The organism is Bradyrhizobium sp. WCU1 (assembly GCF_053474805.1).
On sequence record NZ_CM130280.1, the window covers coordinates 1,657,538 to 1,884,183 of the forward strand.

General features: G+C 65.2%; 214 protein-coding genes, 1 tRNA gene and 2 pseudogenes (2 of these 217 running past the window's edge). 94 read left to right on the top strand and 123 right to left on the bottom strand.

Going from position 1 to position 226,646, the window contains the following annotated elements; all coding sequences use genetic code 11:
• From ACTUWL_RS07465 to ACTUWL_RS07515, 11 genes are all read right to left on the bottom strand, one after another.
• Positions 1-621, bottom strand: the start of a protein-coding gene (locus tag ACTUWL_RS07465) for a M20/M25/M40 family metallo-hydrolase (protein WP_021076819.1). It extends 798 nt beyond the left edge of the window; 621 of the gene's 1,419 nt are visible here — the first part of the coding sequence; the start codon lies at positions 619-621; the stop codon falls past the left edge of the window.
• Positions 622-751: 130 nt separating this feature from the next.
• Positions 752-1,252 (bottom strand): Rid family hydrolase, encoded by a 501-nt coding sequence (locus tag ACTUWL_RS07470; RefSeq protein ID WP_021076820.1) that lies wholly within the window; start codon positions 1,250-1,252, stop codon positions 752-754.
• Between the two features lie 25 nt (positions 1,253-1,277).
• Positions 1,278-1,685 (bottom strand): c-type cytochrome, encoded by a 408-nt coding sequence (locus ACTUWL_RS07475; RefSeq protein ID WP_021076821.1) that lies wholly within the window; start codon positions 1,683-1,685, stop codon positions 1,278-1,280.
• Positions 1,685-3,277, bottom strand: coding sequence for an NAD(P)/FAD-dependent oxidoreductase (locus tag ACTUWL_RS07480; protein ID WP_035649966.1), 1,593 nt, complete (start codon positions 3,275-3,277; stop codon positions 1,685-1,687). The genes ACTUWL_RS07475 and ACTUWL_RS07480 overlap by 1 nt, the downstream gene beginning before the upstream one ends.
• A gap of 124 nt (positions 3,278-3,401) precedes the next feature.
• Positions 3,402-4,154: a 2-amino-5-chloromuconate deaminase CnbZ gene (gene cnbZ, locus ACTUWL_RS07485; RefSeq protein WP_021076823.1), complete on the bottom strand. Its 753-nt coding sequence runs from the start codon at positions 4,152-4,154 to the stop codon at positions 3,402-3,404.
• A gap of 1,060 nt (positions 4,155-5,214) precedes the next feature.
• On the bottom strand, positions 5,215-6,435 hold the full coding sequence (locus ACTUWL_RS07490) for an ABC transporter substrate-binding protein (protein ID WP_021076168.1): 1,221 nt from the start codon (positions 6,433-6,435) through the stop codon (positions 5,215-5,217).
• Positions 6,436-6,839: 404 nt separating this feature from the next.
• The gene (locus ACTUWL_RS07495) at positions 6,840-8,309 is read right to left on the bottom strand and encodes an amidase family protein (protein ID WP_373011539.1); all 1,470 of its coding nucleotides are present in this window, start codon (positions 8,307-8,309) and stop codon (positions 6,840-6,842) included.
• Positions 8,310-9,728, bottom strand: a complete 1,419-nt coding sequence (locus ACTUWL_RS07500) for an amidase family protein (protein ID WP_021076166.1) — start codon at positions 9,726-9,728, stop codon at positions 8,310-8,312.
• A 24-nt stretch (positions 9,729-9,752) separates the two neighbouring features.
• The gene (locus ACTUWL_RS07505) at positions 9,753-10,547 is read right to left on the bottom strand and encodes a FadR/GntR family transcriptional regulator (RefSeq protein WP_021076165.1); all 795 of its coding nucleotides are present in this window, start codon (positions 10,545-10,547) and stop codon (positions 9,753-9,755) included.
• A 124-nt stretch (positions 10,548-10,671) separates the two neighbouring features.
• Entirely contained in the window at positions 10,672-11,793 is a 1,122-nt protein-coding gene (locus tag ACTUWL_RS07510) for an amino acid ABC transporter permease (protein ID WP_021076164.1), read from the bottom strand.
• A gap of 1 nt (position 11,794) precedes the next feature.
• Entirely contained in the window at positions 11,795-12,982 is a 1,188-nt protein-coding gene (locus ACTUWL_RS07515) for an amino acid ABC transporter permease (protein ID WP_021076163.1), read from the bottom strand.
• Positions 12,983-13,077: 95 nt separating this feature from the next.
• On the opposite strand from ACTUWL_RS07515, the gene ACTUWL_RS07520 reads away from it, so the two are divergent.
• From ACTUWL_RS07520 to ACTUWL_RS07540, 5 genes are all read left to right on the top strand, one after another.
• A complete protein-coding gene (locus tag ACTUWL_RS07520) occupies positions 13,078-13,953 on the top strand; it encodes a MurR/RpiR family transcriptional regulator (RefSeq protein WP_021076162.1) in 876 nt (291 codons plus the stop codon).
• Between the two features lie 5 nt (positions 13,954-13,958).
• Complete coding sequence (locus ACTUWL_RS07525; protein WP_021076161.1) at positions 13,959-15,308, top strand: aspartate aminotransferase family protein; 1,350 nt, start codon at positions 13,959-13,961, stop codon at positions 15,306-15,308.
• A gap of 12 nt (positions 15,309-15,320) precedes the next feature.
• Entirely contained in the window at positions 15,321-16,331 is a 1,011-nt protein-coding gene (locus ACTUWL_RS07530; RefSeq protein ID WP_021076160.1) for an amino acid ABC transporter substrate-binding protein, read from the top strand.
• A gap of 166 nt (positions 16,332-16,497) precedes the next feature.
• Positions 16,498-17,145, top strand: coding sequence for an aspartate/glutamate racemase family protein (locus ACTUWL_RS07535; RefSeq protein WP_021076159.1), 648 nt, complete (start codon positions 16,498-16,500; stop codon positions 17,143-17,145).
• Between the two features lie 167 nt (positions 17,146-17,312).
• On the top strand, positions 17,313-18,254 hold the full coding sequence (locus ACTUWL_RS07540; RefSeq protein WP_021076158.1) for a YiiG family protein: 942 nt from the start codon (positions 17,313-17,315) through the stop codon (positions 18,252-18,254).
• Positions 18,255-18,403: 149 nt separating this feature from the next.
• Here the strand turns inward: ACTUWL_RS07540 and ACTUWL_RS07545 are convergent, their stop codons facing one another.
• A complete protein-coding gene (locus ACTUWL_RS07545) occupies positions 18,404-19,738 on the bottom strand; it encodes an MFS transporter (RefSeq protein WP_021076157.1) in 1,335 nt (444 codons plus the stop codon).
• On the opposite strand from ACTUWL_RS07545, the gene ACTUWL_RS07550 reads away from it, so the two are divergent.
• Together ACTUWL_RS07550 and ACTUWL_RS07555 are read left to right on the top strand one after the other, a co-directional pair.
• Positions 19,731-19,916: a hypothetical protein gene (locus tag ACTUWL_RS07550; protein WP_146160302.1), complete on the top strand. Its 186-nt coding sequence runs from the start codon at positions 19,731-19,733 to the stop codon at positions 19,914-19,916. The genes ACTUWL_RS07545 and ACTUWL_RS07550 overlap by 8 nt on opposite strands.
• A gap of 148 nt (positions 19,917-20,064) precedes the next feature.
• Positions 20,065-21,264, top strand: a complete 1,200-nt coding sequence (locus ACTUWL_RS07555) for a multidrug effflux MFS transporter (RefSeq protein WP_106939880.1) — start codon at positions 20,065-20,067, stop codon at positions 21,262-21,264.
• Between the two features lie 49 nt (positions 21,265-21,313).
• Here the strand turns inward: ACTUWL_RS07555 and ACTUWL_RS07560 are convergent, their stop codons facing one another.
• Complete coding sequence (locus ACTUWL_RS07560) at positions 21,314-21,733, bottom strand: DUF983 domain-containing protein (RefSeq protein WP_021076155.1); 420 nt, start codon at positions 21,731-21,733, stop codon at positions 21,314-21,316.
• Between the two features lie 133 nt (positions 21,734-21,866).
• Here ACTUWL_RS07560 and ACTUWL_RS07565 point away from each other — a divergent pair, with 133 nt between their 5' ends.
• Both ACTUWL_RS07565 and ACTUWL_RS07570 read left to right on the top strand, forming a co-directional pair.
• The gene (locus tag ACTUWL_RS07565; protein WP_291732886.1) at positions 21,867-23,204 is read left to right on the top strand and encodes an aminotransferase-like domain-containing protein; all 1,338 of its coding nucleotides are present in this window, start codon (positions 21,867-21,869) and stop codon (positions 23,202-23,204) included.
• A gap of 153 nt (positions 23,205-23,357) precedes the next feature.
• Positions 23,358-24,614 (top strand): serine hydrolase domain-containing protein, encoded by a 1,257-nt coding sequence (locus ACTUWL_RS07570; protein WP_106939905.1) that lies wholly within the window; start codon positions 23,358-23,360, stop codon positions 24,612-24,614.
• 147 nt (positions 24,615-24,761) lie between these two features.
• Here the strand turns inward: ACTUWL_RS07570 and ACTUWL_RS07575 are convergent, their stop codons facing one another.
• Complete coding sequence (locus tag ACTUWL_RS07575) at positions 24,762-25,994, bottom strand: rhodanese-like domain-containing protein (RefSeq protein WP_021076152.1); 1,233 nt, start codon at positions 25,992-25,994, stop codon at positions 24,762-24,764.
• Between the two features lie 246 nt (positions 25,995-26,240).
• Between ACTUWL_RS07575 and glgC the strand changes: the two genes are divergently transcribed.
• Positions 26,241-27,503: a glucose-1-phosphate adenylyltransferase gene (glgC, locus tag ACTUWL_RS07580; protein WP_021076151.1), complete on the top strand. Its 1,263-nt coding sequence runs from the start codon at positions 26,241-26,243 to the stop codon at positions 27,501-27,503.
• Positions 27,500-28,954, top strand: coding sequence for a glycogen synthase GlgA (glgA, locus tag ACTUWL_RS07585; protein WP_021076150.1), 1,455 nt, complete (start codon positions 27,500-27,502; stop codon positions 28,952-28,954). The genes glgC and glgA overlap by 4 nt, the downstream gene beginning before the upstream one ends.
• A 7-nt stretch (positions 28,955-28,961) precedes the next feature.
• Here the strand turns inward: glgA and ACTUWL_RS07590 are convergent, their stop codons facing one another.
• The 9 genes from ACTUWL_RS07590 to ACTUWL_RS07630 all read right to left on the bottom strand — a co-directional run bounded on the left by ACTUWL_RS07590 (position 28,962) and on the right by ACTUWL_RS07630 (position 37,161).
• The gene (locus ACTUWL_RS07590) at positions 28,962-29,294 is read right to left on the bottom strand and encodes a hypothetical protein (RefSeq protein ID WP_021076149.1); all 333 of its coding nucleotides are present in this window, start codon (positions 29,292-29,294) and stop codon (positions 28,962-28,964) included.
• A 115-nt stretch (positions 29,295-29,409) separates the two neighbouring features.
• Positions 29,410-30,132, bottom strand: a complete 723-nt coding sequence (locus ACTUWL_RS07595; protein WP_291732893.1) for a serine hydrolase — start codon at positions 30,130-30,132, stop codon at positions 29,410-29,412.
• Between the two features lie 614 nt (positions 30,133-30,746).
• Complete coding sequence (locus ACTUWL_RS07600; RefSeq protein WP_021076147.1) at positions 30,747-30,962, bottom strand: DUF417 family protein; 216 nt, start codon at positions 30,960-30,962, stop codon at positions 30,747-30,749.
• Positions 30,963-31,174: 212 nt separating this feature from the next.
• Positions 31,175-32,392 (bottom strand): ABC transporter substrate-binding protein, encoded by a 1,218-nt coding sequence (locus ACTUWL_RS07605; protein WP_021076146.1) that lies wholly within the window; start codon positions 32,390-32,392, stop codon positions 31,175-31,177.
• 25 nt (positions 32,393-32,417) lie between these two features.
• Positions 32,418-33,392: an NAD(P)H-dependent flavin oxidoreductase gene (locus tag ACTUWL_RS07610; RefSeq protein WP_021076145.1), complete on the bottom strand. Its 975-nt coding sequence runs from the start codon at positions 33,390-33,392 to the stop codon at positions 32,418-32,420.
• Positions 33,393-33,394: 2 nt separating this feature from the next.
• Entirely contained in the window at positions 33,395-34,168 is a 774-nt protein-coding gene (locus ACTUWL_RS07615; RefSeq protein WP_021076144.1) for a crotonase/enoyl-CoA hydratase family protein, read from the bottom strand.
• A 7-nt stretch (positions 34,169-34,175) separates the two neighbouring features.
• Positions 34,176-34,967, bottom strand: a complete 792-nt coding sequence (locus ACTUWL_RS07620; RefSeq protein WP_021076143.1) for an SDR family NAD(P)-dependent oxidoreductase — start codon at positions 34,965-34,967, stop codon at positions 34,176-34,178.
• Complete coding sequence (locus tag ACTUWL_RS07625) at positions 34,964-36,514, bottom strand: class I adenylate-forming enzyme family protein (protein WP_021076142.1); 1,551 nt, start codon at positions 36,512-36,514, stop codon at positions 34,964-34,966. Before ACTUWL_RS07625 ends, ACTUWL_RS07620 begins: the two co-directional genes overlap by 4 nt.
• A complete protein-coding gene (locus ACTUWL_RS07630; protein ID WP_021076141.1) occupies positions 36,511-37,161 on the bottom strand; it encodes a TetR/AcrR family transcriptional regulator in 651 nt (216 codons plus the stop codon). The genes ACTUWL_RS07625 and ACTUWL_RS07630 overlap by 4 nt, the downstream gene beginning before the upstream one ends.
• A gap of 97 nt (positions 37,162-37,258) precedes the next feature.
• Here ACTUWL_RS07630 and ACTUWL_RS07635 point away from each other — a divergent pair, with 97 nt between their 5' ends.
• Positions 37,259-37,678 (top strand): Zn-ribbon domain-containing OB-fold protein, encoded by a 420-nt coding sequence (locus tag ACTUWL_RS07635; RefSeq protein ID WP_021076140.1) that lies wholly within the window; start codon positions 37,259-37,261, stop codon positions 37,676-37,678.
• An 18-nt stretch (positions 37,679-37,696) separates the two neighbouring features.
• The gene (locus ACTUWL_RS07640) at positions 37,697-38,836 is read left to right on the top strand and encodes a thiolase family protein (protein WP_021076139.1); all 1,140 of its coding nucleotides are present in this window, start codon (positions 37,697-37,699) and stop codon (positions 38,834-38,836) included.
• An 18-nt stretch (positions 38,837-38,854) separates the two neighbouring features.
• Here ACTUWL_RS07640 and ACTUWL_RS07645 read toward each other — a convergent pair whose 3' ends face one another.
• Positions 38,855-39,490: a TetR/AcrR family transcriptional regulator gene (locus tag ACTUWL_RS07645; protein ID WP_021076138.1), complete on the bottom strand. Its 636-nt coding sequence runs from the start codon at positions 39,488-39,490 to the stop codon at positions 38,855-38,857.
• Between the two features lie 251 nt (positions 39,491-39,741).
• Between ACTUWL_RS07645 and ACTUWL_RS07650 the strand changes: the two genes are divergently transcribed.
• From ACTUWL_RS07650 to ACTUWL_RS07685, 8 genes are read left to right on the top strand one after another with little or no spacing between them, the layout of a single operon-like run.
• Positions 39,742-41,052 (top strand): phytoene desaturase family protein, encoded by a 1,311-nt coding sequence (locus tag ACTUWL_RS07650; protein ID WP_021076137.1) that lies wholly within the window; start codon positions 39,742-39,744, stop codon positions 41,050-41,052.
• A 5-nt stretch (positions 41,053-41,057) separates the two neighbouring features.
• Positions 41,058-41,912, top strand: coding sequence for an ABC transporter ATP-binding protein (locus ACTUWL_RS07655; protein ID WP_035649400.1), 855 nt, complete (start codon positions 41,058-41,060; stop codon positions 41,910-41,912).
• Complete coding sequence (locus tag ACTUWL_RS07660; RefSeq protein ID WP_021076135.1) at positions 41,909-42,700, top strand: ABC transporter ATP-binding protein; 792 nt, start codon at positions 41,909-41,911, stop codon at positions 42,698-42,700. Before ACTUWL_RS07655 ends, ACTUWL_RS07660 begins: the two co-directional genes overlap by 4 nt.
• Positions 42,700-44,634, top strand: a complete 1,935-nt coding sequence (locus ACTUWL_RS07665; RefSeq protein ID WP_021076134.1) for an AMP-dependent synthetase/ligase — start codon at positions 42,700-42,702, stop codon at positions 44,632-44,634. The genes ACTUWL_RS07660 and ACTUWL_RS07665 overlap by 1 nt, the downstream gene beginning before the upstream one ends.
• Complete coding sequence (locus ACTUWL_RS07670) at positions 44,635-45,507, top strand: branched-chain amino acid ABC transporter permease (RefSeq protein WP_021076133.1); 873 nt, start codon at positions 44,635-44,637, stop codon at positions 45,505-45,507.
• Positions 45,507-46,553 carry a branched-chain amino acid ABC transporter permease gene (locus tag ACTUWL_RS07675; protein ID WP_021076132.1) on the top strand — a complete coding sequence of 349 codons (1,047 nt, stop codon included), beginning with the start codon at positions 45,507-45,509 and terminating at the stop codon, positions 46,551-46,553. The genes ACTUWL_RS07670 and ACTUWL_RS07675 overlap by 1 nt, the downstream gene beginning before the upstream one ends.
• Positions 46,554-46,586: 33 nt before the next feature.
• Entirely contained in the window at positions 46,587-47,747 is a 1,161-nt protein-coding gene (locus ACTUWL_RS07680; protein ID WP_021076131.1) for an ABC transporter substrate-binding protein, read from the top strand.
• Between the two features lie 5 nt (positions 47,748-47,752).
• Positions 47,753-48,505 carry an NAD(P)H-dependent oxidoreductase gene (locus ACTUWL_RS07685; protein ID WP_021076130.1) on the top strand — a complete coding sequence of 251 codons (753 nt, stop codon included), beginning with the start codon at positions 47,753-47,755 and terminating at the stop codon, positions 48,503-48,505.
• 4 nt (positions 48,506-48,509) lie between these two features.
• Here the strand turns inward: ACTUWL_RS07685 and ACTUWL_RS07690 are convergent, their stop codons facing one another.
• The 7 genes from ACTUWL_RS07690 to ACTUWL_RS07720 all read right to left on the bottom strand — a co-directional run bounded on the left by ACTUWL_RS07690 (position 48,510) and on the right by ACTUWL_RS07720 (position 54,354).
• Positions 48,510-49,703, bottom strand: coding sequence for an acyl-CoA dehydrogenase family protein (locus tag ACTUWL_RS07690; RefSeq protein WP_021076129.1), 1,194 nt, complete (start codon positions 49,701-49,703; stop codon positions 48,510-48,512).
• Positions 49,700-50,635 carry an alpha/beta hydrolase gene (locus ACTUWL_RS07695; RefSeq protein WP_021076128.1) on the bottom strand — a complete coding sequence of 312 codons (936 nt, stop codon included), beginning with the start codon at positions 50,633-50,635 and terminating at the stop codon, positions 49,700-49,702. Before ACTUWL_RS07695 ends, ACTUWL_RS07690 begins: the two co-directional genes overlap by 4 nt.
• 1 nt (position 50,636) lies before the next feature.
• The gene (locus tag ACTUWL_RS07700) at positions 50,637-51,386 is read right to left on the bottom strand and encodes an SDR family NAD(P)-dependent oxidoreductase (protein WP_035649398.1); all 750 of its coding nucleotides are present in this window, start codon (positions 51,384-51,386) and stop codon (positions 50,637-50,639) included.
• 1 nt (position 51,387) lies between these two features.
• Positions 51,388-52,182 carry an enoyl-CoA hydratase/isomerase family protein gene (locus ACTUWL_RS07705; protein WP_021076126.1) on the bottom strand — a complete coding sequence of 265 codons (795 nt, stop codon included), beginning with the start codon at positions 52,180-52,182 and terminating at the stop codon, positions 51,388-51,390.
• 13 nt (positions 52,183-52,195) lie between these two features.
• Entirely contained in the window at positions 52,196-52,693 is a 498-nt protein-coding gene (locus tag ACTUWL_RS07710; protein ID WP_021076125.1) for an aromatic-ring-hydroxylating dioxygenase subunit beta, read from the bottom strand.
• Positions 52,693-53,952, bottom strand: a complete 1,260-nt coding sequence (locus ACTUWL_RS07715) for an aromatic ring-hydroxylating oxygenase subunit alpha (RefSeq protein WP_021076124.1) — start codon at positions 53,950-53,952, stop codon at positions 52,693-52,695. Before ACTUWL_RS07715 ends, ACTUWL_RS07710 begins: the two co-directional genes overlap by 1 nt.
• 141 nt (positions 53,953-54,093) lie before the next feature.
• Complete coding sequence (locus tag ACTUWL_RS07720) at positions 54,094-54,354, bottom strand: hypothetical protein (RefSeq protein WP_146160301.1); 261 nt, start codon at positions 54,352-54,354, stop codon at positions 54,094-54,096.
• Positions 54,355-54,423: 69 nt separating this feature from the next.
• Here ACTUWL_RS07720 and ACTUWL_RS07725 point away from each other — a divergent pair, with 69 nt between their 5' ends.
• The 4 genes from ACTUWL_RS07725 (at position 54,424) to ACTUWL_RS07740 (ending at position 59,453) form a co-directional block, all read left to right on the top strand.
• Positions 54,424-54,657: a hypothetical protein gene (locus ACTUWL_RS07725; protein ID WP_021076123.1), complete on the top strand. Its 234-nt coding sequence runs from the start codon at positions 54,424-54,426 to the stop codon at positions 54,655-54,657.
• A gap of 210 nt (positions 54,658-54,867) precedes the next feature.
• A complete protein-coding gene (locus ACTUWL_RS07730) occupies positions 54,868-57,201 on the top strand; it encodes a TonB-dependent siderophore receptor (RefSeq protein WP_035649394.1) in 2,334 nt (777 codons plus the stop codon).
• Between the two features lies 1 nt (position 57,202).
• Positions 57,203-58,228, top strand: a complete 1,026-nt coding sequence (locus ACTUWL_RS07735; RefSeq protein WP_021076121.1) for an extracellular solute-binding protein — start codon at positions 57,203-57,205, stop codon at positions 58,226-58,228.
• Positions 58,221-59,453, top strand: coding sequence for a PepSY-associated TM helix domain-containing protein (locus ACTUWL_RS07740; protein ID WP_021076120.1), 1,233 nt, complete (start codon positions 58,221-58,223; stop codon positions 59,451-59,453). Before ACTUWL_RS07735 ends, ACTUWL_RS07740 begins: the two co-directional genes overlap by 8 nt.
• A gap of 8 nt (positions 59,454-59,461) precedes the next feature.
• Here the strand turns inward: ACTUWL_RS07740 and ACTUWL_RS07745 are convergent, their stop codons facing one another.
• Positions 59,462-59,755, bottom strand: a complete 294-nt coding sequence (locus ACTUWL_RS07745) for a DUF4269 domain-containing protein (RefSeq protein WP_021076119.1) — start codon at positions 59,753-59,755, stop codon at positions 59,462-59,464.
• A gap of 238 nt (positions 59,756-59,993) precedes the next feature.
• Entirely contained in the window at positions 59,994-61,631 is a 1,638-nt protein-coding gene (locus tag ACTUWL_RS07750) for an isocitrate lyase (RefSeq protein WP_021076118.1), read from the bottom strand.
• Positions 61,632-61,778: 147 nt separating this feature from the next.
• Here ACTUWL_RS07750 and ACTUWL_RS07755 point away from each other — a divergent pair, with 147 nt between their 5' ends.
• Positions 61,779-63,218: a helix-turn-helix domain-containing protein gene (locus tag ACTUWL_RS07755; RefSeq protein ID WP_021076117.1), complete on the top strand. Its 1,440-nt coding sequence runs from the start codon at positions 61,779-61,781 to the stop codon at positions 63,216-63,218.
• 9 nt (positions 63,219-63,227) lie between these two features.
• Here the strand turns inward: ACTUWL_RS07755 and serA are convergent, their stop codons facing one another.
• The 9 genes from serA to deoC all read right to left on the bottom strand — a co-directional run bounded on the left by serA (position 63,228) and on the right by deoC (position 74,077).
• Complete coding sequence (serA, locus tag ACTUWL_RS07760) at positions 63,228-64,481, bottom strand: phosphoglycerate dehydrogenase (protein WP_035649390.1); 1,254 nt, start codon at positions 64,479-64,481, stop codon at positions 63,228-63,230.
• 145 nt (positions 64,482-64,626) lie between these two features.
• The gene (locus ACTUWL_RS07765) at positions 64,627-65,718 is read right to left on the bottom strand and encodes an ABC transporter ATP-binding protein (RefSeq protein WP_021076115.1); all 1,092 of its coding nucleotides are present in this window, start codon (positions 65,716-65,718) and stop codon (positions 64,627-64,629) included.
• Positions 65,719-65,802: 84 nt separating this feature from the next.
• Complete coding sequence (locus tag ACTUWL_RS07770) at positions 65,803-67,263, bottom strand: extracellular solute-binding protein (protein WP_021076114.1); 1,461 nt, start codon at positions 67,261-67,263, stop codon at positions 65,803-65,805.
• A 28-nt stretch (positions 67,264-67,291) separates the two neighbouring features.
• Positions 67,292-68,329 (bottom strand): carbohydrate ABC transporter permease, encoded by a 1,038-nt coding sequence (locus ACTUWL_RS07775; protein ID WP_021076113.1) that lies wholly within the window; start codon positions 68,327-68,329, stop codon positions 67,292-67,294.
• Positions 68,326-69,201, bottom strand: a complete 876-nt coding sequence (locus ACTUWL_RS07780; RefSeq protein ID WP_021076112.1) for a carbohydrate ABC transporter permease — start codon at positions 69,199-69,201, stop codon at positions 68,326-68,328. The genes ACTUWL_RS07775 and ACTUWL_RS07780 overlap by 4 nt, the downstream gene beginning before the upstream one ends.
• A gap of 7 nt (positions 69,202-69,208) precedes the next feature.
• Entirely contained in the window at positions 69,209-70,132 is a 924-nt protein-coding gene (locus tag ACTUWL_RS07785; protein ID WP_021076111.1) for a ribokinase, read from the bottom strand.
• Positions 70,133-70,136: 4 nt separating this feature from the next.
• The gene (locus ACTUWL_RS07790) at positions 70,137-70,592 is read right to left on the bottom strand and encodes an RbsD/FucU family protein (RefSeq protein ID WP_021076110.1); all 456 of its coding nucleotides are present in this window, start codon (positions 70,590-70,592) and stop codon (positions 70,137-70,139) included.
• A 79-nt stretch (positions 70,593-70,671) separates the two neighbouring features.
• Positions 70,672-73,056, bottom strand: coding sequence for an aldehyde dehydrogenase family protein (locus ACTUWL_RS07795; RefSeq protein WP_021076109.1), 2,385 nt, complete (start codon positions 73,054-73,056; stop codon positions 70,672-70,674).
• A gap of 10 nt (positions 73,057-73,066) precedes the next feature.
• The gene (gene deoC, locus ACTUWL_RS07800) at positions 73,067-74,077 is read right to left on the bottom strand and encodes a deoxyribose-phosphate aldolase (protein ID WP_106939902.1); all 1,011 of its coding nucleotides are present in this window, start codon (positions 74,075-74,077) and stop codon (positions 73,067-73,069) included.
• A 255-nt stretch (positions 74,078-74,332) separates the two neighbouring features.
• Between deoC and ACTUWL_RS07805 the strand changes: the two genes are divergently transcribed.
• Positions 74,333-75,127, top strand: a complete 795-nt coding sequence (locus ACTUWL_RS07805) for a DeoR/GlpR family DNA-binding transcription regulator (RefSeq protein ID WP_021076107.1) — start codon at positions 74,333-74,335, stop codon at positions 75,125-75,127.
• A gap of 80 nt (positions 75,128-75,207) precedes the next feature.
• Here ACTUWL_RS07805 and ACTUWL_RS07810 read toward each other — a convergent pair whose 3' ends face one another.
• The 3 genes from ACTUWL_RS07810 to ACTUWL_RS07820 form a co-directional block, all read right to left on the bottom strand.
• Positions 75,208-76,359 carry a substrate-binding domain-containing protein gene (locus ACTUWL_RS07810; protein ID WP_021076106.1) on the bottom strand — a complete coding sequence of 384 codons (1,152 nt, stop codon included), beginning with the start codon at positions 76,357-76,359 and terminating at the stop codon, positions 75,208-75,210.
• 98 nt (positions 76,360-76,457) lie between these two features.
• The gene (locus ACTUWL_RS07815) at positions 76,458-77,450 is read right to left on the bottom strand and encodes an ABC transporter permease (protein ID WP_021076105.1); all 993 of its coding nucleotides are present in this window, start codon (positions 77,448-77,450) and stop codon (positions 76,458-76,460) included.
• Positions 77,447-79,021 (bottom strand): sugar ABC transporter ATP-binding protein, encoded by a 1,575-nt coding sequence (locus ACTUWL_RS07820; RefSeq protein ID WP_021076104.1) that lies wholly within the window; start codon positions 79,019-79,021, stop codon positions 77,447-77,449. Before ACTUWL_RS07820 ends, ACTUWL_RS07815 begins: the two co-directional genes overlap by 4 nt.
• Before the next feature lie 300 nt (positions 79,022-79,321).
• On the opposite strand from ACTUWL_RS07820, the gene ACTUWL_RS07825 reads away from it, so the two are divergent.
• Positions 79,322-81,154, top strand: coding sequence for an outer membrane protein assembly factor BamB family protein (locus tag ACTUWL_RS07825; RefSeq protein ID WP_021076103.1), 1,833 nt, complete (start codon positions 79,322-79,324; stop codon positions 81,152-81,154).
• 290 nt (positions 81,155-81,444) lie between these two features.
• Here the strand turns inward: ACTUWL_RS07825 and ACTUWL_RS07830 are convergent.
• Positions 81,445-81,521, bottom strand: a tRNA-Pro gene (locus ACTUWL_RS07830).
• A 70-nt stretch (positions 81,522-81,591) separates the two neighbouring features.
• On the opposite strand from ACTUWL_RS07830, the gene ACTUWL_RS07835 reads away from it, so the two are divergent.
• The 5 genes from ACTUWL_RS07835 (at position 81,592) to ACTUWL_RS07855 (ending at position 85,947) form a co-directional block, all read left to right on the top strand.
• Positions 81,592-82,578 carry an L-threonylcarbamoyladenylate synthase gene (locus ACTUWL_RS07835; protein ID WP_021076102.1) on the top strand — a complete coding sequence of 329 codons (987 nt, stop codon included), beginning with the start codon at positions 81,592-81,594 and terminating at the stop codon, positions 82,576-82,578.
• Positions 82,579-82,664: 86 nt separating this feature from the next.
• Entirely contained in the window at positions 82,665-84,092 is a 1,428-nt protein-coding gene (locus ACTUWL_RS07840; protein ID WP_021076101.1) for an FAD-binding oxidoreductase, read from the top strand.
• Between the two features lie 14 nt (positions 84,093-84,106).
• Positions 84,107-84,550 (top strand): GNAT family acetyltransferase, encoded by a 444-nt coding sequence (locus tag ACTUWL_RS07845; RefSeq protein ID WP_035649544.1) that lies wholly within the window; start codon positions 84,107-84,109, stop codon positions 84,548-84,550.
• 19 nt (positions 84,551-84,569) lie between these two features.
• Positions 84,570-85,151, top strand: coding sequence for a nucleoside diphosphatase (locus ACTUWL_RS07850; RefSeq protein ID WP_021076099.1), 582 nt, complete (start codon positions 84,570-84,572; stop codon positions 85,149-85,151).
• Positions 85,152-85,608: 457 nt separating this feature from the next.
• The gene (locus tag ACTUWL_RS07855; RefSeq protein WP_021076098.1) at positions 85,609-85,947 is read left to right on the top strand and encodes a hypothetical protein; all 339 of its coding nucleotides are present in this window, start codon (positions 85,609-85,611) and stop codon (positions 85,945-85,947) included.
• A gap of 6 nt (positions 85,948-85,953) precedes the next feature.
• Here the strand turns inward: ACTUWL_RS07855 and ACTUWL_RS07860 are convergent, their stop codons facing one another.
• Positions 85,954-86,370 carry a TspO/MBR family protein gene (locus ACTUWL_RS07860; protein WP_307756447.1) on the bottom strand — a complete coding sequence of 139 codons (417 nt, stop codon included), beginning with the start codon at positions 86,368-86,370 and terminating at the stop codon, positions 85,954-85,956.
• A 305-nt stretch (positions 86,371-86,675) separates the two neighbouring features.
• Here ACTUWL_RS07860 and ACTUWL_RS07865 point away from each other — a divergent pair, with 305 nt between their 5' ends.
• The gene (locus ACTUWL_RS07865; protein WP_021076096.1) at positions 86,676-87,224 is read left to right on the top strand and encodes a fasciclin domain-containing protein; all 549 of its coding nucleotides are present in this window, start codon (positions 86,676-86,678) and stop codon (positions 87,222-87,224) included.
• A gap of 1,018 nt (positions 87,225-88,242) precedes the next feature.
• Here the strand turns inward: ACTUWL_RS07865 and ACTUWL_RS07870 are convergent.
• On the bottom strand, positions 88,243-88,683 hold the full coding sequence (locus ACTUWL_RS07870; RefSeq protein WP_021076094.1) for a hemolysin: 441 nt from the start codon (positions 88,681-88,683) through the stop codon (positions 88,243-88,245).
• A 227-nt stretch (positions 88,684-88,910) separates the two neighbouring features.
• Between ACTUWL_RS07870 and ACTUWL_RS07875 the strand changes: the two genes are divergently transcribed.
• Positions 88,911-89,165 (top strand): hypothetical protein, encoded by a 255-nt coding sequence (locus ACTUWL_RS07875; protein ID WP_021076093.1) that lies wholly within the window; start codon positions 88,911-88,913, stop codon positions 89,163-89,165.
• Positions 89,166-89,285: 120 nt separating this feature from the next.
• Here the strand turns inward: ACTUWL_RS07875 and ACTUWL_RS07880 are convergent, their stop codons facing one another.
• Positions 89,286-89,759 carry a hypothetical protein gene (locus tag ACTUWL_RS07880; protein WP_021076092.1) on the bottom strand — a complete coding sequence of 158 codons (474 nt, stop codon included), beginning with the start codon at positions 89,757-89,759 and terminating at the stop codon, positions 89,286-89,288.
• Positions 89,760-89,883: 124 nt separating this feature from the next.
• Here ACTUWL_RS07880 and ACTUWL_RS07885 point away from each other — a divergent pair, with 124 nt between their 5' ends.
• Positions 89,884-90,651 (top strand): SDR family NAD(P)-dependent oxidoreductase, encoded by a 768-nt coding sequence (locus tag ACTUWL_RS07885; protein WP_021076091.1) that lies wholly within the window; start codon positions 89,884-89,886, stop codon positions 90,649-90,651.
• Between the two features lie 169 nt (positions 90,652-90,820).
• On the top strand, positions 90,821-91,081 hold the full coding sequence (locus tag ACTUWL_RS07890; RefSeq protein ID WP_021076090.1) for a helix-turn-helix domain-containing protein: 261 nt from the start codon (positions 90,821-90,823) through the stop codon (positions 91,079-91,081).
• A gap of 240 nt (positions 91,082-91,321) precedes the next feature.
• Here the strand turns inward: ACTUWL_RS07890 and ACTUWL_RS07895 are convergent, their stop codons facing one another.
• Positions 91,322-92,296, bottom strand: a complete 975-nt coding sequence (locus ACTUWL_RS07895) for a hypothetical protein (RefSeq protein WP_035649538.1) — start codon at positions 92,294-92,296, stop codon at positions 91,322-91,324.
• Between the two features lie 130 nt (positions 92,297-92,426).
• On the opposite strand from ACTUWL_RS07895, the gene ACTUWL_RS07900 reads away from it, so the two are divergent.
• Positions 92,427-92,954 (top strand): collagen-like protein, encoded by a 528-nt coding sequence (locus ACTUWL_RS07900; RefSeq protein WP_021076088.1) that lies wholly within the window; start codon positions 92,427-92,429, stop codon positions 92,952-92,954.
• Between the two features lie 56 nt (positions 92,955-93,010).
• Here the strand turns inward: ACTUWL_RS07900 and ACTUWL_RS07905 are convergent, their stop codons facing one another.
• Both ACTUWL_RS07905 and ACTUWL_RS07910 read right to left on the bottom strand, forming a co-directional pair.
• On the bottom strand, positions 93,011-93,229 hold the full coding sequence (locus ACTUWL_RS07905; RefSeq protein WP_021076087.1) for a hypothetical protein: 219 nt from the start codon (positions 93,227-93,229) through the stop codon (positions 93,011-93,013).
• An 88-nt stretch (positions 93,230-93,317) separates the two neighbouring features.
• Positions 93,318-93,584, bottom strand: coding sequence for a DUF2277 domain-containing protein (locus ACTUWL_RS07910; RefSeq protein ID WP_021076086.1), 267 nt, complete (start codon positions 93,582-93,584; stop codon positions 93,318-93,320).
• A 119-nt stretch (positions 93,585-93,703) separates the two neighbouring features.
• On the opposite strand from ACTUWL_RS07910, the gene ACTUWL_RS07915 reads away from it, so the two are divergent.
• The 6 genes from ACTUWL_RS07915 to ACTUWL_RS07940 all read left to right on the top strand — a co-directional run bounded on the left by ACTUWL_RS07915 (position 93,704) and on the right by ACTUWL_RS07940 (position 97,760).
• Positions 93,704-93,949 carry a DUF2188 domain-containing protein gene (locus ACTUWL_RS07915; protein WP_021076085.1) on the top strand — a complete coding sequence of 82 codons (246 nt, stop codon included), beginning with the start codon at positions 93,704-93,706 and terminating at the stop codon, positions 93,947-93,949.
• Positions 93,950-94,273: 324 nt separating this feature from the next.
• A complete protein-coding gene (locus ACTUWL_RS07920) occupies positions 94,274-95,335 on the top strand; it encodes an alpha/beta fold hydrolase (protein WP_021076084.1) in 1,062 nt (353 codons plus the stop codon).
• A 189-nt stretch (positions 95,336-95,524) separates the two neighbouring features.
• Positions 95,525-96,037: a hypothetical protein gene (locus ACTUWL_RS07925; protein WP_146160299.1), complete on the top strand. Its 513-nt coding sequence runs from the start codon at positions 95,525-95,527 to the stop codon at positions 96,035-96,037.
• Between the two features lie 24 nt (positions 96,038-96,061).
• Positions 96,062-96,595 carry a hypothetical protein gene (locus ACTUWL_RS07930; RefSeq protein WP_035649383.1) on the top strand — a complete coding sequence of 178 codons (534 nt, stop codon included), beginning with the start codon at positions 96,062-96,064 and terminating at the stop codon, positions 96,593-96,595.
• A 221-nt stretch (positions 96,596-96,816) separates the two neighbouring features.
• Positions 96,817-97,170: a hypothetical protein gene (locus ACTUWL_RS07935; RefSeq protein ID WP_021076081.1), complete on the top strand. Its 354-nt coding sequence runs from the start codon at positions 96,817-96,819 to the stop codon at positions 97,168-97,170.
• Positions 97,171-97,340: 170 nt separating this feature from the next.
• The gene (locus ACTUWL_RS07940; RefSeq protein ID WP_021076080.1) at positions 97,341-97,760 is read left to right on the top strand and encodes a hypothetical protein; all 420 of its coding nucleotides are present in this window, start codon (positions 97,341-97,343) and stop codon (positions 97,758-97,760) included.
• 81 nt (positions 97,761-97,841) lie between these two features.
• Here ACTUWL_RS07940 and bfr read toward each other — a convergent pair whose 3' ends face one another.
• The gene (gene bfr / locus ACTUWL_RS07945; RefSeq protein WP_021076079.1) at positions 97,842-98,330 is read right to left on the bottom strand and encodes a bacterioferritin; all 489 of its coding nucleotides are present in this window, start codon (positions 98,328-98,330) and stop codon (positions 97,842-97,844) included.
• A 213-nt stretch (positions 98,331-98,543) separates the two neighbouring features.
• Positions 98,544-98,816 carry a (2Fe-2S)-binding protein gene (locus ACTUWL_RS07950; RefSeq protein ID WP_016843730.1) on the bottom strand — a complete coding sequence of 91 codons (273 nt, stop codon included), beginning with the start codon at positions 98,814-98,816 and terminating at the stop codon, positions 98,544-98,546.
• 387 nt (positions 98,817-99,203) lie between these two features.
• Between ACTUWL_RS07950 and ACTUWL_RS07955 the strand changes: the two genes are divergently transcribed.
• Together ACTUWL_RS07955 and ACTUWL_RS07960 are read left to right on the top strand one after the other, a co-directional pair.
• The gene (locus tag ACTUWL_RS07955) at positions 99,204-99,509 is read left to right on the top strand and encodes a hypothetical protein (protein ID WP_021076077.1); all 306 of its coding nucleotides are present in this window, start codon (positions 99,204-99,206) and stop codon (positions 99,507-99,509) included.
• A 237-nt stretch (positions 99,510-99,746) separates the two neighbouring features.
• Positions 99,747-100,031: a hypothetical protein gene (locus tag ACTUWL_RS07960; RefSeq protein ID WP_021076076.1), complete on the top strand. Its 285-nt coding sequence runs from the start codon at positions 99,747-99,749 to the stop codon at positions 100,029-100,031.
• Between the two features lie 399 nt (positions 100,032-100,430).
• Here the strand turns inward: ACTUWL_RS07960 and ACTUWL_RS07965 are convergent, their stop codons facing one another.
• A complete protein-coding gene (locus ACTUWL_RS07965) occupies positions 100,431-101,663 on the bottom strand; it encodes a lytic murein transglycosylase (RefSeq protein WP_021076075.1) in 1,233 nt (410 codons plus the stop codon).
• 83 nt (positions 101,664-101,746) lie between these two features.
• Here ACTUWL_RS07965 and ACTUWL_RS07970 point away from each other — a divergent pair, with 83 nt between their 5' ends.
• Positions 101,747-102,838 carry a toll/interleukin-1 receptor domain-containing protein gene (locus ACTUWL_RS07970; RefSeq protein ID WP_021076074.1) on the top strand — a complete coding sequence of 364 codons (1,092 nt, stop codon included), beginning with the start codon at positions 101,747-101,749 and terminating at the stop codon, positions 102,836-102,838.
• Between the two features lie 234 nt (positions 102,839-103,072).
• Here the strand turns inward: ACTUWL_RS07970 and ACTUWL_RS07975 are convergent, their stop codons facing one another.
• Both ACTUWL_RS07975 and ettA read right to left on the bottom strand, forming a co-directional pair.
• Positions 103,073-103,657 carry a TIGR00645 family protein gene (locus ACTUWL_RS07975; protein ID WP_021076073.1) on the bottom strand — a complete coding sequence of 195 codons (585 nt, stop codon included), beginning with the start codon at positions 103,655-103,657 and terminating at the stop codon, positions 103,073-103,075.
• Between the two features lie 169 nt (positions 103,658-103,826).
• Positions 103,827-105,476, bottom strand: a complete 1,650-nt coding sequence (ettA, locus tag ACTUWL_RS07980; RefSeq protein WP_021076072.1) for an energy-dependent translational throttle protein EttA — start codon at positions 105,474-105,476, stop codon at positions 103,827-103,829.
• Positions 105,477-105,748: 272 nt separating this feature from the next.
• On the opposite strand from ettA, the gene ACTUWL_RS07985 reads away from it, so the two are divergent.
• Positions 105,749-105,988 carry a hypothetical protein gene (locus ACTUWL_RS07985; protein WP_021076071.1) on the top strand — a complete coding sequence of 80 codons (240 nt, stop codon included), beginning with the start codon at positions 105,749-105,751 and terminating at the stop codon, positions 105,986-105,988.
• A 123-nt stretch (positions 105,989-106,111) separates the two neighbouring features.
• On the top strand, positions 106,112-107,074 hold the full coding sequence (locus tag ACTUWL_RS07990; RefSeq protein WP_021076070.1) for a D-2-hydroxyacid dehydrogenase family protein: 963 nt from the start codon (positions 106,112-106,114) through the stop codon (positions 107,072-107,074).
• Between the two features lie 72 nt (positions 107,075-107,146).
• Here ACTUWL_RS07990 and ACTUWL_RS07995 read toward each other — a convergent pair whose 3' ends face one another.
• Positions 107,147-108,391, bottom strand: a complete 1,245-nt coding sequence (locus tag ACTUWL_RS07995; protein WP_021076069.1) for a L,D-transpeptidase — start codon at positions 108,389-108,391, stop codon at positions 107,147-107,149.
• A 169-nt stretch (positions 108,392-108,560) separates the two neighbouring features.
• On the opposite strand from ACTUWL_RS07995, the gene ACTUWL_RS08000 reads away from it, so the two are divergent.
• A complete protein-coding gene (locus ACTUWL_RS08000; protein WP_146160298.1) occupies positions 108,561-109,544 on the top strand; it encodes a hypothetical protein in 984 nt (327 codons plus the stop codon).
• Between the two features lie 111 nt (positions 109,545-109,655).
• Here ACTUWL_RS08000 and sseA read toward each other — a convergent pair whose 3' ends face one another.
• From sseA to ACTUWL_RS08015, 3 genes are read right to left on the bottom strand one after another with little or no spacing between them, the layout of a single operon-like run.
• The gene (gene sseA / locus ACTUWL_RS08005; RefSeq protein ID WP_021076067.1) at positions 109,656-110,513 is read right to left on the bottom strand and encodes a 3-mercaptopyruvate sulfurtransferase; all 858 of its coding nucleotides are present in this window, start codon (positions 110,511-110,513) and stop codon (positions 109,656-109,658) included.
• A 29-nt stretch (positions 110,514-110,542) separates the two neighbouring features.
• Positions 110,543-110,956, bottom strand: a complete 414-nt coding sequence (locus ACTUWL_RS08010; RefSeq protein WP_021076066.1) for a rhodanese-like domain-containing protein — start codon at positions 110,954-110,956, stop codon at positions 110,543-110,545.
• Between the two features lie 55 nt (positions 110,957-111,011).
• The gene (locus tag ACTUWL_RS08015) at positions 111,012-112,187 is read right to left on the bottom strand and encodes a vWA domain-containing protein (protein ID WP_016847779.1); all 1,176 of its coding nucleotides are present in this window, start codon (positions 112,185-112,187) and stop codon (positions 111,012-111,014) included.
• Between the two features lie 309 nt (positions 112,188-112,496).
• Between ACTUWL_RS08015 and ACTUWL_RS08020 the strand changes: the two genes are divergently transcribed.
• The 3 genes from ACTUWL_RS08020 to ACTUWL_RS08030 all read left to right on the top strand — a co-directional run bounded on the left by ACTUWL_RS08020 (position 112,497) and on the right by ACTUWL_RS08030 (position 115,270).
• A complete protein-coding gene (locus ACTUWL_RS08020; RefSeq protein WP_021076065.1) occupies positions 112,497-112,742 on the top strand; it encodes a GlsB/YeaQ/YmgE family stress response membrane protein in 246 nt (81 codons plus the stop codon).
• 92 nt (positions 112,743-112,834) lie between these two features.
• Positions 112,835-113,677: an AAA family ATPase gene (locus tag ACTUWL_RS08025; protein WP_021076064.1), complete on the top strand. Its 843-nt coding sequence runs from the start codon at positions 112,835-112,837 to the stop codon at positions 113,675-113,677.
• 90 nt (positions 113,678-113,767) lie between these two features.
• Positions 113,768-115,270 carry a flavin-containing monooxygenase gene (locus ACTUWL_RS08030; RefSeq protein ID WP_021076063.1) on the top strand — a complete coding sequence of 501 codons (1,503 nt, stop codon included), beginning with the start codon at positions 113,768-113,770 and terminating at the stop codon, positions 115,268-115,270.
• Positions 115,271-115,463: 193 nt separating this feature from the next.
• On the opposite strand, the gene ACTUWL_RS08035 is transcribed toward ACTUWL_RS08030, so the two are convergent.
• The 6 genes from ACTUWL_RS08035 to ACTUWL_RS08060 all read right to left on the bottom strand — a co-directional run bounded on the left by ACTUWL_RS08035 (position 115,464) and on the right by ACTUWL_RS08060 (position 124,373).
• Positions 115,464-117,107 (bottom strand): GMC family oxidoreductase, encoded by a 1,644-nt coding sequence (locus ACTUWL_RS08035; RefSeq protein ID WP_021076062.1) that lies wholly within the window; start codon positions 117,105-117,107, stop codon positions 115,464-115,466.
• 29 nt (positions 117,108-117,136) lie between these two features.
• Positions 117,137-117,730, bottom strand: coding sequence for a GNAT family N-acetyltransferase (locus tag ACTUWL_RS08040; RefSeq protein ID WP_021076061.1), 594 nt, complete (start codon positions 117,728-117,730; stop codon positions 117,137-117,139).
• A 200-nt stretch (positions 117,731-117,930) separates the two neighbouring features.
• Positions 117,931-118,857 carry an SMP-30/gluconolactonase/LRE family protein gene (locus ACTUWL_RS08045; protein ID WP_021076060.1) on the bottom strand — a complete coding sequence of 309 codons (927 nt, stop codon included), beginning with the start codon at positions 118,855-118,857 and terminating at the stop codon, positions 117,931-117,933.
• Between the two features lie 519 nt (positions 118,858-119,376).
• Positions 119,377-120,264, bottom strand: coding sequence for a 4-(cytidine 5'-diphospho)-2-C-methyl-D-erythritol kinase (locus tag ACTUWL_RS08050; protein ID WP_021076059.1), 888 nt, complete (start codon positions 120,262-120,264; stop codon positions 119,377-119,379).
• 238 nt (positions 120,265-120,502) lie between these two features.
• Positions 120,503-122,290, bottom strand: a complete 1,788-nt coding sequence (locus tag ACTUWL_RS08055) for a tetratricopeptide repeat protein (protein WP_021076058.1) — start codon at positions 122,288-122,290, stop codon at positions 120,503-120,505.
• Between the two features lie 424 nt (positions 122,291-122,714).
• Entirely contained in the window at positions 122,715-124,373 is a 1,659-nt protein-coding gene (locus ACTUWL_RS08060; protein ID WP_021076057.1) for an electron transfer flavoprotein-ubiquinone oxidoreductase, read from the bottom strand.
• Between the two features lie 192 nt (positions 124,374-124,565).
• Between ACTUWL_RS08060 and ACTUWL_RS08065 the strand changes: the two genes are divergently transcribed.
• Positions 124,566-125,375 (top strand): uracil-DNA glycosylase, encoded by an 810-nt coding sequence (locus ACTUWL_RS08065; RefSeq protein ID WP_035649536.1) that lies wholly within the window; start codon positions 124,566-124,568, stop codon positions 125,373-125,375.
• A gap of 93 nt (positions 125,376-125,468) precedes the next feature.
• Here ACTUWL_RS08065 and ACTUWL_RS08070 read toward each other — a convergent pair whose 3' ends face one another.
• The 4 genes from ACTUWL_RS08070 to ACTUWL_RS08085 all read right to left on the bottom strand — a co-directional run bounded on the left by ACTUWL_RS08070 (position 125,469) and on the right by ACTUWL_RS08085 (position 129,803).
• Positions 125,469-126,974 (bottom strand): glycosyltransferase family 39 protein, encoded by a 1,506-nt coding sequence (locus ACTUWL_RS08070; RefSeq protein ID WP_021076055.1) that lies wholly within the window; start codon positions 126,972-126,974, stop codon positions 125,469-125,471.
• Positions 126,975-127,248: 274 nt separating this feature from the next.
• Positions 127,249-128,019 carry a ribonuclease HII gene (locus tag ACTUWL_RS08075; RefSeq protein WP_021076054.1) on the bottom strand — a complete coding sequence of 257 codons (771 nt, stop codon included), beginning with the start codon at positions 128,017-128,019 and terminating at the stop codon, positions 127,249-127,251.
• 82 nt (positions 128,020-128,101) lie between these two features.
• On the bottom strand, positions 128,102-128,548 hold the full coding sequence (locus ACTUWL_RS08080) for a VOC family protein (protein WP_021076053.1): 447 nt from the start codon (positions 128,546-128,548) through the stop codon (positions 128,102-128,104).
• An 88-nt stretch (positions 128,549-128,636) separates the two neighbouring features.
• A complete protein-coding gene (locus tag ACTUWL_RS08085; protein ID WP_021076052.1) occupies positions 128,637-129,803 on the bottom strand; it encodes a PA0069 family radical SAM protein in 1,167 nt (388 codons plus the stop codon).
• 164 nt (positions 129,804-129,967) lie between these two features.
• Between ACTUWL_RS08085 and ACTUWL_RS08090 the strand changes: the two genes are divergently transcribed.
• Together ACTUWL_RS08090 and ACTUWL_RS08095 are read left to right on the top strand one after the other, a co-directional pair.
• Entirely contained in the window at positions 129,968-130,537 is a 570-nt protein-coding gene (locus tag ACTUWL_RS08090; RefSeq protein WP_021076051.1) for a flagellar biosynthetic protein FlhB, read from the top strand.
• 117 nt (positions 130,538-130,654) lie between these two features.
• Positions 130,655-131,587, top strand: coding sequence for a bifunctional helix-turn-helix transcriptional regulator/GNAT family N-acetyltransferase (locus ACTUWL_RS08095; RefSeq protein WP_021076050.1), 933 nt, complete (start codon positions 130,655-130,657; stop codon positions 131,585-131,587).
• 251 nt (positions 131,588-131,838) lie between these two features.
• Here ACTUWL_RS08095 and moaB read toward each other — a convergent pair whose 3' ends face one another.
• The gene (gene moaB / locus ACTUWL_RS08100; protein WP_021076049.1) at positions 131,839-132,402 is read right to left on the bottom strand and encodes a molybdenum cofactor biosynthesis protein B; all 564 of its coding nucleotides are present in this window, start codon (positions 132,400-132,402) and stop codon (positions 131,839-131,841) included.
• Between the two features lie 202 nt (positions 132,403-132,604).
• The gene (gene ypfJ, locus ACTUWL_RS08105) at positions 132,605-133,537 is read right to left on the bottom strand and encodes a KPN_02809 family neutral zinc metallopeptidase (protein ID WP_021076048.1); all 933 of its coding nucleotides are present in this window, start codon (positions 133,535-133,537) and stop codon (positions 132,605-132,607) included.
• Between the two features lie 381 nt (positions 133,538-133,918).
• Here ypfJ and ACTUWL_RS08110 point away from each other — a divergent pair, with 381 nt between their 5' ends.
• Positions 133,919-135,052, top strand: a complete 1,134-nt coding sequence (locus tag ACTUWL_RS08110) for a site-specific DNA-methyltransferase (protein ID WP_021076047.1) — start codon at positions 133,919-133,921, stop codon at positions 135,050-135,052.
• Positions 135,053-135,411: 359 nt separating this feature from the next.
• Positions 135,412-136,098, top strand: coding sequence for a glutathione S-transferase family protein (locus ACTUWL_RS08115; RefSeq protein WP_021076046.1), 687 nt, complete (start codon positions 135,412-135,414; stop codon positions 136,096-136,098).
• 64 nt (positions 136,099-136,162) lie between these two features.
• Here ACTUWL_RS08115 and ACTUWL_RS08120 read toward each other — a convergent pair whose 3' ends face one another.
• A complete protein-coding gene (locus ACTUWL_RS08120; protein ID WP_106939875.1) occupies positions 136,163-136,315 on the bottom strand; it encodes a DUF1127 domain-containing protein in 153 nt (50 codons plus the stop codon).
• A 25-nt stretch (positions 136,316-136,340) separates the two neighbouring features.
• Complete coding sequence (locus ACTUWL_RS08125; protein ID WP_021076045.1) at positions 136,341-136,784, bottom strand: nuclear transport factor 2 family protein; 444 nt, start codon at positions 136,782-136,784, stop codon at positions 136,341-136,343.
• A 149-nt stretch (positions 136,785-136,933) separates the two neighbouring features.
• Between ACTUWL_RS08125 and ACTUWL_RS08130 the strand changes: the two genes are divergently transcribed.
• Positions 136,934-137,848, top strand: coding sequence for a LysR family transcriptional regulator (locus tag ACTUWL_RS08130; RefSeq protein WP_021076044.1), 915 nt, complete (start codon positions 136,934-136,936; stop codon positions 137,846-137,848).
• Between the two features lie 166 nt (positions 137,849-138,014).
• Here the strand turns inward: ACTUWL_RS08130 and ACTUWL_RS08135 are convergent, their stop codons facing one another.
• Complete coding sequence (locus ACTUWL_RS08135; RefSeq protein ID WP_021076043.1) at positions 138,015-138,635, bottom strand: glutathione S-transferase family protein; 621 nt, start codon at positions 138,633-138,635, stop codon at positions 138,015-138,017.
• Between the two features lie 174 nt (positions 138,636-138,809).
• Between ACTUWL_RS08135 and ACTUWL_RS08140 the strand changes: the two genes are divergently transcribed.
• Entirely contained in the window at positions 138,810-140,075 is a 1,266-nt protein-coding gene (locus ACTUWL_RS08140) for a flavin-dependent oxidoreductase (protein ID WP_021076042.1), read from the top strand.
• A gap of 157 nt (positions 140,076-140,232) precedes the next feature.
• Here ACTUWL_RS08140 and ACTUWL_RS08145 read toward each other — a convergent pair whose 3' ends face one another.
• Both ACTUWL_RS08145 and mutY read right to left on the bottom strand, forming a co-directional pair.
• Complete coding sequence (locus ACTUWL_RS08145) at positions 140,233-140,652, bottom strand: PaaI family thioesterase (protein ID WP_021076041.1); 420 nt, start codon at positions 140,650-140,652, stop codon at positions 140,233-140,235.
• Between the two features lie 71 nt (positions 140,653-140,723).
• The gene (gene mutY, locus ACTUWL_RS08150; RefSeq protein ID WP_021076040.1) at positions 140,724-141,815 is read right to left on the bottom strand and encodes an A/G-specific adenine glycosylase; all 1,092 of its coding nucleotides are present in this window, start codon (positions 141,813-141,815) and stop codon (positions 140,724-140,726) included.
• A 74-nt stretch (positions 141,816-141,889) separates the two neighbouring features.
• On the opposite strand from mutY, the pseudogene ACTUWL_RS08155 reads away from it, so the two are divergent.
• The 10 genes and pseudogenes from ACTUWL_RS08155 to ACTUWL_RS08200 all read left to right on the top strand — a co-directional run bounded on the left by ACTUWL_RS08155 (position 141,890) and on the right by ACTUWL_RS08200 (position 152,481).
• Positions 141,890-142,175 (top strand): annotated as a pseudogene (locus tag ACTUWL_RS08155) (type II toxin-antitoxin system RelE/ParE family toxin).
• Positions 142,147-142,470, top strand: a complete 324-nt coding sequence (locus ACTUWL_RS08160; protein WP_021076039.1) for a HigA family addiction module antitoxin — start codon at positions 142,147-142,149, stop codon at positions 142,468-142,470. Before ACTUWL_RS08155 ends, ACTUWL_RS08160 begins: the two are co-directional and overlap by 29 nt.
• A 32-nt stretch (positions 142,471-142,502) precedes the next feature.
• Complete coding sequence (locus tag ACTUWL_RS08165) at positions 142,503-142,982, top strand: DUF721 domain-containing protein (RefSeq protein WP_035649377.1); 480 nt, start codon at positions 142,503-142,505, stop codon at positions 142,980-142,982.
• A gap of 123 nt (positions 142,983-143,105) precedes the next feature.
• Complete coding sequence (locus ACTUWL_RS08170) at positions 143,106-143,762, top strand: DsbA family protein (RefSeq protein ID WP_021076037.1); 657 nt, start codon at positions 143,106-143,108, stop codon at positions 143,760-143,762.
• 344 nt (positions 143,763-144,106) lie between these two features.
• The gene (gene smc, locus ACTUWL_RS08175) at positions 144,107-147,571 is read left to right on the top strand and encodes a chromosome segregation protein SMC (protein ID WP_021076036.1); all 3,465 of its coding nucleotides are present in this window, start codon (positions 144,107-144,109) and stop codon (positions 147,569-147,571) included.
• Positions 147,572-147,674: 103 nt separating this feature from the next.
• The gene (locus ACTUWL_RS08180; RefSeq protein ID WP_021076035.1) at positions 147,675-148,682 is read left to right on the top strand and encodes a small ribosomal subunit Rsm22 family protein; all 1,008 of its coding nucleotides are present in this window, start codon (positions 147,675-147,677) and stop codon (positions 148,680-148,682) included.
• Positions 148,683-148,895: 213 nt separating this feature from the next.
• A complete protein-coding gene (locus tag ACTUWL_RS08185; protein WP_021076034.1) occupies positions 148,896-149,456 on the top strand; it encodes a LemA family protein in 561 nt (186 codons plus the stop codon).
• A gap of 34 nt (positions 149,457-149,490) precedes the next feature.
• Positions 149,491-150,735, top strand: coding sequence for a M48 family metallopeptidase (locus ACTUWL_RS08190; protein WP_021076033.1), 1,245 nt, complete (start codon positions 149,491-149,493; stop codon positions 150,733-150,735).
• Between the two features lie 226 nt (positions 150,736-150,961).
• Complete coding sequence (locus ACTUWL_RS08195; protein ID WP_021076032.1) at positions 150,962-151,705, top strand: D-alanine aminotransferase; 744 nt, start codon at positions 150,962-150,964, stop codon at positions 151,703-151,705.
• Between the two features lie 107 nt (positions 151,706-151,812).
• Entirely contained in the window at positions 151,813-152,481 is a 669-nt protein-coding gene (locus ACTUWL_RS08200; RefSeq protein ID WP_021076031.1) for a hypothetical protein, read from the top strand.
• 36 nt (positions 152,482-152,517) lie between these two features.
• Here ACTUWL_RS08200 and ACTUWL_RS08205 read toward each other — a convergent pair whose 3' ends face one another.
• Both ACTUWL_RS08205 and ACTUWL_RS08210 read right to left on the bottom strand, forming a co-directional pair.
• The gene (locus ACTUWL_RS08205; RefSeq protein WP_018273383.1) at positions 152,518-153,057 is read right to left on the bottom strand and encodes an adenine phosphoribosyltransferase; all 540 of its coding nucleotides are present in this window, start codon (positions 153,055-153,057) and stop codon (positions 152,518-152,520) included.
• A gap of 14 nt (positions 153,058-153,071) precedes the next feature.
• Positions 153,072-155,237, bottom strand: a complete 2,166-nt coding sequence (locus ACTUWL_RS08210; RefSeq protein WP_021076030.1) for an anthranilate synthase component I — start codon at positions 155,235-155,237, stop codon at positions 153,072-153,074.
• A gap of 342 nt (positions 155,238-155,579) precedes the next feature.
• Here ACTUWL_RS08210 and ACTUWL_RS08215 point away from each other — a divergent pair, with 342 nt between their 5' ends.
• A complete protein-coding gene (locus tag ACTUWL_RS08215) occupies positions 155,580-156,575 on the top strand; it encodes a VOC family protein (RefSeq protein WP_021076029.1) in 996 nt (331 codons plus the stop codon).
• A 160-nt stretch (positions 156,576-156,735) separates the two neighbouring features.
• On the opposite strand, the gene ACTUWL_RS08220 is transcribed toward ACTUWL_RS08215, so the two are convergent.
• From ACTUWL_RS08220 to petA, 3 genes are all read right to left on the bottom strand, one after another.
• Positions 156,736-157,410, bottom strand: coding sequence for a dienelactone hydrolase family protein (locus ACTUWL_RS08220; RefSeq protein WP_021076028.1), 675 nt, complete (start codon positions 157,408-157,410; stop codon positions 156,736-156,738).
• A gap of 143 nt (positions 157,411-157,553) precedes the next feature.
• Positions 157,554-159,626, bottom strand: a complete 2,073-nt coding sequence (locus ACTUWL_RS08225; protein WP_021076027.1) for a cytochrome c1 — start codon at positions 159,624-159,626, stop codon at positions 157,554-157,556.
• 72 nt (positions 159,627-159,698) lie between these two features.
• A complete protein-coding gene (gene petA, locus ACTUWL_RS08230) occupies positions 159,699-160,229 on the bottom strand; it encodes a ubiquinol-cytochrome c reductase iron-sulfur subunit (RefSeq protein WP_021076026.1) in 531 nt (176 codons plus the stop codon).
• 278 nt (positions 160,230-160,507) lie between these two features.
• Here petA and ACTUWL_RS08235 point away from each other — a divergent pair.
• The 6 genes and pseudogenes from ACTUWL_RS08235 (at position 160,508) to ACTUWL_RS08260 (ending at position 164,090) form a co-directional block, all read left to right on the top strand.
• A pseudogene (locus ACTUWL_RS08235) lies at positions 160,508-160,977 on the top strand (tRNA (cytidine(34)-2'-O)-methyltransferase).
• Positions 160,978-160,987: 10 nt separating this feature from the next.
• Positions 160,988-161,620, top strand: coding sequence for a 7-carboxy-7-deazaguanine synthase (gene queE / locus ACTUWL_RS08240; RefSeq protein ID WP_021076024.1), 633 nt, complete (start codon positions 160,988-160,990; stop codon positions 161,618-161,620).
• Positions 161,621-161,711: 91 nt separating this feature from the next.
• A complete protein-coding gene (locus ACTUWL_RS08245; RefSeq protein WP_021076023.1) occupies positions 161,712-162,077 on the top strand; it encodes a 6-pyruvoyl trahydropterin synthase family protein in 366 nt (121 codons plus the stop codon).
• A 2-nt stretch (positions 162,078-162,079) separates the two neighbouring features.
• Positions 162,080-162,976 (top strand): oxygen-dependent coproporphyrinogen oxidase, encoded by an 897-nt coding sequence (hemF, locus tag ACTUWL_RS08250; RefSeq protein WP_021076022.1) that lies wholly within the window; start codon positions 162,080-162,082, stop codon positions 162,974-162,976.
• A complete protein-coding gene (locus tag ACTUWL_RS08255) occupies positions 162,967-163,707 on the top strand; it encodes an HAD family hydrolase (RefSeq protein WP_021076021.1) in 741 nt (246 codons plus the stop codon). Before hemF ends, ACTUWL_RS08255 begins: the two co-directional genes overlap by 10 nt.
• A gap of 131 nt (positions 163,708-163,838) precedes the next feature.
• Positions 163,839-164,090, top strand: coding sequence for a DUF2158 domain-containing protein (locus ACTUWL_RS08260; RefSeq protein ID WP_291731572.1), 252 nt, complete (start codon positions 163,839-163,841; stop codon positions 164,088-164,090).
• A 92-nt stretch (positions 164,091-164,182) separates the two neighbouring features.
• Here ACTUWL_RS08260 and ACTUWL_RS08265 read toward each other — a convergent pair whose 3' ends face one another.
• Genes ACTUWL_RS08265 through ACTUWL_RS08280 form a run of 4 tightly spaced genes read right to left on the bottom strand, consistent with a single transcriptional unit; the run spans position 164,183 to position 167,005 of the window.
• On the bottom strand, positions 164,183-165,439 hold the full coding sequence (locus tag ACTUWL_RS08265) for a CCA tRNA nucleotidyltransferase (protein ID WP_021076019.1): 1,257 nt from the start codon (positions 165,437-165,439) through the stop codon (positions 164,183-164,185).
• Entirely contained in the window at positions 165,436-165,699 is a 264-nt protein-coding gene (locus ACTUWL_RS08270; protein ID WP_021076018.1) for a DUF6111 family protein, read from the bottom strand. Before ACTUWL_RS08270 ends, ACTUWL_RS08265 begins: the two co-directional genes overlap by 4 nt.
• Positions 165,696-166,331, bottom strand: a complete 636-nt coding sequence (locus ACTUWL_RS08275) for a CoA pyrophosphatase (RefSeq protein ID WP_373010981.1) — start codon at positions 166,329-166,331, stop codon at positions 165,696-165,698. Before ACTUWL_RS08275 ends, ACTUWL_RS08270 begins: the two co-directional genes overlap by 4 nt.
• A gap of 32 nt (positions 166,332-166,363) precedes the next feature.
• Entirely contained in the window at positions 166,364-167,005 is a 642-nt protein-coding gene (locus tag ACTUWL_RS08280) for a DUF1285 domain-containing protein (protein WP_021076016.1), read from the bottom strand.
• Positions 167,006-167,257: 252 nt separating this feature from the next.
• Between ACTUWL_RS08280 and ACTUWL_RS08285 the strand changes: the two genes are divergently transcribed.
• The 6 genes from ACTUWL_RS08285 (at position 167,258) to ACTUWL_RS08310 (ending at position 177,142) form a co-directional block, all read left to right on the top strand.
• The gene (locus ACTUWL_RS08285; protein WP_021076015.1) at positions 167,258-168,262 is read left to right on the top strand and encodes an AAA family ATPase; all 1,005 of its coding nucleotides are present in this window, start codon (positions 167,258-167,260) and stop codon (positions 168,260-168,262) included.
• Positions 168,262-169,203 (top strand): DUF58 domain-containing protein, encoded by a 942-nt coding sequence (locus ACTUWL_RS08290; protein WP_021076014.1) that lies wholly within the window; start codon positions 168,262-168,264, stop codon positions 169,201-169,203. The genes ACTUWL_RS08285 and ACTUWL_RS08290 overlap by 1 nt, the downstream gene beginning before the upstream one ends.
• Positions 169,203-172,013, top strand: a complete 2,811-nt coding sequence (locus ACTUWL_RS08295) for a DUF4159 domain-containing protein (RefSeq protein ID WP_448214136.1) — start codon at positions 169,203-169,205, stop codon at positions 172,011-172,013. Before ACTUWL_RS08290 ends, ACTUWL_RS08295 begins: the two co-directional genes overlap by 1 nt.
• Position 172,014: 1 nt before the next feature.
• Complete coding sequence (locus tag ACTUWL_RS08300) at positions 172,015-174,078, top strand: peptide chain release factor 3 (RefSeq protein ID WP_021076012.1); 2,064 nt, start codon at positions 172,015-172,017, stop codon at positions 174,076-174,078.
• A 171-nt stretch (positions 174,079-174,249) separates the two neighbouring features.
• Entirely contained in the window at positions 174,250-174,672 is a 423-nt protein-coding gene (locus ACTUWL_RS08305; protein ID WP_021076011.1) for a DUF2946 family protein, read from the top strand.
• A gap of 109 nt (positions 174,673-174,781) precedes the next feature.
• A complete protein-coding gene (locus ACTUWL_RS08310) occupies positions 174,782-177,142 on the top strand; it encodes a TonB-dependent receptor domain-containing protein (protein WP_021076010.1) in 2,361 nt (786 codons plus the stop codon).
• A gap of 58 nt (positions 177,143-177,200) precedes the next feature.
• Here ACTUWL_RS08310 and ACTUWL_RS08315 read toward each other — a convergent pair whose 3' ends face one another.
• The 3 genes from ACTUWL_RS08315 to ACTUWL_RS08325 form a co-directional block, all read right to left on the bottom strand.
• The gene (locus tag ACTUWL_RS08315) at positions 177,201-177,518 is read right to left on the bottom strand and encodes an EthD family reductase (RefSeq protein ID WP_448213537.1); all 318 of its coding nucleotides are present in this window, start codon (positions 177,516-177,518) and stop codon (positions 177,201-177,203) included.
• A gap of 114 nt (positions 177,519-177,632) precedes the next feature.
• Entirely contained in the window at positions 177,633-178,145 is a 513-nt protein-coding gene (locus ACTUWL_RS08320) for a GNAT family N-acetyltransferase (protein WP_021076008.1), read from the bottom strand.
• Between the two features lie 39 nt (positions 178,146-178,184).
• Positions 178,185-178,673, bottom strand: a complete 489-nt coding sequence (locus tag ACTUWL_RS08325; protein WP_021076007.1) for an NUDIX domain-containing protein — start codon at positions 178,671-178,673, stop codon at positions 178,185-178,187.
• 147 nt (positions 178,674-178,820) lie between these two features.
• On the opposite strand from ACTUWL_RS08325, the gene ACTUWL_RS08330 reads away from it, so the two are divergent.
• Positions 178,821-179,708: a metallophosphoesterase family protein gene (locus tag ACTUWL_RS08330; RefSeq protein ID WP_021076006.1), complete on the top strand. Its 888-nt coding sequence runs from the start codon at positions 178,821-178,823 to the stop codon at positions 179,706-179,708.
• 97 nt (positions 179,709-179,805) lie between these two features.
• Here ACTUWL_RS08330 and ACTUWL_RS08335 read toward each other — a convergent pair whose 3' ends face one another.
• The 3 genes from ACTUWL_RS08335 to ACTUWL_RS08345 all read right to left on the bottom strand — a co-directional run bounded on the left by ACTUWL_RS08335 (position 179,806) and on the right by ACTUWL_RS08345 (position 181,675).
• Entirely contained in the window at positions 179,806-180,576 is a 771-nt protein-coding gene (locus tag ACTUWL_RS08335) for a glycine-rich domain-containing protein (RefSeq protein WP_021076005.1), read from the bottom strand.
• A gap of 100 nt (positions 180,577-180,676) precedes the next feature.
• Positions 180,677-181,252, bottom strand: a complete 576-nt coding sequence (locus tag ACTUWL_RS08340; protein ID WP_021076004.1) for a hypothetical protein — start codon at positions 181,250-181,252, stop codon at positions 180,677-180,679.
• A gap of 213 nt (positions 181,253-181,465) precedes the next feature.
• Positions 181,466-181,675 (bottom strand): DUF4170 domain-containing protein, encoded by a 210-nt coding sequence (locus tag ACTUWL_RS08345; protein WP_016839740.1) that lies wholly within the window; start codon positions 181,673-181,675, stop codon positions 181,466-181,468.
• A gap of 242 nt (positions 181,676-181,917) precedes the next feature.
• Here ACTUWL_RS08345 and ACTUWL_RS08350 point away from each other — a divergent pair, with 242 nt between their 5' ends.
• Positions 181,918-183,360: a helix-turn-helix domain-containing protein gene (locus tag ACTUWL_RS08350; RefSeq protein WP_021076003.1), complete on the top strand. Its 1,443-nt coding sequence runs from the start codon at positions 181,918-181,920 to the stop codon at positions 183,358-183,360.
• Positions 183,361-183,398: 38 nt separating this feature from the next.
• Here ACTUWL_RS08350 and ACTUWL_RS08355 read toward each other — a convergent pair whose 3' ends face one another.
• The 4 genes from ACTUWL_RS08355 to ACTUWL_RS08370 all read right to left on the bottom strand — a co-directional run bounded on the left by ACTUWL_RS08355 (position 183,399) and on the right by ACTUWL_RS08370 (position 186,029).
• Complete coding sequence (locus ACTUWL_RS08355; RefSeq protein ID WP_021076002.1) at positions 183,399-183,656, bottom strand: hypothetical protein; 258 nt, start codon at positions 183,654-183,656, stop codon at positions 183,399-183,401.
• 376 nt (positions 183,657-184,032) lie between these two features.
• Positions 184,033-184,464 (bottom strand): hypothetical protein, encoded by a 432-nt coding sequence (locus ACTUWL_RS08360; RefSeq protein WP_021076001.1) that lies wholly within the window; start codon positions 184,462-184,464, stop codon positions 184,033-184,035.
• A 78-nt stretch (positions 184,465-184,542) separates the two neighbouring features.
• The gene (locus ACTUWL_RS08365) at positions 184,543-185,265 is read right to left on the bottom strand and encodes a S1 family peptidase (protein ID WP_291731585.1); all 723 of its coding nucleotides are present in this window, start codon (positions 185,263-185,265) and stop codon (positions 184,543-184,545) included.
• 428 nt (positions 185,266-185,693) lie between these two features.
• The gene (locus ACTUWL_RS08370) at positions 185,694-186,029 is read right to left on the bottom strand and encodes a GYD domain-containing protein (RefSeq protein ID WP_021075999.1); all 336 of its coding nucleotides are present in this window, start codon (positions 186,027-186,029) and stop codon (positions 185,694-185,696) included.
• Between the two features lie 393 nt (positions 186,030-186,422).
• Here ACTUWL_RS08370 and ACTUWL_RS08375 point away from each other — a divergent pair, with 393 nt between their 5' ends.
• Entirely contained in the window at positions 186,423-187,373 is a 951-nt protein-coding gene (locus tag ACTUWL_RS08375; protein ID WP_021075998.1) for an aldo/keto reductase, read from the top strand.
• 116 nt (positions 187,374-187,489) lie between these two features.
• On the opposite strand, the gene htpX is transcribed toward ACTUWL_RS08375, so the two are convergent.
• The gene (gene htpX, locus ACTUWL_RS08380; protein ID WP_021075997.1) at positions 187,490-188,422 is read right to left on the bottom strand and encodes a zinc metalloprotease HtpX; all 933 of its coding nucleotides are present in this window, start codon (positions 188,420-188,422) and stop codon (positions 187,490-187,492) included.
• A 245-nt stretch (positions 188,423-188,667) separates the two neighbouring features.
• Complete coding sequence (locus tag ACTUWL_RS08385) at positions 188,668-190,323, bottom strand: ATP-binding protein (protein ID WP_021075996.1); 1,656 nt, start codon at positions 190,321-190,323, stop codon at positions 188,668-188,670.
• A gap of 185 nt (positions 190,324-190,508) precedes the next feature.
• Between ACTUWL_RS08385 and ACTUWL_RS08390 the strand changes: the two genes are divergently transcribed.
• From ACTUWL_RS08390 to ACTUWL_RS08405, 4 genes are all read left to right on the top strand, one after another.
• Positions 190,509-191,867 (top strand): lytic murein transglycosylase, encoded by a 1,359-nt coding sequence (locus tag ACTUWL_RS08390; protein ID WP_021075995.1) that lies wholly within the window; start codon positions 190,509-190,511, stop codon positions 191,865-191,867.
• A 354-nt stretch (positions 191,868-192,221) separates the two neighbouring features.
• Positions 192,222-192,725: a DUF1993 domain-containing protein gene (locus tag ACTUWL_RS08395; RefSeq protein WP_021075994.1), complete on the top strand. Its 504-nt coding sequence runs from the start codon at positions 192,222-192,224 to the stop codon at positions 192,723-192,725.
• An 88-nt stretch (positions 192,726-192,813) separates the two neighbouring features.
• Positions 192,814-193,674: an SDR family NAD(P)-dependent oxidoreductase gene (locus tag ACTUWL_RS08400; RefSeq protein ID WP_021075993.1), complete on the top strand. Its 861-nt coding sequence runs from the start codon at positions 192,814-192,816 to the stop codon at positions 193,672-193,674.
• A gap of 75 nt (positions 193,675-193,749) precedes the next feature.
• The gene (locus ACTUWL_RS08405) at positions 193,750-194,853 is read left to right on the top strand and encodes an alkene reductase (RefSeq protein ID WP_021075992.1); all 1,104 of its coding nucleotides are present in this window, start codon (positions 193,750-193,752) and stop codon (positions 194,851-194,853) included.
• A gap of 228 nt (positions 194,854-195,081) precedes the next feature.
• On the opposite strand, the gene ACTUWL_RS08410 is transcribed toward ACTUWL_RS08405, so the two are convergent.
• Positions 195,082-195,555, bottom strand: a complete 474-nt coding sequence (locus tag ACTUWL_RS08410) for a MarR family winged helix-turn-helix transcriptional regulator (RefSeq protein WP_021075991.1) — start codon at positions 195,553-195,555, stop codon at positions 195,082-195,084.
• A 73-nt stretch (positions 195,556-195,628) separates the two neighbouring features.
• On the opposite strand from ACTUWL_RS08410, the gene ACTUWL_RS08415 reads away from it, so the two are divergent.
• On the top strand, positions 195,629-196,798 hold the full coding sequence (locus ACTUWL_RS08415) for an FAD-dependent oxidoreductase (protein ID WP_035649523.1): 1,170 nt from the start codon (positions 195,629-195,631) through the stop codon (positions 196,796-196,798).
• Between the two features lie 63 nt (positions 196,799-196,861).
• Positions 196,862-197,674: a tetratricopeptide repeat protein gene (locus ACTUWL_RS08420; RefSeq protein ID WP_021075989.1), complete on the top strand. Its 813-nt coding sequence runs from the start codon at positions 196,862-196,864 to the stop codon at positions 197,672-197,674.
• On the opposite strand, the gene ACTUWL_RS08425 is transcribed toward ACTUWL_RS08420, so the two are convergent.
• The 20 genes from ACTUWL_RS08425 to ACTUWL_RS08520 form a co-directional block, all read right to left on the bottom strand.
• Positions 197,663-198,373 (bottom strand): hypothetical protein, encoded by a 711-nt coding sequence (locus ACTUWL_RS08425; RefSeq protein WP_021075988.1) that lies wholly within the window; start codon positions 198,371-198,373, stop codon positions 197,663-197,665. The genes ACTUWL_RS08420 and ACTUWL_RS08425 overlap by 12 nt on opposite strands.
• Before the next feature lie 184 nt (positions 198,374-198,557).
• Positions 198,558-200,300 carry an ABC transporter substrate-binding protein gene (locus ACTUWL_RS08430; protein ID WP_168471102.1) on the bottom strand — a complete coding sequence of 581 codons (1,743 nt, stop codon included), beginning with the start codon at positions 200,298-200,300 and terminating at the stop codon, positions 198,558-198,560.
• Between the two features lie 109 nt (positions 200,301-200,409).
• A complete protein-coding gene (locus ACTUWL_RS08435) occupies positions 200,410-200,736 on the bottom strand; it encodes a DUF2160 domain-containing protein (RefSeq protein WP_021075986.1) in 327 nt (108 codons plus the stop codon).
• A gap of 184 nt (positions 200,737-200,920) precedes the next feature.
• Complete coding sequence (locus tag ACTUWL_RS08440) at positions 200,921-201,727, bottom strand: carbohydrate ABC transporter permease (RefSeq protein WP_021075985.1); 807 nt, start codon at positions 201,725-201,727, stop codon at positions 200,921-200,923.
• Complete coding sequence (locus ACTUWL_RS08445) at positions 201,727-202,629, bottom strand: carbohydrate ABC transporter permease (RefSeq protein WP_021075984.1); 903 nt, start codon at positions 202,627-202,629, stop codon at positions 201,727-201,729. The genes ACTUWL_RS08440 and ACTUWL_RS08445 overlap by 1 nt, the downstream gene beginning before the upstream one ends.
• Positions 202,629-203,714 (bottom strand): ABC transporter ATP-binding protein, encoded by a 1,086-nt coding sequence (locus ACTUWL_RS08450; RefSeq protein WP_021075983.1) that lies wholly within the window; start codon positions 203,712-203,714, stop codon positions 202,629-202,631. Before ACTUWL_RS08450 ends, ACTUWL_RS08445 begins: the two co-directional genes overlap by 1 nt.
• A gap of 12 nt (positions 203,715-203,726) precedes the next feature.
• Positions 203,727-204,815, bottom strand: coding sequence for an ABC transporter ATP-binding protein (locus tag ACTUWL_RS08455; protein WP_021075982.1), 1,089 nt, complete (start codon positions 204,813-204,815; stop codon positions 203,727-203,729).
• Positions 204,812-206,356 (bottom strand): glycerol-3-phosphate dehydrogenase, encoded by a 1,545-nt coding sequence (gene glpD, locus ACTUWL_RS08460; protein WP_021075981.1) that lies wholly within the window; start codon positions 206,354-206,356, stop codon positions 204,812-204,814. The genes ACTUWL_RS08455 and glpD overlap by 4 nt, the downstream gene beginning before the upstream one ends.
• A 304-nt stretch (positions 206,357-206,660) precedes the next feature.
• Positions 206,661-207,494, bottom strand: a complete 834-nt coding sequence (locus ACTUWL_RS08465; protein ID WP_021075980.1) for a DeoR/GlpR family DNA-binding transcription regulator — start codon at positions 207,492-207,494, stop codon at positions 206,661-206,663.
• 158 nt (positions 207,495-207,652) lie between these two features.
• Positions 207,653-208,327, bottom strand: a complete 675-nt coding sequence (locus tag ACTUWL_RS08470) for an HAD family hydrolase (RefSeq protein ID WP_021075979.1) — start codon at positions 208,325-208,327, stop codon at positions 207,653-207,655.
• Between the two features lie 80 nt (positions 208,328-208,407).
• A complete protein-coding gene (locus ACTUWL_RS08475) occupies positions 208,408-208,602 on the bottom strand; it encodes a hypothetical protein (protein ID WP_021075978.1) in 195 nt (64 codons plus the stop codon).
• 164 nt (positions 208,603-208,766) lie between these two features.
• A complete protein-coding gene (locus ACTUWL_RS08480) occupies positions 208,767-209,120 on the bottom strand; it encodes an acyl-CoA thioesterase (protein WP_097673013.1) in 354 nt (117 codons plus the stop codon).
• Positions 209,121-209,224: 104 nt separating this feature from the next.
• Positions 209,225-211,321 carry a 3-hydroxyacyl-CoA dehydrogenase NAD-binding domain-containing protein gene (locus tag ACTUWL_RS08485; RefSeq protein WP_035649367.1) on the bottom strand — a complete coding sequence of 699 codons (2,097 nt, stop codon included), beginning with the start codon at positions 211,319-211,321 and terminating at the stop codon, positions 209,225-209,227.
• A 2-nt stretch (positions 211,322-211,323) separates the two neighbouring features.
• Positions 211,324-212,607: an acetyl-CoA C-acetyltransferase gene (locus tag ACTUWL_RS08490; RefSeq protein ID WP_021075975.1), complete on the bottom strand. Its 1,284-nt coding sequence runs from the start codon at positions 212,605-212,607 to the stop codon at positions 211,324-211,326.
• Positions 212,607-214,874 carry an acyl-CoA dehydrogenase gene (locus ACTUWL_RS08495; RefSeq protein WP_021075974.1) on the bottom strand — a complete coding sequence of 756 codons (2,268 nt, stop codon included), beginning with the start codon at positions 214,872-214,874 and terminating at the stop codon, positions 212,607-212,609. Before ACTUWL_RS08495 ends, ACTUWL_RS08490 begins: the two co-directional genes overlap by 1 nt.
• 317 nt (positions 214,875-215,191) lie before the next feature.
• Positions 215,192-216,415 carry an SMP-30/gluconolactonase/LRE family protein gene (locus ACTUWL_RS08500; protein ID WP_021075973.1) on the bottom strand — a complete coding sequence of 408 codons (1,224 nt, stop codon included), beginning with the start codon at positions 216,413-216,415 and terminating at the stop codon, positions 215,192-215,194.
• 327 nt (positions 216,416-216,742) lie between these two features.
• A complete protein-coding gene (locus tag ACTUWL_RS08505) occupies positions 216,743-217,366 on the bottom strand; it encodes a flavin reductase family protein (protein WP_021075972.1) in 624 nt (207 codons plus the stop codon).
• Positions 217,367-217,496: 130 nt separating this feature from the next.
• Positions 217,497-218,105 carry a TetR/AcrR family transcriptional regulator gene (locus ACTUWL_RS08510; RefSeq protein WP_021075971.1) on the bottom strand — a complete coding sequence of 203 codons (609 nt, stop codon included), beginning with the start codon at positions 218,103-218,105 and terminating at the stop codon, positions 217,497-217,499.
• Positions 218,106-218,129: 24 nt separating this feature from the next.
• Positions 218,130-221,267, bottom strand: a complete 3,138-nt coding sequence (locus tag ACTUWL_RS08515; RefSeq protein ID WP_021075970.1) for an efflux RND transporter permease subunit — start codon at positions 221,265-221,267, stop codon at positions 218,130-218,132.
• 57 nt (positions 221,268-221,324) lie between these two features.
• The gene (locus ACTUWL_RS08520; RefSeq protein WP_021075969.1) at positions 221,325-222,431 is read right to left on the bottom strand and encodes an efflux RND transporter periplasmic adaptor subunit; all 1,107 of its coding nucleotides are present in this window, start codon (positions 222,429-222,431) and stop codon (positions 221,325-221,327) included.
• 328 nt (positions 222,432-222,759) lie between these two features.
• Between ACTUWL_RS08520 and ACTUWL_RS08525 the strand changes: the two genes are divergently transcribed.
• Positions 222,760-222,897 carry a hypothetical protein gene (locus tag ACTUWL_RS08525; RefSeq protein WP_291731599.1) on the top strand — a complete coding sequence of 46 codons (138 nt, stop codon included), beginning with the start codon at positions 222,760-222,762 and terminating at the stop codon, positions 222,895-222,897.
• A gap of 120 nt (positions 222,898-223,017) precedes the next feature.
• Here the strand turns inward: ACTUWL_RS08525 and ACTUWL_RS08530 are convergent, their stop codons facing one another.
• The 3 genes from ACTUWL_RS08530 to ACTUWL_RS08540 form a co-directional block, all read right to left on the bottom strand.
• Positions 223,018-224,343, bottom strand: coding sequence for an MFS transporter (locus tag ACTUWL_RS08530; RefSeq protein WP_021075967.1), 1,326 nt, complete (start codon positions 224,341-224,343; stop codon positions 223,018-223,020).
• Positions 224,344-224,587: 244 nt separating this feature from the next.
• Positions 224,588-225,751 carry a winged helix-turn-helix domain-containing protein gene (locus ACTUWL_RS08535; RefSeq protein WP_021075966.1) on the bottom strand — a complete coding sequence of 388 codons (1,164 nt, stop codon included), beginning with the start codon at positions 225,749-225,751 and terminating at the stop codon, positions 224,588-224,590.
• A gap of 96 nt (positions 225,752-225,847) precedes the next feature.
• Positions 225,848-226,090, bottom strand: a complete 243-nt coding sequence (locus ACTUWL_RS08540; RefSeq protein WP_021075965.1) for a hypothetical protein — start codon at positions 226,088-226,090, stop codon at positions 225,848-225,850.
• A gap of 157 nt (positions 226,091-226,247) precedes the next feature.
• Between ACTUWL_RS08540 and ACTUWL_RS08545 the strand changes: the two genes are divergently transcribed.
• Positions 226,248-226,646: the 5' portion of an OmpA family protein gene (locus tag ACTUWL_RS08545; RefSeq protein WP_021075964.1), read on the top strand. 234 nt of this gene lie beyond the right edge of the window; the window shows 399 of its 633 coding nt (coding positions 1-399); its start codon is at positions 226,248-226,250; its stop codon lies off the right edge, out of view.

Below are 226,646 nucleotides of genomic sequence, written 5' to 3' on the forward strand. Positions count from 1 at the left end.
GCCGCCGCCTTCGTTGAGCGCGAACTCGGCATCGATCAGGTCGCGGTGGTTCTTGATCAGCCACTGGATGCCGAGGGCATTGGTGTCGCCGATCTCTTCATCGGTCTCCAGCGCGACGATGATGTCGCGGTCGGGTTTGTAGCCTTCCTTCTTGTAGCGGATCAAATTGGTGACGAAGGAAGCAGCCATGTATTTGTCGTCGCTCGAGCCGCGGCCGTAGAAATAGCCGTCCTGCTCGGTGAGCTTGAACGGATCGACCGTCCAGTCCTCGCGGTTGGCGGGCACGACGTCGATATGGGCGACCAGCAGGATCGGCTTGCGCGCGCCGGAGCCGTGCAGGCGTGCCACCAGATTGCCTTTGTGCGGCGCGGGCGAGAACACCTGCACGTCGCCCTCGGGGAAGCCCGCCGCGCGGAGCCGCGCGCCCATCGCTTCCGCCGCCTTCTGGGTATCGCCGGTCGCGGTGGTGGTGTTGATCTCGACCAGCTCCTGGTAGATGCCGCGGGCAAATTGCTGCTGCTCGGTCAGCCCCTCGGCACTGGCGCCGGACGCGAGCAGGATCAGTGCAAGCGCGGCCGCGAGCCGCAGCGATCGAACCATGTCTCTAGCCTTGTACGACATCGTGCTCTCCCAGAATTCGACCGCCTGATTGGCGACGAATTCAGACAGGCGGCACGCGCTTTGGCAAGACGCTGAGCCCTTCAATTTCCGCGCGCATGCTCCGCAGTTTCGCGCATCCTATTTGGAGTCCTTATTTGGCTTCCTTGTTAGTATCCTTGGCCGCGATCACCTCGATCTCGACCAGGAAGCCGGGATTGGCGAGGGCCGCGACGCCGACCACCGAGCGTGCCGGCAGGTTCGGCTGGCTGCCGCCGAAGAACTGGGTGTAGCCCTCCATGAAGGCCTTGAAGTCCATCGGGGCCGACGCGTTGTGGACCAGGAACACCTGCATCTTGACGACGTCGCCCATGCCAAGGCCCTGGCCTTCGAGAATGCCCTTGATGCGGTTGAGCACGCCGACGGTCTGGGTCTTGGTGTCGCCATAGGCCTGCGGGCTCGACGGGTCGGCGTCCTTGCTGACGACCGGCGGCACCTGGCCGCTGACATAGACCGTGGTCGTGTTGCCGGTGACGGTCACAGCCTGCGCGATCGGGAATGTCGAGTTGGGAATCGGATGCCTGACCACATCGGCCGAGGCAGCCGTCGCCATCGCCGACAGTGCGGCGCCCAACACAATACCGATGAATTTCATCAAACTCTCCCCATGAGTGGCCTGGTCAGCGGCGGGCGTCCTGGACATCCTTGGCCGTCACCGCATCCTGATAGTTGTTGCCGAAGTGCGTCCGCAGATAATTCACAACAGCGGCGACCTGACCATCGGTCATCATGTCGCCGAACGCCGGCATGCCGCGGCGGCCGTTGACGACGAGGTAGATCGGATAGCTGCCGGATTCGAGAGTCTTGTTGCCGGCAAGCGAGGGATAGGTGCCGGCGCCGCTCGCGCCCATCGCATCCGGCATGTGGCAACCCTGGCAGACATTGCCGAACAGCTCCTCGCCGGTCATTTCGACGAAACGATAGCCCGACGAGAAGGTGCGCTTGCCGGCGCCACTATCCTGTCCAAGGGCCGCGGTTGCCGACAGCAGCGCCAGCGCGGCGATAGCAGAGATTCCTGTCCGCCTCATCACGTCTTCACCACGCGTTCGTGCAGTCGGGTAATGGCGTCGAGCGCCGACAGGATCGCGCCCTCCTGCCAGGCCGGCAGTTGGGAGGCGTGCTCGCCCGCGAGCGCGATGCGGCCGTCGATCTGGCAGAGATTGCGATAATGCTGCGCCCGCCCGGCTTCGGTCCACTCCCCGGCGCAGCCGAGGGTAAACGGCACCCGATGCCACGCCACCGCGACGCCGTTCTCGAACTCGCTCTTGTATTGCGGATGGATCTTGGCGCCGAATTCGACCGCACTGGCGACCCGCTCGGCCGGCGTCATCGCCGTGAACTCGAAGGAATTGGCACCCTCATAAAGATAGGCGCCGAGCAGGACGCCGCGGCCGCCGCGGTTGAACCCATAGTTCGGATAGCCGATATTCCGGATCGGCAGGTCGGTGTAGCTGATGCCGCCATAGATCGCCTCATCCTCTTCCCAGAACCGCCGCTTGAACTGCAGCCCGACCTTCACCGAGGCGGCGTAGGGCAAGGAATCGATCGCGTTCTTCATCGGCCCGCTGACATCGAGAGGCAGCTGGCTCAGGATCGGCAGCGGGATGGTGCAGATGCACCAGTCGGCGGTCGCCTGCTGCACCGCGGATGGACTGGCGGTGTCGACATAGCTCACGGTGACGCCCGAGCCGTTCTGCTGGATCTGCGTCACCTTGGAATTGTAGCGGATGAGATCGCCGACCTCGCGCGCGAACGCCTTGCCGATCATGTCCATGCCGCCGACCGGCTGGAACAGCGTCATCTGGAAATCGTAGCGTGCAAAACTCTGCAGATAGCGCCACATCCGCGACCGCAACAGCTCCTGGAGCGGGATCGGGTCGCTGGGCAGCGGATCGCCCATCAAGCCGCCGCCGGGATCGCGCGCATAACCGCGGAACTCGGCGGAGCCGAGGTTGGCATTGTACTTGTAGTCGCGATCCAGCGCGCCCCAGTCGCGTAGCGCCTGCAGCAGGATCTCCTGATCTTCCTTGGTGACGAACTCGTCGAGCCTGCCCTGCTGGCTGACCTTCGCCAGCAGCTCCGCCACCCCGCCCTGGAAATCGGCCTTGATGCTGCGAAAGCGTTGCGGCTTGCCGCCGAATGCACGCGTCGCGTGCATATAGGCGTTGTGGTTGAGCTGGATGAAGGGTTCCAGCGTCACGTTGAGCCGGCGGCAATAGTCGAGGAGCGCGCGGTGATGATAGGGAATCCGCCATGGGCCGGGATTGAGATACAGCCCCTGCTCGAACTGGCAGGTCTGCTTGAGGCCGCCGAGCTCGGTAAAGCTGTCGCCGCCGCGGATCGACCAGTTGCGGCCGCCGGCGCGATTGTTGAATTCGAGGATCTGGACCTTGTAGCCGGCCTTGCGCAGCTCCAGCGCCGCCGTCATGCCGGCAAGCCCGGCGCCGAGGATCAGCACCGAAGCGCCCTTGACGTCGCCCGCGAGCTTGAGCGGCCCCTTGTAGGCAGACTCGGATGCGAAGCCGAGGCTCGTCATCGCGTGATACATCGCCGAACTGCCGGCGATGGTCCCGATCAGCGCCAGCAAATCCCGCCGCCTGATCACAGATTCGTTCTGCACCCGTGTTCACCCAGCCACTGACGCCGATGCCGAAGGGAAACGGTTGACGCGACCCATGTCAAGAAAGGGCGCACGCTTCCACACGCACCCACACGCGCTTTTGATGCATCACGCGACCGCTCCATCACACCACACGCTCGAGATGCACACGCCGGCAGTCCATTTCGAAATCGAGCCCGACCACCGGCGGACAGTCGAAATGCCAGGTCAAGCCGTTGCGCAGCACGCCACGGCGGCCGAGCTCGATTTCGAGCACGGGATAGACGTCATGCACGGTGTAGAGCTGCACCGCGGTGGTGTCCCGCCAGGAGCCACCGAACGCGCTCATCCGCCGTTCCATCTCACCGAGCACGAACTTCGCCTTGGCCGAGATGCCGGCGGGGCTGGTGTCGCCGGGCGCCACGGTATGATCGCGGTAATTGGCCTTGCCCTCGACAGACTCGCCGCTGCCGGCCACGACAAAACTCGTCTGCGCGTCCTTTGCGGCCGGCACCGTGTAGCAGAAGGCATGGAAAGACGGCTCGCCGGGCGGATCGAGTTTCGGACAGACATTGCTCCGCGCCACCGGATTGACACCGTCCCGCATCACGCCCCAGGCGATCAACGTCTCGATGTAGATCTCGTTGAAGGCCTTGAACCCGTCCTCGGTGAACGGCGCCGGCGAGCGCAGTTCACAGGCCCCGAACGCCGTCAGCGGACGGCCTGCGGCCTTGATGATGTCGGCAATCCGCTCGAACCCGGCGCTCAGCGGCACCGGCCCGGAAAACCTGACCCGCTCGATGGTAAAGCCGGGCAGCGCGCCGATGCCGCAGGAATACTGACTGACGCCGGGCATGAAGCGGTAGTCGCCGTCCGGGGTGTCGATGGTGCTGGTCATGGTGCCTCGCGATGTGGAGTGATGCGGCCGTTACGATGACGTCGCGGGATGCAAGATACATACGAACGGCCCGATTTCATCACAGCCGTCGTCCTGGCGAAAGCCAGGACCCATAACCACAGCATTCGGTGATGAACGGGACAGTGGCCACTGCGCGCGCAACAATGTGCAATTGGGGTAATGGGTCATGGCTTTCGCCAGGACGACGATGAGATCGTTCTCGATTCAAGATGTCGAAGATCGGTGTTATCGCCGCGAAGGCGAAGATGGGTGACGCAGCCGCGGCTCTCTCCGGCCGGCGTCCCTGCGAAGGCCGGGATCCATACTCCGCGGCAGGTGTTGTCGAAGGGACTCGTCGTTCCAGCATTGCGTAGCAATTTGCATTTGTGGTTATGGGTCCCGGCCTTCGCCGGGACGACACTGAATGTGTTGCAGCGCCTGGGAGTTACACATCCGCATTCTCGCGACATGTTTGTCCGAGCTTTGCTCTTCGTTCCGCCCTCTCTCGCAGAGGGCGCAGGGAAAGCCGGGTGCCGATCGCACCCATGGGCCCCGAGCATAGGATAGAAAGCTCGGGGGTAGGACCACAGGTGTAACCGGAAACAACCCGGCTTTCCCTGCGCGATGGGTTACGGCTTACTTCGTGCTCTCCCCGGCGAGACTGGGCTTGCTTGTCACCGCCTTCGCAAGACGCTCAAGCATCCTGCGACGAGACACCTGCCGTTAGGGCGTCAGGACCACACGACTTCACCGTCCGCCTCGGTCACGCGTCGTCACCCGTGACCTCGACGTCCACCGCATCTCACCGCAACACTCCTGACGATGCGCAAGCGCCCCTCGATCGGGTGAGACGGGCGAACCATACACTGAGTTGCCGTTACGATAAACCGAAATATTTTTGCGCGAGAGGCTTGACGCATTTTCACTGAGTTGCCCGTCGGGCAACTCAGTGGCACGCGCGTGAGGGAGCCGCCGGCGGCAGGGTTCCCTCTCCCCTTGCGGGAGAGGGAGCCTGAGAGGCGTGCTCACCTTACGGTGCGCTCTGACCCGACCGCCTCGCCTACTGCGCCTTCGCGATGTACGGGCAACCGCCTTCAGCGAGCGGACGGAAGGCCTGGTCGCCCGGCACCGTCGCGAGGTACTCGTAGAGGTCCCACTTGCCCTTGGACTCTTCCGGCTTCTTGATGCGCATCAGATACATGTCGTGCACCATGCGGCCGTCCTCGCGCACGACGCCGTTCTGGGCGAAGAAATCATTCACCGGGGTCTTGCGCATCTGTGCGATCACGGTCTCGGAATCGGCCGAGTTGGTGGCGGCTACCGCCTTGAAATAGTGCCGCAGCGCCGAGTTGACGCCGGCCTGATAGGCGGTCGGCATCGACCCGTGGCGCTTGAAGAACTCCTGGGCGAAGACGCGGGTCTCGGGCGTGCGGTCCCAATAGAAGGAATCGGTGAACAGCAGATCATGCGCATGCGCGAGGCCGAGCGCCGGCACGTCGGTGAGCGTCACCTGCAGCGCGACGAGTTGCATGCTGGCGCGGATGTTGAACTCGTCGGCCTGCGACACCGCATTGCGGAAGTCGGAGCCGGCATTGGCGAGCGCAAGGATCTTGGCGCCGGAGGACTGGGCCTGCAGCAGGAAGGACGAGAAGTCGGCGGTGTCGAAGGGATGGCGGACCGCGCCCAGCACCTTGCCGCCGGCGGACGTCACGGCCTTGCTGGCATCGCGCTCCAGCGCCTGACCGAACGCATAATCGGCCGTGAGGAAGAACCAGGGCGTGCCGCCGCGCGCGACCACGGCCTTCGCCGTCGCGTTAGAGGAAGCATAGGTGTCGTAGGTCCACTGCACGCTGGTCCGCGAGCATTGCTTGCCGGTGAGATCGGATGAACCGGAGCCCGAGATCAAAAACAGCTTCTTGCGTTCGCGCGTGACGGTCTGGATCGCGAGCGCCACCGCGGAATTGACGCCTTCGGCGATCACGTCGACACCCTTGTTGTCGATCCAGTTGCGCACGATGCCGGTCGCGACGTCGGGCTTGTTCTGGTGATCGGCCGAGATGATCTCGATCTTGCGTCCGGCGACCGTGCCGCCGATCTCCTCCGCGGCCATCTGCGCCGCGATCACCGACCCCGGGCCATTGCCGTCGGAATATTGCCCGCTCATGTCGGTGATGATGCCGACCCGCAGCACACCATCCTCCGCCCGGGCAGCGCCGGCTGCAAATGAGAGACACACGGCGGCGATTGCGGCCAGGAGATGCGAGCGTTTGGTGATGGACATTTCGTTCCCAGGGATTCGGATGGTTCGGCCGATCTCCTGCAGCAATCAGGGATCACCGACAACCCCGCCGCCGGGCATGGCGCTCTGCGATTTCGCGCCAGAATTCCGGGAGAAGGAACACGGTCCCTACGCCAAACAAGCGAACACCGCAACGAGGTGCCGCCGCGGCGTTCCCTAAAGCATGACGAGAGTGTTGTCTGGCGCGGCAGCCGTTCACCTCTCCCTTGGGAGAGGTCGGCGCGCAGCGCCCGGGCAAGGGGTTACGCTCTCTCGTTGGAGCTGCGGCCCCTCACCCGATTTGCTGCGCAAATCGACCTCTCCCCAATGGGGAGAGGTCGCATCCGATTCAATCCAAACTCATCTTGCTCTAGATCAGACGATTGAAAAATGAGGTCGCGATCGCCTCAGCGCCGTTCCCACAATTGCCTGGTCAGAATGCCGGCCTTGCGCTCGATCGCCTCGGCGGCGTCGAGGCACATGTCCTCGCGATAGCGCGAGCCGACGATCTGGACACCGACCGGCAATCCCTCATGCAGCCCCACCGGCACCACCGCCGCCGGCAGCCCCAGCACGTTCATCGACGAAATGAAGCGCAGGTCGTTCCAGAACAAATCCTTGACACGCTGATCGCCGCCGAGATCGGCGTTGACCTCCGGCGTCTTGCGCACCGTGGTCGGCATCAGCACCAGCGGGTACTGCTCGAGGAAGGTCATCCAGTTCCTGATATGGCCCGACCGCGCGGCGATCGCCTTCATGTAGCCGGCCTGGTCCAACTGATTTGCCAGTGCGATGAAGCCATGGAACGTCTTCTGGAAGTCGGCGCTGCTCACCGCCAGCATCTGGTCCTGCTGCAACACGCGGGTCTCGGTCATGATCAGATCGCACCAGAGCTGCCACACCTTGTTCAGATCGGGGACGTCGACCTCGCTGACGGCATAGCCGGCATCGGCGAGATGATCGGCCGCCTTGCGCTGAAGCGCGATCACGCCACGGTCGGTCACCATGTCCCCGGGGATCTTCGCGAGCGCGACCTTGACCGGCGCGGCCGGCTTCGGACCCTGCAACGGCGCCGGCACGTACCAGGGATCGCGCGGGTCGCGCTGCGCCATCACCTCGAGGCCGAGGCGGACGTCGGCGACATGGCGCGCCAGCGGGCCCTGCGACGACATGAACTGCGCCATCAGCGGACGTTCTGCGGTGGCTGAGGGATTGAACGCGGGAATGCGACCCTGGGTCGGCTTGATGGTGGCGATGCCGTTGCAATGCGCCGGCCAGCGCAGCGAGCCGCCGATGTCGTTGCCATGCGCGATGGTGCCGATGCCGGCCGCGATCGACGCGCCGGCGCCGCCGGATGATCCGCCGCAGGTCACCTCCGCGTTCCAGGGATTGCGCGTCAGGCCGTGCAGCGGGTTGTCGGTGAAGCCGCGCAGCGAGAATTCCGGCGTGTTGGTCAGGCCGATGATGACGGCACCGGCCTTCTTGAGATTGGCCGTCACGGGCGAGTCGCCCGGCGCGATATTGTCCTTGAAGGCGACCACGCCGTTCGAATTGGCCTGGCCCTCGACGTCGATGTTGATCTTGATCGTGACCGGCACGCCATGCAGCGGGCCGACCTCACTGCCGCCGCGCTTGCTTGCCGCCAGCGTCTCGTCCGCGGCCTTGGCGGCCTGCATCGCCGACGCGCCGAGGTCGACGACCACGGCGTTGAGCGCCGGGTTGGCGGCATGCATGCGGTCGAGGTGGGCGCGAACCACCTCTTTCGACGTCACCTTGTCGTTCCTGATCGCCGCGGCGGTCTCGACGGCTGACCATTGCCAGATCGGTGCATTCGTCACTTGGTGTTCTCCCGTTGTGTTCAGAGCTTTGTTGTTGATTCAGTCGCGCGGATCGATCGGCGTCAGCGTCGAGGCGCGCGCCTCGATCACCGCGGCCGCCGCGAGACAGATGTCCTCGCGGAAACGGCCGGCGATCACCTGCACGCCGACCGGCACGCCGCCGGCGGTTCCGGTCGGCACCACGACCGATGGAAAGCCGAGCGCGGGCACCGCGAGCAGCGGCCGCTGCGCGTCGAGCAGCGCGCGCACGACGTCAGCGCCTTCCTGATCCTGATCGAAGCGGAACGGCAGCTGCGCCGAGACCGGAAGGATGATGACGGGGCAGCGCTCCTGGAACAGCTGCCAGGCCCGCACGATCGCAAGCCGCTGCTCGAAGCAGGCCAGCACCTGGTCGCCGTCGAGCTCCGGCGCGTAGGCGATATGGCAATCCAGATTGTAGCGGGACCTCGCATCGCCGAACTTGCGGATCAGCGGCGCCAGCACGCGCCGCTCCTCATTGATGACGAGGCGATGCCAGAGATCGGCGGCCTCCGCGAGCCGCGGCGGCGTGGTCTCCTCCACCGCAAAGCCTGCCTCGGCGAGCCAGCGTCCGGCAGCGCGCACGGCTGCACTGACCTCCGGCGCCTCGTCGCCGAACGGCGCCGGCGCGATCGCGACCCCGATCGGCCGCTCGAGCTGTGCGCCTTGCAGCGGCACCGGCAGCCAGGTGCCGTCGCGCGGATCCGGCTGCGCCATCGCGGCGAGCGCGACGCCGAGATCGGCAACCGAGCGGGCGAGCGGCCCCTGCACCGACATCATCTGCGCGGTGATCGGCCGATCGCTGGTCGCGGACGGATTGAACGACGGTATGCGACCCGGGGTCGGGCGCAGGCCGGCGACGCCGCAGGCGTAAGCCGGATAGCGGATCGAGCCGCCGAAATCATTGCCATGCGCGATCGCGCCCATGCCGGAAGCAACCGCCGACGCGGCGCCGCCGCTGGAGCCGCCCGGTGTCAGCCGGCGGCTCCACGGATTGTAGGTCGCGCCGTGCAGATCGTTGTTGGTGAACCAGCGGTGCGAGAACGCCGGTGTGTTGGTGCGGCCGACGATGACGGCGCCGGCCTTGCGGAAATTCGCGACCACCGGGCTGTCCTCGGCGGCGATGACGTCGCGGAACGCTGCGACGCCATTGGTGGTGGCGTGACCGCGCTGATCGACATTGACCTTGATCGTGACCGGCACGCCATGCAGCACGCCGAGCTCCGCGCCGGATCTCACCGCGGCATCCGCCGCATCCGCCTCGGCCAGCGCTTCATCCGTCAGCACCTCGACCACGGCATTTAGTGCCGGATTGACCTTGGCGATGCGATCAAGGCTCGACTGCACCGCTTCGCGGCTCGAAATCGCACGCGTCGCGATCGCACGCGCCAGATCGACGGCCGACCAGCTCCACAACTCATTCTCGCGCCGCATGACCATCGTCGTCGCCTCCTACGCAAATCTTCAGTCGAGCCGCAACGGCTGGTGAAAGACAGGCAGATCGACGCGCCGATCTCCCTTCGGGACGACCACGGCCTCGGCGCTCAGCACGTGATCGAGCATCACGCGGCGGGCGCGCGCGGCATTGCCGGAGCGGAACGCAGCCATCAGGCGCTTGTGAAACTCGATGTTCTCGCAGGTGAAGCTCGATGCGAATTCCTGCACGCCGAGCTTGCCGATCAAATGGCGGATCGCCTCGTTGACGAAGCGCGCGACCAGGCCGAGCAGCGGATTGGGACAGGCCTCGATCATGATGTCGTGGAAATCGATCTCGGCGTGGCGGTGATGCTCCCAGTCGGTGGGCCCGCCCGGATGATGCTCCTGAACCTCGATCGCCTTGTCGAGCGCGGCGAAATGCGCCGCCGTGAGGTGGCCGACCACGCTGAAGGCGAGCTCCGGCTCGATCAGGCGGCGGATCTGGTAGATCTGCGCCGTACTGATCGACTGGAAATAGAAGTAGTTGCTGAGCAGGCCGACGATCCGGTTGATCGACACCGGCGCCACCCGCGCGCCGCCGCCCGGCCCCGTGGTGTTCTGCACCAGCCCCTGCACTTCCAACGATTTGAGCGCCTCGCGGATGGTCGAGCGGCTGCAGCCGAACATCTCGATCAGCTCGCTCTCCTGCGGCAGCCGGTCGTTGGGCTGCAATCCGGCCTGGAAGATGTGGCCGCGGATCAGGTCGGCAACAGCGTCGGAGCGCTTGCGCTTGATCGAGGCGCGCCGGGACGGGTCCAGGGATGGCAGGGCCGATTTATCCATTTTATGATCATAAATAGGATCGGGATGGCTTGGCAAGGGGTGACCGCCCAAGGGGACGTGCCCGGAGCTCATCCCGGGCATGGCGGCAGAGCGAACATTCTAGGAATTGGCGAGAGGCGATCGCTCAGTTCGTTCCGCGCTGCGCCTCGAGGCTGCGGCTGTAGCGCGACATCGCGAAGCAGAACACGAAGTAGATCACGCCGACGAAGACGTAGACCTCGACGCTGAAGGACTGCCAGGCCGGATCGACGATCGCGGTCTTCGCCGTCGTCAGCAGGTCGAAGATGCCGATGATCAGGACCAGGCTGGTGTCCTTGAAGAAGGCGATGAAGGTGTTGACCAGCGGCGGGATGACGTGGCGGATCGCCTGCGGCAGCACGATCAGCGCGTGCTTCTCCCAATAGGACAGGCCGAGTGCATCGCCCGCTTCATACTGTCCGCGCGGCACCGCCTGCAGGCCGCCGCGCACCACTTCGGCAAGATAGGCGCCGGCATAGAGGATGAAGGCGATCTGCGCGCGCAACAGTTTGTCGATGTTGACGCCGTCGGGCATGAACAGCGGGAACATCACGCTTGCCATGAACAACAGGCTGATCAACGGCACGCCGCGGATCAGCTCGACATAGAGCACGCAGAGCGAGCGGATCGCCGGCAGTTTCGAGCGGCGGCCGAGCGCGACCAGGATGCCGAGCGGGAAGCCGAACGCGAGGCCGAAGGTCGCGAGGATCAGCGTCACCGGCAGCCCGCCCCAACGATCCTGGGTAACGAAGGAGAGGCCGAGGAAGCCGCCCCACATCAGGCAGCCGATCACGATCAGGGCCGCGGCCCACAGCAGGAACAGCTCCTTGCGCCAGAAGCTGCGGCGGCTCGAGACCACGAACAGCGCGATGAAGATCAGCACCGCAAGCGCCGGCCGCCACTGCTCGTCGAACGGATAGGTGCCGAACAGGATGAAGCGATACTTCTCGGGGACGACGGCCCAGCAGGCGCCGACGCCGCGCAGCGCGCGGCATGCGCTGGTGTCGCTGCCGGAGACGATCCAGACCGCATTGGCGATGCCCCATTGCCAGAGGCCGATGCAGGCCTTGCCGAGCAGGAACAGCAGCAGCAAGGTCATGATGCTGGAGGGGATCGAGGCGAACAGATTGGCGCGCAGCCAGGCGGTGAGATGTCCGCCGAGCGCGCGCGGGGCGGGACGCGGGCCGATCGGCAGCGGATCCTGCGGGACATGGGCGACCGAGCTCATCTCAGCGCTCCACCAGCGCGATCCGCGCGTTGTACCAGTTCATGAACAGGCTGATGCCGAGGCTGATGGTGAGGAACACCATCATGATCAGCGCGATCGACTCGATCGCCTGCCCGGTCTGGTTCAGCGTGGTGTTGGCGACCGAGACGATGTCCTGGTAGCCGACCGCGACCGCGAGCGAGGAGTTCTTGGTCAGGTTCAGATACTGGCTGGTCATCGGCGGGATGATGACGCGCAGCGCCTGCGGCAGCACGATGTGTTGCAAGACGAAGCCGCGCTTCAGCCCGAGCGCCTTGGCGGCCTCCGACTGGCCGCGCGGCACAGCCTGGATGCCGCTGCGCACGATCTCGGCGATGAAGGCGGAGGTATAGGTGACGAGCGCGATCAGCAGCGCAAAGTATTCCGGCGCCAGGGTCAGCCCGCCGACGAAGTTGAAGCCGCGCAGCTCCGGCAGCACGATGCGCCAGCTCGCGCCCGCGAGGAACGACACCAGCGCGGGCAGCGCGACGATCAGGCCGAGCGCGTAAGGCCACGCCGGGCGCGCGTTGCCGTCAAGCATCTGCTGCGCGATCAGGCGGCGCCTGACGATGGTGAAGACGGTCAGACCTGCGACCAGCGCGAGGATGGTCCACCAGTTGGACGCGCTTAGCGGGACCGACGGCAGGATCAATCCACGATTGGACAGGAACACGCCTTCGACCGGCTTGAACGCCTGGCGCGCCGCCGGCAGGCCCTGCATCAGGACGTACCAGAACAACAGCTGCAGCAGCAGCGGCAGGTCGCGCAGCACCTCGACATAGACGGCGGCGAGCCGTGCCAAGAGCCAGTTCGACGACAGCCGCGCGATGCCGACCAGCGTGCCGATCACGGTCGCCAACACGATGCCGATCACGGCGACGCGCAGCGTGTTGACGACGCCGACGATGAAGGCGCGCAGATAGGTGTCCTTCGGCGTGTAGTCGATCCAGCTGTCGGCGATCGGCATGCCGGCTTCGCGGCCGAGGAAGGCGAAGCCGGTCGAGATACGCCGCACCGAGAGGTTATGGACCGCGTTCGACCACAGGAAGGCGATGACGGCAACTGCAACGGCAACCACCAGGACCTGCCAGAACAGGCCGGCGACGCGGGGATCGCTGAGCGAAAACCGCCAGGGTCGGGCGGGAGGGCGTTTCGGCGTCGATGTCGTCACAGCGCAAGGATCCCAATGAGAAGCGATCTGCTGCCATGCGCTATGCGCGCGCGTCATATGTTGCACCAAATTGATAAACGTGCAACATATGTTTCATGGCCCAGGCTCAGCCGAAACCATCGCCCCTGAACGAATTGTGCAGCGCATTGCCGTCGCTGCCAATGCGCTTGCAGGAGGTTGGTCGGTTTGTCGCAGCCAATGATTACGACGCCACCACCCGCTCGATGCGCGAGCTTGCCGCCGTCGCCGGCGCCGACCCGGCCTCCTTCACCCGGCTGGCAAAAGCGCTTGGCTATTCCGGCTGGGACGAATTGCGCGCCGCACTCACCGAGGCGCGACGGCCGGCGCAGGGCTCGCCGTTCTCCGGCCGCGCCAGGAGCCGCCGCGGCGGGCCGAATGCCGACGTCAAACTGATTCACGACAAGCTCGAAGCCGAAGCGGCAGGGCTTGCGCGAATTTCCGCGAATGCGATTGCGGACGCCGCGCGTGCGCTGCACGCGGCAAACCGGATCTGGATCACGGGATTTCGCAGCTGCCGCAGCGTGGCGGAACTGCTGACCTATCAGCTCCGCCTGTTCCGGCCCGACGCCGTGCAGCTGGTCGGCGGTTCCGGTCCGTTCGATCTCGACCACGGTGCCTTCCGCACTGAGGACGCCGTGGTCGTGATCGGCTTTGCGCCCTACACCCTGGTCAGCGTCGAGACGGCGCGCGCGGCGCATCAAGCGCGCGCCACGCTGATCGCGATCGCCGACACGATCAGCGCGCCGATGGCCGAGGGCGCCGATCACCTGCTGCTGTTCGAGGCCGCCTCCTCCCCCGGCTTCTTCCCGAGCCTCACCGGCGCGATCGCGGTGGCGCAGTCGCTGGCCGCCGTCGCCTTCACGCTCGGGGGCGCAAGCGCAAAGCGCAAGCTGGAGGAGACCGAGGGCCGGCTTGCCGAGACGTCGCAATATTTTGTCGAGAAAGGATGACCGTCATGGCCGCCAACAAGAGCCGCGTGATGCATCGCAGCCTGCGCGAGACCCCGCCGAAAGCGATCGGTGGTGAAGGCGTCTGGTTGATCGCGGAGGATGGCCACCGCATTCTGGATTCCTCGGGCGGCGCCGCCGTCTCGTGTCTCGGCCACCAGCACCCGCGGATTCTGGCCGCGATCGCAAGACAAGCGTCGAAGATCGCCTATGCCCATACCGGGTTCTTCTCGTCGGAGCCGGCGGAAGAGCTCGCCGAACGGCTGGTCGGCCACGAGCCGGGCGGCCTCGGCTATGTCTATTTCGTCAGCGGCGGATCGGAGGCGATCGAGGCCTCGATCAAGCTGGCGCGGCAATATTTCATCGAGCGCGGCGAGCCGAAGCGTGCCCGCTTCATCGCCCGCCGGCAGAGCTATCACGGCAACACGCTGGGCGCGCTGTCGGCCGGCGGCAATGCCTGGCGCCGCGAGCCCTACGCGCCGCTGCTGTCGCCGTCGTTCAGTCACGTCACGCCCGCTTTTGCCTATCACGAGAAGCGCGACGATGAATCGGAGGCCGCGTTCGTCGGCCGCCTCGCCGCCGAGCTCGAGGCCGAATTCCAGCGGCTCGGCCCGGAGAATGTCGCGGCCTTCATCGCCGAGCCCGTGGTCGGCGCCACTGCCGGCTGCGTGCCGGCACCGGAGGGATACTTCAAGGCGGTGCGCGAGATCTGCAACCGCCACGGCGCGCTCCTGATCCTTGACGAGGTGATGTGCGGCATGGGCCGCACCGGCACGCTGCATGCGTGGGAGCAGGAAGGCATCGCACCCGACATCCAGGCGGTCGCCAAGGGGCTCGGCGGCGGCTATCAGCCGATCGGCGCGATGCTTGCGAGCGGCAGCATCGTCGACACCGTGCGCAACGGCTCCGGCGCGTTCCAGCACGGTCACACCTATCTGGCGCATCCGCTCGCCTGCGCCGCCGCGCTCGAAGTGCAGAAGGTCATCAGCGAGGAGAGGCTGCTCGACCAGGTCAAGGAGCGCGGCCGCCAGCTCGAGCAGCGGCTGGTCGAGCGTTTCGGCAATCACCGCCATGTCGGCGACATCAGGGGCCGCGGCCTGTTCTGGGGGATCGAGCTGGTCGCTGACCGCGGCACACGGCAGTCGTTCGATCCCAAGCTGAAGCTGCATCAGCGGATCAAGTCCGCGGCGTTCGCTGGCGGGCTCGGCTGCTATCCGTCCGGCGGCACTGCCGACGGCCAGCGCGGCGACCATGTGCTGCTCGCCCCGCCCTATATCGCGACGTCCGGCGACATCGACATGATCGTGGAAAGGCTCGGTGTCGCAGTCGACAGCGCATTGAAAGACGTTGGTCATTAGGAGGAGGACAGAATGAGGAACGTATTGATCGCGGCGAGCCTGCTCGTCGCGGGGCTTTCAACCGCAAGCGCGGCGACGCTCGACACCGTCAAGCAGCGCGGCACGCTGGTGTGCGGCGTCTCGACCGGCTTTGCCGGCTTTTCGGCGCCGGACTCGCAAGGCAATTTCAAGGGCCTCGACGTCGATTATTGCCGCGCGCTCGCCGCCGGTGTGCTCGGCGATCCTGCCAAGGTGCGCTACGTCGCGCTGACCGCGCAGAACCGCTTCACCGCGCTGCAGTCCGGCGAAATCGACGTGCTCTACCGCAACTCGACGCAGACCTATCTGCGCGGCACCACGCTCGGCCTGCGCCAGGGCCCGGTCAATTTCTACGACGGCCAGGGGTTTGTGGTGAAGAAGGACCTCGGCGTGAAGGAGCCGAAGGATCTCAAGGGCGCCACCGTCTGCGTCGCCCAGGGCACCACGCATGAGGTGACGCTCGGCGATTACGGCCGTGCCAACGGCATCGACTGGAAGCCGCTGGTGTTCGATCGGCCCGACACCATGTACCAGGCCTTCTTCGGCGGCCGCTGCGACGCCATGACCCAGGACGCCTCCGCGCTCGCCGGCGCGGTCGCGACCGCAGCACCGAAGCCCGACGATTACGTCGTGCTGCCGCTGACCATCAGCAAGGAACCGCTCGGCCCGTTCACCCGCAACGGCGACGAGGTCTGGAGCGACATCGTCACCTGGCTGCATTACGGCCTGGTCGAAGCCGAGGAGCTCGGCGTCACCCAGTCGAACGCCGACGAGATGACGAAGTCGCAGGTCCCGGCGATCCAGCGCCTGCTCGGTGTATCCGGCGATCTCGGCAGCCGGCTCGGCCTCGACAACAAATGGCTGGTCCCGGCGATCAAGGCCGGCGGCAATTACGGCGAGATCTTCGAACGCAATGTCGGCAAGGCGAGCCCCCTGAAGCTCGAGCGCGGCCTCAACGCCACCTGGAGCAAGGGCGGCTTGATGTACGCGATCCCGTTCAAGTGATCTCCACCTCGCCCCGCTTGCGGGGAGAGTTCGTCATTCAAGCAAAGCTTGAATGACGGGTGAGGGGGAGTCTCCGCATATCCCCCTCTGACCTGTTACGACGATAGAGCCCCTCACCCCAACCCTCTCCCCGCGAAGAGCGGGGAGAGGGAGAAGAGCAGCGACCATGCGTATCACGCTCATTCACGCCCTGAAGCACTCGATCGTGCCGATCGAGGCGTCATTCGCACGACATTGGCCGGAAGCGCGGCTGATGAATCTGCTCGACGACAGCCTGTCGGCTGATCTCGCGCGCGAGGGCAAGCTCACCGAGCGCATGACCGAACGCTTCCTCGTGATGGGCCGCTATGCGACCAGCACCGGCGCTGACGGCATCCTGTTCACCTGCTCGGCATTCGGGCCCTGCATCGAGGCGGTGGCGCGCGCGCAGGCGCCGATGCCGGTCCTGAAGCCGAACGAAGCCATGATCGAACAGGCGGTCGCACGGGGAAAGCGGATCGGCCTGCTCTCGACCTTCCCGCCGACGCTGGTGTCGATGCCGCCGGAATTTCCGTCTGAGGTCACGCTGGTGCCGAAGCTCGCCGAGGGCGCGCTGGCCGCGCTCGATCGCGGCGACCGTGCGGAGCATGACCGCATCGTGGTCGAGGCCAGCAAGGACTTGCGCGACTGCGACCTGATCGCGCTCGCGCAGTACAGCATGGCGCCGGCCGCCGAGCGTGTCGCCGAAGCCACCGGCCGCGAGGTGCTGACGACGCCGGACAGCGCGGTCAAGAAGCTGAAGGCATTGCTCGGAATCAACCAGGCGCACCGATAAGCGCCTTGTTCCGGCGGTAGTGGCTTTTGGCCCGTAGCCGACAAACAAGTCTGTCGATAGTGTGCCGCGCGGCCTCGGCGGAGGCGCGTGACGGACACCTCCTGCCGTCACATAACCTTCCTAGACTGAGGCGGCCAACTTCCGGCCGAGATGAGGGCAAATTCCCGATGCGAAATACCCCTTTCCTTGTGATTGCAGCCGTCTTTTCCTTTCTCGAACCGGCCGCCGCCCAGCAGGCCCCGCCTGCGTCATCGGCGAATGCGCAACTGACGCAAAAGATGAATGCCTATGTCGGGTGCATCAACCGCCTCTCGGCGCGATCGTACGAATCCCGCGACCGCTATTTTTCCTGGGCCGCCAAGAGCGGTCCCACCGGCAAGGAGCGGATCATCTACGGCACCTATACGATCTACGACACGTCCGACTGCAAGACGAGCGTCGCAGCCGCCAATGCGGCGGACCCGCACGATGCCGGGCTTGAAGCCGCCGCGAATGCCTATGTTGCCGCCGTCACCACGCTCGAGCCGCTGTTGAAGGAGGCGGACGACTACTACACCCAGGAGAACTACAAGGACGACAAGATGGCCAAGGGCAAGGCGCTGCATCCGCGCCTGGTCGCGGCCTGGGATGCGTTCGCCGGCGCCGACAAGGCGTTGCGCGCCGGCGTCGAGGCCATCAACGACAAGCACGCCGCCGAGCAGCTGGCCGCGATCGAGGCGAGTGAAGGCCGCAAGACGCACTATTATGTCGAGGCCCTGATGATCCAGGCCAAACGCGTGCTTCGCGCGCAGCAGGCCGACAAGCCCGACATCGACGCGATCACCCAGGCGCTCAACGAGTATGAGGCCACGGTGAAGGCAACCGAGGAGGCCTCCGGCAAGGACGGCGACGCCAAGCTCGGCTCGATGTTCATCGGAAGCGCCAAATCGTTCCTCACCACGGCGAAGCAACTGATGCGCCGGGTTCGCGACAAGGTGCCTTACAGCTCGGGTGAGAAGATGATGCTGAGCAACCCCGGCGCCGGCTGGATGGTGGAGGGGTCGCCGGCCCGGCTGATGCGTGACTACAATCAGCTCGTCGACGGCTACAACCGCGGCGCCCGCATCTGAATGGCGCGCCGAAGTTCCAGCGCTGCGTAGGGTGGATTGGCCCACCGGGGTCCGCGCAAAGCGCGGCCCGACGACAAGCTCCGGCGCAATCCACCGCAACGCAGAGGCAGTGGCGGATCGCGCCTTGCGGCTAATCCGCCCTGCACACCTCACGTGCCCGCGTCATTCACATTCAGATCGACGCCCTGCGGGTCCTTGATGGTCGAGACCGTGATCAGCGAGATCAGCGCCAGCACCGCGATGTAGACGCCGACGCGCCAGGACTCGCCGTAGCTGCCGATGATCCATTGCGCGATCATCGGCGCGAAGGCGCCGCCGAAGATGGCGCCGAGCGCGTAGCCGATCGAGACGCCGGAATAGCGCACCTTGGCTGGAAACAGCTCGGCATAGAGCGCCGCCTGCGGGCCATAGGACAAACCAAGCGCAATGGTGAGACCGACGGCGCTGACGAAGAACAGCAAGAGGTTCTTGCTGTCGATCAGGAACCACATCGGCACCGCCCACAGCACCATCAGGCCGTATCCGATCTGGAAGCAGCGCACGCGGCCGATCTTATCACCGAGGATGCCGCCCAGCAGCGTGAAGATGAACCAGCTCACCGCCGCCAGCGTGCCGATCAGCAGCAGCTGCTCGGACGGCATCTTCAGCGTGTTGGCACCGTAGCTGATCAGGAACGCGATCAGGATATAGCCGGCCGCATTATTGGCCATGAAGATCAGCGCGGTGCGGAAAATCTCCTTGGCATGATTGCGCATCAACTCCTTCAGCGGCGCGGAGGATTCCTTGTGCCGGCGCTGCATCGCCTTGAACACCGGGGATTCCTCCACGGTGCGGCGGATCACGATGCCGACGACGATCAAAAGAATCGATAGCAGGAACGGAATGCGCCATCCCCATTCGATCATCGCCTGCTTGCCGAGCGTCGCGGTGAGCACCCACAGCACGCCGGTCGCCAGAATCATACCGAGCGGCGTGCCGATCTGCGGAAACGAGCCGAAGAAGCTGCGCTTGTCGCGAGGCGCCGATTCCACCGCCATCAGGGCCGCGCCGCCCCACTCGCCGCCCGCCGAGAAGCCCTGCAGGATCCGAAGCAGAATGAGGAGTGCCGGTGCCCAGGCGCCGATCTGCGCATAGGTCGGCAACAGGCCCACCAGCGCGGTCGCAGCGCCCATCAGCAGCAGCGTGACCACCAGCATGTTCTTGCGCCCGAAGCGGTCGCCGAGATGGCCGCAGACGATGGCGCCGAGCGGACGGAACAGGAAGGACAGGCCGAGCGTCGCGAACGAGACGATCTGTGCCAGCAGCGGATTGTTCGCGTTCATCGGCGCGAAGAACAGCGCGCCGAACACCAGGCCCGCCGCCTGGGCGTAGACGAAGAAGTCGTACCATTCGATGGTGGTGCCGACGAGCGTTGCGGTGAGGACCTTGCGCTCCTCATCCGACAGTTCAGCGCCGCGCGAGCGCGCGGAGATCTCGATGGACATTGGCCTCCCCAAACCCGTTCTTGAATCAGTTCTTGGCCGCGCGGGCGTGACCGACGCGATGCGCCTGCCCCGTGCGGATGCTGGTACGGGGATAGCAGAGGTTTTCGCGCGGCACGAGCTAAATAGTTGCAGCAGCAACGATATCGCCCAGGCCGAGGCCGCCGGTCCGGTTCCATGACCGGATTACCTCAGCCCTCGCCGACGGTCTCCCATCTGGAAATGCCGATTGTGCAACGCAGCAAGAACACTATGATCCGGGGCTCTCCAAGAGGTCGTAAGTGTCTGACATCAATGCCGATGCCTGGGTTTCCTCAGGCCACCGCCCGATGGGCTTTCCGGAATTCGTCGTCGTCATCGCCTCCATCATGGCGCTGAACCCGCTGGCGATGGACATGATGCTGCCGGCGCTGCCGAACATCCGCTCAGCGTTCCAAATCGCCGACGCCAACCGCCCGCAGATGGTGCTGTCGATCTTCCTGGTCGGCTTCGGTGTCGGCCAGTTCGTGATGGGCCCGCTGTCGGACCGCTTCGGCCGCCGCCCGGTGCTGCTCGGCGGCATGACCGTCTACACCATCGCCGGCCTGCTCGCGATCATTGCGCCGTCATTCGAGACGCTGCTCTTGGCGCGCGCGCTGCAAGGGCTCGGCACCGCGGCAACCCGCGTGATCGCGACCTCGATCGTGCGCGACTGCTACGCCGGACGACGGATGGCGAGCGTGATGTCGCTGGCGATGATGGTGTTCATCGCGGTTCCGGTGATCGCGCCGTCATTCGGCCAGGCCGTGATGCTGCTGACGCACTGGCGCGGCATCTTCGTGCTGCTGATGATCTACGGCGTGATCGCGCTGGCCTGGAGCGCGATGCGGATGCCGGAGACGCTGCCCAAGGAGCTGCGCAAGTCGCTGGCGATCCCGGAGGTGCTGTCCGCGTTCCGCCAGACCGTCACCAACCGCCAGACGCTCGGCTATGCGCTCGCCGCCGGCGGCGTGCAGGGCTCGCTGTTCGCCTTCGTGTTCTCGTCACAGCAGATCTTCACCGAGGTCTTCAAGCTCGGGCATTACTTCCCGGTCGCCTTCGCCGCCTGTGCGGTCGGCGTCGCGATCGCCGGCTTCCTCAATTCGCGGATCGTCGGCCGCATCGGCATGCGCGTGATCTCGCACGCGGCGCTGACCGGCTTTGCCGTCGTCGCCGCGGCATTGTTCGTCGCGGTGAAGACGGACATGCTGTCGCTGTCGCTGTTCATGGCGCTGTCAGTCCTGATGATGTTCGCGTTCGGGCTGATAATGGCGAACTTCACAGCATTGGCGATGGAGCCGCAGGGCAAGATCGCCGGCACCGCTTCGTCGCTTTACGGCACAATCACCACCCTGCTCGGGATCGGCATCGGCACCACGATCGGCCAGGATTACAACGGCACGCTGCTGCCGTTCGCGACCGGCTTCTTGCTCTGCACGCTGGCAGCGCTCGCCGTGGTGCTGGTGACGGAGAAGGGCCGCATGTTCCGACCCCATCATCATCCGATTTGAAGATTCCGGCCCGGATTTCGCTTCGCTGTATTCGGGCTACGACATCACGTTAGGCTTGGCGTGTTCGCCCAACGGCACTCGGCGCCCGCGCTACCGCACGCCGCGTCGCCGCAAACCCCTCCATGCCGAGCTGCCACTGCAAGCCGACGATCGCGCCCTTGGTCGGCTGCAATAACGCAAGCGCGCTGAACAACGTCACGGGCAGCCAGATTGCCAGTTGCAGCCAGGCCGGCGGCGCGTAGGTCATCTCCATCCAGAGCAGCGCCGGCACCACGACGTGGCCGACCACAACGATCACGAGATAGGCCGGGAAATCGTCCGCGCGCTGCGGGGTGAAGTCCTCGCTGCAGACCTCGCAATGATCAGCCACTTTAAGGAAGCGGCCGAACAGGTGGCCGCGCCCGCAGTTCGGGCACTTCATGGTGAAGCCGCGCAACATCGCCTTTGGCAGGGAAACCATCTCGGTCATCGCAGTCGTCCTTGGTCGTTGTCCTTGACCTGATCTGATGATCCATACAATATGCCTCTAAGAGCATACAATCAAAGACAAAGCGTCGAATTGCATGGATTGGATCCCTACAGTTTCGGAATGGCACGGCCCGATGTTTCTGCGCATCGTCGATGCACTTGCCGCCGACATCGCGAGCGGTCGGCTGGTGCGCGGCCAACGCCTGCCGACCCATCGCGCGCTGGCGACCGCGCTCGGCATCGATCTGACCACCGTGACGCGCGCCTATGGCGAGGCGCGACGGCGAGGGCTGCTCGACGCCCGCGTCGGCCAGGGCACCTTTGTCTCGGAGACCACGGCGCGCGCGGCCTCCGACCTGCCCGCTCCGGTCAACATCGACCTGTCGATGAATTTGCCGCCGCAGCCGGTGGAAGCGAATCTCGACCTGCGTATCGCACAGGGACTTGCGACCATCCGCTCCGAGGCCGGATTTTCAGCCTATCTCGGCTATACCCGGCCCGGCGGCACCGCGGACGAGCGCGAGGTCGGCGCGGCGTGGCTCGCGCCGCGCGTGCCGAATGCATCGGCCGACCGCATCGTGATCTATCCGGGTTCGCAGGCGATCATCTTCAACGCGCTGCTGGCGCTGACATCGCCCGGCGACGTGGTGCTGACGGAAGCGCTGACATTCCCCGGCATCAAGGCCGCGGCGGCGCGGCTCGACGTCCGCCTGGTCGGCGTTGCGATGGACACCGAGGGCGCCCGGCCGGACGCGCTCGACGAGGCCTGCCGCAAGCACAAGCCGAAGGTAGTCTATCTGGTGCCGACGCAGCAGAACCCGACCACGGCGACAATGAGCGCGGCGCGGCGCAAGGCGGTCGCCGATATCATCAGGAAGCGCGGCTGCGTCCTGATCGAGGACGACGTCTATGGCCCGCTCGAACCGCAGGTGGCACCGATTGCCAGCCTGATTCCGGAACACACCTACCTTGCCGCGAGCATCGCGAAATGCATCGCGCCGGCGCTGCGGGTCGCCTATCTGCTGGCGCCCGATGCGAGCGCCGAGCAGCGCATGCGCGCGGGCATGCAGGCCACCATGCAGATGCCGCCCTCGCTGATGGTGGCGCTGGTCACGCAATGGCTGCGCTCCGGGATCGCCGCCGACATCATCCGCGCCATCCGCAACGAGGCGGCCGCGCGCCAGCAGCTCGCGGCCCGCTTCCTCAAGGGCGTCAGCTACGCAGCGCGGCCGGCCAGCCACCATCTCTGGATGCCGTTGCCGAAACATTTCGATGGCACCGACCTGCTGTCGCATCTGATGCGCAATGGCCTCGCCGTGGTCGGCGAAGACGCCTTTGCGACGGGTGAAGCGGCACCGCGCGGCCTGCGGGTGTCGCTCGGCGCCGCGCGCAACCGCGCCGAACTGAGCCAGGCCCTGCAAGTGCTGTCGAATGCCGTGCGGACGCCGGTCGGCGCCACGCAAATTGTATGAATTTCGCCCATCGTCCGGGAATAATGTCGCCTGAAAATGATTATGGTGCGGGGGCGCCTGCGCTAAGACTGCGGCGTTCAAGGCATCAGGCAGGGGCGGCTTTTTTCAATGTCATGCGGATATGATCGGCCGACGATCCACCTCGCCATGCGGATGGTTCGCGGAGCATTGACCGCGGTCGCCTGTCTTGCGCTTGTCACATCGGGCGCGGCGCGCGGCTCCGACGCCCCCGCCCCGTCGCCGGAGAAACTCGAACGCATCACCGCGTTCTTCAACGATGAGGTCACGAGCGGCCGCATTCCCGGCGCCGCCATCCTGATCCAGCAGCACGGCAAGCCGGTCTATCTGAAGACTTTCGGCTATCGCGACGTCACCACCAAATCGCCGATGCGGCCGGACACGATGTTCGCGCTGCATTCGATGACCAAGCCGATCACCAACACCGCTGCGATGATGCTGGTCGACGCGGGCAAATTGTCGCCGCAGGATCCGCTGTCGAAATACATCCCGGCCTTCGCCGACGTGAAGGTCGCCATCGAACCCGATGGCGGCAACGATCCGGCCAAGGTGGAGCTGGTGCCGCCGATCCGCCCCGTCACGATCGAAGACCTGATGCGGCACACCTCGGGCATCACCTACGAATATATCGGCGCCGACTGGATCCAGAAGATCTACCGCGACGGCCACCTGTTCGACGGGAAATTCGACAACAAGGAATTCACCGCGCGGCTCGCCAAGCTGCCGCTGTCGCGGCAGCCCGGCACGCTGTGGCGCTATGGTCATTCCACCGACGTGCTCGGCCGGGTGATCGAGATCGTCTCGGGCAAGTCGCTCTATCAGTTCGAGAAGGAGCGCATCTTCGATCCCCTGAAGATGAACGACACCCGATTTGTGCTCGATGCGGAGACCGAACGGACGCGGCTAGCCGAGCCGCTGCCCTCGGACACCATCCTGATCGACGGGGAGAACGACCGGCGCGCGCATCCGGAGTGGGAATCCGGCGGCGGCGGTTTGGTGTCGACCATTCTCGATTATGCGCGCTTCGCGCAGATGCTGCTCAATGGCGGCGAGCTCGACGGCAAGCGATATCTGAGCCCGGCCGCGTTCAAGGACATGACGAGGGACCATATCGGGCCTGGTTCCGGCGTCGGCCGCGACTACTGGTACTTTCCCGGCGACGGGTTCGGCTACGGCTACGGCATCGCGGTGCGTACCGATCCCGGCATTGCCAGGCCGCCGCCGCCCGGCTCGATCGGCGAGCTGAAATGGGACAGCGGCAGCGGAACCTATTTCGGCGTCGATCCGAAGCTCGACATGATCTACATCATGCTGGAGCAGACCCAGAACGAACGCCAGCGCATCACGCCGATGTTCCGCAAGCTGGTGTACGACGCGTTCAGCCCGGACTGAGTTCGCGCAGTCCTTTCGTCCTTGCGAGGAGCGAAGCGACGAAGCAATCCATCTATCCATGCACTCGCGGACAGATGGATTGCTTCGCTCGCGCTCGCAATGACGGGCTCTCTTTGCGGTCAAAGCTCGACCGCATCTCATCGCTCCTTAGATCACATAAAACCCGTGCGTGCCGTCGCGACGGAGCTGGTCGACCAGGCCGTACTCCCAATCGAGATAGGCCTGCATCGCCTGCTCCGCGACATCGGTGCCCTCATACGGACGCCGGTAGCGATGCGCGGGATCTGGCCGCGGCACGACGCGCGGTGGACCGACGTCGAGCGGTCCGTCATAGCCGCCTTCGAGCACATACACCTCCCAGCCCATCTGGGCGAGCCAGGACGCCGTCATATCGGCGCGGATGCTCCTGTCGTCGCTCAGCACGATGCGGGCGCCGCGCACCGGCGCGGCCATGTCGATCTCCTGCACCAGCTGGCCGCCGGCATAATGCCGGAAGCCGGCCAGATGACCGGCCGCATATTCTTCCGTCTCGCGCACGTCGAAGCGATACAGCGTGCGCAGCACGTCGGCTTCCAGCGCGGCGAGCTCGGCCGCGCCGATGTGACGGACGCCCGCCCGATAGGCGACGTCGCGCGCATTGTCAGCCGCGCCCGCGAACGGCCCGACATCGCCGCGCTTGCCGGCGCCGTGCTCGAGATCGTGCTTCGCGAGCGTCCAGCCGATCGTGCCGTTGCGCAGCGCCCGCACCTTGTTGGGCAGTCCGGCATTGATCAGCGATTGCGTGCCGATGATCGAACGGGTCCGGCCGGCGCAGTTGACGATGATGGTGGTGTCGGGATCGGGCGCCGCGCCGCCTGCGCGCAGCACCAGCTCCGCACCGGGCACGCTGACCGAGCCCGGGATGTTCATGGTGGCATATTCGTCGAACCGACGCACATCGAGGATCGCGATGTTGGCCTTGTTCGAGATCAGCGCGGCGACCTCGTCGGCGCTGAACGACGGGGTATGGCGTCGTGCCTCGACCAATTCGCCGAACGCCTTGGCGTAGGAATTGACGTCCTCGAACACCTCATAGCCGGCCTCTTTCCAGGCCTCGAGGCCGCCAGTGAGCGCAGCGACATTGCTGTAGCCCAATGCCCGCAACTGGTCGGCAGCGGCGGCGACCAGTCCCTCGCCATTGTCATAGAGCACGATCGGTACGTCCTTGCGCGGCAGGCGCAGCTCGGCTTCGAGCGCGATCCGCCCGGCCGCCATGTTGGCGGCGAACAGCGGATGGCCGGTGGCGAATTCCGCCTCGTGCCTGACGTCGAGCAGCGCGATCTCCCGGCGCAGCAAAAGCGTTGCACGGATATCCTGGGGGGAAACGGAAGAAACTGTCATGAGCGGGCTGGCCTGGGCGGGAAAATGCGCAGGCTTGCTCTAGGCCGAAATCGCGCGCCGTCAATAGCTTTAACCAAGTCGCAACCCCGCTGCCCGGGAGGCGAAACCCTGGGAACGAAAACCGCCATCCCGCTTTGCTCAACCGGGGCGCGCTTGCTACGTTCCGATCGGCCCCGTTGGCGCCCGATCAGGCCTTCCGGACAAGAGAAGGCAGCGGGGCCAGCCTGAAGTACTGGGAGGATGACCATGAGATCCGTCGGAAATGAACCATTGTCGCGTCACGCCCTCGCCTATGTGCTGGCCGGCGGACGCGGCAGCAGACTTCAGGAGCTGACCGACAAGCGCGCCAAGCCTGCCGTCTATTTCGGCGGCAAGTCGCGCATCATCGATTTCGCGCTCTCCAATGCGGTGAACTCGGGCATCCGCCGCATCGCGGTGGCGACCCAGTACAAGGCACACAGCCTGATCCGGCATCTGCAAGGCGGTTGGAACTTCTTCCGCCCGGAACGAAACGAGAGCTTCGACATCCTGCCCGCAAGCCAGCGCGTCTCGGAGACCAACTGGTACCTCGGCACTGCGGATGCCGTGTACCAGAACATCGACATCCTCGAGGCGCACGGCACCAAGTACATCCTGGTGCTCGCCGGCGACCATATCTACAAGATGGACTACGAGATCATGCTGAAGCAGCATGTCGAGAGCGGCGCGAACGTCACGGTCGGATGCCTCGAAATGCCGCGCGCGGAATCCTCAGGCTTCGGCATCATGCATGTCGACGACAACGGCGTGATCCAGTCGTTCCTGGAGAAGCCGGCGGATCCGCCGGCGATGCCCGGCAAGCCGGACAAGTCGCTCGCCAGCATGGGGATCTATGTCTTCGACTCCCAATTCCTCTACGACGAATTGCGCCGCGATGCCGCCGACCCGAATTCCAACCACGATTTCGGCAAGGACATCATCCCCTACATCGTCAAGCACGGCCGCGCCGTCGCGCATCAATTCAGCGATTCCTGCGTCCGCTCCGGCGACGATCCCCGCTCCTACTGGCGCGACGTCGGCACCGTCGACGCCTATTGGGGCGCCAATATCGATCTCACCGATGTCGTGCCGGAACTCGATCTCTACGACCGCGCATGGCCGATCTGGACCTATGCCGAGATCACCCCACCGGCCAAATTCGTGCATGACGAGGACGGACGGCGCGGCCAGGCGGTGACCTCGCTGGTCTCGGGCGCCTGCATCATCTCGGGCGCGGCGCTGCGGCGCTCGCTGCTGTTCACCGGCGTCCACGTCAATTCCTACGCCAATGTCGAGAACGCGGTGATCATGCCCTATGTCAATGTCGGCCGCGGCGCGCGGCTCAGAAACGTCGTGATCGATCGCGGCGTGCGGATTCCGGAAGGGCTCGTGGTCGGCGAGGATCCCGAATTCGACGGCAAGCGCTTCCGCACCACCGAGAACGGAATCACGCTGATCACCCAATCGATGATCGACAGGCTCGCGACATGACGCCCATCCGCGTCCTCGCGGTCGCCTCCGAAGTCTACCCGATCGTCAAGACCGGCGGCCTCGCCGACGTGGTCGGCGCGCTGCCGGCAGCACTGAAAGAGCACGGCGTCGCGACGCGGACACTGGTGCCCGGCTATCCTGCGGTACTCAAGGCGCTGGCCTCCGCGGAGACGCTGCTGCACCGCGAAGAATTCTACGGCGGGCCGATCCGTGTACTCGCCGGCTCGCATGACGGCCTCGATCTGTTCGCGCTCGACGCGCCGCATCTATATGCACGTCCCGGCAATCCCTATGTTGACCCCGACGGACGGGACTGGCCCGACAACGGCATCCGCTTTGCGGCGCTCTCGCGGATGGCGGCGGAAATCGGCCGCGGTGCAATCGCCGCCTTCGTTCCCGACATCGTGCATGCGCATGACTGGCAGGCCGGCCTCGCACCGGCCTACCTGCACTATGGCGGGCAGCCGCGGCCGGGCACGGTGATGACCGTGCACAACCTCGCCTATCAGGGCCAGTTCTCGCCGGACATGCTCCCGACCTTCGGCTTGCCCGGCGAGGCCTACTCGCTTCACGGCGTCGAATATTACGGCACCATCAGCCTGCTCAAAGCCGGCCTGCAATTCGCTGACCGTATCACCACGGTGTCGCCGACCTATGCGCAGGAGATCCAGAGCGACGAGGGCGGCATGGGGCTCGGCGGCCTGCTGCGCGAACGCGCCGACGTGCTGAGCGGCATCCTCAACGGCATCGACATCGAGGTGTGGAATCCAGCCACCGACCCCGACATCGCCGCGCGCTTCAGCGCCGAGCAGATCGCGGAGCGCGCCGCCAACAAGGCGGCGTTGCAGCGGCGCTTCGGGCTCGATCCGGTGCCGGACGCGATGCTGCTCGGCGTCATCAGCCGGCTGTCATGGCAGAAGGGCCTCGACCTGCTGCTCGACAACATTCCGACGCTGCTCAGCGAGGGCATTCAGCTCGCGCTGCTCGGCAGTGGCGATCGTGACCTGCAGGATCGCTACACCGCGCTTGCGCGCGACAATCCCGGACGGATCGCAGTCGTGATCGGCTATGACGAGGCGCTGGCGCACCTGATCCAGGCCGGCTCCGATGCGCTCGCGGTGCCGTCGCGGTTCGAGCCGTGCGGCCTCACCCAACTCTGCGCGCTGCGCTACGGCGCGGTCCCCGTTGTCGCTGATGTCGGCGGCCTCGCCGACACCGTGCTGGGTTTCGACGAAGCCGCGGTCACGGGCGGTGCGGCAACCGGCGTCAAGTTCGCTCCCGTGACCTCGGAGGCGCTCGCCCACGGTTTGCGCACAGCGAACCTGCTGTTCAACGACAAGGTGACCTGGCGCCGCCTGCAGCAGGCCGGCATGGCCACCGACGTCTCCTGGCACAACCGCGCCAGCCGCTATGCTGCGCTGTATCGCGAGATCGCAGCGGCTCGCAGATAAGGCGCAATCAGTTCAGGAGATCGCAGGACGCGATACGGTTGATGTCAGCGAGGCGGCGGTCGGGATTGCCCTTGAGATCAAGGCTGGCGACGAGATCGAGCAGGCGGCCATAGGCTCGGTCGGCGACCGCAACAGGCAACGGCTCCTCGTCAAAGGTTTCGACATAATTACCGACGAGACCGCTCAACAACCGGCAAACGCCGCGTTGCTCGGGGTCGTCCTTGCTCAATATCTCGAGTTTTTGCTGGAAGGTCCTGAAGGTCCGCAAGCCGTGCGGCTGCTGCGAAAGCCAAGTATGTAGATCAGGAGCGTGCAAATCAGGATTTTGCAGGTCAGTCATATCAGCCTCTTCAACATGGAGAAGAAGCTACCGGCTTATACAGCCGATCATGGTTCCGTGCCATCGCATTTTTTGCATGCATCCCCTGCTTGGCCGTGAAGGCCGTGTCATCGGATTAGCACGCAGAATTGCTAAGGTATTTTGGTTTGGTTAGAGCCGCGCGAGTGCCGGCGAAATCCTGTAGCGCGCGATCTCGTGCGGGTAGTCGCCACGATTGGCAAGCAGCACGATCCCGAACCTGCGCGCAGGCACCAGACCGATATAGGCCGACGCATTGTTGAGACCGCCCGGCTTGTCGATGACGGTGGCGCCGTCGAGCCGCAGGCTCCCATGCCATCGCCTGCCCGAACTTCGCATCGACGCGAAAACTCTCGCGCATGGTCATCTGCAATGCTCCGCGCAATTCGGGATCGATCACCCCGCGGTCGAGACAGGCCCGCAGCAGGATGCGGAGATCGCGCACTGATGAGAACATCTGGCCGGCGCCCGGAAAATCGTAATAGCTCTGCTGATTGCCGATTGGGCCGATCGGCGTGCCGTCGTGGGAATAGCCCTGAACCATGCGCTGCATGATCTCCGGCATCATCGCCGCGCGATTGTCCTCGCCGCGCTCCCTGCCGAGCGCGACCAGCGTCGCCTCAAACAGCTTGCGCAGCGAGGCGAGGTTGAACAGCGTGTCCGAAGTGATCGTGCGCTCTGCGGCGGCGTCGGCGAAACCGAAGTCGAACACGGTGACCCGGCCGCCGGCATAGACCGCGGCGGCGAGGCCGCCCGGATCGGCCGCGGTCGCGGTCGGCGCGAGCTCCGTCTCGACGATGTCCCTGATCTGCGCATCCATGTCGGAATCCGCGCGCGCCCCCGCAAGTGCGCCAACAGCGACGGCAACCAGGACGGCCGCGATCCGGACAGGGAACCAGTATTTCATCAAAAGCAAAATCGGAACGATGTTGCGATGTGACCGCAGGCCGATCTGTTTCAGCCATCGCGAGATGTCGACATCGCGATCTCAAGCGACGGAACCTGCCCGTCCGAAGTCACGATTCCGCGTCTTGGATCTGTCGCGGCTGGGGAAAGGGGCGGCCCGATCGCTGTTCCGGCGGGTCACTGCCGGACAACACGATCGCGACCGCCCTCCCACTCCAGCCACGGTGCGGGAATTGCAACGGAACTAAGCAATGCGGGACGATTGAAAATGCCGGGAGCGTGCTCTGATACGAAGACAACACCAACGCTCGCCGGGCCGGCCATCGATATGTCTGACTTCGTCACATTCCGCTCCCAACCGGGGGACCGTTTCATCCTAGCAACAAATCGTCAATCGAGGGTTGCGTAGGTCGACCGGATTCGAGTGACAAGACACGGCGCCGTGCGACGAATTGTCCTGTTCCGGATCGCGGACACACGCGGTGCGCGTTTAAGCGCGGGTTAACCAACGATCGCCAAGCGCAAGACCTATTGGCCGCGCAACCGGACGATCGACCACGGCAACGACGCCAGCAGCAGCACGAGGCAGACGCACAGCAGCACGATGTCGACATGGGCCTCGCCGCGCAGGCCGAACACCGACAACCACGAGATGAACGTGCTGTTGCTGATGAACTGCGCGATGCCCTGCGCCGATTGCAGCGTGAACTTCTGCATGCCGAACGACACGAAGATCACCACCATGACCCAGCGCAGGATCGCGAGCAGACGAAGGACCCCTCGCCGCGTTCGACGATGTTGAACGACGGATTCATGCGGATGTATCTTCCCTCGCTGCGATGCCACGATCGGCCGCTGTTGCGGCGTTCGTGGCGGACTACGCAGCGTGCCGCGCATGTTTTACGCGTGCGCACTCCGTCAGATCCATCACAAGGATGTGCGGGCGACGTGATCGGTCAGGCCGCGGTGAGCAGCTCGCCGACCTTCTCATAGGCCTCGCCCTTGAACCGCATCAGCTGAAACTGCTTGATCGGAACATAATCGCTCGGCGTGGTGTTGAGGGTGATGCCGGGAATCAGCAGCGGCGCGGCGAAATTCTTCAGGCTGGTCGCCTGGTGCAGGATGTTGGCGCGCGTCAGCTGATCGCCGCATTGCCTGACGACGTGCGCGGCGGTTGCCGCGGCCGTGTAGCCGATGGCGTAGAGGTCGTCCGCGCGGTCGGCGTTCGGGACGTAGCGGTCGAGGAACGCCATGTACTGCTTCATGTCCACGGTGTCGGCCCAGAGCGGATTGCCGGGGTCGATCCGCGTTGCAAAGGCGAGAATGCCCTGGGCGGTCTCGAAACCCGCCGGTTTCAGCGTCGCACGCACCGAAGCATTGCCGGCGCCGAGAAACACCTGCGGCCGCCATTCGAGCGCGGCCATCTTGCGCAGCGCCTGGCTCGCCATCTTCGGGATGGTGATGAGGAACACCACGTCGGCCCCCGACAATTTCAACTGGACGATCTGGGAATCGATGGTGGGGTCGCCGACCGAATAGTTCAGCTCGCAAACGATCTGCGCGGACTTCGCGCCCAGTCCCGTCTTCAGGCCTGAGAGCGTTGCCTTGCCAGCGTCGTCGTTCTGATACAGCAGGCCGATCTTCGCATCGGGCGTGGAGCCGGCGATGTAGCGGCCGACGACGCCGCCTTCGATCTCGTAGGTCGATCCGCCGACCATGGTCCACGGATTGGTGGCCGGATCCGACAGCTTGCTCGCGGCTGCCGCGAGGAACAACTGCGGGACCTTTCGCGCGTTCAAATATTTCTGCACGGCGATGTTGCCCGGCGTCCCCATCGCGCCGGCGATGAACAGCACCTCGTCGCCTTCGACCAGACGCCGCGCCGCTTCAACCGATTTCGGCGGGCTGTAGGCGTCGTCATAGTTGATGAACTTGACCTTGCGGCCGTTGATGCCGCCGGCATCGTTCAGCATGCGGAAATAGGCATCCATCGCATTGGCCAGCACGCCGAACGACGACACCGGGCCGCTGAGCGGTCCGAATTGCCCGATGCGGATTTCTGCGTCGCTGGCACCGGGATCGTATGAGGCGCCGGCAAATGCCTTGCCGCCGATCGACGCCGCGAGACCGGCCGCCGTCGTCCGGAGCAGCGTTCTACGGCTGATCGTCATCATGGTTTCCTCCGCTGGATTGGGCGTCTTATGCAGCGCCTATTTCGAATGCCAATCGATATTGCGCGGCGATCTCGTCGACGATGTCGGCCGCGCCCGTCACCGCATGGACGCCGGAGACCGAATGCCCGGCGCTCCAGACCTCGATCCAGCGCCGTGGTCCTCCGGCATCGTTCTTGCCGCCGAACTTTTCGCGCGCGCGCGCCTCCGACACGGACTCGTCGAGATTGGCCGGATCGAGGCCCGCGGCCACGATCGATGGCCGCAGCATGCTGGCGTCGAGCCCCGTGAACGCCTTGGTCAACATGATGTCGTCGAGCGTGCTGTCGACCAGCATTCTCCGATAAGCATCGCTCGCCATGCTCTCGCGGGCCGCGATGAAGCGTGTTCCCATATAGGCGAGGTCGCAGCCGAGCAGCCGCGCCGCGGCGAGCGCGGTGCCGTCGGTCACGCCGCCCGCAAGTACGACCGGACCGTCGAACATGGCGCGCACCGCCCGCACGAAGGCGAATGGATTGGCCCAGCCGGTCTGCCCGCCGGCCCCCGCGGTCAGCAAGATCAAACCATCGGCGCCCGCCTCGATCGCCTTCTCGGCATGGCGCAGCGAGGCGATATCCGCGAACACGAGGCAGCCGACATCATGCAGCGGCTGAACGGCGGCCGCCGGTGAGCCGACGCTGGTGATGACCATCTCGACCCTGTGCCTGACGAGACAGGCGAGATCGTCCTTGAAGCGCGGCTGACGGATGATGAGGTTGGGACAATGCGGCGCCGCGGGACGGCCGAGCTCGGCGACATTGCGCTCGATCCGGGTGAGCCAGGCATCGAGCTCCTCGACCGAACCGGCGTTCGCGGTCGGAAATGCCCCGATCGCGCCGGCGCGGCAGACCGCGGTCACGAGATCGACGCCGGAGATGCGCAGCATCGGCGCTGCGATCAGCGGCAAGCGAAGCCGTTGCGCGATCGCGGCCGGAAGCGCGCTGCGGCGGTCGGGGGCGTGCATGATCAACGCCCCTTCCACACCGGCTTCCGCTTCTCGGCGAACGCCTTCAGCCCCTCGGCGCGGTCCTCGGAGTTGAAGGCGCGTTCCGCGATCGGCGCCTGTGCGGTCCATCCTGCTTCGTCGGTCCAGTTCGCAGCCTGGAAGATGATCTCCTTCGAGGCGGCGAGCGCCGTCGGACCGTTGACCAGTATCTCGTTGCCGAAGGCGACCGCTGCCTCAAGCGCCTGGCCGGGTTCGACGAGCCGGTTCACGAGGCCAAGGCGCTCGAAATACTCCGCGCCCTTGAACTGTCCGGTCAGCGCCAGCTCCATGGCGACGTGATAGGGAATCCGCTTCGGCAGCCGGAACAAGCCGCCGCCGACGGCAACGACATTGTGCCGGACTTCCGGCAATCCCATCCTGGCGTCACGCGCGGCGACGATCAGATCGCAGGACAGGCAGAGCTCGAGCCCGCCGCCGACTGCATAGCCCTCGACCGCAGCGATCAATGGCTTGCGTGGTGGCCGGCGAAACAATCCGAAGCCACCGCGCTCGGTGACACCACGCTCGCCGCGCGCGACCGCCTTGAGATCGGCGCCGGCCGAGAAATTACCGCCCGCGCCGGTGATGACGCCGACGAACAGCCCATCCTCCGCATCGAGCAGATCCATCGCATCGGAAATGCCGCGCGCGAGCGCGAGGTTGCACGCATTGTGCACTTCGGGGCGATTCAGGGTGACGACGAGGATATGGCCGCGCCGCTCGGTCAGAACGACCTGTTCGTTCTCGGTGCTCATCGATGCCTCACAATGCGAAGGTAAAGCCGCCATTGACCGGATAGGTCTGGCCGGTGATCCACGCGCTCGCTTCGGAGGCGAGGAACAGCACCATGTTGGCGACGTCGGACGGCAGGCCGGGGCGGCGGATGACGTATTTCTCCATCATCTTCTTCTGCATTTCGGGGTTGGCCTTGAGCCGCGCCTCGATCGCAGGCGTCAGGGTAGCGGCGATTGCGACACAATTCGCCGTGATGTTGTGGCGGCCGAGTGATCGCGCGACCGCGCGGGTGAAGCCCGCGGCGCCCGCCTTTGCACCTGAATAGACCTCAAGGCCCGCTTCGCCGGCGCGGCCGGCATCCGAAATGATGGTGACGATGCGGCCGCCCTTGCGCTCGATCATCTGCGGAATGCAGGCCGAGGCGCAGTTGATGACGCCGTACAGGTTGACGCCGATGAAGCTGTTCCAGACTTCGGGGCCGGTCTCCCAGAACGGCTTGCGCGCGTCGGGATCGGGCGTGGCGCCCGCATTGCCGGCATTGTTGACCAGAACGTCGATCGGGCCGAAGGCCTGCTCGGCTTTGCCGATCATCGCCCTCACCGAGGCGAGATCGGTGACGTCGGCCTGCAGCGCGATCGCCTTGCCGCCGGCGGCGTTGATTTCGCGCGCGACCTGCTCTGCGCGTTCAAGGAAGTAATCATTGACGACAATGCCCGCCGCGTTGTGCGCGGCGAAATGCAGCGCGATCTGGCGCCCGACGCCCTGGCCCGCACCGGTGATCAGCGTCACCTTGCCGTCCAGATCAAGGATATCACTCATACGTTTCTCTCCCGTCCCTTCCAGTAGGGCTCGCGCAATTCGCGCTTGAGCAGCTTGCCCATGGTGTTGCGTGGCAGTTCATCGACGATCGACAGCGTCTTGGGCCGCTTGTACGAAGCAAGGTGGTCGCGGCAGAAAGCGAGGATCGCGGCCTCGTCGGTCGCGTGACCCGGCTTCAGTTCGCAGAACGCCTTGACCTGCTCGCCGAACTCGTCGTCGGGGATTCCGATGACCGCGACGTCCTGGACATCGGGATGCCGGAGGATCGCGGCCTCGATCTCGGCCGGGTAGATGTTGACGCCGCCGGCGATGATCATGTCCTTGGCGCGATCGGTGATGAACAGATAACCGTCGTCGTCGAGCATCCCGACGTCGCCGACGCGGAAGTATCCGTCGGCGTCGCGCGTGTCGGCTCCGAGCGGCTTGCCGTTCAAATAGGAATGGATCGTCACCGGCGTCCTGATCCAGATCTCGCCGGACTGGTTGCGCGGCAGCTCGCGCCCCTCGGCATCGCGAATCGAGATGTCGACGTGCTTGTGCGGCCGGCCGCTCGAGCCGGGCTTGCGCTCCTGCATCTCAGGCGGCAGGAAGCTGATCATGCCGACCTCGGTGGCGCCGTAACCTTCGCCGAGGACGCCGTCGCCGAAATAGCGGATGATCCAGCGCTTGAGTTCAAAGGGCACCGGCGCCGCGCCGACCGAGAGCGCGCGGATCGACGACACGTCGTAGCTGTCGAGCACGCCCTTCGGCAGCGCCGCGAGACGCTTGTACATGGTGGGAACGCCGGTCCAGTTGGTGACGCGATGTTGCGCGATCAGGCGAAGCGCGGCTTCGGGATCGAAACGGCGCATCATGACGGTCGGATTGCCGAGCTGGATCGCGCCCCACACCTGCGACGGCCCGGCGCCGTGGTGCAGGGGCAACGTCAGCAGCGACACGCCGCCCGGCTGGCCGCGCCGGGTCGAGGCAACGTCGGAGAGATATTCGCTGATGCGCGCATCCATCTGGGCGCCCGGCTGCACCACCGAGACCACGCCCTTGGGCAGGCCGGTGGTGCCCGAGGTGTAGAGGATCAGCGGCGGCCGCCCGGTTGAATGCAGCGGCGGCTCGGCGGAGGTGTCGAGAAGATCGGAGAAGGCGACGAAGCCGGGCGCCGACGCGCCGATCGAGACCGCGAGCTTGATCGGCAAGCCCTCGAAAGCGGGCTTCAGCGCGGCCGGATCCTCGTCGTCGCAGACCACGACCTGGGCGCCGCTGTTGGACAGCACGTACTGCGTCTCCGCCGGCGTCAGCCGCCAGTTCAAGCCGAGCAACGAGCAGCGCAGCTTGCCGATGGCGTCGCTCAGAACAGGCCATTCGATCCGGATCTGGGTCCGCAGCACCACGATGTCGCCGGCGACGACGCCGCGAGCAGCCAGGCCATGCGCAACGCGGTTTGCGGCATCGTTGAGCTCCGACCACGTCATCCGGCGATCGCCTTCGAGGAAGGCGACATCGTCGGGGCGATTGGCCGCCCAATACTCAACGCTGTTCGGCAGAATGCTCATTTTGCCAGCCTTCCTTCCACCGTGGCAACGAAGCGCGCGCCGATGGCCTCGAGATCGACGCCCTCCGGATCGACCAGCCACTGCGCCACCGATCCGCGCAGACCGGCGAGGATCAGCGCGCTCTCGGTCTCCAGATCGATGTCGGGTCTCAACCGGCCTGCGGCGATCCCTGCCTTGAGACCCGCGGCGATCTCACCTCGCGTTTCGCGATTGAGCTTGGCGACGGTGGCGGTGATCGGCGGCACGGTGAGCGCACCGGCCAGCACGGCGTGGAACGCGCGCGCCATGACAGGCGTCCGGGCCGGCATCACGAAGTAGTATTTGAACGACGCGATCAGGCCGTCATAGCCGGTCAGCTCCGGCGAAGCGGCGCGGCGGTCGTTGATGAATGAATCGATGATGTAGGCGCCCAGCGCCGACAACAGATCCGCCTTGGTCTTGAAATAGTGCGACGGCAATCCGCGGCTGTAACCGGCACGCGCGCCGGCCTCCGCCAGCGTGATCGCCTCGAGCCCGTTCTCAGCGACGATCAACGCGGCCGCCTCGAGGATCCGCCGCTCCGCCTCGTCGCGGCGCTCGACCTGCGTTCGCCGTGACGTCGGTGCGTCATCTCGCGGCTCCTGCGCGCGTCGAACTGCTCGTGCCATTCAGCTTCGCTCCCTTTGCCGTGCGGCGACTTCTTGCTTGCATTCAAGCTAGAATAATGTTTGTTGGTCAGTCAACAAGTTTCTTTGGAGGGAACGCATGCCCCGAGACAAGCTATTGAAACCCGGACTTTATTCTGCGGGCTCGACTGACCTGGCCGGAACGAGCGCCCGCCTCAAGGGCGGCCGGTGCCGCTGCGGATATGTCTTCTTCCCGATGCAGACCTATGGCTGCGAGCGCTGCGGCAGCTATGGGGACGCGCTGACGCCCTGCGAATTATCGGCCGAAGGCACGCTGCTTGCGGAAGCGACCGTTCATCTGCACGCCGACAAGAACCGCCCGGCCCCCTTCACTATCGTCAAAGTCGCACTCGACGACGGGCCTGTGATCCGCACCCTGCTCGCTGATGACAGCCCACCGGTTGCGCCGGGACAGCGCATGACGGGCAGACTCGTTCCGACGACGCAGAGCGAGACCGGCGAGACCGCGCTCGACCTCCGCTTCAGCATCGCATCCTGATCGATCCGGAGCTTCGCCATGACACGATCACTCAACGAGCTGCGGCCGGTCTACGTCGTCGGCATCGGCTGGCATCGCTATCAGAACCCGAGCGAGACCCCTTATGTGGCGCTCGGCCTCACCGCGATCCGCTCCGCGCTTGCAGATGCGCGGATCGAATGGCCGGCGGTGGAATCGAGCTATGTCGCGACCGCGCTGCTTGGTATGGCGTCGGGGCGACCGATGCTGCGCCATCTCGGCGCGACCGGCGCGCCGCTGATGCATGTCGAGAATGCGTCGGCCTCCGGATCGACCGCGTTCCGCCATGCCTGCATCGAGGTCGCAAGCGGCATCTCCGATGTTGCGCTGGCGGTCGGCGTCGACAAGCGCAATCCGGTGCGGCGCGCCGAGACCGGCATTGGAAACCTCGCCGAGGACGCCATCGTTCCCTTCACGCATTTCGCGCTGCTGACCAATGAATATTCGGTCCGTCACAACGCCTCGGCCGAGGACATCGCTCGGGTCGCGGTGAAGAACCATCGCAACGGGGCGAAGAATCCCAATGCGCAGCGGCAGCAGGAGCGCACGCTCGACGAGGTGCTCGGCGGCAAGCGGGTGTCGGGATCGCTGACGGCACTGCAATGCACGCCGATCGGCGAAGGCGCTGCCGCGGTCATCGTCGCATCCGAGGACGGCATTCGCAGGCTGGGCATCGATGCCGGCCGCGCCATCCGGACCACGGCGTCGGTCGGCCGCAGCGAGCGGGTCTATCCGCCCGGCGCCGGCTTCGACGCGGCGCTCACCAAGGAGACCGCCGACCTTGCCTTGGCGCAGGCCAAGCTCGCGCCGGGGGATCTCGACATCGTCGAGTTGCACGACGCCTTCACCGTCGAGGAACTGCACTACATCGAGAGCATCGGCCTCTGCCCCGAGGGACACGGCGTTCGCATGTTGAAAGAGGGGGCGCTCGATATCGGCGGGCAGTGCGCGATCAATCCCTCCGGCGGCCTGATCGCGATGGGACACCCGATCGGCCCGACCGGCATCGGCCAGATCGGCGAGATCGTGATGCAGCTCCGTGGCGAAGCGGGTGCACGTCAGCACGCAGGCGCGCGGACCGGGCTCGCGCATATGGTCGGCGTAGGCGCGGTCTGTTACGTGCACATCCTGCAGAAGTGACGCTTCGCCGCGATCGCCCTAGGCCCGCTGGCGCAGCGGCCGCGCGGCATCCTTCGCCGGCACCGGCATGGTGAAACCGTACAGGAACAGGTCCACCACCATGTCGGCGAATTCGCTGGGGTCGACCCCGCCCTTGGGGTCGTACCAGGTGTGGCTGAAGTTCAGGATGCCGAACAGCATCATGCTGTAGATCTTCTTGGTCCGCCGGACGATCTTGCCTTCCTTGTCGAGCTTGAGCAGGAGGTCGGAGACCGTATCGACCAGCTGACGCTCGAGCGCCTTGATCGCATCCTGCTCGGTCTCGCCGAGGAACGAGAGATCGTTGAGGATCACGCGCTGCTCGTCGCTCGAGCGCGCGTTGAGCGCAACGATGGCCTGGATCGCGGCGCGAAACTGCTCCAGCGTCGTCGCCTTGCCGGCCATCGCGGCCTCGACGTCGGCGATCATCTCGCGGATATGCGCATCGAGGATCGCGAACAGGATCGCTTCCTTCGAGTCGAAATAATGATACAGCGCGCCGCGCGACAGCTTGCAGGCATCCGCGAGGTCGGCGATCGAGGCACGCATGTAGCCTTGCCGTGCGAACAGGCCGCAGGCGGTGGTGAGAATGCCCTGCTGGATCTCGTCGTAATTCTCTGAGCGCGTCCGCGCCATACCCGTCTCTTTCGTGCACCGGCGCCGCCGCCGGAATCGGGCGGCTTCCGTCTCTCTATACCATTGCCACCGCGCCCTCCTCCCCTTTGCGGGCACCGTCCACCAGAACTCATCTACCCGGCGCGGCGAGGTCATTGACCTGCGTCAAAAAATAATTTGAACGACCGGTCGGATTATATTATCGTGACCGTCATCAAGCAAGTGGATTGCGCATGCCGGGACCAACCCGGCGGCATCGAGGGAGGTTGCGCGTGGATGCTCACAAGGTCGATGCTGTCGTGATCGGAGCCGGCGCCGGCGGGCTGTGCGCCGCGGCGCGTCTCGCCCATGGCGGGCTGCATACGCTCGTGGTCGACGACAAGGACCGGCTCGGCGGCCGCGCCTCGACCGAGGAGATCGACGGCTTCAAGGTCAATATCGGCGCGATCGCCATCGAGTTCGGCGGCGTTTTCGAGGAGACCTTCCACACCGTCGGTGCGCCGCTCGACATCCGCGCGCCGGAGCCGGCGAGCTCGTTCTTCATCGACGGCAAGGTGATCGATGTCGGCCGCGGCGGCTGGTCGCTGCTGCTCGGGCAACTGACCAAGCAGGCCTCGCGCATCCTGGAGAAATTCGCCGACGCTCGCTCCGGCAACCTGCCCGACGGGCGACAATCGACCGAGGACTGGCTGAAGGGCTACACCAGCAATGCCACGGTGCACGCGCTGTTCCGCAACCTCTGCGCGGCGATCTTCGCCTGCAACGCCGCCGAGCTGCCGGCGCGCGCCTTCCTCACCTATTTCACCAGCAAGGGCGCCTTCAAGAAATTCGGCTTCTGCCCGCAGGGCACGATCGGGGTCTGGAACAGCTTGGGCACCGCGATCAAGCGCAATGGCGATATCTGGCTCGGCACGCCGGCGACGACGATCCACACCGCGAATGGCAAGGTCGAAGGTGTCACCGTGCTGCGCAACGGCGAGAAGGTGCGAATAGACACCGATCTCGTCGTCAGCAATGCGGGACCGAAAGCTACCGTCGCGCTGGCGGGAAGCGAGGCGTTTCCCGCAGATTACATCGCCAGGGTAAATAACGACCTGCGCCCGGCCGCCAATATCGTCATCAATGTCGCGAGCCGCGAGCCGCTGATCAATCATCCCGGCATCGTCACCTTCGGCAAGACGCGCCGGCTCTGCAACATGGCCAATCTCTCCGCGACCTGTCCGGAGCTGGCTCCGCCCGACTGGCACCTCTATGTCGCCTATGCCGTGCCGGTGCCTGCGCTCGGCGATTTCGACTCTGATGCCGAGGTCGCGCTCGCGCTGGAAGACCTGCGCGAGCAGTTCGCCAATTTCGACCAGACCAAAATCCTGTCGATCCGGGTGATGCGGGACGACTGGCCGGCGCAACGCAGCTGCGCCGGTTACGACCTGCCGCGCGAAACCGGCATCGAGGGCTTGTGGTGCGTCGGCGACGCGGTCAAGCAATATGGCAATGGCGGCACCCAGGCCTGCGCCGAGACCGCCAAGATCGTCAGCGATGCGATCCTCGCCGCGCGCCCGCGTCGTTCGGCCGGCCGGGTCTGAGCGCGATGCCCATGACCATCCCGGATCCGACGCCATCAGCAGCGCCGCTCGCGGCAACCGTGCCGGATGCGCTGCTCGAATTCCGCAACATCCGCATCGTCTACGACAACGCGATCGAGGCGATCCGCGACGTTTCGATCGCGGTGCCCAACGGGAACATCGTCGCTCTGCTCGGCTCCAACGGCGCCGGCAAGTCGACTTTGCTGAAGGCGATGTCCGGCATCCTCTACACCGAGGAAGGCGTGGTCGAGAACGGCAGCATCCGTTTCCGCAATGACGAGGTGCATCGCCTCGCGCCGGACGAGCTGGTCCGCCGCGGCATCGTGCAGGTGCCAGAGGGCCGCCGCGTATTTGCCGCCTTGACCATCGACGAGAATCTGCTGATGGGCGGCTACACCAGGACCGGCGCGGAGGCGCGCGAGCGCCGCGACAAGGTGTTCGCGCTGTTTCCACGCCTGTATGAGCGACGCGACCAGATCGCCGGCTACATGTCCGGCGGCGAGCAGCAGATGCTCGCGATCGGCCGCGCGCTGATGACCGATCCGGTGCTACTGGCGCTCGACGAGCCGTCGCTCGGCCTCGCGCCGCTGATCATCGACCGCATCTATGAGGTGATCGCCCGGCTGCGCGACGAGCTGAAGATGACCGTGCTGCTGGTCGAGCAGAATGCGCAGCGCGCGCTCGATATCGCCGACTACGGCTACATCCTGGAAACCGGTCGCGTCGTGCTCGACGGCACCGCAAGCAAGCTGACGGCCAACGAGGACGTGCAGGAGTTCTATCTCGGCGTCTCCTCGACGGGGCGCAAGAGCCTGCGCGACGTCAAGCACTACAAGCGCCGCAAGCGGTGGCTGTCATGACTGCGCTGCTCGCGATCGAGAATCTTTCAAAACGCTTCGGCGGCCTGCAGGCCGTCGCCGATGTCAGTCTGAAGGTGAGCAGCGGCGAGATCTGCAGCGTGATCGGCCCGAACGGCGCCGGCAAGACCACGCTGTTCAACATGATCTCCGGCGTGCTGCGGCCGAGCGGCGGCCGCATCAGCTTCGACGGCATCGACCTTGCGACCATTTCACCCTGGAAATTCGCCGCCGTCGGCATCGGCCGCACCTTCCAGAACCTGGCGCTGTTCAAGCACGGCACCGTGGTCGAGAACATCCTGACCGGCCGGCACACCCATCTGCGTTCGACCGTGCTCGATGCCGTGGTGTTCTTCGGCCGCACCCGCAAGGAAGAGATCGCGGCCCGGCAGCGGGTCGAGCACATTATCGAATTCCTCGAAATCGAGCACATCAGGGATGCCGTGGTCGGCACGCTGTCCTACGGACAACAGAAGCGCGTCGAGCTCGCCCGTGCGCTCGCCTGCGAACCGAAATTGCTGCTGCTCGACGAGATGGTTTCCGGCATGAACCAGGAGGAGACCGAGGACATCGCGCGCTTCGTGCTCGACATCCGCGACGAGCTCGGCATCACCGTCGTGATGATCGAACATGAGATGCGCATCGTGATGGACATCTCCGACCGCATCCATGTGCTCAATTTCGGACGCAAGATCGCCGAGGGCACGCCCGACGAGATCAGGCGCGATCCCGCGGTCGCGGAGGCCTATCTCGGCGGCCAGCGCGCCGAGGCGATGAAGGTGGGCGCGTGATGTCGACGCTGGACAGTTTTCGCACCGTTCATCCGCCGTTGCAGGCCGGCGCCGCGCGCAGCGCACCGGTGGCGAGCGCCGATACGTTTCAGGCGGCGCTCGAGGGCGCCGCCATCACCATCCCGCAATTGCTGCGCCAGCGCGCCGCCATGCATGGCGATGCGCTGGCGCTGCGCGAGAAGGATTACGGCATCTGGAATCCGTATTCTTGGCGGCACTATTACGAAACGGCGCGCGCGGTCGCGCTAGGCCTGCTCTCGCTCGGCGTCAAACCCGGCGATCGCATCGCCATCGCCGGCGAGAACACGCCGGAGTGGTTTTATGCCGATCTCGGCACCCAGATGATCGGCGCGGTCGCGGTCGGCATCTATCCGACCAATCCCTGGGTCGAGCTGCAATACATCGTCAAGCATTCGGGTGCCCGCATGGTCGTCACCGGCGACCAGGAGCAGACCGACAAGGTGCTCGACGCGATGGCCAACAATGGCGGCCTGCCGGATCTCGAGGCCATCGTCTGCATCGACATGAAGGGGCTGCGGCACTACCGCCAATCGGAGCTGATGTCGTTCGAGGCCCTATGTGAGCGCGGCAAGGCCTATGGGCAGCAGAACCCGGACGCCGATGCCACGCTCGACCGGCTGATCAGCCAGGGCACGCCCGACGATGTCTGCATCCTCGTCTACACGTCGGGCACGACGGGTCCGCCCAAGGGCGCGATGCTGACCCATCGGAACCTCGTCTACGCCGCCTTTGCATACGCCAAAACCGTCGGGATCGCCGACAAGCCGTTCGAGGCGGTGAGCTATCTGCCGCTGTGCCACGTCGCCGAGCGCTGCTACGGCACGGTGACGCATCTGGTGCTCGGCGGCACCGTGTCCTTTGCCGAATCGATCGACACGGTCGCGATCAACATCCGCGAGATCGCGCCGACCTTCTTCGTCGGCGTACCGAGAATCTACGAGAAGCTTCAGCAGGGCTTTCTGTTCCGCCTCGGCGAAAGCGGCAGGCTGCGGCAGGGCTTTACAAGAGCGTGTCTCGCCTGGGGCCGCACGCTGTCCGACCGACGGCAGGCCGGCAAGGCCAACTTGCTCGATCGCGCGGCGTTCGGCCTGCTCTATATGCTGATGTTCCGCAATTTGCAGCGTCATCTCGGCTTCGCCTACAGCCGGCATCGGCTCTGTGCCGGCGCCTCGATCTCGCCGGAGACGTTGCGCTTCTTCGACATCATCGGCCGTCCGGTTTCGCAGGGTTACGGCCTGACCGAGAGCGGTGGCGTCGCCTTCATCCAGACCGAAAGCCATCACCGGATCGGTGGCTGCGGCGTGCCGTTACCCCAGACGGAATGGAAGTGCGACGCCGACGGCGAGATCCTGCTGCGCAACCCCGGCGTCTTCAAAGGCTATTTCCTCGACGAGAAAGCCTCAACAGCTTCGCTGGAGAGCGATGGCTGGCTGCGCACCGGCGACATCATCGACATCCTCGACAACGGCGAGATCGCCGTGGTCGACCGCAAGAAGGCGATCATCATCACCGCCGGCGGCAAGAACATCGCGCCATCGGAGATCGAGAACGCGCTGAAGGATTCCGAGTTCATCAAGGAAGCGATCGTGGTGGGCGAGGCCAAGAAGTATCTCGGCGCCATCATCCAGGTCGACTACGACAATGTCGGACGCTGGGCCCGCGACCGCGCGCTGGCCTACACCAACTACAAGTCGCTGTCGCAGCTGCCTGACGTGCACGAGCTGGTCGAACGGATCGTGGGCGAGACCAACAAGCGGTTTGCCCGAGTCGAGAACATCAGGCGCTTTGCCATCATCGAGAAGGAGCTCGACCACGACGACGGCGAGCTGACCGCGACGCAGAAGGTACGCCGCGCCATGATCGAGAAGAAATTCGCCCGCGAGCTCGCGATCATCTATCAGTCGGAGGGCTGAATGCAGTATCTCATCCAACTCTTGATCTCGGGACTTGCGATCGGCGCGATCTACGGCCTGATCGCGATGGGCTTTGCGGTGATCTACAAGTCGACCGGCCTGGTCAATTTCGCGCAGGGCGAGATGACCATGATCACCGCCTATATCGCCTGGACGATTTCGACCACGGTCAGCGGCAACGTGTTCGTCGTCGCAATCGGCGCGATCCTGGCGGCCGTCGTGCTCGGCCTCGTCATCGAGCGGCTGGTGATGCGGCCGATGCTGGGCGAGCCGGTGTTCGCGACGGTAATGGTCACGATCGGGCTCGCAGTGATCCTGCGCTCGGCGATCAACTTCATCTGGGATGCCTACCCGCACGGCCTCGAACTCGGCATGGGCCGCGGCATCGTCCATCTCGGCGGCATCGGCGTGCGCACCGGCCAGATTGCCGTGATCGCCGCGCTGCTGCTGCTGCTCGCCACGATCTGGGCGTTCTTCCGATACAGCAAGGTCGGCGTCGCGATGCGCGCGGTCGCGGCCGACGACCGCACCGCGCTGTTGATGGGCATCAGCGCGACGAAGGTCCATGCGCTGGCCTGGGCCGCGTCTTCCATGATCGCCGGCATCGGCGGCGTGTTCTTCGCACTGTCCTACGATCTGTCGCCGGCCATGTTCCAGCTCGGGCTGAAGGCGTTTCCGGCGACGATCCTGGGCGGCCTCGATGCGGTGCTCGGCTCCGGCATCGGCGGTCTCCTGATCGGCATCACCGAAAACCTGGCCGGCGGCTATCTCGGCTCCGGGATGAAGGAAGTCGCGGGCTTTGCCATGATCATCGTGGTGCTGATGATCCGCCCGTTCGGCATCTTCGGCGAACGCGATATCGAGAGGGTGTGATGCGGACCGGCGATTACAAACAGACCCATAGCGAGCTGGTCGCGCTGATCGATTCCCCGCCGGTTTGGCTGTGGTCGGCCGTGCTGCTGCTGGCGCTGATCGCGGCGCCCTTCCTGTTGAACTCCTATGCGCTGTCGTTCCTGATGATCATCCTGATCACGGTGACCGGCGCGCTCGGGCTCAACATTCTGACCGGCTACACCGGCCTGATCTCGCTCGGCCATGTCGGCTTCCTCGTCACTGGTGCTTATGCCTACGCGGTGCTGGTGTCGAAATATCAGATGCCGCCGCCGGTCGGCTTCCTCGGCGCCGGCGTGGTGCCGGCGCTGGCGAGCCTGATCGTCGGCGCGCCGTCGCTGCGGCTGAAGGGGCTCTATCTCGCCATCACCACGCTCGCCTTTTCCTTCATCATCAACACCGTGATCCTGGAGATGCGCTGGCTCACCAACGGCGCCCGCGGCATCCAGTTGCAGCGGCCCGAGATCTTCGGCATCAGCTTCGACAGCGATGCCGCCTTCACCTATCTCTGCCTTGCCATCGCGGCGCTGACTCTCTTTGCCACCCTCAACATCCGCCGCAGCCGGGTCGGCCGCGCCTTCGTCGCGATCAGGGACAACGACACCGCGGCCCGCGTCATGGGCATCAATCTGCACGCCTACAAGCTGTTCGCCTTCGTCACCTCTGCCTTCATCACCGGCATCGCCGGCGCGCTCTACGGCATCTATCTGTCCTTCGTCAGCGTCGAGGGCTTTCCGTTCCTGCTCTCGATCGAGGCGCTGGCGATCCTGATCGTCGGCGGGCTCGGCTCGGCGCTCGGCGCGGTGCTCGGCACTGTCCTGATCGTGCTGCTGCCGGAGGCGACCAGGCTCGTCTTCAGCCTGTTCAGCGCACAGATGGACGCGACGTTCACGACCGGGGCGCAAGAACTGAAGAGCATGCTCTACGGCCTTGTCATCATCCTGTTCCTGCGCTTCCAACCGAGGGGGCTGGTCGGCGCCTGGCACGACATCAAGCGAGCCTGGGTGCACTGGCCGCTGCGCTACTGACAAGAAAAGACACAACACCATGAGGAGGAGACGATGATCAAACATCTGGCAGCAGCGTCGCTGCTGCTTTCAGCTTCCTGTCTTGCTATCGGCCCTGCTCGTGCCGCCGATCCCGGCATCATCGACACCGAGATCCTGATCGGCGACGTCGAACCGTTGACCGGCCCGCCGGCGCTGCTCGGCGTCGCGGCCTCGCTCGGCCACAGAATCGCGATCGCGGAGGCCAATGCCGCCGGCGGCATCAACGGCCGCAAGATCAAATATGTGCTGGAGGACGACGGCTACGTGACAGCGCGCACCATCCAGGGCGTCAAGAAGGTGATCGACGTCGACAAGGTCTTCGCCATGATCGGCATCTCCGGCTCGGGCCAGTCGATCGCCGTGATGCCGGTGCTGGAAAAGTCGGGCATCCCGACCGTGATCGACGTCGCGCCGGTCAAGCACCTGTGGGAGCCGCCGCGCAAGAACGTGTTCGTGATCGGACAATCCTACGAGGAGGGCATCGTCCACCTCGTCAACTTCCTGGCCGACAAGAACCCGGGCAAGAAATGGGGCCTGATCACCCAGGACGACGATTACGGCATCACGGTTCGTGACGGCTTCGATAGCGTGGTCAAGGCCAAGAAGCTGAACGTCGTCTACAGCGGCAACTACAAGAAGGGCCAGCAGGACTTCTCGTCCGACATGCTGCAGCTCAAGGATTCCGGCGCCGAGGTGTTCCTGGCCGGCGGCATCATCGCCGAGAACATCGCGATGATGAAGGAGATCGAGAAGCTCGGCATCAAGCCGGTGACCGGCATCTTCTGGCCCGGCCGGATCGAGCCGGTGCTGAAGCTGATGGGCCCGGCCGGCGACGGCATCTATGCGGTCGACTATGTCGAGCCGTTCGCAGGGCCAGCCGGCAAGGCGTTCCTGGAAAAGGCCAAGCCCCTGGTGTCGGAAGCCGAATTCAAGGGCATCAACCGCTACACCATGACCGGCTACGCCGCGGCCAAAGTGTTGATCGCGGCGATCGAGCGCTGCGGCAAGCAGCCGACCTGGGCCTGCACCATCTCCGAGCTGGAGAAGACCAGGAATGTCGAGACCGGAGTGATGGCGCCGATCAGCTTCGGCCCAGGCGTCCGATTCTCCAACCAGAAGCTGCAGATCATGCAGGCCGACACGGCCACGCTCAGCTTCAAGCCGGTGGACTGAGAGCGATGAAGGTCCTGATCGTCTTTGCCCATCAGGAGACGCGATCGTTCAACACCGCGCTGCTGGCGCGGTCGGTGGCGGAGCTCACCGCGCTCGGACATGCGGTCAGGATCTCGGATCTCTACGCCATGGGCTTCAATCCGGTGGCGACATCAGATGACTTCGGCGAGCGGCGGTTTCCCGACCGGCTGCAATATGACCGCGAGCAGAAGTACAATTTGCAACAGGGCACGCTCAGCAGCGACATCACGGTCGAGATCGAGAAGCTGTTGTGGTGCGACCTGCTGATCCTGCAGTTTCCGCTGTGGTGGTTCTCCGTCCCCGCCATCATGAAGGGCTGGATCGACCGCGTGTTCGTCAACGGCGCGGTCTATGGCAGCGGCCGCCGCTATGACACCGGCGGCCTCGCGGGGCGCCGGGCGATGGTCGTGACCTCGACCGCCGCCTATCCCGGCATGTGCGCGCCCGACGGGCTGGTCGGCGCGCTCGACGTGGTGCTGTGGCCGATCCAGAACGGCATGCTGGCCTATGCCGGCTGCAAGGTGCTGCCGCCCTTCGTGTCGTATTCCGTGAACTTCGTCGACGAAGCCACGCGGCAGCGCTATCTCGACGACTATGCCGAGCGCCTGCGCCAGCTCGAGACCACCGAGCCGCTGTTCTTCCATCCGCTGGCGGATTTCGGCGAGGACTGGCGGCTGAAACCGGGGATCGCCGCGCAGGCGGTCGGCCAGGGCAAGCCGTCAGCGCCGCAGCGATAAGCCCTCACATCCGCTTGGCGACTTCCTCCAGCATCACCTCGGTGGCGCCGCCGCCGATCGTCAGCACGCGGGCGTCGCGCACCATGCGCTCGATCGCGGTGCCGCGCATGAAGCCTGAGCCGCCATGCAGTTGCAGGCAACCGTGCACGACCTCGTGCAGCACCTCGGGCGACAGCGCCTTCACCATCGACACTTCGCGCAGACATTCCTTCCCGGCCGCCGCGAGTTCGGCGGCCTGATAGGCCAGCGCCCGCGCAGCGGCCGCCTTCGCGGCGAGCTGGGCGAGCTTCATCCGCACACCCTGCTGGTTCCACAGCGGGCCGCCGAATGCCTGCCGCGTCTTCACATAATTGGTCGTCAGCTCGATCGCCTTGGCCGACTCGCCGGCGCAGATGCCGCCGATGCAGATGCGCTCGTTCTGGAACGTCTCCATGATGCCGTAGAAACCCTTGTTCTCCTCGCCGAGCAGATTCCCCGCCGGCACGCGGACGTCCTGGAAGCCGAGCTCGGCGGTGTCCGAGCAAAGCCAGCCATGCTTGTCGAGCTTGGTCGCCGTGATGCCCGGCGTGTCGCGCTCCACGATGAACAGCGAAATGCCGCGACTGCCCTTGGCGTGCGGGTCGGTGCGCGCGGCGACGATCAGGATGTCGCCATAGACCGCGTTGGTGATGAACATCTTGGCGCCGTTGATCACCCAATGATCGCCGTCGCGCCGCGCGCGCGTCTTGAGGCCGGCGACATCCGAGCCCGCGTCGGGCTCGGTCACCGCGATCGAACAGACCGTCTCGCCGCGGATGATCGCGGGCAGGTAGTTCTGCTTCTGCTCCGGCGTGCCGCGCAGGGAGATATGCACCGCCGACATGTCGGTGTGCACGAGGATCGACGAGGTGAAGCCGCCGAAGCTCGAGCGTCCGAGCTCCTCGGCGAACACCATCGAGGCCAGCGGCCCCATGTCGGTGCCGCCATACTCGGCCGCATGGCGCATGCCGAGGAAGCCGAGCGCGCCCATGCGGCGATAGATCTCGCGCGGAATCTTGCCGTCGCGCTCCCACGCCTCGGCATGCGGTACCACTTCCTTCTCGACGAAGCGGCGGACCTGCTCGCGCAGCATGCGCAGCTCCTCGGGCAGATTGGGCGGCTCCGGGAAATGGAATTCGGTCTCAGCGAGCTGGCGCGGGTCCGAGGTCATGACGTTCATTGTGGCGCCCTCTCTTGGCCGATGTGAAGATGGCTGCGCAGGAATTTTGCCAGCGATGCAATCGCCTCTCGCGCCTGCGGAATCTCCGGAAAGAGCTGGAACACATGGATCATGCCGTCCCAGACCTGCAGCTCGACGTCGACGCCGGCTGCCTTGGCGCGCACGGCGAGCTCCGTCGCATCGTCGCGCACGGTCTCTCGGTCGCCCACCTGAACCAGCAGCGGCGGCAGACCCGTCAGATCGGCGTAGAGCGGTGAGGCGAGCGGATCGCGGGCGTCGCCATCCTTGCCGAGATAATTCTTCGCCAGCGCCAGGATCATCGCGCGTTGGTGGATCGGATCGGCCTCGGCCCTGGTCTCATAGCTCGCGCCCGTCGCGGCGAGATCGGTCCAGGGCGACATCAAAGCGCTGGCGGCGGGAAGAGGCCAGCCGCGCTCGCGCGCCGCCAGCATCGCCGCGAGCACGAGATTGCCGCCGGCCGAGTCGCCCGCGAAGGCGACATCCGCGGGACGCAATCCCTGATCACGCAGATATCGATAGGCGATCAGCGCGTCATCCAGCGCGGCAGGGAAGCGATGCTCCGGCGCGAGGCGATAGTTGATCGCGAGCACACGGCAGCCGGATGCATCGGCAATCCGCGCGATCAGGTCGCGATGCGAGGCGACCGAGCCGATGCGGAAGCCGCCGCCGTGACAATAAAGGATCGCCTTGTCGCGCGGCGCGTTGGCCGGCACAATCCATTCGCCACGGACACCACCAGCCGAGACCGGCTGGCACGTCACCGGAACCGAGCAGCCGGCAAAGGCGGCATCCCAATCGCTGCGCATCTGCGCCACAGTCGTTTCGCGGGTCCAGCTCCGATAGATCACGCGCAGGCGCTCGATCGCACGTTCGACCGGATCGATTGCGATATCGTCGCTCGCGCTCGCCATCTCAGCCGCCGATACCCATGCCACCGGACACGCCGAGCGTTTCGCCGGTGATGTAGGCCGCCTGGTCGGAAGCCAGGAACAGCGCGGCGGCCGCAACCTCCTCCGGCTCGCCGAGGCGGCCGAGCAGCGTCGCGCCGGTCATCGCCTGCAGGATCTTGTCGCCGCCTTTTGCCACGGCCTGCTCCAGCATCGGCGTGCGGATCGGCCCCGGCGCGATCGCATTCGCAGTGATGCGAAACCGCGCATTCTCCCGCGCGATGCTCCGGGTGAAGGAGATCACGCCACCTTTGGCTGCGGAATAGACCGCGCCGCCCTTGGAGCCGAGCCGCGCCGCCTCCGAGGTGACGTTGATGATGCGGCCGAAGCGCGCCGCCTGCATCGCCGGCAGCGCGGCATGGGTGCAGGCCAGGACCGAGGTGAGGTTGACCGCGATCAGACGGGCCCAATCGTCCGCGGACGTGTCGGTGAAGAAGGCATGCTGATCGATGCCGGCATTGTTGACGACGATGTGGAACGGGCCGTCCTGCGTCATCATGGCATGCACCGCCGTGGTATCGCTGACATCGAGCCCCGCGACGCCGGCACCGGTTTCGCGCGCGAGTTCGGACGCCGCAGCCACGTCGAGATCGGCGATTACGACTCTGGCGCCCGCGGCGGCAAAGCTGCGAACGATCGCAGCTCCAATGCCGCGCGCCCCGCCGGAAACGAAGGCACGGCGGCCGTCGAGGCGTCCGAATGGCAAGGTCGCCACCTCAGCGCCCCGTGAACACTGGTTTGCGCCGCTCGATAACGGCGGCGAGCCCTTCGCGAGCATCGGCCATGCCCGAGAGCTCGGCAACGGTGCGCGCCTCTTCCGACAGGCACTGCTCGATGCTGGTGCCGGTGCCGGCCCAGACCAGCCGCTTGGTCGCCGCCAGCGCCTTCGGCGCACCGGCAGCAAGCTCGCGCACCAGCGCCAGCGATGCATCGGCGAGTTCGGCATCGGGCACGACCTTGGTGACGATGCCCATCTGCAACGCTTCGGCTGCCGGGATCACCGGATTGGTCAGCAGGATCGACATCGCCCGCCGCAAACCGACCAGCCGCGACAGCGTGACGGAGACGCCGGCATCCGGCGCCATCGCCACCCGCGTCGCACCCGCAAGGAATTTGGCGGACTCTGCCGCAATCACGATGTCGGAGGCGCAGACCAGGCCGAAGCCGCCGCCGCCCGCCGCAAAGCCCTGCACCGATGCGATCACCGGCGCCTCGAGACGCAGCAATCCGGTCACCGCGTTCTGCAGATAGGCGGTTGCCTGGCGGATATAGTCCGGCAGCTTCTCGCCCTTGGAGGCAAAGGCGCGGACATCGCCGCCGGCGCAGAAATTGGTGCCCTCACCGCTCAGCAGCACCACGCGCAGGTCCGAATGGCCGTGGCACACCATGATGGCGTCGCACAGTGCGCTCAAAAGCTCGGCGCTCATGCCGTTGGCGGCATCAGGCCGGTTGAGCCGCAGCCGCGCGATGCCGTCGGTGATGTCGAGCAGGACGGGGCCCTTGTCGATCATGGCGAGACCTTCCCTAAACCAGGAATGACAGCGTGTAGATCGCCTTGTCGTTGTTGACGAGAACGACCTTCTTGTGGGCCATTCGCAATTCACCATCGACATGGCGCAGCCGGTATTCGTTGCGCGCCGCCCACAGCGTGTCGTCGCGCAGGCTGGATTCAAAAATCAGGCTGTTGCTGGCGACCGCGAAGTCGCCGTTGTCAGGCTGCTCGTCCATCAATTCGATATTGGAGATCAACCGGCGCAAATTCGACTGCGGCGTCTGGGTGAAATGCTTGCCGGTCATCAGCTGCCGGACCCGCAGCGCGATCCGCGAGCGATTGTCGTAGATGATCGACATCTGCCGCTCCGGGTCGATGTCGGCGCCGTTGGCCGGAACCCAGTAGACGCCATCGTCGGTCCAGAGCTTCTCCCAGGCCTCGTATTGATGCTCGTCCTGCAGCCGCGCCTCGCGATAGAGGAAGGCGGTGATGGCGCTCATCAAGGTGGCGCTGCTTTCGCGCGACAGCATCAGGCCGGCTCCATCAGCTTGCGATAATGGGTCCAGATGCCGCGCGACGGCACCTCGTCGGTGACGTGGCCGACGATGAAGCCGAGTTCGTCCTGCCGCTGACGCTTCTCGCCGCGACCAAGGAATATCCACTCCGGATTGCGCGCCAGCACGCCGCGGTGGCAGCGTTCGTACATTTCGGAATCGTCCGCAAGCAGGAAGCCGGCCGGACCGACCGAGCCCATGGTCTGCTGGCGCAGCCGCCGGTTCAGGTCGGGCGCGCCCTTGAATTGCAGCGCGGTGACGTGCTGCACGCTGTCGTCGACGCCGAGCGGCTGGATCACGAACATCTGGATCTCGGCGATGAACAGGTTCGGGAAGATCATCACATGCGGCGTGCCGTCGATCATGATCTCGCGCGCCGCGGTGTCGCCATAGGCCGTCTTCATCCGCGCCGAATAGTCGGGCAACCGCTCCTCGCTGGTGCCGAACCAGCTCATCGGCGCATCGCGCTTGCGGAACTCCGGGCGCAGATCGATCTCGGTATGGCCGTTGCCGTAATCGCGGGTCAGCGCGGTCGAGGCGCCGCCATAGAGCTTGCCGATCATGCTGTCGGCGACGCCGAAGATCGAGGTGTGCACGAAAGCCGGGTGGTAGCCGTCGCACTCATTCTCCAGGATGAACTTCCAGTTCGCCTTGACGCGGTGCTTGAGGAAGCCCGCCGTGATCTCGACCTCGCCTTCCGGCGAGGTGCGCACCAGGCGATCGATGGTCTCGGCGGCGCCGCCGAGATGTTCCTTGAGGGTCGGCCCATCGGCCGCGAACGAGCCGAACACGAACCCACGATAGGATTCGACCCGCGTCACCCGCCCGAGCGCGAGCTGCGACTTGTCCTGCCCCTCGTAGCCGTCGGGGAAGGCATAGCCGACCAGCCGGCCGTCATTGGCGAAGGTCCAGGAATGGAACGGACAGGTGAACGAGCGCGCATTGCCGCGCTCGAAGGAACAGACCTGGTTGCCGCGATGCGAGCAGCGATTGAGCAGCAGATTGACCTTGCCCTGCTCGTCGCGCGTCATGATGACGGATTGCGGGCCGATCGACTTGACCACGTAGTCGTTGGCGTTCGGCACCTCGCTCTCATGGCCGACATAGACCCAGGTCCGGTACCAGATCTGCTTGAGCTCGGCCTCGAAGATCTCGGGGTCGGTGTAGAGCGATCCGTGCACCCGGTCGGGCCGGATCAGCCGCTCCCATGGCGAGACGCCGGTCATCATGTTCATCGCTCCGTCTCCCTCGCCGGCCGCCAATAATAATCCGAACGACCGTTCGGTAAATGAATAGCACGGGCCCCACGGGCGGGCAAGCGGCTTTACGAACGCCACGCATCCCAGACGCTGCCAAATACCCGGCGGTCGGCGGCGTCATGGCCCGCTGTCACGCTCGCGCGGACACTCGATCACCGGCGCCGACGACCACGACGGAACGGCGCTCACGACTTCGATCCGGGGAATCCTAGCGGTGCGCGGCGACGACGACGCGAAGCCACGCCACGACAGTTGAGGCCGCGCCGCGATCGCCGCTGAGTTGCAGTTGCCGCGCACCGCCGGTTCCATCGCCTGTTGAATCCCGGCAACACCGCCAAACAAAACGCGCAAGCCTTCAGATTGCGCGTTCTGAATCACGACCGTGCCGCATCCCTGTCAAATCCTGCCTGCGGGTGGCGCAACAAAACACTGATGGGGAAAACCTACATGCAGCAGGCACCGTTGGACGCACGGAGCGCGGAATCGTCCGGATATGTTCTTTACTTCCAGCTTGCCAGCAACGGCGCGAGACGCGCGTGCAGTCTGACGATCCATGCGGAAAATGCCAACGAGGCGGCGCGTATCTTTCGCGAGAACTGGGGCGAGATCGAATCGATGGCGCGCGATGGCGTGAGCACGGGCATGGTCGGCAAAGCTCCGGTAAGCCTGACGATGTCGTGAGGCGCATCGCGCGACGATTTGACGCGCGACGCAGCAACCACGTCATGAGGTGCGAGGCTTGCCTATGTGCGCGGCCTCGTTGCGTCTTAGAACGCTTCAAATCCAATCCAGTTAGAGAGATTCAAGTCTGCTCCGGTTCTTTTCGCGCGCGCCGACTGCTAGAGGCGCGTCGTGAATGAGTTCGCGTGAATCGGAAGTCCAAGCGTGTCTGTGAATGCTGATGGCCGGGTTGTCGGCGACCGTCGAAATGCCGCCGACAGGAGCCGCACCCATCTGCTGATCGGCGCAGCATTCCTGCTCGCCGACGCCGCCTCCTCGGTGACGCCGGCAAACGCCCAATCGAGCGTCGCATTGCCGCCGGTCACGGTCGAGCAGCCGACACAGAAGCGCAAGCCTGCAGCCAATTCGGCGCGATCGGCACAGCCGGCCCAGACGACCGCCGCGGCACGGCAGCGCAGCCGGAACGCCCAGCCGACGCCACCGACAGCGTCCGAGCGCGCAGCCGCAGCAGCCGCCGCGCTGAACGAAGCCAAGCTCGGCTACCGCGCGATGCCGAGCTCGACCACGCTGCGCAGCGGTGCCTCACCGCTCGACACCGCGCAGACGGTCAACGTCGTGCCCGAGCAGGTGCTCAGGGATCAGCTGCCGCGCAATCTCGATGACGCGCTGGCCAATGTCAGCGGCGTCACCCAGGGCAACACGCTGGCCGGCACGCTGGATGCCGTGATGCGCCGCGGCTTCGGCGACAATCGCGACGGCTCGATCATGCGCAACGGCATGCCGCTGGTGCAGGGCCGCAGCCTCAATGCCGCGGTCGAGAGCGTCGAAGTGCTGAAGGGGCCGGCCTCGCTGCTCTACGGCATCATGGATCCCGGCGGCATCGTCAACACGATCAGCAAGCGCCCCGAACTCTATCAGCATGGCTCGATGACCCTGCTCGGCTCGACCTACGCCGGCAACAAGAGCGGCGCCGACGGCACGGTCGATATCACCGGCCCGATCGGCAATGGCGGCCTCGCCTATCGCTTCATCGGTTATGGCGTCAGCGAAGACTATTGGCGCAATTTCGGGCGCCATCGCGAAATGCTGGTCGCACCGTCATTGGCCTGGTACGGCGAGAACACCACCGTCCAGCTCAACTATGAGCATCGCGAATTCATCACGCCGTTCGACCGCGGCACCGCGTTCGATTCCGTGACGAAGACGCCGCTGGCGCTCCCGGCGACGCGCCGGCTCGACGAGCCCTTCAACAACATGTGGGGCACCTCCGACCTGATGCAGGCCTCGGTCGAGCACCGCCTGAACCAGGACTGGAAGCTGTTCGCGGCCTACAGCTACAACACCGAGACTTTCAGCGCCAACCAGCTCCGCATCACCGGTGTCAACGCCAGGACCGGCGTCGAGACCCGCAGCAATGACGGCACCCAGGGTTCGCTCAGCAATGCCAGCTACGGCACGTCCTATCTGCAGGGCAATGTCTGGCTCGGCGGATTCCGCAACGAGGTGCTGTTCGGCGGTGACGGCGAATACCGCACGATCTATCGCGACAATCTGATCCGGCAGGCGACACCGAATTTCAACTTCTACAATCCGGTGTATGGGCTGGTCGTTCCCGGCAGCACAATATCGGCCAGCGACAGCGCCCAGACCGACAAGCTCGGCCAGTGGTCGCTGTTCTTCCAGGACACGCTGCACCTGACCGAGCGCTTCGCGTTGGTCGGCGGCGTGCGCTACATGGATTACGACCAGATTGCCGGCAGGGGCCGGCCGTTCATCACCAACACCAACGTCTCGGCCGACAAGGTGCTGCCGCTCGGCGGCGCCATCCTCAAGCTCACCGACCAGGTTTCGCTCTATGCGAGCTATACGCAGTCGCTGAAGCCGACCTCGACGATCGCGCCGCTCACCGGCGGCGTCGTGATCGGCTCCAACATCGCGCCCGAGGAGGGCACCCAGTGGGAGACCGGCGTCAGGTTCGACTTCAACAAGCGGATCTCCGGCACGCTTGCGCTCTACGACATCGACAAGAAGAACGTGCTGGTTTCGCAGCTCAATCCCACGACCGGCATCGTTGAATACCGCACCGCCGGCAGGGTTCGCTCGCGCGGCGTCGAACTCGACGTCACCGGCAGGCTGACCGACAATTGGAGCGTGATCGGCAGCTATGGCTATACCGACGCACGCGTCACCGAGGATCCGACGCTCGTCGGTAATGCCCTGCAGAACGTCGCGCTCAACACCGCATCGCTCTATCTGGTCTATGATTTCGGCACCACCCTGCCCGGCCGGCTGCGTCTCGGCGGCGGCGCGCGCTATGTCGGTGACCGCCCCGGCGACGCGACGAACAGCTTCGTGCTGCCGTCCTACACGGTCGCGGACGTGTTTGCGACCTACGAGACCAAGGTCCAGACGTTCCCGGTGATCTACCAGTTGAACGTCAAGAACCTGTTCGACACTGTCTACTATCCCTCCGCCAACAACATTCTGTCGGTCGCGATGGGCGATGCGCGCCGCGTCTCGCTGTCGGCAACGGTGAAATTCTAGCATGGCCACCGCGCGGACAGCGATCAGACTGCTGGCCCCCTTGGCCGCGATCGCTTTCGCCTGCGCCACGGCGCACGCCGAGGAACTCACACTTTACTCGACCCGCGAAGCCAATCTGGTTGAGCCCGCGGTCGCGGCCTTCACAGCCGCGACCGGCACCACCGTCAAGACCGTCTTCATCGAAGACAGTCTGGTCAAGCGGCTGATGTCCGAAGGCGAGCGCTCACCCGCCGATGTCCTCCTCACCATCGGTCTCGACAAGACGACGCAGCTTGCCGCGCGCGGACTGACGCAACCGCTTGCATCGCCGGCGCTGGATCAGGCGGTGCCCGCGAACCTGCGCGGCGGCGACGACCAGTGGATCGCGCTCGCCGTCCGTCCGCGAGTGGTGTTCGCACGCAAGGACAATCCCCTCGCCGCGATCAGCTATGAAGAGCTCGCCGATCCCAAATGGCGCAGCAGATTGTGCATGCGGCCGGCGCTCCACCAGAACAACGTCGCGCTGATCGCGGCTTATCTCGCGCATCACGGGACTGACGCGACGGAGGGCTGGCTCGCCGGCCTGAAGGGTAATCTCGCGAGCAAGCCTGCCGGCAAGGACAACGACGTGGTGCGCGAGATCGCGGAAGGGCGTTGCGACATCGGAATCGGCAACACGGTCGCGCTCGCGCAACTCCGCGACGGCCGCGAAGGCAATGACTGGCGCGCCTGGGCGGACGCCGTGAAGGCGGTACCGGCGGTGTTCAGAGGCGGCGGCAGTCACGTCAATCTGACTGGAGCTGCGATGGCGCGGCACGCACCGCACCCGGCCGCCGCGCGCGCGTTCCTCGAATTCCTCGTCACGCCGGAAGCCCAGACGATCTTTGCAGCCGCCGAACTGGAATATCCGGTGCTGGCGACCGCAAAGCGGCCTCCGGTCGTCGATGAGATCGGATCGTTCCCCATCGATGCGTTGCCTGTCGAGAGGATCGCCGCGCATCAGGCAGCCGCAATCGCCCTGATCCGAAAGGCCGGCTTCGATGAGTGATGCTCGACGCCCGATCAAGGCCGTGCTGTTGCAGATCCATTCCATCGCGGGTCTTGCGCTGGCACTGCTCTGGGCTGTGGTCGGCCTCACGGGCGCGACGATGAGCTTCGAGGACGAGATCGAGGCCAGCCTGAACAGCCATCTGATGCGCGTCGAGGCCAGCGCGGCCCGGCGGCTCACGCCGGACGAGCTGGTCGCGCAGCTTCAGAAGGTGGGTGATTTCGGCGGGGTCTCCGCAGTAGCGATGGCCAGCGATCCGGCGGCGGCGGCGCATATCCGCTTTGCCCGCAGCGAAGGCGGCACGCGGCCGTCCTCGGTCTATGTCGATCCCTATGACGGACACGTGCTCGGCTCGCCGCGCGGCGAGGACTTCTTCGCGACCGTCCGCAAGCTGCATCGCTGGCTGCTGCTGCCGGGCGACGGCAACGGCATCGGCCGCAAGATCACCGGCACAGCCGCGATCTGCCTGATCGTGATGCTGATATCAGGCCTCGTGCTGCGCTGGCCGCATCGCGCGCGCAGCGTCAAGATGTGGCTGAAGCCAAATCTGGCACTGCGCGGGCGCGGCCTGCATCGTTCGCTGCACGCCGTGATCGGCACCTGGGTGCTGCCGGTCTATCTGGTGATGACGCTGACCGGCCTGTGGTATTCATTCGAGTGGTACAAGGCCGGCGCCAACTGGCTGCTGGCGCGGCCGCAGGCCATGGCCGCGGCGATGCAACCCAAGCCGCCGCGCGGCGCGGCGGCGTCCGAGGGCAAAGCAGACGCCAAGGCTGAGACAAACAAGACCGATACAAAGACCGCCGAGACGAAGCCGCTCGGCTTCGATCGTGTCTGGACCACGTTCCTGCAGCAAGAGAACAACGATTACGGAAGGGCGCTCCTGACCCTGCCGGCGGGTGCGGGCGCCGCCGTGCGCGTGCGGTCATGGTCGCGAAGTTCATCGCTCGAGAGCGTGCGCGACGAGTTCCGCATCGATGCCGTCACCGGTCACGTCATCTCGTCGGATCGCTACGCGGACAAGACCTTGGGCGAGCGCGTCCTCGCCGGCGTGCTCGACATCCACCGCGGCGCCATCCTCGGATGGCCCGGCAAGCTCGCCTTCATGCTCGCCGCCGCCATGATGCCGCTATTCGCCGTGACCGGCCTGCTGCTCTATCTGTCCCGCCGCAGGCACCGGCGCCTCGTACGCCAGCCGGTCGGCCATCTCGTTCCGGGCGAATGACCTCGCGATCAGCCGAGGCCGCGCACCGCAAGCCGGGCGCGCAACTCGGCGTCCGTTTCCGCCGCGAGTTGGAGCAAGCCTCGATAGGGATCGCCCGATATGCCGAGCACGGCGGCGAATGCAGGCTCGGTCTTGAGGCCATCTGCCCTTAGCTTGCCAACGGCTCGGCGCAACGTCCCGCCATCAAGCGCGAGCAGTCGCCGCTCGACCTCGAAATGGATCCAGCCGCGCTGCTGATCCACAGGGCGGTGATCGCCGAACAGTTCGAACGGCCAACCGTCCCATACAAAGCGGGCAATCACCGGCCGCGTTCCCGAGGTCCATCGGTAGCGCGACATGCCCCCGGGATCGCAACGTACCACGCTCGTGCGGAATGCGGGAATCTCGAAAGGGCTGAGGCCTGAGGGAGTCGGCTTTGCAAGCAATGCGGGGCGATCTCGCATCACCGTGATCGAGACCGCCCCGCCAACTTGGAGAACAGGCGGGACTGCATCGCAATCCCGCCTGCCCGGCCGATATTCGAATGATCCGTTCGAGCCGTTAGCCGAACTGGTTCATCGTGTTGTGGGCGCCGCCCGCCTTCAGGGCAGCCTCACCGGCGAAGTACTCCTTGTGATCGTCGCCGATATCGGAGCCCGCCATGTTCTGGTGCTTGACGCAGGCGATGCCCTGACGGATCTCCGCGCGCTGCACGTTCTTGACGTAACCCAGCATGCCCTGCTCGCCGAAATACTCGCGTGCGAGATTGTCGGTCGACAGCGCAGCCGTGTGATAGGTCGGCAGCGTGATCAGGTGGTGGAAGATGCCGGCGCGCTTGGCCGAATCCGCCTGGAAGGTGCGGATACGCTCGTCGGCTTCCTTCGCCAGCGGGGTGTCGTCGTACTCGGCCTTCATCAGCTCGGCGCGGTTATACTTGCTGACGTCCTGACCCGCTTCCTTCATCGCGTCGTAGACCTGCCAACGGAAGTTGAGGGTCCAGTTGAACGACGGCGAGTTGTTGTAGGCGAGCTTCGCGTTCGGGATGACCTTGCGGATGCGATCGACCATCGAGGCGATCTGCTCGATATGCGGCTTCTCGGTCTCGATCCACAAGAGGTCAGCGCCGTTCTGCAGCGAGGTGATGCAGTCGAGCACGCAGCGATCCGCACCGGTGCCGGGACGGAACTGGTAGAGGTTGCTGGGCAGCCGCTTCGGACGCATCATCTTGCCGTTCTGGTTGATGATGACGTCGCCGTTGCGCGCATTGGCAGCCGTCACTTCCTCGCAATCGAGGAAGCTGTTGTACTGGTCGCCGATGTCGCCCGGCTTGTGGCTGACCGCGATCTGCTGGGTCAGGCCGGCGCCGAGCGAGTCGGTGCGGGTCACGATGATGCCGTCTTCGACGCCGAGCTCGAGGAACGCATGGCGGCAGGCGCGAATCTTGGCGATGAACACCTCATGCGGCACGGTGACCTTGCCGTCCTGGTGGCCGCACTGCTTCTCGTCCGAAACCTGGTTCTCGATCTGCAGGGCGCAGGCGCCCGCCTCGATCATCTTCTTGGCGAGCAGATAGGTCGCCTCGGCATTGCCGAAGCCGGCGTCGATGTCGGCGATGACAGGCACGACGTGGGTCTGGAAGTTGTCGATCTTCTCGATCAACGCCTTTTCCTTGGCCTTGTCGCCTTCCTTGCGCGCCGCATCGAGCGCGCGGAAGATGTCGTTGAGCTCGCGGGAATCCGCCTGACGCAGGAAGGTGTAGAGCTCTTCGATCAGGGCCGGCACCGAGGTCTTCTCGTGCATCGACTGGTCGGGCAGCGGGCCGAACTCGGAGCGCAGCGCGGCGATCATCCAGCCCGAGAGATAGAGATAGCGGCGATCGGTGTTGCCGAAGTGCTTCTTGACCGAGATCAGCTTCTGCTGCGCGATGAAGCCGTGCCAGCAGCCGAGCGACTGGGTGTACTTGGTGCTGTCGGCATCATAGGCCGCCATGTCGGCGCGCATCAGCGCAGCCGTGTAACGGGCGACGTCCAGACCGGTCTTGAAGCGGTTCTGCAGGCGCATGCGCGCCACGGCTTCGGCGGTGACGCCGTTCCAGGTGTCCTTGGTCTTGAGCAGCGCTTCAGCAGCCTCGAGCTCGCTCTGATAGGAAGCCGGTCCCTGGATGGCCCGGTCGCTGATCCCGCGCGGTTGGAAGTTCATGTCCGTGATCCCTTCGGTGACGAAATAACTGGGCTCTTTTGTAAGCCCAGTCTCGCCGGGAGCTAGACTTGGCGCGGAAAACTTGTCATAACTTACAAGAAACCGTTGTATTATTGTAAGAATCTTACACTTCACCTGGATTAGGCGATGGCAACCTCAAGCGCCCGTTCCGTTTTCATGGGCCCCCGGCTGCGCCGGCTGCGGCGCGATCTCGGGTTGACCCAGGCCGACATGGCGGCCGACCTGGAAATCTCCGCCCCCTATGTCGCGCTGCTGGAACGCAATCAGCGGCCGGTGACGGCCGACATGCTGCTTCGCCTCGCCCGCACCTACAAGATCGATCTGGCCGATCTCGCCGGCGACGGCGGCGCCGATCACACCGCGCGGATGCAGTCGATCCTGAAGGAACCGATGTTCGCCGACATCGACATCCCCGCGCTCGAGGTCAGCGACCTCGCGGTCAGCTATCCCGGCATGACCGAAGCGTTCCTTCGCCTCTACACCGCCTATCGCGAGGAACAGCTGGCGCTGGCGGAGCGCAGCGCTCCGGACCTGGCTGGCGGCGGATCCTTTCCTGGGCAGCAAAATTTCGACGCCAACGATCCCGTCGCGGAGGTCAGGCGGTTCCTCGCCGCGCGCCGCAACAATTTCGCCAACCTCGACGACGCAGCCGAGCGCCTCGTCCACGAGCCTGCCGGGCCGGCCGGATTTATCGAGCGGCTGCGCGAGCGTCACAAGCTTCAAGTCCGCTATCTGCCGCCCAACGTCATGCTCGGTTCGGTCAGGCGACTGGACATGCATCGCAGACAATTGCTGCTCGAGGACTCGCTCGATACCGCGGGTCTCAACTTTCAATTGGCCAAGCAGCTCGCCTATCTCGAGCTGGAAGACGAGATCGGCGCGGCGGTCGAGGACGGCAAGTTCACCAGCAAGAGCGCCGAATTGCTGGCCCGCCGCGCGCTCGGCGCCTACGCGGCAGCCGCGCTCATCATGCCCTACTCCGTGTTCGCGAAAGCGGTCGAAGCCCGTCGCTACGACCTCGAGGCACTGGCGCGTCAATTCGGCACCAGCTTCGAGCAGACGGCGCATCGCGTCACGACCTTGCAGCGGCCGGGCCTGGAAAAGGTCCCGTTCTTCCTGATCCGCGTCGATCCGGCGGGCAACATCTCCAAGCTGCTCGACGGCGCGGGATTTCCGTTTGCGAAGCACGGCGGCGCGTGTCCGCTGTGGTCGGTCCACGGCATCTTCAAGACGCCACGCCAGATCGTGACGCAATGGCTGGAACTGCCGGACGGACAGCGGTTCTTCTCGATCGCCCGCACCGTGACCGCCGGCGGCGGCGCATTCGGCGCCATCCGCGTCGAGCGGGCGATCGCGATCGGTTGCGCCGCCGAGCACGCGGGCCAGCTGATCTACACGCGCGACGGACAGGGGCCGAACGCGGACGAGCCGACGCCGATCGGCGTCGCATGCCGCGTCTGCCATCGTCCGCGATGCGCGGCGCGATCCGCGCCGCCGATCGGACGCGAGATTCTTCCCGATGATTTCAGGACCTCGAGCGTCCCGTTCGGCTTCTCTGCCGACTGACGCAGTCGATCACCCCTGCGGCCGGTTCTGGTCGTACAGCACCCGCGCGCGGATGGTGCCGTCGATGGCTCTCAAATCGGCCAGCAGTGCCTCGCCCTCGCCGCCGACCACGTCGGTCTCGAGCACGACATAGCCGACTTCCGGATCGGTCTGCAGATACTGCGCCAGGATGTTGATGCCGTGCCGGGAGAGCGCATCGTTGACTTGGCGCATGACGCCGGGAACGTTGCGATGAACATGGATGAAGCGGGTGCCGGTCGGCCGCGCCGGCAATTGCACCTGCGGAAAATTGACCGCGCCGAAGGTCGACCCGACATCGGAATAATCGATCAGCTTGCGGGCGACTTCGCCGCCGATGCGATCCTGAGCTTCTTCCGTCGAACCGCCGACATGCGGCGTCAGGATGACGTTGGAGAGGCCCTGCAGCGGCGAGACGAAGCGCGCCTCGTTCGACACCGGCTCGACCGGAAACACGTCGACTGCGGCACCCGCCAGGCGGTTCTCGCGCAGGGCGCTCGCCAGCGCATCGAGATCGACCACGGTGCCGCGCGAATTGTTGATCAGATAGGCCTCGGGCTTCATCAACCGGAGCTGGGCCGCGCCGATCATATTGGCGGTCGCCGGCGTTTCCGGCACGTGCAGCGAGACCACGTCACTGGCCGCGAGCAGTTCGTCGAGCGTGTCGACCGGCTCGGTATTGCCGTGACGCAGCTTGTCGGTGTGATCAAAATAGATCACGCGCATGCCCATCGCTTCGGCGAGGTTCGACAGCTGCGAGCCGATATTGCCGTAGCCGACGATGCCGAGCGTCTTGCCGCGCACCTCGCGGCTGCCTTCGGCGGACTTGTCCCAGCCGCCGGCATGTGCCGAGACTGACCGCGGAAAGATCCGGCGGAACAGCATCACGATCTCGGCAATGGTCAGCTCGGCGACGCTGCGGGTGTTGGAATATGGCGCGTTGAAGACGGGGATTCCGAGTTTTCGCGCGGCGTCGAGGTCGACCTGGTTGGTGCCAACCGAGAAGCAGCCGACGACCAGCAGCCGGTCGGCGGCCTCCAGGATTTCCGCGGTCAATTGCGTCCGCGACCGAATCCCCAGCATATGGATGCCTGACAGCGCTTGCCGGAGCTCTTTGGGTCCCAGCGCCTTGGGCAGCCGTTGCAGTTCGGTATAGCCGTTCGCCTCGAACATCCGGGCCGCGGAGTCATTCACGCCCTCCAGCAGCAGCACGCGTATCTTGGTCTTGGGAAGCGACAGCATCATCGGGATCCGGGTTCGTAAGGCTCGGGCAGGTCCTGCACGAGCGCAGCTTCGACGGATCACTTGATAACATAGAAAACAATCGCGTCAGAGGCCCCCTTGCGGCTCCCAGGGGCGTTCGAACGCCTGGTCCGGCCCAGCAGCAAAATCAGGAGATGGCCATCCCCGATGCCTTGTCGAACAGATGCGTTCGCTCGAGATCGAGCGCGACGTCAATGACATGATCCGGCTCGGCGGCGACGCCGACCGGCATTTGCGCCGTGAACGCGAATGCGCCCACGGTTCCGATCACCAGCGTGTGCGGCCCGAGCGGCTCGACGTCTTTGACCAGCAAACGGACGGAAGAGCCCGCCGGCGCACCCTGCCGCAACACATGATCGGGCCGCACGCCAAGTACCACGGGCTTGCCGACGCTGCCCGCATAGGCCGCCTCACGTGACCTCGGCACCTTCAACGCGGTGCCGGACGGCTCGGTGAACATGAGCGCGCCGTCACGAGCCGCGAGCTCGCCCTGGATGAAATTCATGCTGGGCGCGCCCATGAAGCCCGCGACGAAGAGGTTGCTCGGCTTCTCGTAGATCGTGATCGGATCGGCCGCCTGTTCGATCCGGCCCTTGTTCATCACCACGACGCGGTCGGCCATCGTCATGGCTTCGACCTGGTCGTGCGTGACATAGACGATCGTCTTGGCGAGGCGGCGATGCAGCGCCTTGATCTCGGTCCGCATCTCGATGCGCAGCTTGGCGTCGAGATTGGACAGCGGCTCATCGAACAGGAAGACGTCCGGGCTGCGCACGATGGCCCGTCCGATCGCCACGCGCTGGCGCTGGCCGCCGGAAAGCTGCTTCGGCCTCCGCTGCAGATATTGCTCGAGGCCGAGGACCCGCGCCACGTCACCCACGGCCTTCTCGATGCTGGCGCGCTGCTCGCCCCGCACCTTCATGCCGTAGCCGATGTTCTCGGCGACCGTCATGTGCGGATAGAGCGCGTAATTCTGGAACACCATCGCGCAATTGCGCAAGCCGGGGCGCAACTGGGTCACGTCGCGGTTGCCGATGCGGATGGTTCCGCCGGTGACGGCCTCCAGCCCCGCGATCATGCGCAGCGTGGTGGTCTTGCCGCAGCCGGACGGGCCGACCAGCACGACAAACTCCTCGTCGGCCACGGTGAGGTCGAGCCCTTCGATGATCTTGTAGGGCCCGTATGCCTTGCTGACGTTTTCGATCTCGACGTGCGCCATGGAATCCTTTTCCGTCCCTTCGTCGACGGCTCGTCAAAATCCCGGATGACGCGCGCGCATCATCCGGGATGTCTCGGTTGAAAGCTAGTTTTTCGGCGGCAGGCCCATCGCCGCGCGATAGGCGGCGAGCTGCTTGGCCCGGCCGAACTCGTCGGTCAGCCTGTTCCACTCCTTCGCCATCGCGTCGAGCGCTGCCTGCGGCGTGGTCTGGCCGGCCAGCGCCTTGCCGAGCTCGATCTCCACCACCTCGGTGTAGGAGAAATAGCCGGGCAGACGCATGTCGAGCGCGACGTTCTTGGCATTGATGGAGTCCGATTGTGCGCCGAGATATTCCTTGGCCTCTTCCGGCGAGAAGATCTTGCTCCACAGTTGCAGATTGGCGGTGTGCGATTTGCGATAGGGATTGACGCCGCTGCCGCCGGTGATCGCCGCCTGGCCCGACACGTCGGGGCTGGTCAGGGTCTTGACGAAGTCCCACGCCGCCTGCTGGTTCTTGCCGGCCTTCGGCACCGCGATCTGCCAGCCGCCGAACGCCATGAACGGGGCTGGAAGCACGCCCGGGAACTTGTCCCACTTCTTGGTCTTGGCGTTCCAGATCTCGTCCGAACCGGGCAGCATCGCCGAGCCGACCTTGCCCGAGATCTTCGACTGCTTCGGGTCGGCGGCGATGACGCCGGTGTCACCCCAGCCGATCGATTCCGCGACCTGGCCGCCGGCGACCGCCGCGTTGACTTCGCCGAACGAGAAGTTCAGCGCATTGGGCGGCCCGAGCTTCGATGCCTTGATGTATTCCTCGAGGCCCTTCACCCAGCCCGGATTGTTGATCTGCGCGTCCATCGTCTCGGGGTCGAAGAACATCGCGCCCGGATAGTTCGGATTGTTCGTGTAAGCCGCCGCGTGGCTGAAGAAGAACCAGAACTGCTGACCGCCGCGACGGAAGGCTTCCGCGGTTCCCCACAGCCCCTTGTCCGGCCGCTGGAAGAACTCCGCGATGTCGAGATACTGCTTCCAGGTCTTCGGCGGCGCGAGGTCGTAGCCGTACTTGGCCTTGAAAGCATCCTTCTCCTTGGGATCGCTGAACAGATCGATGCGGTAGGTATAGGTGTGGACGTCGCCGTCCATCGATTGCGAATAGATCTTGCCTTCCCACACCATCAGGCGTTCGCGATAGGCCGGTTCGATGTCGTCCCAGTCCTTGCCGGACTGCATCTCCTTCGGCATCTCGCTCAGATAAGGCACGAAGTCCGGCAGCCAGGCCGGCGCGAAGCTGACGAGATCGAACGTCGCGTCCGACGCCGTCAGCGACGTCGCGATCTTCGGATAGAGCTCGGACCAGGGAAACTCGACGACATTGACCTTGCCGCAGGTCTTCTTGGCCCATTCGTCGGCGCCGAGCTTGAGCGCGGAGGCGATATAGGGTCCGGTCTGCGACGCCACCGTCAGGGTGACGCCGGTGTAATCCGGACTGCAGGCAGCATTCGCATGGCCTGCGGCGCAGGCCATCGCGAGCGAAGTGGTCAACATCAGGAACGTCCGTCGCAACATCGTTTAGTCCTCCCTACAAAGTTTTCTGTTATTTGATGGCCCCGAGCAGCAGGCCCGACCGCATCATCCGGCTGAGCAGGCCCGCCATGATCATCATGGGAACGATCGCGACCAGCGCCGCAGCCGAGATCGCCCACCATTCGTCGCCGCGCTGGCTGTTCTGTCCCGCCACCAGGATGGGCAGCGTCTGCCATCTGGAATTGGTCAGGAACAGCGCGAACAGAAACTCGTTCCAGACGAAGGCCAGCGTGATCATGAACGTCGCCAGCAGCCCGTTCATCGACATCGGCACCACGATGCCGATGAAGATGCGCCAGCTCGGCACGTTGTCGACCATCGCGGCTTCCTCGACCTCGATCGGGATCGCCTCGAAGAAGTCGCGCATCAGCCAGACCACGATCGGCAGCGAGAAGGCGACGTAGCAAAGCGTCAGGCCGACATAGCTGTCGATCAGCTGGAAGCCGAGCCGGCCGATCTCGCTGTAGAGCAGATACAGCGCGAACGCCGTGACGATCGGCGGGAACATGCGCTGGCTCACGAACCAGAACAGGATGTCTTCATTGCCGAGGATCGGTCCGGGCAGCGGCAGGCGATTGGCGACGACGGCTGCGATCAACGCGATCGGAAAGGCGAGCAGGAGTGCCTGCGGGCGGGTCAATCCGAGCGTTGCGTTGAACAGCAGGTAGAGGCCGAGCGCGAGCAGGAAAAACACGAGGCCCGCGCCGAACCGGACTCTGAACTCGAACCGCACCAGCGCATAGGCCGCCATCGCACCGATCGCCGTGGCGATCGCCGCCGCCGACAGGCCCACGATGGTCGAGTTCAAGAAGGTGCGGAAGAACTCGCCGCGAATTCCCTGATAGAGATCGATGAAGGGCTGCAAGGTCGGCGTGAAGTCGACGAACGGAATGTAAGTCGGCCCGCCGACGACGCCCGGCGGCGTCTTGAACGCGGTCACCACCACCCAATAGAGCGGAAACACCGTGATCAGGCACCAGGCGAGAACGCCGACCGCGACCAGCCGGCGGCTCCATTGCGACAGTCCGGTCAAGCCCTGTCCGCTCATCGGCGCTTCTCCAGATGCGGCCGCAGCAGCGCCAGATAGGTGACGCCGATGATCGTGATCGCGATCAGGAACAGGAAGCTCAGTGCCGACGTGTAGCCGAGATTGAACTTCTTGAAGCCTTCCTGGTAGGCGAACAAGGTCAGCGTCTCGGTGTCGACGCCCGGCCCGCCGCCGGTCATCACGAACACCGTGTCCATGATCTTGTAGCTCTCGATCAGGCGGATGAAGACGACCGCGGCCGAGATCGGCAGCATCATCGGAAACGTGATCCCCCAGAACTGCTGCCAGGCGCTGGCGTTCTCGAGCTCGGCGGCCTCATAGACGTCTTCGGGAAGCGTTTGCAGGCCGGCCAGCATCATCAGGATGACGAACGGGGTCCACTGCCAGACTTCGACAGCGATGATGCAGGCGAGTGCCCAATGTCCATTGGTGAGGAAGGGCAGATTGACCAGACCGAACTTCGACAGGAACTGGTTGAGCGGTCCCATGGTCGGGTTGAACATCATGCGCGCCACCAGCGCGACCGCGACCGGCGCCAGCAGCATCGGCAGCAGCAGGGCGACGCGAAACAGCCGCTCGCCCGGCACCCGCGCGTTCAGCGCCAGCGCGACGCCGAATCCGATCGCATATTGCAGGCCGACCGCAATGAAGGCGATCAGCGTCGTGGTGAACAGCGCGCTCCAGAACCGCGGCTCCTGCAACAGCGTGGCATAATTACCGAGCCAGACCACGCGCGGCGGGATCGGCGGAATCAGGCGATAGCTGAGAAAGCTCGTGGTGAGCGAATAGATCAGCGGAAAGATCGAGATCGCCAGCACGACGAGCACCGCCGGCCAGATGAAGACATGCTTGATCGGATCGTTCCGCATCATCGCGCGATCATCCCTTCAGCAGCGCGTCGATCTCGGCACGCCGCGGCATGGCGGGCGCTGTCCCTGGGCGCGTGACGGAAATTCCGGCGGTGGCCGAACCGAACCGCGCAGCCTCGAGCGGATCGACGCCATCCGCGAGCGCCGCAGCGAAGCCGCCGACGAAGGCATCGCCCGCGCCGGTGGTCTCGACCACCTTGCCGGCCGCAAACGGCGGCACGTGCAGCGAGCGATCCCGCGCATGGAACAGCGCGCCACGCTCGCCGAGCGTGATCAACGCGGTGCCTGCGCCCTTCGCCAGCAAGGCATCGCCGGCGCGGCGGGCACCGGCGAGATCGCTGACCGCGATGCCGGTCAACCCTTCCGCTTCGGTCTCGTTGGGCACGACGTAATCGCAGAGCGCAAACAGGCTATCGTCGAACTTGATCGCGGGCGCCGGATTGAACACCGTGATGCTGCCGGCGGCGCGCGCGATCTCGAGCCCCCTGAATGCCGCATCGACCGGTTGCTCGAGTTGTGTCACGAACACGCTGGCGTCACGAATGGCGTCCGCCACGGCATCGACATCGGCCGGGCTGATGCCGCCCGCCGCACCCGGCACCACGATGATGGCGTTGTCGCCGCGCGTCTCGTGGACGTAGATGAACGCAGCACCGGTCGGCGCGTCCGCTGTCCTCGCCACCCGCGGCCGGATTCCCTCGGCCTCCCAGGTCTTGACCGCAAGCTCGCCGAAGGCGTCGCTGCCGATCCGGGAGATGAAGCTCACGCTAGCACCGGCCCGCGCGGCCGCGACAGCCTGGTTGGATCCCTTGCCGCCGGGCCCCATGGCGAATCCCGAGCCGGCGATCGTCTCGCCGATCGCCGGCATATTGCCGGCGCGGAATGCGAGGTCGACGACAAAGACGCCGAGGACGGCGACGCCACGCTTGCTCATGTGATCACTCCCCGTCCGGCGCGATCACGCCCTTGCTGAACAGGAAGCAGCCGTAGAATCGCCGCTCGCCGGTCGCGATCACGCAATAAGCCGTCTTGGCCTTCTCGTAGAACGCATGGCGCTCGACGCCGACCAACGGCCAGGACCGTCCCTCGGCGCGATCGATCGCGGCCTGCACCTCGTGCTGCACGGGAGGCACCTCCTGCGGCTGGCCGACAATCTCCATGCGGATCGCGGCATCGTCGACGAAGGTATCGAGCGGCATCACCGAGAGCACGGCTTCGACCGCCTTGGCGGCGCCCACATTGTCGATGCGGAGCAGTTCGCCAAGCGCGCTCTGCCGGGCAATCGAGTCGGCCGGAAAATTGGTGTCGCACACCACCAGGCGATCGCCGTGCCCCATCGCCCGCAGGGCATAGAGCACGTCGGCATTGAGCAGTGGATTGATGCCCTTGAGCATGTTGCGTCCCTCCCTCGTCTTCGGCATCGCCGGGCTCTGGCGGCCCGGACCCCAGCCATATCACCGCAAGGTGACTTCCTTAGTCGCCGTACGGAATCCAGATGTTCTTCACTTGCACGGCATGGCGGAGCAGGATCGGGCCCTCGCTCGCGGCCTTGTCGTACCAGTCGAGCGCGAGGCCATGATCGACCAGCGTCCGCTTGAGGTTGCCGATCGACAGCCGTTCCGCTGCCGCCGAAGCGCCCGCCGACCCGAACGCCCAGAGCGCGTCGACATCGTCATGCTCGGCAAGCACCTTGACCAGTTCGTTGCGATCACCCGTGACGATGTTGACCACGCCGCCCGGCACATCCGACGTCTCGAGCACCTGGTAGAAGTCGGTCGCGGCGAGCGGATGCCGCTCGCTCGGCACGGCGACGACCCGGTTGCCCATCGCAATCAACGGTGCGACCAGGCTGATGAAGGCGAGCAGCGGCGCTTCGTCCGGACAGGCAACGCCGACCACGCCGATCGGCTCGTGCATCGCGAGCGCCACGCCGCGCAGCGGCGGCGCGTGGATCGATCCCTCGAACTTGTCGGCCCATGCGCCATAGCTGAACAGCCGCTCGATGCTCGCATCGACTTCGGCGCGCGCCTTCGCCGACGGCACGCCGGTCATGTCGGCGATGCGCCGGACGAACTCGTCGCTGCGCGCGGAGAGATTTTCAGCGAGGTAATAGAGGATCTGGGCGCGATTATGCGCCGTCGCCCGCGCCCACCCCTCGGCGGCGCGCGCCGCGGCGACCGCATTGCGGATGTCCTTGCGATTGCCCTCTCCTACCTCGCCGAGGCGCCGGCCTTTCGGCGAGAGCACCGCGCGCGAATAATTGCCATCCGGGCGAACCTGCTTGCCGCCGACGAACAGTTTTGCCGTCCGATCGATCGGCGGCGCGTCGAAACCGGCACTGGCGCCGGACGCGATCGGCAGCGGCGATGGCTTGGGCCGCGCCTTGCGCCCGCTCCAGGCCTTCGGCTTGAGATATTCGACCATGCCTTCGCGGCCGCCCTCGCGGCCGAAGCCGGACTCCCGGTAGCCGCCGAAACCGACGCTGGCGTCGAACAGGTTGGTGGCGTTGACCCAGACCACGCCGGCCAGCAGCTTCGGCGCGACGTCGAGCGCGAGACCGATCGTCTCGCTCCACACGCTCGCGGCAAGGCCGTAGCGCGTGTTGTTGGCGAGCATGACCGCCTCGTCGGGCGTGCGGAACGTCATCGCGACCAGGACAGGACCGAATATCTCTTCAGTCGCAACCGTCGAGGATGGATGCACGTTCCAAAGCAACGTCGGCGGATAGAAGCATCCCTCCGCGGGCATCGCGCCGGGCGTCTGATATTTCTCGGCGCCTTCCTTCACCCCGGTCTCGACCATCGACTTGATCCGCTCGAGCTGCACCGGGGCGACCACCGCGCCCATGTCGATCGTCTTGTCGAGCGGCATGCCGACGCGCAGCGTCGACATGCGGCGGATCAGCCGCCTGCGGAAGATCTCTGCAATGCCCTCCTGCAGCAACAGCCGCGAGCCGGCGCAGCAGACCTGGCCCTGGTTGAACCAGATCGCATCGACCACGCCTTCCACCGCGCCATCGATATCGGCATCGTCGAACACGATGAACGGCGACTTGCCGCCGAGCTCCAGCGTCAGCGATTTGCCGGTGCCTGCTGTCGTCTGACGGATCAGCCGCCCGACCTCGGTCGAGCCGGTGAAGGCAATCTTGTCGACGGGACTTTCGACCAGCAGCGCGCCAGTCGCACCATCGCCGGTCACGATGTTCAACACACCCGGCGGCAGGCCGGCCTCGGCCGAGAGTTCGGCGAACAGCAGCGCGGTGAGTGAGGTGAACTCCGCCGGCTTCAGTACCACCGTATTGCCGGCAGCCAGTGCCGGCGCGATCTTCCAGGCCAGCATCAGCAGCGGGAAATTCCACGGGATGATCTGCCCGATCACGCCGATCGGCACCTGATCGGCGAATTCCCGTTCCTGCAACTGCGCCCAGCCGGCGTGATAGTAGAAATGGCGGGCGGCAAGCGGCACGTCGAGGTCGCGGGTCTCGCGGATCGGTTTGCCATTGTCGATCGCCTCCAGCACGGCGAACAGCCGGCCGTGACGCTGCAACATGCGCGCCAGCGCATAGAGATGACGGGCGCGGCCGTGACCGCCAAGCTTTGCCCATGCTGTCTGTGCGGTGCGCGCGGCACGGACCGCCGCCTCGACGTCGGCAGCCGCGCCCTGCGCGATGCGCGCCAGCGCCTTGCCGGTGGCGGGCTCGAATGTGGTGAGGTGCTTGCCGGCATGCGGCGTTGTGAACTTGCCGGCGATGAAATGCCCGAACGTGGCGTCATGTCGCGCCAGCCAGGCGCGCGCTTCGCCGTCCGCCTCGGGCGCCGGGCCGTACTCCATGGTCTCGAAATAGTTTGCGACGCTCATCGCTGGAGTCTCATCCCACGGGGTGGCGGTTGAAAGCCGAATAGTGGCCGGTCACGTGATGCTCGAGCTGCCGCTCGATATCGGCAAGCAGGCTGGAGGCGCCGATGCGGAACAGATCCGGCTCGAGCCAGTCGCGCCCCAATTCCTCTTTCATCAGGAGCTGATAGTTGAGCACGTCCTTTGCGGTCGAGATTCCGCCGGCCGGCTTGAAGCCGATCTTGAAGCCGGTGCGCTCCTGGTAGACGCGGATCATCCGCAGCATCGCCAGCGTCACCGGCAGCGTGGCGTTGACGCCTTCCTTGCCGGTCGAGGTCTTGATGAAATCGGCACCGGCCATCATGCAGACCATCGATGCCTTCGCGACATTGCGCAGCGTCTTGAGGTCGCCTGTGGCCAGGATCGTCTTCAGATGCGCGTTGTCGCAGACGGCGCGGAAGTCCTGGACCTCGGCATAGAGCGCCCGCCAGTCGCCGGTCAGCACGTGCTCGCGCGTGATGACGACGTCGATCTCGCGCGCGCCGTCGCGGACCGACGCCTCGATCTCCTTCAGCTTCAGTTCGTGGGGGACCAGACCCGCCGGAAATCCGGTCGAGACCGCGGCGACCGGGATGCCGGATCCAGCGAGCGCTTCGACAGCCGCGCCGACGAACCGGTGGTAGACACAGACCGCGCCGGTGTGCAGCTGGCGCTCGGCAAAGCCAAGCCGCTCGAGAAGGTCGCCGCGCACGGGCGCCTTGGCCTTGGCGCAGAGGCGCTTCACCCGTTCGGTGGTATCGTCGCCGTTGAGCGTCGTCAGGTCGATGCAGGTAACCGCCTTGAGCAGCCACGCCGCCTGCGCATCCTTCTTGACCGTCCGACGGCCCGGCAGGCTCGCGACCCGCCGTTCTGCGGCCGACAGATTGATCCTGATTTCGTCGACCCAATCCATGTCGAGCGCGCGGCCGCTGTTGCGCGGGGCCGAATGCGACTGCCCGCCGTCGGGCGAAGGCGGCACCGCGGTCAGTGCGGTCGGATTCTGCATGAAGACGCTCTGCGTCATGGAAGCGCCTGCGGTCCTAGCGAATCGACGAGATCGCCAGATAAATTGAATGTGTCGATCGCAACATGTGATCCTCCCCTGACCTTGCCGCTGGGCTTGCCACCTGGAGAGGAACGACATCGTCCCGACGTCAGATGCGCCGCCAAACTGGATGTTATTATTGTAACAAATCGACGTTGCTAAACTCACAACATTGTAAGATCATTGTCAATCAGATAAGCAAGCTCGGCGACAAAAATGGCTGAAACCCCTAACGCACGACCAAGCGAGACACGCGTCCAGCGCCTGCAGAGGCTGCGCCGCGCCGTCGAATCGAGTGGTGCGCTGCACTTGAAGGACGCCGCCGAACTGCTCAAGGTCTCCGAAATGACGGTGCGACGTGACCTTGCCGGCGCGGAGGCTGCCCTCGCTTTGCTCGGCGGCTACGTCGTCAACGCGGCATCGCCGACCGGGATCAAGTACACGTTCGAGCAGGAGATCGACCAGCACACCCAGGACAAGCGTCTCGCCTGCCGGGCCGCGGCCGCCTCGATCAAGGAAGGCGATACGATCTTCATCGATTGCGGCACCACGATGCAGTCGCTGGCGGACTGCCTGCCCGAGGATCTGCCGCTCTCGGTGATCTGCTATTCGATGAACGTGGCGTCGATCGTGACGCACAGGCCCGGCACGCAGGTGATGCTGATGGGCGGGCTCTATCATCCCTCTTCGCAGTCCTTTGCGTCGGACGACGGGCTGTCCTATCTGCGGCGGCTCGGCATCAACAAGGCGTTCATTTCCGCCGGCGGCGTGCACTGGACCCGCGGTGCGAGCTGCTCGAATTTTCACGAGGTCGCCGTCAAGCAGGCCGTCATCGAAACCGCGATGGAGAGCATCCTGGTGATCGACGCCAGCAAGCTCGGCAGTCTCAAGTCGGCATTCTTTTCCGATATCGGCGCGTTCTCGCGGATCATCGTCGGCGGCGCGGCGTCATCGGACATGCGCAAACACTTCCGCAGCCTTCCGGTCGAATATGTGACCAGCGCAATCTGACCCGGGCGGGGGCTGGCTCGCCCGGGTCAGCTTTGTCCACGATGCGCGCCGTTGCGACACCGCGCATCGCTGGCCAAAGATCAGTTGCAGGCAGGCTTCGCCTTGTTGCACGCGTCGGTCAGTTCCGACGGCGGCTCCTTCTTGAACACCGTCTTGTAGGATTCCAGCACGTTCGACTGCGTCACCGGCAGCGACTGCACACCGACCCAGGCCGGCGTCTCCTTGCCAAGCAGCGCGTTCATCATCGCCAGCGCCTCCGCGACGCCCTGGTCATAGGGACGCTGCGATCCGGTCGCCTTCAGTGGTCCGCCTTTCGCGATCTCGATCGCCGATTGCAGGCCGAGATCGACGGTCGTGACCGGAATGTCGATGCCCTGCGCCCGCATCGAGCTCAGCGTATCGAGCGCCGGCTGGTCCCAGACCGCAAACACGCCCTTGACGTCGGGATTGCCGGTGAGGAAGTCGCCCGCGATCTGCGACACCTTCGGCGGATCGGTGAAGTCGACCTGCTTCATCTTGATGTCGGGCCGGTTCTTCTGCATCCACTCGCGAACGCCCTTGGTGCGCTCGTTGGTGCTGAAATAGTCGACGCCGAAATTGACGAGGCCGATGGTGGCGCCCTGCGCCATGCAGGAGGCCAGGATCTGCGCCGCGATCTGCCCGTTACCCAGATTGTCCGCCGAAATCATCGAGGCATATTCCTCGGGATGCTTGAGGCCGGTCGGAATGCTGTCCATCAACACCAGTTTGATGCCGGCCTTGGCGACCTTCTTGTAAGTCGGCGCGGTCGCGGTGAAATCGACCGGGATCGAGATGATGCCGTCAGGATGCTGCTGGATGGTGTTCTCGATGTCGGCGATCTGCTTGTCGACCTGATACTCGGCGGACGCGACACCCGTCACCGTCACGCCGTACTTCTTCAGCGTATCGGTGATGCCCTGGATCTGCAGTTGCGCCCAGTCGAGGTTGACCGTCTGCATCGAGATGCCGACCTTGAAATGCTTCTCCTTGACCTTGGCGGCGTCGGCATCCGACAGCGCGAGCACCTCGGGCGACGCGGCCTTCTCGCCGTGGGGCCCCTGCCCGACGATCGATTTCGGTCCAAGCGTCGCAAGGTCGACGCCCTTGACGCAGCTTGCCGGCACTTCGGCGCGAGCCGAGGGCGCGATCGAGATGGCCGTCGCCGCGATCAGCGCGGTCAGCGGCAGGGTTTGTCGCAAGATTGGCTTCATTGTTTCCTCCCTTTTTGGTCGCCGATTGACCGGAGGCCGGCGACCTTGCCCCTACTGCCGCAACGCGGGGGCCTTACGGCCCCGACGCCGCATCCTGACTAGCGTTTCGTAAAAGCGACCGCCGCCACGATGATCGCCCCCTTGATGACGAGCTGCATCGGCGAGCTGACGCCGAGCAGCACGAGGCCGTTGTTGAGCGTGCCGATGATGAGACTGCCGAACAGCGTTCCCAGGATGTAGCCGCGGCCGCCGAACAGGCTGCAACCGCCGAGGATCACGGCGGCGATGACATCGAGCTCCATGCCCTGCACGACGTCGGGCCGCGCGGCATGCGAGCGCGCCGACAGCACCAGCGCGGCAAGCCCGGCCAGCGCGCCGGTCAGCACGAAGGCCGCGGTCGTCACCCATTTGGTGTTGATGCCGGAATAGAGCGCCGCAGTCGGATTGCCACCGACCGCATAGATGCGGCGGCCGAACACATTGTAGTGCAGCAGCAGGATGCCGACGATCATCGCCGCCAGCGTCCAGGCGATCGGAACGGGGATGCCTAAGAACGTCCCTTCGCCGAAGATCGCGAAATAGGCCTCGTTGGTGATGATGACAGGCTTGGTGTTGGTGACCATCATCGCGAGGCCCCGCGCCATGCTCAACGAGCCGAGCGTGACGAGGAAGGACGGGATTGAGAGCTGCGTGGTCAGGATGCCGTTGAGCAATCCGACCAGCGCGCCGGTGCCGAGACCTGCGGCGGCGCCGACGATCCAGCTGTTGCTGATCTGGCTCATGGCGAGCGCCGCGGCCATGCCTGACAGCGCCAAAGTCGATGCCACGGAGAGATCGATCTGACGCGCGATGATCACGAAGGTCATGCCGACCGCGATGATCGAGACCAGCGTTGTCTGGCGTCCGATGTTCAGGAAATTGTCGACCGAGAGGAACCAGGGCGATGAAAGGCTGAACACCACCAGCAGCACCACGAAGGCGATGTACAGCATGTAAGGACGCTCGCCGCGCAGCAGGCTCTGCAGCAGCTTGCGGCGTCGATCGGATCGGCTCGGCTCGGCGACGACATTGGGCGCGGTCAGTTCGGTCATGCGGGCAGCTCTTGCAATTCGCCTTGTCCGGTAGCCTGGTAGATCTGCAGGAGATGATGGAGCTCTTCGGCATCGACGATCTCTCCGCGCTTCAGCGTTCGCGCCACGCGTCCATCGACGATCACCGAGATGCGGTCGCAGAGCTCGATCAGTTCGACGAGGTCCGATGAGACGACCAGGACGCCGCTCCCGTCGCGGGCAGCGTTGCGGATCACGCCATAGATTTCCTCGCGGGCGCCGACGTCGACGCCTACGGTCGGTTCGTCGAGCAGCAGCACACGCGGCCGCGGATCATTCCATTTCCCGAACACGACCTTCTGCTGATTGCCGCCGGACAATGTCCTGACCAGGCTGGAGGCGCCCTGCGCCTTCACCGAAAGCCGCGCGACCGCAGCCTCAGCGCGCCTGATGGCGGCGCGCTGCTGCAAGAAACCCCAGCGCGAGAAATGCGGAATCCGCGGCAACGTGATGTTGCGCTCGATCGAATGATCCAGCACAAGGCCCTGCACGTGCCGATCCTCCGGCACCAGCGCGACGCCGCGCTCGATCGCATCGGCCGGGCCGTTCGGCAGCCATGGCCGGCCCTCGATCTCGAATGCGCCGCGCTCGACCGGACGAAGTCCGAAGATCGTCTCCAGAATCTCCGTGCGCCCGCTGCCGATCAATCCGGCAAGGCCGTGGATCTCCCCCTGCATCACCGACAGGTCGACGGCCGACAGCCGGTCGTTGGAGACATCAGACAGCGACAGCACCGGCGACGGATCGAGCGCGCGCGCTGCCGCGGGCGCGGCGCGCGACGCCGCGGGCGCCAATCGATCGGTGCCGATGATGGCATTCACCAGCCGCTTCATGTCGGTATCGGCGGTGACGAAGGTCCCGGCGTTGGCGCCATCGCGGAGCACGGTGACACGCTGCGAGATCTCGAAGACCTCGTTGAGCCGATGCGTCACATAAATCACGCCGACGCCGCGTCGCGTCGCCTTCCCGATCGCATCGAACAAGATGCGGACCTCATCCGAGGTCAGCGAGGATGTCGGCTCATCGAGGATCAAGAGCCGCACCTCGCCCATCAACGCCTTGGCGATCTCCGTCATCTGGCGGTACGCGAACGGCAGCGAACCGACCGTCGCGCGCGTGTCCAGGGGAATGCCGAGCTCGCCCAGGAACGCTTCGGCCCTGGCCATCAGTTCGCGCTTGCGGACAAAGCCGAACCGCGCGCGCGGCTCGCGGCCGAGCAGCAGGTTGTCGGCGACGCTCAGCGATTCGACGAGGCTGAGGTCCTGATAGACGACGGCGATCCCCGCCTCGCGCGATCTTGCCGGGCTGTCGAACGTCACAGGATTGCCGGCGATCTCGATGGCGCCGCTGTCGGCCGCATGGACACCGCTGAGGATCTTGATCAGCGTGGACTTTCCGGCACCGTTCTCGCCCAGCAGCGCATGCACCTCGCCGGCCCGGACCTCGAAGTTGACGTCGCGCAGCGCCCGCACGCCGCCAAAGCGCTTGTTGATGCCACCGACCATCAAAAGCGACGTCGACGGCCGAGGCTCTGCCGCGATCGAACCGGACAATTCCATTTCCTCCCGTCGCCCGCGCAAAACGCTGATGCGATGATGACATCTTGTTATTTTTGCAACTTATTGTGTTATAATTCTATCACATCGCACGACCTGTCAATGGGAGATCGCGCCGGCGGGCCTTGAATTGCGGGCGGCCCGGTCGCGATTCCTGGCTTCGCCCGCGGACTGCGACCAGGCCCTGCGCCACAAGTTTCGACGCCGCCGCCTCCGCCGGGCGCGACGACAACCGCCAGGCCTGTGCTACGCTTCGATCGCTCTCACCTCATCAAGCACTGGCGCCGGTGAAACACGATGAAACTGAGTGCTGCGATCGCCGTCGTCCTGATCTGGTCATGCCTCCCTGCGACCGCGCAGCAAGGCGGTGCTGCCCTCTACGCACAGCGCTGCGCGCAGTGTCACGACGGCACCGACACCAATATTCGGGCGCCGAGCCGCGCCGCGCTGCAATCAAGGTCGTTCGACGAGGTCCTCAGTGCGATCACCACGGGCGCGATGGCATCCTTCGCGCAGGGACTGACCAGTGACGAGCGGACGGCCATCGCCTCGCTCGTCACCGGAAAGGCCGCTTCGCAGGCCGCGGCCGGGAACGCAGGCCAATGCGCGCAGAGCGAGGCCGGCTTTCCCCGGGCGGTCGACGGGCCACGATGGAACGGCTGGGGCGCCGATCTCAACAACAGCCGGTTTCAGCCGGCAGCCATGGCCGGCTTGACGCAAGACCAGATCCCCCGACTGCGTCTGAAATGGGCCTTTGGATTTTCTGAGACGTCCAACGCCAACGCGCAGCCGACCGTGGTCGGCGGCTTGCTGTTCGTCGGCGGCGGCGACCGCAAGGTCCACGCGCTCGACGCCAGAAGCAGATGCACCCGCTGGGTGTTCCCGACCGAGGCGCCGGTCCGTACAGCCATCAGCCTCGCGCCGCTGGACAACGGTCAGTCCGCGATCGTCTTTGGCGATGTGCGCGCCAACGTCTACGCCGTCAACGCAACGACCGGCGCGCTGATCTGGAAGAGCAAGGTCGACGATCATCTGGCCGCCCGGATCACCGGTGCGCCGACTGTCTATTCCGGCGTCGTTTATGTCGGCGTGTCATCGATCGAGGAAGCGACGGGGTCTCGCCCGACCTACCAATGCTGCACGTTTCGCGGCAGCGTCGTGGCGCTGAAGGCCGAGACCGGCGCGCAGATCTGGAAGACCTATACCATTGCTGACGCCCCGCATCCGACCAGGACGAATGCGATCGGGACCCAGCTGTTCGGCCCGGCCGGCGCGTCGGTCTGGTCCGCCCCCACGATCGACGTTCAGCGCAAGGCACTCTATGTCGCGACGTCGAACAGCTATGCCGACCCGGCAACCGACACCAGCGACGCCATCCTCGCATTCGATCTTTCGACCGGCAAAATGCTCTGGCATCAGCAGGCCACGCCGAAGGACAGCTTCGTCGTCGCGTGCTTCGGCACCGACCAGAGCAACTGTCCGCAAGATCGCGGTCCCGATCATGACTTCGGGCAATCGCCGATCCTGGTGAATTTGCGTGACGGACATCGCGAGCTCGTCATCGGCCAGAAATCCGGCGTGGTCCACGCGCTGGATCCCGACCATGAAGGCAAGATCCTGTGGCAGACGCGGATCGGCAAGGGTGGCCCGCTGGGCGGGACCGAATGGGGCTCCGCCGCCGACCAGGACCGGATCTATGTCGCCAACTCCGACGTGCGGTTTCTGATGGACGGTTCGCGACGGCTCAATTCAAGCGAAGGCGGCGGCCTGTTCGGACTCGATCTGGCAACCGGGAAGATCGCGATGCAGGTGGCGCCGGTCGCCTACGGCGACCGCCCCCAATGCAGTCCGGCCCTCTCCGCGGCGGTCACCGCGATTCCCGGCGTCGTGTTCTCGGGCGGCGTGAGCGGCTTCCTGCGTGCCTACGCAACCGACGACGCAAAGCTGCTTTGGGAGTTCGACACCGCGCGCGAGTACACCACGGTCAACGGCGTTCCGGGCCATGGCGGCGCCATGGACGGCCCCGGACCGGTCGTCGTGGACGGCATGCTGTACGTTAATTCCGGCTACGCCCAGTGGAGTGGGTTGCCGGGCAACGTCCTGTTGGCCTTTGAGGTCGGCAACCCCTGAAGAAGACAAATTCGGCCTTGCGCCGCAAGCTGAGCACTACTCGCCAAGGGCTATTCGTGCTTTGATGCCGGTCAGGATCAGCTGATAGGTCCAAAGGGAGGCCGTGTGGTGCTTGATGACGTGCTACGCAACACCACGTCAAGGGCCGTTCCCCTCACGCTCTCCGATTGTCAGGACCCCCCGATATCAGGGACAGCGTCCCGAAACAGCCCGGCATGGCTGCCGCGCTCCAAATCGATGCGCATCTCGTTGCGCACAAAAAACACAGAAACTATAAGTGCTTGGAAGGATGGTCGGAGTGGCAGGATTCGAACCTGCGACCCCTGCGTCCCGAACGCAGTGCTCTACCGGGCTGAGCCACACTCCGACTAAGAGGTCCGGCTTATAGCGTCGGGTTTCGGGGACCGCAAGGCACCGAATTGAGGATTCTAATCACAGTGGATACAAGCCTGAAAACGCACGTTCTGCCAGCCGGTGCCGCCGCCACGGCCACCGCCGCCGGGGTTCTGGCCGAGGGTGGCCTCGTGGCGTTTCCGACCGAAACGGTTTACGGCCTCGGCGCCGACGCCGGCAACGCCGCTGCAATCGCCCGGCTCTACCAGGCCAAGGGCCGGCCGGCCTTCAATCCGCTGATCGCACATGTCGCCGATCTCGGCGCCGCCCGCCGGATCGCCCTGTTCGACGGACAGGCCCTGCGCCTCGCGGAAGCGTTCTGGCCCGGTCCCCTGACCCTGGTGCTGCCGAAGGCGCTGTCCTGCCCGGTCGCGGAACTCGCGACCGCCGGCTTGGATACCGTCGCGATTCGCATTCCGGCCCACAAGGTGGCGCGCGACATCATCAAGGCCTTCGGCGGTGCTGTGGTAGCCCCCTCGGCCAATCTTTCCGGCCATGTCTCGCCCACCACCGCCGAGCATGTGAACGGCGACCTGGCTGGCCGTATCGACATGATCGTCGACGGCGGCCCGGTCGCGGTCGGCGTCGAATCCACCATCGTCGGCTGCTTCTCCGATCCGGTGCTGCTGCGGCCGGGCGGGCTGACCCGCGCCGAGATCGAACGCGTGCTCGGCCATCCGCTGCAGTCGCCGCCGCAGGACGCCGAGAGCGACGGCCAGCCGGTCGCCCCCGGCATGCTCGCCTCGCATTACGCGCCACGAACCCCGGTCCGGCTCAACGCCAGCGACGTCCATGTCGGCGAAGCCTTGCTGTCGTTCGGGCCGGCCAAGGTGGCGCGGCGCGAATGCGCCTCGGTGGAAATGAACCTGTCCGAGCGCGGCGATCTCGCCGAGGCTGCAGCCAACCTGTTCGGCTACCTTCGCACGCTCGACAAGAGAAATGCGGATGCTATCGCCGTGATGCCCATTCCCGAGGACGGGCTGGGTGAGGCCATCAATGACCGGCTGCGCCGCGCAGCGGTTGGACGGTAAGCATGACCCGGAAAAGTGGGAACCGGTTTTCCGATTGAGGTCATGCTGAAACAAAGATTCCCGATCAAAGTGAAAGACCAAGAAGAATGAACGTCGTCCAATCAGCGGTGCCGCCGCTCCCGCCCGAATTGCTGGAAAAATTCCGCGCCATCGTCGGCGAGAAATATGCGGTGACCGACGCCGCCGACATCCAGCCTTACACCACGGAGGAGCGCAACCTGTTTCACGGCCGCTCGCCGCTGGTGCTGCGCCCGGGCTCGACCACTGAGGTCGCCGCGATCTGCAAGCTTGCGAGCGAGCACAGGATCGCGCTGGTGCCGCAAGGCGGCAACACCGGCCTGGTCGGCGGCCAGACGCCGCACAATGGCGAGGTCGTGGTGTCGCTGCGGCGCCTCGACAAGATCCGCGACATCGACGTCGAATCCAACACCATGACCTGCGAGGCCGGCGTGGTGTTGCAGATCGCGCAGCAGAAGGCAGCCGACGTCGACCGCCTGTTCCCGCTGTCGCTCGGCGCCGAGGGCAGCTGCACCATCGGCGGCAACCTTTCGACCAATGCCGGCGGCACCGGCGCGCTCGCCTATGGCGTGGCGCGCGAGATGGCGCTCGGGCTCGAGGTGGTGCTGGCCGATGGCCGCGTGCTGAACGCGCTGTCGAAGCTGAAGAAGGACAACACCGGCTACGACCTGCGCAACCTGTTCATCGGCGCCGAAGGCACGCTCGGCATCATCACCGCCGCGACCTTGAAGCTGTTTCCGCGGCCGCGCGCGGTCGAGACCGCTTATGTCGGCCTGAAGTCGCCCGCGGCGGCGCTCAAGCTGCTGTCGATCTCGCGCGATCAGGCGGCCGGCAGCCTGACGAGCTTCGAGCTGCTCGCCGACATCGCGGTCGACTTCTCGATCCGCCACGGCATCGACATCCGCGATCCGCTTGAAAGCAAGCACCCCTGGTACGTGCTGATGGAATTGTCGTCGTCGCGCGACGACGCGCGCGACACGCTGGAGGCGATCCTCGCCCAGGGCATGGAGGACGGCATCGTCGACGACGCCGTGATCGCTGCCAATCTGAGCCAGCGCCAGGCGTTCTGGAAGCTGCGCGACGAGATGTCGGCGGCGCAGAAGCCGGAGGGTGGCTCGATCAAGCACGATATCTCGGTGCCGGTCGCCGCTGTGCCCGCGTTCATCGAAGAGGCCAATGCGGCAGTGGTGAAGCTGATCCCGGGCGCAAGGCCGGTGCCGTTCGGCCATCTCGGCGACGGCAACATCCATTACAATGTCAGCCAGCCGGTCGGCGCCAACGCGGCCGACTTCCTGGCGCGCTGGCACGACGTCAACGCCGTCGTGTTCGAGATCGTGCTGCGGATGGGCGGCTCGATCTCGGCCGAGCACGGCATCGGCGTGCTCAAGCGCGACGAACTGCCCGACGTCAAGGACAAGGTCGCGATCGAGCTGATGCGGCAGGTCAAGGCGTTGCTCGATCCGCTCGGCATCATGAACCCGGGCAAGGTGCTGTGAACGTGCAGACGAAAATGCCCTCCGCCTCCCTCGCAATTGCACCAATCACCGATGCAGACATCGCTGGCGTCGTCGCGCTGTGGCAGGCCTGCGGCCTGACGCGGCCGTGGAACGATCCCGCTGCCGACATCGCGCTGGCACGGCGCGGACCGAGTTCTGCCGTGCTGGTTGGCCGCGACGCCGGCGCGATCGTCGCGACCGCGATGGTCGGTCATGACGGCCATCGCGGCTGGGTCTACTACGTCGCGGTCGACCCCACCCGCCAGGGCAAGGGCCTGGGCCGCGTCATGATGGCCGCAGCCGAGGACTGGCTGCGTGCCGCCGGCGTGCCGAAGCTGCAATTGCTGGTGCGGCGGGAGAACGCCAAGGCGAGCGCGTTCTACCAGACGCTCGGCTATGAGGAATCGACCTCGGTAATGCTGGCCAAATGGCTCGACGGCCGCGAAGCGACGCCGTGAGCGAATTGGGGTTCGACGCATGAGCATCGCCGACCGCGTCCGCGTCAAGGACGTCGAGCTGCTGTCGAAGCGCCGCTACGAGCTGAAGAGCGCGACATTCGACTACCGCCGCAGCAACGGCGAATGGCAGACCCAGGTACGCGAGGTCTACGACCGCGGCAACGGCGCGGTGCTGTTGCCGTACAATCTCGGCACCCGCACGGTGGTGCTGGTGCGCCAGTTCCGCTATCCCGCTTTCGCCAACGGCTATGATGATCTGTTGATCGAGGCCGCCGCCGGCATGCTCGACGATGCCGCGCCGGAAGCGCGGATTCGCGCCGAGGCGGAGGAAGAGATCGGCTACCGCCTCGATCACGTGCGCAAGGTGTTCGAAGCCTTCATGACGCCCGGTGCGGTCACCGAGAAGCTGCATTTCTTCGTCGCCGAATACGACGCGGCGATGCGGATCAGCGACGGCGGCGGGCTCGCCGACGAGGGCGAGGACATCGAGGTGCTGGAGCTTGCGATCGACGGCGCGCTCGCCATGATCAGCGATGGCCGGATCGTCGACGCCAAGACCATCATGCTGCTGCAGTACGCGGCGCTGCATTTGTTCAGGTGAACGCTGCGCCGTCCCTGCGTGGACCGAGCCGGCTCACGCCGTCAGCTAGACAAAATATCGAAAACAACCCCATGCACAGTAGCCGGCGGTGGGCCGGCGCTCGACTTGACACGTCGGGCAACTCACGGATACATTTCCAATATTCCGAAATCACCCGGTCGCAATGCTGGCCCCTGGAGCCGTCCGTTCCGATGCAATCGGAGCGGGGCTCTAGATTCTTGTTTTGACGGGCTTTCTTCACGCAAGCCGGTAGTCACTTCGCTCGACAAAGCTCCAGATCGCCAATGAGATGCCACCTTAATACGGCACTGGCCTGCATCGATGCCGTGATATCCCGGCGGCTTTGCAGGACCTGGTGATCCAAACGCCGATCCATGGCGTATCTGCATCGTCTCCCATGCTGTATTCGCCGATGCCCGCATGTCGGCCGCATCGCGATCGTGTTCACGGATGATCGATGATCGGGGTTTTCGTTTCCGTTACAGGGTTCAAGCCGGCCAGCCGGATTAAGCTGGTGCCGTTCTGGTGGCATACGCTCAGATGCCTGGCGCAGGCACGCCGGGCGCCGGGCAACGTTTCCGTGTCGGCAAGGATCGCGAACGACTATTACCACACCGTCACGGTGTGGACGGACGAGAACAGCATGCGGGCTTACATCAGGGACGGCGCGCATCGAAGGGCGATGTTGAACCACAGGTCGCTCGGCACCGGCCGTGTCCATCATTTCTATCATGGCCGCCCGCCCAGCTGGGGCGAGGCCTACACGGAGTGGCTTCGGTGCGCCAGGGAAGTGTGAAATCCGCTAATTCAGGCGGACCATCTCGACATTCAGCAGCGAGGCGAACGCCACCCAGCACGCGTAAGGGGCGAAGAGGATGGCACTGACCTTGTCTGCCTTCCACGTCGTGACCTGGAAGATGACGATTGCGGACAACAAGGCAAGGATGACGGCAAGCGCCGTGCCGGGCCGGTGGAAGCTGAAGAATATCGGCGACCAGGCAAAGTTAAGAGCCAGTTGCGTCAGCCAGATTCGCCGGCTGATGCGCAAACCCCGCTCCCAAACACGCCAGCCCGCGATGGCGATCAACAGGTAGATGATCGACCAAGCCGGAGCAAACACCCAGTTGGGCGGATTGAACGCAGCCTTGTTCAGGGCTGCGTACCAGGCATCGGGCCTGTTCAGGTACCCGATGGCAAAACCGGCCCCGAGCACCGCCACGACGAACAAGACCAGCCTTCCAAGCCTCATGATCGACCTATCACGATGCCAGACATCATGACTGCCCTTCCCGACGGTTCCGTGCTGGTTAAACGATGGCTCGAGGAGGCTGGATCACCCGTTTCGGAATTTGTCTGCGAACGGTGATCCGGAAGCATGCAGGCAGCGTTCCACGTGAAGTCAAGGCGCGATCTGCGTCCTGATTTTCGCGCGATGGTACACCGCCATTCGACTGTGGCGCGCCTCGTACACATCGCATCGATTGCAAAAGGGCAATGCCCGACCTCACGAATGGAGACGCTCACATGAAACTTTCCGTGCTTGGCTCTGCCGCGACTGCCGTGCTGATCGCATTTGCAGGTCCATTGCCTGAAGCCTCGGCCAAGGAAAAGACCGTGATGGTCGGAGGCGCTGCGATGTATCCGTCGAAGACGATCGTCGCCAACGCCGTGAATTCGAAGGATCACACGACGCTGGTCGCGGCGGTCAAGGCTGCAGGGCTTGTCGACACGCTGTCGGGACCGGGACCTTTTACCGTGTTCGCACCGACCAATGCAGCGTTCCGCAAACTTCCCAAGGGGACGGTCGAGACACTCGTGAAGCCCGAGAACAAGGCGACGCTTACCAGGATTCTGACGTACCATGTCGTTCCCGGCAAGCTGAACGCCGATCAGCTGATGGACGGACAGACCCTGATCACGGTCGAGGGCGAGCCGCTGACGGTCAGGAAGACCGGCGGCAAGGTGATGATCGTCGACGCCAAAGGCGGCGCAGCGACCGTGACAATCCCGGACGTCAATCAGTCGAACGGCGTCATTCACGTTGTCAATTCGGTGCTGATGCCGGCAAGCTGAGGTCTGTCGGAGTGATCGCTATTGCGGTGACGGCGCACCAGATCGCGAACGAAACGTTCAGTGCACCGTCACCGTAACTCAGCAACGGAGCGGCCGACGGACAGCAACAATGCGGACACCATGGCCGCCCTGCCCGGCGGCCTTCTTGTATTGGAACGATGCGTCGGGGAGGCTGGACCACGTGCTTTGGATTTTATCAGCGGACGGTGATCCAGGCGCATTGCACGCCGCGGCATGAAGGGAATACGCCGACCGCGTGGCTCAGCGGCGCCACGCTTTTGCGCGGTCGGCGAGTTGCTCGTCGGCGAAGCCGTTGCCAAATAACAGATAATAAGTCCCGGCACTCCGGGGAGGAGCGCCGGGACTGAAAGTGAATGCGCCAACTTGGGGGCCGGGAACGCATCCACCCTCGCCTAATTTTCCCGACCCGCAATCGTTCCTATGGATTGGCCGCTTTGTTTCGGCCCGTGGCTTTTCGGCCGGTACCCGGCGTCCGCCGGGCGGCCGTCTGGCGATCAGCCGATCTGTCGTTCGCCTCGTGGAGAGGCCGCCCAATCGAAGCGGCTCTCATCGTCCCAAATGCGTTCACCGCATCTGCATTCGAACATGCGGACGTGCCGGCCCGTCTGCACGCTGAGCATGGTCCGGACCAGCTCCGGCTGCCTGCGGCAGCGGCACAGCTTGGCCGGCAGCTTTTCGATCTCTTCGTTTTGCGAACTTATTGCACTCATCAGACCCGTCCCGTGAGGCACGAGTCTTAAGTTACAAAGTGAACACTTGTTCCCGGGACGCGAGACAGACGCCGGAAAATGCATGGAACGGTTTGGAAATGATCGGCGACTGCCGAGGCTCGGCCTGCCCGGGCATTCGCCGCTGTTACGGTGCCAGTTCACAAGTCCCCCCGCAATGGCGATGCCATTGCGGGGGGATGACGGAAATGGATCGCGTCCACCTAAGCTGCAGATGTGGGCTGGGCTCGACGATCAGCTGTCGCTGGCCCCGCTCCACACCGTCAACCCTACTGCATCGTGATCGCAAGGCCGCTCAGATCGGCGTTCGCCATCAGGCCGACCTGGTGGCCGGTCAGCTCCAGCACCGCGCCCTTCTGGTTGGTCAGCACGATCGCGCGCGCGCCGCGGCCGACGGCAAGCCCCGCACCCGCTGCGCCATAGACGCCGGCGACGTCGGACGGACGGTTGATGTTGCTGACGCGGCCGCGCAGCACGGTCTTGGAGCCGCCGAACACCAGGCCGTAATCGAGGCCGCCGGTGGACAGCCGATAGGAGCGGCCGCGGAAGGTCAGCACGCCGCTGCCGCCGGAGCCGCCGATGAACCAGCCGGCCTTGTAGATCGTGAGCGTCACGAAGCCGCTGTCGGCACGGGCCGCGGACGAGAAGGCGACGCCGGTGAACGCCAGCAGTGCGACCAGCGCGGCGCGAAGGATCAATGAAAACTTCATGTGCAGTCTCCTCAGGATTTGCTCACGTCGATTTACGCGCGTCGCGCAGCCGGCCCGAATCGCCGTACGCCGACTGTAGCCAGCACGTAGTCAGGCACAATTTGGCGCAATGACGGCGTTGAACCTGTTCCCGAGGTTGCAACACTCACTGCATGTCCGGGGCGAACGGCCCCCGAGTTCCCGGATTGCCCCGCGGAGCATTCACTTTTTCAAACCGGAGATTTCCCATGCGTCGTCTTGCGATCGCCTGTGCCGCCATGGCCGCCACCGTATCCGTGCTTGCAGCGGCCAGCCCCGCCAGCGCCAATCCGTATCATCTGATCCGCTGGCAAGACACCGGCTTCTGCCAGATCTGGGACCAGAGCATCCCGACCACGCCGTGGCCTGCGAACTTCGCCGTCGTCAGCGAAGAGCTGCCGACCTTCGACGCCGCGTTCAGCTACAAAACCGGACTCCTGAACAACGGCACCTGCTCGTACTGAGCATTCGCCGATCGCGCGCGGGGCGGACACGCGGCAACACCGCGTCGTCCGCCCTTGTGCTGTCGGACGTCATGCGATCGCGCGTCAGTGATGCTTTACGTATCAGTGATGCTTGACGCATCAGTGATGCTTGATCAAAGCGTCGCGCGCGGCGGCAAGCTCGAGGAACGCGGCGCCATTGCCACCGCCGTCGGGATGCATCGTCTTGGCGGCGCGCTTGAACGCCTGCTGGATTTCGGTCACCGCGAGATGGCGGCCGAACGGCAGGCCGAGCAATTGCCGGTAGCGCTCCTCCTGCGTCAACGCCTTCGGCGTCAAGCCGCGCCGGCCGAACCGCGGCGCCGACAGCATGTGCAGCGCATCGCTGACGATGCCGAGACGGCGCAGCGCCATCGACCTCGTGCGGCGATCGGCCGTTTTCAGCGCCGCCTGGCGCAGGATCGGCAGCACCTGTGCGGCCGCATGCCGCAGCGTCTCGTCGATATCGGTCATGGCGATCTCGGCGATCAATTTGGCGATCTCGCGATAGTCCGGATCAGACGCCGCGCAGAAGCGCTCGATCGCAACTTTCCAGTGTCTGATATGCGGGTCCATGATCGGTCCGTACCGTCATCCGAATATGGATGACAGCAACGCACAAACACGGCTTGGCGTTTCGGTTGGGGCAGTTTTGAATAGTGTTGTCGGCAACGCTCTCAAATCAGAACAAGGAAACGCCATGGCCCTTCTCGACAATCACATCGCCGTCATCACCGGTGCAGGCTCGGGCATCGGGCGCGCCATCGCGTTGGGCTACGGCCGCGAGGGTGCGCGCGTGGTACTGCTCGACATGAACGGCGATGCGGCAGCAGAAGCGGCCAAGGAGATCAGGAGTGCCGGCGGCAAGGCGGACAGCTTCGCGCTCGACGTGACCGATCGCAACGCCTGCGTCGCGATGGCACAGCAGGTCGCCGACAAGGTCGGGCCGGTCTCGATCCTGGTCAACAATGCCGGCATCGCACGCCGCAACGGCATGCTCGGGACTGAGGAGGCCGTGATCAAGGATTGGGAGGACATCATCTCGATCAATCTCACCGGCGTCTTCAACGTGACGCATTCCTTCCTCGCGCCGCTGCGCAAGAACAAGGGGCGCATCGTCAATATCGGTTCGATCCAGTCGTTCGTGCATCTGCGCACGCCGAGTTCGCCGGCCTACACCGCCTCCAAGCACGGCGTGCTTGGCTTCACCAAGGCGCTGGCCGCCGAGCTCGGCAAGGACGGCGTGCGCGTCAATGCGATCGGCCCCGGCTTCATCGAAACGCCGCTGAACGAGAAGGTGCGCGCCACCAATCCCGACCTCGTGAAAGTGTTCATGGACCACACCCCGCTGGGCCGCGCCGGCAAGCCGGAGGACATCGTGGGTCCTGCGATCTTCCTCGCCTCGGACCTGTCGGCCTATGTCTCCGGATCGATCGTGATGGTCGATGGCGGCTACCGGACACTGTGACGGATGGAACCGCAATCGTGGCGATTTCTAGGTATTTTGCTTACAAAGCATGGAGTTAGCGAGGCATTAAGGACTTGTTAACCAAACCGGCACACCGTGGATCTACGGGGTAGTTGGTTCTCGATGTCTCCGCCTCATCGACGAGGCGGGCGTTGATCGGGAGGAGTTCATGTCATACGCGTCCACCGTACCGTCGCCGGAAGCGCTGCTGCCGTCGCTGGCTCCAAATGAAATCGTCCCGTTGCTGATCGGCGCGACCGTCGACGAAGTCGAGCGCGAACTGGTGCTGCAAACGCTCGCGCGCTGCGACGGCAATCGCACCCGCGCCGCGCGCGTGCTGGGACTCTCGGTCCGAACCTTGCGGAACAAGATTCGCGAATATTCCGCCGACGGCATCGACGTGCCGCATAGCGAGCACGCCGCGGCCTAGCGGCTCCAAAGCGGGATGAGTTTTGACTGAGTCGGCTCGGCGCGGCCTTGGTTCACCTCTCCCCGTCGGGGAGAGGTCGGATTGCGCCTGGCGATGCGAAGCATCGTCCAGTGCAATCCGGGTGAGGGCTCTTGCGCTCTCGATAGACCGTACCCCCTCACCCGGCGCTACGCGCCGACCTCTCCCAAGGGAGAGGTGAAGTTCCGCCGTCGATTTAGCTCCACCTAGTCTCATTAGGCCTTAGATCGAGAGATCGATCGCAAGACGCCGCCAGCGCGACAGTAGAGCGCTGTCCTCGTCACCGAGGCAGCGCGCGAGACGCACGTCGATCGTCGCGGTCTGTTGCATCGTCCGGGCCACCAGCGCGGTCGCATAGTCCCAATAATCGCGCCGTCCATTCGGATCGTCATCGACGAGGGACTTCGCGAGGATCTCGACGTAGATCGCGGCGACGGCATTTTGCCAAAGGTCACTTGCGCGCCTCTCGGCGGAGGACGCACCGCTCCGCGCCTGCCGCATCAACCAGTAGTTTTCTTCGCCTCCTGCCCATTCCGATGCCGGCAGCGACGGATCGAGACACGGCGAGCGGCACGCGAGCGGCAGCATCGTGCGCGCGTCGCAGAACACGGAATAGTCGAGCCTGTCGTACCAGCTCACGCGCAGCAAGCGGCCGATCTGATCCTGCTCATGCGCCGCGAGCGGCCGCCTGCCCGTTTGCTCGAGATCGGCGATGATCGCTGCCAGGCGATCGCGGTCGAACGGCTCGGCTTCGAGCACCACCCCGACATTGCGCGGGAACAACGCGTCGAGCATGGCGACCATCTCGCGATAGAACGCGCGCGCCAGGCCACGGCCGCGCCACGCCTTCCCAATGCCGACATGGTTGCAGAAGATCAGCTCGCTTGCGTGATCGTAGGTAAAGAAGCCGAGCCCGATCGCGCGCCCGGCGGCGCGCAGGATGAAGCAGCGCGAGTCGAGCCGATAGGACATCTCCTGGCCGGCGACGCTGAAACACCTGGTCTCGCCGACGTCATCCGACAACAGCCATCGCACGATGTCGTCAGGACTGTCGCGCTCGTTCGCGGGAAACAAGTGCTCGTACAGCTCGAGCACGCCCGTGCTGCGAAAGCCTGCTTCGTCAAGCACATCCTGCCGCGTCACGACGATGTCGAGCGATTGCGGTTCGTCGCCGTAGCTGCCGTCCAAAACCCGCAATGCGTCCTCCGTTGTCATAATGCCCATGGAATTATGACTGTTGATCGCTTGCATCGGTGCCGCCGGGCAGAATTGAAGCCGTCGTCCAACCTCTGTTACAAGCGGCTTCACATCGCGACGGAGCATATCAGTGGCTGACGAGACAACTTCCCGCCAGGGGGCACGAGGAGCGCCGGGGCCACAGGGCCGTCAGGGCGAGCCGGGAAAGCCCGGACCGCAGGGACATCCAGGGCGCCCGGGACCGGAAGGTCCGCGCGGCAAGCCGGGTCCGCAGGGCAAGGCGGGCGTGCAAGGCAAGGCAGGCCCTCAGGGCAAGCCGGGGGCGCAAGGCAAGGCAGGCGTGCAGGGTCCGCGCGGCGAAGCCGGTCCTCAGGGCCCGCAGGGTCCCGCCGGTCCGCGCGGTGAAGCCGGCCCGCCCGGCCAATTGCCGTCGATCGAGCAGGTGATGCCGTGGCTGCACATGATCTTCGACGCCTGGGAAGACTACAAGCGCACCAAGGAGCGTGAAGCCGCCGAGCAGGCCGAACGCGATGCCGCCGAGCGCGCGGCAGCGGAAGCGATTGCCCTTGAAGTCGATGACATCGATCTCGAGGAAGATGACGACGAAGACGGCGATCACAAGAAAAAGAAGAAGCACCGCAAGAAGGACAAGAAGTAATCCTCCTGATCATCGCGCGACGGCACGGCCAGCCATGTCGGTGTCGCGCGCGATGCTCACCGCTGGGCGCCCGGAGGATCGGAGGGCCGGGCGAGCTGCATCAGCTGAAACACCCAGCGCATCGCGTAGTACCAGGCAACACCCGCGAACGCCCCGCACGCCGACAGGATGACGACGTTGGCGAGGTCGATCGTGCCGCTCGACCACAGCATGCCGCAGGTCCAGAGCACGGCGAACGCAATCGAGCAGAGTGTGAGCAGGGCGGCAGGCTTCATGGCGTTGCTCCGGGGGGCCAGGGTGAACGGCAATGATGCCCGGTGGCCTGACGGCTTACCGTGACCTGCGTCACGGAATGCGCTGGCCTCATCCGAACCGCAGGCGCGAGCGCTCCCTCGCCTTCTCCGCCTCGACCTCGCGATCGCGCGCCGGCGCCGTGGTCTGCAACGAGATCAGGAGTTTTCGCGCAGCAGCGGAGACTTCGGCCACCGCAAGGTTGAAGGCGGCTTCATTGGACTGCGACGGCTTGTTGAAGCCACTCAATTTGCGCACGAATTGCAACGCCGAGGCGTGGATCTCGTCTTCGGTGGCGGGCGGCTCGAAGTTGAACAGCGTCTTGATATTGCGGCACATGTCGGTCTCCCTCGCCCGCATTTCGGGGCTTGCGCCTCAAGGACGATCGGCTGCTGCAAAATACGACATCGTGGTCTATTCTGGCAGCCCCATGGTCCACGATGGAAACGAGGTTCCGGATGAGCCACGTGATCTACAAGGTGGTCCAGCACGATGGCGGCTGGGCCTATACTGTCGACGGGGTGTTCTCCGAACCGTTTCCAACCCATGCCGCGGCGCTTGCCGCCGCCCGGCGCGCGGCCAACGAGCAACGTGTTCCCGGGCGCACCGAGGCAATCCAGTACGAGACCGCGGACGGCAAATGGCTGACCGAGACTGCCTCCGGCAGCGACCGCCCGGAAACCGAGGTCGAGGACGGGCGCTAGTCTAGTTCAGACCGGTGCGGTGCAACGCCGCGCATCTGCACCAGCCGCGCCAGAACGGCGTCGGCAAAGGGACACGCGAGACGCGGCTGCCGCGCCGGATCGAACGCGATCTCCTCGGCACGGCACCACGCAGCGCGCGGCGCAACTCTCGGATAGTGGCTTGCATCATGCTAAAGCGCGACGAGATTGGGTTGAATCGTCATCGGGCTTTAGCTCCTTGTTTGAGCATGATCTTTTCGGAAAACCGCTTCGCACTTTTCCGGATCATGCTTTAGGCTTGCACCGAGGCGGCTGGACAAACCCGCCATGTGCAGGGAGAAGCCCATGATCCGTTTGTGCGCGGCGCTTGTGGCCGCTCTCGTCTCGATAGCGGTACCGGTCATGGCTGCAGACTATCCCGCGCCTCAGGATGGCGAGTGGATCGCAAAGGACTTCAAGTTCCACAGCGGCGAGGTGATGCCGGAACTGCGGCTGCACTACACCACGGTCGGCGCACCGACCGGACAGCCGGTGCTGGTGCTGCACGGCTCCGGCGGCTCGGCCGCCAGCATGCTGACGCCGACCTTTGCCGGCGAGCTGTTCGGCCCGGGGCAGCCGCTCGACGCGGCGAAATACTACATCATCATTCCCGACGGCATCGGGCACGGCAAATCGTCGAAGCCGTCGGATGCGATGCGCACGAGCTTTCCGAAATACGACTACAACGACATGGTCGACGCGCAATACCGGCTCGTCACCGAGGGGCTCGGCATCAAGCATCTGCGGCTTGTGATCGGCAATTCGATGGGCGGCATGCACAGCTGGATCTGGGGCGTGCGCTATCCGCAGATGATGGACGTGCTGGTGCCGATGGCCTCGCAGCCGACTGCGATGGCCGCGCGCAACTGGATCCTGCGGCGGACGATGCTGGACACGATCCGCAACGACCCCGACTACAACGGCGGCAATTACACCAGCCAGCCGCGGATGATGAAATACGCCATCGCCGCCTATCGCTTCGCCAGCGCCGGCGGCACGCTCGCCTACCAGACGCAGGCGCCATCGGCCCCGCAAGCCGACAAGATGGTCGACGACCAGCTGGCGCTGCCGGTCACCGCCGATGCCAACGACTACATCTATCAATGGGAAGCCTCGCATGATTACGATCCCTCCGCCGGCATGGAGAAGATCGAGGCGACACTGCTCGCGATCAACGCGGCCGACGACGAGCGCAATCCGCCGGAGACCGGCGTCACCGAGGCTGCGGTCAAGCGGATCAAGAACGGCAAGATCTATCTGATCCCGGCGAGCAGCGAGACGCGCGGCCACCTCACCACCGGCGACGCCAAATTCTACTCCGGTCAATTGCAGGAGCTGCTGCGAGTCACGCCGCAGCGAGCAATGTAGCCGAGAAGCACGGTCGACACTTATTCGTCTTGTGGTTGTCTCTAAATCGATTTATATCATGAGCATTGTACGATCATTGCCTCGCAGCCGTATTTCGGAGCGACGATGCCCGGCATTTCCAAAGACCAGGCTGCTCAGCTCAGTCCATTTTCGATTGCTGATCTGGACGCCATGATTGCCGGTGGGCGCTTGTCCACCGAAACCGCCGCTGACGGCACGGTGCTGGTCGATCCGGTCGCCGTGGCGCGGTTGGCTGATCTCAAGGAAGCAGAGCGGCAGAACGACGGTTTGACGCGCGAGATCGCCGCCCTCAGGCTGGCATTGGCGCGTCCGCAGGACCGGATCGTTCCGTGGCTGGCGCTTGTCGTTGCAGTCGCCGGAGCGGGGATCGCGATCGTTCAGATCATGAATGCGATCGACTTCTATCGAACCAACAATGATTACAAGATGCAGTCGGACTATACGGACTTCTTCCGCGCCGTCATCGACGCGCCGCCCGACAAGATGCAATCCTATGCCGCGCTATATGATGCGAAATTCTCCAACATCTACGATCTCTACCGGCACGGCGGCATCTCCCTGGAATCCTGGCGCGCAATCGCAACTCAGGCTTGCCCGAAGTTTCGCAAGGAAGGCTTTGCGCTCGGTGGCGTCAAGCTGCCGGCAGTCGAAAAGATCTGCGATCAGACCAAGACACCGTAGGAGGCGACAATGCTGGTGCGAAGGATGACGGCTCTCGCAATCATCGTGGTTGCCTGCTGCGCGGGCGCCAGCCGCATCGCGCTCGCCGACACCGTCGACGATTTGATCACGAAGGCGAGGCAGGCCGATCAGGACAGGCAGGTCGCCCAGCCGATCTCAAACCTGGCGCGAGCGAACTGTGCCGCCGGCAACGGCGTACTCGGCGGCATCGCCGAACAAAACCCGGAAGCGGTCCGGCGCGCGCTCAATTCGGCAAAAGAGGGATATGATTCCGCCTACAAGATTTTGGTCGATCAGGCTGGATCGCGTGCATTCAAGCAGCCTTTCGACCAGACCAGATTGCGGAACCTGCAGAAATACACCAGCACCGACCTGAGCAAGATCGTGACCCGCGAGGACCTGCTGCGCAGGATTGCTGCGATCGTCAAGCAATCGAGCGAAGCCCTGGAGCGGATTCAGTCCGGTAAGCCGGAGAAGGACGACCTTGCGCTGGTGATTGCGAACTCCACCGAGATCACCCGTCTGATCGCGGCATTCTACGATCTGACCGGCGTGTGACCGTCTGCGGCACGTGATAGGCTGCGCCGGCGAGATCGATGTTGGCGCCCGCACGAAGAAGCCGGCCTGAACGCCTCTCGCACTGCATCACGGACAACTGCGCTGCTTCGCTCATTCTTTGAGCATGCATCCCGCGCGCGGTTCGTGCCTAATCGCGCAAACACCGGATTCGCGCGCGGGCGTTGCGCGGATCACGCACAAGGTTTTCGCGGAGGAATGCGATGCGAAGGCTGACGCATGGCGCGGTGCTCGCGTGGCTCGCCGTCATGGCGGGCGCTGCGCTGGCGTTCGACAACGGCCAATACGACAATGTGCCGCCCGATATCCGCGCCTGGTTCAAGAGCGTGATCGCACCGAACGGCGTGCCCTGCTGCGACATCTCCGACGGCCATCGCACGAACTATGATGTTCGGGGCGGCGCCTATTGGGTGCCGATCGAGGGCGAATGGATGATGGTGCCGGAGCGCGCCGTGATCCGCGATCGCGGCAATCCGGTCGGCGAGGCCGTGGTGTGGTACGTGCACCACCGCGGCGGCATCATCATCAGCTGCTTCGTTCCGGCAGACGCCGTCTGAAGCGACTCGCAGCCATTGCGCGCAGCCCCGCACGAGATCGCGTCAATTTGAGACAATTACTCCCTGTTAACCTTACTTTTTAACCAATAATTAAGGATGAGTTTGCGGGCGCTGCGCGACGCGGCCTAGCGTCCGCACAATGCTCCGTAACCACGAGTTGGTGCGTGCCCATGGCGTATCGAAGATATCGAACAGGCGGGGCGCTGCTGGCGTCCCTCGGCGTTGCAGCACTGCTGCTTGCATCCTCGACCGAGACTGATGCGAGATCCGGAACGGCGCCGCGCGGCACGTTTTCCGCGCACCACCCGGCCTTCCGCCACCATGTGCGGGTGCCCGGCATCGTGTTGCCGGGAACGAGCGGATATTACGACGACGCGCTGGCCGCCGCTCCGATCGCCGAAGTCCCGGCGCCGGCCTCGAACGACGTCCGCTACACCTACACCCAGGACGTGCCATGGGATTGGGCGCACCGCTATCCGCCGGCCGTGGTGCCGTCGGATCGCCCCTATGTGTCGAGCTGTCCCACCGAGACCGTGACGGTGCCCGGACGCGGCGGCGACCGCACCATCAACATCACGCGGTGCTACTGACGTCGCCGCGCCAATCGGGATCGCAAAAGCAAAGAGGCCGCCCGCAAGGACGGCCTCTCGAATTTTGCAGCGACCAAGCGGTCAGTGATCCTCGCCCTTCAGATGACCGACGTGCTTTTGGGTGTAGAGCTCAAGGCCAATGCGCTTGATGAGGTCGAGCTGGGTCTCAAGGAAGTCGATGTGGTCTTCCTCGTCCTTCATCAGCTGCTCGAACAGGTCGCGGCTGACATAGTCCTTGACGCCGTGGCAATAAGTCGCGGCCTCCTGGTAGAGCGTGCGGGCGCCGATCTCGGCGGCGAGGTCACACTCGATGATCTCCTTGACGTCCTGGCCGATCTTCAGCGGATCGAGCACCTGCAGGTTCGGGAAGCCGTCCAGAAAGAGGATGCGATCGACGAATTTGTCGGCGTGCTCCATCTCCTCGATGGACTCCTTGCGCCAGACCTTGCCCATCTCCAGGAGGCCCCAATTGTTGAGCATCCGGTAATGCAGCCAATACTGATTGATGGCGGTCAGTTCGCTGCGCAGCCCCTTGTTCAGATAGTCGATGACCTTCGGGTCGCCTTGCATTGATCCACTCCACCTGTCGCGGCTACCGTTGGCCAGCGTAAATTTAGAACGCTTCTAAATCAGATTGCCGGGGAGAGCAACCCGTCGCGGAAGCGGCGCGTGGATAACCGGATTTGGTTGGCGGGGCGAAACGTTGCCGCCGACCGGACAGGCCGGCTCGCAGGAAGAAACGACAACAAAGCGGAAGAGGCTGGATCGGAACCTAAAGCCAGTTCAGCAGGCCGCGAGCGCGAACTCGGCCGGCTCGGCGTCTTCGTTGGCGGCGTGCGGGTGGCCGCTGTGAGGGCAGCCGGAGCAGCAGGCCTTGGCGCAGGGACCGAGCGCCTCGTCGATGATCGCCTTGATGGTGCGCGCGCAGCGGCCGCATTCGGCGCTACAGCCGAGGCAGCCATACACCTGCTTGGCATTTCGTGTCACGGACCCGCCACCATTGACGGCATTGCGGACATCGTGGTCGCTGAGGACGTTACAGGAACAGACAATCATCAGAGGAGGCAGGTCCAACGGGTGATGCTTGGCAATATGGATATTGTCGGGCCCGGCCGGATGCAAAAGGAAAAAGCCGTTCTTGTAGCAATTCCAAACTGATGCGGGATTCATATTGGAATGAATCTAAATCGGCCGAGCCGGGCTTTCGGGAATAGGAAGCGCGCCTGGCGGGTCTAGCGGCCAAATCCGGCTTCGCACGCCACAGCCCCCCGGTTCACTGCTTCACTACAGGCTTGTGCGTTGCAAGATATGCCAAAAGCTGCAAGCATTTGGTCGCGAATACGGCAGCGTCGTTCATTGATCATTCAAGCGGAATATGGAACCCTTCAGGCGAGACAGATCGCCAACGCACGCTGTCCCTGCCCCCGTGAGAAAGGTGAGGTCATGAAGAAGACATTGCTGGCGCTTTGCGCCGCCGCCACTCTGGCGGTTTCGGCTGTGGCGGTGCCCGCCCCCGCCCAGGCACAACGCGGTGTCGCCGCCGGCGTCGCTGCGGGATTGATCGGTGGCGCCATCGTCGGTGGCGCGATCGCTTCGCAGAACGGCTATTACGGTCCCGGCTATGGCTACTACGCGCCCGGTCCGGCCTACGTCGCCGAGCCCGGTTACGGTCCCGATTGCTTCTGGCAGCGCCAGCGGTTCTGGGACGGCTACACCTGGCGCATTCGCCGCGTCCGCGTTTGCGATTGATCGCCGTTCATCTCGATTAATTCAAACCAGATGTCCCGGAAAACCGACTGTTTGTCCGGGACATCTGCCGTAGAAGGCCAGAAAAAACCGCTTTTCTGCGCGATGAGCCTGCCGACGTTTACTTTCGGTTGACTGTTCTGCGCTGTTTAGCAAGACAGCAGTTCGAGATCAGCGTGCGAGTCACCTAAAACCCGGCGTCGGACCACGACGCCACCACCTTCCAGGAGAGCCAAAGACATGAAGAAGACTTTAGCTGCCCTCGTTGCCGTTACCACGCTTGCCGGTTCGCTGGCGGTTGCTCCGGCTGCCAAGGCTGGTGATGGCGGCGCCATCGCGGCCGGCGTTGCCGGCGGCCTGATCGGCGGCGCCCTGCTCGGCGGCGCGATTGCTGGCGCCCGTCCTGCTCCGGTCTATGTCGCACCGGCACCGGTTTACGTCGAAGAAGCTCCCTGCCGCTGGGTTCGTGAGCGCTTCTGGGACGGCTACGGCTGGCGCTTCCGTCGCGTCCAGGTTTGCGACTGATCGACCGACACGGTTTCAGCATCACACTCGAAAACCCGGCCTCACGGCCGGGTTTTTGTTTCTGGGCCGCGAAACAATCCCGGCGGTCGTCCTTGAGGCCCGTTGTTTGCGCATGATCTCCGCGCGCGCGCGGTTCCGCGTTTGTCGCGAGGGAAAACCGCTTCGCACCCTTCCGGATCATGCCCTAAATCCTGATGAGATTGGGTTGAGCTGGAACGGCATCGAAAGTTCACCTCTCCCTTGGGAGAGGTCGATTTGCGCAGCAAATCGGGTGAGGGGTTGCGGTCTATCGAGAGAGCAAGAGCCCTCACCCGGATTGCTGCGCAATCCGACCTCTCCCCACCGGGGAGAGGTGAAGCAAGACCGCGCCAGGCCTATTCAACCAAAATTCATCCCGCTTTAGCGCTGCCCGTTCATCGCGCGCAGCACCGCTTCGCTCGGCCAGCAGTCGACCTTCAGCCCGGCCTGCTTCTGATAAGCGCCGAGCGCCGCGCGGGTCTGCATCCCGGCCTTGCCGTCGAGCTTGTCCTTGTAGAGCCCGATCTTGGTCAGCTGCTGCTGCATCGCCTCGACATCGGCGGAACGGAGCTGCCTGGACGCCGACCACGGCGTCGCGAACGGCTGCGGGCTCGTCATCCGGTCGGCGAGATGGCCGACGAACAGCACGTAGAGGTCGGAGAAATTGTATTCCTTGATCACGAAGTAGTTCGGCGTGGTCAGGAAGGCCGGGCCGTAGATGCCTTCCGGCTGCAGCAGCGAGGCCGATTGCGCCTGCTCGGTGGCGCTGAGCCTCAGCCCCCGCACCGGCACGAAGCCCGCCCGCAGCCACTGGCTGATCGGTTTTGTCACTTCGGGCACGCCCATCGTGCAGTCGGCATTGGCCGGCGCCGTGACCTCGTAGGCCCAGCGCACGCCGGGCTGCCAGCCCTTGTTGACGAGCTGCTGCGCGGCGGAGGCGAGCGCGTCCGGCACCGAATGCCAGATGTCGACCTTGCCGTCGCCGTCGAGATCGACGCCGTGCTTGTAGTACTCCGACGGCAGGAACTGGGTATAGCCGGTCGCTCCCGCCCAGGACGAGCGCAGCTCCTTGCGCGTCACCACGCCCTCACCGAGGATCTTCAGCGCGAGGATGAACTCGGTGCGGTACTGATCCTTGCGGCGGCCGACATAGGCCTGCGTCGCCACCACGCGCAGCGTGTCGTAGGGCAGCGCGTAGCGGCCGTAGTCGGTCTCGCGGCCCCAGATCGCCAGCACGATCGGCGCCGGCACGCCGAACCGCTTTTCGATCGCGTCGAGCGACGAGCGATACTTCTGCAACAGCCGCTGCCCCTCGGCGGCCAGCCGCGCGATCGAGGCCTCCTTGATGTAGTCGGCCGGCACCTGCACGAACTCGGCCTGCGCCGGCGCGCCGGTCTTGGGACGTCCGGGCAGGATCAGATCGGGCAGCTTGTAGTCGGGCTCGAGCGAGCGCGTCTCGCGATCGAAGGTTTCACGCGACACGCCGGCCGCCTTGGCCTCCGGCCACAGCGAGGCGATGAACTGGGTGAACGCGGCGTCGGCGGCGTATGCCGGCCGTTGCAGCGGCGCGCAAAGCAGCACCGCGCATGCGACAATGGTGGCTGGCCATCTCATGATCGATCTCACCCTGCAAAAACCGGCATTGCGACGTGGATTCGGCAATTGTCAGAATTCAATTCTGGGTGGTAAGTTTTGCAATGCGCATATTTTTGTCATTTCCCTCCGAATTGGAATTGCAGGCTGGCAACATCGCTCAGTCCCTGCGCAATTGCGACCACGACGTTTTCTTTTCGCATGACGATCTCCCACCGGGCGACAGCTTCGATGCGCGGGTCGAAAAAGCCATCGAAAGCAGCGATTTTATGGTGTTCCTGATCAGCCCGGAATCGGTGACCAGGGGGCGCTACACCTTGAGCGAGCTCGCCTTCGCCAAGACCAAATGGCCGAACCCGAGCAATCGCGTGCTGCCGGTGATGATGGCGCCGACCCCGCTCGACCAGGTCCCGACCTATCTCAAGGCGGTCACGATCCTCGAACCCCAGGGCAGCGCCGCCGCCGAGACGCGGGCCGCGGTGGATCGCATGCTGGAAGCCAAGAACGCGCAGTCGCGCGACCGGCCGAACCTCGCCTTCCTCGTGCTGGCGTTGGCGTCCGCCATCGCGTGCAGCCTGGTCACGACCTATGCGCTCAACGTCCTGCAATATTCGTTCGTCGCCTCCGACGCCGGCGGAATCACGATCCTGCCCGGTGTGATCTTCGGCGCGGCGATCGCGACCTGCAATGTCGTGTTTGGCGCGAAGGACCGATTTCAGCTGGCGCTGGTGGTCGCAATCACGACCGTGGCATGGATCGCGGCCTACGATGCCAGCGCCATCACGCTTCAGGCGCTCGGCCAATACACCAAGACCGTGCCGGTGGACGGCGACGCCGCGAGCCCGGCGCGGATCACCGAGACGCTCGATAACAATCCGTTGATGGGTTACCTGATCGGCGGCATCGGCGGCGCTGTCGGTGGAGCAATCACCATTCTCGGCGTGCTGCTGGCCAACCCTGCGTTCAGGCGGATCGACAGCGTCGTGGTGACCTGGATCGCCGCTGTCGCGGCTGGAACCATCTACGGTGCAATCGTCAGGCTGCCGCCCCTGGCGGGCTGGCTGGTGCTGTTCGGCGTCTGGCAGACCGCGTTCATCCTGGCCATGGCCCGCGGATTTCCGCGCGGCGCGGCGCAGATCCCCGAATGGCTCGGCAGATCCGCCCCGGCATTGTTCGGCTCGCGCGCGGCGCGATGACGCAACGCTAACATCCCGTGTAGATGATGTATTTGGATTGAATCGCGTTGGCTGCGCACTCGCTTCACCTCTCCCAGTGGGGAGAGGTCGATTTGCGAAGCAAATCGGGTGAGGGGCCGCAACTCTAACGAGAGACCGTAAACCCTCACCCGGCGCTACGCGCCGACCTCTCCCAATGGGAGAGGCGAACCTCCGCTGCCAATCCAGTTCAACCTCATCTCATTTCACCACGCGCTAATGCCCCGCCTGCTGCTTGGCGCCCTCGATCGAATCGTTCGACAACTTGTCGACGAGAGCGATGCCGATGGCCGACAAGATGAAGACGCAGTGGATGATGGTCTGCCACATCACGCCGGTCTCGGTGTAGGTGCCCTTGCCCGACGACAGCGCGCCGGCCTCGATGAAGGTGCGCAGCAGATGGATCGAGGAGATGCCGATGATCGCCATCGCCAGCTTGATCTTCAGCACGCTGGCATTGACGTGGCTGAGCCATTCCGGCTCGTCGGGATGCCCTTGCAGATTGAGGCGCGAGACGAAGGTCTCGTAGCCGCCGACGATCACCATCACCAAGAGGTTCGAGATCATCACGACGTCGATCAGGCCGAGGACGGCGAGCATGATCTGCTGCTCGCTGAAATCGAAGGCGTGGGCGAACAGGTGCCACAGCTCCTTCAGGAACAGCACGACATAGACGCCCTGGGCGATGATCAGGCCGACATAGAGCGGCAATTGCAGCCAGCGCGATCCGAAGATCAGCATGGGAACGGGACGCAGCGACCGGCCCTTGGCGGGGGCGCGCGCCTCGGAAATAGCGGACATGTTGGAGTGCTCGCAGGATTCGATTTGCGGGAGCGCTCTATCTACGCAATCCCGCGCGCTTGAAAAGCGACAACTGGCCGCAGATTGCGCCGCGATGCCGTCACGATCCTGCAAATGAAGCAGCGGTCGGACGCACCAAGGTTGGCCGCGTCCGCCCCCCTCGTTCAGATCACCGCGTCAGCTTCTTGTACTTCACGCGGTGCGGAATGATGCTGTCCTGGCCGAGCCGGCGCATCTTGTCCTTTTCGTAGTCCTGGAAGTTGCCCTCGAACCATTCGACGTGGCTGTCGCCTTCGAAGGCCAGGATGTGGGTCGCGATGCGGTCGAGGAACCAGCGATCGTGGCTGATGATGACGGCGCAGCCGGCGAAATCCTCCAGCGCCTCTTCGAGCGCGCGCAGCGTGTCGACGTCGAGGTCGTTGGTCGGTTCGTCGAGCAGCAGCACGTTGGCGCCGGACTTCAGCATCTTGGCAAGATGCACGCGGTTGCGCTCACCGCCCGACAGCGCGCCGACCTTCTTCTGCTGGTCGGCGCCCTTGAAGTTGAACGACGAGCAGTAGCCGCGCGAGTTGACTTCCTTCTTGCCGAGCAGGATCAGCTCGTTGCCGCCGGAGATCTCCTCCCACACCGTCTTCTTGCCGTCGAGCGCGTCGCGCGACTGGTCGACATAGCCGAGATGCACGGTCTCGCCGACCGTGATGGTGCCCTTGTCGGGCGTCTCCTGCTTGGTGATCATCTTGAACAGCGTGGTCTTGCCGGCGCCGTTGGCGCCGATCACGCCGACGATGCCGCCAGGCGGCAGCTTGAAGCTGAGGTCGTCGATCAGCAGCCGATCGCCAAAGCCTTTGCTGAGGCCTTCGAAGTCGACGACGTTGGCGCCGAGCCGCTCGGCGACCGGGATGATGATCTGCGCGGTCTGGGTCTGCTTCTCGCTCGCCTGCTTGAGCAGCTCCTCATAGCGCTGGTAGCGCGCCTTCGACTTGGCCTGACGGGCTTTCGGCGACGACGCCACCCATTCCTGCTCACGGGCCAGCGTCTTCTGGTGCGCGGCGTCCTCGCGGCCTTCCTGCTCGAGCCGCTTCTGCTTCTGCACCAGCCAGGACGAGTAGTTGCCCTCGTAGGGAATACCGCGGCCGCGGTCGAGCTCGAGGATCCAGCTCGTGACGTTGTCGAGGAAGTAGCGGTCGTGGGTCACGATCAGGATCGCGCCGGGATAGTTGCGCAGATGGCCTTCCAGCCATGACACCGACTCGGCGTCGAGATGGTTGGTCGGTTCGTCCAGCAGCAGCAGTTCCGGCTGGTCGAGCAGCAGGCGGCACAGCGCGACGCGACGGCGTTCACCGCCCGAGAGCTTGGTGACATCGGCATCGTCGGGCGGGCAGCGCAGCGCGTCCATCGCCTGGTCGACCTTGCTGTCGAGATCCCACAGGCCCTGCGCCTCGATCTCGTCCTGCAACTTGGTCATCTCGTCGGCGGTCTCGTCCGAGTAGTTGACGGCCAACTCATTGTAGCGGTCGAGGATCGCCTTCTGCTTGGCGACGCCCTGCATGACGTTTTCACGAACCGAGAGCGAGGCATCGAGCTGCGGCTCCTGCTCAAGATAGCCGACGCGGGCGCCCTCGGCGACCCAGGCCTCGCCGTTATATTCCTTGTCGAGACCCGCCATGATCTTGAGCAGGGTCGACTTGCCCGAGCCGTTGACGCCGAGCACGCCGATCTTGGCGTCGGGGTAGAAGCTCAGATGGATGTTATCGAGCACCTTGCGGGTCGGATACGCCTTGGTCAGACCCTGCATGAAATAGATGAACTGGCGAGCCATCCGCTGTCCCTGGAATTGATCCGATTTGTGGAAATTTTGCTGCCGCCGATGTAACGGCCGGCCCCCGAAAGCGCAACCGCGGGGCGTGCGTTTTCCATCCGTTCACCACGTTTCGTCCGCTCGGCACGGGTGACTACGGGTTCGCGGCCATGTGCGCGCGGAATCACGACAATTGAAACCATCTTTTAATAAATCAGGCCAAAACTCGTCTGCAACGCCGAAAACGGCGACTTTTCGCGGCAGAACCGCGACCAGACAGTTGAGGCCGCGTCATGGCTACCATCATATCCGCACCTCTTTCGCGCCCGGCGATCAAGGCCGAGGCGACGCCGTTCGCCGAATTCCGCGCCTTCTGGCGGGCCTTCGTCGCCAAGGCTTTCAATCCCTACCGCCCGGAACTGCACTATATGCGCGGCCCCGGCCCGGCCTGCCGCGCCAAGCAGATGGCGCTGTCGCCGGCGGTCCGATCGATGCTCGCCGATATCCGGACCGCGAAAACGCGCAAGCCGTGAGCCGCGTGACTATCGCCGCTTTTTGAAACCGCAGCCGCTTGCGCGCCCCCCGATTGCGCGCGACCATCAGGAGATCCCGACGGTGATTTTTTGCCGTCGCCCTCACCCTGAATGGACCTCCCGATGACGCGGCTCCGCTGTGCAATCCTCGACGACTATTTCGACATCGCGCGTTCGGTGGCGGACTGGCCCGCAATCAGCGATCGCGTCGAGGTCACCGTGTTCGACAAGCCGTTCGCGAGCGAGGCGGAAGCAGCGGCCAAGCTCGGGGAATTCGACATCATCTGCGCGATGCGCGAGCGCACGGCGTTCCCGAAGAGCCTGCTCGACGCGCTGCCCAAGCTGAAGCTCCTCATCACGTCGGGCATGCGCAACGCCGCAATCGACATGGACGCCGCCAAGGAACGCAAGGTTGTGCTGTGCGGCACTCAATACAGCCGCGATCCCACCGCGCCTTTGACCATGGGCCTGATCCTGGAATTGACGCGCGGTATCGGCCGCGAGAACGCGCGCATGCATGCCGGCGAGGCCTGGCAGACCTTTGCCGGCACCGAGATCGAGGGCAAGACGCTCGGCGTCATCGGCCTCGGCAAGCTCGGCAGCAAGGTCGCCGGCATGGCCAAGGTGTTCGGCATGAACGTGATTGCCTGGAGCCCCAACCTCACGCCGGAGACGTGCAAGGAAGCCGGCGTCGGCTACGCCGGCAAGGACGAATTGTTCGCGACATCGGACATCATCACCATCCATGTCGTGCTCAGCCCGCGCTCGCGCGGACTGGTCGGCGCCGCTGATCTCGCCCGGATGAAACCGTCGGCCTATCTCGTCAACACCGCGCGCGGGCCGATCGTCGACGAGGACGCGCTGCTCGCGGCGCTGCGCGAAAAGAAGATCGCCGGCGCCGGCATCGACGTGTTCTCGACCGAGCCGCTGCCGACAGACCACCCGCTCCGCAAGCTCGACAACGTGGTGATCACGCCGCATCTCGGCTACGCGACGCGCGAGAGCCTGCAGGCGCATTATCAGCAGATGGTCGCCTGCATCGACACCTTCACCAAAGGCGGCGAGCCGCCGCGGCGGCTGGCCTGAGACCGGACCTGCCGGCAACAAAAAAGGCGCGCTGTTCGCGCGCCTCTTTCATGATGAGTTTTGCCTGTCGGCCTAGCGGACCGTGACCGGTGCGGGCAGTGGCTGCACCGAGGTCGGCTGCGTGCCGGGCAGCGGCGCGGCCTGGGCCTGGGTCGGCGCGGGGGCGATCGGGTTGGGCGGCGGCGCGGCGGAAGCCGTCGTCGTTCCCGGGGCTGCGCCGCCGGGCAGCACAACCACGCGGGTGCCGACCTTGGCGCGTTCAAACAGGTCTGAGACGTCCTCGTTCAGCATGCCGATGCAGCCGGACGAGACGAACTTGCCGATGGTCGACGGCTGGTTGGTGCCGTGAATGCGGTACACGGTCGAGCCGAGATACATCGCGCGGGCGCCGAGCGGGTTGCCGGGTCCGCCGGCCATGAAGCGCGGCAGATAGGGCTGACGCTCGATCATTTCCGTCGGCGGATGCCAATCCGGCCACTCGGCCTTGCGGGTGATCTTCTGCACGCCGGTCCAGGTGAAGCCATCGCGGCCGACGCGGACGCCGTAGCGGATCGCCCGGCCATTGCCGAGGACGTAATAGAGATAGGTGTTCGGCGTATCGACGACGATCGTGCCTGCCGGCTCCTTGGTCGCGAACGCCACTTCCTGGCGACGCAGGTTCGGCGGCAGTTGCGCCGGTCCGTCTTCCGGCTGCTCGTCTACCGGCAGCGCTGCGATCTGCAACGGCTTGCCGTTGGCATCGACCGGCGCTTGCTGCTGCGGCACGGCTCCGGTCACGCCCTCGGGCGGACGCATGCCGCCGCGGTCGTCGCCATAGGACACGCCGGCGGCGGGAACACCATTGTCGCGGTTAGCCTGTTGCGGGCCCCCACGATCGCCATAGATCACCGGCGGCGGCCCCATCGGACGGCCGTAACGCGGATCATCGGGCGACATCACCGGGCCAGTCGGCGCACCACGGTCGGAATAGACCGGAGCGTTCATCGGACGGCCGTAGCGCGGATCGTCCGGCGACATCACGGGACCGGTCGGCGCACCGCGATCGGAATAGACGGGCGCATTCATCGGACGGCCGTAGCGCGGGTCGTCCGGGGACATCACCGGGCCGGGCGGCGGCAGCGCGGCCGAATTGCGCGGCGCATCGTCATCGTCGTTGATGGCGTCGAAATCCGGCATGTTGCCCTGCGAGTAGGGCTGCGGCGCGACCGAATAGGACGGGCCTTGGGGAGCCGGGTACCCCTGCTGCGCACGCGCGAGCGAGGTTCCCGCCAGGCCGAGAGCCGTGGCAGCGCAAATCGTCAGAATGCGGTTGATCATCATTGCTCTATAATAGTCCCCAAGCCACACCGGACTGTTAACGGCCCAATGCAGGAAGATAGCGGCGCATTCAAGACAAATCCGCGAAATCCAGGCCATTTCGGGCATTTGTGATTTTGCCGTCAACGCTGCGGCAAAGATGTCTCATGGGTCGGGATTGTTTGTCCACGTGCCCAAAGTCATCAATCACGCGCATTTTGTAACAAACAGTCTCCGGGGGTTGCGATATCTTCGAATCGGCCTGATTCGCGTCCGCGACGCCGGCTTTCTGTGTGGTCACCGCGTTCCCTCGACATCAAAGACCCTCCCGGACAAGGGGGAACCCGCGCCCATGCTCCCTGGCCTTCGTTTCCTGTTCGCCGCCATCGTGCTGGCGACATCGCTCCTGGTGTTCGGGCTCGGGGCCGCCGCGCTGTTTCGCGCGGCGCATGAGGAATTCGCCAGCATTCCGGCCCGCAGGGCCCCGCCCGAACCGCAATTCGCGCAGCAGCCCGAGACCCCGCCGGTGCTTGCCATGGTGCGGGTCGATCCGCCGGCCACGGACAAGACGACGGATGTTCCCGCTCCGGCCGAACCGGCCGCATCCGCACCGGCGCCTGCCGAGGCCCAGCCTGCGGCCGAGCCGGAGAAGCTCGCCGCGGTGAAGGTAGATGATGCGCCGCCGCCTGCCTCCTCCAAGGCCGAACCTCAGGCCGTGGAGACGCTCGCGCCGGCGCAATCGACCGAGATCGTTCCGCAGCCTCCGACCCCGGATCCGTCGCCGGCATCGCAGCCGGCGCCTGCCGCAGCCGAACTGGCACCGGTCGCTGTCGAACCCAAGGTCACCGCGATTGCCGATCCGCCCGCCGCAACCGGCGAGCCCGCGGCCGCAGCACCCGCGATGGCTGCGCCGGAGCCGGCACCGCTGCCGTCACCCGGGGCCATCGCAGCCGCCACCAGGATCGCAACGTTGGGTGGACCCGAAGTTGTCGTCGAACAACCGGCAGCGCCGAAAGCCACTGAGGCGAAGAAGCCGGAGCGCAATGCGACCAGCAAGCCGGCTCGTCGCAAGGAAAGGCGGCGGATCGTCCGCGTGCGGCCGGTTCAACAGGTTGTTCAGCAGCAACTCGACCCGTTCGGCAATCCGACCCTGGTGCCGCTCACCCGGCGCTAAAGCGCGATGAGATCAGGTTGAATCGTCATCGCGCTTCAGATTCTTGTTTAAGCATGATCTTTTCGGAAAACCGCTTCGCACTTTTCCGGATCATGCTTTAGGAGTCATTTATCAGGCCGGCCCGGTCGCGATCGGCGGGCCGCTTGCTTGGCCCCATTCCGACCACGAGCCGTCATAGAGCGCAGTGTCGGTGACGCCGATCCGGTAAAGCGCGAGCGTCAGCACGCCGGCCGAAACGCCTGAGCCGCAGCTGGTCACGATCGGCGCATCGAGCTTCACGCCGGCACCCGTGAACGATCTGCGCAGGTCGTCGAGCGGCCTCATCTCGCCGGTCGCGGCATCGAACAATTGGCTATAGGGCACGTTGCGGGCGCCCGGGATGTGGCCGGCGCGGATACCCGGCCGCGGCTCTGCCGCGCGGCCCTCGAAGCGCTCGGCGGCGCGGGCATCGATCACCTGCTCCTTGCGGCTTTCGACATTGGCGATCATCTGCTCGATGCTGCGCACCCGCTTCGGATCGTAGCTTGCGTGGAACGTCGCAGGCTTCGGCTTCACCTCGCCGCTCTCGACCGCCCTGCCCTCGGCGCGCCACTTCTTGAGGCCGCCGTTGAGGATGCGCACGTTGCGATGACCGTAGGACAGGAACATCCACCAGGCGCGGGGTGCTGCGACCCAGCCGCCGGCGTCGTAGATCACGACGGTGTCGGCATTGCTGACGCCGAGCCCGCCGACATCGCGGCCGAACTGCTCGGCGCTCGGGAACATGTGCGGCAGCGGATTGGAATGATCCGACACCGCGTCGACGTCGAAGAACACGGCGCCGGGCAGATGGGCTGTAAGATAATCATCCTTCGGCAGCGGCAGCACGCCGGGCAGCTTGAAGGTCGCATCAAGGAGCTTGACGTTGGCATCGCCGAGATGCGCGGCCAGCCATTCGGTCGAAACGAGCGGATCGTCGGCAACGGTCATGATCTGATGTCCTTGCGGCCTGAGGCTGTTCAGCCCTTCTTCTTCGGCTCCCACGCCTCGATCGGACCGCCGGCCTCGCGCCAGGCGGCGAAGCCGCCGCCCATATGGGCGACCGGCTTCAGGCCCATATCCTTGGCGGTCTTGGCAGCGAGCGCCGAGCGCATGCCGCCGGCGCAGTGGAAGATGAACTTCTTGTCTTCCTGGAAGATCGGCTTGGCGTAGGGGCTGTTCGGATCGATCCAGAATTCCAGCATGCCGCGGGTGCAGGAGAACGCGCCGGGGATCTTGCCGTCGCGCTCGATCTCGCGGGGGTCGCGGATATCGACCATCACGACGTCGTTCTTGCCGATCAAGGTGATCGCGTCGGCCGCGCTGATGGTCTCGATCTCGGCATTGGCGTCGTCGATCATCACCTTGATGCCGCGGTGGATGTTCTGGGGCATGGGACTCTCCCTGGGTGTTGTTGGCGTGCCTGGCGGCGCGCGACGCCTCTAGCGTTTACCGCACCAGCTCCCGCATCGCGTTCTCCAGCCCCTCGATCGTGATCGGATACATGCGCTCGGAGAACAGGCGGCGGATGATGGTGGTCGATTCCGAATAGTCCCAGTGCTTCTGCGCCACCGGATTGAGCCACACCGCGTGCGGATAGGTGCGGATGATGCGATCGAGCCAGACCGAGCCGGCCTCTTCATTGACATGCTCGACCGAGCCGCCGGGCACCATGATCTCGTAGGGCGACATCGAGGCGTCGCCGACGAACACCACCTTGTAGTCGTGCGGGTACTTGTGCAGCACGTCCCAGGTCGGCGTGCGATCGGTGAAGCGCCGCTTGTTCTGCTTCCAGACGCCTTCATAGAGGCAGTTGTGGAAGTAGAAATATTCCATGTGCTTGAATTCGCTCTTGGCGGCCGAGAACAATTCCTCGACCTGCTCGATATGCGAATCCATCGAGCCGCCGATATCGAAGAACACCAGCACCTTGACCGCGTTGCGCCGCTCCGGGCGCATGTGCACGTCGAGATAGCCGTGGTTGGCGGTCTCCTTGATCGTAGTGTCGAGGTCGAGCTCGTCGGGCGCGCCGGTGCGCGCGAACTTGCGCAGCCGCCGCAGCGCGACCTTGATGTTGCGGATGCCGAGCTCGACATTGCCGTCGAGATCCTTGAACTCGCGCTTGTCCCACACCTTCACGGCGCGGTTGTTGCGGTTCTTCTCCTGCCCGATGCGTACGCCCTCGGGATTGTAGCCATGGGCGCCGAACGGCGAGGTGCCGGCGGTGCCGATCCACTTGCTGCCGCCCTGGTGGCGGCCCTTCTGTTCCTCGAGCCGCTTCTTCAAGGTCTCCATGAGCTTGTCCCAGCCCATGGCCTCGATCTGCTTCTTCTCTTCCTCGGTGAGATATTTCTCGGCGAGCTTCTTCAGCCACTCCTCGGGGATCTCTGCCTTGCCCATGGCGTCGAGCAGGCTCTCCAATCCCTTGAACACGGTGCCGAACACGCGGTCGAACTTGTCGAGGTTGCGCTCGTCCTTCACCAGGGCGGCGCGCGACAAATAATAGAAGTTCTCGACCGTCTGTTCGGCGAGGTCGGCGTCGAGCGCTTCCATCAAGGTCAGATATTCCCGTAGCGTCACGGGGACCTGGGCGTCGCGCAGTGATGTGAAGAACTGCAGGAACATGGCTACTTAGATCGCCCGCCCTGCCGGTGCCGTCAAGGGCCCCCCGCCGTGCTCCATCCCGGGATCAGCCATCCACTTTCACCTGCCTCCCGGGTTGGACGTCCGCTCGCCGGGCACAGTCGCACTCGGCCGGGCGCGCCGCGCAACGCGGCCGGTCATTCCGCGGAGCGGAAAGATGACGCCCGACATTCCATACCGATAGCGTTCCCGGGACCGCTGCGCTGCGGAATCCACGCTAGACCGGCCGGGTTTTTCAACTAGAATTGTATGTGACGGAGCATTGACGCAGAACGGCGTGAGGCGGTTTGAATGGGTATTATTGCAGCACTCGTGATCGGCGCGATCGCCGGCTGGCTCGCCGGACAGATCGTGCGCGGCGCGGGTTTTGGGCTGATCGGCAACATCGTCGTCGGCATCATCGGTGCGCTGGTGGCGAGCTGGCTGTTGCCGCGTTTGGGCATCAGCCTCGGCGGCAGCGCTATCCGCGACGTCATCAACGCGACCATCGGCGCGGTCATCGTGCTGGTGATCGTGTCGTTCATCAGACGCACGTGACCGACAAAATTGCACCCGAACGGCCGCTGTGACAGCGGTCGTTTCATGTTGAGGCCCGAACGGCCGACGAACGAAGCAAGGCAAACAGATCGATGAAATTCACGGGTACCAAGGACTACGTCGCCACCGATGACCTCAAGGTGGCCGTCAATGCCGCCATCGTGCTCGAGCGCCCGCTGCTGGTGAAGGGCGAGCCCGGCACCGGCAAGACCGTGCTGGCCGAGGAAGTCGCCAAGGCGATCGACGCGCCGCTGCTCACCTGGCACATCAAGTCGACCACCAAGGCGCAGCAGGGCCTCTACGAATACGACGCGGTGTCGCGGCTGCGCGACAGCCAGCTCGGCGACGCCCGCGTGTCCGACATCAAGAACTACATCAAGCGCGGCAAGCTGTGGGAGGCCTTCACCCACGAGAAGCGCCCGGTGCTCTTGATCGACGAGATCGACAAGGCGGACATCGAATTCCCCAACGACCTCCTGCTCGAACTCGACCGCATGGAGTTCCACGTCTACGAGACCGGCGAGACCATCAAGGCGAAGCTGCGCCCGATCGTGATGATCACGTCGAACAACGAGAAGGAACTGCCGGACGCCTTCCTGCGCCGCTGCTTCTTCCACTACATCAAGTTCCCCGACGCCGACACGATGAGCCAGATCGTCGACGTGCACTTCCCCGGCATCAAGAAGCGCCTGGTGGAAGAGGCGCTGCGGATCTTCTTCGAGGTCCGCGAGGTGCCGGGCCTGAAGAAGAAGCCGTCGACCTCCGAGCTGCTCGACTGGCTCAAGCTGCTGCTCAACGAGGACATCACGCCCGAGATGCTCAGGGAGCGCGATCCGCGCAAGCTGATCCCGCCGCTGCACGGCGCGCTGCTGAAGAACGAGCAGGACGTGCACCTGTTCGAGCGGCTGGCCTTCCTCAGCCGCCGCGAAGTCTAGTCTCAAAATCGGCAGACGCCGGGGCGATGGCTCCGGCGTTTTGCTTCCAGTGCCCAACGAACAAACCAACCAACAAGAAGACCAGGGAAGATGAACGTTCAGACCCAGATCCGCGCCGCCGAGCCCGTCACCACAGAGCATTTCGACGTCCTGATCGCAGGCGCCGGCATCTCCGGCGTCGGCGCCGCCTATCACCTCACCACACAATCCCCCGGCACCAGCTTCGTGGTGCTGGAGACCCAGAAGACCTTCGGCGGCACCTGGTCGACCCATCGCTATCCCGGCATCCGCTCCGACAGCGACCTGCACACCTTCGGCTATCGCTTCAAGCCGTGGACCAGCGCGCCGATCGCAAGTGCTGAAGAGATCCTGAAATACATGGGCGAAGTGATCGAGGAAAACGACCTCGCCCGCCACATCCGCTATCGCCACACCATCACCGCGGCGAAGTGGTCGAACGAGACCAATCTGTGGACCATCGATGCAACCCGCATCGACACCGGCGAGCGGCTGCGCTTCACCACCAACTTCTTCTGGATGTGCCAGGGCTACTACCGCCACGACGCCGGCTACACGCCCGAGTGGACCGACATGGCCAAGTTCAAGGGCACGGTCGTGCATCCACAGACCTGGCCCGACAACCTCGACTACAAGGGCAAGCGCGTGGTCGTGATCGGCTCCGGCGCCACCGCCGCGACGCTGATCCCGGCGATGGCCAATGACGCCGGCCACGTCACCATGCTGCAGCGGTCGCCGACCTATTTCCGCACCGGCCGCAATGCGATCGAGATCGCCGAGGAGCTGCGCAGGCTGCAGGTCGACGAGCATTGGATCCACGAGATCGTCAGGCGCAAGATCCTGTTCGAGCAGGACGCGTTCACCAAGCGGACCTTCGCCGACCCCGAGGGCGCCAAGAAGGATCTGCTGGCCGCGGTCGAGGCCGTTCTCGGCAAGGACTACGATATCGCCACACATTTCACGCCGAGCTACCGGCCGTGGCGGCAGCGCATCGCCTTCGTTCCGGATGCCGACCTGTTCCAGGCCATCAAGGGCGGCAAGGCCTCGGTCGTCACCGACGAGATCGACCGCTTCACCGAGAAGGGCATCCTGCTCAAGTCCGGCAAGGAGCTCGAGGCCGACATCATCATCACCGCGACCGGCTTCCACCTCTCCGCCAACGGCGGCATCGACTTCGAGATCGACGGCAAGCCGCTCGACTTCAAGGACACCGTGACCTATCGCGGCATGATGTTCACCGGCGTGCCGAACCTCGTCTGGGTGTTCGGCTATTTCCGCGCCAGCTGGACCCTGCGGGTCGACCTCGTCGCCGACTTCGTCTGCCGTATGCTCAAGCACATGAAGGCGACCGGCGCGAACAAGGTGACGCCGGCGCTGCGCCCCGAAGACCACAACATGCCGCTGCTGCCGTGGATCGATCCGGAGAACTTCAACCCCGGCTACATGATGCGCGGCATGCACCTGTTGCCGAAGCGCGGCGACAAGCCGGAGTGGCAGCACAACCAGGACTACTGGGCCGAGAAGGACGAATTCCCGGCGATCGACCTCGAGGACAAGGCGTTCGTCTACGGCTGAGCTGGCTTCTTTCCCGTGACCTAACGGCTCCCCACACTGTCGTCCCGGCGAAGGCCGGGACCCATACTCCGCGGCGGATATTGTCGACGGGACTAGTCATTTCACAGGCGCTCAACAATGCGCATCGGTGGTTATGGGTCCCGGCCTTCGCCGGGACGACGCTGAACGATCATCGCCGCGCCCGGCTCTTGCCTCACGCATACTCCGGCAGCTTGGCCGCCGCCTCGGGCGCCTTGCCGCGGATCATGTCGGAGGCCTTGTCCGCGATCATCAAAGTCGAGGCGTTGAGGTTGGCCGAGATCATCCGCGGCATGATCGAGGCGTCGATCACGCGCAGGCCCTCCATGCCGTGGACCCGAAGCTGGTCGTCGACCACCGCCCACGGCGCGTCGGCCGGTCCCATCCGGCAGGTGCAGCCGGGGTGGAAGGTGGTGGTGCCGCGCTGGGTCGCGGCCGCAAGCAGCTCCTCGTCGCTCGTGACCTTCGGACCGGGAAAGTCCTCATAGGCGAAATACGGCTTGAGCGGCTCGGAGGCGAGCAGCCGGCGTGCCAGCTTCATGCCGGCGACGACGACGCGGCGGTCGATCTCCTCGGCAAGATAGTTGGTCTGGATGATCGGCGGCGCGAACGGATCGGCCGAGCGGATCCGGACATAGCCGCGGCTCTCCGGCCGCTGCTGCCATGAGGCAACCGTCATGCCGGGCTCGTCCTCGAGCTGGCCCTGCACGCCTTCCTTGTAGCTCGCCGGCGTGAAGGTGAGCTGCAGATCGGAGCTCTCGGTGGTCTCGCCGGAATGCCAGAAGCAGTAGACCATGGTCGGCGACAGCGACAGCAGCCCGCGCCGCGTCGTCGCCCATTTGATCGCCTCGCCCCAGAGGCTGAAGCCGCGGCGCAGCTCGTTGATGGTCCGGATGTTCTTGACCCGCGCCACCGAGCGCGGCGCGTAGTGATCCTGCAGGCCCTCGCCGACACCCGGCAGCGCATGGCGCACCTCGATGCCGTGCGACTGCAACAAAGCGGGCGAGCCGACGCCCGACAGCTGCAACAGCTGCGGCGAGTTGTAGGCGCCGCCGGAGAGGATGACCTCCTTGGTGGCGCGGATCTCCAGGGGATCGCCGTGCTTGCCGCCGCGGTTGTAGCGCACGCCGACCGCGCGCTTGCCCTCGAAGATGATGCCGGTGACATGGGCATGCGTGCGCACATCGACATTCGGACGGCGGCGCGCCGGATGCAGGAACGCGGTCGCAGCGCTGACCCGGCGGCCGTTCAGGATGGTGCGCTGGCAGTACGACACGCCCTCCTGGATCTGGCCGTTGTAATCAGGATTGCGCGGAATGCCGAGCGAGACCGCTCCGGCCATGAAGGCCTCGCAGAGCGGATCCTGCCAGTCCATCGTGGTCACGGTGAGATTGCCGTCGCGGCCGCGATAGGTGTCGTCGCCCTCGCCGATCCTTCGCTCCATGCGCCGGAAGTACGGCAGCACGTCGGGATAACCCCAGCCGCGATTGCCGAGCTGCGCCCAGGTGTCGAAATCCTGCCGCTGGCCGCGGTTGTAGATGTGGCCGTTGATCGAGGACGAGCCGCCCAGCGTCTTGCCGCGCGGCGCATAGATGCTGCGCCCTCCGGTGTAGGGACCAGGCTCCTGCTGGTAGGCCCAGTTCACGCTCTTCATGTGGAAGGTCTTGATGAAGCCGGCCGGCAGATGGATGTAGGGATGCCAGTCGCTCGGCCCCGCCTCGAGCACGCACACCCGCGTGCCCGCGTCTTCACTCAACCGATTGGTCAGCACGCTCCCCGCGGAGCCTGCGCCGATGATCACATAATCGAACGTTTCCATCGTCTCGTTTCTTGGCGATGACGTCAGGGTCAACGCACCTTTTCGTGGAGTTGATAATTGAGATGCGCCTTCACCGTCGGCCATTCGCTGGCGATGATGCTGTAAACCACGGTGTCGCGCAACGTGCCGTTGGGCGCGATCTGGTGGCTGCGCAAAATGCCGTCCTGCTTGGCGCCCAGACGCTCGATGCCGCGCCGGCTCTGGTGATTGAAGAAATGCGTGCGGAACTCGACTGCGATGCAATCGAGCTTCTCGAAGGCATGTTGCAGCAGCAACAGTTTGCACTGCGTGTTGACCGCGCTGCGCTGCACACGCTTGGCGTACCAGGTCGAGCCGATCTCGACGCGGCGGTTCGGCGTATCAACGTTCATGTAGGTCGTCATGCCCGAAATCCGGCCTTCGACGTCGAACACCGTGAACGGCAGCATCGATCCGGCCTTCTGCAAGCCGAGCCTGCGGTCGATCTCCTTGGCCATATTCTCCGGTTGCGGAATGGCGGTGTACCAGAGGTTCGAGAGACCACCATCCTTCACCGCTTCGACCAGACCGTCGCGATGATCGTGGGACAGCGGTTCGAGCCGCGCATGTGCGCCGCGAAGGGTGGTCGGTTCAAGCCAGGGCATTTTGTATCCTCTACGTTGAAACGGGCTGCACTCTAACCGTCATTGCGAGCGAAGCGAAGCAATCCATCGATCCACATATGCGGAGAGATGGATTGCTTCCGCCTTCGCCAAGGCTTCGGCGGACAAGTCGTCGCGGAGCCTGTCATCGGGTTGCGCTTTCGCGCGGACCCGTTGGCTCTTCGCAATGACGGTAGGTGCGATCATTTATTCAAGAAGTTCAGCGGCAATCCCGGCCGCGACCAGTCCATCGCGATCAGTTCACCCTTGCCCGACAGCGTGATGTACGCGGTCTTCAGATCGGGGCCGCCGAAGGCGATGTTGGTGGTGACGCGGTCGCCGGTCGGCACCTGCTCGACCACGGTGCCATCGGGCGCGATCACCGAGATGCAGCCCGAGATCAGCGTCGCAACGCAGACATTGCCCGATGCTTCGACCGCGAGCGAGTCGAACATCTGGTAGCCGCCGAGGCCTGCGATCGGCTTGCCGCGCTCGCCGCGATAGATCACGTCGCGCGGCTTGATGGTGCCGGGCTCGGAGACCTCATAAGCCCATAGCCGCGCGGTCGGCGTCTCGGCGATGTAGACGGTCTTCTCGTCCGGTGACAGGCCGATGCCGTTGGCCGGCAGGATGCCGTGCACGGCCTCGACGATCTCGTTCATGCCGGGCTTCAGATAATAGAACGCGCCGACATCCATGTCGCGGGCGCGGCGCTTGCCGAGATCGGAGAACCACAGGCCGCCCTGTCTGTCGAACACCAGGTCGTTCGGCCCGCGCAGCTCGTGCTCGCCGCATTTGGTGACGACAGTTTCGACCTTGCCGGATTGCAGATCGACGCGCTGGATCGAGCCGCCGAGATAATCCGCCGGCTGCGGTCCGGGCATGATCATGTTCTTGGTCGGGATCCAGGAGAATCCGCCATTGTTGCAGATGTAGATCTTGCCGTCGGGACCGAGCGCCGCGCCGTTCGGGCCGCCCGGCACCTTGGCGACGATCTCCTTGCGCCCGTCGGGATAGACCCGGGTCAGCCGCTGGCCGCGGATTTCGACCAGCACGACGGAGCCGTCAGGCATCACGACGGGACCTTCGGGAAACTCGAGATCGGTGGCGAGAACTCGGATATTGGCCATGGCATCCTCCCGGCTCTTTGGCTGCCGGCGGTCGTTCGAACGGTCCCGCACGCGCAACGTTGTTGTTTCATCCTGTTATGGCAAACGGGGTTTGGCTTGCCAAGCAACCGGGGGTGCAACGCTGCCCGGCGTTGCGGTGGGATGGTGCGGCAGAGAGGATGTCGTCCCGGCGAAGACGCGATGTCGCCACATCCACAGGTGTCATCCCGGCGAAGGCCGGGATCCATAACCACAGGGTTGAGTTGTTAAAGAAGGCTGCGGCCACGGCGTCGCACAAACAATGAGCATAGATGGTTATGGGTACCGGCTTCGCCGGGACGACATCGAGTATGTTGAGCACTCACTGCCACACGTCTGTCGCGACATGGTCATTCCGGGGCGTGCCAACGGGTCGCGCGAACGCGCGCACGATGACAGGCTCCACACGAGCCCGGAATCCATTGGGCCACATCACGCGTGGACGAATGGATTCCAGGCTCTCGCCTTCGGCGAGCCCCGGAATGACGAAGAGGAGAGGGTTCAGCTCAGCGAGCCCGCGTGCACCCACCAGCCGGGATGCGCGGCGCGGAGCTGTTCGCCGGCGGCCTCGGCGGCGGCATCGGAGGCGAACACCGCAAAGCAGGTCGCGCCGGAGCCCGACATGCGCACCAAGCGAACGTCCGCGGTCGCGCGCAGCGCGGACAAAACGTCGCTGATGACGGGCTCGATCCGCGCGGCGGGGGCTTCGAGATCGTTGGTGCCGCGTCCGAGCGCCGCGATCCAGTCATCGACCGCGCGGCCGGCCTCCGGCCAGGACGGCGCCTGCATCACGATATCGGTGGCGCCGATCAGGAGCTCGCCATGGCGCAGGCCGAGCGCGTTGAAGACATCCTTGGTCGCAACCGGCACGCGCGGATTGACCAGCACGGCCGGCATCTTCGGCAGGTCGAGCGGCAGCAGTCCTTCGCCGACGCCGGTCATGTCGCAGGCGCGCGAGGCGACGCACACCGGCACGTCGGCGCCGGTCTGCAGCGCGACCTCCATGATCCTGCGGTCGTCGAGCGAGAGCTCGTTGAGCCGCGCCAACAGCCGCAGCGCGGCCGCGGCATCCGCCGAGCCGCCGCCGATGCCGGCCGCGACCGGCAGCACCTTCTCCAGAGTGAAGTGGCCGACCTCGAGGTCGACGACACGCTCGCCGAGCAGCCGCGCGGCCTTGAGCACCAGATTGTCGGAGGTATCGCCGCAGGCGTCGGCCAGCGGTCCGGCCATCGTCAGCGACAGCTCGGGGCCCGGCTCGAGCGTGAGACGATCGGCGCAATCGGCAAACGCGACGACACTCTCGAGGTCGTGAAACCCGTCGACGCGCCGTCCGATCACCTTCAGCGTCAGGTTGACCTTGGCACGCCCTTCTTCAATCAGCGCCGGCACGGCGATAAACCCCTAAAAAACAACGATTGTGAGCGATTAGCGTAAATCGCCGCACGATCCTATCCCTTTGTTTGGATGGAAATTCCGCCTCTTCCCCCTCTCCCGCTTGCGGAGGAGGGCCGGGGTGGGGGTGTCACCGCAGAGGAAATCTTTGAGTGGAGCGAGCCCCCACCCGCATCGCATCTTGAATGCGATGCGACCTCCCCCGCAAGCGGGAGAGGTGAAGTCTCTTTTTGGCTCAGCCGCCCTTGCCGTCGTCGTCCTTCTTCTTGTCGGCGGCGGCGGCGTTCGAGGTGTCGTCCGGCAGGCCGTTGTCGATCTTGGCCTGGATCTTCGGCAGCTCTTCCGGCTCGGGCTTGAGGTCGCGGGCATGCGCCCACTGGAACTTGGCTTCCAGCGTGCGGCCGACACGCCAATAGGCGTCGCCGAGATGGTCGTTGATGGTCGGATCTTCCGGCTTGAGGTCGATCGCGCGCTCGAGGTTCTTCACCGCCTCGTCGTAATTGCCGATCCGGTAATAGGCCCAGCCGAGGGAGTCGACGATGTAGCCGTCGTCAGGGCGCTGATCGACGGCACGCTTGATCATCTTCATGCCTTCGTCGAGGTTGATGCCCTGGTCGATCCAGGAATAGCCGAGATAGTTCAGCACATGCGGCTGCTCGGGCTGCAGCTCGAGCGCCTTGCGCATGTCGGCCTCGGCCTTGTTCCACTGCTTGGAGCGCTCCTCGCAGATGCCGCGGTAGTAGTAGGTGACCCAGGCGTTCTTGTCGCCGCTGCCGGCCGGCAGCGCATCGATCGCCTGCGAATAGGTGGTGGCGCAGTCGGCGAACTTCTTGCGGCCGCGCTCGATATTGCCGAGCGCCAGGATCGCCTCGATGTCCTTGGGCTGATCCGCGGTGACTTCCTTGAGGATCTTGATCGCCTCGTCGCTGCGGTCTGCGGCGTCGAGATTGGTGGCGAGCTGGATCTGGGCGTTGCGCTTCAGCGGCGAGGACGCCGGCATCCGCTCATAGACCTTGATCGCCATCTGCGGCTTCTTCACCGATTCATAGAGATCGGCGAGCGACAGCAGCGCCAGCGGATGGTTCGGCTGCAGATAGAGCGCGAGCTGCAGATAGACCAGCGCGAGGTCCTCGCCGCCGCGGCGGGTCAGCGTCGCGCCGATGCCGTACAGCGCTTCGGCAGCGCCGGCCTGCGGTGAATCGACCAGCGGCGGCAGCTTCTTGCCGGCCTTGGTCTCCTTGATGCCTTCCAGCACCAGCGGATGACGCGGCAGCTTCTTGTCGAACGCCTCGTACATCGCAGTCGCGGCGGCAGCATCCTTGTTGCGCGAGGTCCAGCGCGCATATTCGTCGACCGTGCGCAGCATCGAATCGTCGAGCTTGTAGACCTTCTCGAAGCGGGCGCCGGCATCCTTCTCCTTGCCGGCGAGCTCATAGATCATGCCGGCATGCAGGTCCTTGAAGATCGGATACCATTCGGGACCGGTCAGCTTGTCGATCGAGGCGACTGCGCCCTTGCTGTCGCCGGCGCCATAGGCCGCCCAGGCCGACAGCAGCGTGGCCACCAGATCGGTGATCGGGCCGCGCACCGACTGGTTGATGTTGGATTGCGCGGCGGCGTATTTCTTCAGCTTGAGGTCGCGCACACCGACGACGAGGCGGGCGACGCGGTTGGACTTGTCCTGGGTCAGGATGCGGTCGGCGAGCTTGACCGCCTCCTCGATGTCGCCGTCGGCGAGCGAGGAGATGAAGGCGCGGTCGAGCAACTCGGAGTTCTTCGGATCGGTGCGCAGCGCCGAACGGTAGAATGCCGCGGCGGAGGCCGCATCGCGCTCGACACTGGCGTGGCGGGCGGCGAGATAGCTGCCGGCCGTGGTCAGCGATTTCAGGTCGTTCTTGGAGGGGAATTGCGCGGCGTTGTCGGTCGGATGGTCGGGCGTTTGCGCCGACAGTTGCGCAGGCACGGCAAGCGCCGCGGCAGCGAGAAGGGCAATCGTCAAGCGGTTGAAACGGGTGGACAGCATCACGGTCGCCTTGCTCCAGGGATGTACAGCCAAGATGGATTTACCGGCCAAGATCTTGCGATCAGTCTCAAAATGCGAACCCAAGCAGCGGCATCACGGCGAGCGACAATGCCGCTTTTGGCGTCTATCCGCAAGGATCGCCCCAAGGCAACCCATGACGAATCAATTGGCAGATTAGGCCGTTAGACCCGCCGATCCAGCCGGCACACCGCAAGACGCTCCCACTATGGCGGTATCGTGACCGGGCCCGGCATATTCGCATGCGGAAGCAAAAAGCGCCGGATCCCAGCGCCGCTCCCCGCTGTTCCAAGTGTCCCGACGTATCCGACGGCGCAATCGGGCCGCTTCCGCCCGGCAGACGCCGAGCGGAGGTTGCGGCCAGCTGCGCCATGGCCTCACGCAAATGTGGTCGGCCGCATTGGCCTCACATCGCCTCGTAGTTCGGACCGCCGCCGCCCTCCGGAGGAACCCAAGTGATGTTGCCGTTGGGATCCTTCACGTCGCAGGTTTTGCAATGGACGCAGTTCTGGGCGTTGATCTGGAAGCGCGGCCCCGCCGATTCCTCAACCCATTCATAGACGCCGGCCGGGCAATAGCGGTTGGAGGGACCGGCGAACACGTCGTGCTCCGACGTCTTCTGCAGGTTCATGTCGGCGACCTTGAGATGAACCGGCTGGTCCTCCTCATGGTTGGTGTTGGACAGGAACACCGAGGACAGCTTGTCGAACGAGATCTTGCCGTCCGGCTTCGGATAGGCGATCGGCTGATGCTGCTTGGCCGCATCCAGGGTCTTGCGGTCCGGCTTGGCGTGCGACTGGGTGCCGAACAGCGAGAAGCCGAGCGTGTTGCACCACATGTCGAAGCCGGACAGCGCCATGCCGAGCAAATTGCCGAACTTCGACAGCAGCGGCTTGGCGTTGCGGACCTTGAACAAGTCCTTGCCGATCGCCGACGAACGCCAGGCGTTCTCGTATTCGACGACTTCGTCATTGGCGCGTCCGGCGCCGAGCGCGGCCGCAACGTGCTCGGCGGCGAGCATGCCGGAGCCCATCGCATTGTGGACGCCCTTGATGCGTGGGACGTTGACGAAGCCCGCCGCGCACCCGATCAGCGCGCCGCCCGGGAAGGTCAGCCGCGGCACCGACTGATAGCCGCCCTCGGTGATGGCGCGCGCGCCATAGGCGAGCCGCTTGCCGCCCTCGAACAGCTCGCGGATGTCGGGATGCGTCTTCATCCGCTGGAATTCGTCAAACGGCGACAGATAGGGATCAGTGTAGTTCAGGTGCACGACGAAGCCGACCGCGACGCGGTTGTCGTCGTAGTGATAGAGGAACGAGCCGCCGCCGGTCTTGTCGTTCAACGGCCATCCGAGCGTATGCTGCACGCGGCCCTTCTTGTGCTTTGCCGGATCGATCTGCCAAACTTCCTTCAGGCCGATGCCGAACTTCGGCGGCTCCGAGTTGGCGTCGAGCTTGAACTTCGCGATCAACTGCTTGGACAGCGAGCCGCGCGCGCCCTCGGCGAACAGCGTGTACTTGCCGACGAGCTCCATGCCGCGGGTATAGGAATCCTTGTGGGTGCCGTCCTTGGCGATGCCCATGTCGCCGGTCGCGATGCCGCGCACCGCACCCTTGTCGTCATAGAGCACCTCGGCGGCGGCAAAGCCCGGATAGATCTCGACGCCAAGCGCTTCCGCCTTCGGCGCCAGCCAGCGGCAGACATTGCCGAGCGAGCCGATGTAGTTGTGATGATTGTGCATCAGCGGCGGCATGATGAAGTTCGGGATGCGGAACCAGCCCTGCGACGTCGCCCAATAGAAACGATCGCTTGTGACCTGGGTCTTCAGCGGACAGTCGGCATCCTCGCGCCAATCGGGCACCAGCTTGTCGAGGCCGGCTGGATCGATCACCGCACCCGAGAGAATGTGCGCGCCGACCTCGGAGCCCTTCTCCACCACGACGACCGAGAGCTCCGGATTGAGCTGCTTCAGCCGGATCGCGGCCGACAGGCCCGACGGGCCGGCGCCGACGATGACGACGTCGAATTCCATAGACTCGCGGGGAGGAAGGTCTTCAGCACTCATGATCTCTGTCTCAGCCCATTGAGAACGCTTCTAAGCTTTTCAAAAGTCGTTGTTTCCGATTTTTTGCGGAAGGACAACCATGGAATTGCGCTTCCATCGGTTTGCACGGTCCGGATACCGCAAAGAACAATCTTTTCCGAAATCGAGCCTCCCCTTTTCCCTTTGATGCTCTAGATTGCCCCCATGATGGCCCTGCCGCCCGAGCCCACCCCTACACTGCAGCAATTGCTGGCCTTTTACCTCGAGGCCGGGGTCGACTGCGCGCTTGGCGAGGAGCCGATCAACCGGCTGGAAGAGCCAGAAGCAGTTCCGGCCCCCGCCGCGCCGCGGCCGGTGGCGCTCAATCCGCTGCGCCCTCCGCCGATGCCCGCCGTTCCGCGCAGCGAAATCACCGTCGCGCCGGAGGCCGCGATCGCCTCCGCGCGCGAGGCCGCGCGGACTGCACCGACGCTGGAAGCGTTGCGCACGCTGATGGAGACATTCGACGGCTGCGCGCTGAAGCACACCGCGACCCGGCTGGTGTTCGCCGATGGCAATCCGCAGGCGAAGGTGATGTTCGTCGGCGAGGCGCCGGGCCGCGACGAGGACATCGAGGGGCTGCCGTTCGTCGGCCGCTCCGGCAAGCTGCTCGACCGCATGATCGCCGCGATCGGGCTCGACCGCAGCAAAGCCTATATCGCCAACGTGATCCCGTGGCGGCCGCCGGGCAACCGCACGCCGACGCCGCAGGAGACGCAGGTCTGCCTGCCCTTCATCCAGCGCCATATCGAGCTGGTGAATCCCGACGTGCTGGTGACGCTCGGCAATCCCTCGACGCAGGCGCTGCTCGGCACGCGCGAGGGCATCATGCGGACTCGCGGCAAATGGATCGATTACGACACCGGCACCCGCACGATCCGCGCCGTCGCCACCTTCCATCCGGCCTATCTGCTGCGCTCGCCGTCCTACAAGCGGCTGTCGTGGCAGGATCTGCGCGCCATCGCGAAGGTGCTTGCTTCGTAGGACGGGTAGAGCGCAGCGAAACCCATCCTTTGTGCCGCAGTCCGGTTCGATGGGTTTCGCTTCGCTCCACCCACCTTACGGATCTGCAGATCCCTATCCCTTCGGCCGCACGATCGCCCAGCCGATCCGCAGCACCGGCTGCCGCCCGTTGACCAGGCGGTCGAACGAGCGCGGCACTTCCGGCACGAGACCGGGGAAGCGCTGGGCGAGGTCGGGCGGCGGCGTGCCGGCGGTGTCCTGCGCGCGCCAGACCACGACGCCGCCGGTCTCGTTGAATTTCGCGACCGACAGCCAGGGCGTCCGCTGCGGCGTGGCGTCGAGCAACAGATGCGGGCGGCGGCCGTTCATCGCGATCAGGCTGGCGATCTCGGGGTCGCCCGCGACTGCGCGCAGGCGCTGGTTGGTGCGGCGCTCATAGCTGTCGTCGAAGAAGCGGCCCATCGCGGCCGCCGGCAGCGAGGTCGGCACCTCCTTGGTGCTGGTCCAGGGCAGGAACAGCGCCGCAGCCAGCGCCACAGCCGCAGGCGCCGCAACGGCAAAGGCCCACACCGAGCGCAGCAGCCGCTGCCGGCGGAGATGGATCAGATCGCCAGTGGCAACCACGACCGCCAGCCCCGACATCAACAGCGCCACGCCGGCGCCGCCGAAGGCGCTGTCCAGATCGAACAGCCCGGAGATGAAGCTGCTCACGATCGCGGGCGCGAACGCGAAAAAGTAGACGAACTGCTGCGCCAGCGGACTGACCGGCGGACGGTAGATGATCGGCGCGTCCTCGCCGTCGCGGGCAAACCAGCGCGAATTGAGGATCGCCAGCACCACGATCGCGGCGGTCGCCACGATCAGCCCGCCGAGCACGACGCCCCAGCGCAGCGCGCGCGCCTTGAGATCGGCAAGCGCAGGCAGTGCCGGCAGCGCCAGCACGTCGGCGCGGACCAGCCAGACCAGATAGGGCAGCGCCAGCACGATGATGACCAGCAGCGCGTAGAGCGGATCGACCGCCCGCAGCGTGCGCCGGCCGCGCTCGGTCGCGAGCGCAAAGCCGACCACGAGCAGGATCATGCCGATCGCGGCCGGCGCCGTCAGCAGCAGCAGGCCGCAATCGATCGACCAGGCGAACCAGGCGCTACGCCGGTTCTGCCCGATCAATTGCCAGGAATGGAGCAGCAGCAGCGCCCATAGCGGACGCGCCAGGATCAGCGGACCGAACTCGACGCTGGGGGAGGAGAACACCACTGCAGTCATCGACAGCAACACCGCCAGCACGCCCTGCGGGCCGCCGACGATGGCGCGCGCCAGCTGGTAGAACGCGATGAACGTCGCGATCTCGCAGACCTGCGCCAGCAGATAGACGCCGAACACGTGATTGCCGGCGGCGCGGAACGCGATGTCGGCGAGCCAGAATGCCAGCGGCGGCCCCATATCGGTGCCGACCTGATATTCGCGGCCGAAGGCCAGCACGGTGGCGAGATTGCCGGGCGGGCTGCCGTAGAAGATCAGCGGCAGCAGCAGCCAGATCGCGGCCTGCACCAGCACCACGACCCAGACCACAAGACGCGGCCGGGCGCGGATCAGTTCGACAACCAGGGAGGTAAACCGCATGAAACGCCTGAATTGCCCCAGCCACCTCGTTCAGCGGCGCCATCTGATCCCGAGGGTTTTTGATAGACGGCGGCGGCGGCGGAGGCAACCGGGGCCGATGAGTGCCCCCTGCATATCCAAACGCAGCCGTCATGCCCCGCGAAGGCGGGGCATCCAGTACGCCGCGGCTTCTCGATTGAAAATCACTGTCTCTGGAATACTGGATCGCCAGGTCGAGCCGGGCGATGACACCGTTGTGTGGGTTGGCGCCGTTGCTTGTGCGGGCGCCGTCGCGCTACGCCGCTTCGGACGCCGCTGCGGCTTCGCTTTCCGTGTCCACCGTGAACAGGTCGGGCTCGGCGGGACGCGGAAAATGCTTCAGCCGCGCGGCGACGACGGGGGCGAAGAAGCTGCGGTGATGGGTGCTCGGGCCGAGCCGGTCCAGCGCCTCGAGGTGCTCGGGCACGCCATAGCCCTTGTGCTGTTCGAAGCCGTAGCCGGGACAATCCAGCGCCAGCTGACACATCAGGCGGTCGCGCGTCACCTTGGCGATGATCGAAGCCGCGGCGATCGAGGCCACGATGCCGTCGCCGCCGATCACGGCGTCGCAGTCGCAGAGCGTGGCGAGCTTGTCGCGGCCGTCGACGAAGACGTGCCTTGGCATCTCCGGCAGCGCATGGACCGCGCGCGCCAGTGCCCACAGCGAGGCGCGCAGGATGTTGTCGCGATCGATTCGCGCCGGCGAGGCCACCGCGACCGAGAACGAAGCGGTGGCGCAGATCTCCTCGAACAATTCCTCGCGGCGCTCGGCGCTGAGCCGCTTGGAATCGTCGAGGCCCTTGGGGACCCGCGCCGGGTCGAGCACCACGGCGGCAGCGACCACGGGACCTGCCAGCGGGCCGCGCCCGGCCTCGTCGCAGCCGGCGACCGGCCAGACGCCGCGCTTGATCAGCGCGCGCTCGCGCCGGAAGCTCGGCCGCACGACGATGCGCTTCTCCGGCTTGGCTGGCGCGGTCGGCTTGGCCGGCGGCTTTTTCGACGTGTTTCTGGACTTGTCCCGAATCATGCGGGGATCGTGATCAAGCGCAGCCCGCGGCGCAACCGGGAACCGGGCGCCCTTCCCCGTTATTCAGTCCAGCCAGCCCGCGCTAGTCAGGAATCGACACCCGCCCGCTATCGAGCACCTCAAAACCCGGCGCGCGCACCACTTCCCAGGCGTGACCATCGGGATCGCCGAAATAGCCGCAATAACCGCCATAGCTGGTCGGCTGTGCCGGCTTCAGCAGCTTGGCACCTTTCGACAGTGCGAACGCCATCACGCGATCGACCTCGGCATCGTCGTTGCAGTTCCAGGCGATCGAGACGCCGTGGAATGCAGCCGGCCGCGGCTGATCGGGCAGTCCGGCGTCGTCAGCGAGCAGGTGCCACGGGAACAGCCCGAGCACGCTGCCGCCGGTCTCGAAGAACGCCACCTCCTCGCCGGTCGCCCGCATCTTCCTCGTGAAGCCGAGGGATTCGTAGAAGGCGATGCTGGCGCGCATGTCGCTGACGCCGAGGGTGAGGACGGTGAAGCGTGCGGTCGGGGCGTTACTCATTGCTGTACTCACTTGTTTAACGTTGTCACCATCTTGCATCTTCGTAGCCCGGATTTCGCCGCGCTCCATCCGCGCTACGAGATCTCGCCTAGAACAGGCTGAGCTGTTGCCCGTTGCGCTTCGGCTTGGCGAAGTGATCCGTGGTCAGCTTGGTGCGCCGCTTGTTGAGGCCGAGCTTTTCGCAGGCGATCTCGAAGCGACGGCCGATCATCCAGGCCATCGGACCGGTGCCCTTCATCCGCGTACCCCATTGCGAATCATAGTCGCGGCCGCCGCGCATGTCGCGGATCAGCGTGAAGACGTGGCGATAGCGGTCCGGATAGTTCGCCATCAGCCATTCGCGAAACAGGTCGCGAACCTCCAGCGGCAGCCGCAGCAGCACGTAGCTCGCCTCCTTCGCGCCGGCATGCACTGCCGCATCGAGGATGCGCTCGATCTCGGAATCGTTCAGCGCGGGGATCACGGGCGCGACCATCACCGTGGTCGGGATGCCGGCCTCGGCGAGCCGCTTGATCGCCTCAAGCCGCTTCGGCGGGGTCGAGGCGCGCGGCTCCATGGTGCGGGCAAGCTTCGGGTCGAGCGTCGTCACCGACAGCGCGACCTTGGCGAGGTTGCGCTTGGCCATCCGCGAAAGGATATCGATGTCGCGGGTCACCAGCGCCGACTTGGTGACGATGCCGACCGGATGCCCGGCACGCTCCAGCACTTCGAGAATGCCGCGCATGATCTTCCGCTCGCGCTCGATCGGCTGATAAGGATCGGTATTGGTGCCGATCGCGATCATCCGCGCTTCATAATCCGCCGCCGCCAACTCCTTCTCGAGCAGCGCCGGCGCATCCGGCTTGGCGAACAGTTTCGACTCGAAATCCAACCCCGGCGACAGGCCGAGATAGGCGTGGGTCGGCCGCGCGAAGCAGTAGACGCAGCCATGCTCGCAGCCGCGGTAGGGATTGATCGAGCGATCGAAGCCGATATCGGGGGAATCGTTGCGGGTGATCACCTTGCGCGAGGTGTCGAGCGCGACGCTGGTGGTGAACGGCGGCAGGTCTTCGAGGCTCTGCCAGCCATCGTCGAAGGCCGTCCGCGCCTCGGCCTCATAACGGCCGCTGGCGTTGGACTGCGCGCCGCGGCCGCGCCGCCGCTCGCGCTCGATCGCGACCGCAAGCTCGGGAAAAGGGGTGGGTGCACCCGCCGGGTTATCGGAGGGCGCCGTTACCGGCGGGTGCTTGAGGGCATGAGAGGATGCTCGGCTCATGTTCTGAAGCTAGCACAGCGCGAGAACAAATCAAGAACGAGAGCGGAGAAATTCCACAGAACCTTGCTACAAAATTCTGCAGCCGCACAGGCTGCTTTGAATATGACAAGGTGATAACACGACCGGAGTTTCCGGAACCATTTCAGCCAGCGAAGCCTCAAATCATGCTGAGCGTGATCATTCCAACCGACGGGATCGAGCGCACCGCGGTCGCAACCTTGGCGGCGCTGGTGCCGGGCGCGGCCGCCGGCGTGATCCGCGAAGTGCTGCTGGTCGACCGCACCAATACCGACATCATGGAGCGCGTTGCCGACGTCGCCGGCTGCCGCTTCCTGCGCTTCGAGGGCACCCGCGCCGCGGCGCTCGCGGCCGGCGCACGCCAGGCGCGTTCGCCCTGGTTGATGTTCCTGCATCCGGGCGCGGTGCTCGATGCGGGCTGGATCGAGGAGACCACCCAGTTCATCCAGATGGTGGCGGCGAGCGGCAAGGACCGCGCCGGCATCTTCCGCTATGCCCGCGCGCCCTACTCCGACCCCGGCCTGCGCGACGGCCTCAAATTCGTCGCCCGGATGATCACCGGGCCATCGGCCGAACAGGGCCTTCTGATCGCGCGCGAACATTACGAGCGGATCGGCGGTTACCGGCCGGACGCCCGCCGCTCCGAGGCGCGGCTGCTGCGCCGGCTCGGCCGCTCCTCCCGCACCATGCTGCGCAGCCGGATCATGGTGGCCTGAGACCGGGACGGGGCCAGTTCGCAGGCCTGAACACAGAATCGCGAAAACAACCCCATGCAAAGCAGAACGGGTTTGGTGGGGCTTGCAATTTGTTTGATTCCGTCAAATAATCATTTGATGAAATCAAATAATGATATCGCCGGCGAGATCGCCGCGATCCGCGGCTTCAACCGCTTTTACACGCGCAAGCTCGGCCTCATCGAGCCCAAGCTCGTGCACAGCCCGTTCACCCTGCAGGAAGCCCGCATCCTCTACGAGATCCGGCATCGCCCCGCCTGCACTGCCACCGACCTCACGCGCGATCTTGGCCTTGATCCCGGCTTCGTGAGCCGCACCCTGCAGGCGCTGCAGCGGCGCCAGATCGTGACGCGCAAGCCCGCAAAGCACGACGGCCGGATCAACGAACTATCGCTGACCGCCAAAGGCCGCACCGCCCAGGCCGAGCTCGAGCGTCGGTCGAGCGAGGAAGTCGGAAACCTGCTCGTCTCGCTCGACGACAGTCAGCGCGGCGCCGTGGTGCGCGCGATGGCGACGATCGAGCGAACGCTGGAGCAGCCTGCGGAGAAACCCGCCGCTTTTCTGCTGCGCAGCCACAGGCCCGGCGACATCGGCTGGGTGATTTCGAGCCAGGCAAGGGCCTATGCCGAGGAATATGGCTGGGACATCAGCTACGAGGCGCTGGTCGCCGAGATCTGCGCGCAATTCATCAGGAACTTTGATCCCGCACGCGAGCATTGCTGGATCGCGGAAGCCAATGGCGAACCGGTCGGCTCGATCTTCCTGGTCAACGGCGGCGACGGGGTCGCCAAGCTGCGGCTGTTGCTGGTCGAGGAGAAGGCGCGCGGGCTCGGCGTCGGCCGCGCTCTGGTCGAGCAGTGCATCCGCGCCGCGCGCGAGAAGGGCTACAAGAAGATGACGCTGTGGACCCAGAGCGTCCTGCTCGCCGCGCGCGCCATCTACGCCCGCGCCGGCTTCCAGCGCGTCAAGGAAGAGAAGCATCACAGCTTCGGCGCCGACCTGATCGGCGAGACCTGGGAGCTCGAGTTGTGAAACCGGGCGGCGCGTCACGGCTGAGCTGATCACATTCTATACCCACATGGCGCACGCGCTGTGGGCCGAGGCCTGGCGCAACGGTGTGCGGGGATTGTGGCAGGCGCTGTTGAGACTCATCGGCGGCGGTTGATTTCTTCGTCATTCCGGGGCGCGCGAAGCGCGAGCCCGGAATCCACTAGGCCGCAGGTTATGTGGGGCGATGGATTCCGGGCTCATCGCTGCGCGATGCCCCGGAATGACGATCGAGGTTACACACTCGACCCCTTCGCCTTCGGGCGGCGTAGATGCTCGTCGAGCCGCGGCATGATCTCGACGAAATTGCAGGGCTTCGTGCGGTAATCGAGCTGCGCAGCCAGGATTCCGTCCCAGCCGTCGCGGCAGGCGCCGGGCGAACCGGGCAGGCAGAAGATGAAGGTCGCGCCGGCGACGCCGGCGGTGGCGCGGCTCTGGATCGTCGAGGCGCCGATCTTGGCATGGCTCAGCATGTGGAAGGCGATCGAAAAGCCGTCCATCCGCTTCTCGAACAGCGGCTCGACCGCCTCCGGCGTCACGTCACGGCCGGTGAAGCCGGTGCCGCCGGTGGTGATGACGGCATCGACGCCGGGGTCCGCGATCCAGCGCCGGATCACCGCGCGGATCGCCTCGACATCGTCGGTGACGATTTCGCGGGCCGCGAGCTTGTGGCCGGCCGCGGTGAGGCGATCGGCGAGCGTGGTGCCCGACTTGTCATCCGCCAGCGTGCGGGTGTCGGAAATCGTCAGCACCGCGATGTTGAGCGGGATGAATTGCTTGGTTTCGTCGATTGAAGACATGGCCTGCTCTCTCGCTCCCTCTCCCGCTTGTGGGCGTCCGAGGCGAGCGAAGCTCGCTCTCGAGGTCGGGGTGGGGGTGTCACCGCGAGTCATATAGTGGAAGGAGCCCCCACCCGCATCGCATCTAACGATGCGATGCGACCTCCCCCGCAAGCGGGAGAGGTGACCTGACTCGCGGCCTTGCCCCCGTTGAACCGGCTTTCTACCCGCCGCCGAACGTGTTGCAGGCCTGCACGGTGCCCTGCTGGTAGCCGGTCATGAACCATTGCTTGCGCTGCGCGGCGGAGCCGTGGGTGAAGGAATCCGGCACCACCCTGCCCGTCGCCTGCCGCTGCAGCGTGTCGTCGCCGATCGCATTCGCGGTGGTCAGCGCGGCGTCGATGTCGCCGGCCTCGAGGAAGCCCGGCCGCTTCTTCTCCTCGCGATTGACCCAGACGCCGGAGAGACAGTCGGCCTGCAACTCGACCTTGACCTGCAGCGCGTTGGCCTCGGCCTTGCTGCCGGCCTGCTGCTGCAGCCGGTTCACGCGCGGGATGATACCGAGCAGGTTCTGGATGTGATGGCCGGCCTCGTGCGCGATGATATAGGCTGCGGTGAACTTGCAGGCGTTGCCCGAACAGCCGCGGAAGCGCGTCTCGACCTCGCGGAAGAAGCCGGTGTCGAGGAAGATGGTCTTGTCCGGCGGGCAGTAGAACGGCCCCATCGCCGACTGCGCCATGCCGCAGCGGCCGCCATTGGTGGCGTTGCGGAACAGCACGATCTTCGGACCGGTGTAGCTCTGGCCCGAGGCCTGGAAGATCTCGCTCCAGCGATCGTCGATCTCGCCGAGGATGCCGGCGATCATGCTTCCCATCTCGTCGGTCGGCGCGCCGCGCTTGGCCTGGCCGCCGGAGGACTGCCGGTCGGTCTGATAGGTCGGCGCCTGGCCGCCGCCGGTGAGAATCTCGGCGCCGCCGATCAGGATGCGCGGATCGATGCCGAAGGCATAGCCGAGCAGGCCGAGCACGATGACCGTGCCGATGCCGAGCCCGCCACCGCCGCCCATCGGAATCCCGAAGCCGCCACCACCGCCGCCTCCGCTGTCGTCGCGACGGTCTTCGATGTCGTCGCTGCGGCGGAAATCATCATAGCGCATGGCGGTTTCCCTTCATTCCAGTCGGCGCCCCATTGCGGGACACACCAACCTAAAATTTCCATTCTGTTAATCAATATCCTGCCCGGCAAAAATTGCCTAGCCCGTTGCACGCGCATCGTTTGTACCGCGAACTCTGCAAACGGCGGCGAATTTACTGGCTGAATCGTGCCGGTTTGATGATCCGCAAAAATTTTCGCGGAACGCGCTGATGTTGCAGCACAACGCACACGACAATGCGCCACGTCGTTCAAAAACTGCTGCAATCTTTTGCATGAACATTTCCAATTAAGTCGATTTTTACTTTGCCCGGTCAATGTGACGCCAGTCGGTTGTTTAGTCCCGCGTCGCCGACAGCGTCGCCTGAGTCAGAGTTCTTGAGTCATGGTAGTGTCGCGTCGCGGGGCGTCTGCAAGGGCGCCCCGCACTAAATTTGAGAGTGCCCCGTCGAGCCACATCGTCATTGGCGATTGCGTGGCCGAGTTGTCGAAGCTTCAGGCCGGCTCGGTCGACCTGGTCTTTGCGGATCCTCCCTACAATCTGCAGCTCAAGGGCGATCTCAAGCGCCCCGATGAGTCGCATGTCGATGCCGTCAACGACGACTGGGACAAGTTCTCGTCGTTCGCCGCCTATGACGATTTTACCCGCGCCTGGCTGCTGGCCTGCCGCCGCGTGATGAAGCCGTCGGCGACGCTGTGGGTGATCGGCTCCTATCACAATATCTTCCGCGTCGGCGCCATCATGCAGGACCTCGGCTTCTGGCTCCTGAACGACATCGTGTGGCGCAAGTCCAATCCGATGCCGAACTTCCGCGGCCGCCGCTTCACCAACGCGCACGAGACCATGATCTGGGCCGCGCGCGACGAGAAGGCCAAGGGCTACACCTTCAACTACGAAGCGCTGAAAGCTTCCAACGAGGACGTGCAGGCGCGCTCCGACTGGCTGATCCCGCTGTGCACCGGCGAGGAGCGCCTGAAGGGCGACGACGGCAAGAAGGTTCATCCGACCCAGAAGCCCGAGCAGCTGCTCGCCCGCGTGCTGCTGTCGTCGTCGAAGCCCGGCGATCTCGTGATCGATCCGTTCAACGGCACCGGCACCACCGGCGCCGTCGCCAAGCGCCTCGGCCGCAACTATATCGGCTTCGAGCGCGACCGGACCTATGCCGCCGCGGCCGAAGCCCGTATCGCCGCGATCGAACCGCTGCCGGAAGCAACTCTGGCACCGTTCATGACCGCCCGCGAGGCGCCGCGCGTCGCGTTCTCCGAACTGATCGAGCGCGGCATGATCGTGCCCGGCGCAAAGCTGGTCGACGCCAAGAAGCGCCATGGCGCCCTGGTGCGCGCCGACGGCGCCATCATGCTCGGCGACAAGGTCGGCTCGATCCACCGCATCGGTGCCGTCGCGCAAGGCTCGGGCGCCTGCAACGGCTGGACCTTCTGGCACGTCGAGACCAAGACCGGGCTGCGGCTGATCGACGAGCTGCGCGCCGAGATCCGCTCCGGGATGGCGGTGGGCTGAGCAGGCCTTTCGTCCTCCCATCCCGCGGCTGCGAGACACGGTCCGCTCATCCTCATTCCTTCGTCATTCCGGGGCTCGCGAAGCGAGAACCCGGAATCCATCGAGTCACATACGCCGTGGCGCAATGGATTCCGGGCTCGCCGTGTTGCGGCGCCCTCAGATGCGCAATTGCGCATCGGGGAATGACGATCGGAGAAAGCTGACGCCGTCTTGAACGCCGGCTGACCCGCGCGGCACGCGCCCCTGATTCACAAACTCGTCGCTTGCGCGTTGCGGCGAATTTTGCGCATGAGTGGCCCTGCGGCCATCCCCCGCCGCGCCCCGATCTCGCCGGTCACAAGAACCAAGGGAGTCCCTTCATGATCAAATTCTATTTCAATGGCGCGCCGAACCCGAACAAGGTCGCGCTGTTCCTCGAAGAGTCCGGCCTGCCGTTCGAGGCGATCCCGGTCGACACCCGCAAGGGCGAGCAGTTCGCGCCTGATTTCCTGAAGGTCAATCCGAACGGCAAGGTGCCGGCGATCGACGACGACGGCATCTTCGTGTTCGACTCCAACGCCATCCTGCTCTACCTCGCCGAGGAGCACGGCAAGTTCCTGCCCGCCAACACGCCGGCGAACCGCGCCGCGACGCTGTCCTGGCTGATGTTCATCGCGACCGGCCTCGGCCCGTATTCCGGCCAGGCCGTGCATTTCAAGCATTTCGCGCCGAAGGACCTCGACTACGCCAACAACCGCTATCAGTACGAGGCGCACCGCCACTACAAGATCCTCGACGATCACCTGGCGAAACAGCGCTACATGGTCGGCGACAGCTACACCATCGTCGACATGGCGTTCTGGGGTTGGGCGCGGATGGCGCCGTTCGTCCTCGGCGAGGAAGGCTACGCAAAATATCCGAACGTGAAGCGGCTGGTCGACGAGATCTCGGCGCGGCCGGCGGCGGCGCGCGCGATCGCGCTGAAGGACAAGCACACCTTCAAGGCGGAGATGGACGACGCGGCCCGCGACATCATGTTCGGCCATCTCAAGAACAAGGTGGCGTGAGCCGCCTTTGAACGCTACGCGGGGTGGGCGCGCTGACGCGTTGCCCACCCTGCATTTTTGCAAGTTACGGCGGCCAATACAGCCTTCCCCTGTCGCACCGGCCGTGAGAAATGTCGGCGCGGCAGACGCCGATATCCTGCATTTCACGTTCGCTCATGATGGCGAGTTGCCGCCACGCGCGGCGGTCCTCACGCCATTGTCTGAACCGGACCAGCACCGCCGCGCATGCGGCGATCAGCCGTTCAACCCGCCGCGCGAATCTCGGCGGCCGGAAACGGACCGAGGGCCCTCTCGGTCAAAACCGAGTCGCAATATTCCCTCACCTCCTTGATCCTGCCGCCGTCGAAGCGGAACACCAGACAATAATCGTTGTCGTAGCGCTGACCTTCCTTGGTGAGGTTGTTGCCCTTGGCCTCGACTACAACGATGTCGCCGTCGGCGATGATGCGATGCGCGACGGTGCGGCCGCGCTCGACCAGCCTGGAGCGGACATGGCCGTGCAGATCGGCCATGATCGATTGCTTGCCGGTGAAGGTGCGCGACCAGGAATACTGCCCGGTCACGGTCCAGATCGCGTCGTCGGCGAGCGTCGCCATGAACAGCGATTTCTCGCGTACCGCGGGATCGGGACTGCCCGCGATCACGAACATCTCCTGCACCAGTTTCTTGTTGTCGGCTGCGCTCATGGCGCGTCTCCTGTGATTGGTTGCCTTGGTCTCAGGCATCTCCTTGTGCGAACCGCTCACTGGTTCGCGTGAGAACGCCTTGCCTGCCGATCCTGCGGCGCCGACGCGCATTCTTCCAATCGATAGGTGGTATGATATATATTCACCTGATGAATTTGAATTCGCTTGACCTCAACCTGCTGGTCGCGCTCGACGCCTTGCTGCGCGACGCCAGCGTCAGCCGCGCCGCGATGCGGCTCAATCTGTCGCAGCCGGCGACGAGCCACGCGCTGCAACGGCTGCGCGACCTGATCGGCGATCCCTTGCTGGTGCGCAACGGCGCGCGGATGGAGCTGACGCCGCGGGCGCAGGCGCTGCGCTCGCCGCTGGCGCAGGCGCTCGACCAGGTGCGTACGCTGTTCGTCTCCGACGAGTTCGACGCCGCGCGCAGCGAGCGGCATTTCCGCCTGATGATGCCCGATCTCGCGGTCGAGCTGTTGATGCCGCCGCTGATGGAGAAGGTGACGCGGCTGGCGCCGAACGTCACCATCGACGTGGTGCCGTGGCGGAGCTCGACGATCTTCACGCCCGACTTCGCCCGCACCATCGATCTCGTGATCTCGATCGGCAATTCCTTCAAGGGATTTCACCGCCAGCGGCTCTACACCGACCTCGATGCACTCGCGGTGCGGCGCGGCCACCCGGCCGGCGCGAAGCTCAGGAAGCGCGAGGCGTTCCTGGCGGCGCGGCATGTCGCCGTGATCATCCGCGGCCACAACGAGGATCTGATCGACACCTGGCTGCGCACCAAGGGCATCGAGCGGCGGATCGCGCTGGTGGTGCCGGGCTATATCGAAGCGCTGCACGTCACCGCGCGCACCGACCTCGTCGCCTTCGTGCCGCGCCGGCTGATTGCGGCGCTGTCGAAGCAGCTGTCGCTGATGACGGTGACGCCGCCGCTCGATCCCGGGATCGACGAGCAGCACATGTTCTATCCGACGCGGGCGCAGATGGATCCGGGCTCGATCTGGCTGCGCAAGCTGATGCTGGAGACCGGACGGGAGCTGGAGATGGGGAAGGTGTGAGGCCCATGATCCATCCCCGATATCGTCCCGGCAAAGGCCGGGACCCATAATCACAGCAGTTAAACGGGATGAACGACTGCGGCCCCAGCGTCGCACCACAATTCAGATTTGGGGTTATGGGTCCCGGCCTTCGCCGGGACGACACCGAGGTATTGGCCGCTCTGCCCTACGCCCTCTGCTCCGCCAGCACCTTCTGCACCGCCGGACGGCCCTCCATCGCCGCACGGTGCGCCTTCACCTTGGGCAAGGTCGCGATGTCGACGCCGTCGCCGTCGAGCCAGAGCGTGAGCGCGTAAAGGTACGCATCGCCCACCGTGTAGCCCTCGCCCATCACCCACGGCCCCTTGAGCATGTCGCGCTCGATCAGGTTGAAGCAGGCGCCCATGGTCTTCGGGACCATCGACTTCATGTCGGCAAACGAGCTCTCCTGGGTCGCCCAGCGCGCGCCGCGCATCTTGTGGGCGTGGCAGACATGCACCGTCGAGCAGAGATAGGAGTTGAACGACTGCAGCCTGGCGAATGCGAAGGCGTCGTCGAGCGGCGCGAGCTTCGCCTGCGGATAGGTCTGCGCGACGTAGGCCAGCATCGCCGGCGTCTCGGTCAGCACGCCGTGCTCGGTCACCAGCGTCGGAACGCGGCCCTTGGGGTTGATCTTGAGATATTCCGGGCTGTTCTGCTGGTTGTTCTTGAAGTCGAGCCGCTCGACCGTATAGGGCGCGCCGGCTTCGGCCAGCGCGATGTGGGTGGCGAGCGCGCAGGTGCCGGGAGCGGTATAGAGCTTGAGCATGTCGATGTCCTCTACGGGCCTTGTCGGCTCGTTGCGAACCCGGCCCTTGGCTTTTTATGGAATGCGGCCGAGGTTAGCGACGACGTCCCTTGCCGTCCACCCCGTGGGGGGCCGCGGACCTTGCCCGCGGCGGGGCCGCCGTGCGATGACCATGGCCAATCGAGAGGGCTTTTCATGACGGTGCTCATTGCAGGTGGCGGAATTGGCGGGCTGACGCTGGCGCTCAGCCTGCATCAGATCGGGGTGCCCTGCCGCGTGTTCGAGAGCGTGCCCGAGCTAAGGCCGCTCGGAGTCGGCATCAACGTGTTGCCGCATGCGGTGCGCGAATTGATCGAGCTCGGCCTGCACGACGTGCTCGATACGACCGCCGTGCGCACAAGCGAGCTCGCCTATTTCTCCAAGCACGGCAAGCCGATCTGGAGCGAGCCGCGCGGGCTCGAGGCCGGCTATAAATGGCCGCAATTCTCGATCCATCGCGGCCGCCTGCAGCAGCTGCTGCTCGATGCCGCGACCGAGCGACTGGGAGCCGCCAACATCCTGACCAGCCATCACCTCACCGGCTGGACCGAAACGGCAGACGGCGTCCGCGCCGACTTCATCGACCGCGCCACCGGCAAGCCGGCGGGCAGCCATGACGGCGCGGTGCTGATCGCCGCCGACGGCATCCATTCGGCGGTGCGCGAGAAGCTCTATCCGCAGGAAGGGCCGCCGATCTGGAACGGCCGCATCCTGTGGCGCGGCATCACCCGGGCGAACTCCTTCCTCACCGGCCGCACCATGATCATGGCCGGGCACGAGACCCTGAAATTCGTCTGCTATCCGATCTCGAAGGAGGCCGGCGCCGACGGCAAGTTCGATATCAACTGGGTCGCCGAGCGGCACATGCCGCCGACCTATCAGTGGCGCCGCGAGGACTACAACCGCAAAGCAAAACTCGACGAGTTCCTGCCGTGGTTCGAGAACTGGAATTTCGACTGGCTCGACGTGCCCGGCCTGATCCGCAACTGTCCGCACGCCTATGAATATCCGCTGGTCGATCGCGACCCGATCCCGCAATGGACCTTCGGCCGCGTCACGCTGATGGGCGACGCCGCGCATCCGATGTACCCGATCGGCTCCAACGGCGCCTCGCAGGCGATTCTGGATGCACGCACGCTGACCCGCGAGATCCTGGCGCATGGCCCGACGCAGGCCGCGCTTGCCGCTTATGAGGCCGAGCGGCGGCCCGCGACATCAGACCTCGTGATGCTGAACCGCCGCAACGGTCCCGAGCAGGTGATGCAGCTGGTCGAGGAGCGCGCGCCTGACGGCTTCAAGGTGGTCACCGACGTGCTGTCGCAGCAGGAACTGGAAGACATCGCCGCCAACTACAAGCGCGTCGCCGGCTTCCAGGTCGAGGGGCTGAACGCCAAGCCGCCAATCGTTCAGCGACCGGGCTGATTTGGGCTAACAAGGCCGGATCCCCGTCATTGCGAGCGAAGCGAAGCAATCTATCGCGCGGCATTCGCGGAGGCATGGATTGCTTCGTCGCTATCGCTCCTCGCAATGACGGATGAACCGCTTCAGGGGCGACGGACTGCTTGTTGCGCACGCGGCGTCACCGCAGCGCCCGCACCGCCTCCACCAGGCGGATGCTGCTGCTCGCCGTCGCGAGCAATGCGCCGTCGGCCGAGGTCAGCCGGCCTTCGACGAAGGCGATGGTCTTGCCGAGCTGAGTCACCGTCGCCTCGCCGGTGACCAACCCGGGCTTCGCCGGCGCCAGGAAATTCACGGTCATCGTGATCGTCGTGGTGAAGAGCCTGCCCTCGGTCATCACGAACACCGCCGGCCCCATGGTGTCGTCGAGCATCGCGCTGAGCATGCCGCCCTGGATAAAGCCGGCCGGATTGCAGAAATCCTGCTTGCCGTCGAAGGTCATCCTGATCCAGCCGTCCTGCGGACGTGCGTCGGCCAGGCGCCAGCCGAGCAGTTTTGCGACCGGCGGCATCGGAATTTTATCGAGCGCAGTTGCGATCATGGCGACCTCCGTTGTGACGGAGGTGATAGCCGGGCGCTGCTGCCAGCATGGTGTCAGCAGGCCGTCATCTTCTAGAGGTCGAGCCCGTGCGCGATGACCTTACGCATCACGTTCGGAAATGCCTCGCCGTCGAGCGTCGCCACCGGCACCCAGCGCATGCCCTCCGGCGCGCGGGTCCGCGACGTAACGCTGGCGGTGTAGACGACGAGCTCGAGCGGGAAGTGCGTGAACACATGGCTGACGATTCCAGCCTTGCGATGCCAGCGGGTGACGCCCTTGAGTTCCGGCGCCTGCGCCAGCGCGGCGGCATCCTCCTGCCCGGCGAGCCATTGCGAGCCCGGCACCTCGGTCATGCCGCCGAGCAGACCCTTTTCCGGGCGCGAGCGCACCAGCAGCTCGCCGCCACGCGTCACCACGAAGGCGGCGCCGCGGCGCAGCGCGCCGCTTTTCTTCGGCGCCTTGCGCGGGAATGTTTCCTGATCACCGCGGATGCGGCCTGCGCAATCGTCATTCAGCGGACACAATGCGCAAGCCGGCTTCTTCGGCGTGCAGATGGTGGCGCCCAGATCCATCAGCGCCTGCGCACTGTCGCCGGCGCGCGACGGCCCGAGCAACGTCGTGGCCATCTCCTTGATCAGCGGCTTGGCCTGCGGCAGCGCCTCCTCGATGGCGTAGAGCCGGGTGACCACGCGCTCGATATTGCCGTCGACCGGCATGGTGCGCCGGTCGAACGCGATCGCGGCGATCGCCGCGGCAGTGTAGGGCCCGATCCCGGGCAGCGCACGCAGGCCCTCCTCGGTGTCCGGAAATGCCCCGCCATGATCGCCCATCACCGCGACCGCGCAGGCGTGCAGGTTGCGCGCCCGCGAATAATAGCCGAGCCCGGCCCACATCCTCAGGACGTCGTCGAGCGCGGCGCGGCCGAGTGCGGTGACGTCAGGCCAGCGCGCCACGAATTTCTCGAAGTAAGGTCCGACCGCCCGCACCGTGGTCTGCTGCAGCATGATCTCGGACAGCCACACCCGGTACGGATCAGACCGCTCCCCGGCCTTCGCGCGCCACGGCAGGGTTCGGCGATGCCGGTCATACCAGGCGAGCAGCCGTGCCGGGCGGTCAGGCGCATCCTGTTGCGGTCTTTGCTTGGTCGCTCGTGACGGGGACACGCTTCTTCCTCTGGGTTCAGGCCCGGCCACCGGCTAATCATTGCGCACTATGACGCGACGCGTTATAGTGCGCAATGATCCAGGGTTTCGCCGATCCCGAGACAGCATTGATCTGGTCGGGCCGGCGCAGCAAGAGATTTGCCGCCAGATATCCAGAACGTTGCGCTCAGGAAACTCCGCCTTCTGAATCAAGCCCGCGCTTTGAGCGACCTGCGCGTGCCACCCGGTAACCGCCTCGAAGCACTGAGGGCGGACCGGCTGGGTCAGCACTCGATTCGGATCAACGATCAATGGCGTATCTGCTTTGTATGGGATGAGGGAGGACCGGCACATGTCGAAATCGTCGACTACCACGACTAAGGGCGGATTGCTCCACAACCCCCATCCCGGCGAAATCCTGCTTGAGGAGTTCCTCAAGCCGATGGGCCTCAGTCAGAATGGGCTGGCGCGCGCCGTTCATGTGGCCCCGCGCCGCATCAATGAGATTGTGCTGGGCAAGCGCGACATCACCGCCGATACCGACCTGCGGCTGGCACGCTATTTTGGCCTATCGGAGGGGTTTTTCCTTGGGCTGCAGATGGACTATGACCTGATGCAACGGCGCCGCGAGATCGACCGGGATCTCAAGGCCATCCGTCCACGTGCGGCGGCCTGATGGCGGCCGGGCATCGTGCTATAACCCGTCCCATGTCCAAACCCGGCCCGATCAGCGCAAAGCCCCTGTCGATCCTGCTCAGCGACGTCTTCACCGATGCGTACGCAAAGCAGGGCTTTGCCGCGCGCGAACTGGTGCTGCGCTGGACCGAGATCGCGGGCGAGCGGATCGCCACCTTTTGCGAGCCGATGAAGATGCAGTGGCCGCGGCCGGTGGAGGGGCAGCCGCAGGAGCCGGCAACGCTGGTGCTGCGGGTCGAGGGACCGATGGCGCTGGAGATCCAGCATTCCTCCGATGTCATTCTGGAACGGGTGAACCGCTTCTTCGGCTGGCACGCGGTCGGCCGCCTGACGATCCGGCAGGCCCCGCTGTCGCGCCGCAGCCGCCCGGCGCGGCCGCGCCCGCCCGACGCTAAATCCGTGGCTCGGGAGGCGGCCGATCTTGCCGCCGTCGAGGACGACGACCTGCGCGCGGCGCTGGCCCGGTTGGGCGCCTCGATCAAGCGAAATTGACGCTTTTCGATGGCTTTGCCGCGAGTCCCCGGCATTGCCACAATGGCCGTTTCAAGCTAGCGAAGGCTTCTTTTTTGGGACCCCCTTCATTGTGGCGTGAATGCGCCAATCCGGGAGCTGACCTTGATCATCACGCGCCGCGCCTTCACCACCGCTCTCTCGCTGACCGGCCTTGCCGCCCTCGCCGGCCTGTCGCCGCTGCGCCTGATCACCGATGCATTCGCGCAGACCGCCGCCGAAGTCGCCAAGCCGCAGTCGCTGCCGGACATGGGCCTCGGCCCGCAGGACGCCAAGGTGACGATCGTCGAATACGCCTCGATGACCTGCCCGCACTGCGCCAATTTCAACGAGACCGTGTTCCCGAAGATCAAGTCGACCTACGTCGACTCCGGCAAGGTGCGTTACGTGTTCCGCGAATTCCCGCTCGACATCAAGGCCGCCGCGGGCTCGATGCTGGCGCGCTGCATCGCCAAAGACGACGCGCCGAAATTCTTCGCCGTGATCGACCTCTTGTTCCGCCAGCAGAACGACTGGGTGGTGAAGAACACCACCGAGACGCTGACGCGGATCGGCAAGCAGGCTGGTCTCAGCCAGCAGCAGGTCGAGGACTGCCTGAAGGATCAGAAGCTGCTCGACAAGATCGCCGCCGACCAGAAATACGCCAACGACGTGCTGAAGGTGAACTCGACGCCGACCTTCTTCATCAACGGCGAGATGCTGAAGGGCGAGACCTCGTTCGAGGAATTCAGCAAGCATATCGATCCGCTGCTGAAGAGCTGATTGCGCCCTATCGAGCCTGACACCATCGTGCCCGATTTGAGTCGGGCACGATAATTGTGGATGACTTGCGATCCCCACATGCGGCGATCGCATTATTTCGTTGTTGAAAACCTGATTCGCCCGATGCGAATCTCCGAGGGCATGCAGAGTTCATAAAACCCCTGCAAATCCCTCGCAAATCCCTTGGGAAAAGCTGGGTCAAGCGGTTGCCCTGACGCGCAGGCATCGCCATTGTCGCCGCTCATGAGAGCTGCACGCAGCTATTCACCCCAGACACCGACATTGCCATCCATGGTATTGTCACGGCAGGGAGATTCGCGCCCGGCCAAACGAGATTTGTGTACATGAAGCTCACGCGCCTCCGCCTGCACGGTTTCAAGTCGTTCGTTGAACCCACCGATTTCATGATCGAGCCGGGCCTGACCGGCGTCGTCGGACCGAATGGCTGCGGCAAATCCAATCTCGTCGAAGCGCTGCGCTGGGCGATGGGCGAGACGTCGCACAAGTCGCTGCGCGCCGCCGACATGGATGCGGTGATCTTCGCCGGTTCCGGCAACCGTCCGGCGCGCAACCACGCCGAAGTCGTGATGACGATCGACAATTCCGATCGCTCGGCACCGGCCGCCGTCAACGACAGCCAGTTGCTTGAAATCTCCCGCCGCATCGAGCGCGAAGCCGGCTCGGTCTACCGCATCAACGGCCGCGACGTGCGCGCCCGCGACGTGCAGATCCTGTTCGCCGACGCCGCCACCGGCGCGCGTTCGCCGGCCCTCGTCCACCAGGGCAAGATCGGCGAGATCATCCAGGCCAAGCCGGAGCAGCGGCGCCGCGTGCTGGAAGACGCCGCCGGCGTCGCCGGCCTGCACGCCCGCCGTCACGAGGCGGAACTGCGGCTGAAGGCGGCCGAAACCAACCTCACCCGCGTCGAGGACGTGATCGGCCAGCTCACCGGCCAGATGGAAGGCCTGAAGAAGCAGGCGCGCCAGGCGATCCGCTACCGCGAGGTCGCGGCCAAGGTGCGCAAGTCCGAAGCCATGCTGTTCCACCTGCGCTGGATCGGGGCCAATGCCGACGTCAACGACGCCGCGCGGACCCATGATCTCGCCGTGCGCGAGATGGCGGAGCGCACCCAGCATCAGGCGGAAGCCGCGCGCATCCAGGCGATCCGCGCCACCGAACTGCCGGCGCTGCGCGATGCCGAGGCGCGCGCCGCCGCCGGCCTGCAGCGCCTGACCAATGCGCGCGAGATGCTCGACCGCGAGGAGCAGCGCGCCAAGGAGCGCGTCGGCGAGCTCGACCGCCGCCTCACCCAGTTCGCCCAGGACATCGCGCGCGAGCAGCAGCAGACCTCGGATGCCGACATCGCGCTGCAGCGGCTCGACACCGAAGACGCCGAGCTGAAGGAAGAGATCAAGTCGCGGGTCGAGAAGCGCTCCGGCGTCGACGAGCGCGTGGCCGAGGCCGAGGAGATCCTGGCCGCGACCGAGCGCCAGTTCTCCGAGCTGACCACGCAGCTCGCCGATCTCACTGCCAAGCGCAACCAGCTCGAAGCCGGCGTGCGCACGCATCGCGACCGGCTGGCGCGGCTCGATCAGGAGATCGCCAACGTCCAGGCCGAGGAAGCCAAGCTCGCGCAGGAGACCGGTAATCTCGGCGACATCGACGCGCTCGCCGCCGCCATGGAGATGGCGCAGCAGGCGCTCGCCGAATCCGAGGCCGCCGTGCAATCCAGCGAGGCCCACCACGCCGCCGCACGGCAGACGCTGGAAGCCTCCCGCAATCCGCTCGCCGAGGCGGAGAAGCGCGTGCAGCGGCTCGAGACCGAAGCCCGCACCATCTCCAAGCTCGTCACCAGCGAAACCAAGAACCTGTGGCCGCCGATCATCGACGGCATCACGGTCGCCAAGGGCTATGAGAAGGCGATCGGCGCCGTGCTCGGCGACGACCTCGACGCCCCCGTGGATTCCTCCGCGCCGATGCGCTGGACCAATGTCGGCGAGGCCGCGGGCGATCCTTCTCTGCCCGATGGTGTCGAGCGGCTGGCCGATCACGTCCAGGCACCGCCGGAGCTGGCGCGCCGTCTCGCCCAGATCGGTGTCGTTGCCAAGGAACGCGGCGCGGCGCTGGTATCGCAGCTGAAGACCGGCCAGCGGCTGGTGTCGCTCGAAGGCGACGTCTGGCGCTGGGACGGCTTTGTCGCCGACGCGCATGCGCCGACCGGCGCTGCGCGCCGCCTCGCCGAACGCGCCCGCCTGGTCGACATTGAGCACGAGCTGGAACAGGCCCGTATCGATGCCGCCGCCAAGCGCGAGGCGCTGGAGACCGCCGAAGAAGAGCTGCGCTCGGCGTCCGCCGCCGAGGGTGCCTCGCGCGAAGCCGTGCGTGCCGCCCGCCGCGAGACCGATGCCGCGCGCGAGCGCCATGCCGCGACCGAGCGCGAGATCAACCGCCACGCCGCGCGCAAATCGGCGCTGACCGAGGCGCACAGCCGTGTCGCCGCCGACCGCGCCGAGGCCGAAGCCGCCCATGAGAGCGCCGCTGCCGCGCTTGCCGAATTGCCGCCGGGTGTCGAGACCGAAGCCCAGCTCGCCGCGGTTCGCGCGGAGATCGACAACCAGCGCCGGGCCGCGGCGCAGGTCCGCGCCGAGGCGCAGGCGCTCGCCCGCGAAGCCGAACTCGCCGACCGCCGCGTGCAGGCGATCGTCGCCGAGCGCAATGAGTGGCAGACCCGCAAGACCAGCGCCGCCTCGCAGGTTGAGACCGTCGAGGCCCGCATCGCCGAAGTGTCGGCCGAGCGTGAAGAACTTGCCAATGCGCCCGAAGTGTTCGCCGAGAAGCGCAGCGCGCTGATCACCGAGATCGAGCACGCCGAGGGCGATCGCCGCATCGCCGCCGACGCGCTCGCAACCGCCGAAGCCGCGATGGCGGAAACCGATCGCGTCGCCAAGGCCACGCTCGAAGCGCTGTCGTCGTCCCGCGAAGCCACCGCCCGCGCCGAAGAGCGCATGGAAGGCACCCGCCGCCGCCTCGCCGACATCGAGCGCGAGATCCACGACATGCTCGAGGTCGAGCCCAGCGCGGTGGTCGGCATGGCCGAGATCGAGCCCGGCGCGGAGCTGCCGCCGGTCACGCAGGTCGAGGAAGAACTCGAGAAGCTGCGGCGCGACCGCGAGCGGCTCGGCGCCGTCAACCTGCGCGCCGAGGAAGAGCTGAAGGAAGTCGAGACCCAGCACACCGCGCTGACCACCGAGCGCGACGACCTGGTCGAGGCGATCAAGCGGCTGCGCCAGGGCATCCAGAGCCTCAACCGCGAAGCGCGCGAGCGTCTGCTGACCTCGTTCGAGACCGTCAACAACCACTTCAAGCGGCTGTTCACCGAGCTGTTCGGCGGCGGCGAAGCGGCGCTGCACCTGATCGAAAGCGACGATCCTCTGGAAGCCGGCCTCGAGATCATCGCCAAGCCACCTGGCAAGAAGCCGCAGACGCTGTCGCTGCTGTCGGGCGGCGAGCAGGCGCTGACCGCGCTCTCGCTGATCTTCGCGGTGTTCCTCACCAACCCGTCGCCGATCTGCGTGCTGGACGAAGTCGACGCGCCGCTCGACGACCACAACGTCGAACGGTTCTGCAGCCTGCTGCACGAAATGACCGGTTCGACCGACACGCGCTTCATCATCATCACGCACAATCCGATCACCATGGCGCGGATGAACCGGCTGTTCGGCGTCACCATGGCCGAACGCGGCGTCTCGCAGCTGGTCTCGGTCGACCTGCAGGGCGCGGTCGACATCCTCGACCAGAACGTGGCGTAGGATACGATGTCGTCATTCCGGGGCGGTGCGCAGCACCGAACCCGGAATCTCGAGATTCCGGGTTCGGCTGCGCCGCCCCGGAATGACGTAGAAATGACGGCACATGACCTCACCGGACCTACCTGCTGAACTCCGCGCGGCCCTCAACGCCCGGCTCGAAGGCCTGTCGCGCAGCGACGCCGCCGGCCGTGCAGCCATTATCTCGCAGACCTATCGCGAAGGCGGCGGCTCCGGAACGATCAGGACCGAGACCGATGCGCTGGCCTACGCCGTGGCGCGGATGCCCGCGACCTATGCCGCCGTGGTGGCGAGCCTTAATGCACTGACGGAGATCCGGCCGGATTTCGCGCCCACCAGCCTGCTCGATGTCGGAGCCGGGCCGGGGACGGCGAGCTGGGCGGCTGCGGAAGCCTTCCCGTCGTTGCACGAGTTCACTCTGCTCGATGCCAATGAGGCCCTGCGCACGCTGGCGCTCGACCTCACGCGCCGGAGTGACCGCCTGCGCCGCATCACCTACGAGCTCGGCCAGGCCCGCGTTTATGCAGCGCATGCCGAGGCCGCCGATCTCGTGATCGCGAGCTACATCATCAACGAGCTCGGTGATGCCGAACGCAACGCGCTCACCGATGTCATGTGGGAGCAAACGAAGGATACCCTGCTGGTCGTCGAACCCGGCACCCCCGCGGGCTACGCGCGGATCATCGCGCTGCGCGCGCGATTGATCGCCGCCGGCGCGCATGTGATTGCCCCCTGCCCGCATGACGGCGACTGTCCGCTGGTCGCGCCCGACTGGTGCCATTTCTCGCAGCGGCTGCAGCGCTCGCGCGCGCACAAGCAGGTCAAGGGCGCCGACGCACCGTTCGAGGACGAGCGCTTCGCCTATGTCGCGCTGAGCCGCGCGCGGGTTGAGAACCGACCATCGCGCGTGCTCGCGCAACCGGATGTCGGCAAGGTCGAGATTGCGGCCAAGCTGTGCACGGCGGAGGGCGTCGCCGTCGCCAGGGTCCCCCGACGCGCCAAGGCCGACTACGCGCGCGCCCGGCGCTGGCGCTGGGGCGATGCGGTCGAGACCAACAGCCTGCGTCGTCCCGGCGAAGGCCGGGACCCATAACCACCGATCTCGGTCGTGAAGCAAAGCCGACGCCGCTTGTGCCCTTTCCACGGGCCGCGGCGTATGGGTCCCGGCCTTCGCCGGGACGACGCCTTTGAACTAATTGGACACCATCACCGACCAACCCTTTGCCCACCTTTTCGCGGCGGGCTGCCCTGCGCCCCGATCTTGGGCTACGGTGCCGCCGTCTCGTCCATCAGGAGTTGCCCTGTCATGTCGACCAGCTGGATCGTTATCGGCGTCATCGTCCTTCTCGTGCTGTTTGCGTTCGGCGCCTACAACCGGCTCGTCGCGCTCGGCCAGCGGGTCAGCCAGGCCTTTGCCGACATCGACGTGCAACTCAAGCAGCGCCACGACCTGATCCCGAATCTGGTCGAGACCGTGAAGGGCTATGCCTCCCATGAGCGCGGCACGCTCGACGACGTCATCAAGGCGCGCAATTCGGCGATCTCGGCACAGGGGCCGGCCCAGGTCTCGGCGGCGGAGAACCAACTCTCCGGCGCGCTCGGCCGCCTGATCGCGCTGTCGGAGGCCTATCCGGACCTCAAGGCCAACGCCAATTTCCAGCAGCTCGCCTCGGAGCTGTCCGACCTCGAGAACAAGATCGCCGCCAGCCGCCGCTTCTTCAACAACGCGGTCCAGGAATACAACACCGGCATCCAGCAGATGCCGGCCGCGTTGTTCGCCGGCATGTTCGGCTTCACCCGCAAGGATTTCTTCGACCTCGGCGCCAGCCGTACGGAAGTCGAGGCGGCACCGAGCGTGAAGTTCTGAGGCGCAACGCGCTCCGGCGAGAGGCTGCTCCGTCATGGCCGCCTATGGTCTCTACACGCATATCGCATCGAACAAGTTTCGTTCGATGCTGCTGCTCGCCGGCCTGTTCCTGCTGATCTACGTGCTGGTCTATGCCGGCGCGCTGGTCGCGGAAGTGATGATCGATAGCAGCCGCACGGCCGAATATTATTTGACGCGGGCCTCGCGGGATCTGGTCTCGGCCTTCCCGTGGGCGACGATCGCGGCAGCGGCCTGGATCGTAATCGCCTATTTCTTCCACCAGAAGATGATCGACGCCGTCACCGGCGGCGAAAGCGTGACGCGGCAGCAGCAGCCGCGGCTCTACAATCTGCTGGAAAACCTCTGCATCTCGCGCGGCATCCAGATGCCGAAGCTGAAGGTGATGGACAGCCCGGCGCTGAATGCGTTCGCGACCGGCCTCAACCCGCGCCAATACGCCGTCACGGTCACCACGGGTCTTCTGAGAGCGCTGAACGACCAGGAGATCGAGGCCGTGCTCGGCCACGAGCTCACCCACATCAAGAACGGCGACGTGCAACTGATGGTGATCGCGGTGATCATCGCCGGCGTGGTCGGCTTCTTCGGCGAACTGTTCTTCCGCCTGTTCACAAATCTGTCGTGGAGCGGCGGCGGAGGCGGCTGGTCGTCCTCGTCATCCTCGCGATCATCGTCCTCCTCCTCGGATCGCGACAGCAAGGGTTCGGGCGGCGGCGCGATCGTCGTCATCATCATCGCGGTCGCATTGATCATGCTGGCCTGGCTGCTGTCGCAGGTGGTCAAGCTCGCACTGTCGCGGTCGCGCGAATTTCTCGCCGATGCCGGATCGGTCGAGCTGACCAAGAATCCCGATGCGATGATTTCGGCGCTGCGCAAGATCGAGAATCGCGGCGAGCTGCCGGGAGCCACCTCGGCGGTAATGGAACTCTGCGTCGACAATCCGCGCGAGGGCTTCGCCGACCTGTTCGCCACCCACCCGTCGGTGAAATCCCGGGTCGATGCCCTGGTGAAATATGCCGGCGGTCATGACCCCGGCCCGCTGGCGCTGCCGGATGAGACGGACGCGACGGCGCCGCAGGACCAGCCGCCGCTGCCAGGCGATCAACCTCCGCCGGTCACCCATGGCCCGTGGGGCGACACGCCGCCCGCGCAGCCGAACAATCCGCCGCCGCTGCCGGGCACCGGCCCAAGGCAGGGACCGCTGGGGCCGCTGGACCCACTCCAAGGCCCTCTCCAAGGTCCTTGGGGACGGCATCGCTGATCGCGCGAGCTCCTTGATTTGGGCATGAGCTTCCCGGACAACCGCTGCGCAGTTTTCCGGATCATGCCCTAGCCTACTCAGTCCATTAAGGAATTCCCCACCAAACCGCTCGTGGGCGCCTTAAGGAATTGAATTCTCCCTTGTTTCTGCCATGTTCGCGCCCAAAGCAGGTGTGGGGACTTGCCGATCGCCATCGCGGTCGGGAGCGCGCTTTCAAGGGATTTCCATGGCAAAGCCGGTTGTGATCGTGGTGGGCGCTGACAAGGGCGGGGTCGGCAAGACCACCGTCTCGCGGACGCTCCTGGACTATTTCAGTGCCAACAATGTGCAGACCCGGGCGTTCGACACCGAGTCGCCGCGCGGCACGCTGAAGCGCTTCCATCCCGACATCACCGAGATCGTCGACATGACGACGACCGCGGACCAGATGAAGATCTTCGATACGCTGAACTCGGGCCCCGCGGTCACCGTGATCGACGTCCGCGCTGGCCTGTTGTCGCCCGCGCTGGCCTCGCTGCGCGACATCGGCTTCCTCGATGCGGCGCGCTCCGGTCAGATCACCTTCGCCGTGTTCCACATCCTCGGCCCCTCGATCGCCTCGCTGGACGAGATCGCCGAGACCGCCGGCTTCATGGGCGGCGCGAAATATTTCCTGGTGAAGAACTTCATCAACGACACCCAGTTCTTCCAGTGGGACCAGGCGACCTACAATTCCTACTTCCACCGCATCAAGGACGCGACCGACCTCACGATCCCCAAGCTCAACGAAATGGCCTATGAGCAGGTCGAGGTGTCCTCGGTTCCGTTCCTGAAATTCGTCGCCAACAAGGGCATCAACGACGACGCCGCGAATTATTCGTTCGTGCTGCGCGGCTATGTCCGGCACTGGCTCGCCAATGTGTGGAGCGAGTACGACCGGATCAAGCTGACCGACCTGGTCGGCGCCAAGTCAGCCAAGGGCGAAAAATAGCCGCGGCCTGGGCGGCGAAAAATCGTGCCAGGGAGCAGCGAAAAAAGTGGCGCGCGGGGCGACGACGGGGCTGGATTAGACGAAAATTTGGCCTGATATAGCGGGCGATGTCATCCACGCCCGTCTACATCATCTGCTCGCCCCGCCCGCAGGTCGGCAAGACGCTGATCGCACGGCTGCTTGCGGAATTCCTGCTGCTCAAGAACGGCGACGTGCTCTGCTACGACATCAACCTGAAGGAGCCGTCGCTGCTCGACTACCTGCCGCGGATCACGGAAACCGCCGACGTGATCGACACCTACGGCAAGATGCAGCTGATGGACCGCGTCATCGTCAATGACGGCATCGCCAAGGTGGTCGACCTCGGCTACCACGCCTTCGACGAATTCTTCAAAATGTGCGACCAGATCGGGCTGATGAAGGAGGCGCTGCGCCGCCGCGTCGCGCCCGTCATCCTGTACGTCGCCGATACCGACCGCGCTTCGGTGCGCGGCTACCAGATGCTGCAAGGCCTGATCCCGCCGAACGCGCTGATCGTCATCGACAATGAATTCGTGGTGCGCGGCGAGTTGCCGCCGGTCATGACCAGCAGCCGGGTGCTGCGCTTCCGCGCGCTGCCGGTGTTCCTGAAGACCTATATCGACCGGCTGACCTTCTCCTTCACCGGCTATCTGCGCCAGGAGAAGGATTCATCGACCGAGCTGCATCAGTGGATCCGGCGGAATTACACCACGTTCCGCGATCTCGAGTTGAGCATGCTGCTGCAGCGGGGATGATTGTCGTTCCGGCCTTCGCCGGGACGACGTGGAGGGTTAGTGCCCCTCGAACGCCATCAGCGTGCGCACCGGCACGTCCATCGCGCGCAGCTTCGCCGCGCCGCCGAGATCGGGCAGGTCGACGATGAAGCAGGCGGCGACCACATTGGCGCCGATCTGGCGCAGCAGCTTCACCGCGCCCTCCGCGGTGCCGCCGGTCGCGATCAGATCGTCGACCAGGATCACGCGCTCGCCGGGCTGCACCGCGTCGGCGTGCATCTCCATCTCGTCGATGCCGTATTCCAGCGAGTAGGCGATCCGCACCGTGGTGTGCGGCAGCTTGCCCTTCTTGCGGATCGGCACGAAGCCGGCGGAGAGCTGATGCGCCACCGCGCCGCCGAGGATGAAGCCGCGCGCCTCGATGCCCGCGACCTTGTCGACCTTGGCCCCGGCCCAGGGATGCACCAGCTCATCGACCGCGCGGCGGAAGGCGCGGGCATCCGCCAGCAACGTCGTGATGTCGCGAAACAGGATGCCCTTCTTCGGGTAGTCCGGGATGGTGCGAACGGTCGCCTTGATGTCGTGGTCGAAGGTCATTGGTTTCGCAATCCTCAATTGGCCGGCGGATTCAGCCGGAATGCATTCTCGACAATGCGCAGGCCGACCTCGTTGCCGAGCGACATCAGCGATTCCGGATGGAATTGCACGCCGCCGACCGGCAGGGTCTTGTGCTCGATCACCATCGCGACGCCGTCTTCGGTGGTCGCGGTCACCGCCAGCACCTCGGGCACGCTGTCACGCTCGACATAGAGCGAGTGGTAGCGGCCGATCACGATCTCGTTCGGCAGATTATGCATCAGCCGGCCGCCGCGCACCTGCACGCGCGAGGGACGGCCATGCGCGGGCTGGGCGAGCTGGCCGAGCTCACCGCCGAAATATTCGCCGATCGCCTGCACGCCGAGGCAGACGCCGAAGATCGGCAGCTTCTTTTCCAGCGCGGTATCGATGGTCTTCGCGATGCCAAAATCCTCCGGACGGCCCGGCCCGGGCGACAGCACCAGAAGATCCCAGCCCTTCTTCTTGAGCATGTCCTGGGCATGGATGTGCCGGACCACGGTGACGTTGGCGCCGACCTGGCGGAAGTAATCCGCCAGCATGTGGACGAAACTGTCGTCATGATCGATCAAGAGCACGTTCTTGCCGGAGCCGGTGGCATCGGGTGCGAAATCGGACAGCGGCTTCGGCGGATCGCCGCGCAGGGCCTGGAACAGCGCCGCGGCCTTGACCTGGCACTCGCGGTCCTCTGCGGCGGGATCGGAGTCGAACAGGCAGGTGGCGCCGACGCGCACCTCGGCGAGGCCATCCTTCATACGGATGGTGCGGATGGTGAGGCCGGTGTTGATGCTGCCGTCGAAATTGACGCAGCCGATCGCGCCGGCGTACCAGCGCCGCGGCGACCGCTCATGGTCCTCGACGAACTGCATCGCCCACAGCTTCGGTGCACCCGTGACGGTGACCGCCCAGGCATGGGTCAGGAACGCATCGAGCGAATCGAAGCCCGGCCGCAGCATGCCCTCGACGTGGTCGACGGTGTGGAACAGCTTTGAGTAGGTCTCGATCTGGCGCCGCGCCAGCACCTTGATGGTGCCGGGCACGCAGACGCGCGCCTTGTCGTTGCGGTCGACGTCGGTGCACATGTTGAGCTCGAACTCGTCCTTCTCCGAGTTCAGCAGCTTGCGGATCTGCTCGGCATCGCCGATCGAATCCGAGCCACGCGCGATGGTGCCCGAGATCGGGCAGGTCTCGACCCGGCGGCCGTCGGAGCGCACGAACATCTCGGGCGAGGCGGAGACCAGGAATTCGCCGTCGCCGAGATTCATCAGCGCGCCGTAGGGCGACGGATTGATGCGGCAGAGCCGCTGGAACACTTCCGCCGGCGAGCGCTCGCAGGGCTCGGCGAACAGCTGCCCCGGCACCGCCTCAAACAGGTCGCCGCGGGCGAACGCCGCGCGCGCCACTTCGACGGTCGCCTGATATTCGCCCGCGGCGTGATCGGCAAAGCCCTGCCGGTCGGTCTTGGCATAGAGGCTCGGCGCGGTCTCGTGCGACTGGCCGGCGGTGGATTTGCCCTTCCACGCAAACTCGTAATTCAGCGCCACGCCGCGACCGGTGGCGCGGTCATAGGCCAAGAGCCGGTCCGGCACGTACAGCACGATATCGCGCTGGTCGGCCTCGCGGGCGCGCTTCTGCACGAGGTCCTCGATCTGGAACACGAGGTCGTAGGCGAAGGCGCCGAACAGGCCGAGCAGCGGATCGGCATTGGAGGTGAACGCCGCCACCATGTCGCGCACCAGCGACATCACGCTGGCGCGGCGGGTGCGCTGGTCTTCCTCGACCGGCGCTTCGCCGCGGATGATATGGCCTGCAAGCCTTGTCGCGCTGCGCTCCGAGATCACGACGCAGGGCTCGCGCAGCACGTCGCCGAGAAAGGCGATCAGCACCTCGCCGCGCGGGTTCAGCGCCTGCAACGAGAAATCGGTGCCCGAGGTTTCCAGCACCAGCGGCGGATCGGCAAAGCCGAGGTCGAAGCTCTCGTAGCGGCCCGGCACCGTGGTGCCCGAGGACAGCACCACGCCGCGGCGGCGGTCGAGCAGCGCGATCAGATCATCGAGGCGATTGGCGCCGCCGGTGAACTGCTCGACCACGCGGGCGACCGCAAGGCCGCCATTGGTCAGGTATTCGCTCTTGGCCGGCAGGGAGAAGACTGTCCTGTTCATGTGATCCTCTTACGAAACTTGGGAAGAGAGCGCCACACAGGACAAACGAAGGAGACCGTCGCACTGCGATGGCGACCTTCGACGTTTTTGAGAAAATGAAAACGCACCGGCCACCTATGAGAAGGTGGGCCACCAACGACGGGATGGACTGGCAACGGTGCTCATGGCCGCTACACACCACCCGGCGCGGGCCGTGTCAAGGGATGGCCTCACACCCCTGCCCCAATCCTGGACGCCGTTTGGGCGGCATATTCGGGGTTTGAAGAGCCAGGAATCCGCGTAGGATTTGCCGAAATGGCGGCTGATCGGCCGCCCAAAAAAAGACAGATGGCGGAGGCGCGGATGGCGATTTTGGGTCTCGGATATGCCGGCTTCGGCTCGGATGCGCTGGACGACTGGCGGCAATTCGGCACCGGCCTGGTCGGGCTGCAGGCGATCGAGCGCGGCAACGCGCTGCTCGCGTTCCGGATGGACGACCGCAAGCAACGCATCGTGATCGACCGCGCGCAGGGCGAAGGCACGAGGTTCTTCGGCTGGGAGGTGGCGGATGCCACGGATCTCGATGCGCTGGCGGCGCGGCTGGAGCGCGCCGGCGTCGCCGTAACATCAGAGCCGCAGGCGCTCGCCGATAGCCGGCGGGTGCGGGGCCTGATCTCGTTCAGCGACCCCGCCGGCAACCGGCTCGAGGCGTTTCACGGCGCCGAGATCGACGACGCGCCGTTCAGGCCGGGCCGCTCGATCTCCGGCTTCCGCACCGGCGCGCTCGGCCTCGGCCACGCGGTGCTGACGGTCGAGAATCTCGTCCCTGTCATGAGCTTCTATGTCGACGTGCTCGGCTTCGGCCTCAGCGACTACATCGAAAAGCCGTTCCGCGCCTACTTCTTCCACGTCAATGCCCGCCACCACTCGCTGGCGCTGATCGAGACCGGCAGCAACGGCATGCATCATCTGATGGTGGAGCTGTTCTCGCTCGACGATGTCGGCCAAGCCTACGACATCGCGCAGCAGGAGGACCGGGTCAACGTCACGCTCGGCCGACACACCAACGATTTGATGACGTCGTTCTACGCCAGGTCACCGTCAGCCTTCATGGTCGAGTGCGGCTGGGGCGGCCGCGAGATCGATCCTGCGAACTGGACGCCGTTCGAGATGCATGACGGCCCGAGCCTGTGGGGCCACGAACGGGTCTGGCTGTCGCCGGAGGACCGCGCGGTCGCGCGCGAGATGCGGATGCGCGCCGCCGCCGAGGGCAAGCGCGCACCGGTGCAGGTGATGGAAGGCAATTTCAAGCTGATGTCGGGAACGTGCCCGTGGTGGGATGGGGTGAAGGACGCATAGCAAACTCCCCACGTCGTCCCGGCGAAGGCCGGGACCCATAACCACAGGGCGTAGTTGTTTGGCAAAGCCGTCGACCAGTTTGCTTTGGTCCCGACTGCCGCGGCGTATGGGTCCCGGCCTTCGCCGGGACGACAGCGAGATTGCGGATAATCGCGCGCCTTTACCCCAGATGCTTCCTGAAGAACTCCGTCGCCCGGTCCCAGGCCAACTCCGCGCACTGCCGGTCGTGCACCGACAGGCGCTGCTCGTTGCCGAAACCGTGGTCGGCGTCATAGCGGTACAGCTCCAGCGATTTGCCGGCGGCCTTCATCGCCTTCTCGAAGCCATCGACCAGCGCCGGCGTGCACCAGTCGTCCTTGGTGGCAAAATGGCCCTGCAGCGGAATCCGAACATCCGCCGGCTTGGCCGCCTGCTCCGGCGGAATGCCGTAGAACACCACGCCGGCCGTCAATTCCGGGATCTTGGTGGCGCCGATGATGGTCACCGCACCGCCGAGGCAGAAGCCGGTGAGGCCGACCTTGGCGCCGTTCTTGGCGAGGTACTGCGCGGCACCGCGCACCGTTTGGGTGGTGGCGTCCATGAAGTCGAGCGAGTTCATCTCTTTGCCGGCGGCTTCGGTGTCGTGATACGGCACCACCTTGCCCTTGTAGAGATCGGGCGCCAGCGCATCGAAACCTGCCCGCGCGAAGCGGTCGCACATGCCCTTGATCTGGTCCTGGAGGCCCCACCATTCCTGGATCACGACCACTCCGGGCGCGTTGCCGCGTGCGGCATTGGCAAGATAGCCCGACGCTTCCTTGCCGTCCGGACGCTTGAAGGTGATGCTGGTACCCATGAGTTCCTCCGCAGATGTTTGCCGGCTGATTGGCCGGCATCTTGTCCGTACTCGGTGACGGACGCAAATCGATTTGCCGTCATTGCGAACACAAACAAAAAAGCCCCCGAAAAGGGGCTTTTTCAAATTCGCGATCGCCGAGGTCAGTGCGCGTCGGCCCAAACCTTGCGCTTGGTGAAGTACATAAGGATGGCGAAGATCACCAGGAAGAAGAACACCTGCATGCCGATCCGCTTGCGCTCTTCCATGTGCGGCTCGGCGGCCCACATCAGGAAGGTGGTGACGTCATGCGCGTACTGCTTGACCGTCGCCGGCGAGCCGTCGTCGAAGGTCACCTGACCGTCGGACAGCGGCTTCGGCATCTTGATGGCGTGGCCGGGGAAGTACTTGTTGTAGTACGAGCCCTCGGGGATCGTGACGCCAGCCGGGGCCTTGTCCTCGAAGCCCTGCAGGATGGCGTCGACGTAGTCCGGGCCCTGCTCCTGGTACTGGCTGAAGAAGTCGATCACGAATTGCGGGAAGCCGCGCTTGTAGGACCGCGCCTTGGTGATCAGCGAGAGATCGGGCGGTGCCGCGCCGCCATTGGCTGCGCGCGCGGCCTGCTCGTTCGGGAACGGCGACGGGAAGTAGTCCGCCGGACGGCCCGGACGCTCGAACATCTCGCCCTGGTCGTTCGGACCATCCTTGATCTTGTATTCCGACGCGAACGCAGCCGCCTGCGCCACCGAATAGCCGGGGCCGCCGGCATCCGCCAAGTTGCGGAACGCGACATAGGACAGGCCGTGGCAGGCCGAGCAGACTTCCTTGTAGACCTTCAGGCCACGCTGCAGCGAGCCGCGGTCATACTTGCCGAACGGGCCGGAGAACGACCAGCTCTGCGCCGGCGGCGCATTGCCGCCCTCCTCGGCCTTGGCGTTCTGGGTGCCGCCTACGAACAGGCCGCCGGCCACCACCATCGCGAGCATCACCGAGGCTGCGGTCGCGGCCCTGCCCTTGCTCTTCGCCAGCACGTCGTCGGCGATCGAGTTCGGCACCGGGCGCGGCGTCTCGATGCGGGCGAGCAGCGGCAGCACGATCAGGAAGTAGGCGAAGTAGCACACCGTCAGGATGCGGCCGGCGATCACATAGATGCCTTCCGGCGGTTGCGAGCCGAGATAGCCGAGCAGGATGCAGACCACCACGAAGATCCAGAAAAACTGCTTGGCCAGCGGACGATACTTCGACGACCGGGTCCGTGCGCTGTCGAGCCAGGGCAGGAAGCACAGGATGATGATCGCCGAGAACATCGCCACGACGCCGGCGAGCTTGTTCGGGATCGAGCGCAGGATCGCGTAGAACGGCAGGTAGTACCATTCAGGCACGATGTGCGCCGGGGTCACGCCGGGGTTCGCCGGGATGTAGTTGTCGGCGTCGCCGAGATAGTTCGGCATGTAGAAGATGAACCAGGCGAAGAAGATCAGGAAGCACGACACGCCGAACGCGTCCTTGATCGTCGCATAGGGCGTGAACGGAACGGTGTCCTTCTCGGTCTTGGCCTCGACGCCGGCCGGGTTGTTCTGACCCGCGACGTGCAGTGCCCAGACGTGCAGCACGACCACGCCGGCGATCACGAACGGTAGCAGATAGTGCAGCGAGAAGAAGCGGTTCAGCGTCGGGTTACCGACCGAATAACCGCCCCACAGCAGCGTCACGATGCTCTCGCCGAAATACGGCACGGCCGAGAACAGGTTGGTGATGACGGTGGCGCCCCAGAAGCTCATCTGGCCCCACGGCAGCACGTAGCCCATGAAGCCGGTGGCCATCATCAAGAGGTAGATGATGACGCCGAGGATCCACAGCACCTCGCGCGGCTCCTTGTACGACCCGTAATAAAGGCCGCGGAACATGTGGATGTAGACGGCGAAGAAGAACATCGACGCGCCGCAGGCATGCATGTTGCGCAGCAGCCAGCCGTAATTGACGTCGCGGACGATCAGCTCGACCGACTTGAAGGCGAGATCGGCGTGCGGCGTGTAGTGCATCGCCAGGATCACGCCGGTCAGGATCTGCAGACCCAGCATCAGCGAAAGGATGGCGCCGAAGGTCCACCAGTAGTTCAGGTTGCGCGGCGTCGGATAGGCCACGAATGAAGAGTGGATCAGGCCGAAGATCGGAAGGCGCCGTTCGATCCACTTCAAGGCGGGGTTGCTCGGTTGGAAATCAGATGGTCCGCTCATTGATGCGATCCTGAAGAAGAAAAACGACGCGATGGGTCCAAGGGGAAGCCGAAGTCCCGGAGGGTCCGGGACTTAGCCGATCTGGATTTTGGTGTCGGAAAGGAAGGCGTAGGGCGGCACCGCCAGATTGGCGGGCGCCGGCCCCTGGCGGATACGACCGGAGGAGTCGTACTGGGAGCCGTGGCAGGGGCAGAAGAAACCGTCGTAATTGCCCTCATGGGCGATCGGGATACAGCCGAGATGGGTGCAGATGCCGATCACCACCAGCCACTGGTCGTGGCCGGCCTTGACGCGGGCCGAGTCGGGCTGCGGATCGGGCAGGCTCGAGAGCGGCACCTTCTGAGCCTCCTCGATCTGCTTCTTGGTGCGATGGCTGATGTAGATCGGCTTGCCGCGCCAGAACACCTTGATGTCCTGGCCCTCGGCGATCGGCGCCAGGTCGACCTGGATCGGCGCGCCGGCCGCGATCGTCGCGGCGTCCGGGTTCATCTGGGCAACCAGCGGCCAGACGGTGGCGGCTGCGCCGACCGCGGCGGCAGCTCCGGTTGCAACAAAGAGAAAATCACGGCGTGTCGGATGGTCCGCCGAAGACGCTGTCGTCACGATTCCTAGCCCTTTCTTTTCTGCAGCCGGTGGAACCGCCCCGGAGACGCTGGGAAGCGCCTCAAGAAAGGCTGCCGGCGCCCGCGGCCCCCGCGGCGGCAGAAAACTGCCATTCCCCACCCCAAATGGCGGAACAGCAGTCCAGAATCGTTCTATTGGCACCCTTGCCGGACGAGCGCAAGCCCGCTATCGGCTCGCACACGTGCAATGCACGAAATCCGCGCCGAGCGATGTTTTATTGAGACAATTTCATCCGGATTTCACAGGTCGTCCGCACCATGCAGATCGCGCTGTTCCAGCCCGACATTCCCCAGAATACAGGGACGATTCTGCGCCTTTGCGCCTGCCTGGACGTGGCAGCCCATATCATCGAACCGGCGGGATTCGACACCTCGGACCGGAATTTCCGCCGGGCGGGTATGGACTATCTCGACCATGTGCGGTTGAAGCGTCACGACTCATGGTCGAAATTCGAGGAATGGCGGGCCGAGGCAGGATGCCGGCTGGTGCTGTTCACGACCAGGGCGGCGAAATCCTACCTTGATTTCGACTATGCGGCCTCCGATGTCCTGCTGTTCGGGCGCGAGACGGCGGGGGTGACCGACGCGGTGGTGGCCGCCGCGGATGCCCGGCTGGTGATTCCGATCAGGCCGTCCATGCGCTCACTCAATTGGCCGTCACGGCGGCCATGGCCGTCGGCGAGGCGCTCCGGCAGACCCGTTCGCTATCTGCCGGTTCGGCAACTTAAGGGATTTTTGGTGAGCTACGCGGTCAAGGAGATCTTTCTTACCCTGCAGGGCGAAGGCGCCCATGCGGGCCGGGCCTCCGTGTTCTGCCGCTTTGCCGGCTGCAACCTCTGGAGCGGCCGCGAGCAGGACCGCGCCGGCGCCGTCTGCCGGTTCTGCGACACCGATTTCGTCGGCACCGACGGCACGCTCGGCGGCCGCTATGCCGACGCCGCCGAGCTCGCCGGCACCATCGCCGCGCAATGGACCGGGGGCGAGGCAGACCGCTACGTGGTGCTGACCGGCGGCGAGCCGCTGCTACAGGTCGACAGCGCCCTGATCGAGGCCCTGCACGGCCACGGCTTTGCGATCGCGATCGAGACCAACGGCACCATCGCGCCGCCCGACGGGCTCGACTGGATCTGCGTCAGCCCCAAGGCCGCAGCCGAGCTCGTGGTGCGCAGTGGGCACGAACTCAAGCTGGTCTATCCGCAGCCGGAGAACGCGCCGGAGGACTTTGCGGGGCTTTCGTTCGAGCGCTTCTCGCTGCAGCCGATGGACGGACCCGACGTGATCGAGAATACCGAGCGGGCGATCGCCTACTGCCTGAAGCACCCGCAATGGCGCCTCAGCGTGCAGACGCACAAGACGCTCGGGATCAGATGAACCGGAGCGTTTTCAAGCGAAGTGGGAACCGGTTCGCATCAAGAAAACGCAACCAAACTAGAGACAAGACAGAACTGGATTGTTGAGAGAGATGTGGGAATTGACGAAAGCGTTTCGGTTCGAGGCTGCGCATGCGCTGTCCGGAACGACCTTTGGTGCCGCCAGCGAGGAGATCCACGGCCACTCGTTTCGTGCCGAAGTCACCGTACGCGGCACGCCGGACCCGAAAACCGGAATGGTGATCGATCTCGGCCTGCTCGAACGCGCCATGGCCGAGGTGCAGAAGACGCTCGACCACAAGTTCCTCAACAAGATCGAGGCGATCGGCGTACCCACGCTGGAGAACCTCTCGCGCTTCATCTGGGAGCGGTTGCAGCACGCGGGCAAGCTGACCCGCGTCAGCGTCCACCGCGACAGCTGCAACGAAAGCTGCACTTACTTCGGCCCGCAAGGTTAGTCATGCTGCCCACAGACCCCGCCATCATCGAAGACCGCAAGGCGCGTGCGCGCGGCTGGTTCGAGGCGCTGCGCAACGAGATCTGCACGGCGTTCGAGCAGCTCGAGGACGATGCCCCCGCAGCGCTCTATCCCGGCGACGCCGGCCGGTTCGTGCGCACCCCCTGGGATCGCACCGACCATACCGGCAAGCCCGGCGGCGGCGGCGTGATGTCGATCATGAAAGGGCGGCTCTTCGAGAAGGTCGGCGTGCACTGTTCGACCGTGCATGGCGAGTTCGCTCCCGAATTTCGCGCCCAGATTCCCGGCGCCGCCGATGATCCGAGGTTCTGGGCGTCGGGCATTTCGCTGATCGCGCACTTGCGCAATCCGAACGTGCCCGCCGTGCACATGAACACCCGTTTCGTGGTCACCACCAAGGCCTGGTTCGGCGGCGGCGCGGATCTGACGCCGGTGCTCAACCGGCGGCGCACCCAGGAAGATCCCGACACGGTCGCCTTCCATGCCGCGATGAAAGCGGCATGCACCGGACCGAACGGCGTCGCTGACTACGACAAGTATAAGAAATGGTGCGACGACTATTTCTATCTGCCGCACCGCAAGGAAGCCCGCGGCGTCGGCGGCATCTTCTACGACTGGCATGACAGCGGCGACTGGAAGGCCGATCTCGCCTTCACCCAGGATGTCGGGCGCAGCTTCCTGAAGATCTATCCCGAGTTGGTGCGGCGCAATTTCGCGGCCGGCTGGACCGCGGAGGACCGCGACGAGCAGCTGGTTCGTCGGGGGCGCTATGTCGAGTTCAACCTGCTCTACGATCGCGGCACCATCTTCGGCCTGAAGACCGGCGGCAATGTCGATTCGATCCTGTCTTCGCTGCCGCCGGAGGTGAAATGGCCGTAACCAAGCTGCCGCGCGCGATGCTGATCGACATGGACGACACCATCCTGTCGGCCTATGGACGTCCCGAGATCGCCTGGAATGCGATCACCGCTGAATTCGCGGCGGAGCTGGCGCCCCTGCCCCCGGACATGGTCGCAACCGCCTTGTTGGCCTCTGCACGGCAATTCTGGTCGACCGCCGAGCCGATCTGGCGGATCAAGCTCGGCGAGGCGCGCCGGCTGACCGTGAAGGGCGGCTTCGCCCAGCTCGCCGCAGCCGGCCACCGCACGCTGCCGGACGATCTCGCCGACCGCATCGCCGATCGCTTCACCGCCTATCGCGAAGAGGAGATGTTCGTCTTCCCCGGCGCGCATGAGGCGATCGATGCGTTCAAGGCGCTCGGCATCAAGCTCGCGCTGGTCACCAACGGCGCAGCCGACATGCAGCGCGCCAAGGTCGAGCGTTTCGCGCTCGGCCATCGCTTCGATCACATCCAGATCGAGGGCGAGCACGGCTTCGGCAAGCCGGAGGAGCGCGCCTATCTGCACGCGATGGACGCGCTCGGCGTCACCGCGTCTGATACCTGGATGATCGGCGACAATCTGGAGTGGGAAGTCGTGGCGCCGCAGCGGCTCGGCATCTACGCGGTCTGGATGGATGTGCACGGTGTCGGGCTGCCGCCGGGATCGACCATCAAGCCCGACCGCATCGTCCGCTCGCTGACCGAGCTGGTTCCGGCCAGACACAAATAGCCGTTTTCCACGTCAATTCCATCGAAGCCGGCGCCGGCCGTGATTTGACTGTCATCACCGGCCGCTAGCGTGCCGTCCGCGTCATCATGCGCGGAGGGAAGATCATGGAACTGAAACCAGGCGATGTCGTCATGCTGAAATCCGGCGGCCATCCGATCACGGTCGTGGAAGTCGACGAGGACAAGGTCGAGTGTCTTTGGATGGGCACGGACGGCGACCTGTTTCGCGAAACTCTGCCGCTCGTCGCACTCGAATCGACCGAACTCGATCCTGAAGATGACGAGGAAGAAGACGACGAGGACGAAGACAACGACGAGGAAGAAGAGGACGACGAAGACGAGGATGACGACGGCGACCGCAAGAAGAAGCGCAAGGCGGCGTGAGATCTGTCGGCGCGATGCCGCCTCGCCCGTGCGGCATCGTCTCCATGCGACGTTCGTTACCGTGCCGCCGATGAACTCGGCGGTACGAAAATTCAGAGGCGGTGATCGCGGGTGAAACGGGAGACGGTCTGGTCGGCGATGCCGGACAGCACCTGCGGATCGAGCGGAAAGTCCGCCGCAAGCCAGGCATCCTCGGCCAGCGTCAGGACATGCCCGAGCGCCGGCCCCTCGGCAATACCGCGCGCGATGAAATCCGACGCCCTCAACGGAAAGTGAGGCGCGCGCCAGCGTTGCGGCAACGTGGCGAGCGCGCGCCAGTGGTCGACATCGCGGCCCACACCGGTTCGCGCCCAGGCGAGCAGCAGCCGGTCACGATAGGGCCCCTCGTCCAGCCTGTAGAGCCTGCGCTTGGCATGCGCCTCGTCCATGCCGGGCAGGCGCCACCAGCGATGGCCCATCGAATCCAGCGCCTTGGCCTCGGCGTTGGAGAGCCGCAACCGGCTTGCGATGCGTCGCGCGTCCTCGGTCACGGCAACGGTCAGCGCGGCGAGCCGGCGCACGGCGCTCGGCGCGAGCTCCATCAACTTCTCGATCTCGATCATTGCCGCGAACGGGCCGGTATAGGCGACACCACCGAACAGCGGCTGCAGCAATCCGCCATCGCCCATCGCGACCACCGCGCCGGCGGCGCCGTTCGCGACCACGAGCTTGAGCACCTCCATGCGGATGCGCTCGGCCGACAGACCGGTCAAACCGGCGCGCCCGCCGATGCAGGCGAGATAGCCGGCGCGATCGACCTCGCCCACACCATAGGCGGCGTGGAAGCGGAAGAAGCGCAGGATGCGCAAATAATCCTCGGCAATCCGCTGCGCGGGATGGCCGATGAAGCGCACCCGCCGCGCCGCGATATCGGCAAGGCCGCCGACGTGGTCATGCACGACGCCAGCGGTATCGACCGACAGGCCGTTGATGGTGAAGTCGCGCCGCTCGGCGTCGCGCACCCAGTCGCGCCCGAACGCCACCTTGGCCTTGCGGCCGAAGGTCTCGGTGTCCTCGCGCAGCGTCGTCACTTCGAATGGGTGGCCGTCGATAACCAGTGTAACCGTGCCGTGCTCGATGCCGGTCGGCACGCTCTTGATGCCCGCCCGCTTGGCGCGGCGAACGACCTCGTCCGGTAGCGCGGTGGTGGCGATGTCGATGTCGGCAAGCGGAATCCGCATCAGCGCGTTGCGCACCGCGCCGCCGATCACCCGCGCCTCTTCGCCGTCGGCATTGAGCAGGCCGAGCACGCGCGCCGCAGGCCCCGAAGCGAGCCATGGCGCGTCGGACAACAAGCGCACTTCGCTCATCGCTCAACTCCGGGCACCAGCCTGCCATTCTCGATGTGAGCGGGAACATAAGTCGAGTTCGGTGGCGCGCCGGTCAATTCGGCCAGCGCCACGAAACTCACGATTACCATCACCAATGCCACCAGAGTCAGCTTCGCGATCATGTGGAGCGGCCAGGACGCCGGCAGCGTCACGCCGGACCGCGTCGCGATCAGGAAGATGGCATAGACCGCGAACGGGACCAGAAAGATTCCGATCTCGGTCAACACCGTGCGGATCATGACAGATAGATCCGCTCATATAGCACGCGCAGAATGCCCGCGGTCGCGCCCCAGATGTAACGCTCGGCGAACGGCATCGCATAATAGGAGCGGTCCATGCCGCGGAATTCCTTGGTGTGGATCTGATGATTCTCGGGGTTCATCAGGAAAGCGAGCGGCACCTCGAATGCGTCGACGACTTCGGCCTCGTTGATCTCAAGCGTAAATCCCGGCTTCACCTTGGCGACCGTCGGCAGGATGCGGAAGCCGAATGCGGTGCCATAGAGGTCGAGATAGCCGACAGGGTCGATGAATTCCCGCCTCAAGCCGACTTCTTCGCAGGCTTCGCGCAGCGCGGCGTCGAGCGGCGAGGCATCGGTGGCGTCGATCTTGCCGCCGGGAAACGAGATCTGGCCGGCGTGGCTCGACAGATTCGGCGAACGCTGCGTCAGGAGCACGGTCGGCTCGGGATGATCGACCACCGGAATCAGCACCGCGGCCGGCCGCACCGGCTGCTCCTGGGCGACGATCTCGAGCATCCGGTCGGTGCCGGAATCTCCGGTGCGCGGAATGATATGCGGATCGACCAGGCCCGGCGGCACCTCGAAACTGAGCCGCTTGCGGGCCCGCGCGAAGAATTCCGTCGAGCTGATCGTCGCCGGCTTCACCTTCAGCAACGGCTCGTTCAAAGTGCGCCCCTCACCTGACTGGCATCGGCCATCGCGAAAAACTCGCCGCCGGACTCGATGCCGAACATCTCCTGACCATCGACCATCCGCTCCTCGCCCATGTCAACCAGATCGTAGTAGAGCGCGCGGGTGACCTTCGCCCACAGGTCGGCGCGGACGTGCAGATAGGGCGTCAATCCGCCATCCTCGGCAGCTTCGAATCTGAGGCCGTGGCCTTTCTCGCAATCGACCCAGTCATCGACATTGGTCCGGAACCTGAGCAACCGGCCGCGCGCGTCTTGCTCGGTCTGCATTTCCACCGCGAGGAACGGTGCGTCGTCGACGCGGATGCCGACCTTCTCCACCGGCGTCACGAGAAAGTGCTTGCCGTCCTCGCGTTTCAGAATCGTGGAGAACAGCCGCACCAGCGCGGGACGCCCGATCGGCGTTCCCATGTAGAACCAGGTGCCGTCAGGCGCGATTCGCATGTCGAGATCGCCGCAGAACGGCGGATTCCACAGATGAACCGGCGGCAGGCCCTTGCGTCCGGCCGGCCCCGATGTCGCAGCTCGGTTGGCAGCAGTGGTGAGGCCTTCGAGGCCCTTGCCTCCGATGCCCGTAGTTTCACTGCCGGAATCGCCCTGCCCTTGCTTCGCCATTGTTTGCCTTAAAGTTTCCTACCCTCAATCTGGCACATTTGGTGCACGTATCCTGAGATGTGGTCGGGATGTCATTCTCGCCACATCGTGATGCCGTTCATACCCTGAAATGCCGATAAGGTGGGGATAGTTTAATTCAACGAATACATGGCCTTCGCATAGGTTTAGCATGCGGGCCAAGCGATGACGACCAAGAGATGACGACAGATGCCGGCGCGGCAATGCGCGCATCGCCGAGAAGGAGCGGATCGGATGGCTGGTGCAGATAGCGTCGAGAAACTGGAGGACGTGATCGTCCGTTCGGCCGAGCAGGTCGCAGGCCAGATCAAGGCCGCCAAGGAAGCGGTATCCACGGTCATTTTCGGCCAGGACCAGGTGATCGAGAACACGCTGGTGACGATCTTGTCCGGCGGCCACGCGCTCCTGATCGGCGTGCCCGGCCTCGCCAAGACCAAGCTGGTCGAGACGCTCGGCGTCACGCTCGGGCTCGACGCCAAGCGCATCCAGTTCACGCCCGACCTGATGCCGTCGGACATCCTCGGCGCCGAGGTGCTCGACGAGAGCTCCACCGGCAAGCGTTCGTTCCGCTTCATCTCCGGCCCGGTGTTCGCGCAGCTCTTGATGGCCGACGAGATCAACCGCGCTAGCCCGCGCACCCAGTCGGCGCTGCTGCAAGCCATGCAGGAGCAGCACATCACCATTGCCGGCGCGCGGCATGATCTGCCGAAGCCGTTCCACGTACTCGCGACGCAGAACCCGCTCGAGCAGGAAGGCACCTATCCGCTGCCCGAAGCGCAGCTCGACCGCTTCCTGATGGAAATCGACGTCGACTATCCCGATCGCGACGCCGAGCGGCGCATCCTGTTCGAAACCACCGGCGCCGAAGAGGCGCATGCCAAGCCGTCGATGGATGCGGAGACGCTGCTCACGGCACAACGACTGGTGCGGCGCCTGCCGGTCGGCGATTCCGTCGTCGAAGCGATCCTGACGCTGGTGCGCGCCGCGCGCCCCGGCACCGAGGGCGGCGAGGCCGGCAAGCTGATCGCGTGGGGACCCGGTCCCCGCGCCAGCCAGGCGTTGATGCTGGCGGTTCGCGCCCGCGCGCTGCTCGACGGCAGGCTCGCGCCGTCGATCGACGACGTGCTCGATCTCGCCGAGCCCGTGCTCAAGCACCGCATGGCGCTGACCTTCTCGGCGCGCGCCGAGGGCCGCACCATTCCGGACGTGATCAAGCAATTGAAGACGCGGATCGGTTGATGGCGGCTGACAACAGGCACCAGAACGAGGAGATCCTGGCGGTCCGACGTGCAGATGGCGAAAGCCGATCGCTCGCCGCGTCGCTGCCGCGCCTGGTGCTTGAGGCCCGCCGTGTTGCGGCCAACGTCATCCATGGCCTGCACGGCCGCCGCCGCGCCGGCTCGGGCGAGAATTTCTGGCAATACCGCCGCTTCGTCTCCGGCGAGCCGTCGCAGCGCGTCGATTGGCGCCGCTCGGCACGCGACGACCATCTCTATGTGCGCGAGCAGGAATGGGAGGCCGCGCACACTGTGTGGATCTGGGCTGACCGGTCGCCCTCGATGGCGTTTGCCTCACGCGATGCGCGCGACAGCAAGCTGGAGCGCGGACTGATCGTCGCCTTCGCACTGGCCGAGTTGCTCGTGGCCGGCGGAGAGCGCGTCGGCATTCCCGGCCTGATGACCCCGACCGCAAGCCTCAACGTGATCGACAAGATGGCGGAAGCGATCTTGCACGACGAGACGACGCGCGCGAGCCTGCCGCCGTCCTTCGTGCCGTCGTCGCTGGCCGAAGTCGTCGTGCTGTCGGATTTCTGGTCGCCGATAGCTGAGATCACGACGATGCTTGCCGGGCTTTCCTCCTCCGGCGCGCACGGCACGCTGATCCAGGTCGTCGATCCCGCCGAAGAGACCTTCCCCTATTCCGGCCGTGTCGAATTCGTCGAGCCCGAGGCCGGCAGTGTCATCACCGCGGGCCGGGCCGAGAGCTGGGCGAGCGACTATGTCGCGCGCGTCGCGCTGCATCGCGAGCAGATCCGTGCCGAGACCGGCCGGCTCGACTGGCTGTTCTCGACCCACACCACCAGCCGCTCCGCGGCCGAGCTGCTGCTGTTCCTGCACGCCGGCATGATGGTGAGCAAGGGCGGCGGCCGCTCAACCGTCAAGGCGGGACGCAGCGCATGATCGCAGGCCTCCCCCTCTCCTTCGCCGAACCGCTGCTGCTGCTGGGGCTGGTCAGCCTGCCGGTGCTGTGGTGGCTGCTGCGCGTGATGCCGCCGCGGCCGCGCCGCGTCGAATTCCCGCCCACGCGGCTATTGTTCGACATCGCGCCGAAGGAAGAGACGCCGTCGCGCACGCCGTGGTGGCTGACCTTGCTGCGGCTCGCCGCGGCGGCACTGGTCATCCTCGCCGCCGCCAGGCCGATATGGAATCCGCAGACCGGCGTTGCCGCCGGCAAGCAGCCGCTGGTGATCCTGCTCGACGACGGCTGGAGCGCGGCCTCGAGCTGGGATGCGCGGATCAAGGCTGCCGACGAGCTCATCACCAATGCCGACAGCGACCGCCGCGGCGTTGCGCTGGTGCCGCTGTCCGAGCCTGCGCGCGACATCACGCTGATGCCGGCCGGCGCCGCACGCGTCGCGTTGCGCCAGCTTGCGCCGAAGCCCTACTCGATCGATCGCGTTGAAACCCTGGCGACGCTGGAACGTTTCCTCAAATCCACCGGCGACTGCGACATCGCCTGGCTGTCCGACGGCGTCGACACCGGCCGCGGCAGCGAGTTCACCGAAGGTCTCGGCAAGGTGATCGAGAACCGCAGTCTGACGATCTACGCCGGCGGCGCACAATCTGCGCAGGCACTGGTCGCAGCCGAGAACGCCGCCGCCAAGATGACGGTGAAGGTGCTGCGCACCGAGAGCGGCATTGCTGCGGGGACGGTGCGCGCGGTCGACGCCAAGGGTTCGCCGATCGGCGAGGCCCGCTACGCATTCGGCCCGCAGGAGCGCGAGACCGAAGCCGCCTTCGATCTTCCGGTCGAGTTGCGCAACGACATCGCGCGGCTCGAAATCGCCGGCGAGCACTCGGCCGGCGCCGTGCAGCTGCTCGACCGGCGCTGGCGCCGCCGCGCCATCGGCGTCGTGTCGGGCGCGAGCAGCGACACCGCGCAGCCGCTGCTGGCGTCGACCTTCTATCTCTCCCGCGCGCTGTCGCCATTCGCCGACGTCAGGCTCGGCGATCGCGGCGCGCCGCAGCAGGTGATCGGGCAGTTCCTCGATCAGCGGCTGCCGATGATCGTGATGGCCGATGTCGGCACGCTGTCGCCGGAAATCCGCGACCGGCTCAACGCCTGGATCGAGCAAGGCGGCGTGCTGGTGCGTTTCGCCGGGCCCCGGCTCGCGCAGGCCGATGACGACCTCGTTCCCGTCAAGCTGCGCCGCGGCGGACGCACGCTCGGCGGCAGCCTGACCTGGGAGAAGCCGCAACACATGGCCTCGTTCGCCGCCGATGGTCCGTTCGCGGGTCTCATTGTGCCGAAGGATATCACCGTCAACCGCCAGGTGCTGGCCGAGCCCGACGCCGTGCTCGCAACCAAGAGCTGGGCCTCGCTGGAGGACGGCACGCCGCTCGTCACCGGCGAGCATCGCGGCAAGGGCGTGGTCAGCCTGTTCCATGTCGGCGCCGATATGCGCTGGTCGGACCTGCCGATGTCCGGCACCTTCGTCGAGATGCTGCGCCGGCTGATCGATATGTCCGGCTACACCTCGAAGCCCGGACCGGGCGTTGCCAGCGATCCCAATGCCGAAACGGTTGCGCCGCTGCGCACGCTCGATGGTTTCGGCGCCTTCGGCCCGCCACCCTCGACCGCCAAGCCGATGTCGGCGGACTATCGCGACCGCGGCACCGCGGACCATCCGCCCGGCTTCTACGGCACCGTCGAGAGCCCGATCGCGGTCAACACGCTGGCCTCTGCCGACCGCATCGCGCCGCTCGACACCTCCGGCCTGCGCGCCAAGCATGCGACGTATACCAACGCCGAGCCGCGAGACCTGCGCGGCATCATGCTGTCGACCGCGCTGGCACTGTTCCTGCTCGATGCCATCGTGGTGGCGATGCTCGGCGGCGGCCTCGCCGCACTGATCCGGAGGCGCGCCGCGCCGGCGGTGCTTGCGCTCGCCTTCGTCCTTGCGACGATGATGGTGCCATCGCAGACGCGCGCGCAGAACAGCAGCAGCGACGACTTTGCGATCAAGGCCGTTTCGCAGACGCGGCTCGCCTATGTCGTGACCGGCAACGCCGACGTCGATTCCATCGTCAAGGCCGGGATGTCCGGACTGACGCTGTTCCTCGGCCAGCGCACCGCGCTGGAAGCCGGCGATCCCGTCGGCATCGATCCCGCGCGCGACGAGCTGGCGTTCTTCCCGCTGATCTACTGGCCGATCGTGCCGGGCGCGCCGAAGCCGCCGCAGGATGCCATCAACAAGATCGACGCCTACATGAAGCAGGGCGGCACTGTGATCTTCGACACCCGCGATGCCGTCGAGGCGCCGCCGGGCGACAACGGCGAGTCGCAGACGCCAGGCATGCAGACGCTGCGCGAATTGCTGTCGACCCTCGACGTGCCCGAGCTCGAGCCGGTGCCGCGCGAGCACGTGCTGACCAAGACGTTCTATCTGCTGCGCGACTTCCCCGGCCGCTTCAACACCGGACAGACCTGGGTCGAGGCGCTGCCGCGCGAAGACGACGAAGAAGCCGCGCAGCGGCCGGCGCGCGGCGGCGACGGCGTCTCACCGATCATCATCACCTCCAACGATCTCGCCGGCGCCTGGGCGATCCGTCCCGACGGCCAGCCGATGCTGCCGTTGACGCCGGGCGAGCCGCGCCAGCGCGAATTCGCCTTCCGCGCCGGCGTCAACATCGTGATGTACACGCTGACGGGTAACTACAAGGCCGACCAGGTGCATGCACCCGCCCTGATCGAGCGGCTGGGACAATAATATGAACTACGGTATCGCGTTCACACCGCTGGTTCCCTCGCTCGTGCTGTGGATCGCGCTCGGCGCGATCGTCGTCATCGCGGCACTGCTGCTGTTGTCGCGCGCCCGCGGCGCCGCGGTGCGTGTCGCCGCGCTGGCGCTGATCCTGCTGGCGCTGGCCAACCCGTCCTTCACCCGCGAGGACCGTGAGCCGCTCTCCTCGGTCGCGGCCGTGGTGATCGACAAGAGCCCGAGCCAGAATTTCGGCACGCGCAACCAGGAGACCGACAAGGCGCGGCAGGCGCTGATCGACAGCCTGAAGCAGATCAAGGGCCTCGAGGTCCGCGTCGTCGAGGCCGGCCAGGCCGACGGTGAAACCGACGGTACCAAATTGTTCGGCACGCTGACGTCGGCGCTGTCGGACGTTCCGGTCGAGCGCGTCGCCGGCGCGTTCATGATCACCGACGGCCGGGTGCACGATATTCCGGCCAACGCCCAGGCCCTCGGCTTCCAGGCGCCGGTGCACGCCCTCATCACCGGCCGCAAGGACGAGCGCGACCGCCGCATCGCGATCACGGCCGCACCGCGCTTCGGCATCGTCGGCCAGACCCAGACCATCACGTTCCGGCTCGACGACCAGGGCGTCACCGGCGAACGGGCCAAGGTCACGATCCGCCGCGACGGCGAGGTGATCAACGAGCGCACGCTGACCTCAGGCCAGACCTCGAGCGTCGACATCGACATCAAGCACGCCGGCCCCAACATCGTCGAGATCGAGGCCTCGCCGCTCGAGAACGAGCTGACCCCGGTCAACAACCGCGCCGTGGTCGCGATCGACGGCGTGCGCGACAAGCTGCGCGTGCTGCTGGTTTCCGGTGAGCCCCATGCGGGTGAGCGCACCTGGCGCAACCTGTTGAAGTCCGACCCAAGCGTCGATCTCGTGCACTTCACCATCCTGCGTCCGCCGGAGAAGCAGGACGGCACGCCGATCAACGAGCTGTCGCTGATCGCGTTTCCGACCCGTGAGCTGTTCCAGCAGAAGATCAACGAATTCCAGCTGATCATCTTCGATCGCTACGCCCGTCAGGGCGTACTGCCGATCGCCTATTTCGACAACATCGCGCGCTATGTCCGCTCCGGCGGCGCGGTGCTGGTGTCGGCCGGTCCCGATTACGCCTCGACCACCAGCATCTGGCGCACGCCACTGGATTCGGTGCTGCCGGCCGAACCGGTCGGCGTGACCGAGAAGCCGTTCTATGCGCATTTGAGCGACGCCGGGAAACGCCACCCGGTGACGCGCGGGCTGGAAGGCTCGAACGCCGAGCCGCCGCATTGGAGCCGGTTCTTCCGCACCGTCGACACCCGCAACGCGATCAACCCGCCGGTCATGACCGGCGCCGACGGCAAGCCGCTGCTGCTGCTGTCGCGGTTCGGCGAAGGCCGCGTCGCATTGCTGCTGTCCGACCAGATCTGGCTGTGGGCGCGCGGCTATGAAGGCGGCGGCCCGCATCTCGATCTGCTGCGGCGGGTGTCGCACTGGCTGATGAAGCAGCCCGACCTCGACGAAGAGGCGCTGCGGATGCAGGTGCAGGGCAAGGACCTGATGGTGGTGCGGCAGACCATGGCCGACACCGTAGCGCCGGTCACCGTGACGTCGCCGGGCGGCGCCACGCGCGAATTGACCTTGACGGCCGGCGATCCCGGCGAGTGGCGCACGACCTTGCCCGCGAGCGAGCTCGGCCTGTGGCAGGCCACCGACGGCACGCTGAAGGCGCTGATCAATGTCGGCCCGACCAACCCGAAGGAATTCTCGGAAGTCACCTCGACCACCGACATGCTGAAGCCGCTGGCGCAGGCGACCGGCGGCGACGCACGGCGCATCGTCGACGGATCGAGCCTCGACATGCCGCGCATCGTGCCGGTGCGCGCATCCTCGATCTTCCGCGGCGACGGCTGGCTCGGCGTCAAGATGCGCGACGCCAGCGTGGTCAAGGGCGTCGGCGTGCTGCCGATGTTCGCCGGCCTGGTCGGCCTGCTGCTGCTGCTCGGCGCGTTCGCGGCAACCTGGCTGCGCGAAGGACGCTGAGACCCGGCGCTTAGCGTCCCAACACGCTGCGTTGCTGCAATCACACACCAGCAACGGATCGACATGGTGGGTCTGAACCACCGTTGACATCGCGGTCGCCCTCCGATGTTATAATATAACATCAGGCAGCCGGGGAATGAGCGCTGTCCTGACGGGTGGGGCTCAATCGGCATGGACTGGTTCCGGAGACACATCAAGACTGGCTCGCGGCTGGCGCTGTTCGCGCTCGCCGTCCAGTTTGTGCTGTCGTTCGGGCACTTCCATCCGATCGCGACCGCGCAAGCCGCACCCGCGATCCAAAACGGTCTCACGCTAGCCGATCTCGCCTATATCGGGACCTCGGCTACGCCGGACCTCGCGGTCCAGGTCACCGGGACGCAGCCGCCCAGCGAACAGGACCGCGACCGGCATCCAGCCGACAATTGCGCGATCTGCGCCGTCGTCTCGCTCGCGGGCAGCATGCTGTTCACGGCCCCGCCGGTGCTGTTGCTGCCGGAAGCCGTCGAGCTACTGTTCCGCACCACCAATGCCGAATTCCTCCATCTGAAGTCGGCGCCCGCGGCCTTCCGCTCCCGCGCACCTCCTCTGTCCTGACATCGACTGATTGCTGCACGCCCTGAGCGGACGGCCGCGTCACAGTTGCGGCTTCCCGCAGGGCAAATCGGGATCGATCCGTCAGTTCGACGGGACCTGGATCAGGACAATGACATTTCAGAAGAAACGAGCCCTCCACATCGGAGGCGCGAGCTGGCTATTGCTTGGAGCAATGCATGTCGGCGCGCTGGCCGACGACACACCGACGCAACTCCCTGACGTTACCGTAACGGCGCCAAGCCCGATCCAGCGGCATCGGACTGTGCCGACGCGCACGCCGACCCGCGCTGTCCGGGCTGCACCGAGCCGCAACAGCGAACGCGTTGCGGCCGCGCAACCGGTACCCACGGCGCCGGCGCCGCAGCAGGGTGTGTTGCCCGTGGTCACCGACCAGTTCGCGACCGTCACCGTGGTGCCGAGCGAGGAACTGCGACGCTCCGGCGGCGCCACGCTTGGCGATCTCCTGTTTTCCAAACCCGGCATCACCGGCTCGAGCTTCGCGCCCGGCGCATCGAGCCGTCCCATCATCCGCGGCCTCGATGTCAATCGCGTCGGCATCGTCGAGAATGGTCTCGGCGGCGGCGGCGTCTCCGATCTCGGCGAAGATCATTTCGTGCCAATCGATCCGTTCTCGACCAATCAGGTCGAAGTGGTGCGCGGGCCTGCCGCCCTGCGCTACGGCTCGACCGCGATCGGCGGCGTGGTGAGCGCGTCCAATAACCGCATTCCCGACGCGATGCCGACCTGCGCGGCGGCACCGTTCCAGAGCTATGGGCTGCCGGTGAAGGCGCCGCTGGCCGACGCCGGCGGCCCGGGTTGCCTCAATGTCGAGACCCGCACGTCGGTCAGTTCGGTCAATCGCGGCGTCGAAGGCGGCATGCTGCTGGACGCCGGCGGCAACAATGTCGCCGTGCATGCCGACGTCTATGGCCGCACCACAAGCGACTACGGCATTCCGAGCTATCCATATCTGTTCGACCAAACCCGCCCTGTGAACGGCCGCCAGCCGAACTCCGCGACGCAGTCGGACGGCGCTTCGGTCGGCGCGTCGTATTTCTTCCAGGGCGGCTATATCGGCGCGTCGATCACCCAGAACGACTCGCTCTATCACATCCCCGGCATTGACGGCTCCGACCACAAGACCCGGATCGATGCGCACCAGACCAAGATCGCGGTCAAGGGTGAGTATCGGCCCGATGCTGCGGCGATCGACGCCGTGCGGTTCTGGGTCGGCGCGACCGACTATCGCCACAACGAGCTCGGCCTTGCCGACCCAACCAACCTGTCCAGCGACGGCGTGCGCCAGACCTTCACCAGCAAGGAGCAGGAGGCCCGCGTCGAGGTGCAGATGATGCCGTTCGATGCGCGCTTCGCCACCGTGACGACCGCGTTCGGCCTGCAGGGCGGGCATCAGGAGTTGACCGCGCCGAGCCCGGACGATCCGGGCGCGCTGTTCAACGGCCTGTGGAGCCCGAACAACAACAACCGCGTCGCGGGTTACGTCTTCAACGAGTTCAAGTTCACGGACCAGACCAAGGCGCAAATCGCAGGCCGCATCGAGCATGTCGAGCTGCACGGATCGACGCCGGATTTCCCGGCGGACTTCCTGCCCGACGGCGCGCCGCAGAGCTCGGTGTCGCGCAATCCGTCCTACACGCCGGTCAGCGGCAGCGTCGGGTTGATCCAGAACCTGCCCGGCGACCTCGTCGGCAGCATCACGGCGCAATATGTCGAGCGCGCGCCGAAGCCCGCGGAGCTGTTCTCGCGCGGCGCACATGATGCGACCGCGACCTTCGATATCGGCAATCCGAACCTGACGATCGAGACCGCGAAATCGGTCGAGATCGGCTTGCGCAAGGCGACCGGGCCGTTCCGGTTCGAGGCCACCGCCTACTACACGCGCTTCAGCAATTTCATCTATCGCCGTCTGACCGGGGTGATGTGCGGCGGCGATTTCGATTCCTGCGGCAATGGCGATCCCGGTAACGAAGGACGTCAGGCGGTGTATTCGCAGCGCGATGCAACCTTCCGCGGCGCCGAATTCCAGAGCCAGCTCGATATCGGCGCGTTCAATGGCGGCATCTGGGGCATCGAGAACCAGTTCGACGTGGTGCGCGCCACCTTCACCGACGGCAGCAACGTGCCGCGGATTCCGCCGGTGCGGCTCGGCGGCGGCGTCTACTGGCGCGACAGCAACTGGTTCACGCGCGTCAATCTGGTGCACGCGTTCGCGCAGAACGACATCGCAGTGATCGGCGAGACCCCGACCGCGGGCTACAATCTGCTGAACGCGGAGATCACCTACAACACCAAGCTCAATCAGTCATGGATCGGCGCGCGCGAGATGACGCTTGGTCTGGTCGGCAACAATCTGCTCAACCAGAACATCCGCAACTCAGTGTCCTACACCAAGGATGAGGTGCTGATGCCGGGCCTCGGCGTGCGGGCGTTCGCCAATCTGAAGTTCTGACACAACGGATCCCTCTGCCGCTTGCGGCAGGGGGATCACAATCTAACATCCGCGCCGTTCAATGCCCGACGACGACTTCGCTGATCTGAATCACCGGCTGCAGATCAGTATAGTTCGGGATGTCACCCATGATCTCCTGGGCGTGCTTGCCCATGGCGGCCCCGAAGGCTTCAACCGAGTCGCAGAAGATGTGGCACATGCCGACATAGGTTGCGGGAGTCCCCGGGGCGCCGCCGGCGAGGCCCTTGTCGACGGTGTAGTATTTGCAGGCGTCGCCCAGCCGCGCCTTCACCAGGGGCACGTGCTTGTCGCGATAATAGTCGTGATCAAAGCGTGCGCCTGGATTGTTCGGATACATCACACTGACCTTGATCATGGCGCGCACTCTCCCTGTTGATATGGCATGCGCCGGTCTTGTCCCGGCGCTTGCCTCAACTGTGCGTCAGATTGTCGGAGGGCGCAACCGTTCCCGCGATGGCTCGCGCTTATGTCAGATCGCCTTGCTCCAGTCCGGCTGGATCGGCCCGGACACGCCCTCGAACGCGCCGTCGACCAGTTCCAAGACAAGCAGGCGACTGTAGTCGACCGGGCCGGGCATCGTCATCCGTCCCTTCGCCACCGGCTTGAAGCCGACCCGCGCATAATACGGCTCGTCACCGACCAGCACGATCAGCCGGTGCCCCTTGGCGCGGGCGTCATTGATCGCGCGCTCGAGCAGCGCGTGGCCGACGCCGCGGCTGCGGAACGGCGGCTCGACCGTCAACGGCCCGAGCATCAGCGCCGGCGTCTCGCCGATGCAGACGGGAAGCTGGCGCACCGAGCCGACCAGCAAGGTGCCGATCCGCGCGGTGAAGGAGACATCGAGCAGATGATCGACATGCTCGCGCAGCCGGTAGGCGCTGAGCGCGAAGCGGCCGGGCCCGAAGGTGCGCTCGTGCAGGCGCTCGATCGCCTGGGCGTCTTTCGGGGTCTCGGGCAGGATGGTCAGAGAGAGTTCGGTCATTGTGGGGCGCGGGATAGCATCTGGCGGGGGCGCGGTCCATCACCGCCATGTCGCCGGCGGCGGCCTGCCCTCGAGCACCTCTGATATCCGCAGCCGCGTGCCGGGAGTGGTCTCCTCCGGCAGCGCGGCCGGATCGAAGAAGCCGCAGGCCACGATCTCGCGATTCGGCTCCGGCAGCCGGTCCTGCCGGTAGTTCCTGACGACGTAGACCGCGACATGATCGCGCGGCGAGACGTGGCTGTTGTGGAAGATGCCGTGCAGAACCGGCTCGCTCGTAAGCTCGATCCGGCCCTCCTCCTCCAATTCGCGCCGCAGCGACTCGATAAAACTTTCGCCGACCTCGACTCCGCCGCCGGGCAGATACCAGCCATGGACGTAGCTGTGCTTGACCAGGAACACCCTGTTGTCGGCGTCGAGCACCACCGCGCGGACCCCGAGCGTCATGCTGCGGGCCAACCGCCAGTAGAAATGGAACACCCACCTGATCTGCGGCTCGAAGCGCTTGCGTAAATCCTCAAGGATCGTCACTGAACCCTCGACATCATGGTGTTTGATCCGTGCTTTGATCCTTGCGCGCCTGCACAGCTCTTGCCAATACAGGGCAGGACGTTCGGGATAGCACGACATGACCGGCTACCGGCCAGTTTTCACCGACAATCCGGAGGGAATCGCGTGATGGCGGCGTTCCGCCTCGCACATCTGTCGGATCCGCATCTGCCGCCGCTGCCGGCGGCGCGGCTGCGCGATCTCGCCGGCAAGCGCGCCTTCGGCTATTTGAACTGGACGCGCAACCGTCACAAATATCACCGCCGCGACGTGCTCGACGCGCTGGTATCGGACATGCAGGCGCAGCAGCCGGACCATGTCGCCGTCACGGGCGACCTCGTCAACCTGGCGCTGGATGCCGAGTTCAATCCGGCGCGGCAATGGCTGGAGGGCGTCGGCGATCCCGCAGATGTGACGGTGGTCCCCGGCAATCACGACGCCTATGTGCGTGCCACCCGGCATCGCTTCGTCAGTCACTTCGGCGACTATCTGCGCGGCGACGCAGATGGCGCGGCGAGCCACTTTCCGTTCGTGCGCCGGCGCGGGCCGGTGGCGCTGATCGGCGTCTCCTCTGCGGTTCCGACACCGCCGCTGATGGCGACCGGCTGGCTCGGCCATGCCCAGCTCAACGCGCTGGATACGATCCTCGGGCAGCTGTCGCGGGAGGATGCCTTCCGCGTCCTTTTGGTGCATCACCCGCTGCACTCCGACGGGCGCGCCAAGCGGCTGACCGATTCGCATCAGTTGCTCGCGCTGCTCAAGCGGCACGGCGTCGAGCTGGTGCTGCACGGCCACGACCACATCCATTCCACGATGTGGTTCGACGGCCCCGAGCGGAAGATCCCGGCGATCGGCGTGCCGTCGGCATCGGCGCTGGCGCGCAAGCACTATCCGGCGGCGGCCTACAATCTGTTCTCGATCGAACGTGACGGCAATGCCTGGCGCTGCGAGCAGATCGTGCGCGGCCTCGGCGATCACGACGGCATCCGCGAGCTCAAGCAGGTGCGGCTCTCCTAAAGCATGGTCCGGAAAAGTGCGAAGCGGTTTTCCGAAAAGATCATGCTCAAACAAAGAGCTAAAGCGCGATGACGATTCAACCAAATATCATCGCGCTTTAGTCTCCTCCGCCGCCGCCGCAACCGCCACCACAGCCGCCCCCGCTGTCGCCGCCACCACCCCCGTCGCCGCCACCTCCGTCACCGCCGCCATGGCTGCCCCCGTCGCCGCCATGGCTTCCGTCGCTGCCGGCATCGCCAAAACCCGCTGACGATCCGTCGATCGAGGAGTCGGCAAAATCGCCGCCGCAATAGGGACTGCTGCCGGCAATGCCGCTGCGGCGCAGCGCCTCGCAGTCGGTGTGATAGATGAAGCCGTTCGCGATGTTGAGCTTGGCATCGAGCGCGAACAGCAAAGGCAGCCGTGTCGGCCTGACCGGATCGATGTTCTCGTATTTGCAGCAGTACCACCAGACCCGCCGCAGCCCCTCATTGCTGCGGCGCTGCTCCTTCACCAGCACGACGGCCGGCCTGTGATGCAGGAAGCCGCCGAAAGCGCGGCGGCAGAACGCGTCGTATTCGCGGGTGTAGAGGATGAATTCGTGCCAGAGGTCGTCGGCGGCCTGCGATGGCATCGAGACGTAGCGCCTGCCGCTCATCAGATAGGCGAGGAAGAACTGCCGCAGGCCGCGCGAGACCAGCGCGCTGTCCTTGCGGGTGAATCCGGGGTGATGCTTCTCGAGCCGGGCCAATAGCCCCGCCGGCCATTTGAAGGTGCGGATATATTCGGCGCGCCGCAGCGTCTGCCATTTGCCGAACAGCACGGCGCTGCCGACCACCGCGGCCGCCGCCAGGATGCCGAAGAATACCGAGGCGGGTGTTATGACCACGATGCCCCCGCCCCTTGCGTCAATTGCGCATGATCTCCGCGCAAACGCGTTCCGCGTTTGTCGCGAGGGAAGACCGTTTCACACCATTCCGGATCATGCTTTAGAGATTCTGCACGCTCGCAAGCAGCGCGAGACCGAACAATGCCAGCGCGCCCAGGATGAAGCCGAGCACGAACATGCCGATCCCGCCGCGGCGCTTCGGCGCCACCACCGATACAGGTGGCGGTGCCGGCGATTCGGCAACCGGTAGCGGCGTTGCCACCATCGCGTGCTCGCGCTCGATCATGCGCCGCGCTACATAATCGGTGACGGCATCGACGATCACCGCCACGTCGTGCGATTCGGCGAGCACAATGCGGCCGAACCGCGTGTCCTGCACGAAGCGGTAGATGCGCTTGTCGCGGCCCATCAGCACATGGGCGACGACGTCGATCCACAGCCGCGGCGTCTCGCCCTGGCTGATGCCGCGGTCGAACAGATCGACCTTCTCGGGCACCTGCGCGAACAGCGGATCGAGCGCGTCGTTGAGGATCTCCAGCCGCGCCACCTCGGCATCGCGCAACTCGACGACGACGCCGGTGCGATCGGCCGCCTCGATCCGCGCCCGCCGCAGCGCTTCTCGCAACGTCGGCCGCATTTCGCGCGCCTCGCTGCCGGTGTTCTGCGGATCGGACATGCCTTGCGGTCTCGTCGTGACGGGTTTGCTTACCGTTAACCTATCAGCAACCATGACGTCCGCAAAGGACGTTGGTTCCCAAGCACTTAGGCCGTCACTTATCCCCAGATCGAAAAAACCCAGGCGGTGTCCCAAAAGCGGTCGACCCCACCCGGATAAACCGGATGGGGCCGCCGTCCTTGGACGTTTTCTTAGCTCTGATAATTCTGGCGCTTAAGCCGAAACCCGCGACGGCTCCTCGACGATCGAGAAGCGAACGCCGGCCTTGTGGCGGCTCTCTTCCGAGACTTCCTTCCAGCACTCCTCGGCTTCCTTGCGGGTCTTGAACGGACCACGGACCTGGGCGGAGCCTTCGACGAGCTTGTGGAAGTTCATCGACCCGAACTCGCCGCCGATCACCCAGAAATTGCTGCCTTTGCTCATCGTCAGTCTCCTCTAAAAAATCCTGCTGCCTTGCCCAGCCGCCTGAAGTCTGATCCCCGCGACCTGCCCGTCGTACCGACATTCTTGACAGAGCATCGCGAAGCGCGTGTCAGGAGATAAACGCGAAAAGGCGAAGTTCGTATAGATGCCTTGTTTTCTATTGGTGATGTCATGTAACATATGAACTTGTAATAAATGTTGATTTGTAAAATCTGTCACAAAATTAGGTCAGGAAGACTGCCATGCCCGGCGAGTCCGGAAAGAAGCTGTTCGTCGGGCCTCGGTTCCGGCGGATCCGCCAGCAATTAGGGCTGTCGCAGACCCAGATCGCCGAGGGTCTCGGCATCTCGCCCTCCTACATCAACCTGATCGAGCGCAACCAGCGGCCGGTGACGGCGCAGATCCTGCTTCGTCTCGCCGAGACCTATGATCTCGATCTGCGCGACCTCGCCACCGCTGACGAGGACCGCTTCTTCGCGGAACTCAACGAGATCTTCTCCGATCCGTTGTTCCGCCAGATCGACCTGCCGAAGCAGGAGCTGCGCGACCTCGCCGAGCTCTGCCCGGGCGTGACCCACGCCTTGCAACGGCTCTACGCCGCCTATACCGAGGCACGCCGCGGCGAGACGCTGGTGGCGGCGCAGATGGCCGACCGCGAGGGCTCGCAGTTCGACGCCAACCCGATCGAGCGGGTGCGCGACCTGATCGAGGCCAACCGCAACTATTTTCCGGAGCTCGAGACCACGGCGGAGAATCTGCGCGACGAGCTCAACGTGCCGACCGAAGGCCTGTTCACGGCCCTCGCTGCGCGCCTGCGCGAAAAGCATTCGATCGTCTGCCGCGTGATGCCGGTCGATGTGATGCGCGAGACGCTGCGCCGCTTCGATCGCCACCGCCGGCAACTCCTGATCTCCGAACTGGTCGACAGTTCCGGCCGCAATTTCCAGCTCGCGCTGCAGATCGGCTTCGTCGAATGTGGCGCTGCGATCGATGCGATCGTCAGCCGCGCCGGCGCGCTCGACGACACCGCGCGCAGGCTCTATCGCATCACGCTCGCCAACTATTTCGCTGCCGCCGCGATGATGCCCTATCAGGCATTTCATTCCGCAGCCGAAGCCCTGAGCTACGATGTCCACGTACTGGCGCAGCGCTTCAACGCCGGCTTCGAACAGGTCTGCCACCGCCTCACCACGCTGCAACGGCCGAACGCGCGCGGCGTGCCGTTCTTCCTGCTGCGCGTCGACAATGCCGGCAACGTGTCGAAGCGGTTTTCCTCGGGCACCTTCCCGTTCTCCAAATTCGGCGGCACCTGCCCGCTGTGGAACGTGCACTCGACCTTCGACATGCCGGACCGCCTGCTCAGCCAGGTGATCGAACTGCCCGACGGCACGCGCTACTTCTCGATCGCGCAGACGGTGCGACGGCCGGTGGCGCCGTATCCGCAGCCGCAGCCGCGCTTTGCGATCGGGCTCGGCTGCGAAATCCGTCATGCGGCAAAGCTCGTCTATGCGACCGGCATGGATCTGGAAAAGATCGAGGGCACCCCGATCGGCGTCAACTGCCGGCTCTGCGAACGCGAGAATTGCAGCCAGCGCGCCGAACCGCCGATCACGCGCACCCTGATCCTGGATGAGACCACGCGGCGGGTGTCGTCGTTCGCATTCTCGAATGCGCGGGAGTTGTAGTCTCGCCTTCTTATCCTCCCCTGGAGAGGGAGGGTGGTTCAATCCACTGCGGCAAAGGCCTTGCACCAGCCGTCCTTGCTGATCGCACCCTCGACCACCTTACAGCCGTCGGGCGCGACGAACAGCGTGCACGAGCCACAGGAGTAGATGCCGTTCGGCGTGTCCTGATATTCGGCCTGCAGTTTTGTCATCCTGTCGGAGGCGGAAGCGGTTCGCAGCAGGAGCGCGGCGGGAAGTACCGCGATGGCAGCGCGAACGAAAGTGCGGCGCGAAGGTCCGCGTTGCTGTTTGGCCATGGTGTTCACCCCATGCGTCGTTCCGGCGAAGGCCGGGACCCATACTCCGTGACTGACATTGTAGGCGAGACTCGTGATTCCAACATCGCACAACAAGTAGCATTGGTGGTTATGGGTCCCCTGCGCAATTGCGCACCAGGCCGGAACGACACCGAATTTGTCGCGCAGTCGGTGAGACACACATCAGCATTGATTGACAGGCCTTGCTGAGTTGCCCGTCGGCGCAACTTGTTTCACCCCTTCCCGTCATTTCCGGGGCTCGCGAAGCGAGAACCCGGAATCCATCGAGCCCCAAGGGATTGTGGGTAAATGGATTCCGGGCTCGTGCTTCGCACGCCCCGGAATGACGAGAGGATGGACGCGTGGTCGAAGCCGCTCAGGGTTTCTTCAGATTGAGCGAGAAGCGCAGGTTGAGCGGCTGCAGCATTTCGGGCGGTGGTGCCTCGCCGACATTGCCGCGCTTCAGGATGGTACGCAGGTCCTCGGTCGCGCCGGCGTCATTGAACGCGGGAAAGGTGACGCGCTCGACGGTGCCGTCCGGGTTGAGCCAGGCACGGACCACGAGCGTTGGCGGCGGTCCGTTCTCTTTGCCGGAATTCTCGATGACCCAGTTGCGGAAGCGATTGGCGACCGTCTCGTCGGCCGCGACCCACTCTTCGAACCGGTATTTGACCAGCTTGGCAAATTGCGCCCAGGACGGCGGCGCCTGTTCGGGATTGCGAAAGTCGAGGTTCTGGGCACGGCTCGGCGCTGGGGAAAGGATCAGCAGGCCGAACGAGAGCACAAGCGTGCCCCGCAAGATGAGCATGGTTCTGGACAAGGGTTGACCGCAGGCAGCAGGCTGACAGGACGACGCGCAAGCATCGATCCGGGAGCAACTAGTCGGTCATTGTTGCAGGCATGTGACGCGCGCCGAGATGCTGGCGGCGCGATGCGCCCGCGAGGCGGTGCCGCTCATCTGCGGCCGGTCGTCTTCCTGGACGCGGATGCCATGCGCGGAAAGAAAGGATTTGGCGTGCGCCGCATCGACCGCCAGCACACGATCGATCGTGGTCCGCCGGCTGACCACACCCTCCACTAGGCCACGGGAATCCAGCACCGGCGCACCGCTGGTGCCGAAGGTGACATTGGAGCGCAGCACGAGATGCGCGGGATCGTGCTGGGTGCTGTCGACGAACGCATTGCCGAGCGCGCCGCCATGCGCAAGCATCGGCTTCAGGCGATCATAGGCTTCGGCAAAGACCATATCGTTGGCCACCGACGCAGTTGCACGCGGGAATACCGCCGCAAGGCCCAGCGTGCGCGGGACCTTGATCAACGCGATGTCGGTGGTAGCCAGCGCCACCACGCGCGCCGCGACCGCGCGGCCCTCCTTGCTGACCACGATGCGGGCGCAGTCCGCGACCGCATGACGCGCGGTCAGCATGTGCCCGAGATCGTCGACAAAGAACGCGGTGCCGTCGAGCCGCTGGCTGACCGTCGGCGGAGCGGTGACGTCACGGGCCAGCGGCTTCGCCGCCTCCATCTGTCGCGCCGGTTGAAACAGGGAGAATGGCACCTGCGCCGCGGCCTCGCGCGGCGCCAAGCCGGTGAGCGTACAACCGATCACGATACTGCAGGCCAGCCGGATCATGCGGGCAGGCAGTTGCGCGCGCGCCGCCAATGCCGTGCGGCCTGAAATCAAAACCGAGTGATGCACCTTCAGACCCCAATTCCGCCCGACGTCGCCGCGCCAACCGCACGTCGGTAATTTCTGTACATACACCGCAGCCGATGCGTGCGCTACGGCATCGTCGTGAATCGGTGACGCGCGGCGAGCGAGGAGGCGGACGTCATGCGACGGCACAACCGGCCGGGGCTATGCGAGCCAGCATGCGCGCGCGACGTCCGCCTGAGCTAATGCCCATCCGTTGACGCGCCCCGGATCAGCGGCGCGCAACGGCCCCCGTCTCCGCGCGGGGCGCCGTGAAGCGCCGCCGCGCGAGAGTGACATCGGCCATCAGATCGATCTGCGCCGCGTTTGGTCGGTCGTCGCCGTCAGCTGCCCGGCGGCGAGTAGACTGCCTTGAGCTTGCTTGCGTGCTGACGCACCACCTTGATCTCGTCCGGGGTAAACAGCCGGACCAGCTTCACGTTCTGCATGGCGCCGGCCGCCACCACCACGCCGCTGATGGCAGGCGCGACGGTCGGATCCGGCACGTCGAAGATCACCATCACGCCGGGACCATCGACCGACGTGCTGTACATCGAAATCAACTTGCCTCCGCCCGCCTCGATCAGCTTCTTGGCGGCCTCGTATCGATTGGTCGCCGGGTTCTCCATGATGTTGTTGATCGCACGCGGCGTGTATTCCCCTGAGAAGCAGAAATGCATGGCAATTGCTCCATTTGGCTGGGAATGAAAAAGGCGTTCACTCGGGCGTCGCCCAGGCAGAAGAGGATTTCGTACTGAAATGAAGAAGAAAGGGCCTGCCGATGGCCATGGGCGCTGCCGCGCATTCTCCGGAGTTCGGCGTAACCGGTGGCAGCTCGCCGCACAATCTACATCAAGTGCACGACAAATGAAATCGCGTTCAGGTGCTGCGACGAAATCATTCGATGACGCGGACTGAGGGGCAGCGAGGTTGACCTGACGCACGCCCGATGTCTTCCAACTGATCCCTGCTGACTTCACCTCAGGTCGTTCAACCGGCACAGCGCCTTGCAAACAAGGCCGAACTGCCTCAGTCTCCTGGGCCTATCACCAAGAACAAGCGAAAGAACACTCATGAAGCATCGTCCGCTCGGCCGCTCCGGCCTCACCGTCCCTCCTCTTTGCTTCGGCTGCAACGTGTTCGGCTGGACGGTGGATGAGGCTTCATCCTTTCGCCTGCTCGACACCGTGCTCGATCAGGGGCTGACGTTCCTGGATACGGCCGACGTCTATTCGCGCTGGGTGCCGGGCCATCACGGCGGCGAGTCCGAGACAATCATCGGCAAGTGGATGAAGACGCGCGGCAACCGCGACCGCATCATTCTCGCCACCAAGGTCGGCATGGACATGGGAGGCGGCAATGTCGGGCTGAAGCCGGATTACATCGCCCGCGCGGTCGAGGACTCGCTGCGGCGGCTGCAGACCGACATCATCGATCTCTACCAGTCGCACAAGGACGACGAGACCACGCCGCAGGAGGAGACGCTCGCGGCCTATGACAAACTGATCAAGGCCGGCAAGATCAGGGCGATCGGCGCCTCGAACTTTTCGGCAGAGCGGCTCAAGAGCGCGCTGGATATTGCCAAAGCGAACGGGCTGCCCCGCTATGAGAGCATGCAGCCCGAATACAGCCTGGCGGAACGATCGAGCTATGAAGGCGCGCTGCAACGCGTCTGCGTGGAGAACGACGTCGGCGTGATCACGTTCTTCTCGCTGGCCGCGGGATTCCTGACCGGCAAATATCGCTCGGAGGCCGACTTCGCCAAGAGCCCGCGCGGCGCGCGCAGCGTTCCAAGGTACATGAACCCGCGTGGCATGCGCATCCTCGCCACTCTCGACGAGGTCGCCGCGGAACAGCGCGCCGAGCCGGCCGCGGTCGCGCTCGCCTGGCTGATGGCGAAGCCCGGCATCACCGCGCCGATCGCCAGCGCCACCAAGCCCGAGCAGGTCGCAACGCTGGTCGCGGCGGCGAAGCTCGAGCTGAGCAAGGACCAGGTCTCACGGCTGGATGCCGCGAGCGCGTAACGGCGGGATGAATTTTAGTTGAATCGCTCTGGCGACGAACTCGCTGCGCCTCCCCCGCAAGCGGGAGAGGGACGCACCGCCTTCGCGGCCGCTGTTCAACCTGATCCTATGTTGCTCTAACCCCACGGCCCGCGCTGGCCTGAGGCACCGCCCCACGGGCTGCGCGGCGGATAGGTCGCGCCGGCCGGACGCGGTGCGGTCTGGGTGCCGAGCTCGGCGGCGAGCTGCTGCAGCGCGGCGATACGGTTGGCCGTCGAAGGATGGGTCGCGAACAGATTGTCGACGCCATGGCCCGACAGCGGGTTGATGATGAACATGTGCGCGGTGGCCGGATTGCGCTCCGCTTCCATGTTCGGCACGTGATGCGCCGAATTCTCGATCTTGGCGAGCGCGGACGCCAGCCACATCGGCTGCCCGACGATGCGCGCGCCATAATTGTCAGCGGCGTATTCGCGGGTGCGGCTGATCGCCATCTGCACCAGCATGGCGCCGAGCGGCGCCAGGATCATCATCGCGATCGAGCCTATGATGCCGGGGCCGTTGTTGTTGCGGTTGCCGCCGAAGAACATGCCGAACTGCGCCAGCATCGAGATCGCGCCGGCGATCGTCGCCGTGATCGTCATGGTCAGCGTGTCGTGATGCTTGATATGCGCGAGCTCGTGCGCGATCACGCCGGCGAGCTCCTCGCGGCTGAGTTGCTGCATCAACCCCGTCGTGACGGCAACCGCCGCGTTCTCCGGATTGCGGCCGGTCGCAAACGCATTGGGCTGTGCCTCGTCCATCACGAACACCCGCGGCATCGGCAGGCTCGCGCGCTGCGCCAGCTCGGCGACCAGATTGTGGAGATCGGGCGCACTGCGCGCATCGACCTGATGGGCGCCGTACATCGACAGCACCATGCGATCGGAATTCCAGTAGGTGAACAGATTTGTCGCAGCCGCGACGACCAGCGCGATCACGGCGCCGGTGCCGCCGCCGATCAGATAGCCGACGCCCATGAACAGCGCGGTGAGGCCGGCAAGCAGAAGCGCGGTGCGAAAATAGTTCATCGTGGTTCCCGGGCGGCAGCGGAATGCTGCCACAACCGACGCCGCTCAGGTAGGGATTTTACCGCTGAAACCGCAAGGGGACGTCGTGCGTCGCAGCGACGCGGCGCGGATTAACGATTGGTCATGTGCGGCGATCCGTGACCCGAATGACGCGCAGCACAATCCGGGACTATCTCACAGCGGACAGATTGCGCCGGATTACGCTTCGCTTCAGCCGGGCTTCACGCCTGCTGCGAATCTCACGCCTACTCTGCCGGCTCCTGCGCGTGCCGCGCCTCCTTCTCGCGCAGCGCGACCCGCAGCATGCGGGCGAGCTGGGCCCGGCTGTAGGGCTTTCCGAGGAACAGGATGCCCTGCTCGAGCTTGCCGTCCTGGTCGATGGCGTTCTCAGTGTAGCCCGACGTGAACAGCACGCGCAGGCCGGGCCGCCGCTTCTCGGCCTCGGTGGCGAGGTCGCGCCCGTTCATCGCACCGGGCATGATGACGTCGGTGAACAGGAGGTCGACCGGCGCGCCGCTGTCGAGCACGGCCAACGCTTCCGGGCCATTCTTTGCCGACAGCGTGGTGTAACCGAGGCTCTCGATCTGGGTCAGCACGTAGGAGCGCACCAGCTTGTCGTCCTCGACCACCAGCACGATCTCCTGCGCGCCGCGCATCTCCGGCTGCCGCCGCTCGGGCGGCGCCGCGGCCGCCGCGACCGCCGCCGCACGCGGCAGGAACAGCATGACCTTGGTGCCGCGGCCGAGCTCGCTGTCGAGCACGATGTGGCCGTTGGATTGCTTGACGAAGCCGTAGACCATGCTCAAGCCCAGGCCGGTGCCCTTGCCGACGTCCTTGGTGGTGAAGAACGGCTCGAACACTTTTGCCAGATCGGCTTCCGCGATGCCCTGACCGTTGTCGATCAACGCGATCACGACATAGACGCCGGCGGCAAGCCCGTCATGGCCGTGCACGTCGGACGGCTTGAGCTCGGCGGTGCGGGTCTCGATCGTGAGCCGTCCGCCCTTCGGCATCGCGTCGCGCGCGTTCAGCGCGAGATTGATGATCGCGGTGACGAGCTGGTTGGCATCGACCAGCGCGTGCGGCAGATCGGGCATCGGGCGGAAATCGATATCGACATGGTCGCCGATGGTCGGTCGCAGCAGCTCGATGGTGTCGACCATCAGCGCGTTGACGTCGACGTCGCTCGGCTGCAGCGGCTGCTTGCGCGCAAACGCCAGCAGGTGTCGCGTCAGCGATGCGCCGCGCTCGGCGGCGTCGCGGATCAATCCGGTGATCTCGGTGAGCTGGCGGTTGTGGGTGACCGCCTCGGCGAGGATGTCGATGGTGCCGGTGATGACGGTGAGGATGTTGTTGAAGTCGTGCGCGATGCCGCCGGTGAGCTGGCCGACGGCTTCCATCTTCTGTGCCTGGCGGATCGTGCTCTCGTTGGCCTCCGCCTCGCGGAAACGCTCGAGAAGGAATTCCGAGCGCTGGCGCTGGCGTCCTTCCTCCGCGAGCGCGACATGCGCCTCGCGCAGCTGCGCCTCGGTCGGGATCGCCAGGATCCGCGGGATCAGCGGCCACAGCAGTACCGCGGTGACGATCGAGGCGATCGCGGTCAGCGCCTTGACCAGGCCTTCGAGGCCGTAGATCGGCACCCACAACGTATAGATCGAGAATACATGCGTGAGGCCGCAGGCGAGGATGAAGGCGGCGAACGGCCAGGCCATCCAGCCAAACTGGATGTCGCGCCGCTTGGAGACGAGGATCGCGAGCGCAAACGGGATCGAGAAATACGAAGCGGCAATGATGGCGTCTGAAATCACGTGGAGCCAGATCAGCTCCGGTTCCCACAACAGGCAGATGCCGTGTGGCGAAAACGTCGACGAATCCAACAGACGCTCGAGAAAACTCCACATGGGTCCCTCCGGGCGTGATCGATCCGCCGACACCCCTGCCCGCGAATCACTTCGCCCAATCATAGCGGCGACCGTCCAGGCTGCCGAAGCCCAAATGGCCCGGGAGCGGCCTCCCCGTTGTTGCCTGGTGTTGCCCTGGTGTATGCAGTTTGGGCCACTTCCCCCTTTTTCAGCCGGTGACATCGATGCCAGCATGCCCACTCCGCGCCCCGATCAGGATCGCAGCGATCGCGGGAGCGCTGGCACTCTCCTCACTCGTCTCGTCCCTTGCCTCGGCGCAGCAGCCGCTGTCCAACCCCGCGGGTCCGGGCCCGTCCAGGGCGCGCCCGGCCACCGTGGCGCAGCCCCGCGCTGCGTCCTGCCACAATGGGCAGAGCTTCGATCGCTTCCTCACCGAACTGAAGCAGAAGGCGGTCGCCGCCGGCGTCTCGCAGCGCACGATCGCCGAGGCCGCGCCCTATCTGGTTTACGACCAGGGCATCGTCAACCGCGACCGCGGCCAGCGCGTGTTCGGCCAGATATTCACCCAGTTCGCCGGCCGCATGGCCGCGAACTACCGCATGCAGCAGGGCCAGCAATACATCCGGACCTATGCGGCCGCGTTCGCCCGCGCCGAGAAGGAGTATGGCGTGCCGCCGGCTGTCATCGCCGCGTTCTGGGGACTGGAGAGCGATTTCGGCGTCCAGATGGGCAATCTGCCGACGCTGAAATCGCTGGTGTCGCTGGCCTATGATTGCCGGCGCTCCGAGATGTTCCAGGGCGAGACCATCGCGGCGCTCAAGATCATCGAGCGCGGCGATCTGACGCCCGACGAGATGATCGGCTCGTGGGCCGGCGAACTCGGCCAGACGCAATTCCTGCCGACGCATTACTTCAACTACGCGGTCGACTATGACGGCGACGGCCACCGCAATCTGCTCGCCAGCGGCCCCGACGTGATCGGCTCGACGGCAAACTATATCGCCAATGGATTGAAGTGGCGGCGCGGCGAGCCGTGGCTGCAGGAGGTGCGCGTGCCGCAGGCCGCCAATTTCCCGTGGGATCAGGCCGACCTTACGATCAAGCTGCCGCGCTCGAAATGGGTTGCGCTCGGCGTCACCTCGACCGACGGCAAGCCGCTACCGAGCGACGAATTGCCGGCCTCGCTTCTGCTGCCGATGGGCCGGATGGGTCCGGCATTCCTGGCCTATCCGAACTTCGCCGCCTATACCGAGTGGAACAACTCGCTGATCTATTCGACCACTGCGGGCTATCTCGCCAGCCGCATCGCGGGCGCGCCGCCGATGCAACGGCCGCACGCGCCGGTCGCGCAGTTGCCGTTCGGCGAGATCAAGGAGCTGCAATCGCTGCTGGCGCGCGCCGGCTACGACGTCGGCAAGATCGACGGTGTGCTCGGCCAGGCGAGCCGCAGCGCGGTGAAGGCGATGCAGATGAAATACGGCCTGCCGGCGGATTCCTGGCCGACCGCGGAGCTGCTGGCGCGGATGCGTGGCGGCGGCCGCACGCAGCCGGCTGCGGATGCCGCAGTGCCGGGGGCGCGGTAGACGTCGGCATATCGTCCGGAATCGCTAGTCTAGCTCTCAGCCCATCATCGCTGAGGTGCGAGCCTTGCGGCGCAATTGCGCCGCTGGGCGAGCCTCGTAGGATGAATCGGCCACCGGCCGGGCCGTGCATCCTTCGAGACGCGCGGAGCCTGTCAGCGGGGCCGCGCTTCGCGCGGCCCCGCTGGCGCTCCTCCAGCGACAATGGCTACGCCATTGCGCTGGGATGACGGGAAAACAAAGAATATTTGACCGCCTGTTACAGCCCTCCGCAGTTGTATTCTTCCAACTGCGGCCCCATTTGCAGCATCGCCGTTCGGTAACATCCGGACTTTTATCAGCACCAGGGAGCATCCCATGTCCTTTTATGACGCCATCGTCCCCGCATATTTGCAGATTCTCAACAGCCTCACCGGCGAGTTGACCAAGGCCGAGGCGCATTGCGAGACGAAGAAGATCGCGCCCGAGGTGCTGCTGGGATCGCGGCTCTATCCCGATATGCTGCCGCTGACCAAGCAGATTCAGCTAGTCTGCGACCACGCTGCACGCGGCTGCGCCCGGCTGACCCACAGCGATGTGCCGTCGACGCCCGACACCGAGAAGAGCATCAGTGAACTGAAGCAGCGGCTGGCCAAGACGATCGACTACGTGAAGTCGTTCAAACCGGAGCAGTTCGATGGCGCGGACGCAAGGGACGTCACCTTCCCGATCGGCGCCGAGCGCACCATGACCCTGAAGGGCCAGCAATTCCTCAGCGCATTCTCGTTCCCGAACTTCTATTTCCACGCCGTCACCGCGCACGGCATCCTGCGCCACAACGGCGTCGAGGTCGGCAAGCGCGATTTCCTCGGCGTCAGCTGACGCGATATTCCCCGCCGCGGGATTTTAGCCTCACGCTCCCAGCCGTGCTACTGCTCCCTGACAACAACAAGACTTCAGGGAGCACGCCATGTCGACCACAACCCACGCGCCGAGAGCCATCGATCCGTCAGCATCACTGCACGCCGAAGCGCTGGGGCTGGCGGAAAACCACCGCCGCCTCGCGGGCCGGCGCATCATCGTGGTCGGTGCCGGACAACGCACAACGGTCGATGAAGCACCGCCGATCGGCAACGGCCGTGCCATGAGCGTGCTGTTTGCGCGCGAGGGCGCTTCCGTAGCCTGCCTCGACGTCAACAAGGAAGCGGCTGACGACACAGTCGCACAGATCACCAGAGAGGGCGGCAAGGCCTTCACCGACGTGGTCGATGTCTCCGACGTCGCGGCGATCGCGCCCGCGGTCGAACGCTGCGCGCAAAAGCTCGGCGGGCTCGACGGGCTGGCGCTGAATGTCGGCATCTCCTCCGGCCTGTCGCTGCCCAAGATGACGGCGGAAGCCTGGGACCGCGACTACGCCGTCAACGTGCGCAGCCACATGCTGTTCGCGCAGAAGGCGCTGGAGCTGATGGCACCGGGGGGTGCGATCATCTTGATTTCGTCGATGGCAAGCCAGCGCGCCGGCGGCCGCAATCCGGCCTATGAATCCTCCAAGGCAGCGCAGATCGCGCTGGGCCGGGCGATCGCGCGGGCCGGCGAGGACAAGGGCATTCGCTGCAATGTGATCGCGCCTGGCTTCATGGATACGCCGATGGGCCGCGATGCCAGCCGAAGGCGGTCGGACCGCGCCGTGACAGTACCGTTCGGCCGCCAGGGCACCGGCTGGGAGGTCGCGTATACTGCATTGTTCCTGATTTCGAACGAATCCTCCTACGTGAACGCGCACACCCTGTTCCTCGATGCCGGTCACATGGGCGGAATCGTGCGTGGCTGATCTGCGGACGGGCCATTGCGCTCGTCGCCGCAATGCACAACTGTCCGTCATCCATCATTATCTGGAACATTTCACATGAGCCAATCGACCAAACTCCTCGAGCCCTACAAGCTTGGCGCGCTGACCCTGTCGAACCGCCTGGTAATGGCGCCGCTGACGCGCAACCGCGCGCCGGCGCCGAACTTCGCGCCGGGCCCGCTCGCGGTGGAGTATTACGGCCAGCGCGCGTCGGCCGGCCTCCTGATCACCGAAGCCAGCCAGGTCTCGCAGCAGGGCCAGGGCTATCAGGACACGCCCGGCATCTATTCCAAGGAGCAAGTCGAGGGCTGGCGCAAGGTCACCGATCGCGTGCATGAGCGCGGCGGCCGCATCTTCATCCAGCTCTGGCATGTCGGCCGCATCTCGCATGTGGCGCTACAGCCGAACGGCGGCGCACCGGTGGCGCCGAGCGCGATCCGCGCCAAGACCAAGACCTTCGTCAACGGCACCTTCGCCGATGTCTCCGAGCCGCGCGCGCTGGAGCTGTCGGAGATCCCCGGCATCATCGACGATTTCAAGCGCGCCACCGCAAACGCGATTGCCGCCGGCTTCGACGGCGTCGAAATCCACGGCGCCAACGGCTATCTGCTCGACCAGTTCGCCAAGGATGGCACCAACAAGCGTACCGACGCCTATGGCGGCTCGATCGAGAACCGCGCGAAGCTGATGCTTGAAGTGTCCAAGGCAGTGGTGGGCGAAGCTGGCGGAGACCGCACCGGCATCCGCATCTCGCCGGTGACCCCAGCCAACGATGTTTCCGACAGCAATCCGCAGCCGTTGTTCGACTATATCGTCGATCATCTCAATGCGCTGAAGCTGACCTATATCCACGTCATCGAAGGCGCGACCGGCGGCCCGCGCGACAACGCGCCGTTCGACTACGCCTCGCTGCGCAAGCGCTTCAAGCAAGCCTACATCGCCAACAACGGCTACGACTTCGCGCTGGCGGAGAAGGTGCTGGAGGCCGGCGCTGCCGACCTGATCGCGTTCGGCAAGCCGTTCATCTCCAATCCTGATCTCGTCGAGCGGCTCAAGGCCGGCGCTCCGCTGAACGAATGGGACAAGGCGACCTTCTACGGCGGCGGCGCCAAGGGCTACACGGATTACCCGACGCTGAAGGCAACCGAAGCGGCGGAGTAAGATCGGGCTTGGTCTACCTCGTCATTTCCCCGGTGCGCAATTGCGCACCTGAGGATGCGGCGCCAGGTGCAGACCCGGAATCCATTGATCCGCATCATGCGCGTTGGGATGGATTCCGGGCTCGCGCTTCGCAGGCCCCGGAATGACGAAAGAGATTGCTGCAATTGCGATTGAAAAGGGCTGGGATCGCTCCCGGCCTTTTCGTTGCGCGCCCGCACATCCGACTTCCTACGCATCGACAGCCTCACCACTCTCCACCTCCTCCGCCACCATCCGGTCGAGGTTGCGGTTGAGCCGCCGCAGCAGATCGAGCAGCGTTGCCGCCTCGACCGTGCTGAACCCGGCCAGCGCCTGATTCTGGTTGCGGTGGAGCGCCTTGCGCGCGGCCGGCAACTTGGCCCTGGCGGCCTTCGTCAACGAAACCAGCTGGCTGCGACCATCGCCCGGCATCGGCGTACGCTGAACCAGTCCGTCGCGCTCCATGCGCGCCAGAATCTGCGCCATCGACGGCTGCTCGACTTTCGCGGCGCGGGCGAGGTCGCGCTGTGACATCGCCTTGCCGTCGCGCAACAGATAGAGCACCGGCAACTGGCCGATGCTGAAGCCGTGCGGCTTCACCCGCCGCTCGCCGAGCCGCAGGAAGCTGCGCGAAGCCATGTTCACCAGCGGCGCGGGACGATCGAACAGGTCCCAATCGGTCACGATGCCACCATTTACATAGGTCCCTATTTATAGTAAATAGGTACCTATGTATCCTGATGTGAGCGTGGTGTCCATGAGTTCGAAGCCAATTCGCATTGCCGTCGTCGGTGCCGGCCCCGGAGGCCTGACGCTCGCCCGCCTGCTGCGTATCGCTGGCGTCACGACGACAGTGTTCGAGCGGGAGACATCGGCGACCGAACGTCCGCAAGGCGGCACGCTGGACCTGCACACCGAGAGCGGCCAGCTAGCGCTGGCGCGCGCCGGGCTCACCGACGCCTTCCTGCGCGTCGCCCGTTACGAGGACCAGGGCAGCCGGCTTTACGACAGCGACGGCCGGCTGCTGCTCGCGGACGACGACATGACCGGTGATCGTCCCGAGGTCGACCGCACCGCGCTCCGCGATCTCCTGCTGCAATCATTGCCGCCGGACGCCGTCCGCTGGGGTCATGGCCTGCGCGAGGTCACGCCACGCCATGACGGACGTTACGATCTCGTCTTCGACAGCGCGCGCGAGGGGCCGTTCGATCTCGTGATTGGCGCCGACGGCGCGTCGTCGCGGGTGCGCCCGCTGGTGTCGCGCTATCAGCCACAATATAGCGGGCTGACCTTCATCGAGTTCGGCATCGACGACGTCGATCAACGCTACCCGGCGCTGTCGCAGCTGGTCGGCCGCGGCAAGATGGGCGCGGAGGGCGCCGGCCGCAGCGTGATCGTCCAGCGCAACGGCAACGCCCATCTGCGCGGTTACGCGATCTTCCGCGTGCCGCTCGAATGGGCGGAACGGCGCTTCGACGTCACTTCGCCATCCGGCATGCGCCAGGCGCTGCTCGGCGAATTCGCCGGCTGGGCCGCCGCCCTGCTCGACCTGTTCCGTGCCAGCAGCGATCAGTTCGCGCTCCGGCCGATCCATGCGTTGCCAGTCGGGCATCATTGGACCAATCGGCCCGGTGTCACCTTGCTCGGCGACGCCGCGCATCTGATGTCGCCGTTCGGCGGCGAAGGCGTCAACGCTGCGATGCTGGATGCGGTGGAGTTGGCACGGCATCTGGTGGGTTCGCCGGATTGGCGCGAGGCGGTGCGCACCTATGAGGCCGAGATGTTCGCGCGCGTCGCCGGGCCCGCCGGTGAGGCCGCCGAAGCCGCCGCGACCGAGCTGTCGCATATCAGCCAGGAACTGACACTGGCACAGCACCATGCCCACATGCAGGTGCGCGCGGCGGCCGGACAATCCACGGCGCGATAGACGCTGGCCATGCCTTCCGACGCCGCATAGCATGGTCCGGCCTGAAGATGGTCACGTACGGAAATGAGCAAAGACAACGCCGAGGATATCGTTCGACGCGCCACCACGGCCTTCAATGCCGGCCGGCATGGCGAGGCGATCGTGCTCTGCGAGCGCGGCCTTGCACGCCAACCCGGCGAGCCGATGCTGAGCCACCTGCTGGCAGCCGTGCTGTTTGCGAAGGGCGAGATCGCGCCGGCCCGCAGCCATATCGAAGCCAGCCTGGCGCGGCGCCCCGACAATGCCGCGGCGCAGTTGCTCGCCGCCCGCCTCGCCCGCACCGGTGGCGAATTCGACGCGGCACTGGCGCATCTCGACCGCGCCATCGCGCTGAAGCCGCAGCGCGATGCATTCGTCGAGAAGGCCCGCACGCTGGAGCTGGCCGGCCGCAAGGCGCAGGCGCGCGAGGCCTGGGAGGCGATCCTGAAAGTCATCCCGGAGCATCAGGAGGCCAACGCGCGGCTCGGGCGGCTGGCCTGGGAGGATGGCGAATTGGCCAAGGCCACAAGCCTGCTTGCGTGCGCTACCGCGAGCCCGGCACCGGCCTCGGTGTGGTTCGATCTCGGCGTGGCACGGCAGGATATGCGCGACCATGACGGCGCTGCGAACGCCTATCGCAAGGCGCTCGAGATCAAGCCGGATTACGCCGAGGCGGCGCTCAATCTCGGTATCGCGCTGCAGGAGGACGGCAAGCCCGACGCCGCGATGCAGGCCTTCGCACGCGCCTACGGCCTGCGTCCGCAATTGTTCGGATCGATCGCGATGGCGCTGACCTCGGCCTCGCACGGACGCCTGTGGCTCGATGAGAGGGCCCTGCGGAACGCGCTAGCTGGTTAACCGCCCGCGCATGGCGCGGAAATGCTTGCGGTAGACATTGGGCGCAGCCAACACCTCGCCGACGACTTTCGCATAGGCTTCGCGATGCGCGTCGTCGAAGGGCTCAAACACCAGTTCGGGAGCCTCGCGCGGTACCGCAAAGCATTGCACGACCGGCGTCCCCTTCGGCAGCACACCGGCAAAATCAGACTCCGTCCAGACCGCGGGGAAATTGATCCCGCCGTCGTGAAACCGGTCGGCGTCGACGAGCCCCGAGATCGACCGGAACGGCAAGTCGTCGCGATTGACCGGATGTGTCGCGAACAGCGACCAGCCCGGTTCGAGCTCGATGGTCCAGAAGCTGTTGAACTTCAGCGCGGCCTGCCCGTTGGCGAACGGTGCGCCGGCGAACTGCGCAACGGGATGGAAGCTGAGCGGCGCGCGCGGATGGCCCTGCGTCGCAGGCTCCGGAATGTCCCAGTCCCAGGCGAATGCACCGCGCTCGACCCTGACATCGCAAGGCAGCGGGATCATGACCCCGTGGGCCATCGCATCGACGAAGGGCGGACATTGCTTGACCGTGCGGATGTCGCGGTCGTGGATGTCGGAATGTGCCTTTGCCGGCATCGCGCGCAGCCAATCGGGCAACGCAGTACGGGCCGGGAACGGCCGCGGCAGATGCTCGGCAAGCCGCGGATCGCAGCGGAAAATCATGCGCATGGTGAAACTCCGGGATCATGATGCGACGACGAGGAGACGCATGATGAGCTTCGTCGCGTCATTTGAGCACAATCCCGAAGGGCGCTCCACTCTTCCGGATAGAGGCGCCGATGATGCAAAAAGGCCGGGATCGCTCCCGGCCTTCGCAGGTTTCGTATCGCGTGGGCTGGTACGCCCTATCGCCTTACTTCGCTTCGGCGCGCTTGGGCGGGCTCGCCGGCCACGACTTGATCAGGGTGTCGTAGTCGATCGTTTCGCCCTTCGGCTTCTCGTTCGCGAGCTTGCGCTGCGGAGCGATGGTGCCGTCCTTCTCGGCCTTCTTGTACCAGTACTCGGCGGTTTCCTTCTTGTTCAGCTTCGGTCCGCAGGCGCCCTGCACACCGGACTTCTCAAGACGTTCCATCACCGAATCCTGGGCCGCGGCCAGCGCGTCCATCGCGGCTTGCGGCGTCTTCGCACCGGACGACGCATCGCCGATGTTCTGCCACCACAGCTGAGCGAGCTTCGGATAGTCAGGCACGTTGTTGCCGGTCGGGGTCCACTGCACGCGCGCGGGCGAGCGGTAGAACTCGATCAGGCCGCCGAGCTTCGGCGCACGCTCGGTGAACGACTTGTCCCAGATGTCGGATTCACGGATGAAGGTGAGACCGACATGGCTCTTCTTCAGGCTTGTCGTCTTGGAGACGATGAACTGCTGATAGAGCCAGGCCGCCTTGCGGCGATCGACCGGGGTCGACTTCAAGAGCGTGAGCGAACCCACGTCCTGGTAGCCGAGCTTCATGCCGTCCTTCCAGTACGAGCCGTGCGGCGACGGGGCCATACGCCACTTCGGCGTACCGTCCGCGTTCATCACGGCAATGCCCGGCTTCACCATGTCGGCGGTGAAGGCGGTGTACCAGAAGATCTGCTGGGCGATGTTGCCCTGCGAAGGCACCGGGCCCGACTCGGAGAAGGTCATGCCCTGTGCCTGCGGCGGAGCATACTTCTTCATCCAGTCGAGGTACTTGACGATCGAATAGACCGACGCCGGGCCGTTGACATCGCCGCCACGCTCGACCGACGAGCCGACCGGACGGCAGCCTTCCATGCGGATGCCCCATTCGTCGACCGGCAGGCCGTTCGGGAGACCCTTGTCGCCGTTGCCGGCCATCGACAGCCAGGCGTCGGTGAAACGCCAGCCGAGCGAGGGATCCTTCTTGCCATAGTCCATATGGCCGTAGACCTTGACGCCGTTGATCTCCTTGACGTCGTTGGTGAAGAACTCGGCGATATCTTCATAGGCCGACCAGTTCACGGGCACGCCGAGATCGTAGCCATACTTGGCCTTGAACTTGGCCTTGTATTCCGGGTTGGTGAACCAGTCATAGCGGAACCAATAGAGGTTCGCGAACTGCTGGTCGGGCAGCTGATAGAGGTGACCGTTCGGTGCCGTGGTGAACGACTTGCCGATGAAGTCGTCGATGTCGAGCATCGGATCGGTGACGTCCTTCGCCTCACCCTTCATCCATTCCGTCAGGTCGACCGCCTGGCCGTAACGGAAGTGGGTGCCGATGAAGTCGGAGTCGTTGATCCAGCCGTCATAGACGTTCTTGCCGGACTGCATCTGGGTCTGGATCTTCTCGACGACGTCACCTTCCTGGATGATGTCGTGCTTGACCTTGATGCCGGTGATCTCCTCGAACGCCTTGGCGAGCGTGCGGGATTCGTATTCGTGCACGGTCAGCGTTTCGGAGACGATGTTGATCTCCATGCCCTTGAAGGGGGCAGCGGCTTTGATGAACCACTGCATCTCCTTCATCTGGTCGTCCTTGGAGAGGGTCGACGGCTGGAATTCGCTGTCGATCCACTTCTTGGCGGCGGCCTCGTCGGCGCGGGCCGGCGCGGCAAGCGTGACCGATGCTGCGACGAGCGCGATCGCGCTGGTCATCGTCAAAAGTCTATCTTTAGTCATTGGTAAATGTCGCATGTGATTCCTCCGGTTGCAGCGACTAAATCCAGGCCCGGGTAGACCCCGGATCTGCTCTTTTTCGCGTTCTTCAGACGGTGCGAAAGATCACCACGGCTGAAAGAAGCGAAATTACCGTTCCGAGCCACAGGCTCGAAATCTCGACGCCCTCGCCGATCGGCAAGGTGAAAATCGGATCGGTGCCGACGAGGGCGATCCACAGCAAGTGGATCACCGCCGCCAGCACCAGCGAGACGAACAGGCGATCGCCGCGCGTGGTCGGAATCCGCAGCACGCCGACCCGCTCCGCTTCGGGATAGGCAGCCGCGAGCCAGGTCATGACGCCGAGCGTCGAGGCCAGCAGCACGAAGAAGACCGCGGTCGGCAGCGTCCAGGCCATCCATGCGATGGATTCCATAGCTCAAGTCCTCCCACGCGATACGGTGCGCCCCCTCTCCCATGGGGAGAGGGCTGGGGTGAGGGGGTACGGTCCATCGATCGAGACAAACCCCTCACCCGGATTTGCCGCTTCGCGCCAAATCCGACCTCTCCCCTTGGGAGAGGTGAAGCGCGAGATGGTGCCTGATTGCTTCATCATGACGCTAGACCCGGCCGAGCGCGAAACCGCGCGCGATGTAGTTGCGGACGAACCAGATCACGAGCGCGCCGGGGATGATGGTGAGCACACCGGCCGCGGCAAGCAGGCCCCAGTCCATGCCGGCGGCCGACACCGTGCGCGTCATGATCGCCGCGATCGGCTTGGCCTGCACCGAGGTCAGCGTGCGCGCCAACAGCAACTCGACCCAGGAGAACATGAAGCAGAAGAACGCGGCGACGCCGATCCCGCTCGCGATCAGCGGCACCAGGATCTTGATGAAGAAGCGCGGGAACGAATAGCCGTCGAGGAACGCGGTCTCGTCGATCTCGCGCGGCACGCCGGAAACGAAGCCTTCGAGGATCCATACCGCGAGCGGCACGTTGAAGATGCAGTGCGCGAGCGCGACCGCCCAAGGCGTATCGAACAGGCCGATCGCCGAATAGAGGTTGAAGAACGGCAGCGCATAGACCGCCGCCGGCGCCATGCGGTTCGACAGCAGCCAGAAGAACAAATGCTTGTCGCCGAGGAAGCGGTAGCGCGAGAACGCATAGGCCGCCGGCAGCGCCACCGCGATCGAGATCACGGTGTTGATGACGACATATTCCAGCGAATTGATGTAGCCGGAATACCAGCTCTCGTCGGTGAAGATGCGCCGGTAGTGCTGCAGCGTCGGCGTGTGCGGCCACAGCGTCATCGTCGAGACGATCTCGGCGTTGGTCTTGAAGCTCATGTTGACGAGCCAATAGATCGGCAACAGCAGGAAGATCAGGAACAGCGCCATGATCAGGCGGCGGCCGGGGATCGAGTGCATCACGCCGCTCCTTCCTTGACCGGCCGCTCGGTGCCGGCATTGGTCATCACGGTGTAGAACACCCAGCAAACGATCAGGATGATCAGATTGTAGACCAGCGACAGCGCCGCAGCCTTGCCGAGGTCGAACTGGCCGAGCGCGATCTTGACGAGCTCGATCGAGACGAAGGTCGTCGAGTTGCCGGGACCGCCGCCGGTGACCACGAACGGCTCGGTGTAGATCATGAAGCTGTCCATGAAGCGCAGCAGCACCGCGATCAGCAGCACGCGGTTCATCTTCGGCAGCTGGATCGCCTTGAATACCGCCCAGCGCGAGGCGCCGTCGATCTGCGCCGCCTGGTAATAGGCGTCGGGGATCGACTTCAGGCCGGCGTAGCACAGCAGCGCGACGAGGCTGGTCCAGTGCCAGACGTCCATCACGATGACGGTGACCCAGGCATCGATATCGTTGGCGACGTAGTTGTAGTTGAAGCCGAGGTGATTCAGCACATAGCCGAGCAGGCCGATATCGGGCCGGCCGAAGATCTGCCAGATCGTCCCGACTACGTTCCACGGAATCAGCAGCGGCAGCGCGAGGATGACGAGGCAGGCCGCGACGCTCCAGCCCTCGCGCGGCATCGACAGCGCGACGACGATGCCGAGCGGCACCTCGATCGCGAGGATCACGGCGGAGAAGAACAAATTGCGGCCGAGCGAGGCCAGGAAGCGACCGCCGAGATCGGTCGAGGGATCGAGCAGCTCCTTGAACCAGCCGACGCCGTTCCAGAAGAACTGGTTGTTACCGAAGGTGTCCTGCATCGAATAGTTCACGACCGTCATCAGCGGCAGCACTGCCGAGAACGCCACCACCAGGAACACCGGCAGCACCAGGAACCAGGCTTTTTGGTTGATCGTCTTGTCCATCAGGCGACCCCTTCCACCAAATGGCTGTCGGCATAGACGTGGACATAGGCGGGATTGAAAACGAGACCGGCGGTGTCGCCGGAGACCGAGAAGCCCGGCGGCACGCGCGCCGCAAGCTTGGTGTTGCCGACGCGCACGCGGGCGAACTGGATCCGGCCGAGATCGTCGATCCGCTCGATCGTGGCCGAGAGCAGCCCGGACGCCGGCGGAGCGACGTCCACGAATTCGGGCCGCACGCCGATCTCGATCTTCTTGCCGGCCGGCAGCACACCATAATTTCGATGCAGGCCGATGACATGGCCGTCGATCCGCGCCTCGTGGCCACTGACCTCGGCGGGCACGATGTTCATGCCGGGCGAGCCGATGAAATAGCCGACGAAGGTATGCGCCGGCTTGTCGAACAATTCGGCCGGCGTGCCGCTCTGCACCACGCGGCCGTCATGCATGACAACGACGGTGTCGGCGAATGTCAGCGCCTCGGTCTGGTCGTGGGTGACGTAGATCATCGTGAGGTCGAGCTCGCGATGCAACGCCTTCAGCTTGGAGCGCAATTGCCACTTCAGCTCGGGATCGATGACGGTGAGCGGCTCATCGAACAGCACGGCCGCGACGTCGGAACGCACCAGGCCGCGGCCGAGCGAGATCTTCTGCTTGGCGTCGGCGGTGAGGCGCGTCGCCTTGCGGTTCAGGTAAGGCGTGAGGTCGAGCAGGTCGGCGATCTGCCTGACCCGCGCATCGACTTCGGCCCTGGCGACGCCGCGGTTCTTCAGCGGGAACGCCAGGTTCTCACCCACCGTCATGGTGTCGTAGATCACCGGGAACTGGAACACCTGCGCGATGTTGCGCTTCTGCGTGGACAGCGGCGTGATGTCACGGCCGTCGAACAGAATCTGTCCGCGCGACGGCGTCACGATGCCGGAAATCAGATTGAGCAGCGTGGTCTTGCCGCAGCCGGACGGCCCGAGCAGCGCATAGGCTCCGCCCTGCCGCCAGGTCATGGTGACCGGCTTCAGCGCAAAGGATTCCAGCGGCGCGTCATTGCCGTTGTAGGACTGGGCGAGATCGACGAGGTCAATGCGGGCCATCAAGCATCTCCCTCACTTCGAGAAACTTGTTGCGGGTGAAGCGACGAGGCGATCGGCCGCGTCGAATACGAAGATGTTGTCGGGATCGAGCGCGGCGTCGAGCACCTGCCCGGGTTCGTATTCGTGCACGCCGTGCAGCACCGCGACCCAGTTGGAGTCGTGGACATGGACGTGCACGAAGCTTTCCGAGCCGGTGATCTCGGTCACCGTCACCGTGGCGGAGAACTTGTGGCGCCCGGCCGCGACGTTGCCGACGTCGAGTTGGTGCGCGCGGAAGCCGATCCGGTAGGCGCCGTCCGGGAGGTTGGCATAGAGGCCGGCCGCGGCCGCCTGTTCGCCGCCGGCATAGGTCACCCGGTCACCCTTCTTCTCGATGCCGATGATGTTGAGCGGCGGATCCGAGAACACCTGCGCGACGCGCAACGTGTCGGGATGACGGTAGACCTTCGGCGTTGCGCCGGTCTGCAGCGCCTGGCCTTCCCACATGCACACCGTGTCGCCGCCGAGCAGCAGCGCTTCCGACGGCTCGGTGGTGGCGTAGACGAAGATGGCGCCGGAGGCCTCGAAGATGCGCGGCAGTTCGGCACGCAGCTCCTCGCGCAGCTTGTAGTCGAGGTTGGCGAGCGGCTCGTCGAGCAGCACGAGGTCGGCGCCCTTGACCAGCGCGCGCGCGATCGCGGTGCGCTGCTGCTGGCCGCCGGAGAGCTGCAGTGGGGTACGCTTGAGGAAAGGCTCGAGCCGCAACAACGCGGCCGCCTCCGCCACCCGCTTCTCGATCTCGGCCTTCGGCTTGCCCTGCACCCGCAAGGGCGAAGCGATGTTCTCGTAGACCGTCAGCGAGGGATAATTGATGAACTGCTGATAGACCATCGCCACCGAGCGCTGCCGCACGTCGGCGCCGGTGACGTCCTTGCCGTCGACCAGCACACGGCCGGTGGCCGGCTTGTCGAGCCCGGCAAGCAGCCGCATGATCGAGGTCTTGCCCGACAGCGTCGGCCCGAGCAGCACGCTGAGCGTGCCACGCTCCAGCGTCAGCGAAACATCGCGGATGGTCGGAACGCCATCCACGGTTCGCGTGACGTTCTGCAGTGTAACGCTCATGCCCGTCCTCCCGCTTCGCGGAGGGGACGTTCACCGGACACGCGGTTGGCGGCCATCCACTCGTCGAGCGCGGCGATTTCACCCGCCGTCATCCGCAAGCCCAGCTTGGATCGTCGCCAGACGACATCTTCCGCAGTCCGAGCCCATTCGTTCGCCATCAGGTACCGGACTTCACTTTCCGTCAAGGTGGCGCCGAAGGCGCGGCCGAGATCTTCAGCCGATGCTGCATCGCCGAGCACCTTTGCGGCGCGCGTGCCGTAGGCATGCGCGAGACGGTTGGCATGGGATTGCGCGAGGAACGGATGGTTGCGAACCAGCTCGGCGGCGAGCGCTGCGACCGCGGAGACATCCATGTCGCCGCCGGGCAGCGGCGCCTTGCCGGTCCAGCCCTCCTGCGCTTTCGCGCCCTTGAGATAAGGCGCGAGCCGCTCCAGCGCCTCCTCGGACAGCCGGCGATAGGTCGTGATCTTGCCGCCATAGATCGACAGCAGCGGCGCACCGCCGGGCGTATCGAGCTCGAACACGTAGTCGCGGGTCGCGGCCTTGGCTTCGCTCGCCCCGTCGTCATAGAGCGGACGCACGCCGGAATAATCCCAGACCACGTCCTGAGGTTTCACCGGCTTTGCGAGGTATTCGCTCGCGGAGGCGCAGAGATACTCGATCTCCTCCTGCGTCGCCTTCACCTTGGCCGGATCGCCGTCATAGTCGCGATCGGTGGTGCCGATCAGCGAAAATTCGTTCTGATAGGGAATCACGAAGATGATGCGGCCGTCGGCATTCTGGAAGATGTAGGCGCGGTCGTGGTCATAGAGCTTGGGCACCACGATGTGCGAGCCCTGCACCAGGCGCACCTTGGCCCGCGCGTTGACGCCGGCGCCGGACGCCAGCACCTGCTCGACCCAGGGACCGCCGGCATTGACCAGCACGCGCGCTTGGATCGTCTCACGGGCGCCGCTGACGCTGTCCTCGACGGTGACATGCCAGACGCCGTCGACCTGCCGGGTCTCGACTGCGCGGGTGCGGGTGCGGATCTCGGCGCCGCGATCGGCGGCGTCGCGCGCGGTCAGCGCCACCAGCCGCGCGTCGTCGACGAAGCAGTCGGAATATTCAAAGCCCTTGGTGTAGCGGCCCGGGATCAGCGGCTTGCCGACCACATCGCGGGTCAGATCGAGCGAGCGCGTCGCCGGCAGCAGGTGCCGGCCGCCGATATGGTCGTAGAGGAAGAGGCCGAGCCGCAGCAGCCAGGCCGGGCGCAGGCCGGCGTGATGCGGCAGAACGAAACGCAGCGGACGAATGATGTGCGGCGCGATCTGCCAGAGGATCTCGCGCTCGATCAGCGCCTCGCGCACCAAACGAAACTCATAATATTCGAGATAGCGCAGGCCGCCATGCACGAGCTTGGTCGACCAGGACGACGTTCCGCTGGCCAAGTCATTCATTTCACAGAGGAAAACAGAATTGCCCCGGCCCGCCGCATCGCGCGCGATGCCGCAGCCATTAACGCCGCCTCCAATGATGGCGAGGTCGTAAATTCGATCCAAAGAACGCTTCCCCCGGCAACCGCCTTCGCTTTGACGGTTTTACTTTCGAATTAGAGTAGATCACAACCAAAAACGAAAGCAAAGCGAAAATGGGGAACTTTGGTTGGGGATTTTTTGGGCGGGATGACCGCTGCGGGGGCAGGCGGTCCACGAGCCACCGTCGCAAGCCGCGGTTTGGACCGTCACCCTGAGGCGTGAGCCTTGCGACGCAATTGCGCCGCTGGGCAAGCCTCGAAGGGTGCACGGCCCGGCTGGTGGCCGTCGATCCTTCGAGACGCGCGCAAAGGCGCGTAGGATTGAAGCGCTACGCGCTGCGCAGCGTCGCCGGTGCCGGTGCCGGGTCGGCGTTGTCGTCGATATCGGCTTGCGGCTTGTCCATCGCAACGACGACCTCGATCCCTCTGCTGTGACAGATGTTGGCGAGGCCCGCAGGCAAGGGCGAGTCGGTCACGAAGGTCTGGATCTGGCTCATATGCGCGATCCGCACCGGCGCGCTGCGGCGGAGTTTTGTCGCATCCGACACCAGCATCACGTTGCGTGCATTGGCGATGATCGCCTGCGCGACCTGCACCTCGCGATAGTCGAAGTCGAGCAGTGCGCCCTCCTCGTCGATTGCGGACGCGCCGATGATGGCGTAATCGACCTTGAACTGGCCGATCAACTGCGTCGCGGTCGAGCCGACCACCGCACCGTCGGCGCGGCGCACCGTGCCGCCTGCCACCACCACCTCGATGCGCGGATGACGGTACAGCAGCATCGCGACGTTGAGGTTGTTGGTGATGACCAGCAGATCCTCGTGCGAGGTCAGTGCGCTGGCGACTTCTTCGGTGGTGGTGCCGATATTGATGAATAGCGAGCAGCCGTTCGGAATCCGCGCGGCCGCGGCGGCGCCGATCGCCTTCTTCTCCTCGGCGGCGACGAAGCGGCGCGCCTCGTAGGCGAGGTTCTCGACGCCCGAGGCGATGATCGCACCGCCATGGATGCGGGTCAGCGACCGCTCATCGCAGAGATCGTTGAGGTCCTTGCGGATGGTCTGCGCCGACACCTCGAAGCGCTTGGCAAGGTCCTCGACCATGACCCGGCCGAATGCGCGTGCGATATTGAGGATTTCAGTCTGGCGATGAGAGAGTCCGGCCACGGCGGCCCCCTTGAACGGCAATTGGTTGGAGCATGATCATTTCGGAAAACCGGTTGCCACTTTTCCGGATCATGCTCTCGCCCATGGTGCGGCCGTTCGGCACCGAGGTCAACGAGCAAGCATCGCCGGGGTTAAGAACTGCGTTGCAGCATGCCGGTTTACCAAGTCATGGCCGACGCAACCAGGCGGATCAATTCCGGATCATCGAACGCCCGCGCGCTGGCGACGGCGCCGGCCGCCAGCAGATCGGCATGGCTGAGCCCGGTTCGCATCCCGATCGTCGCGATGCCCGCCGCCGTCGCGGACTGAATGCCGGAGCGCGAGTCCTCGAACGCCAGCGACGCGGATGCGGCCGCGCCGGCGAGGCGCAGCCCCTCGAGATACGGCAAGGGGTGCGGCTTGCCATGCTCCAGCTCGTCGCCGATCACGAGGGCCTTGAAACGGTGCGCGACGCCGAGTCCTGAGAGCAGCAATTCGGCGTTCGCGCGCGGCGCATTGGTCACCGCCACCATCGGCACGCCGGCGCGATCCGCCCGGTCGAGCAGCGCCATCAATCCCGGCACCGGCACGATCTGGCCGCTGACCAGCTCGCGGAAGATCCGCTCCTTCTCGCTGAGAATGCCGGCGCGGCGTTCAGGCGGCACGTGGGCGAGAAAGCGCTCGCCGATCGATGCGTTGGAGAAGCCTTGCAGCTCCCTGCCGAAGCGCGCGTGATCGAAGGAGTGTCCATGCGGGCCGAGCACCCGGTTGAACGCTGCCAGATGCAGCGGGTCGGTGTCGGCGAGCGTGCCGTCGATATCGAACAGCAGTGCTTTACCTTGTGTCTGCGACATCCGAAAAACGTTTCCATGAGTTCGGATGCATCAATACAGACTCTCGCGGCGCACGCAAATGACGCACCGCACCGGCCGCGTCAGGAGGCCAGCTGCAGATCTTGCCCGGTGACAAGCCGTCGCGCGGCGCGCTCGGCCTCACGTGCATTGCGAAAAATCTGGCCTTCGAGGGCGCGGAAGCGGTGCGCGGCTGCAAAAAACTCGTAACCCTTGGTATCGCGCACCACGATACCCGCGATCTCTGAACTTACCTCGATGACGTAGCAGTCTGACATTATCGGCCTCGGTTTATTCCGGGCCGACAACGGGATCGCTGAACGTTTGTTCCTCGGTTTATTTGAGAACCGAAGCGCCGTTTTTGCAATCAGGCCGCGCTCCGGTCTCAGTTTCGACGCGTTCCCCCCGCGCCGAATCAGCAGCATGCTTGGCGCGAAAGCATTCAGGTCGAAATCGTCGCGCCGTCACGCTGAATCGGTTGCGGATGGCCCTGCTCGTCGATCGAGACGTAGGTGAAATTGCCGTCGGTGACCAGGATCGACTGCTGCTCACGGCGGCGCAGCACCCAGGCTTCGAGGTGCACCGTGATCGAGGTACGCCCGACGCGCACGAGATTGGCGTGCACCGAGACGAGATCGCCGACATAGACCGCCTTGCGGAAGTTCATCGCCTCGATCGCAACCGTCACCGTGCGGGACTTCGCCAGCTTGGAGGCGAACACGCCGCCGCCGACGTCCATCTGGCTGAGCAGCCAGCCACCGAAGATATCGCCATTGGCGTTGGTGTCGGCCGGCATCGCCAGCGTGCGGATGCAGAGATCTCCCTGCGGTTCGTTGCCGCTGATCGACGGGGCGTGAACGTGGGTTTCAGGCGTTTGGGTCTCAGGCGCTTGGGTGTCGGTCACTTGAAGCCCTCCCAGCCGGTGTCCGGCGCAAATCGTCCGCCGAACTTGCGCATCAGCGATTGCATGGCCGACACAACATTATCAACGCCGCGACTGCGCGCGTAATTCAGCGGGCCGCCGCGGAACGGGGCATAGCCGGTGCCGAAGATCATCGCGCCGTCGACCATGTCGGGATCGTCGACGATGCCTTCACGCAAGGCGGCGACGCAGACATTCGAGATCGGCAGCACCAAGCGGTCGATCATTTCATCGCTTACCTTGGGGCCGGTGTCCGGCAGCGGCGCCTTCTCCGCCTTGCCATCCTTCCAGATGTAGAAGCCCTTGCCGGTCTTGCGACCGAGTTCGCCCCTGGCGACCTTTTCACGCAACCACGCCGGCGTCGGCGGCAAGGTGTCGCCGAACTTCGAGCGCAGCATGTCGCCGACATCGAGGCAGATATCGAGCCCGACCTGGTCGGCAAGCTCGATCGGCCCCATCGGCATGCCGAACTCGATCGCGGCCGCGTCGATGAGGCGCTGGTCGGTCTTCTCATCCAGCATCATCATCGCTTCCAGCATGTACGGCGTCAGCGCGCGGTTGACGAGGAAGCCCGGCGAGCTCTTCACCGGCAGCGGCAGCCGGTCGATGGCGCCGACGAAGGCGAGCGCCTCCTTGAGCATGGCGGCATCAGTGCCGTCATGGCTGACGACCTCGACGAGTTGCAGCCGCGACACCGGATTGAAGAAATGCAGGCCGAGCAACCGCTCCGGCCGCGCCAGCGTGGTGCGCAGATCCTGCAGCGGGATGCTCGACGTGTTGGTGGCGAGGATCGCACCCTGCTTCATCTTCGGCTCGAGGCCGGCATAGACCTTCTGCTTCAGCTCGAGCTTTTCCGGCACCGCCTCGATGATCAGATCGGCGTTGCGGACGCCCTCGCCGTCCATGTCGGGGATCAGCCGGTCGAGCGCGTCGCGCTGATCGATCTTCTTGCGCATGATCTTGCCGAACAGGTCAGAGGCGCGCTTCATCGCCCCCGCAATCGGCTCGGCCTTCATGTCGGCCAAGGTCACCCGCATGTCCTGGTTGGCGCACCAGGCCGCGATGTCGCCACCCATCGCGCCGGCGCCGATGACATGGACGTGCGCAACCTTGTTGCCGGAGCCCGCCAGCTTCTTCATCTGCTCGCGCAGGAAGAACACCCGGATCAGGTTTTGCGCGGTCGGCGTCACCATCAGATTGGCGAACGAGGCCTTCTCCGCATTCAGCATCGCCGAACGGTTGCCGGCATGCTTCTCCCAGAGATCGATCAGTGCGTAGGGCGCCGGATAATGCTTGCGCGGCGCCGCCTTCTCGGCCTCGCTACGCATCCGCGAGGCGAGGAAGCCCCTGACCGGGCCCAAATTGAGCAGCGAATTGAGCGCACCCGGCTTGGCGCGCTTCAGCCGGCCGAACACCGCGTCCTTCACCGCATTGCGGACATGGCGCTCCTGGGTGACGGCATCGACCAGGCCGAGCGACTTGGCGCGGCGCGCGTCGATCGTCTTGCCGGTCAGCATCAAGGTCATCGCCTGCATCGGGTTCACCAGCTCGGTGAAGCGCACGGTGCCGCCGAGGCCGGGATGCAGGCCGAGCATCACCTCAGGGAAACCGAACCGCGCGTCGTCGATCGCGATCCGCATCTGGCAGGCGAGCGCGACCTCGAGGCCGCCACCGAGGCAGAAGCCGTGGATCACGGCGACCGACGGCACGCGCAGCGCCTCCAGCCGGTCGATCACCGCATGCGCCCGGCCGATCTGGGTCTCGACCGCGCCGGGATCGGTGACGCCGCGAAACTCGTTGACGTCGGCCCCGGCGATGAAGCCGCTCTTTTTGGCCGAGCGCACCACGAGCCCGGTCGGCCGCTGGCTCTCCAGCGCCGTGACGATGGCATCGAGCTCTTCGAGCAGGTCGGCGGACAGCGTGTTGGCGCTGGTGTCGGCGCGGTCGAACAGCAGCCAGGCGATGCCGTCCTCGTCACGCGTCAGCTTGAAATTCCTGTACGGGCTGTCCGCAGCGGGCTTCGGCCCGAGCTCGAGCACGCGGTCGGCGAGAAGGTCCATGATCCGTGAATCCATGATCACACCGTCTCTATCAACATCGCGCCGCCCTGCCCGCCACCGATGCATTCGGTGGCGACGCCGCGCCTGGTGCCGAGCCGCTTCATCGCATTGACAAGATGCAGCACGATCCGGTTGCCGCTGCAGCCTACGGGATGGCCGAGGCTGATCGCGCCGCCGTCGACGTTCAACCTGGCGCGGTCGATCTCGCCCGCCGCGCCGTCAAGTCCCAAAATCTCGCGGCAGAATTTGTCGTCAGCCCATGCTGCGAGGCAGCCCAGCACCTGGGTGGCGAAGGCCTCGTTCAGCTCCCAGGTCTCGACGTCCTGCAAGGTCATCCCGTTGCGCTTCAGAAGCGCACTCGCCGACAACACCGGGCCGAGGCCCATGATCGAGGGATCGAGCGCCGACCACTGGCTGTCGAGGATGACGGCCTTCGGCGTCAGGCCGTGCTTGGCCATCGCCTTCTCCGACGCCAGGATCACCCAGGATGCGCCGTCGGTGATCTGCGAGGAATTGCCGGCGGTGACCTGGCCCCAGGGGCGCTCGAACACCGGCTTCAGCTTCGCCAGCGTGTCCGACGTCGAATCCGGGCGGACGCCGTCGTCATGGTCGTAGAACTTGCCGTCGCGCGAGAACGCGGTCTCGACCTCGCCCTTGAGGAAGCCTTCTTTCTGCGCCTTCGCCAGCCGCTGATGGCTTTCGGCGGCGTACGCATCGGATTGCGCGCGGGTGATGCCGAAGAGATGGCCGACCTTCTCGGCGGTCTGCCCCATATTGAGCTCGGTGATCGGGTCGGTCAGCCCGCGCTCGAGGCCGATGATCGGCTTGAAGTAGCTCGGCTTCACTTTCAGCGCGGCGGCGATCTTGGCGCCCAGCCCCTTGGCGCCGGCAAAGCCAGCGAACCAGCGCACGCCGGAATTCGGCCAGACCAGCGGCGCGTGGCTCAACGCCTCGGCGCCGCCGGCGAGGATCAGGTCGGAGATGCCTTCACGGATATAGCGATAGCCGGTGTCGATCGACTGCATCCCGGAGCCGCAATTGATCTGCACGGTGAAGGCGACCATCTGCTCGCCCATGCCGAGCCGCAGCGCCGCGACCCGCGCCGGGTTCATCTCGTCGGCGATGACATTGACGCAGCCGAGGATGACCTGGTCGAATGCATCAGGCGCGAAAGGCTGCCGGGCCAGCAGCGGCCGGCCGCATTGCACGGCGAGATCGACCGGGGTGAACGGGCCGGGACCGGAGCGCGCCTTCAGGAACGGCGTCCGGCTGCCGTCGACGATAAAGACTGGTCGCGCCATCAGCTCGCCGCCCTCTGCTCACCAAGCTCCTGGAAGAACTGATGCACGTCGGCGGATTTCTTGTAAATCGGGGACAGCGCCTCCGGCGCAAAATCATCGACCTCGATGACCTTGGCGATGGCCTCGTGAGCGGCGGCGAGCTTCTCGCCGTCATCCTGGGTGATGACGCCCTTCTTGACGCCCTCGTTCCAGTCATGCAGCCGCGCCGCGCGCAGCTGCTTGGCGGCATCCTCGGCCGCAGTGACGAGGCGGAAGGCCTTCTCCAGTCGCGCGATGCCGCCGTCATCCTCGACAAAGGCGAGGTCCGGCGTCAGACGGTCGCGCGCCGCCGATGGCGACAACACGAGCTGCGCGCACAGATGCACGACGCGATCAGACGGGCCGGTGACGCGGGCGCCGAACGGCTGGATCAGGAATTTCAGCAGCCATGCCACCGGACGGTTCGGCAGGTTGGCGAGGATTTCGGCAAAGCGGTTCTCAATGGTCTTGAAGCCGGACGCCATGCACCATTCGAGCGCAGGCAGATCCTCCTTCTGCCGGCCCTCGTCCTGCCAGCGCTTCAACGCGGCGGACAGCAGGTAAAGTTCAGACAGGATGTCGCCGAAGCGCGCGGACAGCATCTCCTTGCGCTTCAATGCACCACCGAGCGTAAGCAGCGCTATGTCGGCGCACAGCGCGAACGCCGACGAATAGCGCGAGAGCTGGCGATAGAACCCTGTCGCATCGCCGGCATCCGGCGCCGGCGCGAACAGGCCGAAGCTCCAGCTGCGGCCCCAGGCGCGGAACATGGTCGCGAAGCTGTGGCCGACATGCTTCCAGAACGCGGTGTCGAACGTCGTCAGGCCCTTGTCGCGATCGGTCTCGCTGAGCGCGTTCATCTCCTGCAACAGATAGGGATGCGCGCGGATCGCGCCCTGCCCGAACACGATCAGATTGCGGGTCAGGATGTTGGCGCCCTCGACCGTGATGCCGACCGGCACCGAGCGGTAGAGCCCGCCGAGATAGTTCTGCGGCCCGTCGATCACGGCCTTGCCGCCATGGATGTCCATGGCGTCGTCGATCGCGATCCGCATCCGCTCGGTGGCGTGCAGCTTCATGATCCCGGAGATCACGGCGGGGTGGTGCCCCTCGTTCAGCGCAGCACAAGTTAGCCGCCGCGCGGCGTCAAGCAGATAGGCGGTGCCGGCGATGCGCGCCAGCGGCTCCTCGATGCCCTCGAACTTGGAAATGGAAATGCCGAACTGCTCGCGGATGCGGGCATAGGCGCCGGTGGTGCGCGCGGCATAGGCAGCGCCGGCGGCCGACAGCGACGGCAGTGAGATGCCGCGGCCGGCGGCGAGCGCCGTCATCAGCATCTTCCAGCCCTGGCCGAGTCTCTCCTGGCCGCCGATGATGTAGTCGAGCGGGATGAAGACGTCGCGGCCCCAGTTCGGGCCGTTCTGAAACACCTGCATCGCCGGCAGATGGCGGTGGCCGATCGAGACGCCGGGCAGATGGGTCGGGATCAGCGCGACCGTGATGCCGAGCTCTTCCTGATTGCCGACGAGGTGATCGGGATCATAGGCCTTGAAGGCGAGGCCGAGCAGTGTCGCGACCGGCCCCAGCGTGATGTAGCGCTTGTGCCAGTTCAGCCTCAGGCCCAGCACCTCACGGCCTTCGAAATTGCCCTTGCAGATGATCCCGGTGTCGATCATCGAGGCGGCGTCCGAGCCGGCCTCGGGACTGGTCAGCCCGAAGCAGGGAATGTCCTGGCCGGCGGCGAGGCGCGGCAGCCATTGGTCCTGCTGCTCTTTGGTGCCGAAGCGCATCAGGAGTTCGCCCGGCCCGAGCGAGTTCGGCACCATCACGGTGACGGCCGCGGTCAGCGAGCGCGACGAGATCTTGCGCACCACTTCGGAATGCGCATAGGGCGAGAAGCCGAGGCCGCCAAACTCCTTCGGAATGATCATGCCGAAGAACTTCTTGGCCTTGATGAAGGCCCAGACCTCGGGCGGCAGATCGCGCCATTCCCAATTGATCTTCCACTCGTCGAGCATCGCGCAGAGCTCGTCGACCGGACCGTGCAGGAAGGCGCTCTCCTCGTCGGTCAGTCTGGCCGGCGCGAAGGCCAGTAATTTCGACCAGTCGGGATTGCCGGTGAAGAGGTCGGCGTCCCACCAGACGTCGCCGGCTTCCAGCGCCTCGCGCTCGGTGTCCGACATGGTCGGCAGCACACCACGCGCCCAGGAGAAGATCGGCTTGGAAAGGTAATCGCGACGGAAGCTCATGGTGGGGTCCTCATGGATCGGCGGCGCGGATGCATAATCCTATCGGAAAGTGCCGGTCCCCGGTGAACACTTCGCTGTTCAAATAAAGCGAAATTGACGCGGCCAGGCCGCCGTCTGTTAACGGCAGGTCGCGCGTTCAGTTCCGAAAGTTGAGGTGCGACAATCAGGTAGCGGGGGATGGCGAATTCACCTCTCCCTTGGGAGAGGTCGGCGCGCAGCGCCGGGTGAGGAGTTACGGTCTCTCGTTGGAGCAGCGCCCCCTCACCCGATTCGCTTCGCAAATCGACCTCCCCCCGCTGGGGAGAGGTGTAGTTAGATCACGCCGGCCCGGCGCCTTGGGTCGCGGTGTAGACCGCGTAGAGCGACTGGCTTGCGGCCATGAACAGGCGGTTGCGCTTGGGGCCGCCGAAGGTGATGTTGCCGCAGACCTCCGGCAGCCGGATGCGGCCGAGCAGCTTGCCTTCCGGCGACCAGCACGTCACGCCATTGTAGCCGACGGCGCGGCCGGCATTGCTCGAGCACCAGACATTGCCGTTGACGTCGCAGCGGATGCCGTCCGGCCCGCACTTTACGCCGTCGATCGTGAAATCGCTGAACCGCTTGCCGTTGGACAGCTTGTTGTCGGCGCCGACGTCGAACACGAACACGTCACCCTTGCCGCCCGCCCCGGTGTCGCCCGGTCCCTTGCCGGTCGAGACCACATAGAGCTTCTTGTAATCAGGCGAAAAGCAGATTCCGTTCGGATCCGGCACCTGATCCTCGCTCACCACGAGATCGACGCGTCCGGATGGGTCGATACGATAGCAATTGGTCGGCAGCTCGCGCTTGGCCGGCACGAAGCCCGCCGGCTGGCCGATCCGGGGATTGAGCTTGCCGGCGGAGTTGCTCGGTCCGCCGGCCGCGTCGGGCTCGCCCTCATAGAGCTGGCCGCCATAGGGCGGATCGGTGAACCAGTAGCTGCCGTCCGGATGCGCGACGATGTCGTTCGGCGAGTTCAGCCGTTTGCCGTTGTAGGAATCGGCAAGCACGGTCGCAGTGCCGTCATTCTCGTAGCGCGTCACGCGGCGGGTGAGATGCTCGCAGGACAGCTGGCGGCCCTGGAAGTCGAACGAATTGCCGTTCGAGTAGTTCGACGGCATGCGGAACACACTGACATGGCCATCATCCTCCGACCAGCGCATCTGCCGGTTGTTGGGGATGTCGCTCCACAAGAGATAGCGGCCCTGCGAGCTCCAGGCCGGGCCTTCCGCCCACAACAGACCGGTGTAAAGCCGCTTGATCGAGGTGTTGGGCTGGGCCAGGTCGTTGAAGGACGGATCGACCGCGATGATGTCGGGGTCCCAGAAATAGGTGGTCGGCGCGCCGCGCGGACTGAAGTCGCGCGGCGGGCTGGTGATGGTTGTCGGTGGCCCCACCGGCGCGGGCGCGTTCTGGGCCAGCGCGCCACCGACGCCGGTTGCGGCAGCGGCCGCCCCCACCGCCAATCCCTGGACAAGTGCTCGTCGTGAAACGTTCGGATCGCGCCGCTCTTGACGTGTCATCGCATCCTCCCACTCTGTTGGCCGGCCGTTGATCCGGCCTGGCGCGCGGAAGGTTAGACTGCTCGCGCCGAGGTTGCGAGTGACGGTTTTTCATCGCAGCGCGCGGAAATTTCACATTGTTGTGGTGAAGGTCGTTATCGCGGCGCGCGTGAACGCGCAGCAGCGCGGCGTCCTTCACCTCGCCCCGCTTGCGGGGAGAGGTCGAAATTCGAGCGCAGCTTGAATTTCGGGTGAGGGGGTACAGGTCTCACGACGATCACAACTCGCGGAGACGGCCCCTCACCCCAACCCTCTCCCCGCAAGAGCGGGGCGAGGGAGAAAAAAGAGCTAATCCGGCCGGATCATCTCGAACATGTTTTCCGGTTTGATCTCGAAATAGTCGCCTCGCCGGCCGGCGCGGACGATCGGGTGCGCGAGACCGGTCTGGTAGACGCCGTCCTTGATGAAGGCCTTGTCGATGTGGACGGCGACGACCTCGCCGAGCGTCAGCCAGGCCTCGGCCTTCTTGCCGTCGGCGCCCTGGAGCTGGATGATCTGGCTGACCTTGCATTCGAACGACACCGGGCTTTCGGCGACGCGCGGGACGTTGACGAGCTTGCCGGGTACCTGCGTCAGGCCGGCGAGCTTGAACTCGTCGACATCGCGCGCGACATGCGCCGCGGTCGCGTTCATGTGCTTGGCGAGATCCATCGTCGCCAGGTTCCAGACGAACTCGCCGGTGTCCTGGATGTTGGCGACGCTGTCCTTCCAGTTGGTGGAGGAGAAGCCGATGATCGGCGGCGCATAGCAGAAGGCGTTGAAGAAGCTGTAGGGCGCGAGATTGACGTTGCCGCCCTTGTCGCGCGAGGAGATCCAGCCGATCGGCCGCGGCGCCACGATGGCGTTGAACGGATCGTGCTTCAGGCCGTGGCCGTTCTTCGGCTCGTAGAAATGCAGGTCTTTCTCGGTCACGGGTGCGCCCTCGTCATTCCGGGATGGTGCGCGAGCACCAGACCCGGAATCTCGAGATTCCGGGTTCGATGCTTACGCATCGCCCCGGAATGACAAGGAAGTCAACTGACGAAAACGTCAGCCCTGGCGCTCAATGGGCGCGGGCGCGCGGCGACAGGCCGGCGACGACGAAATCGATCATCTGGTCGATGGTCGGGCCCGGCTTGGTGGCGCATTGGGCGATCATCTGCGGGTGGAAGAACCGCATCATCGCCGTGCAGGCGCACAGCGCGGCGACCTCGAGGTCCTCGACCTCGAATTCGCCCGAGGCCACGCCTTGCGCGATCACCTCGCCGATGATCTGGCCGATCAGCTCCATATGGGCGACGCAGACCTCCCAGTCCTCCTGCATCGCGATCTCGACCATCTCGTGCAGTTTGGAATCGCCGACATAGCGCTCGGTGTTCATCCGATTGATGGTCGTCATCATCTGGCGCAGGCGCATCGCCGCCGGACCTTCCGAGCGCGCGATGCGCTGCGCCTCGACCTCGACCTCGCCCATCAGGCCGCGCGCCACGCCCTCGTGGATCGATTTCTTCGAATCGAAGAACCGATACACGTTGGCGGGGCTCATCCGCAGCTCTTTGGCAATGTCGGCGACCGTGGTCTTCTGGTAGCCGATCTGCCGGAACAAGCGCTCCGCCACCACGAGAATCCGCTCGCGGGTGTCGGTTTCGCTATGTTCCTGGATCAGCGTCATGTTGGCCTGCTGCTCAATCTTCAATTATTCAGCCGCTTCAGCAAGTGGAAATGCGTGTTGCGCATTGCCGGCATGTTGCGGCGCAGTATTGATCTGCTCGGGGCCGCTCTCCTCGAGGGTCTTGCGGAACCAGAGGGCGTAAAGACCCGGCAGATACAGCAAGGTCAGGAAAGTCGCAACAAACAAACCGCCCATGATGGTGATCGCCATCGGGCCCCAGAACGCCGAGCGCGACAGCGGGATCATGGCCAGGATCGCGGCCAGCGCGGTCAGCACCACCGGCCGGGCGCGCCGGACGGTGGCCTCGACGATCGCCTCGCGGCGGGTCAGGCCGGACGCCACGTCGCTCTCGATCTGATCGACCAGGATCACGGTGTTGCGCATGATCATGCCGGCGAGCGCGATCAGGCCGAGCAGCGCCACGAAGCCGAACGGCTGGTTGGCGACGTTGAGCCCGAGTGAGGCGCCGACGATGCCGAGCGGCGCGGTCAGGAACACCAAGGTCAGGCGCGAGAAGCTCTGCAGCTGGATCATGAGCAGCGTCAGCATCACCATCACCATCACGGGGAACAGGATGAAGATCGACGCATTGCCCTTGGCGGATTCCTCGAACGCCCCGCCCGGCTCGATCCGGTAGGCCGGCTCGAGATGAGCCTGGATATCCCTGAGCTTCGGCGCGATCTGGTTGGTGACATCAGGCGCCTGCACGCCGTCGACGACGTCGGAGCGCACCGTGATCGCCATGTCGCGGTTGCGCCGCCACAGGATCGGCTCCTCATGCGCATATTCGATCTTTGCGATTTGCTGCAGCGGGACCGCCACGCCATTGCGTGACGTGATGGTGAGATCGCCAACGCGGCCGAGATCGAGCCGCTCGGACGGCACCGCGCGAGCGACCACACCGACCTTCTCGATGCCGTCGCGGATCGTGGTGACCGGCGCGCCCGAGATCAGCATCGCCAGCGCCTGCGAGACGTCCTGCGGGGTCAGGCCGAGCGCGCGCGCCCGGTCCTGGTCGACGGCGAGCTTCAGATAGGGCGACTGCTCGTTCCAGTCGAGCTGGACATCCTTGACGTTCTTGTTCTGCCGCATGACCTCGCGGACCTGGTAGGCGATGTCGCGCACCTTGTTGGCGTCGGGCCCGATCACGCGGAACTGGACCGGGAAGCCGACCGGCGGACCGAAGTTGAAGCGGTCAACCCGGACCCGCGCCTCGTTCAGCGCGCCGTCGGCGGCGGCCTGCTCGATCTTGGCCTTGATGCGCTCGCGCGCCTCGACGTTCTTGGCGAGGATCACGATCTCGGCGAACGCCTCGTTCGGCAGCTGCGGGTTGAGGCCGAGCCAGAAGCGCGGCGAGCCCTGGCCGACATAGGCGGTGTAGGTCGCAATGTCGTCATCGCCCTTCAAGAGCCCCTCGGCCTGCTTCACCGCCTTCTCGGTGACGTTGAAGGCCGTGCCCTCGGGCAGGCGGAGCTGCAGGAACAGCTCGGGCCGCTCCGACAGCGGGAAGAACTGCTGCTGGACGTGGCCGAAGCCTATGATCGCGGCAACGAACACGCCGACGGTCGCCGCCACCACCTTGATGCGGTGATCGACGCACCACTGCACGACGCTGCGCAGGCCACGATACATCCGCGTCTCGTAGATCGCGTGCGGATCGTGGTTCTGGTGCACCTTGATGTTCGGCAGCAGCTTGACGCCGATATAGGGCGTGAAGATCACCGCGACGAACCAGGATGCCACCAGCGCGATCGCCACGATCCAGAAGATGCCGCCGGCATATTCGCCGACCGCCGAATTGGCAAAGCCGATGGGGAGGAAGCCAGCGGCTGTGACCAGCGTTCCCGTGAGCATCGGAAACGCAGTAGATTCCCAGGCAAAGGACGCCGCCTTCATGCGGTCCCAGCCCTGTTCCATTTTCACCACCATCATCTCGACCGCGATGATGGCGTCGTCGACCAGAAGGCCGAGCGCGATGATCAGCGCGCCGAGCGTGATGCGGTGCAGATCGAGCGACATCGCGTTCATCACGATGAAGACGATGCCGAGCACCAGCGGCACCGACAGCGCCACCACGATTCCGGTGCGCCAGCCGAGCGCGACAAAGGAGACGAACAGCACGATCGCGAGCGCCTCGACGAAGGAGTGCACGAACTCGCCGACGGCATGCTCGACCACCTTGGGCTGATCGGCGATCTGCTGGATGTCGATGCCCTGCGGCACCGCCTTCATGAACTCGGAGGTCGCCTGCTGCACCTCCTTGCCGAGCTCGAGGATGTTGGCGCCCTTGGCGGTGACGACGCCGATGCCGAGCGCGGGCTTGCCCTCCTGATGGACCTTGAAGGTCGGCGGATCGACATAGCCGTGCGAGACGGTCGCGATATCGCCGAGCCGGAACACGCGGCCGTTGCTCTCGACCGGCGTCTCGGCCACCGCCTTGACGCCGTCGAGCGCGCCGGTGACGCGCAGCGGCACGCGCTGCGACGAGGTCTCGACGGTGCCCGCCGGCGTGACGTTGTTCTGCTTGGCGAGCGAATCGAACAGCGCCTGCGGGGTGATGCCGAGCGTCGCGAGCTTGGCATGCGAGAACTCGACGAAGATGCGCTCGTCCTGGACGCCGTAGAGATCGATCTTGGTGACACCAGGCACCTTCAGCAGGCGCTGGCGAAAACCTTCCGCGACCTTCTTGAGCTGCGCATAATCGGCGCCGTCGCCGGTCATCATATAGAGGATCGAATCGACGTCGGAGAATTCGTCGTTGACGACCGGACCGAGAATGCCGGAGGGCAGTTCGCCCTGCACGTCGACCAGCTTCTTGCGCAAGAGATAGAAGAGATAGGGCACGTCCTTCGGCGAGGTCGAATCCTTGAAGGAGACCTGCATCGCGGTGAAGCCCGGCTTGGAATAGGTCTGCACCTTGTCGAAGAACGGCAGCTCCTGCAGCTTCTTCTCGATCGGATCGGCGACCTGCATCTGCATTTCCTGCGAGGTCGCGCCCGGCCACATCACCGAGACGTTCACCACCTTGACGGTGAAGAACGGGTCTTCGGCGCGGCCGAGCTTCTCATAGGAGAAGAAGCCGGCGACGCCGAGGATGATCATCAGGAACAGCACCAGCGTCGGATGGCTGACCGCCCAGGCCGAAAGGTTGAAGCGCTTCATCGAACTCTCCAAGTTCTAGACCAGGTCCCAGAACCGTTTCTGCTGATATTGCGAGGATCAGAACGACAGCGACGACACGACCCGCACCTTCTGGCTCGGATCGAGTTTCTGCACACCGAGGGCGACCACCTTGGCGCCGTCGTCGACGCCGCCGGAGATCACGACGTTGTTGCTCTCATAGGCCTTCACCTTGACCGGCTTCAGCGCGACCTCGCCCTTGTCGTCGACGATGTAGAGCGAGGGATCGCCGCCCTGGCTGTACAGCGCCGACAGCGGCAGCTTGGCCACCCGCTCGCTCGCCTTGTCGGCCAGCGTCAGTGTCGCGGTCATGCCGAGCGATACGGCCTCGTCGGCATCGGGCAGGGAGAATTTCGCGAGATAGGTGCGGGTGGCGGGATCGGCCTGCGGCGCCACCTCGCGCAGCCTGGCGGCATAGGTCTTCTTGGCATCCGACCACAGCGTCACCGTGGCAACGCCCGACCTGGCACGAGCAAGAAGCGTCTCTGGGATCGCGACGACGGCTTCCTTCTCGCCAAGTCGGGCGACACGGATCGAGGCCTGGCCCGCGGCAACCACCTGGCCGGGCTCGATCATGGTCGCTGTGACGACACCCCGGGTGTCGGCCACCAGCGTTGCATAAGAGAGGGAATTCTTGGTCAGCTCGACCGAACGCTCGGCGCGGTTCAGCCGGGCGCGGGCCTCATCGCCGGCCGCCTTGGCGGAATCGAGCGCCGCATCGGTGGTCCAGCCCTTGACCTTCAGGTCCTTGGCGCGCTGCTCGGCGGCCGCGGCCTGCGCCAGCACGCCGGTGGCGGCGCGGAATTCGGCCTCCGCCTGCTCCGCCTGCAGCTTCAGGTCGACCTCGTCGAGGGTGGCCAAGGGCTGGTCGACGTCGACTGTCTGTCCGACCTCGACCAGCCGCTTGGCCACCTTGCCGGCGACCCGGAAGCCCATATCGGCTTCGATACGGGGCTTGATGGTGCCGACAAAGCTGCGCTCAGGGGTTTCAGCTTCGTAATGGACGGTCGCCACCAGAACGGGGCGTCCCGGATCGGCGGTTTCGGCCGCCTTTTCGTTACAGCCGGTCAGCGCGAACACCGCGAAAGCCAGCGACGCTCCGGTTAAGAGCCTGTAGTAGCTCGACAAAACGGAACGAACGAACATCTGAAATCTCCATCGGACTGACGACTGATGAAGAGTATCGATTTATCACTGATGAATGTCAATAATCGTCAGTAGTAACCTATTCGTGAGGTGGAAGGCCGAGATCGGGCTTCTCCGCCCAATACCGCGACTTTCGCTTCAGCCCTTCACGATCCCGGAAGCACCGGCGTGCGAGGTTGCGGGGATGTCATAGATCTTTGCCCTTGGTTACGCCGGCTTCTTGATCTGGTCTGTCGGCAGAGCGCGCGAACGCGCGGCTGAACATGCCGCGACTGGAATGCTGCGTTCGCCGCTCTATTGGTCTGGCGTAGGGCTCATCGGCATTCTGGTGGCACTGACGCTTTCCGAGGACTACGCGCTCACACAGGGCGGCACCCTGAAGTGGACGTGGCTTGCGGCGCTCGGCGCCACGCTGGTGGCGATCTTCTTCGTCCGACGCGCGCTGAAGTGGCGCTATCCGATCTAAGCGCAGGAGACAGACTGTAGGATAGGTAGAACGCAGTGAAACCCATCATCTTCGCCGCGCATAATTGATGGGTTTCGCTTCGCTCTGCCCATCCCACGCAGCCAAGGAGCCGTTGCGCCGTTACTTCGCTTCCACGAACTCGGTCTTGGTCTCGTGGCTCCCGAGGAAAACCAAGAGCCCCGCCGCGAGCGGCAGCAGCGACAGCACCAACAGGCCGGTCGAGGTGCTGCCGGTCGTCTCCTTCACCCAGCCGATCAGGTAGGGCCCGAGAAAACCGGCGAGGTTGCCGATCGAGTTGATCAGCGCGATCGCGCCGGCGGCCGCGGTGCCGGCGAGCCAGGCGGTCGGCAGCGTCCAGAACACCGCAAAGGTGCAGAACACGCCGATCGCGGCAACCGTCAGCACGACCATGGTCATGGTCGGATCGGTGATGTAGCTGGACACGGCGAGCGCCAGTGCGGTGAGCAAGAGCGGCGCGCCGACATGAAACACGCGCTCCCGCGTGGCGTCGGAACGGCGCGCCCACAGGATCATCGCGACGGTGCCGAACGCATAGGGGATCGCGGTGACGAAGCCGGTCTGCGCATTGGTCAGACCGAATGCCTTGACGATCTGCGGCAGCCAGAACTGCATGCCGTAGAGCGAGGCGACGAAGCCGAAATAGATCGCGCTCAGCGCCAGCACCTTCGACGAGGACAGCGCCTCGAGAAATGTGAAGTGCTTCGCCGCCTGCTTGGCTGCGACCTCGGCGTCGAGCTTGCCCTTCAGCCACGCCTTCTGCTCGGCCGAGAGCCAATCGGCCTTCTCGGGCCGGTCGGTGAGATAGAACCAGGTGACGATGCCGAGCAGCACCGAGGGGACGCCCTCGATGATGAACAGCCACTGCCAGCCCTTCAACCCCATGACGCCGTCGAGCCCGAGCAGCAGGCCGGAGATCGGTGCGCCGATCGCGGTCGAGACCGGGACGGCGATCGCGAAGGCAGCAAGGAAGCGGGCGCGATATTCGGCCGGGTACCAATAGGTGAGGTAGAGAATGATGCCGGGGAAGAAGCCCGCCTCGGCGACGCCGAGGAAGAAGCGCAGCGCGTAGAAGCTGTGCTCGTCATAGACCGCCGCCATCAACGCCGAGAGGATGCCCCAGCTCACCATGATGCGGGCGATCCACTTGCTGGCGCCGAACCGCTCCAGCGCCAGATTGCTCGGCACCTCGAAGACGAAATAGCCGATGAAGAAGATGCCGGCACCGAACGAGAATACCAAGGGCGAGAACTTCAGCTCGGCATTCATGGTGAGCGCCGCGAAGCTGAGATTGACGCGGTCGAGATAGGAGAAGAAGTAGGCCAGGACCAGGAACGGAATCAGCCGCCAGGAGATCGCGCGGATCGTGGACGTCTCGACCTCGCTGCGGGTGCCGCGATCAGGCGCAGCGGTTGCGGTCTGGCTCATCTGTTTCCCCCAGGCTGTTGCTTGCCCTGAGGAATATTGGCTGGCCCGGCATTGGGCAATGGCAAAAAGTCGCAACACGCGGTGCAAGCGGGAAGATCGGACTTTATCCACGGCCTCATCGCGAGGAGCCCGCGACAAGATTGCGGGGCAATTTTGCGCTGATGCGACAAAGCAATCTGACCATCTTGCGGTGCGATGGATTGCTTCGCTTTGGTTCGCAATGACGGATAGAGAGCTCCCGGACCTACTCCGCGAGCTGGAAGCGCGCGAAGCGGTCGAGCTCCTCCTCGATGCGGCGCTTCAGTTCCTTGCGCGAGGCCTGCTTCTTGCCGTTGCCGACCCAGCTCCATTTCTGCATCAGGAGCTTCCTGTTCCGCCGGTCCGTCTTCAGATCGAGGGCCGCCACGATATCGTCGCCGACCAGCACCGGTAGCGCGAAATAGCCGAACAGGCGCTTCTCCTTCGGCACATAGGCCTCGAACCTGTGGCCGTAGCCGAAGAACAGCTCGGTGCGCTTGCGCTGGATGATCAGGGGATCGAACGGAGAGAGGATGTGGACCAGGGACGGATCGCCCTCGCCGGTCGCTTCCAGCACCTCCGGCCGCGCCCAATGCTCCTGCTTGCCGGCGCCGTCGAGCGCAACCCGGACCAGCTCCTTGCGGCGCACCCTCGCCTCGATCAGGCCGCGCACCGCCTTCTTGCTCGGCGCATCGAGGTGACAAATCGAATCCAGGCTGACGACGCCCTGTGAGCGCAGCGCGCGATCGAGCAGATAGGCTGTCCGAGCCGAGGCCGGCGCCGGCTTCGGCGGCTTGTCCCAGCCGAAATGCCTGTGCATCAGCTCATAGGTCTTCAACATGCCGGCGCGCTCGCTGATCGTTACCACGCCGCCATAGAAGGCGAGTTGCAGCGCACGCTTGGAAGGTTTCCGGCTCTGCCAGAGATGCTCCTTCTCGGTCAGCACGTCGTCATCGATGTCGCGGATGGTCAGCGGACCCTCGCGCAGCAGCCGCAGCACCTTGCGGGTGTCCGCCGGCGTTACCGACGAGAACCATTTATGGCCCTCGCGCTTGTGCGCCTTCATCGCCGGCAGGAAAATGTTGATGTCCTTGGACGGCACGTAGGACAGCGCGTGCGTCCAGTATTCGAACACGCTCTTGTCCCGGCTCTGCGCCTGCTTGAGGTCGGCGCGGCGGTAGTCCGGAATCCGGGTGAACAGGATGTGGTGATGGCAGCGCTCGATCACGTTGATGGTATCGATCTGCACATAGCCGAGATGGTCGACGGCGGCGGCCACGGCCGACGCGCCCTCCCCGAACGGTGCCTTCGTATCGAGCCGCTGCGCACGTAGCCAGATATGGCGGGCGGCGGCATTGTTCAGGGACAAGGGTTCGGCGGCGCGGGGCATTGCTCCGGCAATGTAGTGAGATTCGCGCCGCTGTGGAGAGCCGCGCGAGGGAAATCAGCCGTGCATGATCGGAGGTCTGGCGGCGCTTCGGGCCGCCTATGGCGATCCAACGGCTCTCCGCAACCAGGGAACGTCCGCCAGCGCCGCCGCGAGCGCGGCGCTCTCCTCTGGGAAGACCCGGGATGCATGACCGCCGATCGGAAACCAGCCGCGGCCATCTTCGACGTCACGCCGATATTCTTCGAAGCCGAGGGTGCCGTCCGGGCGCAGGAAGATATCGACGCAGCGCGCGGCATCTTCGTCATTGATCGAGCGGAGCACGCGATTGACGTGGGCCATATCCTCCTCCTCATCGCCGCGCGCCCCTGCATGGCAGCAGGGCCCGCCCACTCAAATGTGACATAAATCACATTGCGGACGTTGAACCCGTCCTAGGTTCCCGGCATCAAAACGATAGCAGCCGGATTGGCTGGCCTGACATTTAAGGACCAAAACCATGACCCGCTCCCTTTTCTTGTCTGTTTTGACAATCGGCGCCGCGCTGTCGATGACGGCGGGCGTCGCACTGGCCGGCAGCGACACCGTTCCGGCCGCCCAGATCCTCAATGCGCTGAAGCCGAAGTCGGCCACCCGCGGCCTCTCCGCCGGCACGCAGGTCGACCCGGCCGCTTCGGCCAAGGAGGCGAGCTTCCTCAGCACCGTCCGCAACCGGCAGACCCGCTCGCTGTCAATGGGCGAACGCCAGGAGATCGCCGATATCGCCGCCAACAAGCCGAAGATCGATCTGGAGATTCACTTCGACTACAACTCGGCTGAGATCGCCAAGGGCTCGACCGAGGCGGTGCAGGAGCTCGGCAAGGCGCTGTCGGATGCCAGCATGAAGGGCTCGACCTTC

Bases quoted from the DNA above. Each gene is read 5' to 3' on its own strand.
- ACTUWL_RS07470 (WP_021076820.1), bottom strand. From the start codon at position 1,252: ATGAAATTCATCGGTATTGTGTTGGGCGCCGCACTGTCGGCGATGGCG.
- ACTUWL_RS07475 (WP_021076821.1), bottom strand. From the start codon at position 1,685: ATGAGGCGGACAGGAATCTCTGCTATCGCCGCGCTGGCGCTGCTGTCG.
- cnbZ (WP_021076823.1), bottom strand. From the start codon at position 4,154: ATGACCAGCACCATCGACACCCCGGACGGCGACTACCGCTTCATGCCC.
- ACTUWL_RS07490 (WP_021076168.1), bottom strand. From the start codon at position 6,435: ATGTCCATCACCAAACGCTCGCATCTCCTGGCCGCAATCGCCGCCGTG.
- ACTUWL_RS07500 (WP_021076166.1), bottom strand. From the start codon at position 9,728: ATGGTCATGCGGCGCGAGAATGAGTTGTGGAGCTGGTCGGCCGTCGAT.
- ACTUWL_RS07505 (WP_021076165.1), bottom strand. From the start codon at position 10,547: ATGGATAAATCGGCCCTGCCATCCCTGGACCCGTCCCGGCGCGCCTCG.
- ACTUWL_RS07510 (WP_021076164.1), bottom strand. From the start codon at position 11,793: ATGAGCTCGGTCGCCCATGTCCCGCAGGATCCGCTGCCGATCGGCCCG.
- ACTUWL_RS07520 (WP_021076162.1), top strand. From the start codon at position 13,078: ATGGCCCAGGCTCAGCCGAAACCATCGCCCCTGAACGAATTGTGCAGC.
- ACTUWL_RS07525 (WP_021076161.1), top strand. From the start codon at position 13,959: ATGGCCGCCAACAAGAGCCGCGTGATGCATCGCAGCCTGCGCGAGACC.
- ACTUWL_RS07530 (WP_021076160.1), top strand. From the start codon at position 15,321: ATGAGGAACGTATTGATCGCGGCGAGCCTGCTCGTCGCGGGGCTTTCA.
- ACTUWL_RS07535 (WP_021076159.1), top strand. From the start codon at position 16,498: ATGCGTATCACGCTCATTCACGCCCTGAAGCACTCGATCGTGCCGATC.
- ACTUWL_RS07540 (WP_021076158.1), top strand. From the start codon at position 17,313: ATGCGAAATACCCCTTTCCTTGTGATTGCAGCCGTCTTTTCCTTTCTC.
- ACTUWL_RS07550 (WP_146160302.1), top strand. From the start codon at position 19,731: ATGGACATTGGCCTCCCCAAACCCGTTCTTGAATCAGTTCTTGGCCGC.
- ACTUWL_RS07545 (WP_021076157.1), bottom strand. From the start codon at position 19,738: ATGTCCATCGAGATCTCCGCGCGCTCGCGCGGCGCTGAACTGTCGGAT.
- ACTUWL_RS07555 (WP_106939880.1), top strand. From the start codon at position 20,065: ATGGGCTTTCCGGAATTCGTCGTCGTCATCGCCTCCATCATGGCGCTG.
- ACTUWL_RS07560 (WP_021076155.1), bottom strand. From the start codon at position 21,733: ATGACCGAGATGGTTTCCCTGCCAAAGGCGATGTTGCGCGGCTTCACC.
- ACTUWL_RS07565 (WP_291732886.1), top strand. From the start codon at position 21,867: ATGTTTCTGCGCATCGTCGATGCACTTGCCGCCGACATCGCGAGCGGT.
- ACTUWL_RS07570 (WP_106939905.1), top strand. From the start codon at position 23,358: ATGGTTCGCGGAGCATTGACCGCGGTCGCCTGTCTTGCGCTTGTCACA.
- ACTUWL_RS07575 (WP_021076152.1), bottom strand. From the start codon at position 25,994: ATGACAGTTTCTTCCGTTTCCCCCCAGGATATCCGTGCAACGCTTTTG.
- glgC (WP_021076151.1), top strand. From the start codon at position 26,241: ATGAGATCCGTCGGAAATGAACCATTGTCGCGTCACGCCCTCGCCTAT.
- glgA (WP_021076150.1), top strand. From the start codon at position 27,500: ATGACGCCCATCCGCGTCCTCGCGGTCGCCTCCGAAGTCTACCCGATC.
- ACTUWL_RS07590 (WP_021076149.1), bottom strand. From the start codon at position 29,294: ATGACTGACCTGCAAAATCCTGATTTGCACGCTCCTGATCTACATACT.
- ACTUWL_RS07595 (WP_291732893.1), bottom strand. From the start codon at position 30,132: ATGGATGCGCAGATCAGGGACATCGTCGAGACGGAGCTCGCGCCGACC.
- ACTUWL_RS07600 (WP_021076147.1), bottom strand. From the start codon at position 30,962: ATGGTGGTGATCTTCGTGTCGTTCGGCATGCAGAAGTTCACGCTGCAA.
- ACTUWL_RS07605 (WP_021076146.1), bottom strand. From the start codon at position 32,392: ATGATGACGATCAGCCGTAGAACGCTGCTCCGGACGACGGCGGCCGGT.
- ACTUWL_RS07610 (WP_021076145.1), bottom strand. From the start codon at position 33,392: ATGCACGCCCCCGACCGCCGCAGCGCGCTTCCGGCCGCGATCGCGCAA.
- ACTUWL_RS07615 (WP_021076144.1), bottom strand. From the start codon at position 34,168: ATGAGCACCGAGAACGAACAGGTCGTTCTGACCGAGCGGCGCGGCCAT.
- ACTUWL_RS07620 (WP_021076143.1), bottom strand. From the start codon at position 34,967: ATGAGTGATATCCTTGATCTGGACGGCAAGGTGACGCTGATCACCGGT.
- ACTUWL_RS07625 (WP_021076142.1), bottom strand. From the start codon at position 36,514: ATGAGCATTCTGCCGAACAGCGTTGAGTATTGGGCGGCCAATCGCCCC.
- ACTUWL_RS07630 (WP_021076141.1), bottom strand. From the start codon at position 37,161: ATGGCACGAGCAGTTCGACGCGCGCAGGAGCCGCGAGATGACGCACCG.
- ACTUWL_RS07635 (WP_021076140.1), top strand. From the start codon at position 37,259: ATGCCCCGAGACAAGCTATTGAAACCCGGACTTTATTCTGCGGGCTCG.
- ACTUWL_RS07640 (WP_021076139.1), top strand. From the start codon at position 37,697: ATGACACGATCACTCAACGAGCTGCGGCCGGTCTACGTCGTCGGCATC.
- ACTUWL_RS07645 (WP_021076138.1), bottom strand. From the start codon at position 39,490: ATGGCGCGGACGCGCTCAGAGAATTACGACGAGATCCAGCAGGGCATT.
- ACTUWL_RS07655 (WP_035649400.1), top strand. From the start codon at position 41,058: ATGCCCATGACCATCCCGGATCCGACGCCATCAGCAGCGCCGCTCGCG.
- ACTUWL_RS07660 (WP_021076135.1), top strand. From the start codon at position 41,909: ATGACTGCGCTGCTCGCGATCGAGAATCTTTCAAAACGCTTCGGCGGC.
- ACTUWL_RS07665 (WP_021076134.1), top strand. From the start codon at position 42,700: ATGTCGACGCTGGACAGTTTTCGCACCGTTCATCCGCCGTTGCAGGCC.
- ACTUWL_RS07670 (WP_021076133.1), top strand. From the start codon at position 44,635: ATGCAGTATCTCATCCAACTCTTGATCTCGGGACTTGCGATCGGCGCG.
- ACTUWL_RS07675 (WP_021076132.1), top strand. From the start codon at position 45,507: ATGCGGACCGGCGATTACAAACAGACCCATAGCGAGCTGGTCGCGCTG.
- ACTUWL_RS07680 (WP_021076131.1), top strand. From the start codon at position 46,587: ATGATCAAACATCTGGCAGCAGCGTCGCTGCTGCTTTCAGCTTCCTGT.
- ACTUWL_RS07685 (WP_021076130.1), top strand. From the start codon at position 47,753: ATGAAGGTCCTGATCGTCTTTGCCCATCAGGAGACGCGATCGTTCAAC.
- ACTUWL_RS07690 (WP_021076129.1), bottom strand. From the start codon at position 49,703: ATGAACGTCATGACCTCGGACCCGCGCCAGCTCGCTGAGACCGAATTC.
- ACTUWL_RS07695 (WP_021076128.1), bottom strand. From the start codon at position 50,635: ATGGCGAGCGCGAGCGACGATATCGCAATCGATCCGGTCGAACGTGCG.
- ACTUWL_RS07705 (WP_021076126.1), bottom strand. From the start codon at position 52,182: ATGATCGACAAGGGCCCCGTCCTGCTCGACATCACCGACGGCATCGCG.
- ACTUWL_RS07710 (WP_021076125.1), bottom strand. From the start codon at position 52,693: ATGCTGTCGCGCGAAAGCAGCGCCACCTTGATGAGCGCCATCACCGCC.
- ACTUWL_RS07715 (WP_021076124.1), bottom strand. From the start codon at position 53,952: ATGAACATGATGACCGGCGTCTCGCCATGGGAGCGGCTGATCCGGCCC.
- ACTUWL_RS07725 (WP_021076123.1), top strand. From the start codon at position 54,424: ATGCAGCAGGCACCGTTGGACGCACGGAGCGCGGAATCGTCCGGATAT.
- ACTUWL_RS07735 (WP_021076121.1), top strand. From the start codon at position 57,203: ATGGCCACCGCGCGGACAGCGATCAGACTGCTGGCCCCCTTGGCCGCG.
- ACTUWL_RS07740 (WP_021076120.1), top strand. From the start codon at position 58,221: ATGAGTGATGCTCGACGCCCGATCAAGGCCGTGCTGTTGCAGATCCAT.
- ACTUWL_RS07750 (WP_021076118.1), bottom strand. From the start codon at position 61,631: ATGAACTTCCAACCGCGCGGGATCAGCGACCGGGCCATCCAGGGACCG.
- ACTUWL_RS07755 (WP_021076117.1), top strand. From the start codon at position 61,779: ATGGCAACCTCAAGCGCCCGTTCCGTTTTCATGGGCCCCCGGCTGCGC.
- serA (WP_035649390.1), bottom strand. From the start codon at position 64,481: ATGATGCTGTCGCTTCCCAAGACCAAGATACGCGTGCTGCTGCTGGAG.
- ACTUWL_RS07765 (WP_021076115.1), bottom strand. From the start codon at position 65,718: ATGGCGCACGTCGAGATCGAAAACGTCAGCAAGGCATACGGGCCCTAC.
- ACTUWL_RS07770 (WP_021076114.1), bottom strand. From the start codon at position 67,263: ATGTTGCGACGGACGTTCCTGATGTTGACCACTTCGCTCGCGATGGCC.
- ACTUWL_RS07775 (WP_021076113.1), bottom strand. From the start codon at position 68,329: ATGAGCGGACAGGGCTTGACCGGACTGTCGCAATGGAGCCGCCGGCTG.
- ACTUWL_RS07780 (WP_021076112.1), bottom strand. From the start codon at position 69,201: ATGATGCGGAACGATCCGATCAAGCATGTCTTCATCTGGCCGGCGGTG.
- ACTUWL_RS07785 (WP_021076111.1), bottom strand. From the start codon at position 70,132: ATGAGCAAGCGTGGCGTCGCCGTCCTCGGCGTCTTTGTCGTCGACCTC.
- ACTUWL_RS07790 (WP_021076110.1), bottom strand. From the start codon at position 70,592: ATGCTCAAGGGCATCAATCCACTGCTCAATGCCGACGTGCTCTATGCC.
- ACTUWL_RS07795 (WP_021076109.1), bottom strand. From the start codon at position 73,056: ATGAGCGTCGCAAACTATTTCGAGACCATGGAGTACGGCCCGGCGCCC.
- deoC (WP_106939902.1), bottom strand. From the start codon at position 74,077: ATGCAGAATCCGACCGCACTGACCGCGGTGCCGCCTTCGCCCGACGGC.
- ACTUWL_RS07805 (WP_021076107.1), top strand. From the start codon at position 74,333: ATGGCTGAAACCCCTAACGCACGACCAAGCGAGACACGCGTCCAGCGC.
- ACTUWL_RS07810 (WP_021076106.1), bottom strand. From the start codon at position 76,359: ATGAAGCCAATCTTGCGACAAACCCTGCCGCTGACCGCGCTGATCGCG.
- ACTUWL_RS07815 (WP_021076105.1), bottom strand. From the start codon at position 77,450: ATGACCGAACTGACCGCGCCCAATGTCGTCGCCGAGCCGAGCCGATCC.
- ACTUWL_RS07825 (WP_021076103.1), top strand. From the start codon at position 79,322: ATGAAACTGAGTGCTGCGATCGCCGTCGTCCTGATCTGGTCATGCCTC.
- ACTUWL_RS07840 (WP_021076101.1), top strand. From the start codon at position 82,665: ATGAACGTCGTCCAATCAGCGGTGCCGCCGCTCCCGCCCGAATTGCTG.
- ACTUWL_RS07845 (WP_035649544.1), top strand. From the start codon at position 84,107: ATGCCCTCCGCCTCCCTCGCAATTGCACCAATCACCGATGCAGACATC.
- ACTUWL_RS07850 (WP_021076099.1), top strand. From the start codon at position 84,570: ATGAGCATCGCCGACCGCGTCCGCGTCAAGGACGTCGAGCTGCTGTCG.
- ACTUWL_RS07855 (WP_021076098.1), top strand. From the start codon at position 85,609: ATGATCGGGGTTTTCGTTTCCGTTACAGGGTTCAAGCCGGCCAGCCGG.
- ACTUWL_RS07865 (WP_021076096.1), top strand. From the start codon at position 86,676: ATGAAACTTTCCGTGCTTGGCTCTGCCGCGACTGCCGTGCTGATCGCA.
- ACTUWL_RS07870 (WP_021076094.1), bottom strand. From the start codon at position 88,683: ATGAAGTTTTCATTGATCCTTCGCGCCGCGCTGGTCGCACTGCTGGCG.
- ACTUWL_RS07875 (WP_021076093.1), top strand. From the start codon at position 88,911: ATGCGTCGTCTTGCGATCGCCTGTGCCGCCATGGCCGCCACCGTATCC.
- ACTUWL_RS07880 (WP_021076092.1), bottom strand. From the start codon at position 89,759: ATGGACCCGCATATCAGACACTGGAAAGTTGCGATCGAGCGCTTCTGC.
- ACTUWL_RS07885 (WP_021076091.1), top strand. From the start codon at position 89,884: ATGGCCCTTCTCGACAATCACATCGCCGTCATCACCGGTGCAGGCTCG.
- ACTUWL_RS07890 (WP_021076090.1), top strand. From the start codon at position 90,821: ATGTCATACGCGTCCACCGTACCGTCGCCGGAAGCGCTGCTGCCGTCG.
- ACTUWL_RS07905 (WP_021076087.1), bottom strand. From the start codon at position 93,229: ATGAAGCCTGCCGCCCTGCTCACACTCTGCTCGATTGCGTTCGCCGTG.
- ACTUWL_RS07910 (WP_021076086.1), bottom strand. From the start codon at position 93,584: ATGTGCCGCAATATCAAGACGCTGTTCAACTTCGAGCCGCCCGCCACC.
- ACTUWL_RS07915 (WP_021076085.1), top strand. From the start codon at position 93,704: ATGAGCCACGTGATCTACAAGGTGGTCCAGCACGATGGCGGCTGGGCC.
- ACTUWL_RS07920 (WP_021076084.1), top strand. From the start codon at position 94,274: ATGATCCGTTTGTGCGCGGCGCTTGTGGCCGCTCTCGTCTCGATAGCG.
- ACTUWL_RS07930 (WP_035649383.1), top strand. From the start codon at position 96,062: ATGACGGCTCTCGCAATCATCGTGGTTGCCTGCTGCGCGGGCGCCAGC.
- ACTUWL_RS07935 (WP_021076081.1), top strand. From the start codon at position 96,817: ATGCGAAGGCTGACGCATGGCGCGGTGCTCGCGTGGCTCGCCGTCATG.
- ACTUWL_RS07940 (WP_021076080.1), top strand. From the start codon at position 97,341: ATGGCGTATCGAAGATATCGAACAGGCGGGGCGCTGCTGGCGTCCCTC.
- bfr (WP_021076079.1), bottom strand. From the start codon at position 98,330: ATGCAAGGCGACCCGAAGGTCATCGACTATCTGAACAAGGGGCTGCGC.
- ACTUWL_RS07950 (WP_016843730.1), bottom strand. From the start codon at position 98,816: ATGATTGTCTGTTCCTGTAACGTCCTCAGCGACCACGATGTCCGCAAT.
- ACTUWL_RS07955 (WP_021076077.1), top strand. From the start codon at position 99,204: ATGAAGAAGACATTGCTGGCGCTTTGCGCCGCCGCCACTCTGGCGGTT.
- ACTUWL_RS07960 (WP_021076076.1), top strand. From the start codon at position 99,747: ATGAAGAAGACTTTAGCTGCCCTCGTTGCCGTTACCACGCTTGCCGGT.
- ACTUWL_RS07965 (WP_021076075.1), bottom strand. From the start codon at position 101,663: ATGAGATGGCCAGCCACCATTGTCGCATGCGCGGTGCTGCTTTGCGCG.
- ACTUWL_RS07970 (WP_021076074.1), top strand. From the start codon at position 101,747: ATGCGCATATTTTTGTCATTTCCCTCCGAATTGGAATTGCAGGCTGGC.
- ACTUWL_RS07975 (WP_021076073.1), bottom strand. From the start codon at position 103,657: ATGTCCGCTATTTCCGAGGCGCGCGCCCCCGCCAAGGGCCGGTCGCTG.
- ettA (WP_021076072.1), bottom strand. From the start codon at position 105,476: ATGGCTCGCCAGTTCATCTATTTCATGCAGGGTCTGACCAAGGCGTAT.
- ACTUWL_RS07985 (WP_021076071.1), top strand. From the start codon at position 105,749: ATGGCTACCATCATATCCGCACCTCTTTCGCGCCCGGCGATCAAGGCC.
- ACTUWL_RS07990 (WP_021076070.1), top strand. From the start codon at position 106,112: ATGACGCGGCTCCGCTGTGCAATCCTCGACGACTATTTCGACATCGCG.
- ACTUWL_RS07995 (WP_021076069.1), bottom strand. From the start codon at position 108,391: ATGATCAACCGCATTCTGACGATTTGCGCTGCCACGGCTCTCGGCCTG.
- sseA (WP_021076067.1), bottom strand. From the start codon at position 110,513: ATGACCGTTGCCGACGATCCGCTCGTTTCGACCGAATGGCTGGCCGCG.
- ACTUWL_RS08010 (WP_021076066.1), bottom strand. From the start codon at position 110,956: ATGCCCCAGAACATCCACCGCGGCATCAAGGTGATGATCGACGACGCC.
- ACTUWL_RS08015 (WP_016847779.1), bottom strand. From the start codon at position 112,187: ATGTTCCTGCAGTTCTTCACATCACTGCGCGACGCCCAGGTCCCCGTG.
- ACTUWL_RS08020 (WP_021076065.1), top strand. From the start codon at position 112,497: ATGGGTATTATTGCAGCACTCGTGATCGGCGCGATCGCCGGCTGGCTC.
- ACTUWL_RS08025 (WP_021076064.1), top strand. From the start codon at position 112,835: ATGAAATTCACGGGTACCAAGGACTACGTCGCCACCGATGACCTCAAG.
- ACTUWL_RS08030 (WP_021076063.1), top strand. From the start codon at position 113,768: ATGAACGTTCAGACCCAGATCCGCGCCGCCGAGCCCGTCACCACAGAG.
- ACTUWL_RS08035 (WP_021076062.1), bottom strand. From the start codon at position 117,107: ATGGAAACGTTCGATTATGTGATCATCGGCGCAGGCTCCGCGGGGAGC.
- ACTUWL_RS08040 (WP_021076061.1), bottom strand. From the start codon at position 117,730: ATGCCCTGGCTTGAACCGACCACCCTTCGCGGCGCACATGCGCGGCTC.
- ACTUWL_RS08045 (WP_021076060.1), bottom strand. From the start codon at position 118,857: ATGGCCAATATCCGAGTTCTCGCCACCGATCTCGAGTTTCCCGAAGGT.
- ACTUWL_RS08055 (WP_021076058.1), bottom strand. From the start codon at position 122,290: ATGCTGTCCACCCGTTTCAACCGCTTGACGATTGCCCTTCTCGCTGCC.
- ACTUWL_RS08060 (WP_021076057.1), bottom strand. From the start codon at position 124,373: ATGAGTGCTGAAGACCTTCCTCCCCGCGAGTCTATGGAATTCGACGTC.
- ACTUWL_RS08070 (WP_021076055.1), bottom strand. From the start codon at position 126,974: ATGCGGTTTACCTCCCTGGTTGTCGAACTGATCCGCGCCCGGCCGCGT.
- ACTUWL_RS08075 (WP_021076054.1), bottom strand. From the start codon at position 128,019: ATGATTCGGGACAAGTCCAGAAACACGTCGAAAAAGCCGCCGGCCAAG.
- ACTUWL_RS08080 (WP_021076053.1), bottom strand. From the start codon at position 128,548: ATGAGTAACGCCCCGACCGCACGCTTCACCGTCCTCACCCTCGGCGTC.
- ACTUWL_RS08085 (WP_021076052.1), bottom strand. From the start codon at position 129,803: ATGAGCCGAGCATCCTCTCATGCCCTCAAGCACCCGCCGGTAACGGCG.
- ACTUWL_RS08090 (WP_021076051.1), top strand. From the start codon at position 129,968: ATGCTGAGCGTGATCATTCCAACCGACGGGATCGAGCGCACCGCGGTC.
- ACTUWL_RS08095 (WP_021076050.1), top strand. From the start codon at position 130,655: ATGAAATCAAATAATGATATCGCCGGCGAGATCGCCGCGATCCGCGGC.
- moaB (WP_021076049.1), bottom strand. From the start codon at position 132,402: ATGTCTTCAATCGACGAAACCAAGCAATTCATCCCGCTCAACATCGCG.
- ypfJ (WP_021076048.1), bottom strand. From the start codon at position 133,537: ATGCGCTATGATGATTTCCGCCGCAGCGACGACATCGAAGACCGTCGC.
- ACTUWL_RS08110 (WP_021076047.1), top strand. From the start codon at position 133,919: ATGGTAGTGTCGCGTCGCGGGGCGTCTGCAAGGGCGCCCCGCACTAAA.
- ACTUWL_RS08115 (WP_021076046.1), top strand. From the start codon at position 135,412: ATGATCAAATTCTATTTCAATGGCGCGCCGAACCCGAACAAGGTCGCG.
- ACTUWL_RS08125 (WP_021076045.1), bottom strand. From the start codon at position 136,784: ATGAGCGCAGCCGACAACAAGAAACTGGTGCAGGAGATGTTCGTGATC.
- ACTUWL_RS08130 (WP_021076044.1), top strand. From the start codon at position 136,934: ATGAATTTGAATTCGCTTGACCTCAACCTGCTGGTCGCGCTCGACGCC.
- ACTUWL_RS08135 (WP_021076043.1), bottom strand. From the start codon at position 138,635: ATGCTCAAGCTCTATACCGCTCCCGGCACCTGCGCGCTCGCCACCCAC.
- ACTUWL_RS08140 (WP_021076042.1), top strand. From the start codon at position 138,810: ATGACGGTGCTCATTGCAGGTGGCGGAATTGGCGGGCTGACGCTGGCG.
- ACTUWL_RS08145 (WP_021076041.1), bottom strand. From the start codon at position 140,652: ATGATCGCAACTGCGCTCGATAAAATTCCGATGCCGCCGGTCGCAAAA.
- ACTUWL_RS08160 (WP_021076039.1), top strand. From the start codon at position 142,147: ATGTCGAAATCGTCGACTACCACGACTAAGGGCGGATTGCTCCACAAC.
- ACTUWL_RS08165 (WP_035649377.1), top strand. From the start codon at position 142,503: ATGTCCAAACCCGGCCCGATCAGCGCAAAGCCCCTGTCGATCCTGCTC.
- smc (WP_021076036.1), top strand. From the start codon at position 144,107: ATGAAGCTCACGCGCCTCCGCCTGCACGGTTTCAAGTCGTTCGTTGAA.
- ACTUWL_RS08180 (WP_021076035.1), top strand. From the start codon at position 147,675: ATGACCTCACCGGACCTACCTGCTGAACTCCGCGCGGCCCTCAACGCC.
- ACTUWL_RS08185 (WP_021076034.1), top strand. From the start codon at position 148,896: ATGTCGACCAGCTGGATCGTTATCGGCGTCATCGTCCTTCTCGTGCTG.
- ACTUWL_RS08190 (WP_021076033.1), top strand. From the start codon at position 149,491: ATGGCCGCCTATGGTCTCTACACGCATATCGCATCGAACAAGTTTCGT.
- ACTUWL_RS08195 (WP_021076032.1), top strand. From the start codon at position 150,962: ATGGCAAAGCCGGTTGTGATCGTGGTGGGCGCTGACAAGGGCGGGGTC.
- ACTUWL_RS08200 (WP_021076031.1), top strand. From the start codon at position 151,813: ATGTCATCCACGCCCGTCTACATCATCTGCTCGCCCCGCCCGCAGGTC.
- ACTUWL_RS08205 (WP_018273383.1), bottom strand. From the start codon at position 153,057: ATGACCTTCGACCACGACATCAAGGCGACCGTTCGCACCATCCCGGAC.
- ACTUWL_RS08210 (WP_021076030.1), bottom strand. From the start codon at position 155,237: ATGAACAGGACAGTCTTCTCCCTGCCGGCCAAGAGCGAATACCTGACC.
- ACTUWL_RS08215 (WP_021076029.1), top strand. From the start codon at position 155,580: ATGGCGATTTTGGGTCTCGGATATGCCGGCTTCGGCTCGGATGCGCTG.
- ACTUWL_RS08220 (WP_021076028.1), bottom strand. From the start codon at position 157,410: ATGGGTACCAGCATCACCTTCAAGCGTCCGGACGGCAAGGAAGCGTCG.
- ACTUWL_RS08225 (WP_021076027.1), bottom strand. From the start codon at position 159,626: ATGAGCGGACCATCTGATTTCCAACCGAGCAACCCCGCCTTGAAGTGG.
- ACTUWL_RS08245 (WP_021076023.1), top strand. From the start codon at position 161,712: ATGTGGGAATTGACGAAAGCGTTTCGGTTCGAGGCTGCGCATGCGCTG.
- hemF (WP_021076022.1), top strand. From the start codon at position 162,080: ATGCTGCCCACAGACCCCGCCATCATCGAAGACCGCAAGGCGCGTGCG.
- ACTUWL_RS08255 (WP_021076021.1), top strand. From the start codon at position 162,967: ATGGCCGTAACCAAGCTGCCGCGCGCGATGCTGATCGACATGGACGAC.
- ACTUWL_RS08260 (WP_291731572.1), top strand. From the start codon at position 163,839: ATGCTGAAATCCGGCGGCCATCCGATCACGGTCGTGGAAGTCGACGAG.
- ACTUWL_RS08265 (WP_021076019.1), bottom strand. From the start codon at position 165,439: ATGAGCGAAGTGCGCTTGTTGTCCGACGCGCCATGGCTCGCTTCGGGG.
- ACTUWL_RS08270 (WP_021076018.1), bottom strand. From the start codon at position 165,699: ATGATCCGCACGGTGTTGACCGAGATCGGAATCTTTCTGGTCCCGTTC.
- ACTUWL_RS08280 (WP_021076016.1), bottom strand. From the start codon at position 167,005: ATGGCGAAGCAAGGGCAGGGCGATTCCGGCAGTGAAACTACGGGCATC.
- ACTUWL_RS08285 (WP_021076015.1), top strand. From the start codon at position 167,258: ATGGCTGGTGCAGATAGCGTCGAGAAACTGGAGGACGTGATCGTCCGT.
- ACTUWL_RS08290 (WP_021076014.1), top strand. From the start codon at position 168,262: ATGGCGGCTGACAACAGGCACCAGAACGAGGAGATCCTGGCGGTCCGA.
- ACTUWL_RS08300 (WP_021076012.1), top strand. From the start codon at position 172,015: ATGAACTACGGTATCGCGTTCACACCGCTGGTTCCCTCGCTCGTGCTG.
- ACTUWL_RS08305 (WP_021076011.1), top strand. From the start codon at position 174,250: ATGGACTGGTTCCGGAGACACATCAAGACTGGCTCGCGGCTGGCGCTG.
- ACTUWL_RS08310 (WP_021076010.1), top strand. From the start codon at position 174,782: ATGACATTTCAGAAGAAACGAGCCCTCCACATCGGAGGCGCGAGCTGG.
- ACTUWL_RS08315 (WP_448213537.1), bottom strand. From the start codon at position 177,518: ATGATCAAGGTCAGTGTGATGTATCCGAACAATCCAGGCGCACGCTTT.
- ACTUWL_RS08320 (WP_021076008.1), bottom strand. From the start codon at position 178,145: ATGACCGAACTCTCTCTGACCATCCTGCCCGAGACCCCGAAAGACGCC.
- ACTUWL_RS08330 (WP_021076006.1), top strand. From the start codon at position 178,821: ATGGCGGCGTTCCGCCTCGCACATCTGTCGGATCCGCATCTGCCGCCG.
- ACTUWL_RS08340 (WP_021076004.1), bottom strand. From the start codon at position 181,252: ATGTCCGATCCGCAGAACACCGGCAGCGAGGCGCGCGAAATGCGGCCG.
- ACTUWL_RS08345 (WP_016839740.1), bottom strand. From the start codon at position 181,675: ATGAGCAAAGGCAGCAATTTCTGGGTGATCGGCGGCGAGTTCGGGTCG.
- ACTUWL_RS08350 (WP_021076003.1), top strand. From the start codon at position 181,918: ATGCCCGGCGAGTCCGGAAAGAAGCTGTTCGTCGGGCCTCGGTTCCGG.
- ACTUWL_RS08355 (WP_021076002.1), bottom strand. From the start codon at position 183,656: ATGGCCAAACAGCAACGCGGACCTTCGCGCCGCACTTTCGTTCGCGCT.
- ACTUWL_RS08360 (WP_021076001.1), bottom strand. From the start codon at position 184,464: ATGCTCATCTTGCGGGGCACGCTTGTGCTCTCGTTCGGCCTGCTGATC.
- ACTUWL_RS08370 (WP_021075999.1), bottom strand. From the start codon at position 186,029: ATGCATTTCTGCTTCTCAGGGGAATACACGCCGCGTGCGATCAACAAC.
- ACTUWL_RS08375 (WP_021075998.1), top strand. From the start codon at position 186,423: ATGAAGCATCGTCCGCTCGGCCGCTCCGGCCTCACCGTCCCTCCTCTT.
- htpX (WP_021075997.1), bottom strand. From the start codon at position 188,422: ATGAACTATTTTCGCACCGCGCTTCTGCTTGCCGGCCTCACCGCGCTG.
- ACTUWL_RS08385 (WP_021075996.1), bottom strand. From the start codon at position 190,323: ATGTGGAGTTTTCTCGAGCGTCTGTTGGATTCGTCGACGTTTTCGCCA.
- ACTUWL_RS08390 (WP_021075995.1), top strand. From the start codon at position 190,509: ATGCCAGCATGCCCACTCCGCGCCCCGATCAGGATCGCAGCGATCGCG.
- ACTUWL_RS08395 (WP_021075994.1), top strand. From the start codon at position 192,222: ATGTCCTTTTATGACGCCATCGTCCCCGCATATTTGCAGATTCTCAAC.
- ACTUWL_RS08400 (WP_021075993.1), top strand. From the start codon at position 192,814: ATGTCGACCACAACCCACGCGCCGAGAGCCATCGATCCGTCAGCATCA.
- ACTUWL_RS08405 (WP_021075992.1), top strand. From the start codon at position 193,750: ATGAGCCAATCGACCAAACTCCTCGAGCCCTACAAGCTTGGCGCGCTG.
- ACTUWL_RS08415 (WP_035649523.1), top strand. From the start codon at position 195,629: ATGAGTTCGAAGCCAATTCGCATTGCCGTCGTCGGTGCCGGCCCCGGA.
- ACTUWL_RS08420 (WP_021075989.1), top strand. From the start codon at position 196,862: ATGAGCAAAGACAACGCCGAGGATATCGTTCGACGCGCCACCACGGCC.
- ACTUWL_RS08425 (WP_021075988.1), bottom strand. From the start codon at position 198,373: ATGCGCATGATTTTCCGCTGCGATCCGCGGCTTGCCGAGCATCTGCCG.
- ACTUWL_RS08430 (WP_168471102.1), bottom strand. From the start codon at position 200,300: ATGACCAGCGCGATCGCGCTCGTCGCAGCATCGGTCACGCTTGCCGCG.
- ACTUWL_RS08435 (WP_021075986.1), bottom strand. From the start codon at position 200,736: ATGGAATCCATCGCATGGATGGCCTGGACGCTGCCGACCGCGGTCTTC.
- ACTUWL_RS08440 (WP_021075985.1), bottom strand. From the start codon at position 201,727: ATGCACTCGATCCCCGGCCGCCGCCTGATCATGGCGCTGTTCCTGATC.
- ACTUWL_RS08445 (WP_021075984.1), bottom strand. From the start codon at position 202,629: ATGGACAAGACGATCAACCAAAAAGCCTGGTTCCTGGTGCTGCCGGTG.
- ACTUWL_RS08450 (WP_021075983.1), bottom strand. From the start codon at position 203,714: ATGGCCCGCATTGACCTCGTCGATCTCGCCCAGTCCTACAACGGCAAT.
- ACTUWL_RS08455 (WP_021075982.1), bottom strand. From the start codon at position 204,815: ATGAGCGTTACACTGCAGAACGTCACGCGAACCGTGGATGGCGTTCCG.
- ACTUWL_RS08470 (WP_021075979.1), bottom strand. From the start codon at position 208,327: ATGTCGCAGACACAAGGTAAAGCACTGCTGTTCGATATCGACGGCACG.
- ACTUWL_RS08475 (WP_021075978.1), bottom strand. From the start codon at position 208,602: ATGTCAGACTGCTACGTCATCGAGGTAAGTTCAGAGATCGCGGGTATC.
- ACTUWL_RS08480 (WP_097673013.1), bottom strand. From the start codon at position 209,120: ATGCCGGCCGACACCAACGCCAATGGCGATATCTTCGGTGGCTGGCTG.
- ACTUWL_RS08485 (WP_035649367.1), bottom strand. From the start codon at position 211,321: ATGGATTCACGGATCATGGACCTTCTCGCCGACCGCGTGCTCGAGCTC.
- ACTUWL_RS08490 (WP_021075975.1), bottom strand. From the start codon at position 212,607: ATGGCGCGACCAGTCTTTATCGTCGACGGCAGCCGGACGCCGTTCCTG.
- ACTUWL_RS08495 (WP_021075974.1), bottom strand. From the start codon at position 214,874: ATGAGCTTCCGTCGCGATTACCTTTCCAAGCCGATCTTCTCCTGGGCG.
- ACTUWL_RS08500 (WP_021075973.1), bottom strand. From the start codon at position 216,415: ATGACACGTCAAGAGCGGCGCGATCCGAACGTTTCACGACGAGCACTT.
- ACTUWL_RS08510 (WP_021075971.1), bottom strand. From the start codon at position 218,105: ATGACGCTGATCCAGGAACATAGCGAAACCGACACCCGCGAGCGGATT.
- ACTUWL_RS08515 (WP_021075970.1), bottom strand. From the start codon at position 221,267: ATGAAGCGCTTCAACCTTTCGGCCTGGGCGGTCAGCCATCCGACGCTG.
- ACTUWL_RS08520 (WP_021075969.1), bottom strand. From the start codon at position 222,431: ATGTTCGTTCGTTCCGTTTTGTCGAGCTACTACAGGCTCTTAACCGGA.
- ACTUWL_RS08530 (WP_021075967.1), bottom strand. From the start codon at position 224,343: ATGAGCCAGACCGCAACCGCTGCGCCTGATCGCGGCACCCGCAGCGAG.
- ACTUWL_RS08535 (WP_021075966.1), bottom strand. From the start codon at position 225,751: ATGCCCCGCGCCGCCGAACCCTTGTCCCTGAACAATGCCGCCGCCCGC.
- ACTUWL_RS08540 (WP_021075965.1), bottom strand. From the start codon at position 226,090: ATGGCCCACGTCAATCGCGTGCTCCGCTCGATCAATGACGAAGATGCC.